General features: G+C 45.7%; 199 protein-coding genes, 2 tRNA genes and 1 other RNA gene (1 of these 202 cut by a window edge). 90 read left to right on the top strand and 112 right to left on the bottom strand.

The window, feature by feature from the left end; genetic code table 11:
* Together phaC and QQL66_RS01150 are read right to left on the bottom strand one after the other, a co-directional pair.
* Positions 1-602 carry the 5' portion of a class I poly(R)-hydroxyalkanoic acid synthase gene (gene phaC / locus QQL66_RS01155; protein ID WP_284377771.1) on the bottom strand. The gene continues 1,189 nt to the left of window position 1, outside the view, so the window shows 602 of its 1,791 coding nt (coding positions 1-602); the start codon lies at positions 600-602; its stop codon lies off the left edge, out of view.
* Between the two features lie 246 nt (positions 603-848).
* Entirely contained in the window at positions 849-1,244 is a 396-nt protein-coding gene (locus QQL66_RS01150) for a phasin family protein (RefSeq protein WP_284377769.1), read from the bottom strand.
* A gap of 197 nt (positions 1,245-1,441) precedes the next feature.
* Here QQL66_RS01150 and QQL66_RS01145 point away from each other — a divergent pair, with 197 nt between their 5' ends.
* From QQL66_RS01145 to QQL66_RS01120, 6 genes are all read left to right on the top strand, one after another.
* Positions 1,442-3,607 (top strand): acetyl-CoA hydrolase/transferase C-terminal domain-containing protein, encoded by a 2,166-nt coding sequence (locus QQL66_RS01145; RefSeq protein ID WP_284377767.1) that lies wholly within the window; start codon positions 1,442-1,444, stop codon positions 3,605-3,607.
* 151 nt (positions 3,608-3,758) lie between these two features.
* On the top strand, positions 3,759-5,282 hold the full coding sequence (locus tag QQL66_RS01140; RefSeq protein ID WP_284377766.1) for a sensor domain-containing diguanylate cyclase: 1,524 nt from the start codon (positions 3,759-3,761) through the stop codon (positions 5,280-5,282).
* 177 nt (positions 5,283-5,459) lie between these two features.
* Positions 5,460-6,920, top strand: coding sequence for a DUF3336 domain-containing protein (locus QQL66_RS01135; protein ID WP_284377763.1), 1,461 nt, complete (start codon positions 5,460-5,462; stop codon positions 6,918-6,920).
* 206 nt (positions 6,921-7,126) lie between these two features.
* Positions 7,127-9,232, top strand: a complete 2,106-nt coding sequence (locus QQL66_RS01130; protein WP_284377761.1) for a putative bifunctional diguanylate cyclase/phosphodiesterase — start codon at positions 7,127-7,129, stop codon at positions 9,230-9,232.
* A 237-nt stretch (positions 9,233-9,469) separates the two neighbouring features.
* Positions 9,470-10,063 carry a LemA family protein gene (locus QQL66_RS01125; RefSeq protein WP_284377760.1) on the top strand — a complete coding sequence of 198 codons (594 nt, stop codon included), beginning with the start codon at positions 9,470-9,472 and terminating at the stop codon, positions 10,061-10,063.
* A gap of 86 nt (positions 10,064-10,149) precedes the next feature.
* Complete coding sequence (locus QQL66_RS01120; RefSeq protein ID WP_284377758.1) at positions 10,150-12,201, top strand: M48 family metallopeptidase; 2,052 nt, start codon at positions 10,150-10,152, stop codon at positions 12,199-12,201.
* Between the two features lie 28 nt (positions 12,202-12,229).
* On the opposite strand, the gene QQL66_RS01115 is transcribed toward QQL66_RS01120, so the two are convergent.
* The 11 genes from QQL66_RS01115 to QQL66_RS01065 all read right to left on the bottom strand — a co-directional run bounded on the left by QQL66_RS01115 (position 12,230) and on the right by QQL66_RS01065 (position 22,457).
* Positions 12,230-12,622, bottom strand: coding sequence for a hypothetical protein (locus QQL66_RS01115; RefSeq protein WP_284377757.1), 393 nt, complete (start codon positions 12,620-12,622; stop codon positions 12,230-12,232).
* A 259-nt stretch (positions 12,623-12,881) separates the two neighbouring features.
* Complete coding sequence (trhA, locus tag QQL66_RS01110; protein ID WP_284377754.1) at positions 12,882-13,556, bottom strand: PAQR family membrane homeostasis protein TrhA; 675 nt, start codon at positions 13,554-13,556, stop codon at positions 12,882-12,884.
* 400 nt (positions 13,557-13,956) lie between these two features.
* Entirely contained in the window at positions 13,957-14,451 is a 495-nt protein-coding gene (locus QQL66_RS01105) for a molybdenum cofactor biosynthesis protein MoaE (protein ID WP_284377752.1), read from the bottom strand.
* Positions 14,452-14,454: 3 nt separating this feature from the next.
* Positions 14,455-14,709, bottom strand: coding sequence for a molybdopterin converting factor subunit 1 (gene moaD / locus QQL66_RS01100; protein WP_284377750.1), 255 nt, complete (start codon positions 14,707-14,709; stop codon positions 14,455-14,457).
* A 55-nt stretch (positions 14,710-14,764) separates the two neighbouring features.
* Positions 14,765-16,015: a molybdopterin molybdotransferase MoeA gene (gene moeA, locus QQL66_RS01095; RefSeq protein WP_284377747.1), complete on the bottom strand. Its 1,251-nt coding sequence runs from the start codon at positions 16,013-16,015 to the stop codon at positions 14,765-14,767.
* A gap of 329 nt (positions 16,016-16,344) precedes the next feature.
* The gene (gene ccoG / locus QQL66_RS01090) at positions 16,345-17,769 is read right to left on the bottom strand and encodes a cytochrome c oxidase accessory protein CcoG (protein WP_284377743.1); all 1,425 of its coding nucleotides are present in this window, start codon (positions 17,767-17,769) and stop codon (positions 16,345-16,347) included.
* Between the two features lie 182 nt (positions 17,770-17,951).
* Complete coding sequence (locus QQL66_RS01085) at positions 17,952-19,517, bottom strand: sigma-54 interaction domain-containing protein (RefSeq protein WP_284377741.1); 1,566 nt, start codon at positions 19,515-19,517, stop codon at positions 17,952-17,954.
* 58 nt (positions 19,518-19,575) lie between these two features.
* Positions 19,576-20,070 (bottom strand): hypothetical protein, encoded by a 495-nt coding sequence (locus QQL66_RS01080; RefSeq protein WP_284377740.1) that lies wholly within the window; start codon positions 20,068-20,070, stop codon positions 19,576-19,578.
* Positions 20,071-20,108: 38 nt separating this feature from the next.
* Positions 20,109-21,302 (bottom strand): polysaccharide deacetylase family protein, encoded by a 1,194-nt coding sequence (locus QQL66_RS01075; protein ID WP_284377738.1) that lies wholly within the window; start codon positions 21,300-21,302, stop codon positions 20,109-20,111.
* Positions 21,303-21,511: 209 nt separating this feature from the next.
* Positions 21,512-21,588 (bottom strand) — tRNA-Met (locus tag QQL66_RS01070).
* Positions 21,589-21,638: 50 nt separating this feature from the next.
* Entirely contained in the window at positions 21,639-22,457 is an 819-nt protein-coding gene (locus tag QQL66_RS01065) for a helix-turn-helix domain-containing protein (RefSeq protein ID WP_284377736.1), read from the bottom strand.
* A gap of 337 nt (positions 22,458-22,794) precedes the next feature.
* Here QQL66_RS01065 and ppa point away from each other — a divergent pair, with 337 nt between their 5' ends.
* Entirely contained in the window at positions 22,795-23,331 is a 537-nt protein-coding gene (ppa, locus tag QQL66_RS01060; protein ID WP_284377734.1) for an inorganic diphosphatase, read from the top strand.
* Between the two features lie 90 nt (positions 23,332-23,421).
* Here the strand turns inward: ppa and QQL66_RS01055 are convergent, their stop codons facing one another.
* Positions 23,422-24,180, bottom strand: a complete 759-nt coding sequence (locus QQL66_RS01055; protein ID WP_284377729.1) for a hypothetical protein — start codon at positions 24,178-24,180, stop codon at positions 23,422-23,424.
* A gap of 205 nt (positions 24,181-24,385) precedes the next feature.
* Positions 24,386-26,980: an efflux RND transporter permease subunit gene (locus tag QQL66_RS01050; protein ID WP_284377726.1), complete on the bottom strand. Its 2,595-nt coding sequence runs from the start codon at positions 26,978-26,980 to the stop codon at positions 24,386-24,388.
* 194 nt (positions 26,981-27,174) lie between these two features.
* Between QQL66_RS01050 and QQL66_RS01045 the strand changes: the two genes are divergently transcribed.
* Positions 27,175-27,795: a bacteriohemerythrin gene (locus QQL66_RS01045; protein ID WP_284377719.1), complete on the top strand. Its 621-nt coding sequence runs from the start codon at positions 27,175-27,177 to the stop codon at positions 27,793-27,795.
* A gap of 26 nt (positions 27,796-27,821) precedes the next feature.
* Here the strand turns inward: QQL66_RS01045 and QQL66_RS01040 are convergent, their stop codons facing one another.
* The 3 genes from QQL66_RS01040 to QQL66_RS01030 form a co-directional block, all read right to left on the bottom strand.
* Positions 27,822-28,811, bottom strand: coding sequence for a DUF2333 family protein (locus QQL66_RS01040; protein WP_284377717.1), 990 nt, complete (start codon positions 28,809-28,811; stop codon positions 27,822-27,824).
* 188 nt (positions 28,812-28,999) lie between these two features.
* Complete coding sequence (locus QQL66_RS01035; protein ID WP_284377715.1) at positions 29,000-30,964, bottom strand: bifunctional diguanylate cyclase/phosphodiesterase; 1,965 nt, start codon at positions 30,962-30,964, stop codon at positions 29,000-29,002.
* A 110-nt stretch (positions 30,965-31,074) separates the two neighbouring features.
* Entirely contained in the window at positions 31,075-31,701 is a 627-nt protein-coding gene (locus QQL66_RS01030) for a transglutaminase-like cysteine peptidase (RefSeq protein ID WP_284377713.1), read from the bottom strand.
* Positions 31,702-32,206: 505 nt separating this feature from the next.
* On the opposite strand from QQL66_RS01030, the gene QQL66_RS01025 reads away from it, so the two are divergent.
* From QQL66_RS01025 to QQL66_RS00975, 11 genes are all read left to right on the top strand, one after another.
* Positions 32,207-33,856 (top strand): GGDEF domain-containing response regulator, encoded by a 1,650-nt coding sequence (locus tag QQL66_RS01025; protein WP_284377711.1) that lies wholly within the window; start codon positions 32,207-32,209, stop codon positions 33,854-33,856.
* 271 nt (positions 33,857-34,127) lie between these two features.
* The gene (gene aroQ, locus QQL66_RS01020; RefSeq protein WP_284377708.1) at positions 34,128-34,574 is read left to right on the top strand and encodes a type II 3-dehydroquinate dehydratase; all 447 of its coding nucleotides are present in this window, start codon (positions 34,128-34,130) and stop codon (positions 34,572-34,574) included.
* Positions 34,575-34,592: 18 nt separating this feature from the next.
* Complete coding sequence (gene accB, locus QQL66_RS01015) at positions 34,593-35,042, top strand: acetyl-CoA carboxylase biotin carboxyl carrier protein (protein ID WP_284377705.1); 450 nt, start codon at positions 34,593-34,595, stop codon at positions 35,040-35,042.
* A gap of 140 nt (positions 35,043-35,182) precedes the next feature.
* On the top strand, positions 35,183-36,529 hold the full coding sequence (gene accC / locus QQL66_RS01010) for an acetyl-CoA carboxylase biotin carboxylase subunit (RefSeq protein WP_284377704.1): 1,347 nt from the start codon (positions 35,183-35,185) through the stop codon (positions 36,527-36,529).
* A 63-nt stretch (positions 36,530-36,592) separates the two neighbouring features.
* Positions 36,593-37,477, top strand: a complete 885-nt coding sequence (gene prmA, locus QQL66_RS01005) for a 50S ribosomal protein L11 methyltransferase (protein WP_284377702.1) — start codon at positions 36,593-36,595, stop codon at positions 37,475-37,477.
* Positions 37,478-37,559: 82 nt separating this feature from the next.
* The gene (locus QQL66_RS01000) at positions 37,560-38,837 is read left to right on the top strand and encodes a DUF3426 domain-containing protein (protein WP_284377699.1); all 1,278 of its coding nucleotides are present in this window, start codon (positions 37,560-37,562) and stop codon (positions 38,835-38,837) included.
* Between the two features lie 200 nt (positions 38,838-39,037).
* The gene (dusB, locus tag QQL66_RS00995; protein ID WP_284377696.1) at positions 39,038-40,027 is read left to right on the top strand and encodes a tRNA dihydrouridine synthase DusB; all 990 of its coding nucleotides are present in this window, start codon (positions 39,038-39,040) and stop codon (positions 40,025-40,027) included.
* Positions 40,024-40,362: a DNA-binding transcriptional regulator Fis gene (gene fis / locus QQL66_RS00990; protein ID WP_431356876.1), complete on the top strand. Its 339-nt coding sequence runs from the start codon at positions 40,024-40,026 to the stop codon at positions 40,360-40,362. The genes dusB and fis overlap by 4 nt, the downstream gene beginning before the upstream one ends.
* A gap of 138 nt (positions 40,363-40,500) precedes the next feature.
* On the top strand, positions 40,501-42,084 hold the full coding sequence (purH, locus tag QQL66_RS00985; RefSeq protein ID WP_284377694.1) for a bifunctional phosphoribosylaminoimidazolecarboxamide formyltransferase/IMP cyclohydrolase: 1,584 nt from the start codon (positions 40,501-40,503) through the stop codon (positions 42,082-42,084).
* 204 nt (positions 42,085-42,288) lie between these two features.
* Positions 42,289-43,578 carry a phosphoribosylamine--glycine ligase gene (gene purD, locus QQL66_RS00980; RefSeq protein ID WP_284377691.1) on the top strand — a complete coding sequence of 430 codons (1,290 nt, stop codon included), beginning with the start codon at positions 42,289-42,291 and terminating at the stop codon, positions 43,576-43,578.
* 127 nt (positions 43,579-43,705) lie between these two features.
* Positions 43,706-44,623 (top strand): substrate-binding periplasmic protein, encoded by a 918-nt coding sequence (locus QQL66_RS00975; RefSeq protein ID WP_284377690.1) that lies wholly within the window; start codon positions 43,706-43,708, stop codon positions 44,621-44,623.
* 307 nt (positions 44,624-44,930) lie between these two features.
* Here the strand turns inward: QQL66_RS00975 and QQL66_RS00970 are convergent, their stop codons facing one another.
* Positions 44,931-45,734 (bottom strand): FRG domain-containing protein, encoded by an 804-nt coding sequence (locus QQL66_RS00970; protein WP_284377687.1) that lies wholly within the window; start codon positions 45,732-45,734, stop codon positions 44,931-44,933.
* A 206-nt stretch (positions 45,735-45,940) separates the two neighbouring features.
* Between QQL66_RS00970 and QQL66_RS00965 the strand changes: the two genes are divergently transcribed.
* Entirely contained in the window at positions 45,941-46,927 is a 987-nt protein-coding gene (locus QQL66_RS00965; protein WP_284377685.1) for a hypothetical protein, read from the top strand.
* 510 nt (positions 46,928-47,437) lie between these two features.
* Here the strand turns inward: QQL66_RS00965 and gspD are convergent.
* From gspD to QQL66_RS00935, 6 genes are all read right to left on the bottom strand, one after another.
* The gene (gene gspD / locus QQL66_RS00960; protein ID WP_284377683.1) at positions 47,438-49,396 is read right to left on the bottom strand and encodes a type II secretion system secretin GspD; all 1,959 of its coding nucleotides are present in this window, start codon (positions 49,394-49,396) and stop codon (positions 47,438-47,440) included.
* 43 nt (positions 49,397-49,439) lie between these two features.
* On the bottom strand, positions 49,440-50,315 hold the full coding sequence (locus QQL66_RS00955) for a type II secretion system protein N (RefSeq protein WP_284377680.1): 876 nt from the start codon (positions 50,313-50,315) through the stop codon (positions 49,440-49,442).
* Between the two features lie 22 nt (positions 50,316-50,337).
* Positions 50,338-51,099 (bottom strand): type II secretion system protein N, encoded by a 762-nt coding sequence (gene gspN / locus QQL66_RS00950; protein ID WP_284377677.1) that lies wholly within the window; start codon positions 51,097-51,099, stop codon positions 50,338-50,340.
* A gap of 281 nt (positions 51,100-51,380) precedes the next feature.
* Positions 51,381-53,021: a chaperonin GroEL gene (gene groL, locus QQL66_RS00945; protein ID WP_284377674.1), complete on the bottom strand. Its 1,641-nt coding sequence runs from the start codon at positions 53,019-53,021 to the stop codon at positions 51,381-51,383.
* A gap of 98 nt (positions 53,022-53,119) precedes the next feature.
* Positions 53,120-53,410 carry a co-chaperone GroES gene (locus QQL66_RS00940; protein ID WP_284377672.1) on the bottom strand — a complete coding sequence of 97 codons (291 nt, stop codon included), beginning with the start codon at positions 53,408-53,410 and terminating at the stop codon, positions 53,120-53,122.
* A 123-nt stretch (positions 53,411-53,533) separates the two neighbouring features.
* A complete protein-coding gene (locus tag QQL66_RS00935) occupies positions 53,534-54,046 on the bottom strand; it encodes an FxsA family protein (protein WP_284377670.1) in 513 nt (170 codons plus the stop codon).
* A gap of 49 nt (positions 54,047-54,095) precedes the next feature.
* Here QQL66_RS00935 and QQL66_RS00930 point away from each other — a divergent pair, with 49 nt between their 5' ends.
* On the top strand, positions 54,096-54,416 hold the full coding sequence (locus QQL66_RS00930; protein ID WP_284377668.1) for an MGMT family protein: 321 nt from the start codon (positions 54,096-54,098) through the stop codon (positions 54,414-54,416).
* On the opposite strand, the gene QQL66_RS00925 is transcribed toward QQL66_RS00930, so the two are convergent.
* The gene (locus tag QQL66_RS00925; protein WP_284377666.1) at positions 54,382-55,836 is read right to left on the bottom strand and encodes an AmpG family muropeptide MFS transporter; all 1,455 of its coding nucleotides are present in this window, start codon (positions 55,834-55,836) and stop codon (positions 54,382-54,384) included. The genes QQL66_RS00930 and QQL66_RS00925 overlap by 35 nt on opposite strands.
* Positions 55,837-56,078: 242 nt before the next feature.
* Here QQL66_RS00925 and QQL66_RS00920 point away from each other — a divergent pair, with 242 nt between their 5' ends.
* The 5 genes from QQL66_RS00920 to QQL66_RS00900 all read left to right on the top strand — a co-directional run bounded on the left by QQL66_RS00920 (position 56,079) and on the right by QQL66_RS00900 (position 61,846).
* The gene (locus QQL66_RS00920; protein ID WP_284377664.1) at positions 56,079-57,083 is read left to right on the top strand and encodes a GGDEF domain-containing response regulator; all 1,005 of its coding nucleotides are present in this window, start codon (positions 56,079-56,081) and stop codon (positions 57,081-57,083) included.
* A 74-nt stretch (positions 57,084-57,157) separates the two neighbouring features.
* Entirely contained in the window at positions 57,158-58,276 is a 1,119-nt protein-coding gene (locus tag QQL66_RS00915; RefSeq protein WP_284377661.1) for a hypothetical protein, read from the top strand.
* Positions 58,277-58,291: 15 nt separating this feature from the next.
* On the top strand, positions 58,292-59,194 hold the full coding sequence (locus QQL66_RS00910) for a ketopantoate reductase family protein (RefSeq protein ID WP_284377659.1): 903 nt from the start codon (positions 58,292-58,294) through the stop codon (positions 59,192-59,194).
* A 47-nt stretch (positions 59,195-59,241) separates the two neighbouring features.
* Positions 59,242-61,257 (top strand): HAMP domain-containing sensor histidine kinase, encoded by a 2,016-nt coding sequence (locus QQL66_RS00905; RefSeq protein WP_284377657.1) that lies wholly within the window; start codon positions 59,242-59,244, stop codon positions 61,255-61,257.
* Positions 61,258-61,291: 34 nt separating this feature from the next.
* On the top strand, positions 61,292-61,846 hold the full coding sequence (locus tag QQL66_RS00900) for a cob(I)yrinic acid a,c-diamide adenosyltransferase (RefSeq protein WP_284377655.1): 555 nt from the start codon (positions 61,292-61,294) through the stop codon (positions 61,844-61,846).
* Positions 61,847-61,914: 68 nt separating this feature from the next.
* On the opposite strand, the gene pnp is transcribed toward QQL66_RS00900, so the two are convergent.
* The 13 genes from pnp to ftsH form a co-directional block, all read right to left on the bottom strand.
* Positions 61,915-64,014, bottom strand: coding sequence for a polyribonucleotide nucleotidyltransferase (gene pnp / locus QQL66_RS00895; RefSeq protein WP_284377653.1), 2,100 nt, complete (start codon positions 64,012-64,014; stop codon positions 61,915-61,917).
* A 74-nt stretch (positions 64,015-64,088) separates the two neighbouring features.
* Complete coding sequence (gene rpsO / locus QQL66_RS00890; protein WP_284377652.1) at positions 64,089-64,358, bottom strand: 30S ribosomal protein S15; 270 nt, start codon at positions 64,356-64,358, stop codon at positions 64,089-64,091.
* Positions 64,359-64,466: 108 nt separating this feature from the next.
* Positions 64,467-65,447 carry a tRNA pseudouridine(55) synthase TruB gene (truB, locus tag QQL66_RS00885; protein ID WP_284377650.1) on the bottom strand — a complete coding sequence of 327 codons (981 nt, stop codon included), beginning with the start codon at positions 65,445-65,447 and terminating at the stop codon, positions 64,467-64,469.
* A 28-nt stretch (positions 65,448-65,475) separates the two neighbouring features.
* A complete protein-coding gene (gene rbfA, locus QQL66_RS00880) occupies positions 65,476-65,880 on the bottom strand; it encodes a 30S ribosome-binding factor RbfA (protein ID WP_284377647.1) in 405 nt (134 codons plus the stop codon).
* Positions 65,881-65,992: 112 nt separating this feature from the next.
* Positions 65,993-68,515, bottom strand: coding sequence for a translation initiation factor IF-2 (gene infB, locus QQL66_RS00875; protein ID WP_284377645.1), 2,523 nt, complete (start codon positions 68,513-68,515; stop codon positions 65,993-65,995).
* A gap of 26 nt (positions 68,516-68,541) precedes the next feature.
* The gene (nusA, locus tag QQL66_RS00870) at positions 68,542-70,023 is read right to left on the bottom strand and encodes a transcription termination factor NusA (protein ID WP_284377643.1); all 1,482 of its coding nucleotides are present in this window, start codon (positions 70,021-70,023) and stop codon (positions 68,542-68,544) included.
* A gap of 27 nt (positions 70,024-70,050) precedes the next feature.
* A complete protein-coding gene (gene rimP, locus QQL66_RS00865; RefSeq protein WP_284377641.1) occupies positions 70,051-70,509 on the bottom strand; it encodes a ribosome maturation factor RimP in 459 nt (152 codons plus the stop codon).
* A 189-nt stretch (positions 70,510-70,698) separates the two neighbouring features.
* A tRNA-Leu gene (locus QQL66_RS00860) sits at positions 70,699-70,785 on the bottom strand.
* A gap of 31 nt (positions 70,786-70,816) precedes the next feature.
* Positions 70,817-71,182 (bottom strand): preprotein translocase subunit SecG, encoded by a 366-nt coding sequence (gene secG / locus QQL66_RS00855; protein WP_284377639.1) that lies wholly within the window; start codon positions 71,180-71,182, stop codon positions 70,817-70,819.
* 4 nt (positions 71,183-71,186) lie between these two features.
* Complete coding sequence (gene tpiA, locus QQL66_RS00850; protein WP_284377637.1) at positions 71,187-71,936, bottom strand: triose-phosphate isomerase; 750 nt, start codon at positions 71,934-71,936, stop codon at positions 71,187-71,189.
* A gap of 94 nt (positions 71,937-72,030) precedes the next feature.
* Positions 72,031-73,371, bottom strand: coding sequence for a phosphoglucosamine mutase (gene glmM / locus QQL66_RS00845; RefSeq protein WP_284377635.1), 1,341 nt, complete (start codon positions 73,369-73,371; stop codon positions 72,031-72,033).
* Between the two features lie 64 nt (positions 73,372-73,435).
* On the bottom strand, positions 73,436-74,257 hold the full coding sequence (gene folP, locus QQL66_RS00840; protein ID WP_284377633.1) for a dihydropteroate synthase: 822 nt from the start codon (positions 74,255-74,257) through the stop codon (positions 73,436-73,438).
* A gap of 101 nt (positions 74,258-74,358) precedes the next feature.
* Positions 74,359-76,308: an ATP-dependent zinc metalloprotease FtsH gene (gene ftsH, locus QQL66_RS00835; RefSeq protein WP_284377631.1), complete on the bottom strand. Its 1,950-nt coding sequence runs from the start codon at positions 76,306-76,308 to the stop codon at positions 74,359-74,361.
* A 518-nt stretch (positions 76,309-76,826) separates the two neighbouring features.
* On the opposite strand from ftsH, the gene QQL66_RS00830 reads away from it, so the two are divergent.
* Positions 76,827-77,147 (top strand): YhbY family RNA-binding protein, encoded by a 321-nt coding sequence (locus tag QQL66_RS00830; RefSeq protein ID WP_284377628.1) that lies wholly within the window; start codon positions 76,827-76,829, stop codon positions 77,145-77,147.
* Positions 77,148-77,200: 53 nt separating this feature from the next.
* Here QQL66_RS00830 and QQL66_RS00825 read toward each other — a convergent pair whose 3' ends face one another.
* From QQL66_RS00825 to grpE, 8 genes are all read right to left on the bottom strand, one after another.
* Entirely contained in the window at positions 77,201-77,611 is a 411-nt protein-coding gene (locus QQL66_RS00825) for a hypothetical protein (RefSeq protein WP_284377626.1), read from the bottom strand.
* The gene (gene greA, locus QQL66_RS00820) at positions 77,611-78,087 is read right to left on the bottom strand and encodes a transcription elongation factor GreA (RefSeq protein WP_284377624.1); all 477 of its coding nucleotides are present in this window, start codon (positions 78,085-78,087) and stop codon (positions 77,611-77,613) included. The genes QQL66_RS00825 and greA overlap by 1 nt, the downstream gene beginning before the upstream one ends.
* 22 nt (positions 78,088-78,109) lie before the next feature.
* Positions 78,110-81,331: a carbamoyl-phosphate synthase large subunit gene (gene carB, locus QQL66_RS00815; protein WP_284377621.1), complete on the bottom strand. Its 3,222-nt coding sequence runs from the start codon at positions 81,329-81,331 to the stop codon at positions 78,110-78,112.
* Between the two features lie 150 nt (positions 81,332-81,481).
* The gene (carA, locus tag QQL66_RS00810; RefSeq protein WP_284377620.1) at positions 81,482-82,615 is read right to left on the bottom strand and encodes a glutamine-hydrolyzing carbamoyl-phosphate synthase small subunit; all 1,134 of its coding nucleotides are present in this window, start codon (positions 82,613-82,615) and stop codon (positions 81,482-81,484) included.
* A 300-nt stretch (positions 82,616-82,915) separates the two neighbouring features.
* The gene (gene dapB, locus QQL66_RS00805) at positions 82,916-83,725 is read right to left on the bottom strand and encodes a 4-hydroxy-tetrahydrodipicolinate reductase (RefSeq protein ID WP_284377618.1); all 810 of its coding nucleotides are present in this window, start codon (positions 83,723-83,725) and stop codon (positions 82,916-82,918) included.
* Positions 83,726-83,872: 147 nt separating this feature from the next.
* Entirely contained in the window at positions 83,873-85,012 is a 1,140-nt protein-coding gene (gene dnaJ / locus QQL66_RS00800; protein WP_284377615.1) for a molecular chaperone DnaJ, read from the bottom strand.
* Between the two features lie 185 nt (positions 85,013-85,197).
* A complete protein-coding gene (gene dnaK, locus QQL66_RS00795; RefSeq protein ID WP_284377613.1) occupies positions 85,198-87,120 on the bottom strand; it encodes a molecular chaperone DnaK in 1,923 nt (640 codons plus the stop codon).
* Positions 87,121-87,249: 129 nt separating this feature from the next.
* Positions 87,250-87,861, bottom strand: a complete 612-nt coding sequence (gene grpE, locus QQL66_RS00790) for a nucleotide exchange factor GrpE (protein WP_284377611.1) — start codon at positions 87,859-87,861, stop codon at positions 87,250-87,252.
* A gap of 236 nt (positions 87,862-88,097) precedes the next feature.
* On the opposite strand from grpE, the gene recN reads away from it, so the two are divergent.
* Entirely contained in the window at positions 88,098-89,768 is a 1,671-nt protein-coding gene (gene recN, locus QQL66_RS00785; protein WP_284377608.1) for a DNA repair protein RecN, read from the top strand.
* A 94-nt stretch (positions 89,769-89,862) separates the two neighbouring features.
* Here recN and fur read toward each other — a convergent pair whose 3' ends face one another.
* Entirely contained in the window at positions 89,863-90,267 is a 405-nt protein-coding gene (fur, locus tag QQL66_RS00780; protein WP_284377606.1) for a ferric iron uptake transcriptional regulator, read from the bottom strand.
* A 56-nt stretch (positions 90,268-90,323) separates the two neighbouring features.
* On the opposite strand from fur, the gene QQL66_RS00775 reads away from it, so the two are divergent.
* Positions 90,324-90,674 (top strand): outer membrane protein assembly factor BamE, encoded by a 351-nt coding sequence (locus QQL66_RS00775; protein WP_284377604.1) that lies wholly within the window; start codon positions 90,324-90,326, stop codon positions 90,672-90,674.
* Positions 90,675-90,751: 77 nt separating this feature from the next.
* On the opposite strand, the gene QQL66_RS00770 is transcribed toward QQL66_RS00775, so the two are convergent.
* From QQL66_RS00770 to QQL66_RS00760, 3 genes are read right to left on the bottom strand one after another with little or no spacing between them, the layout of a single operon-like run.
* Complete coding sequence (locus QQL66_RS00770) at positions 90,752-91,063, bottom strand: RnfH family protein (RefSeq protein WP_284377602.1); 312 nt, start codon at positions 91,061-91,063, stop codon at positions 90,752-90,754.
* Positions 91,053-91,487 (bottom strand): type II toxin-antitoxin system RatA family toxin, encoded by a 435-nt coding sequence (locus tag QQL66_RS00765; RefSeq protein WP_284377600.1) that lies wholly within the window; start codon positions 91,485-91,487, stop codon positions 91,053-91,055. The genes QQL66_RS00770 and QQL66_RS00765 overlap by 11 nt, the downstream gene beginning before the upstream one ends.
* 17 nt (positions 91,488-91,504) lie before the next feature.
* Positions 91,505-93,025 (bottom strand): sodium-dependent transporter, encoded by a 1,521-nt coding sequence (locus QQL66_RS00760; protein ID WP_284377598.1) that lies wholly within the window; start codon positions 93,023-93,025, stop codon positions 91,505-91,507.
* Between the two features lie 170 nt (positions 93,026-93,195).
* Here QQL66_RS00760 and smpB point away from each other — a divergent pair, with 170 nt between their 5' ends.
* The 8 genes from smpB (at position 93,196) to QQL66_RS00725 (ending at position 99,026) form a co-directional block, all read left to right on the top strand.
* Positions 93,196-93,672: an SsrA-binding protein SmpB gene (gene smpB, locus QQL66_RS00755; RefSeq protein WP_284377596.1), complete on the top strand. Its 477-nt coding sequence runs from the start codon at positions 93,196-93,198 to the stop codon at positions 93,670-93,672.
* A 107-nt stretch (positions 93,673-93,779) separates the two neighbouring features.
* Positions 93,780-94,140: a transfer-messenger RNA gene (ssrA, locus tag QQL66_RS00750) on the top strand.
* 104 nt (positions 94,141-94,244) lie between these two features.
* Positions 94,245-96,041, top strand: coding sequence for a replication endonuclease (locus tag QQL66_RS00745; protein WP_284377594.1), 1,797 nt, complete (start codon positions 94,245-94,247; stop codon positions 96,039-96,041).
* 56 nt (positions 96,042-96,097) lie between these two features.
* A complete protein-coding gene (locus QQL66_RS00740; protein WP_284377590.1) occupies positions 96,098-96,373 on the top strand; it encodes a hypothetical protein in 276 nt (91 codons plus the stop codon).
* Positions 96,374-96,681: 308 nt separating this feature from the next.
* Positions 96,682-97,260, top strand: a complete 579-nt coding sequence (locus QQL66_RS00735; RefSeq protein WP_284377589.1) for a hypothetical protein — start codon at positions 96,682-96,684, stop codon at positions 97,258-97,260.
* Entirely contained in the window at positions 97,260-97,439 is a 180-nt protein-coding gene (locus tag QQL66_RS21275) for a helix-turn-helix transcriptional regulator (RefSeq protein ID WP_489146131.1), read from the top strand. The genes QQL66_RS00735 and QQL66_RS21275 overlap by 1 nt, the downstream gene beginning before the upstream one ends.
* Positions 97,415-98,512: a site-specific integrase gene (locus QQL66_RS00730; protein WP_284377587.1), complete on the top strand. Its 1,098-nt coding sequence runs from the start codon at positions 97,415-97,417 to the stop codon at positions 98,510-98,512. Before QQL66_RS21275 ends, QQL66_RS00730 begins: the two co-directional genes overlap by 25 nt.
* Entirely contained in the window at positions 98,505-99,026 is a 522-nt protein-coding gene (locus QQL66_RS00725; protein ID WP_284377585.1) for a hypothetical protein, read from the top strand. The genes QQL66_RS00730 and QQL66_RS00725 overlap by 8 nt, the downstream gene beginning before the upstream one ends.
* A gap of 271 nt (positions 99,027-99,297) precedes the next feature.
* On the opposite strand, the gene QQL66_RS21205 is transcribed toward QQL66_RS00725, so the two are convergent.
* Positions 99,298-99,441 carry a helix-turn-helix transcriptional regulator gene (locus QQL66_RS21205; RefSeq protein WP_348524829.1) on the bottom strand — a complete coding sequence of 48 codons (144 nt, stop codon included), beginning with the start codon at positions 99,439-99,441 and terminating at the stop codon, positions 99,298-99,300.
* A gap of 387 nt (positions 99,442-99,828) precedes the next feature.
* Here QQL66_RS21205 and QQL66_RS00720 point away from each other — a divergent pair, with 387 nt between their 5' ends.
* Genes QQL66_RS00720 through QQL66_RS00710 form a run of 3 tightly spaced genes read left to right on the top strand, consistent with a single transcriptional unit; the run spans position 99,829 to position 103,516 of the window.
* Positions 99,829-101,274: a RimK family ATP-grasp domain-containing protein gene (locus tag QQL66_RS00720; RefSeq protein ID WP_284377583.1), complete on the top strand. Its 1,446-nt coding sequence runs from the start codon at positions 99,829-99,831 to the stop codon at positions 101,272-101,274.
* Positions 101,271-102,365, top strand: coding sequence for a DUF2817 domain-containing protein (locus QQL66_RS00715; protein WP_284377579.1), 1,095 nt, complete (start codon positions 101,271-101,273; stop codon positions 102,363-102,365). The genes QQL66_RS00720 and QQL66_RS00715 overlap by 4 nt, the downstream gene beginning before the upstream one ends.
* Positions 102,362-103,516: a GNAT family N-acetyltransferase/peptidase C39 family protein gene (locus tag QQL66_RS00710; protein ID WP_284377577.1), complete on the top strand. Its 1,155-nt coding sequence runs from the start codon at positions 102,362-102,364 to the stop codon at positions 103,514-103,516. Before QQL66_RS00715 ends, QQL66_RS00710 begins: the two co-directional genes overlap by 4 nt.
* A 251-nt stretch (positions 103,517-103,767) precedes the next feature.
* On the opposite strand, the gene QQL66_RS00705 is transcribed toward QQL66_RS00710, so the two are convergent.
* The 6 genes from QQL66_RS00705 to QQL66_RS00680 all read right to left on the bottom strand — a co-directional run bounded on the left by QQL66_RS00705 (position 103,768) and on the right by QQL66_RS00680 (position 109,665).
* Positions 103,768-104,433, bottom strand: coding sequence for a 2OG-Fe(II) oxygenase (locus tag QQL66_RS00705; RefSeq protein WP_284377575.1), 666 nt, complete (start codon positions 104,431-104,433; stop codon positions 103,768-103,770).
* A gap of 363 nt (positions 104,434-104,796) precedes the next feature.
* Positions 104,797-105,939: a flavohemoglobin expression-modulating QEGLA motif protein gene (locus tag QQL66_RS00700; protein WP_284377573.1), complete on the bottom strand. Its 1,143-nt coding sequence runs from the start codon at positions 105,937-105,939 to the stop codon at positions 104,797-104,799.
* A gap of 99 nt (positions 105,940-106,038) precedes the next feature.
* The gene (locus QQL66_RS00695; RefSeq protein ID WP_284377570.1) at positions 106,039-106,719 is read right to left on the bottom strand and encodes a CDP-alcohol phosphatidyltransferase family protein; all 681 of its coding nucleotides are present in this window, start codon (positions 106,717-106,719) and stop codon (positions 106,039-106,041) included.
* A gap of 112 nt (positions 106,720-106,831) precedes the next feature.
* Positions 106,832-107,671 (bottom strand): class I SAM-dependent methyltransferase, encoded by an 840-nt coding sequence (locus QQL66_RS00690; protein WP_284377566.1) that lies wholly within the window; start codon positions 107,669-107,671, stop codon positions 106,832-106,834.
* Positions 107,672-107,732: 61 nt separating this feature from the next.
* Positions 107,733-108,509, bottom strand: coding sequence for a phosphocholine cytidylyltransferase family protein (locus QQL66_RS00685; protein WP_284377564.1), 777 nt, complete (start codon positions 108,507-108,509; stop codon positions 107,733-107,735).
* 397 nt (positions 108,510-108,906) lie between these two features.
* The gene (locus QQL66_RS00680) at positions 108,907-109,665 is read right to left on the bottom strand and encodes a substrate-binding periplasmic protein (RefSeq protein ID WP_284377562.1); all 759 of its coding nucleotides are present in this window, start codon (positions 109,663-109,665) and stop codon (positions 108,907-108,909) included.
* A gap of 244 nt (positions 109,666-109,909) precedes the next feature.
* Between QQL66_RS00680 and QQL66_RS00675 the strand changes: the two genes are divergently transcribed.
* From QQL66_RS00675 to QQL66_RS00640, 8 genes are all read left to right on the top strand, one after another.
* Positions 109,910-110,677: a substrate-binding periplasmic protein gene (locus tag QQL66_RS00675; RefSeq protein ID WP_284377560.1), complete on the top strand. Its 768-nt coding sequence runs from the start codon at positions 109,910-109,912 to the stop codon at positions 110,675-110,677.
* Between the two features lie 252 nt (positions 110,678-110,929).
* Entirely contained in the window at positions 110,930-112,138 is a 1,209-nt protein-coding gene (locus QQL66_RS00670) for a two-component system response regulator (RefSeq protein WP_284377557.1), read from the top strand.
* Positions 112,139-112,361: 223 nt separating this feature from the next.
* On the top strand, positions 112,362-113,009 hold the full coding sequence (locus QQL66_RS00665) for a methylamine utilization protein (RefSeq protein WP_284377555.1): 648 nt from the start codon (positions 112,362-112,364) through the stop codon (positions 113,007-113,009).
* Positions 113,002-115,350, top strand: a complete 2,349-nt coding sequence (locus QQL66_RS00660; RefSeq protein WP_284377552.1) for an EAL domain-containing protein — start codon at positions 113,002-113,004, stop codon at positions 115,348-115,350. Before QQL66_RS00665 ends, QQL66_RS00660 begins: the two co-directional genes overlap by 8 nt.
* A gap of 72 nt (positions 115,351-115,422) precedes the next feature.
* The gene (locus tag QQL66_RS00655; RefSeq protein ID WP_284377550.1) at positions 115,423-116,751 is read left to right on the top strand and encodes a hypothetical protein; all 1,329 of its coding nucleotides are present in this window, start codon (positions 115,423-115,425) and stop codon (positions 116,749-116,751) included.
* Between the two features lie 58 nt (positions 116,752-116,809).
* Positions 116,810-117,181 (top strand): DUF2750 domain-containing protein, encoded by a 372-nt coding sequence (locus QQL66_RS00650; RefSeq protein WP_284377548.1) that lies wholly within the window; start codon positions 116,810-116,812, stop codon positions 117,179-117,181.
* Between the two features lie 225 nt (positions 117,182-117,406).
* Entirely contained in the window at positions 117,407-117,631 is a 225-nt protein-coding gene (locus tag QQL66_RS00645) for a DUF1272 domain-containing protein (protein ID WP_284377545.1), read from the top strand.
* 425 nt (positions 117,632-118,056) lie between these two features.
* Entirely contained in the window at positions 118,057-120,366 is a 2,310-nt protein-coding gene (locus QQL66_RS00640; RefSeq protein WP_284377543.1) for an alkaline phosphatase D family protein, read from the top strand.
* A gap of 113 nt (positions 120,367-120,479) precedes the next feature.
* On the opposite strand, the gene QQL66_RS00635 is transcribed toward QQL66_RS00640, so the two are convergent.
* From QQL66_RS00635 to QQL66_RS00625, 3 genes are all read right to left on the bottom strand, one after another.
* Entirely contained in the window at positions 120,480-121,238 is a 759-nt protein-coding gene (locus QQL66_RS00635) for a dienelactone hydrolase family protein (protein WP_284377541.1), read from the bottom strand.
* Between the two features lie 107 nt (positions 121,239-121,345).
* Complete coding sequence (locus tag QQL66_RS00630) at positions 121,346-121,894, bottom strand: DUF411 domain-containing protein (protein ID WP_284377536.1); 549 nt, start codon at positions 121,892-121,894, stop codon at positions 121,346-121,348.
* A gap of 167 nt (positions 121,895-122,061) precedes the next feature.
* Positions 122,062-123,222: an EAL domain-containing protein gene (locus QQL66_RS00625; protein ID WP_284377534.1), complete on the bottom strand. Its 1,161-nt coding sequence runs from the start codon at positions 123,220-123,222 to the stop codon at positions 122,062-122,064.
* Between the two features lie 274 nt (positions 123,223-123,496).
* On the opposite strand from QQL66_RS00625, the gene ahr reads away from it, so the two are divergent.
* The 7 genes from ahr to QQL66_RS00590 all read left to right on the top strand — a co-directional run bounded on the left by ahr (position 123,497) and on the right by QQL66_RS00590 (position 130,663).
* The gene (ahr, locus tag QQL66_RS00620; RefSeq protein ID WP_284377532.1) at positions 123,497-124,504 is read left to right on the top strand and encodes an NADPH-dependent aldehyde reductase Ahr; all 1,008 of its coding nucleotides are present in this window, start codon (positions 123,497-123,499) and stop codon (positions 124,502-124,504) included.
* A gap of 320 nt (positions 124,505-124,824) precedes the next feature.
* Entirely contained in the window at positions 124,825-125,295 is a 471-nt protein-coding gene (locus QQL66_RS00615; RefSeq protein ID WP_284377530.1) for an HvfA family oxazolone/thioamide-modified RiPP metallophore, read from the top strand.
* Between the two features lie 57 nt (positions 125,296-125,352).
* Positions 125,353-126,312 (top strand): HvfB family MNIO-type RiPP peptide maturase, encoded by a 960-nt coding sequence (locus QQL66_RS00610; RefSeq protein ID WP_284377528.1) that lies wholly within the window; start codon positions 125,353-125,355, stop codon positions 126,310-126,312.
* The gene (locus QQL66_RS00605; protein ID WP_284377526.1) at positions 126,305-127,099 is read left to right on the top strand and encodes an HvfC family RiPP maturation protein; all 795 of its coding nucleotides are present in this window, start codon (positions 126,305-126,307) and stop codon (positions 127,097-127,099) included. Before QQL66_RS00610 ends, QQL66_RS00605 begins: the two co-directional genes overlap by 8 nt.
* A 108-nt stretch (positions 127,100-127,207) precedes the next feature.
* Entirely contained in the window at positions 127,208-127,849 is a 642-nt protein-coding gene (locus QQL66_RS00600; protein WP_284377524.1) for an HvfX family Cu-binding RiPP maturation protein, read from the top strand.
* A 104-nt stretch (positions 127,850-127,953) separates the two neighbouring features.
* The gene (locus QQL66_RS00595) at positions 127,954-129,225 is read left to right on the top strand and encodes a GAF domain-containing sensor histidine kinase (RefSeq protein WP_284377521.1); all 1,272 of its coding nucleotides are present in this window, start codon (positions 127,954-127,956) and stop codon (positions 129,223-129,225) included.
* A gap of 40 nt (positions 129,226-129,265) precedes the next feature.
* Positions 129,266-130,663 (top strand): sigma-54-dependent transcriptional regulator, encoded by a 1,398-nt coding sequence (locus QQL66_RS00590; RefSeq protein WP_284377519.1) that lies wholly within the window; start codon positions 129,266-129,268, stop codon positions 130,661-130,663.
* 15 nt (positions 130,664-130,678) lie between these two features.
* On the opposite strand, the gene QQL66_RS00585 is transcribed toward QQL66_RS00590, so the two are convergent.
* Complete coding sequence (locus tag QQL66_RS00585; protein WP_284377517.1) at positions 130,679-131,611, bottom strand: haloalkane dehalogenase; 933 nt, start codon at positions 131,609-131,611, stop codon at positions 130,679-130,681.
* A gap of 511 nt (positions 131,612-132,122) precedes the next feature.
* On the opposite strand from QQL66_RS00585, the gene QQL66_RS00580 reads away from it, so the two are divergent.
* The 3 genes from QQL66_RS00580 (at position 132,123) to QQL66_RS00570 (ending at position 138,323) form a co-directional block, all read left to right on the top strand.
* Positions 132,123-134,234 (top strand): DUF8754 domain-containing protein, encoded by a 2,112-nt coding sequence (locus QQL66_RS00580; RefSeq protein WP_284377516.1) that lies wholly within the window; start codon positions 132,123-132,125, stop codon positions 134,232-134,234.
* 608 nt (positions 134,235-134,842) lie between these two features.
* Positions 134,843-135,886 (top strand): polyamine ABC transporter substrate-binding protein, encoded by a 1,044-nt coding sequence (locus tag QQL66_RS00575; protein WP_284377513.1) that lies wholly within the window; start codon positions 134,843-134,845, stop codon positions 135,884-135,886.
* Entirely contained in the window at positions 135,873-138,323 is a 2,451-nt protein-coding gene (locus QQL66_RS00570; protein ID WP_284377511.1) for a putative bifunctional diguanylate cyclase/phosphodiesterase, read from the top strand. Before QQL66_RS00575 ends, QQL66_RS00570 begins: the two co-directional genes overlap by 14 nt.
* 164 nt (positions 138,324-138,487) lie before the next feature.
* Here the strand turns inward: QQL66_RS00570 and acs are convergent, their stop codons facing one another.
* The 3 genes from acs to QQL66_RS00555 all read right to left on the bottom strand — a co-directional run bounded on the left by acs (position 138,488) and on the right by QQL66_RS00555 (position 141,732).
* Positions 138,488-140,476 (bottom strand): acetate--CoA ligase, encoded by a 1,989-nt coding sequence (gene acs / locus QQL66_RS00565; RefSeq protein ID WP_284377509.1) that lies wholly within the window; start codon positions 140,474-140,476, stop codon positions 138,488-138,490.
* Positions 140,477-140,634: 158 nt separating this feature from the next.
* Entirely contained in the window at positions 140,635-141,093 is a 459-nt protein-coding gene (locus tag QQL66_RS00560; RefSeq protein ID WP_284377508.1) for a WapI family immunity protein, read from the bottom strand.
* Between the two features lie 48 nt (positions 141,094-141,141).
* Entirely contained in the window at positions 141,142-141,732 is a 591-nt protein-coding gene (locus QQL66_RS00555; protein ID WP_284377506.1) for a hypothetical protein, read from the bottom strand.
* A 271-nt stretch (positions 141,733-142,003) separates the two neighbouring features.
* Here QQL66_RS00555 and QQL66_RS00550 point away from each other — a divergent pair, with 271 nt between their 5' ends.
* Positions 142,004-142,501: a DUF2938 domain-containing protein gene (locus tag QQL66_RS00550; protein WP_284377503.1), complete on the top strand. Its 498-nt coding sequence runs from the start codon at positions 142,004-142,006 to the stop codon at positions 142,499-142,501.
* A gap of 98 nt (positions 142,502-142,599) precedes the next feature.
* Here the strand turns inward: QQL66_RS00550 and QQL66_RS00545 are convergent, their stop codons facing one another.
* The 13 genes from QQL66_RS00545 to QQL66_RS00485 form a co-directional block, all read right to left on the bottom strand.
* Entirely contained in the window at positions 142,600-143,025 is a 426-nt protein-coding gene (locus QQL66_RS00545; protein ID WP_284377501.1) for an MAPEG family protein, read from the bottom strand.
* A gap of 367 nt (positions 143,026-143,392) precedes the next feature.
* Positions 143,393-144,133, bottom strand: a complete 741-nt coding sequence (locus QQL66_RS00540; protein ID WP_284377499.1) for a substrate-binding periplasmic protein — start codon at positions 144,131-144,133, stop codon at positions 143,393-143,395.
* 78 nt (positions 144,134-144,211) lie between these two features.
* Positions 144,212-145,081, bottom strand: a complete 870-nt coding sequence (locus QQL66_RS00535; protein WP_284377496.1) for a hypothetical protein — start codon at positions 145,079-145,081, stop codon at positions 144,212-144,214.
* Positions 145,078-148,263, bottom strand: coding sequence for an efflux RND transporter permease subunit (locus tag QQL66_RS00530; protein WP_284377494.1), 3,186 nt, complete (start codon positions 148,261-148,263; stop codon positions 145,078-145,080). The genes QQL66_RS00535 and QQL66_RS00530 overlap by 4 nt, the downstream gene beginning before the upstream one ends.
* A 2-nt stretch (positions 148,264-148,265) precedes the next feature.
* Positions 148,266-149,519, bottom strand: a complete 1,254-nt coding sequence (locus tag QQL66_RS00525; protein ID WP_284377492.1) for an efflux RND transporter periplasmic adaptor subunit — start codon at positions 149,517-149,519, stop codon at positions 148,266-148,268.
* A gap of 97 nt (positions 149,520-149,616) precedes the next feature.
* The gene (locus QQL66_RS00520; protein ID WP_284377490.1) at positions 149,617-150,915 is read right to left on the bottom strand and encodes an ATP-binding protein; all 1,299 of its coding nucleotides are present in this window, start codon (positions 150,913-150,915) and stop codon (positions 149,617-149,619) included.
* The gene (locus QQL66_RS00515; protein WP_284377488.1) at positions 150,902-151,570 is read right to left on the bottom strand and encodes a response regulator transcription factor; all 669 of its coding nucleotides are present in this window, start codon (positions 151,568-151,570) and stop codon (positions 150,902-150,904) included. Before QQL66_RS00515 ends, QQL66_RS00520 begins: the two co-directional genes overlap by 14 nt.
* A 347-nt stretch (positions 151,571-151,917) precedes the next feature.
* Positions 151,918-152,214 carry a type II toxin-antitoxin system RelE/ParE family toxin gene (locus QQL66_RS00510; protein WP_284377486.1) on the bottom strand — a complete coding sequence of 99 codons (297 nt, stop codon included), beginning with the start codon at positions 152,212-152,214 and terminating at the stop codon, positions 151,918-151,920.
* Between the two features lie 49 nt (positions 152,215-152,263).
* A complete protein-coding gene (locus QQL66_RS00505; protein ID WP_284377484.1) occupies positions 152,264-152,482 on the bottom strand; it encodes an addiction module protein in 219 nt (72 codons plus the stop codon).
* 79 nt (positions 152,483-152,561) lie between these two features.
* Positions 152,562-153,161, bottom strand: coding sequence for an exonuclease domain-containing protein (locus QQL66_RS00500; protein ID WP_284377481.1), 600 nt, complete (start codon positions 153,159-153,161; stop codon positions 152,562-152,564).
* A gap of 54 nt (positions 153,162-153,215) precedes the next feature.
* Positions 153,216-155,231: a putative nucleotidyltransferase substrate binding domain-containing protein gene (locus QQL66_RS00495; RefSeq protein ID WP_284377480.1), complete on the bottom strand. Its 2,016-nt coding sequence runs from the start codon at positions 155,229-155,231 to the stop codon at positions 153,216-153,218.
* 403 nt (positions 155,232-155,634) lie between these two features.
* Positions 155,635-157,326 carry a cation acetate symporter gene (locus QQL66_RS00490; protein ID WP_284377478.1) on the bottom strand — a complete coding sequence of 564 codons (1,692 nt, stop codon included), beginning with the start codon at positions 157,324-157,326 and terminating at the stop codon, positions 155,635-155,637.
* Positions 157,323-157,736 (bottom strand): DUF485 domain-containing protein, encoded by a 414-nt coding sequence (locus tag QQL66_RS00485; protein WP_284377476.1) that lies wholly within the window; start codon positions 157,734-157,736, stop codon positions 157,323-157,325. Before QQL66_RS00485 ends, QQL66_RS00490 begins: the two co-directional genes overlap by 4 nt.
* A gap of 134 nt (positions 157,737-157,870) precedes the next feature.
* Between QQL66_RS00485 and QQL66_RS00480 the strand changes: the two genes are divergently transcribed.
* Complete coding sequence (locus tag QQL66_RS00480; protein WP_284377474.1) at positions 157,871-158,842, top strand: FRG domain-containing protein; 972 nt, start codon at positions 157,871-157,873, stop codon at positions 158,840-158,842.
* A 78-nt stretch (positions 158,843-158,920) separates the two neighbouring features.
* Positions 158,921-159,730: an FRG domain-containing protein gene (locus QQL66_RS00475; protein WP_284377472.1), complete on the top strand. Its 810-nt coding sequence runs from the start codon at positions 158,921-158,923 to the stop codon at positions 159,728-159,730.
* A 78-nt stretch (positions 159,731-159,808) separates the two neighbouring features.
* On the opposite strand, the gene QQL66_RS00470 is transcribed toward QQL66_RS00475, so the two are convergent.
* The 3 genes from QQL66_RS00470 to QQL66_RS00460 are packed head-to-tail and all read right to left on the bottom strand — an operon-like array spanning position 159,809 to position 161,254.
* The gene (locus tag QQL66_RS00470) at positions 159,809-160,318 is read right to left on the bottom strand and encodes a 3'-5' exonuclease family protein (RefSeq protein ID WP_284377469.1); all 510 of its coding nucleotides are present in this window, start codon (positions 160,316-160,318) and stop codon (positions 159,809-159,811) included.
* Positions 160,315-160,692 carry a hypothetical protein gene (locus tag QQL66_RS00465; RefSeq protein WP_284377468.1) on the bottom strand — a complete coding sequence of 126 codons (378 nt, stop codon included), beginning with the start codon at positions 160,690-160,692 and terminating at the stop codon, positions 160,315-160,317. The genes QQL66_RS00470 and QQL66_RS00465 overlap by 4 nt, the downstream gene beginning before the upstream one ends.
* Positions 160,679-161,254 carry a hypothetical protein gene (locus tag QQL66_RS00460; protein WP_284377466.1) on the bottom strand — a complete coding sequence of 192 codons (576 nt, stop codon included), beginning with the start codon at positions 161,252-161,254 and terminating at the stop codon, positions 160,679-160,681. Before QQL66_RS00460 ends, QQL66_RS00465 begins: the two co-directional genes overlap by 14 nt.
* 377 nt (positions 161,255-161,631) lie before the next feature.
* On the opposite strand from QQL66_RS00460, the gene QQL66_RS00455 reads away from it, so the two are divergent.
* Positions 161,632-161,850, top strand: coding sequence for a hypothetical protein (locus QQL66_RS00455; protein WP_284377463.1), 219 nt, complete (start codon positions 161,632-161,634; stop codon positions 161,848-161,850).
* A 55-nt stretch (positions 161,851-161,905) separates the two neighbouring features.
* Positions 161,906-162,100, top strand: coding sequence for a hypothetical protein (locus QQL66_RS00450; protein ID WP_284377461.1), 195 nt, complete (start codon positions 161,906-161,908; stop codon positions 162,098-162,100).
* 132 nt (positions 162,101-162,232) lie between these two features.
* Here the strand turns inward: QQL66_RS00450 and QQL66_RS00445 are convergent, their stop codons facing one another.
* Entirely contained in the window at positions 162,233-164,212 is a 1,980-nt protein-coding gene (locus QQL66_RS00445; protein ID WP_284377460.1) for a CocE/NonD family hydrolase, read from the bottom strand.
* Between the two features lie 274 nt (positions 164,213-164,486).
* Between QQL66_RS00445 and QQL66_RS00440 the strand changes: the two genes are divergently transcribed.
* Positions 164,487-165,527, top strand: a complete 1,041-nt coding sequence (locus QQL66_RS00440) for an AraC family transcriptional regulator (protein WP_284377459.1) — start codon at positions 164,487-164,489, stop codon at positions 165,525-165,527.
* A 9-nt stretch (positions 165,528-165,536) separates the two neighbouring features.
* Here the strand turns inward: QQL66_RS00440 and QQL66_RS00435 are convergent, their stop codons facing one another.
* Together QQL66_RS00435 and QQL66_RS00430 are read right to left on the bottom strand one after the other, a co-directional pair.
* Positions 165,537-166,283, bottom strand: coding sequence for a pseudouridine synthase (locus tag QQL66_RS00435; protein ID WP_284377456.1), 747 nt, complete (start codon positions 166,281-166,283; stop codon positions 165,537-165,539).
* A 437-nt stretch (positions 166,284-166,720) separates the two neighbouring features.
* Positions 166,721-166,960 carry an addiction module protein gene (locus tag QQL66_RS00430; protein ID WP_284377454.1) on the bottom strand — a complete coding sequence of 80 codons (240 nt, stop codon included), beginning with the start codon at positions 166,958-166,960 and terminating at the stop codon, positions 166,721-166,723.
* A 630-nt stretch (positions 166,961-167,590) separates the two neighbouring features.
* On the opposite strand from QQL66_RS00430, the gene QQL66_RS00425 reads away from it, so the two are divergent.
* On the top strand, positions 167,591-167,908 hold the full coding sequence (locus QQL66_RS00425; protein ID WP_284377452.1) for a TRL domain-containing protein: 318 nt from the start codon (positions 167,591-167,593) through the stop codon (positions 167,906-167,908).
* Between the two features lie 307 nt (positions 167,909-168,215).
* Positions 168,216-168,956, top strand: coding sequence for a type 1 glutamine amidotransferase domain-containing protein (locus tag QQL66_RS00420; RefSeq protein ID WP_284377450.1), 741 nt, complete (start codon positions 168,216-168,218; stop codon positions 168,954-168,956).
* A 71-nt stretch (positions 168,957-169,027) separates the two neighbouring features.
* Here QQL66_RS00420 and QQL66_RS00415 read toward each other — a convergent pair whose 3' ends face one another.
* On the bottom strand, positions 169,028-169,819 hold the full coding sequence (locus QQL66_RS00415; RefSeq protein WP_284377448.1) for a hypothetical protein: 792 nt from the start codon (positions 169,817-169,819) through the stop codon (positions 169,028-169,030).
* 286 nt (positions 169,820-170,105) lie between these two features.
* Between QQL66_RS00415 and QQL66_RS00410 the strand changes: the two genes are divergently transcribed.
* On the top strand, positions 170,106-170,513 hold the full coding sequence (locus QQL66_RS00410) for a hypothetical protein (RefSeq protein ID WP_284377446.1): 408 nt from the start codon (positions 170,106-170,108) through the stop codon (positions 170,511-170,513).
* Positions 170,514-170,616: 103 nt separating this feature from the next.
* Here the strand turns inward: QQL66_RS00410 and QQL66_RS00405 are convergent, their stop codons facing one another.
* From QQL66_RS00405 to dctP, 3 genes are all read right to left on the bottom strand, one after another.
* The gene (locus QQL66_RS00405) at positions 170,617-171,480 is read right to left on the bottom strand and encodes an alpha/beta hydrolase family protein (protein ID WP_284377444.1); all 864 of its coding nucleotides are present in this window, start codon (positions 171,478-171,480) and stop codon (positions 170,617-170,619) included.
* Positions 171,481-171,570: 90 nt separating this feature from the next.
* Positions 171,571-172,464: a LysR substrate-binding domain-containing protein gene (locus QQL66_RS00400; protein WP_284377441.1), complete on the bottom strand. Its 894-nt coding sequence runs from the start codon at positions 172,462-172,464 to the stop codon at positions 171,571-171,573.
* A 134-nt stretch (positions 172,465-172,598) separates the two neighbouring features.
* Positions 172,599-173,666 carry a TRAP transporter substrate-binding protein DctP gene (gene dctP, locus QQL66_RS00395; protein WP_284377439.1) on the bottom strand — a complete coding sequence of 356 codons (1,068 nt, stop codon included), beginning with the start codon at positions 173,664-173,666 and terminating at the stop codon, positions 172,599-172,601.
* Between the two features lie 236 nt (positions 173,667-173,902).
* Here dctP and QQL66_RS00390 point away from each other — a divergent pair, with 236 nt between their 5' ends.
* Positions 173,903-174,643 carry a substrate-binding periplasmic protein gene (locus QQL66_RS00390; protein WP_284377437.1) on the top strand — a complete coding sequence of 247 codons (741 nt, stop codon included), beginning with the start codon at positions 173,903-173,905 and terminating at the stop codon, positions 174,641-174,643.
* A 107-nt stretch (positions 174,644-174,750) separates the two neighbouring features.
* The gene (locus QQL66_RS00385; protein WP_284377435.1) at positions 174,751-175,419 is read left to right on the top strand and encodes a penicillin-insensitive murein endopeptidase; all 669 of its coding nucleotides are present in this window, start codon (positions 174,751-174,753) and stop codon (positions 175,417-175,419) included.
* Between the two features lie 5 nt (positions 175,420-175,424).
* Here QQL66_RS00385 and QQL66_RS00380 read toward each other — a convergent pair whose 3' ends face one another.
* Positions 175,425-175,778, bottom strand: a complete 354-nt coding sequence (locus tag QQL66_RS00380; RefSeq protein ID WP_284377433.1) for a winged helix-turn-helix transcriptional regulator — start codon at positions 175,776-175,778, stop codon at positions 175,425-175,427.
* A 113-nt stretch (positions 175,779-175,891) separates the two neighbouring features.
* Between QQL66_RS00380 and QQL66_RS00375 the strand changes: the two genes are divergently transcribed.
* From QQL66_RS00375 to QQL66_RS00365, 3 genes are all read left to right on the top strand, one after another.
* A complete protein-coding gene (locus tag QQL66_RS00375; RefSeq protein WP_284377431.1) occupies positions 175,892-176,488 on the top strand; it encodes an NAD(P)H-dependent oxidoreductase in 597 nt (198 codons plus the stop codon).
* 114 nt (positions 176,489-176,602) lie between these two features.
* The gene (locus QQL66_RS00370; RefSeq protein WP_284377429.1) at positions 176,603-176,992 is read left to right on the top strand and encodes a DUF3574 domain-containing protein; all 390 of its coding nucleotides are present in this window, start codon (positions 176,603-176,605) and stop codon (positions 176,990-176,992) included.
* A gap of 35 nt (positions 176,993-177,027) precedes the next feature.
* Positions 177,028-177,351, top strand: a complete 324-nt coding sequence (locus QQL66_RS00365) for a low molecular weight protein tyrosine phosphatase family protein (RefSeq protein ID WP_284377426.1) — start codon at positions 177,028-177,030, stop codon at positions 177,349-177,351.
* Between the two features lie 26 nt (positions 177,352-177,377).
* Here the strand turns inward: QQL66_RS00365 and QQL66_RS00360 are convergent, their stop codons facing one another.
* The 7 genes from QQL66_RS00360 to QQL66_RS00330 all read right to left on the bottom strand — a co-directional run bounded on the left by QQL66_RS00360 (position 177,378) and on the right by QQL66_RS00330 (position 184,159).
* Positions 177,378-177,836, bottom strand: coding sequence for a hypothetical protein (locus QQL66_RS00360; protein WP_284377424.1), 459 nt, complete (start codon positions 177,834-177,836; stop codon positions 177,378-177,380).
* Positions 177,837-178,094: 258 nt separating this feature from the next.
* Positions 178,095-179,837 carry an ABC transporter substrate-binding protein gene (locus QQL66_RS00355; RefSeq protein WP_284377422.1) on the bottom strand — a complete coding sequence of 581 codons (1,743 nt, stop codon included), beginning with the start codon at positions 179,835-179,837 and terminating at the stop codon, positions 178,095-178,097.
* A gap of 116 nt (positions 179,838-179,953) precedes the next feature.
* Positions 179,954-180,226: a DUF2160 domain-containing protein gene (locus QQL66_RS00350; RefSeq protein WP_284378042.1), complete on the bottom strand. Its 273-nt coding sequence runs from the start codon at positions 180,224-180,226 to the stop codon at positions 179,954-179,956.
* A gap of 59 nt (positions 180,227-180,285) precedes the next feature.
* Positions 180,286-181,092 (bottom strand): carbohydrate ABC transporter permease, encoded by an 807-nt coding sequence (locus QQL66_RS00345; RefSeq protein WP_284377420.1) that lies wholly within the window; start codon positions 181,090-181,092, stop codon positions 180,286-180,288.
* The gene (locus tag QQL66_RS00340; RefSeq protein ID WP_284377418.1) at positions 181,076-181,969 is read right to left on the bottom strand and encodes a carbohydrate ABC transporter permease; all 894 of its coding nucleotides are present in this window, start codon (positions 181,967-181,969) and stop codon (positions 181,076-181,078) included. The genes QQL66_RS00345 and QQL66_RS00340 overlap by 17 nt, the downstream gene beginning before the upstream one ends.
* Positions 181,966-183,066, bottom strand: a complete 1,101-nt coding sequence (locus tag QQL66_RS00335; RefSeq protein WP_284377416.1) for an ABC transporter ATP-binding protein — start codon at positions 183,064-183,066, stop codon at positions 181,966-181,968. The genes QQL66_RS00340 and QQL66_RS00335 overlap by 4 nt, the downstream gene beginning before the upstream one ends.
* On the bottom strand, positions 183,059-184,159 hold the full coding sequence (locus QQL66_RS00330; protein ID WP_284377413.1) for an ABC transporter ATP-binding protein: 1,101 nt from the start codon (positions 184,157-184,159) through the stop codon (positions 183,059-183,061). Before QQL66_RS00330 ends, QQL66_RS00335 begins: the two co-directional genes overlap by 8 nt.
* 352 nt (positions 184,160-184,511) lie before the next feature.
* Here QQL66_RS00330 and QQL66_RS00325 point away from each other — a divergent pair, with 352 nt between their 5' ends.
* Positions 184,512-186,470: a sigma-54-dependent Fis family transcriptional regulator gene (locus QQL66_RS00325; protein WP_284377410.1), complete on the top strand. Its 1,959-nt coding sequence runs from the start codon at positions 184,512-184,514 to the stop codon at positions 186,468-186,470.
* Positions 186,471-186,531: 61 nt separating this feature from the next.
* Here the strand turns inward: QQL66_RS00325 and QQL66_RS00320 are convergent, their stop codons facing one another.
* The 3 genes from QQL66_RS00320 to QQL66_RS00310 all read right to left on the bottom strand — a co-directional run bounded on the left by QQL66_RS00320 (position 186,532) and on the right by QQL66_RS00310 (position 189,134).
* Complete coding sequence (locus tag QQL66_RS00320; protein WP_284377407.1) at positions 186,532-187,347, bottom strand: alpha/beta fold hydrolase; 816 nt, start codon at positions 187,345-187,347, stop codon at positions 186,532-186,534.
* A 120-nt stretch (positions 187,348-187,467) separates the two neighbouring features.
* Positions 187,468-188,721 carry a Y-family DNA polymerase gene (locus QQL66_RS00315; protein WP_284377404.1) on the bottom strand — a complete coding sequence of 418 codons (1,254 nt, stop codon included), beginning with the start codon at positions 188,719-188,721 and terminating at the stop codon, positions 187,468-187,470.
* On the bottom strand, positions 188,709-189,134 hold the full coding sequence (locus QQL66_RS00310; protein ID WP_284377400.1) for a LexA family protein: 426 nt from the start codon (positions 189,132-189,134) through the stop codon (positions 188,709-188,711). Before QQL66_RS00310 ends, QQL66_RS00315 begins: the two co-directional genes overlap by 13 nt.
* 148 nt (positions 189,135-189,282) lie before the next feature.
* Between QQL66_RS00310 and QQL66_RS00305 the strand changes: the two genes are divergently transcribed.
* Positions 189,283-189,807, top strand: coding sequence for a dihydrofolate reductase family protein (locus QQL66_RS00305; protein ID WP_284377398.1), 525 nt, complete (start codon positions 189,283-189,285; stop codon positions 189,805-189,807).
* A gap of 22 nt (positions 189,808-189,829) precedes the next feature.
* Here the strand turns inward: QQL66_RS00305 and QQL66_RS00300 are convergent, their stop codons facing one another.
* Both QQL66_RS00300 and QQL66_RS00295 read right to left on the bottom strand, forming a co-directional pair.
* Positions 189,830-191,284 carry a sigma-54-dependent transcriptional regulator gene (locus QQL66_RS00300; protein ID WP_284377396.1) on the bottom strand — a complete coding sequence of 485 codons (1,455 nt, stop codon included), beginning with the start codon at positions 191,282-191,284 and terminating at the stop codon, positions 189,830-189,832.
* A gap of 13 nt (positions 191,285-191,297) precedes the next feature.
* Positions 191,298-193,184: a sensor histidine kinase gene (locus QQL66_RS00295; protein ID WP_284377394.1), complete on the bottom strand. Its 1,887-nt coding sequence runs from the start codon at positions 193,182-193,184 to the stop codon at positions 191,298-191,300.
* Positions 193,185-193,520: 336 nt separating this feature from the next.
* Here QQL66_RS00295 and QQL66_RS00290 point away from each other — a divergent pair, with 336 nt between their 5' ends.
* Complete coding sequence (locus QQL66_RS00290; protein WP_284377393.1) at positions 193,521-194,999, top strand: cytochrome ubiquinol oxidase subunit I; 1,479 nt, start codon at positions 193,521-193,523, stop codon at positions 194,997-194,999.
* Entirely contained in the window at positions 194,999-195,994 is a 996-nt protein-coding gene (gene cydB / locus QQL66_RS00285; RefSeq protein WP_284377391.1) for a cytochrome d ubiquinol oxidase subunit II, read from the top strand. Before QQL66_RS00290 ends, cydB begins: the two co-directional genes overlap by 1 nt.
* A gap of 181 nt (positions 195,995-196,175) precedes the next feature.
* Here cydB and QQL66_RS00280 read toward each other — a convergent pair whose 3' ends face one another.
* On the bottom strand, positions 196,176-197,165 hold the full coding sequence (locus QQL66_RS00280; RefSeq protein ID WP_284377389.1) for a response regulator transcription factor: 990 nt from the start codon (positions 197,163-197,165) through the stop codon (positions 196,176-196,178).
* A gap of 229 nt (positions 197,166-197,394) precedes the next feature.
* Between QQL66_RS00280 and QQL66_RS00275 the strand changes: the two genes are divergently transcribed.
* The 3 genes from QQL66_RS00275 to QQL66_RS00265 all read left to right on the top strand — a co-directional run bounded on the left by QQL66_RS00275 (position 197,395) and on the right by QQL66_RS00265 (position 201,119).
* Complete coding sequence (locus QQL66_RS00275; RefSeq protein ID WP_284377387.1) at positions 197,395-199,482, top strand: TonB-dependent receptor domain-containing protein; 2,088 nt, start codon at positions 197,395-197,397, stop codon at positions 199,480-199,482.
* A 130-nt stretch (positions 199,483-199,612) separates the two neighbouring features.
* Positions 199,613-200,785 carry a TroA family protein gene (locus QQL66_RS00270; RefSeq protein WP_284377385.1) on the top strand — a complete coding sequence of 391 codons (1,173 nt, stop codon included), beginning with the start codon at positions 199,613-199,615 and terminating at the stop codon, positions 200,783-200,785.
* Between the two features lie 46 nt (positions 200,786-200,831).
* Entirely contained in the window at positions 200,832-201,119 is a 288-nt protein-coding gene (locus QQL66_RS00265; protein WP_284377384.1) for a DUF2218 domain-containing protein, read from the top strand.
* 66 nt (positions 201,120-201,185) lie between these two features.
* Here QQL66_RS00265 and QQL66_RS00260 read toward each other — a convergent pair whose 3' ends face one another.
* A complete protein-coding gene (locus tag QQL66_RS00260; protein WP_284377382.1) occupies positions 201,186-204,128 on the bottom strand; it encodes a hybrid sensor histidine kinase/response regulator in 2,943 nt (980 codons plus the stop codon).
* A 304-nt stretch (positions 204,129-204,432) separates the two neighbouring features.
* On the opposite strand from QQL66_RS00260, the gene QQL66_RS00255 reads away from it, so the two are divergent.
* Both QQL66_RS00255 and QQL66_RS00250 read left to right on the top strand, forming a co-directional pair.
* Entirely contained in the window at positions 204,433-207,984 is a 3,552-nt protein-coding gene (locus QQL66_RS00255) for a hybrid sensor histidine kinase/response regulator (RefSeq protein ID WP_284377380.1), read from the top strand.
* 194 nt (positions 207,985-208,178) lie between these two features.
* Positions 208,179-209,141, top strand: coding sequence for an ABC transporter substrate-binding protein (locus tag QQL66_RS00250; RefSeq protein ID WP_284377378.1), 963 nt, complete (start codon positions 208,179-208,181; stop codon positions 209,139-209,141).
* A 47-nt stretch (positions 209,142-209,188) separates the two neighbouring features.
* Here QQL66_RS00250 and QQL66_RS00245 read toward each other — a convergent pair whose 3' ends face one another.
* Positions 209,189-209,872: a response regulator transcription factor gene (locus QQL66_RS00245; RefSeq protein ID WP_284378038.1), complete on the bottom strand. Its 684-nt coding sequence runs from the start codon at positions 209,870-209,872 to the stop codon at positions 209,189-209,191.
* A gap of 279 nt (positions 209,873-210,151) precedes the next feature.
* On the opposite strand from QQL66_RS00245, the gene QQL66_RS00240 reads away from it, so the two are divergent.
* Positions 210,152-211,207: an SDR family oxidoreductase gene (locus tag QQL66_RS00240; RefSeq protein ID WP_284377376.1), complete on the top strand. Its 1,056-nt coding sequence runs from the start codon at positions 210,152-210,154 to the stop codon at positions 211,205-211,207.
* 142 nt (positions 211,208-211,349) lie between these two features.
* Here QQL66_RS00240 and QQL66_RS00235 read toward each other — a convergent pair whose 3' ends face one another.
* Both QQL66_RS00235 and QQL66_RS00230 read right to left on the bottom strand, forming a co-directional pair.
* The gene (locus QQL66_RS00235; RefSeq protein WP_284377374.1) at positions 211,350-212,033 is read right to left on the bottom strand and encodes a helix-turn-helix transcriptional regulator; all 684 of its coding nucleotides are present in this window, start codon (positions 212,031-212,033) and stop codon (positions 211,350-211,352) included.
* 38 nt (positions 212,034-212,071) lie between these two features.
* Positions 212,072-212,392 (bottom strand): hypothetical protein, encoded by a 321-nt coding sequence (locus tag QQL66_RS00230; protein WP_284377373.1) that lies wholly within the window; start codon positions 212,390-212,392, stop codon positions 212,072-212,074.
* Between the two features lie 458 nt (positions 212,393-212,850).
* Between QQL66_RS00230 and QQL66_RS00225 the strand changes: the two genes are divergently transcribed.
* Positions 212,851-213,474: a hypothetical protein gene (locus tag QQL66_RS00225; RefSeq protein WP_284377370.1), complete on the top strand. Its 624-nt coding sequence runs from the start codon at positions 212,851-212,853 to the stop codon at positions 213,472-213,474.
* Positions 213,475-213,582: 108 nt separating this feature from the next.
* On the opposite strand, the gene QQL66_RS00220 is transcribed toward QQL66_RS00225, so the two are convergent.
* Both QQL66_RS00220 and amrS read right to left on the bottom strand, forming a co-directional pair.
* On the bottom strand, positions 213,583-214,611 hold the full coding sequence (locus QQL66_RS00220; protein ID WP_284377368.1) for a DUF2860 family protein: 1,029 nt from the start codon (positions 214,609-214,611) through the stop codon (positions 213,583-213,585).
* A 199-nt stretch (positions 214,612-214,810) separates the two neighbouring features.
* Positions 214,811-215,929, bottom strand: coding sequence for an AmmeMemoRadiSam system radical SAM enzyme (gene amrS, locus QQL66_RS00215; RefSeq protein WP_284377366.1), 1,119 nt, complete (start codon positions 215,927-215,929; stop codon positions 214,811-214,813).
* A gap of 183 nt (positions 215,930-216,112) precedes the next feature.
* On the opposite strand from amrS, the gene amrB reads away from it, so the two are divergent.
* From amrB to QQL66_RS00200, 3 genes are read left to right on the top strand one after another with little or no spacing between them, the layout of a single operon-like run.
* A complete protein-coding gene (amrB, locus tag QQL66_RS00210; RefSeq protein WP_284377364.1) occupies positions 216,113-216,901 on the top strand; it encodes an AmmeMemoRadiSam system protein B in 789 nt (262 codons plus the stop codon).
* A complete protein-coding gene (amrA, locus tag QQL66_RS00205; protein ID WP_284377362.1) occupies positions 216,879-217,493 on the top strand; it encodes an AmmeMemoRadiSam system protein A in 615 nt (204 codons plus the stop codon). The genes amrB and amrA overlap by 23 nt, the downstream gene beginning before the upstream one ends.
* Positions 217,494-217,543: 50 nt before the next feature.
* Complete coding sequence (locus QQL66_RS00200) at positions 217,544-218,392, top strand: DUF547 domain-containing protein (RefSeq protein WP_284377360.1); 849 nt, start codon at positions 217,544-217,546, stop codon at positions 218,390-218,392.
* Positions 218,393-218,418: 26 nt separating this feature from the next.
* Here QQL66_RS00200 and QQL66_RS00195 read toward each other — a convergent pair whose 3' ends face one another.
* Entirely contained in the window at positions 218,419-219,675 is a 1,257-nt protein-coding gene (locus QQL66_RS00195) for a diguanylate cyclase domain-containing protein (RefSeq protein WP_284377358.1), read from the bottom strand.
* Positions 219,676-219,866: 191 nt separating this feature from the next.
* Here QQL66_RS00195 and QQL66_RS00190 point away from each other — a divergent pair, with 191 nt between their 5' ends.
* Positions 219,867-220,625 carry a TIGR01458 family HAD-type hydrolase gene (locus QQL66_RS00190; RefSeq protein ID WP_284377355.1) on the top strand — a complete coding sequence of 253 codons (759 nt, stop codon included), beginning with the start codon at positions 219,867-219,869 and terminating at the stop codon, positions 220,623-220,625.
* 165 nt (positions 220,626-220,790) lie between these two features.
* On the opposite strand, the gene QQL66_RS00185 is transcribed toward QQL66_RS00190, so the two are convergent.
* Positions 220,791-225,113, bottom strand: coding sequence for a PAS domain S-box protein (locus QQL66_RS00185; protein WP_284377353.1), 4,323 nt, complete (start codon positions 225,111-225,113; stop codon positions 220,791-220,793).
* A gap of 283 nt (positions 225,114-225,396) precedes the next feature.
* On the opposite strand from QQL66_RS00185, the gene QQL66_RS00180 reads away from it, so the two are divergent.
* The 3 genes from QQL66_RS00180 to arsJ all read left to right on the top strand — a co-directional run bounded on the left by QQL66_RS00180 (position 225,397) and on the right by arsJ (position 228,021).
* Entirely contained in the window at positions 225,397-225,699 is a 303-nt protein-coding gene (locus QQL66_RS00180; RefSeq protein WP_431356875.1) for a metalloregulator ArsR/SmtB family transcription factor, read from the top strand.
* Between the two features lie 70 nt (positions 225,700-225,769).
* Entirely contained in the window at positions 225,770-226,780 is a 1,011-nt protein-coding gene (locus QQL66_RS00175) for an ArsJ-associated glyceraldehyde-3-phosphate dehydrogenase (RefSeq protein WP_284377349.1), read from the top strand.
* Positions 226,780-228,021 (top strand): organoarsenical effux MFS transporter ArsJ, encoded by a 1,242-nt coding sequence (arsJ, locus tag QQL66_RS00170; RefSeq protein ID WP_284377347.1) that lies wholly within the window; start codon positions 226,780-226,782, stop codon positions 228,019-228,021. Before QQL66_RS00175 ends, arsJ begins: the two co-directional genes overlap by 1 nt.
* Here arsJ and QQL66_RS00165 read toward each other — a convergent pair.
* Together QQL66_RS00165 and radA are read right to left on the bottom strand one after the other, a co-directional pair.
* Positions 228,018-228,875 carry a type 2 periplasmic-binding domain-containing protein gene (locus tag QQL66_RS00165; RefSeq protein ID WP_284377345.1) on the bottom strand — a complete coding sequence of 286 codons (858 nt, stop codon included), beginning with the start codon at positions 228,873-228,875 and terminating at the stop codon, positions 228,018-228,020. The genes arsJ and QQL66_RS00165 overlap by 4 nt on opposite strands.
* Before the next feature lie 67 nt (positions 228,876-228,942).
* On the bottom strand, positions 228,943-230,316 hold the full coding sequence (gene radA / locus QQL66_RS00160) for a DNA repair protein RadA (protein WP_284377343.1): 1,374 nt from the start codon (positions 230,314-230,316) through the stop codon (positions 228,943-228,945).
* Positions 230,317-230,686 lie beyond the last annotated feature (370 nt).

Genomic DNA, 230,686 nt, shown 5'->3' with positions numbered 1-230,686 from the left:
AAGGCATCGGCACTTTTCTCAAGATCCTGTACAAAACGCTCAAGACCACTGAGTAGATTTTTACCGCGAGATTTCACGGTTAACTGCACCAGCTCTGGATTGGTTAGCAAATAATTCGAGGGTGACATTGCATTTACAAGCTGACGTACAAAAAACTCAGCACGCGTTCTCGCATGGTCATCTAACCCAGGAATGTTGTGAATGCTGTCCAGCCAGGCTTGTCCGGTGACCAGATACATCTGCTTGACGAAGTTAAACCAGGTATTAGCCGACCAGTCAGGATGAGCAAAGCGCATGTCGCCTTTTTCTGGTTCAACCACAGAATCAACCTCTCGTCCCATCAACTGAAAAAGAGATTGTTTCATCACTCGAAAGTAGTTTTTCCCTACACCAACCGACTGTTTAGTCATGGCCCAAGGGTGTTTGATGCACTCCTGTACATAGCGTGCATAAGCATCTGCTGCGTCGGTAGCTACCGCCTGCATACTGCTATGGTCTGCATTCATTTTCGATGCAAAAGAGGTAAAAGCCCGTTGACTGTCTTCAAAGGCCTTTAGCGACATTTTCCAATAAGGATTTTCAAAAGGGTTCATGGTATCCATCTGACACACCAGTCGGTCTCGCCGAACGTAGATTGAATCACTCAGAGATTTAACATTCAGAAATTCAATAATTCTGAAATTCAATCAAGTCACTTAATTCAGAAAATACACAACACAATGCTGTCTTAGAGTCAGGTTTTTCGACCCGCCACAAAACAAGCTGTCATATATACTATGACAACCAAATATGTATTTTACTGAGTGGAAGCATCGTGCAGGCCGGAACAGGGCCTACACGACGAGCAATTAAGCGGAAGCTTTTGCCGATGGCTTAGGAGCCGCTTTGGCTGGAGCTTTCTTCTCTGCTTGCTCTTCTTCCGCAGGGTTCATGATGGCTTCGAGATCTTGACGAAATTTAATGCCAGCATCAGCCATTGCTTTCAGGTCAGACATGACTTGTTCGTTAAGTGCTTCGAAGGTACCAATTTGCTTTTGAAAGAAGTTTTGAAGTGACTCCATATCACGAATCTCTGAAGCCGCCTTCACTTGTTCCATTGTCATCTCAGAGTAGCGCTGAGTTGCTGACATTTGTGCATGGAACAGATCCTGGATCGATGCGCTCATCAATTCATTAAATTTCATGATAGGTGCAAAGTTCTCTTTGGTTTTTTCAGAAAAGTCTTTAAAAAAGTCAGTTGTCATGTTGTATTCCTCCATGTCTAAATATTCTTATTCTGTTAGGTCAACCAATACTTCCTACACTAGTTTTATGACCATTTAGCTACAACAAAAACAGTATATTAATTAACCAAAATTAAATTGATTAAGATCAACAGATAGTAACTGCTTTATGCATACAGTAGTGAAAACAATTAACAAAGATTAAACAGGGGATGACAATGACTAATGCAACTTACAGTGATGTAGCCGCATGTGTTGATGACGTAATCAAACAACTAGATAAGAACATAGTACTAGGCATTCCTCTCGGAATCGGAAAGCCAACACAATTCATTAACGAGCTGTATCGTAGAGCCAAGGAAGATGCGAGCATTTCTTTACGCATTATTACGGCACTGTCATTGGAGCGACCAAAACCTGCCCCTGGCTTAGAGTCTAAATTCCTGGAACCTGTCTTCAATCGTCTGTTCGACGGGTATGTCGCCCCTGAATATGTTCAAGATCTGAAGAAGCAACAGATTCCTGACAACATTCAACTGTGCGAATTTTTCTTTAAATCAGGCAGCATGATGGGCAACGACTATGCCCAGCAGCATTACATTTCAAGTAACTATACCCACGTTGCCAGGGACATGATTGATCAAGGCGCAAACCTGCTTGCTCAGCAAGTTTGTCGTGGCGAATACGAAGGCCAATCTTATCTTTCGTTGAGCAGTAATACCGACGTTACGGTCGATCTACTGCCTCTGATAGAAGAAGAGCGCAAGAAAGGAAAAACCATCAAAATCGTTGCGCAAATTAATCAGAAAATGCCGTTCATGCTTAACGATGCACTAGTGTCCGAAGACGATTTCGACATGGTGATTGATAACCCAGAGTACTACACCACTCTGTTTGCGCCACCTAATATGCCGGTAACCCCGGTTGATTTTGCCATTGGTATGCACGCGAGTGCCTTGGTCAAAGACGGTGGCACACTCCAAATCGGTATCGGTTCACTAGGTGATGCCATTGTGTATGCTTGCCAACTGAAAGACGAACACAACGCCACCTACAACGAAGCGTTAGATGCACTTGGCCGGGAAAAGTATCAACAGCTCATCGACAAGATTGGTGACACCACACCCTTTAAAGAAGGGCTGTATGGTTCCAGCGAAATGTTCGTAAATGGATTCCTGCACCTAATCAAAAAAGGCATTGTTAAGCGCAAGGTTTACGAAGATCTGCATATCCAACGTCTGATCAATGAAGGAAAAATCCAAGAAACGCTCACACCGAACTGCCTGGATGAATTAATTAAAGCCGGTTTCTTCGGAGACTTATTCCACGAAGAACAGGTACTAAAAGCCAAACACTTTGGCATCTTCAATGAGCGAGTCAGCTGGAAACACGGTCAGATCTATCTGGACAACCGTACCCTAGGCAATGACCCGCATGAACATGAAATCGTTGAGAAGCTAAAACACAGTGGCATCGGCCAGAAGTTAAAACACGGCATCATCATGCACGGTGGTTTCTTCCTTGGCCCACAAGATTTCTACGATGCCTTGCATAAGATGTCCATTGAAGAACTTGAAGCCATTTGCATGACCAGCGTAGGCCATGTAAATCAACTGCTCATTAATGAAGATTTAGTGATTGCACAACGTAAAGAAGCCCGCTTCATCAACACCGGATTAATGGCCACACTGAACGGTGCCGTTGTTTCAGACGGTCTGGACAACGGTAAGATTGTCAGTGGCGTGGGCGGTCAATACAACTTTGTGTCTATGGCCCATGCGCTGCCATGTGCTCGATCCATTCTTCTAATTCGCAGTACCCGTGAAAGCAAAGGAGAAGTGTCTTCTAATGTTGTTTGGAACTATGGTCACACCACAATTCCTCGTCATTTGAGAGACATCGTAATCACTGAATATGGTGTGGCTGACTTACGAGGAAAAACCGATTGTGACGTCATGAAGGCCATGCTGAATGTAACCGATTCACGCTTCCAGCAGGAATTACTCGAGCAAGCTAAGCAGAACGGAAAAATTGAGCAGAGCTATGAAATTCCTGAAGCCTTCCGCAACAACTTGCCAGAGGCTGTCAGCAATACCATTGAGCGATTCCGTCAACAAGACCTGTTCCCTGCATTCCCGTTGGGTACAGATTTCACTGATCAGGAGCTGCAAATTGGCGCCTGTTTGAAACAGTTAAAAGCCTTACAAACACACAAGGTGGATCTGTTGAAAACCTTGTTCAGAGCATTCACTCATCATCACCAGGAAGAGTCTGTTCAACCATTCCTTGAGCGCATGTCGATGACCGATGCAAAAACTCAAAAAGAGAAGATTGAACAGAAGCTGCTTATCCATCAATTGCATGAGTTGGGGGTTATAGCCTAACCCCGGCTATAACCTTATTTTTTCAAACCTTTAATTTTAAAAACCCAATAGTCTAATAGGTACTTGCATCTATCCAGGGAGAAGCGAATAATACTTAACCAATTGTTAGTGATAATTTGCTCATTAAAATAATCAAAAAAGACTCCTCTGGATGGAATGCAAGCTATCAAAAGAGCAGGAAGGCTCTATTTCTAAGCCCAACCTATGGCACATGGCTGTCTACGCTGTGTATGTTGCCACGGGATTTTTAGGCATTGCTTTTGTGAGCTTTCCACCAGGTCACATCAGTGTGGTGTGGCTGCCGTCTGGCATCGCCTTTCTTGCTATATTACTTCTCGGCCCCCTAGCAACCCTGCCTGTTTTTTTAGGGTCGCTGACGATTAAGCTCCCCTACCTTTATGACGATGATCGAGCACTGCTGTCACTATCAGTACTCACCTTGGTTGCAGCAATAGAAACGCTTCAGGGGTGGATTGCCCACAAGTTCTGGAACAGCCACTTTCAAGAACGCGGCATTTCTTCTGGCGCCGATGTTCTGACATTTTTCCTACGGGTTGCATTTGCTTCCTGCGCCTTTACCGTCTGGCTGATTGTTTTGCTGTTTATTGCAACCGGTTACCTACAGAATGATTTAAATGTTCTTCAGAACTGGGCTGAAAATACCGTCGTTATTACCATGGCACACACCTTGGGTATCTTTTTGGTGGTAGCTCTGTATCAGAGCTACTGGCTGGTAAAACAAGACCCGTGGACACTCAAAGAAATCAAAATTGGTCTGGCAACACTTGCTTGCCTGCTGACGGTGTGTGCGATTTCGTTTTCCTACACCGAACTCAGCTTGTATTTATTGCTTCCGATCTTCCTCATTTTAATCATTCACACGGGGTATGCGGGTTCAAGCATCGGACTCACCCTGGTCAGTTTCTGGACCATCATTGCCACAGCAAACGGAAACGGCCCGTTTGTGGCAGACGACAACTACATCAGCATGATTCATATCATGATCTTTGTTTTGTGTATGGGGCTCACCATGCAGTTCTCAGCACTGACACTGGATAACCTGAATGCCAACAAGCGCCACATGGCCAAGACCATTCAGAGACGCACCGAGGAATTAGAAAAGAAAAACCGCCAACTGCTCGAACTGGCGTCCACCGACCACCTAACGGGCCTTTGTAATCGCCGAAGTTTTGAGAAAATTGCCAATAAAGAGCTGGAGCGAGCACAACGTTATCAAACCCCGCTTTCCATTCTTGCGTTGGATTTAGACTTCTTTAAGACAATTAACGATAGCTACGGTCATCCATTTGGCGATGAAGTTTTAAAAGCGTTTACCGATGTCTGCCTCGACTGCCTTCGGAAAACAGATTTAATGGCCAGATTGGGCGGAGAAGAGTTTGTGGTCCTGCTGCCAGAAACCACAGAGTATCTGGCCACAAATGTCGGTGAAAAACTTCGACTGGCCATTTCAGAAATTCGCCTGACCACCAATGAAGGTATTGACGTATCTATTACCTGCTCCATTGGCGTGACCACCGCTACGATGCAAGATGACAACATTGCCAGCTTGTTACACCGGGCCGATGAAGCCCTCTACGATGCTAAGAAATTTGGCAGAAATAAAGTTTGCACTTACAAGCGTTTGCAGGAAGCAGGGTTCGATTTGCCCCAATAAAATGCAAAACCCTAAGAAAATTACCATCTTAGGACACTTTTCCCATTAAAGTGTCACCTTCTATACTTCACTTTGGTTGAACACCTGAAACTTAAAAACAAACCGCTCAAGACCCGTTGCACTGCACATTGAGCTGTGTAATGATTCGTCGTCGCTTGATCTTGATAGGAGTATTCAGTGAGGAATAAAAAAGCGCTAATCCGAAAGCTAAAACAGGAAATGGCTAATGCGGAAACTTATGATGAATGGCAGAACGCCGCGCTTTCACTGGATCACCTGGAAGGAAACGATGAATGGAAACGCATCGACAAGTCTTCCCTCTATGATTACACCCTGATATCCCGTCGTTTAGAACAGCTGAGATTGTGCCATCGCACCAACGATATGGCTCAGCTTACTCGTGCCCTTCGTGAAGGTTTGCACCACGACTTGGGTAACATGGGTAACCACAAGCTGTATGAAAAAAGTCACATCGGCACTAAAAAGCTGATTGAAGATTATGTGAGCCAGGTGTGTTATTCACTGGACTTCCTCTGTGATAACGACATCGACGCGCTGCCTCTGGACAAAAAACTGGGCTTCTTTGAAGATACCTCGTTGAGCTTTGGTCGCCCTTCATTGTTATTAAGTGGTGGGGCAACCCTTGGCTTGTTTCACCTTGGTGTTGTGAAAGCCTTGTGGGAACACAATTTATTACCACAGGTGATTGCCGGCTCCTCAGTAGGCTCCATCATTGCTGGTATCATCGGTACTCGTACCGACGACGAACTCTCCGAATTACTGGATAGAGACGATCACGATCTTCAAGCATGGAAATACCTCGGACTAAAAGGCTTATTGCTCGGACGTGGTATTTACGACGCGAAAAACCTGGAACAATGCATCCGTAAAAACGTGGGCGATTACACTTTCCAGGAAGCTTACGAACACAGCGGACGCAGTATCAACATTTCTGTATCACCGGCGGCATCCAAGAACCAAAAGACCCGTTTATTGTGTGGTTACACCTCTCCATATGTAACCATTTGGAGCGCGTCACTGGCGTCTTGTTCAATTCCGGGAATCTTCCCACCCGCAACCCTGATTCAAAAGAATGCCAACAATGCACTCAGCCCGTATCTGCCACTGCACAGATGGGTAGATGGCTCGGTGAAAAGTGACTTACCGATCGAACGTTTAACGCACTTGTACGACGTGAACTATCACGTGGTGAGTCAGACGAACCCACACATTGTGCCCTTCATTCCTGAAGGTGGACATCCACCTGATCCGTCATGGAGCAACCTGCCTTGGCGTATGATCAAATCCGAACTGGAATACCACGGTAAGGGCGTGTTCGACTTCCTGCGTAAAAAAGCGCCGACAGAATTACTGAGACAAACAGCCGGTCATGCGTATACCGTCATGGCGCAACGTTACTACGGTGACGTAACCATCGCGCCATCCTATAAGTTGTCCGATTACATGATGATCACTAAAAACCCAACGCAAGAAATGCTAAGGCAATTCATGATCGACGGGCAACGAGCAACCTGGCCTCAAATCAGTATGATCAAAGCTCACTCACAAATCAGTCAGACACTGGAGCAATGCATCAAACGTACGAAGCGTCGATTGAAGCTTAAAATCTTTAGCTAAACAGTCATTAGCTGAATCAACATGCCGGACGAGAGAGTTCACCTTATGTCCGGCATTCCTCATTAGCGGCCTTTTTGTATCTAACACCTTAGGTCCAGCATCCAATCGTTTTAGCTCCCCTTCTCCCGTTTCACTTGTTAACAATTTCTGACAAGAGGCTTCCGTTTTTTACACTTCTAATTGATAGAGGTGTCTATACTGGGGAAATGGATGCCATAATAATTACAGAAGATCATTCACTTTCTCATCAGATTAAACTCTGGTGCGAGCCTAACTGTGTCTCGCTTGAGCAGTTTTCCACGTCTTCTTTTTCATCCAATGAAATTACCTGCGAGTGTTTAGCCAAACGCGAACCTGACCTCATTATCGTTGATCTCAGGGACAGCTTCCTTCAAACCAGTGGTGATGAATTAGCTAATATCCGAACATTGGTGGCAAGTGAAAGTCCGCATTTATACATGCTCTACATCATTGACGAAGTGGACCCGGAGTATTGGCTAAATGCTCATGAATACGACTATCGTGTCGTTATGCCAGCCCCCATCGGTAAGCTGGAAGCGAAGCTCAACAGCATCCTTACCAACTATCGGGTCATGCACGAACTGAAGTCACAAGTGCTGCTAATGGAAACCCTGTTTGATCGCTCTCGTGACGGCATTGCTATTTCAGATAAAAACGGCAATTTATTAATTACCAACCATCAACTCAACTCCTTATTCGGCTATAAGAATCACGGCCTCGACGGCAAGAACGTTTCCGAATTACTTCCCAAACCCTATAACGAGCACTTTCGCCAATACTTATCGAAATTCAGCTCCACCATCGAGGAATACAAACAAGGACACAAGTTTGTTGAAGAAGGAGAGGGTTTGGATATCCACGGAAAAATTATCCCAGTGGAACTCTCCATTACCGAATTGCCTGGTCTCAATGAAATGCGTTACCTTGCCGTAATTCGGGATATTCGACAAAAATCTGCAGATAAACGAGCCTTATCCAAAGCCTCGCAATACGATGCTTTGACCCAATTACCAGGCAGAGAACTTCTGATCAATCGACTGACGAAGCGCATCAATCAATGGGACATCAACAAGATCAGCCAATCGCCTTATCTGCTGCTCATCGACATTAACCGCTTTAAGACATTCAATGAATCGTTAGGTCATAAAGTGGGAGATCAACTTCTCATTAATCTGATACGACGTATTCGCTTTAACTTATCCGAACAAGACACCCTGTACCGGGTAGCCAGTGATGAGTTTGCAATCGTTTTGAAACCCGGCATAACCGAAAATGATATAGATTGCCTGACCGGGCAAATCCTGGATGATCTGGCAAAACCTTTCTTTATGGGCACGTTAGAACTCTATATGACGGTATGTTTCGGCGTTGCAAAAGCAAACCAAGATACCGACAGCGCAGAAAGTTTGTTGCAGTGTGCCAATCAGGCCCTACTTCAGGCAAAACAAAGTAATACTCCAATCAGCTATTACCGAGCCAAAGAAAACACCTCAAGCACCTATCGCCTGGAGTTGGAATCATCCTTATTCAAGGCTCTAGACAATGAGGACTTTGAGCTCTACTACCAGCCGCAAGTGTGTGTAAGAAACGGCCACATTTCTGGAGCAGAAGCCTTGCTACGCTGGAGCGACGCCAAGCATGGCGCCATTTCTCCGATGGAGTTTATCCCTATTCTGGAAGATACCGGCCTGATTGACAGAGTGGGTAGCTGGGTAATTGAGAAAGCCTGTGCCTTTTGGAAATTCTGGCAAGATGAGGGTTTGATTCAACCGGAGCAGAAACTGTCCGTTAACGTCTCGCCTTATCAATTCAGAAACACCGGTCTGCTGGTCTCAGTGAAATCAGCCCTTGAGGAAAGCGGCTTATCTCCAAATGACCTTATTCTTGAGATCACTGAAAGTACCTTACTGGCTGACGATGAAAATAACCTCGCCATCTTAAACAGCCTCAAAAGCCTTGGCGTTACCATTGCGTTGGATGATTTTGGTACCGGCTTTTCTTCATTAAGTTACCTCACTCGTTTCCCCATCGACTATTTAAAGGTGGATCGTTCCTTCCTGATGAACATCATGGACTCCACTAATGACGCTCATTTGGTGACGGCCATTATCAATATGGCTCAAAGCCTGGAAATGAAAGTTATTGCTGAAGGCGTAGACAGCATTGAGAAACTGAACTTCCTCAAACTAAAAGGCTGTGATAATTACCAAGGTTTCTATTTCTCCCGCCCCGTCTCCGGTAATGAGTTCATACGACTGATTAATCACATCAGTCACATGGAAGCCTGTTAGCCCTGCTTGATATCTTTGATCCTCTCTCCCCTTGATACCCTCTGCCCTGACAGCCTCAGCCCTCGATAACTTTGATACCCGCGATTCAACCGTCTGACCCCTATTATGTAATGACGCCGATCGTTTGCCGTAAAACACACACGTTGTCACGAAACCGACCGATTGTTAGGCTCCCTGGTTCACATTATTCACCCCACCAACTGCTATAATTCGGAAAACGACTTTTTGGGAGCATTTATGAGTACAGATACCATTATTGGCTTGGTCATTGTGGTGGGTGTGTTTCTGTTGGTTGTCTCGATGTACAACCAACTGGTCACTTTAAGAAATCGGTTCAAAAACAGCTTTGCTCAGATTGATGTTCAATTGCAGCGCCGCTATGAATTAATCCCCAACTTGGTGGAGTCCTCCAAAGCCTATATGAGTCACGAGCGGGAAACGCTGGCACAGGTGATGGAAGCAAGAAATCAGGCATCTTCTGCCAGTAAGCAAGCGGCTGCACACCCTGAAGACGCCTCGGCGTTGAAAGCCTTATCAAAAGCCGAAAGTCGCCTAACCTCTATGTTGGGGGGGTTTTATGCGGTGGCCGAAAATTATCCCGATCTAAAAGCAAATGAAACCATCTCTCAGTTGATGGAAGAACTCACGTCCACAGAAAACCGTGTGGCGTTTTCTCGCCAAGCCTTTAATGATGCGGTGATGAACTACAACACCTACCGGGAACAATTTCCTAGCAACCTGATTGCCGGCTTCTTCGGCTTTAAGTTTGCTGAGCTTCTGGAGATTGACGATCCTAAAAAACGTGAAGCCGTAAAAGTGAGCTTCAATTAATCTTCGGTTAGAACCTAACCCCCGCTCACTAACGTTTTCACGGCTGAATTTCGACGGTCCCACGGGCCGTCGAACGAGACTCTCTCATGGACTTTTTTGAACACCAGGCCAAAGCCAATCGATCAAGTAAATATCTCATTGTCGGTTACACACTGGCTTTGATTGTCCTCACTATTGGCTTCAATCTTGGTGGGCTTCTTGTTTGGGCCATTGCCACAGAACCCGCTGAACTGGCAAAAGCCTCAGAAAGTCACAGCTATTCAACCATACTTCATCACTGGCTGGACACCCGCTACAGCTGGCAAGTAACCGTTTCGGTAGTGTTGTTTGTGGGCATGGTGTCTCTGGCAAATTGGCTGACACTTCGACAAGGTGGCAGTAAAGTAGCGGAAATGATGGGCGGACGCCGCATCCCGGCAAACACCATGAATCGAGATGAGCGACGCCTGCTAAACGTGGTAGAAGAAATGGCATTGGCTTCCGGCTTACCAGTACCTGAAGTCTTCATTATGGATCGGGAACATGCCATCAACGCCTTTGCCGCTGGCTACTCACCGAACGAAGCGGCCATTTGTGTGACCCGGGGTTTAACCATCAGCCTCAACCGGGATGAGTTACAAGGGGTGATCGGCCATGAGTTCTCTCATATCCTCAATGGTGACATGAGACTCAATGTGAAAATGATGTCGATTCTGTCTGGCTTGGTAGCGATGGGGCAGCTTGGGCGTTGGTTGGTCGATCTGGGGTTACGCGGCGGTCATGATGCCCGAGGCGGCATTGTGTTTCTCGCCCTTCCCGGTGTGCTTATCTGGATCTTGGGCAGTTTAGGGGTGCTATGCAGCCGAATTATCAAAGCAGCATTGTCACGTCAGCGCGAATTCATGGCTGATGCCTCTGCCGTGCAGTTCACTCGCCAAACCCAAGGCATTGCCTCTGCGTTATATAAGATCCACACGCACCATCACCAGTCTATACTGACCACGCGGCATGCAGAAAACCTCAGTCACATGTGTATTGCCAAAACCTTATCGCTTCGATTTTCCACCTGGTTAGACACCCACCCGCCAATTGAAGAACGTATAACGCGTCTGGATGCACAGTTTCTCACCAAAGCCAAAATCCAACGCGCTCAGGAACGACAACAAACACTTCAGACGTCTGACGCACCTGCTGAGTCTTCAGGTTCTACTTCCTCCTCAGTTACTTTATCAACAGCCACCTCGCCGGCCTTGAGTGAAGTAACTTCCGGTCTGGCTGCAGACACTCGTGCAAGTGCAGACTTGTATGGTATAGAACTTCAACAGGAAGAAATGATTGAGTTCACCTCACCCTTCCAGCAAGCCAATGTAGATCAGGCGATTGCCTCTATTGGTTTGAGTGACCAGCAAAGTATCACGGCAGCCCGAAGCTGCTTATCCAGTATTCCGAATGAATTAATCACGGGCCTTCATCAACCCGACTATGCCTCGTTATTGCTGTTGTTGATCTTAGCTCAAAACAACAGTCGCCCAGAGTCGGCCACCGCTTTACTGATAGAACAGGAAAGTTATCCACAATCATTGATCGACCATTACTTGCCAATGGTTCATGAAATGAAGGAACGCCCGGTCTACCCTTTATTGCAACTAGGGTTGGCTTCGTTGAAGTCTTTATCCGCTGAGGATAAGAAAGCGCTGTTGGTAACCGCTAAAAAAGTGATCATGTCGGATAAACAGATTCTGCCGCAAGAACTGTTCTTTTACCTGGTTCTGTTTCGACACCTTAATCCTAAGGCCAGCCGAAATCCCAGGGTGGAGTTTTCATCGTTTTCGCATCTTAAACCAGAGCTATCCACCCTGTTTGGATTTTTAAGTCAGTTCACAGAAGAAGCCCACCAGCTGGCAGCCTATCAACATGCAGTGCAGCAGTTTCAAATCAAAGAGACATCATTACCGAATATCAAAACAATTAGCCATCAAGCGCTCGCCAATGCCATCTTTCGAGTTGAACATCTGGCGCCGTTGCTAAAACGAAGTGTGTTGATGGCCGTAACCGATTTAATGCAGCACGACGATACCATGACTCACCAAGAGCTGGACTGGCTGCGAATGTTAGGCGATTGTTGGGATTGCCCAATACCGATGGCACTAGGCAAATAAGATCATAGGTTGAAAAGCACTTGGTTAACTACGCCGTAAACTGCTCGACCGAACGATGATTCATGATTTGCTCTAATACTTCGATCACCTGCTCGGCACTGTCGAAGTCGATCCCAAAGCGATATTGCACACCATTAATCATGGCACAGTGAATATTTGATAACGGCTGATCGACACACATCACCTCAACCTTCATGCCCATTCTGACCATTGATTGAAGTAGATCTGACAATTGTGGGTGATCGTGAACCAACCCTTTCATGCCGGAGGCCAGAACAAGACTGCATCGCTTGACCAGATTCGGCCAAACTAAACCTTCTTGTTCGATTTCTGAAAAGTGGATGACCTCAATGTCTTGTTCACACAGTGTCTTATGCACTAGTGAATCTGGAATAAAATCTAAAAAAAGAACTGTTTTCATGAATTCCGCTACCCTGCTGATAGAGATACTATCGGCAGGATAAAGAATCTGTTTAGTGTTGAAATAGAAATTCATTGAAGTTTGGAATGTCTCACAACAAATTAGGACATATTCCAGAAAATCACAAAGAAATAATTACACAGAAATCACCGTATTGCAGAGCAATACATCAGCTCGCACTACAGATAGGTGACTAATAGATTTGATAGATTGACTTGCTAGATTGGCTTGCCAGATTGAAAGCAAAAAGCCGGCTCGATTAAGCCGGTACAATCACATAGTGGTAGATAGCCAAGAAATGACAGACACTGCCACCTATCACAAACAAGTGCCAGATCGCGTGACTGAAAGGCACTTTCGGCATCATGTAAAAAATCACACCGACGCTATAGACAATCCCACCCGCCATCAATAAAGAGAAGCCAGCGGGATCAATTGCCTCAATAAAATCTTTACCACAAAAGACGGCAATCCAGCCCATCATCAGATAGGTAGCCACTCGAAGAAGTTTGAATCGATGCCGGAAACACACCTTGAGAATAATGCCTACCGCAGCAATACCCCAGACCAGTCCGAACACCGTCCAACCAATGGTATCGCGCATATTCACCAGTAAAAATGGGGTATAGGAGCCGGCAATAAGGAGGTAAATCGCACAGTGATCCAGACTTTTGAGACGATCACGTTTGATAGGACAAAAAACTGAGTGATAGACCGTCGACGCCAAATACAATGTAAACAGGCTCAGTCCATAAACAAAGGCGCTGACAATGGCCCAGGTGTCTTGACCGGAAAAAGCAGCCAGGAGTAAGAAAACCAGCCCCACCAAGCTTGCAACAGCACCAGCTCCATGAGTAATTGCGCTCGCAATTTCTTCTTTTACTGAAATAAAGATGTCGTCTGCCTGAATATGATCCGGATACTGACCTGTCATGGTACGTTTACCTATGGAAGTAAGAAATCATCAGAGCCTGATAAAACGCTCGAAAGATAAGCTCAAATGGTACGTGAAAGCCCGGTTAATGGAAACCAAACAACCTGACTTCAACGCTATTCGGTAAACGTGGCGTTAAACGACGCTCGCTCCAAGAACGACTAATACAGCAGCAATACTTACCAAGAAAGGCACAGTTGATGTATTCACTGGTTTCATAATATCTTCCTCAAGTACTCACGTAGTGGATCTTTAATTCATGTTTTATGCCATCAGCCAAAACTACGTTAAAGATCCTAATTGATTATGGGAGTCATAATAGTTGAGTACTTTGATGCACTACTTGATCTGGCTCAGTGGATAAGATGTTTAAAGGCAATTGCCCAGAATTGGCTCTTTACTAGGAATCAGAGCCGTTATCCCACTTGGTCAACGCATTATCATCGGACTCTTTTGCATCCACCCAGTGACCTTCTCCATCCGCCGACTCTTTTTTCCAAAATGGTGCAGTGGTCTTTAAATGATCCATAATGAACCACGCAGCATTGAATGCATCTTCTCGGTGTCCCGACAACACCATGACTAACACAATCTGGTCGGCCGGTTGTAATTCACCTATACGATGAATGATTAATGCTTTGTTGATACGCCAACGTTCAGCTGCAATGTCGGCGGTCTCTCTAAGTGCCTTTTCGGTCATGCCCGGGTAATGCTCTAGGGTCATTGACTGCTGATTCGCTTGTGCAAACTCTCTCACACGCCCGACAAACATCACCTGAGCACCGTTTTCAACGTCCCCGTCAGTCCATTGGTTAGAAAGCGCACCCAAATCAAAATCTGCTTCTTGCACTGAGATTTCTATCTTGCAAGCATGACTCTTAGCTGAACCCGACACGAGCTACCCTCCCGTTACCGGTGGGAAGAAGGCAATTTCAGTGGCGTCTTTGACGGATGCATCGTAGCCGGCGTGTTCCTGATCAACGGCCACTAACACGCGCTTTCCAGATAACGCCGAAGCCCAAGGCTCACCACGCGCCATTAACCATTCTTTGAGTTGCCCTGTTGTCTCAACACCTTCAGGTAAGGTTACCTGCTCTTCCGACTGCCCAATGGCTTCCCTTAATCGGGCGAAATACACAACTTTCACACTCACAACGACTACCTAAACCTCAACCTGAGTAACTTTCAATTCAGACACCAATGATTGATTACAACCACTCTCTGAACGGAAGAATTTTGACTTTAGCACCTGCTTCAAGAGATCCCTGCTCACGATCCAGCACCATAAAGCAGTTAGATTCTGCGATCGATGACAAAACACCAGAGCTCTGACTATTGAATGGCGTTACCTTAAGTCTACCATCTTCGCCCATCACATAGTGAGCCCGCTGGAAGTCCATCCGACCAGGACGCTTGCGTACATCCTGAGTCACTCGCCCAGGCAAGAAAGCCAAAGGCTCCGCAGCCTGCCCTGAGAACTGTTGAATGGCCGGTCTTGCCAACAACATAAAGGTAACGATGGCCGACACCGGATTACCCGGTAGACCTAATAAGTAACCGGCTTTTTGAGTGTCGTCTTTACTCAAACGCCCACAAGCAAACGGCTTGCCTGGTTTAATGGCCACCTTCCAGAAATCAATATTCCCTAAGGCATCTAATACCGGCTTAACGTAATCCGCGTCCCCGACAGAGACACCACCCGTGGTAATCACAAAGTCTGCTTTTTCTGACGCTTCTTTAAAAACACGTTCAAACAAGGCCTGATCGTCTTTCAAGGTGCCATAATCAATAATCTCACAACCCAGCTTTTCCAACATTGGCAACAGGAAATAACGATTGCTGTTATAAATCGATCCCGCTGGTAACGGCTGACCAGGCTCAATCAATTCATCACCGGTCGAAATAACAGCAACAACCGGACGTCGGTAAACGCTCACCGTATTGATGCCCACCGATGCAATTAACCCAAGATGAGAAGCATCGATTCGAGTCCCCTTCGCTACGATGACACGACCTTCTTTGATGTCATTGCCTACCGGACGAATGTTTTCAGCCACTTTATGCGCTGAGACACCCTGCTCACTGGCTAATGAAATACTGTCACCGTCTCTGATAATCTCTTCCTGCATGATCACGGTATCCGCACCATCTGGTACTTCAGCCCCCGTCATGATACGCACCGCCTCACCCGGACCAACCGTCAAGGCCGATGCATCGCCTGCCAATCGGGTCGCGACCACCTGCCATTGTCCTTGTTCATTCGCTTCATTGAGACGTAACGCATAGCCGTCCATTGCAGAGTTATCTTTAGGCGGTACATTGTTAGGAGAGCAGATATCTTCGGCCAACACACGGCTAACCGCATCAAGTAAGCTAACGCTTTCTGTCGCGTTTGATGCTGTTGCAACGCTTCCCACATCATTCAATAACTGTGCTAATGCTTCGTCATACGGCCGCATAGATTGTCTCCTTGGTGCTTAAAAGTACGACTAGAAGTACTAACGACTAAAAGTACGACTAGAAGCACTAAACGGTGCTTAATTGAATTATCAGGGACTATACACCAAAGCCAGCCTCAATAAAGCGTAAATCCCATGTGCCTTGATCTAAGACAGATTCGAGAATTCGCCGAGGTATGGTAAGAAGGTAAAAAGAGCGCGGGTATCCCAACCAGTTTCCCATAGGGAAAAGAAACTGTGCGGATACCTGCGCTTAAATGACTCCGCAAAAAAGAGCCAGGAGACGAAGGTGAAAGGAAGCTTTAAATACTGTCTATGAGTCACACTATTTAACGAAGAGGGGCAATGAATCGACTCTCCGCCGTTTCTCTCTGAAGAGGATTCCCCTCTTCCCAGACCACAAATTCGATCGGCGTTGCCCGCTCCGACAACTGATCCAGTTTTACGGTCACTGACATAGGCAACTGACTGATTTCTCCGGGCGCTAATTCGAGAGTGGTAGTGCCTTCCAGCGAATCCACCGCCACACCTTCTACCGCCAGTTGATAGATCTTGGTTTCTTGGGTTTTGTTCATCACCCGAACGTTATAACTATTGATGATGTCACCACGGTAATTTTCTCGGAACAAGTTCGCGCCACGTCCGCGATCTACCTCTAAATCCACCGTCGATAAGGTCATCACTCCATAAACGAGAGCACCGAGCAGTACCGTCATTACTGCACTGTACCCCAGTAATCGGCCGTGAAATTTGGCCGGTTGTTTATGTTTGAGCGCAGTTTCGCTGGTATATCGAATCAGCCCACGCGCAAAGCCCAGCTTATCCATCACATTGTTACAGGCATCAATACACTTGCCGCAACTGATGCACTCGTACTGCAACCCCTGGCGAATATCGATACCGGTCGGGCAAACCTGAACACACAGAGTGCAATCCACACAATCTCCCGGTTTCTCCTCGGCACTTTGGACGTGTTTACGTTTGGCTGATCTTGGCTCACCACGCTCCACATCGTAGGACACCACCAAGGTATCTTTATCGAACATCACAGACTGGAATCGTGCATACGGGCACATATAAATACATACTTGCTCACGCAACCAGCCGGCATTCAGGTAAGTAAGTACTGACAAAATAAGCACCCAGCTCACCGCGCCCCAAGAGGCTTCAAAGGTGAATAGGTCCGATGCTAGCTCGCGAATCGGAGTAAAGTACCCGACAAAGGTTAATGCAGTGATAAAGGCAACCGCAGCCCACGATGCATGTTTGACTAACTTTAAGAAGACCTTGTGACTGGACAGACTTGCCTTATCTAACTTGCGTCGAGCATTTCGGTCGCCTTCAATCTTGTTTTCCAACCAGATGAACACCCAGGACCAAGTACTTTGTGGGCAGGCATAACCACACCACACTCGCCCAGCAAACGCCGTCACCGCAAACAAGCCAAAGGCACTGATCATTAAGGTAAAAGACAGTAAGAAAAGATCCTGAGGCCAGAGGGTCAGGCCGAAGATCAAAAATTGGCGATTAGTTAAATCCCACAGTACGGCCTGATGGCCATCCCACTGCAGCCAGGCACAGCCAAAGAAGGCGAGGAACCCCAGCCCCGCTACCAGCTTTCGCAGTTTACTGTGGAAACCATCCGTGGCTTTCACCTGAATTTTCTCCCGAGCGATGACATTATCGTCAGGATTGAAGTGGTGAACGTCCTTGTGATCCGGCTCAATTTGCACAAGTTCGATTTTGTTGGTCATCTTCGTCTCTCTCATCATTTTCTACTTCGAGCCACTGGCTCACACTAGAAAACGCAACAGACGTACCAACACAAAGATTTATATTTAATTCTTATTTTTCAATAAGTTAAGAAAACAAAATAAAAGAAATAACGATATATCGCGGCGAAATATAACGAAATCACGATATATAACCACACTAATTATCGGACTATTCGAAGCTTTTTCATTCTGGATCTTAACGTGCTCGGCGGCAAATCCAACAGATCGGCCGCGCCCTGTTTTCCAGAGATCACCCAATTCGTTCGCTCAAGTACTTCTAAAATGTGCTGACGTTCAGCTTCAGCCATCGTTAACACAGGTAAAGTTGAAGAGGCGCTGCTCGAATATTGTTTGTTTAAGGCTGAATCAAATGGGCCATCTATATATGTGTGACGCTGATGAGAATCTTCTGTCGGCTCATAATCTCTCTGTTCAAAACCGGTCGGCTCGAACTCTCTCCCCTCAAAACCGGTCGGCTCGAACCCCGTCGGCTCGAACCCCGTCACTTCCAACCAGGGTGAATGAGTGACAATCGCTGCACGTTCAAGCAGGTTATTCAACTCACGAATATTGCCTGGCCAACGATAACTGGAGAAGCGCTGCAACGTCTGATCCGAAACACCAAACAATTGCTTTCCTAATTGTTTCTCTAGCTTATTCAAACGATGGCGGATCAGCGCAGGTAAATCCTCTTTACGATCCCGAAGGGGCGGAATCACCATAGGAAAGACATTCAAACGATAATAAAGATCTGTTCGGAAACTGCCTTCATCGACCATTTTCCGCAAATCCCGGTTAGTGGCCGCAATTACACGTACATCCACAGGAACTGGCGTGGTGCCACCGACCCGCTCAAATTCACCTTCTTGCAACACACGAAGTAACTTAACCTGAACATCCAACGGCAGTTCGCCCACTTCATCAAGAAACAAGGTGCCGCCGTTGGCCAGCTCAAAACGACCAATGTGGCGTTTAATAGCGCCAGTGAAGGCCCCTTTCTCATGACCAAACAACTCACTTTCCACCAGATTGGTAGGAATAGCACCGCAGTTAACCTTCACCATCGTTCGATTTTTGCGGTGACTAGCTTGATAAATTGCATGAGCAATCATCTCTTTCCCTGTGCCACTCTCCCCTTGAATGAGAACCGTGGCATCAGTTTTGGCAACTTGTTCGATTTGAGTCTGAATCATTCGAAATGCAGGGCTGTCGCCGATCAGTTCTTGTAACTCCAGCTCATCTTCAATTTCATCTTTGAGATAGCGGTTTTCCGCTTCAAGCTTTTCAGTGAGGGTCTTGACCTGATCGAAAGCGATTTGCAACTTCTGTTCGGCCAGCTTTCGTTCGGAAATATCCTGAAACACCACCACAGCCCCGACCAATTCACCATCCTGAAAAATCGGGGTACTGGAATACTCCACCGGAAAACTGGAACCGTCTTTGCGCCAAAACAACTCGTAACCGATTTTATGCTCGACACCGGTTTGGGCGGTTTTGAAAATGGGGCACTCAATTTGAGGATAAGGGCTGCCATCCGGCTTGGTGTGATGATGGTAAGAATGAATGGGCTTGCCAATGGTTTCCTCAGCACTCCAACCCGTTAATCGTTCAGCGGCCGGATTAATAAAGGTCGCTACCCCTTGGCGATCCAATCCGTAAACCCCTTCATTCATCGAACGAAGAATTAATTCATAGCGCTGAACGTATTCATTAATTGGTGTTGTCACCCGCCCACATCCTTAGTGTCCATAATTATTCGTTTGGGAATTATGGACGTAACCGGGCTTATTGAGAAGGGCAGTTGTCTACTGGGACAGATTTTAGGATTCGCTGATATACACGAACGGTGGCAGGAATATCCAAAGGAATGGGCTCATGAGTTCGAATATCCCACCGCGCATTCAAACCCAGCACTGTGGTGTATTGTGCATCCTGTTGACGCTGAATCGTAACTCGCTGCTCACTTTGCTCATCACGAACCATCTGATAATCAACACAAGGTTCTGACTCTTTACGCTCTCTTAAACGCTGATCAACAAAGGTTCCGATGGTAAACCAATCCGTGGAGTCCGTAGCAAAGTAAGTGATCACCAACCGACCTTTGGAATCGGTTTTCTCCTGATAACCAAGTTTGCCATCGTAAGGCTGATAAACAGTGCCAGCACAGCCATGAAGTCCAACAGCAGAAACCAAAATAAAAAGAAGCGCCGAAAATAGTGTTAACGGAAGTCGCACAAATGAAGAATATGACCCGCTTGTTTGTTGACCGACCTTGCTCATAAACTCCCCCTGTCTTCCATTGATAGGTAAAGTGTAGATTATTCTGGATACCACTGGTTATTGGCAGCTAAACGAATCACGGGTTGGCTGACCCAATAAAAACGTCCAGACCATTGAGAAGGTAACGTACAATTAAAGCGAGATCTACCCACTGGAGCGTCTTTCACCGTTTCCACCAGGAAGCCATGAATCTTATCCGCCTGACCAACCAACGCCAGCGGCACCCGCCCCTGACCAGAGGCATAACAGGTAATTCGTTTGGATTGCTGAACCGTCAGAGGTACTTCAAAATACGCGGCAGGCTGAGCTTCGTCGTGCAGATAAAGCCAATCCTCTTTATCCATATGAGGTAGATCATCCAGCACATCGCCGGCTTCAATCTCACCAGAAGATACGCCTAACTTCACTAAGCCAACAGGCAGTGCTAACGCATTCACTTTGGTAATGAAATCATCAAGGTCACTGTAGTAACCACCAAAAGGAAATCTCGGAATCGCCTGAAGGTTAACACCCTCACCGACCGCGCCTGAATGCTGGGCAAAACCTACGTATCCCATTTCCTCAAGCAATGTCATAACCTCAGGGTTGTACTCTCCAAAAGGATACGCCAACGCTTTATGTGACTGGCCTAGCTTTTCCTCTAACAAGGCTTCGGTTTGTTCGATTTCTCCCCGAATACGAGCCAACCATTGCGCTTTGGTTTCACCCTCGTGTTTCCGAATCAGATGCAAATGACTGTGGGTGTGATTGGCAAACTCTACACCATCCACCGCCATCTCTTTCATCTGGGACCAGCTCATAGAGTGCTTGAATTTTTGATCAACGGCTTGCGTATTCACAAAGACAGAGAATGGAAAACCTCGCTCTTTCAGCAAAGGCCATGCAGTCTCATAAATGGAGGCATACGCATCATCGAAAGTAATGACCGCCGTTTTATCTTCAGTCAGTGCTCCCGTCTTAATACGCTGCAAGAATGCACTTAATGAGATCACCTGGAAGTTTTCTTGCACCAGATAATCGAGATGCGCTTCAAAGGCTTCCGGCTTTATAGAGGTGAGAAAGGGGGTCTGTTCACTGACATGGTGATATTGCAACACCGAAATGGCGCGTTCATTCTGTTCAAACGCCTTAACAATGGAATAGGTCATGGCCCAAAACACAGCAACCAACAAACACTGAGACAGCCGCAACGCGACCTTATTAACCAAACGACGATTAATGCTCTGTTTCATCGTTTTTCTTATTTACTCCAAGTACATCTAACAAAAAGGAACATTTACCTTAGGACACTAACTCACTGCAAAAGTTGTCCCACAACTGCAGATACTTTTCTTATTCCTACCAAGAGCGAACCGACGACCTTCAGGTCTTACTCTTGTTAAACCCTGCCCCAACTTTCAGGCATAAAAAAACCGAGATATAAAATCTCGGTTTTTGAATCTGGTTGCGGGGGCCGGATTTGAACCGACGACCTTCGGGTTATGAGCCCGACGAGCTACCAGGCTGCTCCACCCCGCGTCATTGTGGGGCGCATTATATGGGGGTCCCCCAATACTGTCAAACCTTTTTTACTTTGAATCCTGTTTTTTTCGTTCAGAGCGTTTTTCTCCCGTCGAATCTCCATCCTCAGGATCAATAATGGTGTCTTCCACATTCTCTTGCTGAGCTACAAAATGCAGCGCCATTTCAAAAGAGGAACGTGTAAATTTCAACACCTCAGCAAACCCTTCATCACTCAGTTTACGAGCTGCATCGTGACCTCGCATGATATTAATAAACTGACGCTCACGTTCATATTGAGTGGTAACTCGAGCTGGCCCCCAGGTTTCAAGTAACTTCCAGACTTCCGGGTTATAAGCACGAACATACTTCAGAACAAACGGCACCGGATCATGACGAGCCAATAATGCAGACAGCCTCAGAATCAATTCAAAAGATAAAGTCGCCGTGCCATTTTCAACGGCTTCCACCAACCCTTTATCAGACAAATCCAAAGCCTCGGCCAACTCATCACGGGTTAAGCCTGCCACTTCTCGCATATCGCGAAGCGATTCTCCGGCATCCGCAATTAATCTGAGATTCTCCGGTGACTGAACGAAATTGGACGCTTTATTCAGCGTTGTAACACCGGTTTTCCAGGCCATTTTCAATGCATCTTCCGCAACTCGCCGAACGAATGAAGAGCGACTTCCCACATCTCCCGAATCACGTTGTGCATTGTTCTTTTGGGATTTACCTTGCCTGAATGGATTATCAGCAGAATAGGTTTTCGTATTTTGTGTGTAATCCTGATTATCTTTTTTATTGCCTGTTACATCATCAGAACCCGACGCAGCCTGCTTTTTCTTTGCCGGTGACTCCTGACCTTTCTTTGTCGAATCGGTCATCTTCGAAATCCTTTCTGGTTTCTGGTACTTCTGAATAATATGCCATGACTATGAAAACAGAAAGACAGAACGACCTGCTTTCTATGAAAAACAATGCGTGAATCAACGACTTGTCACGCAATTAAGGCATTCTGTCACCTAATCCCATTCGCTGTTTAAAAGGTAATTCAAGGGTTTTCTCATTACTCATAAGCAACCGAGTTTGAGGAGCCTATCTGAAAAAACCAAATAACTGGGCGGGAACCTACGGATTGAACTAGGATTCCACGAATTCAGGCTCTATAATCAGCGCTTTATTTTTTCAACCTCACAATTCACCCATATTTAGGAACAGAATATGAGCTACAACAACATTCCTGCGGGCAAAGACGCTCCGAATGACGTATTCGTTGCAATTGAAATCCCAGCGAACCACGCGCCAATCAAATACGAAATCGAAAAAGACTACGATGCGTTGATGGTTGACCGTTTCATGGCAACACCAATGTTCTACCCAGCAAACTACGGTTACATCCCTCAAACTCTAGCGGATGATGGCGATGCATTGGACGTTCTTGTTGTAACTCCATACCCGGTAGCTCCTGGTTCTGTAATCCGTTGTCGTCCTGTGGGTGTTTTGAACATGACTGACGAAGCTGGCGAAGACGCTAAGCTAGTTGCTGTTCCACACACCAAACTAACTAAGATGTACGACGACGTTCAAGACATCGAAGATCTTCCAAAATTGCTTCGTGACCAAATCGCACACTTCTTCGAAAACTACAAAGATCTTGAAGAAGGCAAGTGGGTTAAAGTTGAAGGCTGGGAAGGCGTAGAAGCAGCGAAGAAAGCAATCGTTGAATCTATCGAAGCCTACAACAAAGCTGAAGGTTAATATTGAGCTATTAGCTTGGTATTAAACGAAAAAACCGCCGAAAGGCGGTTTTTTTATGTTTCAGTAAACAGGGTATCTCATTAGAAATCCCTACTCCTCAAACGCTTCTTCGCCCCCTGCCTGGCTCATCCCTGCTCTTAAATCACGAACTTTCTGCGCCATGTTATTCTTCACGAAGTTTTTATATTCCAAATTATGGAAGCTTACGATGGTGACCGCTTGCTTTTCCATCGCAGCGTAAAGTTTGAGGTTATCTCGGGCATTTGTGGACTTTGATTTTTCAGCCGATTTCTTTACGTGATCCAGCAGGCTTTCACTCAGAGAGATGGTTTGCTTAGCCATACTGCTCATATCTTTGATCAAGGTATCGTCAAGATAAGCTGCATCAAATTCGATTTGATGATCCAGCTGTTGGGCCAGGTTATAGGCTTTTCGTGCCTCAGAATAAAAAGTTTTGAGACACTCTTCCTGTTTGCTTGCATGCATCCCTGCCAGCTCTTGCGCTCCTAGCTTGCTAATTTTGCTTGCAGCATCAGCACTGGTTTTTCCCCACACAACAAAGGCTTTGTAGATTTCTTCCATCGCACGTATGGATTTACTGTCGATCACCACTGGCGTGAATTCCAGCATTGCAGATTCATCCACATTAAAGTCTTTCATCATCTGACGATTCATTTTAACCAGCTGTTGCTTGGCCTTATGAATTTCTTTCTGAACGTTTTTTAGCGCAATATCCGATACGGTTTTGGCTTGTTTCTTTAAAAACCACCAACCCAACGCAAACATAATCAGCAACATCACAGTGAAGCCAACGATATTAAATACAATAACTGTTTCAACGGAACTCAATCTGATGTCCTCTCTCACCTACAAGAGTGTATTAGTGGCTATATTCAACCTTCGCTTTATTTATCGGATACACCGAAAAATAATTTAGACTCAATACCTTAGTTCGGATATTTCAACTCAACTAATAATAGTCAAAATAGCGCTATCCAGAACAAAAATCACACATAATTTATTCTGGAGAGCTTTACAGACTAAAGCGGTGCCATTAGGAATTGCTTTCCGTCGCCATCCGAGCCTTTTGTGCATCCCCATTACCTACCGGCTTACACAGCAAGATCAGCGACGGCAGCAAGGTTAAGGCTGCAAAAATAGCCGCCACCATCGCCAGACCAGTTAAGATCCCAAAATAGATGGTTGGAACGAAGTTCGACAACGCCAGGATGGAGAAGCCCACAACAATAATAACTGAGGTATAGTACATCGCCTTACCAATACTGCCGTGACAGCGAACAATGGTGGCTTTGTAGTCGTAATCTTTGGGGAATTCTTCCATAAAGCGATGGATGTAGTGAATGGTGTCATCCACCGCAATCCCCACTGTAATAGCAGCGATGGTAATGGTCATCATATCCAAAGGTAAGCCAGCCAGCCCCATCGCCCCCAACACCATGCCAGCCGCCAGCATGTTCGGAATAATCGCGACCACTGCAAGATAGAAAGAACGGAACAGCACCCAGAACATCAACATGATCGCCAAAAACACCACACCTAAAGTTTCAATCTGTGAGGTGAACAAGCTTTGTAGCATGTTGTTGTAAAGCACCATCATGTTGGTGAGCCGATATTGCTCGACCTCTAAACCAAATTTTTGCTGAAGATCCGTCTGAATTTTTTCAAGCAATTCTGCCCGACGCAATTCAGGATCTGAGTCGATAATACGCATGGTAATGCGGGCCGTGTTCGCATCATCAGACAAGTAAGGTTTGATCAGGATGTCAGACACATCTTCCGGCACCATAGTACGTACCAAGGCTAACTCAAAATCGCTTAATGGCTTATCGTCATTCAGCATGGTCGCCAAGTCCATTACTGTACTCAGTGATAACACCTTGCCGATTTCAGGGTAAGATTCCAGATATTGATGAATCTCTTTCAATCGCGCCAACTGTTTGGTGGTTAGCCAGTAGCTTGGCGCATTGGCTTCATCGGCCTCCCCAAAACCATCGCCCATGTCACCGAACGCATCTCCCAACCCGTCCAAATCACCCAGCTCTTCGCCCATCTCATCTTCTAAGAAATCATCGCCTTCAAGTTCTACCGCTTCGAAAGGCGTTTCCAGAGACTTCACAAACTCATCAAATTGCTGATCCGGCTTGATTACAATGTCCAGCGGCGTTGTTCCGCCAAGCTCCTGATCGATCACCGACATCCCTTGGTAAATTTCGGTTTTATCATCAAAGTAACCGATAAAGCTGTTTTCTACTTCCAGCTTGGTAATTCCAAAAATTGATCCTGCCGCCAGCCCAAGTGAAATAAACGCTATCGACACATAACGACGTTTCGCCAAACCAGCAAAGAAAAGCGTAAAGGCTTCGGTAAAGTCGTGTTCTTCTACCGGCTCATCCACCGGAATCAATAACATCAATACAGGGAAAATAATAAAGGTCAGAAGGAAAGCCAAACCAACCCCGGTAGCCATCATCCAGCCAAAATCGATCACAGGTTTAATGCCTGAAAACACCAACGACATAAAGGCAACAATGGTGGTAAGGGAGGTATACAGACACGGCTTAATCATGTGCAAAGTGGTCGATTCCACCAACTCAAACTGGTTTGCCTTTGGCATCTCCAGATGCAGTTCACGATAGCGCACCACCAAGTGCACACACATCGACATAGTAATGATCAGAACCAGCGACACGAAGTTGGATGAGATAACCGTCGCTCGCCAATCCAACAACGCCAGCAAACCGACCAGCCAGATGGAGGTCAACAAGCAGCTCAATAGAGGAACCAAGACCCAGCGCACTTTCCTGAAGATAACCGTTAACATTGCAATCAGGAACAGAACTACACCGATACCAAAGGTCACCAGATCATCTTCAATAAAGCTGATCATGTCGGAAGTAATCATGGTCACACCGCCTAAGAAAATATCGGCATGTTCACGATGCTGATCAAGAATCGCCCGAACGTCAGCAATCGTTTGGCTCTCACGTTTTAGTCGGGCAGCATTGTATTCGGAAAACTGAGCCTCAGCATGTGCCATGTCCGCTTGCTTACTGAACCCTTCTTCTTTCGAGGCATTTCTGAGTTCGTTACGAGCATTCAGCAGGCGGTAGTATTCGGTATCGCGTTTTAGATTAACTTGAAGAGCCGTGGTCTTGGCATCTTCACTCATCAACAGCTGATTATAAAGCGGGCTGTTCTGAAACTCTTTCAACGCCAATTCTTTATTTACCCCAGGCGTTGCCAGCGTTCTCATTCCCTGAGACAACTCAGTTAAACTGATTCTGGGGCTGTCCAACAGAGGCACATTCAGAATGCTCACCACCGAAGAAACATCATTCAACGCCTCCAGCTTGGTTGAAATCAGACTGATTTCATTCAGGCTTTTATCACTAACAATGGAATCATTCTTGGGTGCATAAGTAATAAACAGAAAGTCATCCGCCCCGAATTCCTTCACCACGTCACGAAAATATTTGAGGTCTTTATCGTTCTCCAGAGTCAAAGAATCTGCTGATGCATCAATTTTAAAGGACTGGCCCGAGATAACGGCCAATACCGACAATCCCAAAATAATCAGCAGCCACAGCCTAGGATTAGATAAAACGAGTGAACGATAAAAAGAGAACATCAAACAACGTCCTTGTGGTTTTAATTAGAGTATTCATAGTGCATTAAAAAGAAGGGAGCACTATAAACCAAGTTGAATTCACTGCCTATGCTATATTGATCAAAATCAATACAATGCACAGGTAAACTTCTTAGGGTGATCGCGTTGTATTAGACTGACGACAGACGTCTTATTCCATCGCTAAAGGGTTGTCTATGAGTTTATTCCGCTGGAAACCAGAGTATGCCGTAGGCATCAAAGTCATTGACGATCAACATCAAATCCTGATCAGTCTAATCAACAAACTGCATGATGCGATTGAATCCCAATTTGAAAGCGCTTCTTTAGAGTCCATTCTTGAAGAATTGTTCGATTATACGCGTTATCACTTTACCACCGAAGAAACCCTGATGGCTCAGTATGGTTATACTGAAGAGAAGCTGACAAAACACAAGAAACAACACCAACTGTTTATTGCTGAACTGAACTCCAGCCAAGCCGACATCGACAAGCTCACCATCGAAGATGCGGCACTCATTCAAGAGTTTCTGGTCAACTGGTTGAAGAACCACATCCTCAAAGTGGATACCAAACTGGCCGAGTTTCTGCTGAACCACGATTGTATTCACGATCAACAGGTCGAACCGTATCAAGTCTCGGATGAGGACAACGCCTCAGCCAATCAACATCAACAAATTAAGGAAGATGCCAAGAAGGCAGCCAGTGAGTTATCCAATCAGATTCACCAGCTAGATCCATTTAAAATGACGGAAGCAGAAGTGGATCAACTGAAGGATCTGGCAGATCAATTAACCCACTTGTTGGAGCAACTCTAAGATCAGAGGGTAATAGGCTTAACCTATTACCCTTGCTCTAGCAGACTTCTTAAATCGATGATGGCTGCGTGAGCACGCGCCACATAAGATGCCATCACCAATGAATGATTGGCTAACAAGCCAAACCCTTCACCATTCAGAATAACAGGGCTAAAGACAGACTCCTGTGTAGACTCTAATTCACGAATAATTTGCTTCAAACTGATACGGGCATTTTTCTTTTCAAGTACCGGGCGGAAATCATTTTCAATCGCCGTCAGAATCTGAATCAACGCCCAACAGGAACCGCGTGTCTGATAGAACACATCGTCAATTTCCAGCCAAGGCGTTTTTACAATTTCATGGTCCACACCCGGTGTCGCTTGCTCCGCTACATTATCGCCCGCCAAATCCGTATTAATCTGAACCTTGCCTACCGCTGCACTCAAACGCTGAGATAAGCTACCCAAACGGGTTTCCACATCCGATAACCAGCGGCTTAGGTTATCCGCACGGGTATAAAACTGAGCACGCGACTCTTTTGGATCGGCCAAACGACCCAGATAAGACTCTAAATAATCTTGGGCGTCCTGATATTGAGATTCCGACGAAGGAAAGAAGCGGCTCTTGTGATCAAAATTCAACAAAGGTTCCGCTTTGGCAAGATCTTTGTCCTCTGTCGATTGAGATTGAGATCGACTGAAATCACGACGGAAAGCACGTGCCAAATCGCGAACCTGCACCAACACACCAAATTCCCAATTTGGCATATTGTCCATGGCAACCCCTGGCGGAAAGATATCATTGGAGATATAGCCACCCGATTTATTTAATAGGGTATCGATAACCGATATTAAGGTGTGAGTAGTGACATAGCCCGTCACTAGATTCTGCGAGTTCTGCTCAGCATGATTGGTAGCTGCCGTTACCACCCTGATAGAATCTGGTTCTGAACTCCAATACCAACCGATCAATGTAAGCAACAAAACAAATGCGCCAACACCACCTGAAATACCATACAACGTTTTCTTATCCATTTATCTTGCCTCTTTTCCATCTACCAGCGACATCAAACTACTGATTAAGAATGAGAGCTCGCTCTCCGATTCATTTGAAACTCTATTCAAACCAGAGATCTCAAAACTCGCAGTTCATTTGATTTATTCAATCATTAAATCAACGCAGTGTCTCAGTCGATATAATGAGTTTAGCGTTTAGCAGCGCTCTAATGAGGTTCCGCTAACGGCTTACCAAATAAATATCCAATGGCACCATCCAAGCCTAACGCTTTTAGCACCTCATACTCTTCGTCCTTTTCTACACCCTCGGCATATACTTTAATATCCAAGTTATGTGCAATTTGGATTAAGGAACGAATATAAAACTGATTATCTTTTGAAAGGTGTACATCACGAATATAACTGCGATCCACTTTCAAATGATCGACCTGAACACGATTCAGATAACTAAAGGTTCCCGAACTTGCGCCAAAGTGATCAATCGCTAACTTCATGCCGTAGGCACTTAAAGATTGCGACAGAGCAATGATACTTTCCGCATCCTGATGCAATGCATACTCAGACACTTCAAGAATCACACGTTTCGATACGGCTGGATTTTCCTGGGCCACTTTCAGCAACCAATCTGCAAACTTTTTGGATAAAAGTGACTTAGGAGACACATTGATCGTCAAGCGTAAATCGTGTGTCTGACTGACCATCAAAGACATCGCCTTCGTGATGATCAACTGATCAAACTGCTCCGTCCACTGATAGCGCTCAACCATTGGCCAGAACAACGAAGCCGTTACCAAACTGTCTTTGTAATCGGTTCTCGCCAGTACTTCGTAATCCGACGTACTGGCGACACCAAAATGCTTAACCGGCTGATACAGCAATTTAACGGCTCGACGTTCCAATACCTTTTCCAGATAACCACGCCACGCTTGATCCCCCATCACGCCATCGGATTCAATCGCTTCGCTGGTCGACAGCATAATGACCGTATTACGGCCCCGTCCTTGCGCTCGACGCAACGCCTGGTCCGCAAGACTGATCAAATCTCCCGTACTTGGAATCTTGGAAGTTTCTGAATAATAGGCCAGACCAAGGTGCAACTTATCCGACATGTCACTCTTACCATGAACCGCCGGCAACATAGACAAATCTTTAAACAGTTTTTTCAACGCCTGCAATGCATGCTCTCTGGAAACATCCGGAATAAAGATCCCAAACTCAGCCCCTTTTAAACGAGCGGTTATGATCTTGCTGTGATCTCGACGCATGACTTTAATCTGATTGGAGAGTTGAACTAACAACTCATCCCCCTTGGTGGTGCCATGCTCCTGATTAAACTTATCAAATGCCCGAATTCCCACAAGGATCATCGCGCCACTTTTGCTGCCCTGTCGCGGATCAAGATACGATTTAAAGTGAGCCACAAAATCACGTCGATTCGATAAGCCTGTCAGCGAGTCCCGAAACGACATTTCTCGCAACTGTTCTGTCATTTCCGCCTGATCGGAAAACAACTTGCTCAACTTCTCTGCCATGCCGTTCATAACCATAACGACACGTCTTAACTCTCGTGCTTTAGGTAGTGGGATGGTTTGGAAATCGCGATTAGAGATGGCGTTTGCCTGATGCTCCATATCCGATAATGGCTTCAATAAGGTTTTCATAAAGAAGATGATCATGATCAGCGCTGCACCCATCAACAGCACAACCCACACCACCATTTTGCTGGTAATCGACCAAAGCTTACCGTAACTTTTTTCAGAATTCGGCTCGACAAAGATACGACCGTATTGCTGCCAGCCATCCGTAACTTCACTTTCAGCCGTTACACTTTTGAATTCAATTAAACTCTTAAACCAGGAAGGTACGTCTGACATGATCGCTTCGGATTTTTTCTCAATCAGCAGTCGACCGTTCACCGAAAACACCCGAATGCTCTGATAATCGCCACCATCAAACATGGCGTTGAGCAAGGTCTCCAGACTGGCTTGATCATTTTCCCGAAGTGCCGTATTCATCGAAATGGCAAGAGAACGGGCGGCATCCTCCGCATTAATATTCAACTGACGGTTCAGGTGCTCCTTGACCGACCATACACCTGACGAGATATTTCCAGCCAACGCTAAAAATAAGATTGCCATCGTCATTACTACGAGCCGTTGAAACAGGGTCACGACTTAATCTCCTTTTAAGCCCCTCTTATTCAGGGCCGTATCTTCTCAGTCTAACCTATTCGGCGCAAGCGAACCGAAAGGTCATGATATTTCTAGTAATTTTTTAAACACTATTTACTGGATGCTCTGGCAAATTCAGGGAGCAGACCTAACGGATCATACTCTGACATCCGCTCTACAAACTCGCTCCACATGGTCACCCGGGATGCACCACCCAGCCTAATATTTCCTGACATTTTATTTAGCCAAAAACCACTGGCATTGAAGCTGTAAACAGGCACCAAATCGCGTCGTTTGGATGCCCTTTTAATCTCGGGAATCAAGTTATCCAATACCAATGGTTCAGAGGAAGGCGTTGGATAATAAGCCAGAACCATATGCGCCTGTTTTAACTTCACAGCTTTTACGTAGGTAATCCGTAATTTTTCCGGGTCCATCCCGGCTTTGATCAAGGTAAAATACTTGGCCAATGAAAAGTCTTCGCAATCTCCGGCTTTTCGGGACAACGACTCATACGGCGTAGCCCAGTAATCTTCCTGTTCCCAAAGAAGCTGGTCACTGATAAAACGGATTTCGGTATTGAAATACTGATTAACTCGATCGAGTTTTTCCTGGTCTTCAAGCAAGGAGACCTCATCAATCAAGCGGGAGAAACTTTCTTTGATCTCTGGCTTCAGGCTTATGTCGGCAGACAAGACCAAAACAGGCAAAAGCAATATCAGAAGAAACGCTTTCATTGTGCGTTTCCCAAACTGAACCTTACTCTGAATCACAACCCATTCCTATCCATGCACCATCACTTCCTATTGGCATTGATACATCCTGTTACCATTCTTTCATTCTGAAACGTTACTTTCATTGCCAATATAAAGTCTAAGCCTATACAGTAGGAGGTGTTACTGTCTATAGTACTACCTATAAATAGTACCAACTGATAAATAGTACGTACTAAACCGCTATCTAATACAGCATTCGACGCTATAACACGATCAAGGCAGTTAGTTACTAGCCATAACTAATTAGCCAAAATTATTGATCCAAACCATTAACCAAATTATTGGTGATGGAAAGTTACACGATTTTATAGCTGAAAACGATGAGAAGATGGCCGTCAGTAAAGAAGTAGCTGGAAACAAATAAGAATTTCCATGCATCACTAATATATCTTTACTACAGTTAATAATTATAAGTAAGATCATCCTAATAGGGATAGGTTCTAAAAATACGAAGTGGTTAGCCTACATGACAGATTCGAATACTCCGATAGAAAACACCCCCCCAACTCAAGCTTCGGATCAAAACACCCCCATCAGTAAAGCCACCACACAATCCCGTCGACTCATCAGTACCTGGCAAGCTTTTAACAAAGCCGGTTGGACCCAAGAAAATCTAAAGCAATTACAGCTCATCAACCAAAGACTTATTGGCTATTCAGAACGATATCAAGACGAAGATCACCTCACAGTTGCTCAAGCTATCGAACAAGTTATCGCGCAGTGCCAGGACTCTTTAGAAAAATCGAAATTAGACTTACTGACACAACGGGTTCGGGATCTGGCTAAAATCACGTTACGAAAATCAGATAAGAGCCAACAAGAAGAGACACCTCCTCAACTTAAGTTACGTAAACCAATTTATCTTGCTATCACAGATACCACTTATGCTGCGAAACTCGCCAAGCAGTTGAGCTACTTCGGTTTACAATGCAAACAGCTGAGTACAAAAGACGAACTTGAACAACACTTACGCATTACTCCGCCAAGTATTTTGCTAATAGAAACCAACTTCTGCGGCACTCAAGATTCCGGTGTTGAGCTGATCCAACAACTTAAAGACGAAAGCCGCCTGGATTTTCCGGTCAGTTTCCTTTCATTAGGCAACTGCACCCTGGAAACCCGATTAAAAGCCATTCGAACTGGCAGCAAGTCGTTTTATGTAGAATCTGTTGACCCAGGACGATTTATTGAAAGCATCGACGTTGAAAACAGTGATGTCTTAGATAACGATTACCGAGTTTTGGTACTGGACGACTCACGATCCCAGGCGCACTTTATCGATACTACGCTTAAAAAAGCGAAAATGACCGCAAAAGTGATCACAGATCCTCTACTGATCCTCGATACGTTAGAAGAGTTTCAACCCGATCTGGTGGTTCTGGACATGTACATGCCTGGCTGCACCGGATCAGAATTAGCCCACATTATTCGTCAGCACGAAAAGTGGGTCAGTATGCCCATCGTTTTCCTATCGGCAGAAGACGACATCAACAAACAGCTACAAGCTATGAGCTTAGGCGGTGGTGATGATTTCCTTACCAAGCCGATCAACCCTGATCACTTAATCCGAACGATTCGAAATCGTGGCAGTCGTGCAAAATCATTGCTTGCACTGATGGTGCGTGACAGTCTTACCGGCCTGTACAATCACACCCACAGTCTACATAAGCTCGATAATGCCATTCAGCACAATCTGAGAGATAAGACGCCGCTGTCTTTCGCGATGCTCGATATCGATCACTTTAAGAAGGTGAACGATACCTACGGCCACCCTATCGGGGATAAGGTAATTAAGAGTCTTGCACTCTTCCTGAAACAACGACTTCGTAAAACTGACGTAATTGGTCGTTACGGTGGTGAAGAGTTTGCTGTCGTCTTGCCGAATACTTCGGCCACTGATGCAGTGATGATCTTGAATGAAATCCTTTCTAAGTTCCGCAATATTGCCCAATCTGCCGGCGAAAAAGATTTCAACGTAACCTTCAGCTGCGGTATTGCGGCACTAGCACCTGAAATTAAAGACGCCTCAGCTTTGTCCGAACTTGCTGATAAAGCCCTCTATGAAGCAAAGCGCGCAGGCCGGAACTGCGTCCGCCTCTACTCAGGCACTGAGTAGCTATCCCCTCTTACATTTATTCCGCCCTACAATTTGTCCGTTTAAGAAGTAACCTTAGAGCAATTAATTAAGGTTATTTCTTAAATTGGAATGCAATTTCTAATTTCTTAACCTATCCTCAAGGTCAAATATTGCAAACTTTGTTTCGATCTTGCAGGCAATTTCTTAAAACGTTCGCTTTTTTCAAAAGTTCAGACAGAAATCGTGGACACCTGCATCAATTTTGTGCAAACTTTGCGGCCAAATTAATCATTCTCATTTTGGTGAACCTATGGCGGATATTCTGGTATTGCACGGCCCCAACCTTAATATGCTCGGCATAAGAGAGCCTGGCATCTACGGTTCAAAATCGCTGGACGACATAAACAGCGATCTGGTGCAACAAGCAGAATCGCTAGGAGTTACGTTGGACACCTTTCAAAGCAACACTGAAGGTGAACTGGTAACTAGAATTCAGCAAGCGTATCAAGAATCCGTACAGTTCATCATTATTAATCCAGCAGCCTATACGCACACCAGCGTTGCTATGCGAGATGCTTTACTGTCAGTAAAAATTCCTTTTATTGAAGTACATCTGTCTAATGTGCATCAAAGAGAAAGTTTTCGTCATCATTCTTACTTCTCTGATAAAGCCGTTGCCGTCATCTGCGGACTTGGCGCTAACGGGTATACCTATGCATTAGATGCTGCTTACCAACAAATTTCTCAAGCCAAATAGTTGCCTTGGAGCCCCATCATGGACATAAGAAAAGTTAAAAAGCTGATTGAGCTGATTGAAGAATCAGGCATTGAAGAACTTGAGATCAAAGAAGGCGAAGAGTCTATTCGTATTAGTCGTCGCATGAGTGCACCAGTCGCGCCGGCAGTGATGCCTTCAGCAGCAGTGGCTCAGCCGACCGCCGAAGAAACTAAATCATCTGAAGCAAAAGAGAAAAAAGACGACAAGCCAGTTGGTCATGTTGTGACATCGCCAATGGTCGGCACCTTCTATAGAGCACCATCGCCTTCGTCTCCGGCCTTCGTAGAAGTAGGTCAACATGTTAAAGCGGGTGATGTAATCTGCATCATTGAAGCAATGAAGATGATGAACCAAATTGAAGCTGATCGCTCAGGCATTGTTGAAGCCATACTTATCGATAATGCACAGCCGGTGGAATTCGGACAAGCGCTGATCACTATTGTGTAGCGTACCCGAGGCACAGGGCAAAATGAGTAACTGACATTGGTCAGTTACCTCACCAGAGTGCTACATACACCATCAAAACCCGAATATAATGGCCCACTCCGGGAATTAACTGTCGTCATTCGTAATCTACGAGTAAAAGAATGCTTGATAAAGTCGTTATCGCTAACCGTGGAGAGATTGCTCTTCGCATCCTCAGAGCATGTAAAGAGCTGAACATTAAAACTGTGGCAGTCCACTCTCAAACTGACCGGGATTTACTGCACGTTCGACTGGCGGATGAATCAGTCTGCATTGGCTCCAATCAACCTCTCGACAGTTACCTGAACATTCCGGCAATTATCAGTGCCGCCGAAGTGACTGATGCTATGGGTATTCACCCAGGTTACGGGTTTCTTGCTGAAAACGCAGATTTCGCAGAACAAGTCGAACGCAGTGGTTTCACCTTTATTGGCCCAACGGCAGACGTTATTCGCCTAATGGGCGATAAAGTCTCTGCCATTCGCGCCATGAAAAAAGCCGGCATTCCAACGGTTCCCGGCTCCGATGGACCACTTCCAAAGAACAAAGACGCTATCAGCAAAATCGCCCAACGCATTGGCTATCCGGTCATCATTAAAGCCGCTGCCGGTGGTGGTGGTCGCGGTATGCGTGTTGTACACAGCGAAGCCAGCTTAATTCACTCAGTATCCGTCACAAAAGCCGAAGCATTAGCGGCCTTTGGTGATGATACGGTTTATATGGAGAAGTTCCTGGAAAATCCTCGCCATATCGAGGTTCAGGTACTCTCGGATGGACAAGGTAATGCCATCCATCTTTATGACAGGGATTGCTCTATCCAGCGAAAACACCAAAAAGTCATTGAAGAAGCTCCGGCAATTAATATCGATGAAGAGGCCCGCCAAGCGGTTTTCGATGCCTGTATCAAAGCCTGTCTTGAGATCAACTATCGTGGCGCCGGTACGTTTGAATTCCTGTATGAGGAAGGTAAGTACTACTTCATCGAGATGAACACCCGTATTCAGGTTGAACACCCGGTGTCTGAAGTCATTACCGGTATTGATCTTGTTCGCCAACAATTGTTGATTGCAGGTGGAGAACCTCTTTCCATCAAACAAAGCGATGTAAAAGTTCAGGGGCACGCCATTGAAAGCCGAATCAATGCGGAAGACCCGAACAGCTTTGTACCGTCGCCTGGTACCGTGAAATTCTACCATCCGCCAGGTGGCCCTGGCATTCGCGTGGACTCTCACCTTTATGCTGGATATACAGTTCCACCGTTTTATGATTCTTTGATCGCCAAGGTAATTGCATCAGGTGAGTCGAGAGAGCAAGCCATTTGCCGCATGCAAAACGCAATGGAAGAAATGCTGATCGACGGCATCCGCAGCAACATCCCATTGCACCGTCGTTTGATGGGTGATCAAGGTTTCTGTTCTAGCAGCTACAGTATTCACTACCTTGAAAGCATTCTTAAGAAACATCATTAAGACACACCATTTAATTATTAAGGAGACAGCCACATTCGCTGTCTCCCCTCTGGATCAGATACTATGAGTTGGCTACAAATCAAAATTACCACCCAAGCAGAAAGTGCAGAGCAACTGGAAGACTATCTGCTGGAACTGGGCGCCAGCTCAATCACTCTCGAAGATCCGGAAGATCAACCCATCTACGAACCGCAACCGGGTCAAACACCACTGTGGAAATCAACTCGTGTGGTTGGTTTATTTACTGAAGATTTCGATATTGATGCAGTTGCCAAAGCGGTTAACGACTTTGCCGATACCAACAGCATCCCACATCAAATTCAAACTGAAACGGTAGAAGATCAAGATTGGGAACGCGCCTGGATGGATGACTTCAAGCCTATCCAGTGCGGTCAACGTTTATGGGTTTGCCCAAGCTGGCTGGAACCACCAAAGCCTGACGACATTAACTTGATTCTAGATCCCGGACTTGCTTTCGGAACAGGCACCCACCCGACTACGTTCTTATGTCTGGAGTATCTGGACAGCTTAGATCTGACCGACTTACATGTACTGGATTATGGCTGTGGTTCAGGCATTCTGGCAATCGCTGCGTTACTGCTCGGAGCAAAAGACGCTATTGGTGTGGATATTGATCCACAAGCGTTAATCGCCACTGAAATGAACCTGGAGCGAAACGGTTTACCAAAAGAGAAAGTGACTCTTTACTTACCGGATCAATTTGAAGGTTGCCAGTCGGACATTACTGTTGCCAACATCCTGGCAGGCCCCTTAGTTGAGCTGGCACCGGCCATTGCAGGTAACACAAAACCAGGCGGACATCTCGCACTGTCAGGTATTTTGCAAGAACAAGCTCAAGAAGTATTTGATACCTACAGTGAGTACTTTGATCTGAATCCAATCAAACAAAAAGAAGACTGGATTCTCATCACAGGACAAAAGAAGTAAGCTAGTATTCACAAGGCTTTGAAGGTGCTATAGCATCTTCAACAACGTCAGCTTAAGGGATTTAACACACAGGACTCGCATTATGGTCGCGGAACTGATCACCCAATGCCCAAAATGCCAAACATCGTTCAAAGTCAAAGATGAGCAATTAAAAGTTGCCAACGGACTTGTACGTTGTGGTAGCTGCCTGCACGTTTTTAATGCCGTTGAGTTCAGCGCCATTAACAGTAATGCGCCTGTGCCACCCAAGCTCAATCAAGAAGAGGAGTTATCCATTGATGACCTCTTCGAACAAGATACCCTAAGCCAAATTGATCAAAACATTGACCTGACGGATGACAGCGTCAATGAGTTCATTTCCTCCTCTTCTGATGACGATGACTTCGATCTCGATGACGAGAACCTTCTGGATATTTCCGACGATGCCTTTGCAGAAGACGACGATCTTGATGCAGATGCCCTGTTTGGCGGCGCTCCAGTCTCCTCTAAGCTGGCTCCTCAAACCGTAGACACACCCAATGACGATTGGGCGGAGAAGCTGCTCGAAGAACTCGACTCTGCACCAGCCGAAGAAAAAGCCAATCAATCTTTCGATGTTCAAGCGAAAGGGGCTTCGTCTGACTCACAGGAAAAAGTCGTACAACAAACCAAAGCAGCCACGACAACATCATCACAAGCAGCTCCAACACAAACATCTCTAACACAAGAAAGCTCTGCACCGCCTCAACCTAATCTATCGCCCACTCACTCTGATAGACCAGAACTGCAGACAAGACCAGAGCTACAAACCAGACCTGAGATACAGCCACAGCCAGATCACCAAGCACCCTATATAGAAAGTGAACCGGTTTATCTGAGTACAGAACCAACCAAGAGTAAAGCCCAACTCTATTCCAACATAGGCTGGGGTGTAGCTTGCTTGTTGGCTTGTCTATTAATTGTCTTTCAGATTGCCTGGCTAAACTTTAATACCTGGTCAAAACAGCCTGACTTACGTTCCAGCTACACCCTTGCCTGTGCAATTCTTGACTGCAAACTGCCGGATATTAAAGCGCTGAACAAAGTTCGAGCAAGTAATCTTATTGTTCGAAGTGACAGCAGCAATCCGAATCACTTATTGATTGATGCCATCATCACCAATCAAGCATCGTTTTCTCAACCCTTCCCGAAACTTGCCCTGATCTTTACGGATAACAATGGCAAGGTGGTTGCCAGTGGATTAATTCATCCAAACCAATACCTTGGCGGGGAACTCTCAGGGGCGACCATTATGGAGAAAAACGTGCCAATTCATGTTGCCTTCAAAATCCAAGACCCGGGTTCAAATGCCCGCAGTTACAGATTAGAGTTCTTTCCGTAAAGAAGCGTAAAAAGTCAAGAACAAAACGATCAATTTCTAAACAATTTTTTTGATCTACAGCCTTTTCCCGCCCGGTTGAAATCGGTATCATAGCGCCCCTGTCTTTGAGGCAGCGAACAATTTTCAACCAATCGAAAAGATTTCCTCAAATACTTTTCGATCTATCTAATCAATAACTGTCTGTCATTAACGGAGCTTCTGTGATCCAGCTTGGCCCTTATACACTGGAAAATCGTCTGATTCTCGCGCCTATGGCGGGTGTCACCGATAGACCTTTCAGGGTACTTTGCAAGAAGTTGGGCGCAGCCATGGCCGTTTCAGAAATGGTCACCTCCGATAAACGTCTATGGAAAACCGCAAAGTCGTCATTACGAATGAACTACGATGGTGAGCCCGGTATTCGCAGTGTACAAATTGCAGGCGGTGATCCAGAGATGATGGCCGAAGCAGCAGCACTGAGTGCAGAACGTGGTGCTCAAATTATCGACATCAACATGGGGTGCCCGGCTAAAAAAGTCTGTAACAAGGCTGCTGGGTCTGCGCTATTGAAAGACGAAGCACTGGTTGAAGATATTCTAAAAGCCGTCGTTGCCGCTGTAGATATTCCGGTTACGTTGAAAACACGCATTGGCTGGTCTAAAAATCATTTGAATGGTATCCGCGTTGCAGAAGTGGCGGAAAAAGTTGGTATTACCGCCCTGGCCATTCACGGCCGAACACGAGAGTGTAAATACCACGGCGAAGTGAATTACCAAGCAATCAAAGACATAAAATCTGCCGTATCTATCCCGGTGTTTGCCAACGGCGACATCGATAGTCCTGAAAAGGCCGAGCAAGTTCTGGATTTTACCAAAGCCGATGGCCTGTTAATTGGCCGTGCGGCACAAGGCAAGCCTTGGATCTTTCAAGAGATCAATCACTATCTGGAGACAGGCGAAAAGCTGGCCGCTCCATCACTTCAAACAGTAGAAGCACTGTTGGCCGAACATCTCGTGGCCCTCTATGAATTTTATGGCGAGTTTATGGGTACTCGAATTGCCCGTAAACACGTGGGTTGGTACCTACAAACCCAACCTGAAAGTATCAACTTTCGTAAAACTTTTAACCGTTTGGACACCCCTTCTGAACAACAAGAAGCGATCCAACTTTATTTTCAACAACTTACACGCACAGGAAGTATAGCTGCATGAGTAATTTTGAGACTGCCGAAGCCTCTATGATTCAGTCAGATCAATTGGCATCATCTAATCCAGGCGCCACTCAATTTAAAGAACACCTAACAGCGCCCGTTGAACAGCATCAAACGTTACGCGACAGTGTGGAAAAAGCACTAAACAACTACTTCAACCACCTTGATGGACAAGAAGTAACTGATGTTTACGATATGGTTCTATCAGAAGTAGAAGCGCCATTACTTGAAGCTGTAATGCACTTCACTCGTGACAACCAAACCAAAGCAGCGGTTATGCTGGGTTTGAACCGAGGCACGCTTCGTAAAAAACTTAAGCAGTACGGCCTTCTTTAATCAGTATTCAAAGACCTAGCCTTTCATCAGTTAATTCACTGATGGAAACTTTGAGTACATCGATAAATGATAAATAGCCTAGACTCGTTTATAACGTGTAGGGCGAACAAAAAACTATCAACAGGTATAGCCAACACCATGTCGACAACAGATCAAAAATCCGTTAAACGCGCGCTAATCAGTGTTTCAGATAAAGCAGGTATTGTTGAGTTTGCACAGTCTTTGACTGATCTAGGGATTGAACTGCTTTCCACTGGCGGGACCTATCGTTTACTACAAGAAAATAACATCGCAGTGACGGAAGTTTCTGATCACACAGGTTTTCCAGAAATGATGGACGGCCGTGTAAAAACCCTTCATCCAAAAATCCACGGTGGCATCCTAGGACGTCGTGGACAAGACGATGAAATCATGTCTGAGCATAACATTGCTCCGATCGACATGGTGGTTGTTAACCTATACCCATTCCAAGAAGCCATTGCTCGTCCAGACTGTGACTTGCCAATGGCAATCGAGAATATTGATATCGGTGGCCCAACCATGGTTCGCGCAGCAGCGAAGAACCATAACGATGTGGCTATCGTTGTGAATGCATCAGACTACGGCGAGCTGTTGGCAGAATTAAAAACCAACGAATGTCAGCTAAGCCTTGAAACCCGTTTTGATCTTGCGGTTAAAGCATTTGAGCACACAGCTCAATACGATGGTGCTATCGCAAACTATCTGGGCAATCGCAACATCGCTGGTAACACCACCAGCGATTTCCCAAGAACATTTAATACGCAGTTCATCAAAGCGCAAGAGATGCGTTATGGCGAAAACCCACACCAAAAAGCAGCGTTCTATGTGGAAGAAAATCCACAGGAAGCCAGTGTTGCTACAGCTAAGCAACATCAGGGTAAAGAACTGTCTTACAACAATGTGGCGGATACTGACGCGGCACTTGAAACCGTTAAACTGTTTGAAGAGCCTGCCTGTGTGATCGTTAAGCACGCTAACCCTTGCGGTGTGGCTACAGGTGCAAACATTACCGAAGCCTATGACCGTGCATTCAAAACTGATCCAACCTCAGCGTTTGGCGGCATCATTGCTTTCAACCGTCCTTTAGACACTGAAACAGCAAAAGCGATCATCGATCGTCAGTTCGTTGAAGTGATCATTGCGCCAAGCATTGAAGCGGGCGTGTTGGACATCACTGCAGCAAAAGCCAACGTTCGAGTGCTTGAGTGTGGCCAATGGGCTGCGGATCGTGCACCTGCGTTGGATTACAAGCGTGTTAACGGCGGCCTTCTGGTTCAGGATCTGGATCTTGGCACAGTTGGAGCAAGTGACCTTAAAGTAGTTACTAACAAAGTGCCTTCTGAAGAAGAAATGCGTGATCTTTTATTCGCATGGAAAGTTGCCAAGCAAGTGAAGTCCAATGCCATTGTTTACGCTAAAAATGCCATGACCATTGGCGTGGGCGCAGGACAAATGAGCCGTGTTTATAGCGCTAAAATTGCAGGTATTAAAGCAGCCGACGAGAACCTGGAAGTTCGTGGTTCAGTGATGGCTTCTGATGCATTTTTCCCATTCCGTGATGGTATCGATGCAGCCGCCGCTGCCGGCATCAGCGCTGTGATTCAGCCAGGTGGTTCCATGCGTGATCAGGAAGTGATCGATGCAGCCAATGAGCACGGTATGGCAATGGTGTTCACAGGAATGCGCCACTTTAAACACTAATAGGTTTAAACACTAATAGGTATAAACACTAATGAGTACAGGATGGGATCGATGGACATCAATATGACCTCAAGCCGTCATATTCATGGGACTAAATTGAGTCTTCAGGATCCCAAATCCTAATCGGTGTTTGGTAATAAATTTTACGGGTCACGCATGTTGGCCCGTTACTGTTTTTAAATATCAGGAAGAAGAGAGAAGATCATGAAAGTATTAGTGATTGGTTCGGGTGGTCGTGAACACGCACTGGCATGGACCGCTGCAAAAGCAGAAAACGTGGAGCAAGTATTTGTAGCTCCTGGCAACGCAGGGACAGCACTTGAACCGAACTTGACCAATGTAAACATTGATGTGTTGGATCAAGACAAGCTGGTTGCCTTCGCTCAAAAAGAAGCCATTGATCTTACTATCGTAGGCCCTGAAGCCCCTCTTGTAGAAGGTGTGGTGGATCGTTTTGAAAAAGAAGGTCTGAACATCTTTGGCCCAACTCAAGGTGCAGCACAGTTGGAAGGTTCAAAAGCCTTCACAAAAGACTTTCTTGCACGTCATAACATCCCGACGGCTGAATATCAGAACTTCACCGAGATTGAGCCTGCAGTAGCCTATGTTAAAGAAAAAGGCACACCAATCGTTATTAAAGCGGACGGTTTAGCGGCTGGTAAAGGCGTGATCATTGCTCAAACTGAAGAAGAAGCAGTGAATGCCATTGAAGATATGTTGGAAGGCAACAAGTTTGGTGACGCTGGTTCACGAGTGGTTGTGGAAGAGTTTTTAACTGGTGAAGAAGCAAGCTTCATTGTGATGGTAGACGGTACCGACGTATTGCCATTGGCCTCTTCTCAGGATCACAAAGCTCGTGATAATGGCGACCAAGGCCCGAACACGGGTGGTATGGGTGCGTACTCTCCTGCACCTGTTGTGACTCAAGACATTCATGATCGCATCATGAAAGAAGTAATCATGCCGACGGTTGAAGGTATGCAAGCCGAAGGCAATCGTTATCGCGGTTTCCTTTATGCCGGTATCATGGTGGCTGCCGATGGCACACCAAAAGTACTTGAGTACAACTGCCGATTCGGTGATCCAGAAACTCAACCTATTATGCTTCGTTTGAAATCAAATCTGGCTGACCTTTGCTTAGCAGCCATCCAGGGTAAACTGCCTGAAACAACGGTTGAGTGGGATGAGCGTGCTTCTGTTGGTGTCGTGATGGCTGCTGGCGGCTATCCTGACTCATACAAGAAAGGCGACATCATTACCGGTCTGCCACAAATGGAAGTTGAAGGCATCAAAGTGTTCCATGCCGGTACAGCTGAACATGAAGGCAACGTAGTTACAAACGGCGGTCGTGTACTGTGTGCAACCGCATTGGGTAACAGTGTTTCTGAAGCTCAACAGAAAGCTTACTTGTTGGTTAAACAAATCAACTGGGATGGCGTTTACTACCGTACCGACATTGGCTACCGTGCCATTGAACGTGAACAAAACAGCTAATTATTTAGCTGCCAGGTTCCACGATTAAAAAACAGGTCTTCGGACCTGTTTTTTTGTGTCAGACATTCACTCTTTTAAAGAGAGTCTCCTCTACACTATAAGAAGAGCTCTTATAGATGAATTTAGAATGCAACGACCTCTCTTCAACCGTATGTCAAATACACCCTGGTTAATGTACCTTGGGCAACTTTTTGTCTGTTTCTTATTCAGCACAACGCTTCATGCCAAAGACACCATTATCTACCCCAAGCAACAAGACATCACCAGCCATCAAAACAGCTACTTCTACCAACTCATGGATCTGGTACTGAGCAAAACAGTGAATGAATTTGGTGAATATGAACTGAAACCGAGTATCCAAGACATCCCGCAAAAACGGGCAGTATTGATGCTTTCGGAAAATAAACGCATTGATTTAATGTGGACAATGACATCCAAAGAGCGGGAACAAATGCTCCAAGCCGTCTACTTCCCCTTACTCAAAGGATTATTAGGGCACAGAATTTTTATCATTCGTACCTCTGATCAAGAGAAATTTAAAAACATCCATTCCTTCGACCAACTAAAGACGCTTCTTTCAGGGCAAGGTCTAGGTTGGCCTGATGTAAATATCCTCAGACATAATGGCATTAAAGTCATTGAAAGCCCTGACTATCAAAACCTGTTCGACATGCTCAGAGCCGAACGATTTGATTACTTCCCAAGAGGCATCACTGAAGCCTGGGGAGAACATAAAAACCTGAATGACGACTCACTCATGGTCGAACAACACCTACTGTTCAGATACAAAGCTCCGCTCTATTTCTTTGTGAATAAAGAAAATCACCGATTGCATGATCGCCTGCTGCGAGGGCTAACACTGGCTCTGGAGGACGGTTCGTTCGATGAACTTTTTTATCGGGAAAGCAATATCAGACAAAGTATCCAGCAAACGGACATCAAAGGCAGACTTGTCTTTGACCTGGAAAACCCTGATGTTCTTGAAACCAAAATTTTCGAAAACTCTGCTCTTTGGCTTTCTAACGTTGACACTTCATTTGAATGACGACTGGAATCCGATATCCGATTAACGGGGCCTCGACTGCAAATACGCCGTCTATACTTAAATGAACCCTAGTGAAGGGTGAGGAGTTTTACCAATAGGAATAAGGAGGGATACATCATGGAACCCGAAATCTGTGTACCGCACAATGAAAAAGAACAAAAGAATGTTCGCGCCCTAGCGAGCTATTTTGATGAACTTTATTACTGGTGATACCAAATCACTTTCCATCGAGTTTCAGGCGCCGACATTAATTATAATGTCGGCGTTTTTAGTTTTAATTAATCATCCTTGTAATGACACGACCTTATTACGACTTAAGCTCACCATCCCTTGGACTATAGTGCCGCCTTAACCAATCACTCAAACCATCCAAGCCAGGAAACAACACTCGCTCCGTGATATTTGCCTGATCTAGTTTATCTCGAATTTCCCATTTCAATGTTTTAGGAATGATAATCTTGCGCCAAATCTCTGGGTATTGTTTAAACCATTCAGAAAAAACAGCACTCGGGTTCGACATCAGTGAAAAGAATGCATACTGATTGATGATGCGATCGTCCATCGATGGCGGCTCCAAAAACAACGCTAGGTCCTGATCGGAAATCTGGTCTAACTCACTCAATGAAGTCACCACCCCATTCAGCATTTCCACCGTAAACACATTAGCCCCTTCATTCTGAAGTCGATCCCTTAACCGGGAGGGTAACAACTTATGCAAGGAGACATAGTTAACGGCCCAAATCGCACCATCGACATCGTATTTTTCAATGTTTGCTGTCGCAAAATGCATGGCAATAAAGGGTGAGTATGTCCAATCCAGAAGCCGTGTCGGTAAGCCATAGTGCTGCGCCATAGACAACCAGTGCCAAAGGCTATCGCCTTCAAGCAAATCACTTCGGTGCGCGTATTTCCTAAAGTTTCTCAATAAATGACGCTCTAGTTCCGCATAATCCCCACCCAGTCGAAGCAACGCACTTTCCAGATCATAACTCTTATCAGACAACCCCCGAAAAGCATAGCGGGAGCGGAACCGACCTATCTCTGCCATCCAGGAATCATGAAATAACGCTTCCTGAAGTTCGTTCCAGCTTTCTACGACAATCTCATTCATAGACTCCCCTTTTTGCTCAGGCTTCACTTTTAACCTTAACCCATGCTTTATAGCTTTGCCCAACTTCTCAGTCGATATGGAACGCCCGAGCCAAAAGTCAAAGCCGTCATACTACGGTCTGTCTCACGCACTCAACAGTGAGTTGTAATCCAGTCTAAATCGCTTCTGCTACAGTAAAATTATGATGGCAGAAGAGAATCTATGAGATGAATGAGCAACCCTCTTACCTGGAACCTCAAAAAAACCGTTCTTCGAATGTGCTCGTCCTGACACTAGGCATCTTTTGGTCATTGGTGATTGCGTTTAGTTTTCTATACATTTCTGCACAAGTTCCCTCCTCCAGCCCAATCTTAAAAGACCAGGTGCTGTCTCCCTGGATTATCTCCACATCTCGTAAGATCGAACAGATAAGGCAACTGACCCTTCATCTGGCGCGAGATTACAAGACAGTTGAGTTTTTGGCTGATACCAGCGAAGCCGGCGATGAAATCTCCAATTACTGGCAATCCTTTAAACAAGAGCATAACTACATTTCTCAAATTGGCGTGGTAGAAGAAGAGACAAGCGATCACTTTTACGTCGGTCACTATGTTGATCAATCTCCCAGTATTAGCACCGGTTCTGACGAGCTACTTAACTACTGGATGCAAGTTGGCTTACTCAAAAACAACGACATTTTATTTTTCGACTTTTTTGGACAGGAAGAAGGCGGGCTCTTTCGCTTTACCACGCCTGTTCATTATGAAGATATGCGACTTGGCCACCTCTACATAGACATTGATGTAAACCAATTACTCCTTGAGACGGCGCAGGAGCTGCCAAACTCAGGCTCTTACGGTAATGTTGTCATGCTCGACAAAGAAGGTAACTATGTTGCTGAATCCACCCAGGCAAATTGGTCAGCCAAACACGCCTTTGAACGAAGCATTGGGTATTACTATCCGGAGTTTTGGCGGGGGATGAATGCAGGATTATCAGGGCAGTTCTCAACCTCATCACAAGAAGCCTATTTTTCGAAATTGGATATTCCTTGGTATGGGAATCAAATAAAGTATTTCTATCTCGTTCAAATCTCCAACAAAGATACACCATTGGCTTCTCCACTTAATCTATGGAAACCGGCAATATTCATTTGGATTGTTGGTCTACTTTGTCTTTGGTTGATGCAGAGACGCATCCGACAACTGGCATGAAAGAAATCTAGCCTGCTACATAGCTTATAAACCGCGATTTCTCATAGGTAACATCACATCTGTTACCTAGCACCCCATCATTGTTCCGAAAAATCCAACATAAGTAACATATTTCGGAACACTTAGATAACACCTTACTTTTACTTAACACTCTAATTTATTGTTTTTAATAACAGTTTCAAAACTGGCACATAGAGTGTATTTATTAAGGACAAATAACAACAATAAAATGAAAGATTCCGGCCACCAATAAAAATAATAACGGCCACCCAACTAACCTCACTAATAAAAATAAAAACAGAGGTTAAGCAACGCACTTGCTCAAACAGTTAGTCAGCCTCACGAGGGCTGACTAACTGAAAGTCCTTTCCAGTTCCAGTTCCAGTTCCAGTTCCAGTTCCAGTTCCAGTTCCAGTTCCAGTTCCAGTTCCAGTTCCAGTTCCAGTTTTCTAATAGCCAAAAAAAACGGCCAACCTAAGTCGACCGTTTATTCATTTCAATATCAAAGTATTATTCAGCAGCAGGCTTTTCCTGATTTGGTTTAACAATAATCTCTCGTTGCCCTTCAAAGAATTCATCATAGGTTGGAGCAATAATTTCTACACCCTCTGCTTCTTCATTATTAAGGCCTTTTTTGGCTTGATAGTTGTTATATTTCAGTTCCCACAGCCCTTGATATTTCTTCTCTGTAACCAGTGCCACATCTTCTCGATTACGTTGAATAGTCGGTCTTAAAAAAACCAATAAATTACGTTTAGCTTTTGAAATACTTGTACTTTTAAATAACTCGCCTAACCAAGGTATATCACCCAACAACGGAACCTTCTGAACATCTTCCGTTACTTCATCTGAAATCAAACCACCTAATACAATGGTCTGGCGGTTATCGACCAGGATTGACGTTTTCAGGGTACGTTTATCCGTCACAATATCAGACGCACCTGAAACAGATGACTTACTCACAGATTCTACTTCCTGCTCAACATCCAGCATCACAACATCGCCATCGGTAATCTTAGGTACGACCTTCAAAGTCACCCCCACATCCTGACGCTCAATGGTTTGAAATGGGTTTGCTGTACCATCACCAGACGTCGTTGTTGAACCAGTGATAAAAGGAACATTCTGGCCAACGACAATCTCCGCTTCCTGATTATCCAATGTCATAATACTTGGCGTTGAAAGTAAATTACTGTTAGTAACCGATTCCAAAGCCTGGATTAACACGCCCCAGGAAAAGTCACCACCTTCAGCACCGATCCCACCAATAAATCCATTACCTGGAGTAACATCCGTACTTTCACTCGCAATCGCACCTAACACCTGGGCAGTACTCAAACCGACATTACCAAAATTGGTTCCTAAAGCAGGGACATCACCAAAGCCACCCAAGGCCCACTGAATACCTAAGTTATCACCAACATTGCCCTGTACTTCAACAATGACAGACTCAATCAACACCTGAGCACGGCGAATATCCAACTGGCGAATAACGTCTTCAATTTCTGCCATATCAGATGGAGAAGCTTTAACCACCAAGGCATTCATATCTTTATCAGCAAGAATGTTGGCCTTTTGCTGGCCTTTATTTTCTTTGCCTGTTGCCCCTTCGGTCACCAGTCCTTTCAAGGTTTCGGCAACCTTTTCAGCATCCGCATGTTTCAAGTAAATAACTTTCGCCGAACCATCCTGTTTCACAGGTTGATCCAAGCGACTTACTAAAGCGACGATGCGCTGACGAGCCGACTTTTCACCTTTCACAATTAAGCGGTTACTGCGCTCATCAGCAACTACAGAAATAGTAGAATTCTTTGCTTTACTGACATCAGGAATAAGTTTTTCAAGAATGCCTTTTAAATCACCAACCCAGGCATGCTCCAACTGCACTACTTCCAGCTCTTCACTCTCTGAACTGTCCAGGTTTTTAATGATCGCCATCATGCGCTCAATGTTGGTCACGTGATCACTAATGATCAAAGAGTTAGCGGATGCTACACCCGCCAAATGGCCATATTTCGCCACCATAGGACGAAGAATAGGCACAAGTTCGATCGCGCTGGTATTGGTTACTTTAATAACACGGGTAACAACTTCTTCACCTTTTTTACGACGCTTGCCATCAAAGGCAGCCCCTTCCTGCTTCACTTCATTCTGTTGAATCACTTTTACAACTTGACCACTTTCAACCGCTGTGTAGCCATGAACCTGCAATACAGAAAGGAATAACTGATAAACTTCGTCCGTTGGAAGAGCCGTGTTCGAAACAACAGTAACCTTACCTTTAACTCTTGGATCAACCACAAAGGTCTTACCGGTAATATCTGCGATCTGGCTAACCAGAACTCGAATATCCGCTTCTTTAAGGTTTACTTTCCAGGTGTCTTGCTCTGCCCAAACGTGAGATGAAATAGCAAAAGATGCAGCGAACATTACTGCAGCTATCCATCGACAAATCGGATTAAACTTCATCACTCTCATACCTTAACTCATTCCATCACTGGCAGACCGGCCTTTATTTCAAAGGCACTGTAATTTCAAACTGACGAGAGCCTCGTTCAACTAAAACGCTCGCCTGACCTTGTTCAAATACTTCGTCCAGATAGTCACCATCTGAACCTACATCACCCACATCAATTCCGTTCACCGAACGAATGATGTCACCCTTCTGAACTCCATAGCGCTCCATCATCGGATTTTGCCCGGAAAACCGATACCCAAGGGCCTGATCTTTACTAACGGGCTCAAAGCCAACAGCGCCAAGAGCAGATAAAGGGTTTTTGTTCCACTGTTTTTTAGCTACTGAAGAAAATTGCTCAACCGAATTAATTTCCGATTTGAGCTTTGCTTTAATATCTGGTTTTGGCGCTTGCGCCGTCGCTTCTAACAATTTCTCAGCATCATCAAAATATAGAGCTTCCAGGCGTCCATTCCGATTTAAAATCACACGGTCTGAGTGAACCTGCTCCAGAACCACGCCACTCTGAATAGTGTCACCAACATGATAGAAATCCGCATCAGGTTTACCCTGTTCAGAAATAATAGCGGTTGATGCAGCCTCTGTTTGGCCAACAAACACACCCAATAACTTCAACCTCAAACGCGTTTTTGGCGCATCCACGACTTCCGTTTGAGCAGCCACGGTCTCTTTAGGCGCCTCACCAAACAATAAATCGCTCACAATACTAACTGCAGAAGCTTCAGAACGGTCTCCACTACCGTCAGCAATAGCCGTAGATGCCGAAACCTGAGGTAAAGGTTCAGGTGACACAGTCATCCACACGGCTTGCGCAGCTATATTTGCTAACCAAAAACAAAAGACCAAAGTCAGAACAACCTTGGCTTTCTTGATCAGCAGTAAAATATTTTCAGGAGTTACGCTTACTAACATCTATCGAGCCACCACTCACGCCCTACCACAGTTTCTCTCGGACTTGGAAAATCACATCATCAGGCTGCTGATTTCCGACCCAAGTTTGCCCGACCATATCAACACTACGTTTACGAACTTTAATTCCAGCCCAGCCTTGATTCATCACGAAAACAGATGCTAACGCAGCACCATCTTTACCAGACAAGACATTCAGTACAGCGCCTTTATCATCATGAGATAAGCGACCAGCCACATCCGGTAAGCTGATACTTTCAATACCTTTAGGTCCAGGATAACTTGCTTTGGCATCTTGCCATAACAACCGGCCTTCTGCGTTGTTGATCAGCTTGGCACTATGATCAATATCTATCGATAGATCATATAATTTGACGACGCCCTGACCTGACACTCGTTGTGCTTTCAAGTAAGGATTTAACAATGGAACCTGTAATGAACCTGAGAGATTGTTCAGGCTAAGCGTTGAATCAGATACTTTAACCTTTGCGCTAATCTCTGTTTCTCTACCGACTTTGAGGTTTAATGCAATTTCAGGATGTAAGGTCAATAAAGACAATCCATTCACCGACCATTCAATATCCCCACGTAAGTTCTGGTAAGACGCAATACCCCGCCCTTTCCATACCGAGCCTGAAACAGAATCAATTTTTACAGGAGAGCGAGCAAGCGTATCCCCAGCGAGCATTAAAGCAAACTGAGCAGGCATATAAACAATAAGGAAAAAAATAAACAGCAAGACTGTCAAAAAGACATACCAACGAGCTGCTTTAACTGCTGACCACAAAAGAGAATCCTCTACTCATCCTTGAAGCTATTATTATTCTGAGCTGATCTATTATAGAGAGGCTCATACTCAGCACAACCACCCTTGTGGGTAAAAATGCAGATTTTCTACTTTGTTGCATATTCTCAAGGATGTTTATGACTGGTATGTAACGTAAACTCAGAAAAATCCAGATAAAAGTGTTACAAAAAACGCGTACTAACCAAGCCAATCTAAAACTATTAGATTATAGACAAAAAAAAGCCTCGCATTTGCGAGGCTTTTTCAGGCTGAGGCTAGAATTACATCATTCCGCCCATACCACCCATGCCACCCATATCAGGCATTGCAGGCGCACCACCTTCTTGAGGAGCATCTGCAACCATAGCTTCAGTTGTGATCATAAGACCAGCAACAGAAGAAGCAGCTTGTAGTGCAGAGCGAGTTACTTTAACAGGATCAAGAATACCAAATTCGATCATATCGCCGTATTCACCCTTAGCAGCGTTGTAACCAAAGTTACCTTCGCCTTCTTTTACTTTCTCAAGTACTACAGAACCTTCTTCGCCGCAGTTTGCAACGATTTGACGCAATGGAGCTTCAAGCGCACGACGTGCCAAAGCAACACCAACGTTCTGGTCTTCGTTTGCACCTTCAACCTCACCCGCTTTAGTTAGTGCACGAACAAGCGCAACACCACCGCCAGCAACAACACCTTCTTCAACCGCTGCGCGAGTTGCATGAAGAGCATCATCTACACGTGCTTTTTTCTCTTTCATTTCTACTTCAGAAGCAGCACCTACTTTAATTACTGCCACACCGCCCGCTAGTTTAGCAACACGCTCTTGTAGCTTTTCTTTGTCGTAATCAGAAGTAGATTGTTCGATTTCAGCACGGATCTGTGCAACACGAGCGTTAATGTCTTCTTTATCACCCGCACCATCAACAATCACAGTGTTTTCTTTAGTCAAAGTAACACGCTTAGCTGAACCTAGGTGCTCAAGAGTTGTAGTTTCCAGAGACATACCAACTTCTTCAGAGATCACAGTACCTGCAGTCAGGATTGCGATGTCCTGAAGCATTGCTTTACGACGATCACCGAAACCAGGTGCTTTAACAGCAGCAACTTTAACAATGCCACGCATGTTGTTAACAACCAAAGTTGCCAATGCTTCGCCTTCAACGTCTTCTGCAACAATTAGAAGCGGACGAGATGCTTTCGCTACACCTTCCAGTACTGGAAGAAGATCGCGGATGTTAGAGATTTTCTTGTCAACCAGCAAAATGAATGGGTTTTCAAGCTCTGCACTCATAGACTCTTGGTTGTTGATGAAGTAAGGAGATAGGTAGCCACGATCAAACTGCATACCTTCAACTACGTCTAGCTCGTCTTCAAAACCAGAACCTTCTTCAACAGTGATCACACCGTCTTGGCCTACTTTTTCCATTGCATCTGCGATTACAGTACCTACTGCATCATCAGAGTTAGCAGAAATAGTCGCTACTTGTTTAATTGCATTGTAGTCAGAGCATGGCGCTGCCATTTCTTTCAACTGCTCAACAACTGCAGCAGATAGCTTGTCGATACCACGCTTAAGATCCATAGGGTTCATGCCTGCAGCAACAGACTTAAGACCTTCGTTAACCAAAGCTTGAGCAAGAACAGTAGCGGTAGTTGTACCGTCACCAGCCTGGTCATTTGCTTGAGACGCTACTTCTTTAACCATTTGAGCGCCCATGTTCTCGAACTTGTCTTGAAGTTCGATTTCTTTAGCTACTGATACACCGTCTTTAGTTACGGTTGGAGCACCGAAAGATTTATCCAATACAACGTTACGACCTTTTGGACCCAAAGTTGTTTTTACTGCGTCAGCAAGGATGTTTACACCTGCCAACATTTTTTGACGAGCGTCGTTACCAAACAATACGTCTTTAGCTGCCATTTTTATTACCTAATATAAAAATTCTGATTCCATTGCCTGTGGATACATTCACACGTCACAGACAGTCCACAAACTTGAAGAGGTTTAAGCTTAGTTGCTTATGCTTCAAGTACGCCAAAAATTTCAGCTTCGCTAAGAACCAATAGTTCTTCGCCATCAACAGTTACAGTGTTCTGAACATAACCGCCAAATAGCACAGTGTCGCCAACTTTTACTTCTACTGGACGAACATCACCGTTATCCAAAACACGACCGTTGCCTACAGCCAACACTTCACCTTGGTTAGGTTTTTCTGTCGCAGAACCTGGCAATACAATACCGCCAGCAGACTTAGTCTCTTCTTCCTTACGACGAACAACAACACGATCACCTAGTGGACGAATTTTCATTGTTAAGTGTCTCCCACTTAATATGTTTAACGTTATTGGTTAACTGCACTTTTCAGTGCAAAATTTTGATAATCCCTATCTAGGGACGGCAAAACAGAATTCAAGGGTAATCCTGGAATTTTTTTATTTTTTTCTTTCAAACTCACCTTCAATAACATCATGCCCTTGTCGACTGGCATTGGTTGATTGAGTATGTTGAGATCTGTGCGGCTGTTGAAAACCACCTTGATTCATAAAATCGCCCTGAGTATGGACCGATGAAGTATAGACACTGCGTGTGGCCACAACTTTCATTCGTTCCATTCCGAACGCTATGTACACATGGCGGGTTCCCGGCAATAAACAACTAAAGCCAATGACATCGGTAACTAGGCCTGGGGTTAGCAGCAACGCACCGCCAATAGCCAAAACAATGCCTTCAACCATTTCCGTCGCTGGCATTTCGCCCTGAGCAAGACGTTGGTTTGCCCGACTAAATGTCTTTAATCCTTGCTGTCTCAGTAAATTCACACCAATAAAGGCCGTACCTAAAATAAGCCCCACGGTTGGCCAAACGCCTAGCCAACTCCCTACTTTGAGTAATATGATGAGTTCAATTACGGGCAAGGTACAAAACAGTAGAAACAACCAGCGCATCTTTCACAGACTCCCATTGAGAATTTATTCCACTACGAGAAATTAATACGTGGCCATTTCCAAGCAAGAATTTCACGATGCAGTGCTATATATATTGGGACAAATTCCGAAAGGAAAAGTCACCACTTATGGAAAAATTGCAAAAATGGCAGGTTTTCCAAGTCATGCGCGCTATGTGGGCAAACTGTTATCACAATTACCTCAGGACTCTAAACTCCCGTGGTATCGGGTAATTAATGGTCAAGGTAGGATTTCGTTCTCTGAAGACAGTGAACGCTACATTACTCAGAAATCCTTGTTAGAACAGGAAGGCATTTCCTTTTTGAATGGAAAAGTTAATTTGAAGATTCATCAGTGGTGTCCCGAGTAGCTACTTTATCCAAATCAGGGCGTTTCTTAAGCAACCAAAAAATACATAAGAATGCAGGAACGCCAATAGTTGCTGCATAAATGAAGAACCATTCATATCCGTGCAGATCCACCACGACACCTGAATACCCTCCAATAAACTTCCCAGGTAACGTCATTAAAGAGCTGAACAGTGCATACTGCGTTGCAGTAAAAGACCTGCTGGTTAAGCTCGAAAGAAATGCAATAAATGCCACGTTTGCAAGACCGCCACTGAAGTTATCCGCACCGATCACAACGGCCAACAAGCTTAACGAAGGTTCTGCGAACCAAGCCATTAAAGCAAACAGTAAGTTAGTAATCGCTACCAATCCTGCTCCCAGTAACAATGGTCTCAGCAATCCATACTTAACCACAATCAAACCGCCAAAAGCGGAACCAATCATTGTCAGAAAAAATCCGAATACTTTGGAAATACTGGCCACTTCCGATTTGGTATAGCCCATATCAATATAAAAAGGATTAGCCATGACTCCCATCGTTATGTCACTGATCCGATATATACCAACAATCAGAAGTAACAAAATCGCCCATTTTCCCTGGCGGCGAACAAAATCAGTAAAGGGGCACACAACGGCATACACAAACCAACGTGCCAGAGTTCGGGAAAACAGAGGAAGTCGTTTTACTTTTTCATTGATCCACTGTACTTCTGATAGGGTTTCATCAATCTGATCACCATCTTTCCTGGCCACCTGAGGGGCAATACAAACAGCCAGAATACCCACAACAACCAGAGAAGCCATAACAAGATACGCAGTAGACCAGTTGAAAAAATCCGCTATATAGAAGGCTCCGGCACCAGCTACCAATAAGGCCAAACGATAACCAAAGATATACGCTGCAGACATCACTCCTTGTTGAGTCGCTTCCGCCACTTCAATTCGATAAGCATCGATCGCAATATCTTGAGTCGCAGATGAAAACGCCACCAAAAGACCAAACAACGCCAACAAGGTCACAACGTGATCCGCACGATCCGGGTTTGATAAATCTACACCTGTTAATGCCATTCCCAATAAACCACAGGCAATACCTATTTGGGCCAACAACATCCAACTTCGTCGTTGACCAAATAAACGACCTAATCCTGGAAGTGCCACCCGATCAACAACTGGCGCCCAAAAGACTTTGATGGAATAAGTAATGCCTATCCAGCTAAAGAAACCAATGGTGGATCGGCTTATCCCGCCATCACGCAACCATGCAGAAAGCGTCGAAAAAACCAACAAAAACGGAAGACCTGCAGAAAAACCCAACAATAAAAGCACCAGAACCCGGCGTTCCAAATATGCTTTGCACGCATCCAACCAACTTAGGCTGCGAGTCTCCTTGCGACTTGAATCACACTCAGTTTGTGCATCAATAGCATCCTTACCCAACTCTCTACCCCAACCTTTTCCTGTTTATTGATTGAATTGTTAACTTTGTCTTACTTTTGACTGCTCAACATGAAGTGTTTTTTCTTATTTGGTACATTATTTTCAACAGAGCGTTTCAATAACAAAACAAAGCTCAATATATAACAAAAATAATAAATCTGACTTCTTCCCAATGATTACCGTCAGAACCGATCCCTCGGATCACTTACAAGCGAGAATATAGGCCCAACGGGGACAGCCAAATGACAGACACATCATTACCAATCGTTGTTGTAGACGATGCCAAGTTTTCTGGAGCAATCGTCGAGCGAACGCTGAAAAAGGCAGGATACACTAACATACGTGTTGCCAGCCACCCAACTCAGGCTCTGGAAATCCTTAAAAACGAACCCGCCCGTTTATTGATTGCGGACTGGATGATGCCGGACATGGATGGCCTGACACTGGCCCAACATATCCGAATCATGGATCAGGAAAAACAGCACTTTACCTATATCCTTTTACTTACAGGTAAAGAAAGTCCTGAAGCCTTATCTCACGCGTTCAGTCATGGTGTAGATGACTTTATATACAAATCTGACATGCACCAACAGTTAATTCCCCGTGTATCTGCTGCCGCTCGCACCACTAACATGCTGAATTTGTTGATGCGAAATAACACAACGCTCAAGAAGAATGTTCAGGTACTTGAGCGTTGCAACCATACCGACCTTCTAACAGGGTTAGGTAATAAGCGTCTGGCGTTAAGAACTCTGACCAATGCCATCAAACAAGTGGAAAGCCGACAAGGTGCTGTCTGCTGCATTACCTTCAACATCGATAATATTGAAGAAATCGAGCAACACCACAAAGGCCCAATCGCCCAGGAAATGATAAAAGGTGCAGCACAACGTTTACAAAACCTGGTCAGACCGATGGACGTTGTAACTCGTCTCAGCAAAAATCAGTTTGCCGTGATCACACTTCAATCCAACATTGAAGACTGCAGCACACAAGCCTTCAAGCGGATTTATGATGGCATTGCCAATAAGCCATACCCAACACCTGCTGGTTATCTCACCTTAAGCATCAGTGCCTCACTGATCAGTGCGGAACGTGTTGGCAATATGCCAAGCGCTCAACAGTTACTCAACTCAAGCTTAAGTAACCTTGAGTTTGCAAGAGATAAGAACGGTATTTACGGCACACAATGGCACTCGCAAGGTCAAACCTTTCAAAGTGAACGGCAGTCAATCGCCGCATCTTAATCTAACCTTGGAAAAAGAAGTCTGGTAGGAAATTTTTCTGGACTTCTTTACCCCTATGACTATGCTTGGAAGTTATGGTCAAGCATGCAATTTTGGATATAAATCAAGGGATTTACCTGGTTAAACTTAACGCAGTCTCTAGAAAGCAGTTAATTAACCAAAACCTGGATGCCTTTGAACTTTGGTCTCTGCTTATCGATCTCAGCTATCGTTTGAAAGTAGGGGTCATCGGCTATTGCCTTACAGAAAAATCATTAATTCTTTTATATCAGGCACCGGCGTCACCTGAGCCTTTTATCCAAAGCCTGATTACCCAGTATTCCTCTTGGCACAACAGGACACACCAAAAGCGTGGTTCTTTGTTTCAGGCAGATTATCAACTTGTCCTGATCGAGCCGGGAAAACATTTATTAGAGGCATTTCACCTCGTTCATGCTTTTCCTGTGATTGATGACCTCACATCAAAATCAGAAAATTATGCGCTGTCCAGCTATAAAGAGTATGCCCAGAACCTTTCACATACCTGGCTCTCAACCGATATTGTGACCCCGCTTATTGGGCGTCATGACACCATGTTCAGCCGCCGTTTCAAAGATTTCATCGACCAAGCAGTAACCTATGATATAGAGAGGCTCCTTACAGGCAATCAATCAAATAGTCTGGCCTATTGCTCAGATCAATATCTGAAAGAACTCTACGAACAACCGACTGCACTACCAAACGGTATTAGCATTGAAGAGGTTATTGAGTTTGTTTGTGCACTCTATCAATTCAAGCCCATTCAATTACAAACGTTAAGACGTCATCGCCTCATGCCAGAACTGAAGGGCATGATTGCCTTCCTCTGCCAAGAATACGAAATTGCTGACAGCGATGAAGTTATGAGCGTATTAAACCTGGATGACTTTGATTATGAGCGCAACCTCAAGCTAATCGAATTCCTTTCGGATACAGAAATGTATGCCAGAAAACAATCCTTCGAACAGCTGTTGTTCAAGCTGAATCACAATCCGACGCAACAACAAACTATGGATGATGAATTACTCTCAGATCATCCAGATAACGTACACATTTTAAATGCCAGCCCCATTCATGCTGAAAGTTCAGATCATCTAAACGAGTCTTTAGAATCAGACAATGAAGCATCAACTGACACAACTAAACCAACCGACTCTTCAAGCCAAGTCATCTAATTACTTTTAAATTCAATGCAGACTTCTCTACAAGACCATCAGTGGCACATTGCAGGTCCAGGTGCCATCGGATTACTCATCCATTCATTTCTCTACAAAGCAAACCCGGATCTACCTCCAATTTTGGTGAATCGTTCATTGCAGGGCACGTTTACTACCTACAACCTCACTAACTGCGATCAGAAAATAGAAACACTGCCGGTTCAATGGTTTGAAAAACAACACCACATCTCTCATTTGATCGTTACAACCAAAAGCCATCAAGTTATCGACTGCATCAAAGCCCTATCCTCCTACCTGCAACCAGACGCAACCATCCTACTCCTCCATAATGGACTGGGCGTACAACAACAAGCCATCGATACCTGGCCGGACTTTCATTTCTATTTAGGAACCACTACTGAAGGTGCCTGGAAACAAGCTGACAATATTGTCGTTCATGCAGGAACAGGCGACACCCGTTTAGGTAACTTCACCAACAAACAACCTCAATGGTGGCTTCAGAGTGAGTTAAGGGATATTGGCTTTATGTGGCAAGACAACATTCTTGCCCAGCTCCACCTCAAAGTTGCAATTAATGCCGCGATTAACCCTCTGACGATCTTATTTGAATGCCAAAACGGCCAATTGCTCGCATCTCCTGACCGCCTTTCACTAATGAGAGCGCTCTGTGAAGAGACTTATCTCGTACTCACAGCAGAAGGCTATCCCATTACGGATTTAGTCAGTAAGGTAACTCAAATAGCCGAGAGAACCTCTGCAAACTATTCTTCAAGTTATCAGGATTGGGCCAACCAGAGAAAAACCGAACTATTCTCAATGAACGGCTATATTCAAACATTAGGGAAAAAACATAACATTAAAACGCCAACCCACGATAAAGTAATGGCCGAAGTGGCTAAAAAGGCGATACTCTGAATAACCGAACTGTCTTCCGTCTAAGAACAACAGAATTTGCATGAACTATGTATAGCCAACTCAAAAGCTATTTATCACACAGCAAAGTCAGTCAAAAGCTATTACTTATGCTGCTTACAACCAGCTTGGTCACAGCAGTCATTGTTCTATTTACGACATACAGCATTTGGCGGTTTGTGGTTCATACTCAAATCGAAACAGACTTCGAGAGCACTTTGAAGCTCTTTATAGAACAGCAACCAAACATTAATGAAGCAAGCCAACAACTCACATCATTAAAAAAGCTAAACCCCAAATCCATCGAGCTCCATCAAGCAACGCTGTTCAACGAACAAGGCAAATTAGTCAGCTATACAGGGGCTAAACCACAAGCTCAACAATTGCATCAACTCTATGCCTTTTTCTTAAATCAGACCTCATACAAGCCACACATCATCGAAATCACCTTTGGTGATGGCAGTCACTATACGCTGCTCACAGCATACAAATATCAAATCAACGCCCTGTTTAACGGAAAATTCTTTTTAATGGTTGTTGCCCTGCTACTAACAGCCATTTTGCTAATTCGTATTATCCAGATGCAGAGTAAGCGCTGGCTAATTGAACCCATTTTGCACTTAAAAGCCGTCACACATCAGGTATCAGCTCATCAAAATTACAGTGTCCGGGCAAACAAAGTTTATTTTGACGAAATTGGAAATTTGGTAGATGCCTTCAATACCATGTTGAGTCAGATACAAGCTCGTGATCAGTTACTTACCGATGCGAGGGATAAAGCCAATCGAGCACAAAAGACCGCCGAAACATCCTCCATCGAAATCACCAAGACCAATTTACGGCTCGAAGAAGAAGCCCGCGTTCGTTCTGCGATGGAACGAAAACTCCTAGAGTTCCAAGACTTTCTTAATGGCATTATTAATTCTATGCCATCTATGTTGATCGCCCTCACCCCGAGATACCGGGTCACGCTTTGGAATAAAAAAGCAGAACAACTCAGTTCCATACCGGCTGGTCAAGCCATCAACCATCGCATTGATGATGTCTTTCCCAACATGCTGTTCTATCTGGATTTAGTGCACCAAGCCAGCACTACTGCAACTACACAGAATGTCAGTCAAGCAGAGTTCAAAATAGCCGGTGAAACTCGTTATTTTTCCATCATGATTTACCCGCTGAATGAAAGCGGTTTGGAAGATGTGGTCATCAAACTGGACGACATTACCGATGAGAAGCATCTACAAGAGTTGGTGGTTCAATCAGAAAAAATGATGTCTTTGGGCGGACTCGCGGCTGGTATGGCGCATGAAATTAATAACCCGCTCGGAGGCATCTTACAGAACATCCAGAACCTGACTCGCCGACTTTCGCCTGGTTTGCCAAAGAACCAACAAGTGGCTGACAGCTTAGGCCTTTCAATGTATGACATTGAACAATATCTTAAGTCACGGGATATCCCAGACCTTATAGATAACATTACACGTGCAGGACACCGAGCGGTGGACATTGTGACCAACATGCTGCAATTTAGTCGCAATGCCGATCCCAAACTTGAAATCTGTGACATTACAGAATTAACCAAGCAAGCACTCGAAATTGCTAAAACCGAAACAACCTTCAATGAGCTTCAACAGAAACATGGATTAACAATCCGAGAGCACTACAGAGAAGCTATCCCGGGTGTTCCCTGCATTCAGAGTGAGATTGAACAGGTCATCATTAATCTGCTCAAAAACGCAGCTCAAGTGCTTAACGAACACGGGGCTCCAACCGGTACCCCTGAAATTCATTTATCCGTTAAGCAACAAGATAATTATGCCGTCATTGAAGTCCGCGATAACGGGATAGGCATGGACGACCGCACCAGAAGAAAAGTATTTGACCCATTCTTCACAACCAAAGAAATTGGAAAAGGGACAGGTTTAGGGTTATCTGTTTCATACTTTATTATCTCTAGCCACCACCATGGCTTACTGGATGTATCCTCTGAACCAGGAAAAGGCGCATGTTTCACCATCAAACTGCCTTTTAGAAGCCTGAGAATTCAAGATCAACCAGCTGTGTAACTTCACCCCTTACATAATCAGGTATATCAACCTCATGTCAGACAGACTATCAAAGATCATCACCAAGGGTGGTGACAAAGGAAAAACCTCAATTGCAGGTGGTACCCGGCTCCTAAAATCTTCCACAAGAATTCATGCCATTGGAGACATTGATGAACTCAACTCATCCATTGGTGTTCTCATTGCTGAAATTCAGTGTCATTCCAACACATCATTATTCGAAACAGATCTGTTGTCGGTACAGCATGACTTATTCAATTTAGGCGGTGAAATTGCGATGCCTGACTATGAAATCCTACAAGAAGAAGCACTGACCTTTATTGAGGATAAAGCAAATGAACTGAATGAGACGCTGCCACCACTAAAAGAGTTTATTCTGCCGTCTGGCAGTAGAGCGGTAGCCTTAGCCCATATGAGCCGTAGTATCTGCCGACGAGCAGAACGGCAGATAGTTCAACTAAGCCAAGAAGATGAGACCTTACGTCCGCTCTTGCTAAAGTTTATTAATCGTCTCTCCGACTACCTGTTTATTCTCGCCAGAAGCATCGGCCAACTTGATGGTCAGAAAGAAGTCCTTTGGCAACGCTAGCGTTCATTCGACATGAACTGCAGACATAAAAAAACCGCTCAATGAGCGGTTTTTTTTATTGAAGCCAATTATGCTTCTGTATTTTCTTCTAGATCTTTCATCGTCAACTTAACGCGACCACGCTGATCTACATCCAATACTTTAACTTTTACTTGCTGACCTTCAGAAAGAACATCAGTCACTTTCTCAATACGCTCATTCTTAATCTGAGAAATATGAACCAAACCTTCTTTACCAGGAAGGAACGCAACAAAGGCACCAAAGTCTACAATCTTAGTCACTTGACCTTGATAGATAGCACCAATCTCAGCTTCAGCAGTAATTGCATTAATGCGCTCAATCGCAGCATCCGCACCCGCACGATCATCAGCAAAGACTTTGATATTACCGTCGTCATCAATATCAATTGAAGCACCAGTTTCTTCAGTGATAGAACGGATGGTTGCACCACCTTTACCAATCACTTCACGAATCTTATCAGGATGGATTTTCATAGTATCCATAACTGGCGCGTTGTCAGACAACTGTGCACGCGGCTCAGAAATCACTTTGTTCATTTCACCCAAGATATGGATACGAGCATCGTGTGCCTGCTCCAAAGCGATCTTCATGATCTCTTCAGTAATACCCTGAATCTTAATGTCCATTTGAAGTGCAGTGATACCTTCATCAGTACCCGCTACTTTAAAGTCCATATCACCTAGGTGATCTTCGTCACCCAAGATATCAGTAAGAACCGCAAACTTGTCATCTTCTTTAACAAGACCCATTGCAATACCAGCAACAGGCGCTTTAAGAGGTACACCGGCATCCATTAGAGCCAAGCTCGCACCACACACACTCGCCATAGAAGACGAACCGTTTGATTCTGTAATTTCAGAAACAACACGTAGGGTGTATGGGAACTCATCTTCGGTTGGAACCATCGCCTGAACACCACGACGAGCCAAACGACCATGACCAATTTCACGACGACCAGGGCTGCCCATACGACCACACTCACCTACAGAGAATGGAGGGAAGTTGTAGTGGAACAAGAATGGATCACGCTTATCACCTTCAAGCGCATCAAAAATTTGTGCATCACGTGCAGTACCCAAGGTCGTTGTTACAATCGCCTGAGTTTCACCACGTGTAAACAATGCTGAACCGTGAGTCTTACCAAGAACACCCACTTCAACATTGATAGGACGTACTGTTTTGTTATCGCGACCATCAATACGTGGGTCACCGTTTACAACGCGAGTACGAACAATATTCTTTTCAAGAGAACCAAATACTGCAGATACTTCATCTGCACTTGGTTGACCTTCTTCATCACCAGAGATAGCTTCTACCGCTTCTGCACGAAGGGTTGATAGTCGGCCATAACGCTCCATTTTATCAGTGATTGTATACGCTTCACCGATCTGGGCACCGAACTTCTCGCTAACCAAAGTTTTCAATTCTGTATTTTCTGGAGCAGCTGCCCACTCCCAAGAAGCAGTGTTTACTTCTTTTGCAAATTCACTAACCGCTTCGATCACTACTTGTTGTTCTTTATGAGCAAACAACACAGCGCCAAGCATTTCTTCTTCAGTTAGCTCATCCGCTTCTGACTCAACCATCAATACAGCTGACTCAGTACCAGCAACCACCATGTCCAACAAAGAAGTTTCTAGTTCTTCAATGCTTGGGTTTAGTGAATAGCCATTTTCATCAGTAAAGCCAACACGAGCTGCACCGATAGGACCAGCAAAAGGAACACCAGAGATAGCCAATGCTGCAGATGTACCGATCATTGCAGCGATATCAGCATAGTGTTTCTTGTCAGCAGACATCACAGTACAAATAACTTGTACTTCGTTGTTGAAACCTTTCGGGAAAAGAGGACGAATCGGACGGTCAATCAAACGTGAAGTTAGAGTTTCAAACTCTGAAGGGCGACCTTCACGCTTAAGATAACCACCTGGGATTCGTCCTACAGAATAGAACTTCTCTTGATAATGAACCGATAAAGGAAAGAAATCCTGACCAGGCTTAGCTTCCTTACTCGCTACCACAGTTACCAGAACAGTGGTTTCGCCCATTGTAACCATTACAGCACCAGTAGCTTGACGTGCAATACGCCCCGTTTCTAGAGTGACTGTGTCTTTCCCGTATTGGAATGTTTTAGTAACCGGATTCACGGCTTAATTTCCTTTATCTAATTAATATCGGTTCTTGAAGAAGTTCTATCTATCGTACTGTCTAAACGAGAAGACTAGCGACGTAGACCTAGACGCTTGATCAACGCAACATAACGATCGTGATCTTTCTTGTTTAGGTAGTCCAACAACTTACGACGTTGGTTAACCATACGAATCAAACCACGACGAGAGTGGTGATCTTTATGGTTAGCTTTGAAGTGAGACTGAAGACCTTCGATGTTCGCAGTTAGCAATGCTACTTGAACTTCTGGAGAACCAGTGTCGCCTTCAGATTGTTGAAATTCTTTTACGATTTCTGCTTTTTTTACTGCACTTAGTGCCATAGTAACTTACTCCAAAATGAAAATATGCTTTAAAGGTTTTGAGTATTTCTGAAACTAGAAACATTCCGGAAAATTACGCCCGTGCATATTTACAGGCTAATTCACCGCTTAGGCTGAAAACTCAGGGTATTCAGCCATGTTCACCAACCTTTTAGGCTGAAGAACATTGCCCGGCAGAAGATCCGCAACACCAAAAAATTGGGTGCTTTTTTCACCAGACTGGACATTATACAGTCTTATCAGCGCTTGAGTAGGGTTTTTATTCAGATAGTCAGGATCGCTATCGGATTCCTTTATTTGCTGATCTGAAACCTTAACCTTTCTTCCAAGCAACAGATCATCCACCTGTTCCTGATTAAGCTCAGCGACAGGCATGGCAGACAATCCACAGTCCGATACCCTCAACACATTTTCTCGTGTTTCAACCTGCTCTAAGGCTTCCAGCGTCACACACTGAGAAATATCGAATGGACCAGCTTTCGTCCTTCTTAGCTCCTTTACGTGTGCGCCACAACCCAACGCCTCACCAATATCACGAACCAATGAACGAATATATGTGCCTTTAGTACACTCGACGTTGAGAATTAATTCGTCGCCTTCAATAGCCATTAACTCCAAAGAAAGGATAGTGACCTTTCTCGGTTCAATGTCGATAAGCTTACCTTCTCGCGCTAACTTATAAAGCGGCTGACCATCACGCTTTAACGCAGAGTACATAGGAGGGACTTGATCAATTTGACCCCGAAATTCAGTCAGTACACCTTCAACAAGAGATTCGGTTAGTGCAGGAACGGGTCTCTCTGAAACCACCTCACCTTCTGCATCTTCTGTTGTCGTCGTTTGCCCTAACTTTGCACGGGTAATATAGGCCTTATCCGCATCCAGCAAAAACTGACTAAACTTGGTCGCCTCCCCCAAACATACGGGTAATAGACCAGTTGCCAGAGGATCTAACGCCCCTGTGTGTCCAGCTTTTTTAGCTTGATACGACCATCGTACTTTTTGTAGAGCCTGATTAGATGAGAGACCATGAGGTTTATCGAGTAATACAACCCCATTTATGGATAAACCTTTACGCTTTCTAGCCATATTCTTTGTACTACACAACCCAATCTAATCAATTATCTTCTTCATTGGCATTGCGAGACTTGTCTTCTCTCACCGCTTGCTCAATCAGCGATGAAATTCTCATACCATTATCCAGCGTATCATCAATAAAGAAACGAAGTTCAGGCGTCGTTCGAGCTCGTAGCGCCTTCCCTATTTTGGTTCGAAGAAAGCCTGCTGCTTTATTTAGAACCTTGATCGCCACATCATTGGCTTCTGCTTTATTTTCATCAGATTGAGCTCCAAACGGCATCACCGTAATGAAAACATCAGCATATCCAAGATCGCGACTCACGCGTACATCCTGCACAGTTACCATGCCTAATCTTGGGTCTTTGATTTCAAACTGAATCAAGTGAGCCAATTCTTTTTGTAAAAAATCACTAACCCTATCGGTACGGGCAAATTCTTTCATTTAACTATAACCTTCAAATAGAAAAGCTCGGAGAAAGGTTTCCACCTTTACACCGAGCAATCCTTTTAATGAGATTTAACAACAAACACTGTTAAACCCTTAATTGATCAAGTTACAAAGAGCGTTGAACTTCTACGTCTTTGTAAACCTCAATCTTGTCACCAGCTTTGACATCATTGTAGTTCTTAACACCAATACCACATTCAAAGCCATTTCGAACTTCGTTCACATCATCTTTGAAACGACGTAGAGATTCCAGTTCGCCTTCATAGATAACCACGTTATCACGAAGAACACGGATACGTTCGTTACGGAAAATGGTACCTTCAATAACCATACAACCGGCAACCGCACCGAATTTAGGAGAGCGGAATACATCACGCACTTCAGCAACACCAACAATCTCTTCTCTAAATTCTGGAGCAAGAAGACCAGTAAGAGCCTGTTTCACGTCATCAACAATGTCATAGATCACTGAGTAGTAACGTAGATCCACTTCTTCACGATCGATGATTTCTTTCGCTGTTGCATCAGCACGAACATTGAAACCAAAGACAATTGCGTTAGAAGCAAGCGCCAAGTTAGCATCTGTTTCAGAGATACCACCCACACCACTACTGATGATACGTACTGCTACTTCGTCCGTAGAAAGATCTTGCAGAGCTCCAGTCAAAGCTTCCAAAGAACCACGAACATCGGTCTTAAGAACGATATTAAGCTCGCTCACTTCGCCTTTGCCCATATTCTCAAATAGGTTTTCAAGCTTAGACGCTTGCTGACGCGCAAGTTTGATCTCACGGTACTTACCTTGACGGAAGTTAGCTACTTCACGAGCTTTCTTCTCATTCGGTACAACCATGAACTCATCACCTGCGTTTGGTGTACCACCAAGACCCAAGATCTCAACCGGAATTGATGGGCCGGCAACTTCGATTGGCTGACCATTTTCATCAATCAACGCACGAGCACGTCCAAATTCTTGACCAGCAAGAACGATGTCGCCTTTCTTCAACTCACCCGCTTGAACAAGAATAGTTGCCACTGAACCACGACCTTTATCAAGCTTAGATTCGATGACCACACCTCTTGCAGGACCTGTCGCCGGAGCTTTAAGCTCAAGCATTTCAGATTGAAGCAAGACAGCATCCAACAGTTCATCAATACCTTGGCCCGAGTGCGCTGACACGTTCACGAACTGAACATCACCACCCCAATCCTCTGGAATCACATCTTTCTGAGCCAACTCATTCTTCACGCGATCTGGATCTGCTTCTTCTTTATCACACTTGTTCACTGCAACAACGATAGGTACGCCAGCAGCACGAGCATGCTGAATCGCCTCTTCTGTCTGAGGCATTACACCATCATCAGCAGCGACCACAAGAATTACAATATCGGTTGCCTTAGCACCACGTGCACGCATCGCGGTAAAGGCGGCGTGTCCAGGAGTATCAAGGAAGCTCACCATGCCGTGATCAGTTTCTACGTGATATGCACCAATGTGCTGGGTAATACCACCTGACTCACCTTTAGCAACGCGAGTACGACGGATATAGTCAAGCAAAGATGTCTTACCGTGGTCTACGTGACCCATTACAGTCACAACAGGCGCACGAGGGGTTTCATCAATGTCGTATTTCACGTCTTCAGCAATTTCAAACTCAACTTCGTTTTCACGTAGAAGCTTGAACTTATGGCCCATTTCTTCAACGATTAACTGAGCCGTTTCCTGATCAAGTACTTGGTTAATGGTTACCATGGAGCCCATAGTAAACATCACCTTAATTACTTCAGCAGCCTTTACAGACATTTTCTGAGCAAGATCACCAACGGTAATACTTTCAGGAATCATTACTTCACGAACGATTGGCGCACTTGGCATCTCAAACGCGTGTTTATTTTGCTCTTTACGCTTCTTCTTAGGACGACGCATGGTACGTTCTTCGCCGTACTCATCATCCAAACTTACTTTGCGACCAGCACCACCTTTGTTCTTATGCTCTTTGCGCTTATGACCTTCATCGGCTTTAGCTGGCGCGGCACGCTTCTTGGTAGGCTCAGCTTTTTTCTTCGCTGGTGCTTCTTTACGAGCACGTTCTTTCGCAGCTGCGACATCTTCAGCTGAGACAGGAGCATCAGCAACATCGCTCTGCGTTTCTTCAACAGCTTCAACTACAGGAGCTTCTTCAACCACTTCAGCCACAGGCTGTTCAACAGGAGCAGCTTCCACCGCCTCTTGTTTCACATCCTCTACAACCGGAGCATCTACTACTGCAACTTCTTCAACCGGAGCAGCTTCAAGATTTGACTCTGCCTCTTCAGCAGCTGTTTCAGATGCGCGTTTAACATAGGTACGCTTCTTACGCACTTCTACATTAACGGTCTTACTCTTACCTGCACCTGCTGGTGCTTTAATCGTCGTTTTAGTTTTACGCTGAAGGGTAATTTTCTTTGGTGATTCACCACTATCACCGCGACTGCGCTTCAAGAAGTCGAGTAGTGTCTTTTTCTCTACTTCACTTACGTGATCGGTTTCACTCTGTTGAGCCAGACCGGCATCTTTCATTTGAGAAAGCAATTTATCCGTAGGTACACCCACGACTTCGGCTAACTGTTTTACTGTCAACTCTGCCATAACTCGGTATCTCTCCTTCGTTAGCCTTATTCTTCACCTTCGAACCAGTGTGCACGTGCAGCCATAATATATTTCGCTGCAACATCTTCATCACTGATTGCTTCAATTTCCATCAAATCATCAACAGACTGCTCTGCCAAATCATCCAATGTCTTAACGCCAGCCTGATTCAATGCCAGGGCGGTGTCATGATCCATACCATCGATTTCAAGGATCGCTTCGTCTAATTGTTCTTCAGACGCCAATGCCTTGTTCAACAACGCATCTTTCGCACGAGCTCGTAATTCTTCTACGGTCTCTTCATCAAGCCCTTCAATCTCTAGCATTTCTTCAAGTGGTACATACGCCACTTCTTCAAGCGAACTGAACCCTTCTTCTACAAGGAACTCAGCAAAATCTTCATCAACATCCAAATTATTTACAAAATTAGAAATTAACGAAGAGCGCTCAGCTTCTTGTTTCTCGCCGGCTTCATTCTCGGTCATTACATTCAATGTCCAGCCAGTTAAATCACTCGCCAAACGAACATTCTGACCACCTTTACCAATAGCCATTGCAAGGTTGTCTTCAGTTACAGCAACATCCATGGTGTGACTGTCTTCATCAATCACAATGGAAGCCACTTCAGCAGGAGCCATTGCATTGATAACAAGTTGCGCCGGATTATCATCCCACAACACAATATCAATACGCTCGCCACCTAATTCATTAGAAACAGCCTGAACACGAGAACCACGCATACCAACACAAGCACCAACAGGATCAATACGCTTATCGTTTGTTTTAACAGCAATCTTGGCACGAAGACCAGGGTCTCGAGCCGCACCTTTGATCTCAATCACTTCTTCTGAGATTTCAGGTACTTCAATTCTGAATAGTTCGATCAACACTTCCGGTGCAGAACGACTCAAAATCAATCGAGGACCACGAGAATCTTCACGAATTGTCAGCAATAACGCACGCACACGCTCACCGATACGGAAAGATTCACGACCAATCAACTGATCTCTTGGCAATTCAGCTTCTGCATTGTTACCCAGATCGATAAACAACTTATCGCGACCGACCTTCTTAACAACACCGGTTACCAAGTCGCCAACACGCTCTCTGTATTGAGTAACAATTTTCAGGCGCTCTGCTTCTCTTACTTTTTGAACAATAATTTGTTTTGCAGCTTGAGCCCCAATACGACCAAACTCAACGTTTTCCACTTGTTCTTCGTAAATATCGCCTGGCTTTAGATTTGGATCTTTTTCGGCGGCTTCTTCGGTCGTAAATTCAGTACCCAGCTTTGCTAATTCATCATCCGGTACAACTAACCAGCGACGAAAAGTATCAAACTCACCCGTTTTACGATCGATATTTACTTGAATATCACTATCTTCGTCTTCGTAACGCTTTTTAGTTGCCGTTGCCAACGCCAGCTCAATAGCTTCAAAGATAATTTCGCGGTCAACTCCTTTTTCATTGGAAACCGCTTCAGCTACCAGCAGAATCTCTTTTCCCATTTCACTCTACCCTTTAACTAATGACTGTCACTTAAATTGTGGCTCGACGTTGGCTTTATCAATCGAGTCTATAGGCAAGCAATATTCATGATTATCGACCTGTACCACAACATCACTGCCTTCCACACCATTTAGTCGCCCCATAAATTTGCGACGACCCTCAAACGGGAAGCGTAGCTTCACAGAAACTACCTGTCCTATGTATTTCTCAAATTGCTCCAGAGTAAACAACGGCCGATCCATTCCTGGCGAGGAAACCTCGAGGCTGTATTCCGAGCTGATCGGATCTTCAACGTCTAAGACAGCACTCAACTGACGACTGACTTTTGCACAATCATCAACTTGTATGCCGTTTTCATGATCAATAAACACTCGCAACACTGAGTGTTTACCTTGAGAAACATACTCTAAACCCCAGAAGTCATACCCTAAAGATTCGACCACTGGCGCTAACATTTCTTGTAATTGGTTAGATTTGGTACTCAAGTGCACCTAACTCCAAACGCGATTAAAAATTAGAATTTCAAAAACTCTATAAACAAAAAAAGGGCTATATAGCCCATTCCTTGAAAGTCTTTCTTCCAGCTAGAAAAAAGCCCCTAACAATGGGGCTTTTAACAGCGACCTCTCAAGGTCGAGGCAATTATAGTCAACTGCCACACCCTGGTCAATCATTGGTGCCGAAGGCCGGACTCGAACCGGCACGACCATACAGTCACCACCCCCTCAAGATGGCGTGTCTACCAATTTCACCACTTCGGCTTTATTCAGATAACCAAATCAATCTAAAAGATTATTCAGCTACTTGCGGAACTTCGTCTTCACTTACTGCTTCGTCTAAAGCAGGTAGTTCTGCATCTTCAACAGCAGGAGCAACCTCTTCAACCGAAATCTTAGGCAACCCAACTTGATCAACAGCAGAAGCCTGCTGTTTAGCGATCATAGCAAGACCCAAGCTCGTTGCAAAAAACAGTGCCGCCAACATTGAAGTCGACTTTGTCAAGAAGTTACCAGAACCCTGACTTCCAAAAACAGTCTGAGATGCACCGCCACCACCAAAGGCAGCACCCGCATCAGCACCTTTACCCTGCTGAAGCAAAACGAGCGCTATAATAGCGACTGCGAATAAAACATGCAAACTCAATAATATAACTTCCATTCTCTTATCCTGCTGCCTTACAAATGGCTACAAAGTCTTCAACATTTAGAGAAGCACCGCCGATCAGGCCACCATCAATATCATCTTGAGCAAACAACTCTTGAGCATTATCAGGCTTAACACTTCCACCGTACAAAATTCTTACCTGTTCCGCTACAGACTGAGAAACTGTAGCCAGCACTCCCCGAATAAAGGAATGCATTTGCTGAGCCTGCTCTGGCGTTGCCGTCAACCCTGTACCGATAGCCCACACAGGTTCATAAGCTACCACAATGGTCTGAACAGCATCTGAAGACAAGCCTTCTACCGCTGCAAGCAATTGTGTTTTAACAACTAACTCAGCCAGCCCCTGCTCTCTCTCTTCAAGAGTTTCACCTACACACAAAATAGGAACTAACCCCTGCTCAAGCACAGACTTCATTTTTTCTGAAACGTCAGAATCTGTTTCAGAAAACAAACTTCTTCGCTCTGAGTGACCTAGAATCACATACTCGCAGCCCAATTCTTTAAGCATGCCCGGCGAAACTTCACCCGTGTAAGCACCGCTTAACTGAGCACTACAATTTTGAGCACCCAAGGCTACTTTTTTTCCGGAAACTGCACTTGCAACAGGATTCAAATGAACATAAACCGGACAGACAACCACTTCCGAGTTTAGATTTGAAACCTGAGAAGCAACACCACTTGCCAACTGACTTACCGTTTCAAGTGAACCATTTAGCTTCCAGTTTCCAGCTACTATCGACTTACGCATGCCCATCTCCATAACCCTGAGCGGCGGACATACTATATCCTTTAGATAACAAGATCAAGCAACTCACCCATCCACCAACACAGAAACTAAAATTTTACTTTGTAACTGACTTAACTACTTCAACCAAGTGAGCCACTTCTCGCTCAATCTCAGACTGATCCACACCTTCAACCATCACCCTAACAAGTGGCTCTGTTCCTGAAGGTCTTAACAAGACGCGACCGCGTCCTTCCATACGAACCTCAGACGCCTCAACTTCTTTAGCGATTTCAGGAGACCCCATAATCCCCTTCTTATCAGAGACCTTAACATTAACCAATTTCTGAGGACACTTTGTCATTCCTTGGCGCAATTCAGCCAAAGAAGACCCTGTTTCAAACATCACTTCCAACACTTTAAGTGCGCTAATCAACCCGTCACCCGTGCTCGTCATATCCCCCAGCACTATGTGACCTGAGTTTTCACCACCCATGTACCACTCATTTTCTTTCAGTGCTTCCATCACATACCGATCACCCACGTCAGCCCGGACGAAAGGAATATCCATATCAGCCAACGCACGCTCTAACCCAAGATTAGACATCTTAGTGCCAACAACACCACCGTCCATCGTACCTTTCAGCTTCTGATGTCGAGCAAGGATATACAGGATCTCATCACCATCAACCAGCTCGCCATGATCATCCACAAGAATTAATCGATCACCATCACCATCAAAAGCGATGCCGATATCCGCTTTTTCAGCCAAAACGACACGACGAAGCACTTCAGGGCTGGTTGAACCACACCCTTCATTAATATTAAAACCGTCTGGATTTACATGAATTTCACTTAAATTTGCACGTAATTCCGCCATGACTGCAGGTGCGACTTGATAAGTGGCTCCATTTGCACAATCAAGCACCATCTTAATAGATGACAAATCAAGCTCATCAGAAACCCGACTCTTACAAAATTCGACGTAGCGACCACGAGCATCTTCAATACGGAAAGCTTTACCAAGCTCTGACGAATCAACCACTTCCATAGGAGCATCGATCATGGCTTCAATCTGGTGCTCTAGATCATCCGGCAACTTGGTGCCTTGTGCAGAAAAGAACTTAATCCCATTATCATAAAACGGGTTATGAGAAGCACTGATTACAATACCTGCCTGAGCCTTAAAGGTTCTTGTAAGGTACGCGATAGCCGGAGTTGGAATTGGTCCAAGCAGCCCAATATTTACACCAGCAGCTGACAAACCAGCTTCCAATGCAGATTCAAACATATACCCCGAAACACGAGTGTCCTTACCGATCAAAATAGTACTTACACCCTGGCGGCGAAATACCTTACCAGCCGCCCACCCTAGTTTCATCACAAAGTCTGGTGTAATAGGTGATTGACCAACCTTGCCACGAATTCCATCTGTACCAAAATACTTACGATTTCCCACTGCTCACTACCTATACTTATTGTTCTTTAGCTTAAAACAACAGAACATATCAATAACAATTAAACTAAACATCCATTACAGCTTGAACTACTTTTAGCGCATCAACCGTTTCAGCCACATCATGAACTCGAATTATATTTGCTCCGTTCATCGCTGAAAGCACTGCAGCAGACACACTGGCCGCCATACGCTCACCAACTTCTTTTCCGGTTATTTGTCCCAACATAGATTTTCGGGACAACCCCACCAAAAGTGGCAATTTGAGAGACTCAAATTGCTTCAATTGCTTAAGCAACATCAGGTTATGCGTTAATGTTTTGCCAAAACCGAATCCTGGATCCAGGATCAAATTATCTTTATTGATCCCTGAAGCCACACATGCCGCAATACGCTCTTCAAAAAACACTTTAATTTCAGACAACGCATCATGATACGTCGGGTTTTCCTGCATAGTTTGCGGGCTACCCTGCATGTGCATTAAACATATTGGCAAACCGGATTCAGCCGCCACAGACAACGCGCCCTCTTTCTGTAGAGCTCGGACGTCATTAATCAGTCCCATGCCTAAAGAAGCGGCTTCCGCCAATAACTCAGGAGAGCTACTATCCACAGAAATAACTGCCGATATATTTCCCGACAGCTTCTCAACTACCGGTAAAACCCGATCCATCTCTTCCTGCAAAGTCACCACAGCCGCACCTGGGCGAGTGGACTCTCCCCCGATATCGATAAAGGTTGCACCAGAAGACACCATTTCTTCAGCGCGAAACAAGGCAGAATCTAAAGAATTAAACTGACCACCATCAGAAAAGGAGTCGGGAGTAACATTAAGAACACCCATAACATGAGGACGAGAAAAATCGATCTCGATCGATCCAAACTTCATAAACTTTTACTTAAAAAATACTACAACCACAAATAAACAAGGGCACAGATGAACATTTATATTCATACTGCACCCCATATACTTACCAACCAATCAAGTAATTAATTCTGGTTAGCAGGACCACCAATATTGGTTGAGTCTTTAAACTCTGGCTTAGAACCATCAACCTTATCAGTCTCATCTTCCGACTGTTTAGCTGAAGAAGACCCAGAACCATTTGAACGATCATCCCATCCTTCAGGTTCACGAGGCTCTTTGCCTTCCATGATGTCATCAATCTGCTTGGAATCAATGGTTTCATACTTCATCAAAGCGTCAGCCATCATATCCAATTTATCACGATGCTCAACTAGGATAGTTTTGGCACGTTCATAACACTCATCAGCAATTCTACGCACTTCTGCATCAATGGCTTTCGCCGTTTCACCAGACATTGCCTTATGAGGTGTGCTCGCTGAACGACCTAGGAACACTTCACCATCATCTTCGTCGTACATTAAAGGTCCCATCTTTTCAGACAGTCCCCATTTAGTCACCATACTACGTGCAATACTGGTTGCGCGTTGAATATCATTAGAAGCGCCCGTAGTCACACCTTCAAAGCCCAACGTTAGCTCTTCAGCAATACGCCCACCAAACAGGCTACAAATGGAACTTTCAATTGCACGTTTGCTCTGACTGTATCTATCTTCTTCCGGCAAGAACATGGTTACACCCAACGCTCGACCACGAGGAATAATACTCACCTTATAGACAGGATCATGCTCAGGCACCAAACGACCAACGATTGCATGCCCTGCTTCATGATAAGCCGTATTTAGCTTTTCCTTCTCAGACATCACCATAGATTTGCGCTCTGCACCCATCATGATTTTGTCTTTCGCCAACTCAAACTCTTCCATCGTAACCAAACGTTTATTTGCACGCGCAGCAAACAAAGCAGCTTCATTACATAGGTTTGCCAGATCCGCACCAGAAAAACCTGGTGTACCACGAGCAATAACTGATGTATTCACATCATCAGCGACAGGAACTTTACGAACATGAACATTTAGAATTTGCTCTCGTCCACGGATGTCAGGTAAACCTACAACAACCTGACGGTCAAAACGCCCCGGACGCAACAAGGCAGGATCAAGCACATCCGGACGGTTAGTAGCAGCAATCACAATAATGCCATCGTTCGCTTCAAAGCCATCCATCTCAACCAACAATTGGTTTAATGTTTGTTCGCGTTCATCATGACCACCACCTAAACCAGCACCACGATGACGACCTACCGCATCAATCTCGTCAATAAAGATGATACAAGGTGCTTGTTTTTTAGCCTGATCAAACATGTCACGTACACGTGATGCACCCACACCAACGAACATTTCTACGAAATCAGAACCTGAAATGGTAAAGAAAGGTACTTTCGCTTCCCCAGCTACCGCTTTTGCAAGAAGTGTTTTACCTGTACCTGGTGGGCCTACCATCAATACACCACGAGGAATTTTCCCACCCAGACGCTGAAACTTGCCTGGATCTTTTAGGAAATCAACCAATTCCTGAACATCTTCACGTGCTTCATCAACACCGGCAACATCCGAAAAAGTTGTTTTGATCTGATCTTCACTCAACAGACGAGCTTTACTCTTACCAAAGGACATTGGTCCCTTGCCACCGCCACCACCACCTTGCATTTGGCGCATAAAGAACATGAACACAACAATAATTACCAAGATAGGGAAACTAGCAACCAACAATTGAGTCCAGATGCTCTGCTGCTCTGGTTTCTTGCCCTCGACATCAACACCGTTATTGATAAGATCATTTACAAGATCAAGATCAAGCAGTCCTGGCGGCATCACTGTTTCGAAGCGAGATCCGTTCTGCAATTTACCAATAATTACAGTACCATCCACAGTCACTTTATCGACCTGACCACTCTTCACCTGCTCAACAAACTCCGAGTAACTATACTCTTCCGATGGAGCGGTTTGATCAAACTTATTCAGCACCATTACAACAACCGTTGCGATAATGGCCCACAAAATCAAATTCTTCATTACGTCGTTCAAGGAACAACCCTCTTTTCATTTCTTTGATGAGTGCCAGCTGATTGCCCAGCCTTCACCTGTAACTTATTCGTTCATGTTACAGTATGACTCCGACAACAAACAATCTCAAACAGTTCTACTCTCAAGGACAATTTTATTAAGCAACCAGACATCCCGATCTACAATTCGGTTTCACCAACAAGGCAGATACCCTCATTATAGAACGCCACTCGAAGATCCATTCAGCTCTTCAATTTTTGCTACTCAGAATCTCAAAACCACGATCAACAAAAACAAGACCGACTAGGCTTTCAAATTATTTCGATTGAATTCAGATGTATATATGAGGCTACTTTTTCAAATCTCAAGCCATTTTCTTTGAACAAAATCCGAAGAGAGCCAAATAACAGAGAATCAACGAGACAAAAGATACCAATCTTTAGATGAATACCAACTACAATGTGTTAGCAACTGTACGGTAATAGGTTACAATTCGCGCCAGAAAATATAGCGGAGAACAAAATCAGATGGCAAAAAGCCCTGCAAACAAACTCACCAATGCCAAGAAAAAAGAATACCGTAGCATTGGACACAATTTAAATCCTGTCATAATCGTTTCTGAGAACGGTGTATCTCAAGGCGTAATTGACGAAACAGATCGCGCACTGAATGACCATGAACTTATTAAAGTGAAGTTCAACGTAAATGATCGAGATGCAAGAGCAGAGCTTATTAATGAAATTTGTGAGGCGACGGGTGCCGAACTGATTCAGACGATCGGTAAGATTGCATTAATCTTACGTTTTGCAAAAGAGCGCAACGAACGACTTTCCAATCTATTAAGATAATGCTTATCTTACAGATGTAAAAAAGGTCACTTCACGTGACCTTTTTTATGCACTCAATCTTTTCGATTTGCCAACAAAATAATACCCAGCAAAGATACCATTCCGAATAACAGATCCTGTTCCGGCACAATCGATTCAGCACCATATTGTCGAAAGCTATACACCCCGGACAAAACGAGCATAATCGAAATCAAAATAGATTGTGTTTCAATTAACGACTGCTTATTCAGATGCAGCTCAAATAATCGCCCAATCAAGACGACTGCCCCACAAAATATCCCCACATTGATAGCAAGATATTTTAAACCCAGTGCCAGTGGTTGCCATTGCGACGGATCCGGCATGGATTTGGCGATAAATGGAATCGCCAAATAACCAACCGCCCACAACGACCCCAGCCAAAAGGTCAAGATTAAGCGCGTTCCCGCGCCAATTTGAGGCTTAACCTGAGTTCCTGCAGTCATTATAGGTAGTGTACCTGAGAAATTTCGTACTCAACTTCACCACCAGGCGCAGCAACCACGACAATATCATCCTCTTCCTTGCCAACCAAAGAGCGAGCAATAGGGGATGTCACAGAGATTTTACCTGCTTTAATGTCAGCTTCGTCTTCACCAACGATTTGATAACGGACTTCTTGATCAGTATCCAGGTTAATCAGATCAACCGTTGCGCCGAAAATTACCTTACCGTTATTTGACATTGAAGACACATCAATCACTTGAGCGTTTGATAGCTTACCTTCAATTTCCTGAATACGACCTTCAATGAAGCCCTGCTGCTCACGAGCTGCATGGTATTCAGCGTTTTCTTTAAGATCTCCATGCTCACGAGCTTCTGCAATTGCAGCAATCACTCGAGGACGGTCTTCTGTTTTAAGACGAGCTAGCTCGTCACGCAGGCGTTGTTCGCCTGCGACTGTCATAGGGACTTTACTCATCCACTTTATCCTTTACGCATTCTTATGCATTAATGCCTTGATGCAATTCTTGTAAGCGACGAACTGTTTTCTCTTCACCACTTTCTAACGCATGAAGCGCAGCAAATGCACCCGCTAATGTCGTGGTGCAATACACTTTATGCTGAAGCGCACTACGACGGATCATTGCTGAATCCTCAATCGACTTACGACCTTCAGTGGTGTTTACAATTAAGATGATCTCGTCGTTCTTGATCATATCAACAATGTGAGGACGACCTTCCTTCACCTTGTTCACACGTTCAATCTCAAGACCGGCCTCTTGAATCACATCACAAGTACCACCAGTAGCACATAATTCGAAGCCCTGTGCAAGCAAGCCTTTCGCTAGCTCAACCACACCACCTTTATCCGCATCACGAACACTAATGAACGCTTTACCAGATGTTGGCAGCAATTCACCACCCGCTTTAACCGCTTTAGCAAAAGCCTCACCAAAGGTATCACCAACACCCATTACTTCACCCGTCGACTTCATTTCAGGGCCAAGAATTGGATCAACACCTTGGAATTTATTGAATGGGAAGATCGCTTCTTTAACACTGTAGTAGGGTGGAACAATCTCAGAAGTGAAATTCTGGTCTGCCAAACTAACGCCCGCCATACAACGTGCAGCAACCTGAGCCAACGAACGACCAATACACTTAGATACGAATGGTACAGTACGTGATGCACGAGGGTTTACCTCAATCACATAGATCTCACCATCTTGGTATGCCAACTGAACGTTCATTAGACCAACAACACCTAGCTCAATCGCCATGCGCTTAACCATTTCGCGCATTTCATCCTGAACATCTGCCGGTAGAGAATAAGGAGGCAAAGAACACGCCGAGTCACCAGAGTGAACACCTGCCTGCTCAATGTGCTGCATGATCGCACCGATAACCACTTCTTTACCGTCGGAAACTGCATCAATATCCACTTCAATTGCACAATTCAAGAAGTGATCCAACAATACCGGCGACTCATTAGAAACACTTACCGCTTCACGCATGTAACGGCTTAGCTCAGTTTCACTGTATACAATTTCCATTGCACGACCACCCAATACATAGGATGGACGAACAACCAATGGATAACCAATTTCATCAGCCGCTTTAACCGCTTCTTCAGAAGAACGAACCGTAGTATTAGGTGGCTGTTTGATATCCAAACGCTGAACCATTTGCTGGAAACGCTCACGGTCTTCAGCACGGTCAATCGCTTCAGGGCTTGTACCAATAATCGGCACACCAGCCGCTTCCAACTCACGCGCCAATTTCAAAGGCGTTTGACCACCGAATTGAACGATTACACCTTTAGGCTTCTCAAGATCAACAATCTCAAGTACATCTTCAAGGGTTACTGGTTCGAAGAATAAACGATCAGAAGTGTCGTAGTCCGTTGATACTGTTTCAGGATTACAGTTCACCATAATGGTTTCGTAACCATCATCACGCATCGCTAACGCAGCATGAACACAGCAGTAGTCGAATTCAATACCTTGACCAATACGGTTTGGACCACCGCCCAATACCATGATCTTATCTTTATCAGACGGATTCGCTTCGCACTCTTCCTCATAGGTTGAGTACATATAGGCAGTATCAGAAGCAAATTCAGCCGCACAGGTGTCAACGCGCTTATACACAGGACGAATACCTAGCTCCTGACGATGCTTACGAAGTGATTTTTCAGACACCGCCAGCAATTGTGCCAAACGCGTATCAGAGAAACCTTTGCGTTTTAGCTTAAACATCTTCTCTGCAGTCAGGTCTGACAAACCTAGAGATTTCAATTCGTTCTCTAGGTTAATAAGCTCTTCGATCTGAACCAGATACCATGGATCAATTCCAGATAGCTTATAAACTTCATCCACTGACATGCCAGAACGGAAAGCATCACCCACATACCAAGCACGCTCAGCACCTGGTGATTTAAGCTCATGAATCAGAGTATCTTTTGCGTCTTCCTGGGTGAAATCCAAAATTTCATCGAAACCACACGAACCTACTTCAAGACCACGCAATGCTTTTTGCATTGACTCTTGGAAAGAACGGCCAATCGCCATTACTTCACCCACCGACTTCATCTGAGTCGTCAAACGGTCATTCGCTTGAGGGAATTTTTCAAAAGTAAAGCGAGGAATTTTGGTAACTACATAATCGATTGAAGGCTCGAAAGACGCAGGCGTTGCACCACCGGTAATATCGTTCTGAAGTTCATCCAAGGTGTAACCTACAGCCAATTTGGCTGCAATCTTAGCAATCGGGAAACCTGTCGCTTTAGAAGCAAGTGCAGATGAACGAGATACACGAGGGTTCATCTCAATAACAACCATCTCGCCCGTCTTAGGACACAAGCCAAACTGCACGTTAGAACCACCGGTTTCAACACCAATCTCACGCAATACCGCAAGTGAAGCATCACGCATGATTTGTAGTTCTTTATCAGTCAACGTCTGTGCAGGTGCAACTGTGATCGAATCGCCGGTATGAACACCCATCGCATCAAAGTTTTCGATAGAACATACGATGATACAGTTGTCGTTCTTATCACGAACCACTTCCATCTCGTATTCTTTCCAACCGATCAATGACTTATCAATCAAAAGCTCAGAGGTTGGAGAAAGATCTAAACCGCGCTCACAGATTTCCTGGAACTCTTCACGGTTATACGCGATACCACCACCGGTACCACCCATGGTGAATGAAGGTCGAATAATTGCAGGGAAGCCAATTTTTTCAAGCACTTGATAGGCTTCTTCCATGCTATGAGCAATGGCGGCCTCTGGCGTTTTCAGGCCAATCTTCTTCATCGCCTGATCAAAACGGTCACGATCTTCTGCTTTATCAATGGTATCGGCGTTCGCACCGATCATTTCAACGCCAAACTTCTCTAAAACACCTTCACGCTCAAGATCCAGTGCACAGTTCAGAGCCGTCTGACCACCCATTGTTGGCAAGAGTGCATCAGGACGTTCTTTTTCAATGATTTTTTCTACTGTTGTCCAGTGAATCGGCTCGATGTAGGTTGCATCAGCCATCGCTGGATCAGTCATGATGGTAGCAGGGTTAGAGTTAACAAGAATTACTCGGTAACCTTCTTCGCGAAGCGCTTTACAGGCTTGTGCACCTGAATAGTCAAACTCACACGCCTGACCAATAATGATTGGACCTGCACCTAAAATAAGAATGGATTTTATGTCTGTACGTTTTGGCATTGCTCGAAACCGTAAAAAGTAAAATTCGTTCCTGCTTAACTTCTATGTTTTCGAATCTCTATTAATAAGATTCAGAGTTAAGCCTTTAATCCATAAGAGGATCTCGCATGCGTGCCTGCACCGGATAAACAGGCACTCGTTTTAGTCCGGTTATTTAGCTGCTTTGATCAAATCAACGAAGTGATCAAACAACGGAGCAATATCATGCGGCCCCGGGCTCGCTTCAGGGTGACCCTGGAAGCTGAAAGCAGGTTTGTCGGTGCGACGAACACCTTGCAAAGAACCATCAAACAATGATTTATGCGTCGCTTCCATATTGGCAGGAAGTGAAGCCTCATCCACAGCAAAACCGTGGTTTTGACTGGTAATCATTACTTGTTTGGTTTTCAGGTCTTGTACCGGGTGGTTTCCACCGTGGTGACCAAATTTCATTTTAACAGTTTGCGCGCCACTCGCCAGGGATAGCAATTGGTGCCCTAAACAGATACCAAAAACTGGGATGTCGGTTTCAAGAATTTCTTTAATCGCCGCAATTGCGTAATCACATGGTTCCGGGTCACCAGGACCATTTGATAAGAAGATACCATCAGGGTTCATAGCTAACACGTCACTTGCCGGAGTCTTAGCCGGAACAACGGTTAGGCGACATCCGCGTGCAGCCAACATACGCAAGATATTACGCTTCACGCCAAAGTCGTAAGCCACCACATGGTAAGGCAATTCAGCATCAGACATGGCTTTGTAGCCATCAACCAGGTCCCACTCACCATCTGTCCATGAATAAGACTCAGAAACAGTCACTTCTTTCGCCAAATCCATCCCCTTCAAACCAGGGAAGGCTTTTGCCGCTTCAAGCGCTGCTTCTTCAGAAGCATCATCACCAGCCATGATGCAGCCTGCTAATGCACCTTTTTCACGAAGCAAACGAGTCAAACGACGTGTATCAATTTCCGCGATTCCAACAATACCGCGATCACGCAAATATTGATCCAACGTTTTTTCAGAACGCCAGTTACTTGCAATCAGTGGTAAATCACGAATAACCAGACCGGCAGAGTGAATTTCTGTTGCTTCTTCATCTTCTGAATTTACGCCAACATTACCGATATGCGGGTACGTTAGAGTAACGATTTGACGCGCATAAGATGGGTCAGTCAGAATTTCCTGATAGCCAGTCATTGAAGTATTAAAAACAACCTCTCCAGTAGACTGACCGTCAGCCCCAATAGAGATTCCTTTAAAAATACTGCCGTCTTCAAGAGCCAGTATCGCTGGTGTACTCAATGCAACCTCCCCGCACAATTTGCTGCTTCACATCGACCCATACCAAAGGATATGAGTGGAATGACTAAGTTTTTGATGGTACGAATAAAATGTAACCGTAAATCGCAAAAAAGCGAGATAGAGCGTGTCGATTAAATCGCGTTTGCTCTATCTCGCTTTTTATACATATTCTTTTCCGGCCTTCTATCAAGAATGACAGTGAGTTAATTTCACCCGCCCAAAATTTGGCGCATTTTACGCAATTACTCCAACTATGTCATTAAGATTTTTCAGCTTTTTAAAAGATTACTTTTAACTCAATCAGATAGCGTTTAAATCCAACACATCTTGCATGTCATACATGCCCGCAGATTTACCACCCAACCATTTAGCCGCACGAACCGCACCTTTAGCAAACGTCATTCGACTGCTTGCTTTGTGAGTAATCTCTACTCGTTCACCATCCGTCGCAAACATAACCGTATGATCTCCCACAATATCCCCGGCACGAATCGTTTCAAAACCGATGGTATCTTTTTTACGCGGACCTTCCTGACCTTCACGGCCATACACGGCACACTCTTTCAGATCGCGCCCCAATGTATCCGCAATCACTTCACCCATACGCACGGCTGTACCAGAAGGCGCATCCACTTTATGGCGATGATGCGCTTCGATAATTTCAATGTCGGTATCATCCCCAATAACACGAGCAGTCATTTCCAACAATTTCAAACACAAGTTAACACCTACACTCATGTTCGGGGCAAATACCACAGGAATATCATTTGCCGCCGCATTTAATTGAGCCTTCTGCTCATCATTAAAACCAGTCGTCCCAATAACAATCGACTTACCAGCTGCTCGGCACTGCTCAATATTATCCAATGTCATTTCAATGCTAGTGAAATCAATCAGTACATCAAAATCATTAACTACAGCAGCAAGATTATCCTGAGCAGTCACACCTAACTTTCCAACACCAGCAATCTCACCAGCATCAGCACCGATCAAAGAACTTTCTGGATGAACTACTGCAGCAGCCAATTCAACACCTTCCGCCTGAACAACCGCTTCAATCAGAGTTTTACCCATACGGCCATTCGCGCCAACAATACCTACCTTAACCACAGCAATCTCCACTTATAGTTCAATCCAAACATGTGCAATGCGCAGCATTCTAAAACAAAACCAACACATTCTCGACAACACATATACGCTTCAGAAACAAAAACGCCAACCCGAAGGTCAGCGTTTAATGTTTCTTGGGACGCAAATTTAGAACTTCATATCTTCGAAGAAATTCTTCACACCCTCAAACCAAGAGCTCTTTTGTGGCGACTGATCCTTACCATCATCGCCATCCAAGGTCTGCTGAAACTCTTCTAACAGCTCCTTCTGACGCTTGGTTAAATTCACTGGCGTTTCAACCACCACACGACACATCAAGTCACCTGGCCCACCACCACGAACAGAACTCACACCTTTTCCACGCAAGCGGAACAGTTTGCCGGTTTGAGTTTCTGCCGGAATCTTCAGTTTTACTCGACCATCCAGAGTTGGAACTTCAAGCTCACCACCCAAGGCTGCATCAGTAAAGCTAATCGGAACATCACAGTATAAATGACGACCATCACGTTGGAAGATTGGGTGTTCACGCACTTCTACCTGAACATACAAATCACCCGCTGGCCCACCATGAGTTCCCGCTTCACCTTCACCCGCAAGACGAATACGATCTCCCGTATCCACGCCCGCCGGGATTTTAACCGATAAGGTTTTGGTTTCCTGCGTTACACCCTGACCATGACAGTCACCGCATGGATCTTTAATGATCTGACCAGAACCATGACATGAAGGACAGGTTTGCTGAATCGAGAAGAAACCTTGCGACATACGAACTTGACCAGCACCCTTACAGGTACCACAAGTTTCCGGCGTCGAGCCTTTCTTAGCCCCAGAACCGTCACAGGTTTTACAATTTACCTGAGTGCGAATCTTAATTTCTTTTGTGACACCACGAACCGCTTCTTCCAGGTCAAGATCCAGCGGATAACGCAAATCAGCACCACGGCGAGCACGTGTACGACCACCGCCACCTCCAGCACCACCAAAGATGTCACCAAATACATCCCCAAAGATATCACTGAAGTTGGCACCGCCACCACCAAATCCACCGCCACCTTGGCTTGGATCCACACCGGCATGCCCAAAACGATCATACGCCTGACGCTTCTCGGCGTTAGACAATACCTCATATGCCTCGTTAACTTCTTTAAACTTGGATTCTGCTTCCGCATCATCCGGGTTTTTATCCGGATGGTACTTCATCGCCATACGGCGAAAGGCTTTCTTCAGGTCACGCTCTGACACATCCTTAGAAACACCCAAAACCTCGTAATAATCTCGCTTCGACATAACCCTAACTTACCTATGTAACGAGTTTCGATAACCTATAAACAAACGCAGAACACACCTTTTCAGGCCCATATTTCTGCAGGTCACTCTCTTAAACAAACCAACCTACGAAAAAGCCCGCCGAACTCCCCCATTTGATAAAATATATCAAACTCAGAGCTTGGCAGGCTTTTATCGATCAAGAATTACTTCTTGTCGTCTTTTACTTCTTCGAACTCAGCATCTACAACATCATCGCCTGCCGCTGCATCATCTGCTTCTGGCTGACCTTCCGCAGCTTGTGCTTGCTCAGCATACATCTTCTGAGTCAAACCCTGAGACACTTGAGATAGCGCTTCGATCTTAGCGTCCAAATCTTCTTTAGTAGATTCAGTATTTTTAACTGCTTCTTCTAATTCAGAGATGGCTTTTTCGATAGCTTCTTTCTCATCAGCTGTCGCCTTATCACCCGCTTCATCGATCATTTTACGAGAAGCGTGAACAAGACCGTCTGCGGTGTTACGTGTTTGAACCAATTCTTCAAACTTGCGGTCTTCTTCTGCGTGAGACTCAGCGTCCTGAACCATTGCATCGATCTCATCATCAGAAAGACCAGAAGAGGCTTTAATCACGATGGACTGTTCTTTACCAGTCGCCTTGTCTTTCGCCGATACATTCAAGATACCGTTCGCATCAATATCGAATGTCACCTCAATCTGAGGAATACCACGAGCCGACGGTGGAATGTCTGCCAAGTCGAAACGACCTAGAGACTTGTTCAAAGACGCTTGCTTACGCTCACCCTGAAGAACATGAATCGTTACCGCTGACTGATTATCTTCCGCAGTCGAGAACACCTGAGACTTACGCGTTGGGATCGTAGTATTTTTCTCAATCAATGGCGTTGATACACCACCCATGGTTTCGATACCAAGCGTTAGAGGCGTTACATCCAAAAGAAGTACGTCTTTAACGTGACCAGAAAGAACACCACCCTGAATTGATGCACCTACTGCAACCGCTTCGTCTGGGTTCACATCTTTACGAGGCTCTTTACCGAAGAATTCAGTTACCGCCTGTTGAACCATTGGCATACGAGTCTGACCACCAACCAGGATCACATCATCGATCTCTGATGTTTTAAGACCAGCATCTTGCAATGCGATACGAACTGGCTCGATTGTTTCTTTAACCAGATCTTCAACCAAAGACTCAAGTTTCGCACGAGTTACTTTTACATTAAGGTGCTTAGGACCTGTTGCATCTGCAGTGATGTATGGCAAGTTAACATCTGTCTGCTGACTGCTAGACAACTCAACTTTTGCCTTCTCAGCCGCTTCTTTAAGACGCTGAACAGCTAGTGGATCATTATGAAGATCAATACCAGTGTCTTTCTTAAACTCTGCAGCCAAATACTCAATCAAGCGCTCATCAAAGTCTTCACCACCCAGTGCAGTGTTACCGTTGGTCGCCAACACTTCAAACTGGTGCTCGCCATCAACCTCAGCAATCTCAATAATGGAGATATCGAACGTACCACCACCCAAGTCATAAACCGCGATTACAGAGTCACCGCGCTTCTTGTCCATACCATAGGCTAGAGCTGCAGCAGTTGGCTCGTTGATGATACGTTTTACTTCAAGACCAGCAATACGACCAGCATCTTTCGTAGCCTGACGCTGAGAGTCATTGAAATATGCAGGAACAGTGATTACCGCTTCAGTGACTGGCTCACCCAAGAAGTCTTCTGCAGTTTTCTTCATTTTCTTAAGAACTTCTGCAGAAATTTGAGGTGGTGCTTTCTTCTCACCTTTAACGTTTACCCAAGCATCACCGTTGTCCGCTTTCTCAACTTTAAACGCGAAATGCTTAAGCGTATCCTGAAGAGCCTTCTCATCAAACTTACGACCGATAAGACGCTTAACACCATACAATGTGTTATCAGGGTTTGTAACAGCCTGACGCTTAGCCGACTGACCTACCAAAATTTCACCATCCTCAGTGTATGCAATGATTGATGGTGTAGTACGACCGCCTTCAGCGTTTTCTAGAACTTTTGGTGCTTCACCATCTAGAACAGCCACACATGAGTTGGTAGTACCCAAGTCAATACCGATAACTTTACCCATAGCTTTTAACTCCGTAATTCTTACTGTGACCGTCTATCGGTCATAATTCTTTGCTTGCTAACTTAATAAGGACGCTTTTCTGCGTTTCAACCCTTAAAAAGTAAAAATTTCACCATTTTTGAAGAGAAATTAAGCTTCCGTATCCACCTGTGGTTTACCACCTTTGGCTACCACAACCATCGCCGGACGAAGAAGACGATCACTCAAGGTATATCCCTTCTGCATAACAGCAATGACTGTATTAGCAGCCACATCCGGCTGCTCAATCATAGACATCGCCTGATGCAATTCCGGATTAAAAGACTCACCCATAGGATCAACAGCTTCGATCTTAAACTTAGCCATCATTTGAGCCAGACCATCGCGAGTCATCGCAACACCTTCAAACAGAGGTTTGATCACTTCTTGATCTTTCTCTGATTCAGATGCCTGAAGTGCACGATCCAGGTTATCAGCAACGTCCAACAACTCTTTTGCCATCTTTTCGATGCCAAACTTATGAGCCTTTTCCACATCCTGTTCTGCTCGGCGACGTACATTCTGCATTTCCGCCTGAACACGCAAAGATGCATCCCGTACTTCAGCCAACTCAGCTTTTGCTTGTTCCAATTCAGCTTGTAGCGCAGCTACATCGACCTGTTCTGCATCTGCTACTAGCTGCTCTTCAGTTGAATCAATAGATTCAACGGACTCATTCACTGTTTCATTCAACTGTTCTTCTGGCTGATCCACTTGAGACATCAGTTATCACTCCAACAAAGATTTATTCGTTCTATCAAAATTTGAATTACTCGCTTAATAAGGATGAATTGAAAAAGTTCAAGCTTTCATCAAAGAAAAAGCCATTTTTTCTTCTAAAACACCTTACTCACCCCAACACTTGCTTAAAAAACAGAACAAATACTGTACAAAAACACTTGATATACAGTATTTTTACTGTATAAATAACCAGAAATGATAATTATGAGGCCAAAGCCATGCTTCAATCCCTGTCTGTACACAACTTCGCTATCGCAGATCACATTGAACTACAACTTGAAAACGGGCTCACCGTAATTACCGGTGAAACAGGCGCAGGTAAATCAATCATGCTTGATGCACTCTGTATGGCCTCTGGTGATCGAGCGGATTCAGGAGTTGTAAAATACGGCGCAGAAAAAGCAGAAATATCAGCCTGTTTTGATATCCATCATCTCCCTGAAGTCCAACAATGGCTCATTCAAGAAGATCTTGATGATGAAGACCAATGTGTCATTCGTCGCGTCATCACGAAAGAAGGACGTTCCCGAGGCTACATTAATGGCCGCCCCAGTCCTATCAGCAAGCTAAGAACCCTTGGCGAACAACTGGTAGAAATACACAGCCAACACGCCCATCAAACATTAATGCAAGCACACGCACATATTCATATGCTTGATAACTTCGGTGCTCATAAGTCGCATTTACTTGAAACGCAACAAGCATTTAAACAGTGGCAAGCGACGAAAAAACAACTGGATCAGCTAGCCAGTCAACAAGACGAACTCAATGACAAGAAGCAACTCTTAACCTATCAGCTCGAAGAACTCGATACTTTAAACCTTCAAGAAGGAGAATTAGAGCAGATAGAACAGGAACACCACCGTTTATCCCAAGCGGAAGAGCTCAAGCAACAAAGCTATCAAGTCTATGAATTAACCAACGGTGAAAGTGGCCCAGCCTCCACAAGCGCCAGAGATTTACTTCGACAGATTTCAAGCCTGACTGACCATATCGACGATCAACACCCAAGCCTTGTTTCAGCAAAAGAGCTGTACGCTCAGGCGTTAATCAATATTGAAGAAGCATCCAATGAAGTACTTAGCTACCATGAAACACTGGAAATAAATCCGGAACAGTTAAGCATTTTAAACCAACGACTTACCGACATTCATGATCTGGCACGAAAGCACAGAATCAATCCCGATGAAATTCCCTCTGTTCATCAGCAGGTTGCAGAAGAATTAAGCCAACTGCTAGAGAGCGATCTGTCACTGGAAACCCTTCAAGCCAGAGAGACAGAAACCAGATCACTCTACCTGTCACTGGCAACTGAGCTTCACGACTTGAGAGTTTCGGCCGCACAAGAATTTGATCAATGCATCACAACCCAACTAGCTCGCTTAGGGATGAACCACTGTAAGTTCAAAACAAGAATTGATGCATTGGAGGAAAACAAAGCCTCCTCAGCCGGCATGGATTATGTAGAGTTTGAAGTCAGTTCAAACCCGGGCCAGCCTTATCAATCCCTAGCAAAAGTTGCTTCGGGCGGTGAGCTTTCTCGAATAAGTCTTGCCATTCAAGTCGTCAACGCGTCAAGAAGCCAGATACCAACCCTTGTTTTTGACGAAGTTGATGTAGGAATTGGTGGTGCGACCGCCGAAATTGTTGGCGAATTACTTAAAACCATTGGTAGCAACGGACAGGTTATTTCTGTTACACACCAAGCTCAAGTTGCAGCTCAAGGCGACCAACACCTTAAAGCCAGCAAAACATTGACCAACGAAGCCACTTCAACGCAAATGCTGCCGTTGAACAGAGAAGGAAGAATCAAGGAAATTGCCAGAATGATGGGCGGACAACAAATGACAGACGCCACATTACAACTTGCTGAAGAAATGCTGGTGTAACTAAGCTACCAATTCTGACCAATACAAATAGCACATCCCATAAAAAAGCCGCATCTGATGAGATGCGGCTTTTTAGCATTCTAGCTACCAGATACTATTTCTTACGAACATAAAGTACCAAGCTGTGATCGATCAACTCAAAGCCATGCTTCTCAGCAATTTCATGCTGTAGCTTTTCAATATCTTCATTGAAAAACTCAACCACTTCACCACTCTCAAGGTTAACCATGTGATCGTGGTGCTCACCTTTGGCCAATTCAAACACAGCATGACCACCATCAAAGTTATGACGCACCACTAAACCTGCTGACTCAAATTGAGTTAACACGCGATAAACCGTTGCCAACCCAACATCTTCTCCTGCTTCAATCAAAGACTTATAAACATCTTCTGCGCTCATATGGCGGCTACCTGATCCTTCTAAAATCTGAAGGATTTTCACTCGTGGTAACGTTACTTTTAAGCCCGCTTTGCGTAATTCGTTATTTTCAGACGCCATAATCTTTGTAATCTCAGAAATCTATGGTTAATATCGGAAGCCCAAATGTTAAGGCAATGTATCAAGTTAAAATGAGAACGATTTTACTACTTATTTCTATTTTGTCGACGTTCAGTCTACTATCTGGCTGCTCTTCTCTCAATGTGTTCAAGCTAACAATTCAGCAAGGCAACATTATAGAAGATGAATCTTTAGCACTGTTAAAGCCTGGAATGACTGAAAAACAAGTCCAGTTCGTACTTGGCACTCCTGTCATCAAAGACCCATTCCACCCGAATCAGTGGGATTACTATCACAGTGAGAAACCAGGCTATGAAGAACGTACAGCCTACTCAGTTCGTGTTTTCTTCGAGGATGGTAAGATGACTCACTATCAAAAAACAGACATCACCAAACCCGCCTTCTAATTAAACAATTTCTGCTCACATATAAAAAAGGCGCTTAAGAATTCTTAAACGCCTTTTTATGTATAGAGTAAGAACTATCAGGATTCCAGTGCCTTCTTGGCCTTTGCCTTTGCAGCACGGTTAGCTCGGGCCGCCTTAGGATCGATCTTCAACGGACGATAAATCTCAACACGCTCGCCATCCTGCAATGCCTGTTCTTTTGGTTTTCGTACCGCCTTACCGTAAATACCCATAGGCACAGTTTCAGGATCGATTTCAGGAAACTGATGAACAATACCGGAATGTACAACCGCATCGTACAAAGAAGCACCTTCATCGACTGACACAGGCAAGATCACCTGAGACTCAGGCGTAGCATAGGCTACTTCCACTTGAATTTTATGCGCCATAAACCTCTCCTGCACGTTTTACAAATGCATCAACCATGGCATTCGCCACCTGTTGAAACACCTTTCCTACGGCGATGTTAGTAAGCGAACCCGACACTTCAAAATGAAGATCCAGGCTGACCTTGCATGCGGTCTCATTTAACGCTTTGAAACCCCATGCACCCGACAGACTAGAAAAAGGCCCATCCACTAACCGCATTTCGATACGATGTCCTTCTATCAACTGATTACAGGTTGTGAAACGCTGCTTCACTCCACCTTTGTTGATATTTAAAGAAGCAACCACTTCTTCTTCGGACTGAGAATGAATCTCCACCCCATCACACCAAGGAAGGAAAGACGGGTAATGGATAACATCATTCACCAAATCAAACATCTGGCGCGCGCTGTGTAAAACCAGCGCGCTTCGTTCAATTACTGCCACAATAAAGTTCTCAGTTCTTAGCTACTCAAACCACGAGATGGCTTTTGAAGAGACTTAACAATGATTCCAATGTAGGTAACAGCCAAAATTACACCACCAATGAAGCGAGGCGTCATAAAGACTGAGTTACCACATTCACCTGTTTCCGCATTCAGTAGCTCTGCATTAAATGAACACTCAGGCAATAGACCATTGATAAATACAATCGCGATCGCAACCGGAGTTACAAAACGAAGAACGATGTACCACAAGTTAAATAGACCTGCGTTCTTCATGTTCATTTCGTTGTATGCGTGGTGATACTTCATACCAAAACCAACAAACAGCGCAATCAATAGACCACCCAACGGCAACATTACATTAGCTGTCATGAAGTCAAATGTGTCGAAAATTGTTTTACCTGGCAACAAGTGGAATTCAGACCAGTCATTGAAAGACAGTACGCTTCCGATACCTAACGCCCAAATAATCACACCGATAAGTGTACACGCCTTAGCACGTGACACTTTAAAGCGTTCCACAGCCCATGCCGTTGCCGGCTCAATCAATGAAATTGCAGAACTCCATGCAGCAAACGCCACCAAGATGAAGAACAATGCACCAAAGAACTGACCACCAGGCATCTGACCAAAAGTAAACGGCAAGGTTACAAACATCAAACCAGGGCCAGCAGAAGGCTCAAGGCCGTTTGCAAATACGATAGGGAAAATTGCCAAACCGGCTAACAGAGCAACCAACGTATCCAGGCCAGCAACAGTAAATACCGTTGAAGCAATAGATGCATTACGAGGCATATACGAACCGTAAGCCATAATCGCGCCCATGCCCAAACTCAAAGTAAAGAATGAATGACCAAGAGCAACCAAAACTGCTTCCATTGACAACTTGCTGAAATCAGCTGCGAACATGAAATCTACGGCAGACATAATGTCACCTTTGCTCGCACCATAACCAATCAGAATCACTAGAAGAACAAACAATAAAGGCATCAATACAGTGATTGTTGACTCAATCCCTTTGTTCACACCACGAATCACAACACCCACGGTAAGGATCATAAAAATCGTATGCCATACCATCAACATACTTGGGTCAGCCAACAAACCATTAAACTGATCACCGGCAACGGTTTGATCCACTTCAGTAAACACGCCTGTTGCCATCTTTAAAACATAAGACAACGACCAACCAGCAACGACAGAATAGAAAGATAAAATCAGAAAGCCTGCAAGCGCGCCCATCCAACCAATCAACTTCCAACCTGGGCCTGCTTTCGCCTCAGACACCAAAGCCTTCATAGAGTTGATCGGACTTTGACGACCGCGACGCCCCATCGCGACCTCAGCCATCATTACAGGAATACCAACCAACGCAATACACATCAAATAAACTAAAACGAAGGCGCCACCACCATACTCACCTGTAATATAAGGAAACTTCCAAATATTACCTAAACCAACGGCCGAACCTGTTGCTGCGAGAATAAAGGTCCAGCGGTTTCGCCAGGAACCATGTATGGATTCATTATTATTAGCCATATATCTTTTCATCCAAGATTTAACTTTCTACTCAGCCAAACCAGTTTCGTCTCCCCCAAAACAGGCTTAGCCCCAAAATTGGGAGCTATTCTACCCACACTAAACAATAAACCCAAATATCAGTTTGTAGCCATAGGAAATAAATTGATTTAGCCCTATAATCCCGACTCATGGCAAAGAAGAAAAAATTACCCAGTGGTTCATCCACAATCGCACTTAATAAGAAAGCACGTCACGATTACACCATCGATGAAAAATTCGAGGCTGGTGTCGCACTTCTCGGTTGGGAAATTAAGAGCATACGGGCGGGCAAGGTCCAGCTTGTTGACTCTTTTGTGCAAATTCATAATGGCGAAGTTTGGCTATTAGGTGCTCATATCACTCCGCTAACACAAGCCTGTACTCACGTAGTTGCAGAGCCTCGTCGTGAGCGTAAATTGCTGCTGAATAAAAAAGAAATTGCTAAATTATTCCGACATACGGCAAACGAAGGTAATACCTGTGTGTGTCTCGCACTTTATTGGAAAGGCAATAAAGTCAAAGCAGAAATTGCGACAGTGACCGGTAAAAAGCTACACGACAAACGTGCGGCTGAAAAAGAGCGCGATTGGAACAAACAAAAAGAACGCATAATGAAGCAACATTAAGCGGTTATGAAAGATTTATCGCTATTTATTAAATAAAAGGTTGGATTACCAAAATTCGCCCATATAATAGCTCTATCTAAGTGATTATCAGCTTATACATCGAATTCGGGGGTGACTTGGCTTCGACGTTGGCGACGAAACTTTAGGTGCATGTCGAGAGGGGTATACGATCTCGTAAATCAACGTTTACCGTTTTTATAGTTGCAAACGAAGACAACTACGCTCTAGCGGCTTAAGCCCGCTAGCACTGCCTGTGTTTTAAGTGCCTATGCTTCACAGACCGGTGTCATCTTTCATAGGATACGCCGACAGCAATGCTTACGTGTCTAGGCCGACAATTTAAGTAAGCTCGCCCCATCCACCCTGTCCTTCGGGTCGGTACGGGTTAATCCAATAGAAGTGACTAAGCATGTAGTACCGAGAGCGGAGTGCTCGCGGACGCGGGTTCGACTCCCGCCACCTCCACCAAATTGCAGGATGGTCTAGACCACTCTAGACCAACTAATCCCGCTAAATACCTAGCCTCTAGAGACACCACCCAAACTAATGGGTCGGTCTCTGTTGGTCTAGATATGTCCCCATTGGGGCACAATTTCGGCACAAGCCCGTCACAACCTTTCTCCCCAGTCTTTAAAGCAATATCTCTTACTAAAGAGTTAGGCACTCATGAATGCCATCAATTTAGAGAGCGGATATTCACAAAATATGAATATTTATGCTCTACTCTTGCACACCACTACCTAAAGAAAGCCGAACAAAAAAGTGTTCGAGAAGCGAATCTTGCTTTAATTGATATAGATAAACGACTGTCAATTAAAGACCTAAATCTTTCCTGGGACGACCAACAGCTCACCCTTTTTGCACATAAGCAATCTCACATTTGTTGTTTAATAGATGCTGACTTGAACTCTAATAGAGAGCAGGTATACGAACGCTGTAAAGCAATAGCCAATAAATACCAAATAAGCGAACCAGAGATCACGACTCATCAAACCATCAATAGCTGCATAAATAGAATGAAGGACAAAGGGTGGTGGTTAAAGAAAATAAGAAATTCTAAAGTACGAGCAATTGAAGCTTTAGCCAGAGATCTAGCCTTAGTTCAAAAGTCTAAAACAGCATATTGCAGCCATTATGGCTATGAATTGCACCAACAACAGCAACGAAGAAACAGAGAACACTTAGAAAATCATCGCGCCATAAATCAATTCGGCCAACAATTCTCATTAGCAGATCTTTTTGACTCGTCCGTTTCAAATCCATCTATTAGACGTGCAGAGCTAATGACTAGAATCAAAGGCTTTGAAATGATTGCGGAACAATACGGTCACGCATCTGAATTCATTACCATAACTTGCCCTTCAAGAATGCATGCAATTAGTAGAGGGAAACGGAACCCTAACTATGATGACACAACGCCTAAACAGGCTAATAAATACTTAGGCCATATTTGGTCATTGATCAGATCGTCTCTTAGCAGGCAAGAAATCCAAGTATACGGTTTTAGAGTTTCTGAACCCCATCACGATGGCACACCTCATTGGCATATGCTTCTTTTCATGAAAAAAGAGCATGTCTCTAAAGTGATCAAAACAATGCGGAGCTATTCATTAAAGACTGATGGAAATGAACCAGGTGCAGCAAAACATAGGTTTCAAGTAATAGATATCGACCCTGAAAAGGGAAGCGCTACAGCATATGTCAGTAAATATATATCAAAAAATGTTGACGGTAAGCACATAGAAAAAGACCTTTACGATTTGAATGCCAAGAACTCAGCTGAACGTATTCAAGCATGGGCTAGTATATGGGGAATCAGGCAATTTCAGCAGATTGGAGGCCCTAGTGTTACTGTCTGGCGAGAGCTTAGACGCTTGAGAGATGAACAGACGGGTAAACTTGAAGAAGCCCGTCTTGCTGCTGATGCTGGAGATTGGGCAGCTTATGTCATGACTATGGGCGGACCTACCCTCCCAAAGAAAGACAGACCTATACAACCCTTTTATGAGCATCAAGACGAACCAGTGTCCTTTGATGTGAATACCGGAGAAATCCAATCTCTAAACACCTCCAAATACGGAGACACACCCAAAGGCCTAATAAGTGGACTTCTTCATAAAGGAGAAAAAATCAAAACAAGACTCTTTCAATGGACGATGGAAAAGATTTCTACAAAAACCAGCGCTGAAATGAGAACAGGTTTGATAAGTAATTATTCTGATCCTCAGATTTTCTCTGACAAACCTGTTTTCAATTCAGGGCAACCATTGATAGGAAAAGTAGGAGCGGCAATAGGTGGAATGCGCATACCTGCGCACCACCTAGCCGCCCTACCTTGGACTCGTGTCAATAACTGTACTCCGACTTAAAGACCACGTTCTCAGATGAAAAAAGACGACGATAAAAGACCCCAGAGGTAAGCAAAATGGCTGCAAATAATTTAAGACTAATAGTGAATGATATGTTTGAGAATCAATTTGATATAGAAGAAGCAAAGAGCCTGATGTACAGAACCTTGCTTAGAAAAGAAAAAGAGCCTGGCCAGTTAGATATCACCAAAATCGGAGTTATTTCGGGGTTTGTAGACCTCAATGGTGAGCTGGAAGTGATCGTAAAATTCATCGACAAGATTGAGCAATTTACTAAGTCTGAGCTTTACGCCAAAACCACCCTTTTGATTGAGGAAGAAGATAATGACTGAGGATTTCAAATCTAAGCTATGGGATGTCATTCAGGATTACACTGAACTGGCAGAACTAATTCCTGACGATAATGGAGGGAGACTTCTTAAACTTATTAATGAGAAACATCAGAAGCTTTTCTTTCAACTCACCGATCATAAACCATTATTGACATCAGATACTTGATATTTTAGATTTGGGGTCAGGTGCCAGATATGTGCCTTTACGCCCGCAAAAGCTGAGTGCAGCAATATCCACTTAATTATATCGTTCTGTCAGTAGATTGGCATTAGCGGGCGGTGTCTGTCTATTGTAAAGAGAATGGTATATGACTCCCAAAATTCCTTCTTCTTCCGATATTCAGATCTGGAAGAGAGATGCTAAAAAGTTATCAAAAAGAGATAACATTCCTCTCAAGAAAGCCTTAGAACAAATTGCAAAAACAAAACAATTTGACTCATGGAACGATGTTCTAAATTCCGAGCGAAATAACAACCCCTTTAATTCCGACAATGATCCAGAGCTAGATGCTTTTATTCGATCCCTACCAGACCAGTTGATTAATGAAGCTAACAAAGGAATGTTTCATACTCGAAAGTCTTATGTAAAGACTTTGGCCACTAATCCAAAAGATGCCTATAAAGAGATTGTCAAACATTTCACTCAGAAAGTTAAAGATTCAAAAAAACACATTGAGATTGAGATTTGGCTTCAAGTTCCTTCAAAACTCATTAGTAATTTAGACACGGATAATAAGGTAGAGAGTTTTTTCGGTTCCATTTATGACAAGTTTCCTAGAATCACTCATGTCGTCGTAGACTTTACTGATAGACCACGAAGGCTGTTAGATTTTGGAGATCCTTCCGATCCTCTCACAAAGTTCTTAAACAATGAGGATTGGCAATAATGAAATACATCACCATCCAAAAGTGTTCAGAGCTTACAGGCCTATCCGAAGAATCTATTAGAGCACTCAAAAAGAAAGGCTACTTTCGTCAAGATGTCCATTGGGTCAAAGCCCCTAATGGCCGAATATTCATTAACGTAAAGGAAGTGTACGAATGGATAGAAGGCAAAAAGGCATAAGGCCACGTGGTGGTAGTATCTTGATCGATTTCACCTACAAAGGTGTCCGATGCCGTGAAACTCTAAAGCTCAAACCCACAAAAGAAAATTTAGCATTTGCGTCGCGTAAGCGTGACGCAATCCTTTATGAAATTGCCTTGGATAAGTTTGATTATCTTGAGCACTTTCCGGAAAGTCCAAAAGCACGATTGTTTTCCGATAAGTTAGCAGCTCATCAAACAATTGAAGTAGCTTTAAAAGGCTGGTTGAAACGTGCTGAAAGACGTTGCGCCCCAAGCACATTACGGGATTACAACAGCGCTGTTTATTATCATCTGATTCCTCAATTCGGCAGAATCACCCTTGATAAACTTACCGCCGCACAAGTCAATGACTGGATTACCACCCTTGTTGATCTATCCCCTAAGCGTATCAACAACGTGCTTACTCCATTACGTCAAACAATGACAGAAGCTTACTGCGAAGAATTGATAGATAAGAACCCTATGGACAGGGTTAAAAACCTTCCCAAGCGTACTCGGGAACCACAACCTTTTTCACAAGATGAAATTTCAAAGATTCTTTCTGCCCTGGATAGCCAAGCAAAGAATCTGATTCAATTTGCATTTTGGTCGGGCCTTCGTACTTCTGAGCTGATTGGTTTGGAATGGAAAGACTTCGAAGAACAAAAGAAGTGCCTTCATGTGAGAAGAGCCATTGTAAGAAATCATGAAAAGACGACTAAGACCTCTTCCGGCCAAAGAACCCTTTGGCTGACCGATGAAGCATTTGAAGCACTCCAACAGCAAAAAGAATATACAAAAAGCTTCGGGAAAAGAATTTTTCATGACCCCAGAAGCAATGAGCCTAAACTCAACGACCAAATAATAAGAAAACGAATTTGGACACCTGCTTTAAAAACCGCAGGCATCCAGTATCGAGAGCCATACCAAACCCGCCATACCTTTGCATCTATGATGTTAACTCAGGGTAAAAGCCCTCTTTGGGTAGCTAATCAACTCGGCCACTCGAATCCTTCACAAACTTATCGAAACTACGCCCGATGGATTTCTCAGGAGCTTAATTGTGGATAAGAGAAGACGTGCCGGAATCATCATGCGCCGATATAAGTTGGAAGTACAAGAAATCTTTGATACGGCTCGTAGGCACAATGAAGATGATGTGACAGGATTTCTTATAGAAATGATCTACGAAATTGGCAAGCACTACCGTCAAACAGTTGAGTTCCGATCTACGTTAATGAACCCCATTGAAAGATCAACGTTTGAATCCTCCATTGATGAACTCATCTTTACTGAGCTGTTAAGGAGCATTAAGTTTGACTATATTCTCACTAATTACGATAGATGGACGTCGGCTGAACTAAACAATAAGAAGCCTATTTTTTTAGTCTGGGATTACTACATGAACGACAAGCAAAAATTACGAAATATCAGAATTCCTGTAAAAGTAGATACTGAGGTTGGTGAATTTTTGGAACAGGAAGCTAAACGGAGAGGCTTTGCTGTATCAAACCTATGCGCTCAAATTGTTGGCGAATGGAAAGCCAATTTAGAATATTCTCGACAAGATCAGGCGAGCGAATAGATATATGTATGTTGAACGTAGTGAAACACACATATATCTATCGCCGACTGCATTGAAAAAACAGCTTAAGATGCTAGTATTTGTCACAAGTACGGCACAAGGAAATCATAAGGCATTGTTATGATTAGCAATTCGAAAGGTTCGACTCCCGCCACCTCCACCAAACTTTTAAGCCCTAATGAGTCCTCATCGACCGTTAGGGCTTTTTAATTACCCGCAATTTTATTCTCAGAAGAAAATGCGGATTAATGCGAGCTCCCTCTATGAGCTCTCAAACAGCTTCAAACGTACTCTTTCTCAAGTAACTCTCATATTCCAGCACATCCTTTCGTCTGTACCTGACTTGGCCGCCCAGTTTCACGTAAATCGGGCCTATTCCCTCCGACCGCCATCGCTCCAGTGTCGCTTCACTCATCTGCCAACGGCTTTTCAAACTAATAATTACCGCCAATCAATGTAACCATTTGAATAGTGAGTAGTTTTCCACAAGAAGCACGGGTTTTATTTAAATGGTACACATTTTTGCACACAAAACGGTACACATAGAGAAAGCTTAAGAAAAGAGAACTCCGAGCCTATCGGACCGATTCCGAGGCGTTAAACGCTGAGTTCACCCTTCAGTTATCTGATGATGAACAGCATTCAAAATATTCTGACATTCCAGGGTCAATTTAAATATTGTCATTCTCATTATTTAGGCGTATATACGATATCAGAATAGCCGTTTCTCCGGGGCCCAGGCTATCTTCCACGTAGAGTGCTCACTCCGTAACTCGAACCCCCCCTTATCTCAGCAACATCGATGGAAAAAACCCTGTTCGTGGTGGATCACGAGGCTGCGCTGACGCTGGCCTCGAATAATACAGTTACCTTTGCCACCTATCTAAATGACTACCCAAAACGCAATCAAACGAAGCTGCGCGTTATAAATCTTTGTGATACTGACCGCTATCTGAGTCAGGGCTATTATTGCTCACTGCTGGCCGAAGCACGTCAGCATCAGGTATTGCCGAGTATTAAAACGATCAACGCCCTGAATAATGAGGCAGCAGAGGAATTTTGGGTCAATGAAACACTCGCCAGTGCAGATAGCCTTGAAGGCGATGAACTGGAAATACTGGTCTGCATGGGTGAGGTACAAAACAGCCTCTATCAAAAACTGGCTTCCAGTATTTTTCAGGAATACCCATCACCACTACTGACATTGCATGTGCTACCTGATCAGACCGGCGCACGCATCACCATCAAACGACCGATCTGGATGGAGCTATCCGATCTTCAGCATCAGTTCTGCCGAGACGTATTTGACCGTTACGACGTACAGCGCTGGCGCAAAAAAGGCGGTCGTAAGAATCATCGTTGGGAAATGGCGATTCTGGTCAATCCGGAGGAGCAAGTACCGCCTAGTAATCGCGGGGCTTTGTCACGATTTGTTAAAGCCGGTGACAAGCATGGCATTCAGGTTAACCTGGTAACAGCGGCAGATCTTCACGATATTGATCGTTACGACGCTCTGTTTTTGCGTGAAACCACAGCCATTGATCACATAACCTACCGCTTGGCCTGCGCGGCAGAAAAACGCGGACTCGTCGTAATGGATGACCCAGACTCCATTTTACGCTGCTGCAACAAGGTATTTTTGCATGACGCGTTCAACTACAAGCAGGTGCCCAGTCTTAAAACTGTTTTTATCAGCGATACAGAGCCTACTACACTGGATCAGCTTGAAACCAACTTCGGCTATCCACTGATTCTGAAAATGCCGGAGGGATCTTTCTCTCGTGGCGTATTTAAGATTAAGGATCGCCCTCAGCTACAACAAGTACTGACGAACCTGCTTGAAGAGAGTGCGCTGGTGCTCGCTCAAGAGTACATGTTTACTGACTATGACTGGCGGATCGGCATGCTCAACGGTCGGGCCTTATATGCCTGCCGATACTACATGGCTCGTAACCACTGGCAGATTTACAATCACAGCTCGAAGCGCAACTTCTCCGGCGGTTTTGATTCTCTGCCCACATTCGAAGTGCCCCGCAAAGTGCTGGAAGCGGCTCATCGTGCGGCAGCGGTAGTCGGCAACGGGCTGTACGGTATTGATATCAAAGAACTCAATGGTCAAGCCTACGTACTGGAGGTCAACGACAATCCGAGCATTGATCACGGCGTAGAAGACAAATACCTGGGTGATGAACTCTATATGCAGATCATGGCTGAATTCCTGCGACGGCTGGAGGCCAGAGGACGATGAGCAATCTGCTTGCACTGTCTTCGGCCAAGGTCGGAAGCTGGTTTCAATCTGACTACTTATCAGCCCGAACTTTATTTCTCGAAATGGCCAGCCACTCAGTGAATCAAATCTCATCGCGTAGCTGGGCATTGCCTGCACACGCTGAGCTGAGTATCGACACTCGCTGGATCGGCAACCACGATGCCGAAACCGTAGTAGTCATACTCAGTGCCACTCATGGCGTTGAAGGCTACTGTGGCAGCGCCGTTCAGAGTTTTCTGCTGCATTGGCTAGATCAGCAAGACATGTCATTGCCATCTGACACTGCCATGTTGCTGGTACACAGTCTAAACCCTTGGGGGATGGACTGGGCACGGCGCTGCAATGAGCAAGGGGTTGACCTTAACCGCAATTTTATAGATTTCACGGATCTGCCCAGCCCAGACAAGCGCTACAACTCAGTGCTTGAAGCCCTGACCTCAACCGATCAACGAAAGCAACGACTTGCAACATTGGCGATGGAAATGGGACAAACCGTCTTTGATCAACTGTTCAGTGGTGGCCAATATCACTGTGCATGGGCCCCCTTTTACGGCGGTCAATCAGCGAGTTTTAGTCACCAGGTCATTGACGAATTAATAGCGCACTGGAAACTGGAAGGCCGTAGGCTCGTGGTCATCGATGTACATTCCGGTTTAGGTCCCTGGGCTCATGGCGAGTTAATTTCTGATCATCCGGCCGGCTCTGCAGGTGCACGCTTTGCACAACAGTTATTCGGCCCGGCAGTTGCAGAAACCCAAACAGGTGAATCTTGCTCCGTTCCCAAGCTCGGGCTGCTGGATTATCGCTGGCACCAACTGATGCAACAACGGGGATGCTTCCTCACGCTGGAATTCGGCAGTTACGGTACTGACGCCTTGTTTGAGGTACTGATCAACGAACACCTGTTCTGGCGCGACCACCCCAATCCTGCCAAGGATGATCTGCACTATCAGCAGCATCGACTGGCGATGATCAAACATTTTTGTCCATCCGATCCCTTCTGGCAGCAAGCTGTACTGTTTAAGACCTGGCAAGTGGTAACGCGAGCCCTGATGGCAGGAGCGCTATGATGAGCTGTATCCGATTACGACCGGCAAAACTGGATGACCTGACGCAACTGGTCGAATTAGAGGAGGTTTGTTTTCCTTCCGACCGACTCAGTAAACGCAGCTTCCGCCGCTACATTCAGGCAGACCATAGCAACTTATGGGTTGCCGAAGATGACAATTCAGTTGGCCTACTCGCTTATGGCCTGATCTTGTGTCACCGGGGTACTCGGCTGGCGCGGCTCTACTCACTGGCGGTATCGCCCAATGCTCGAGGACAGGGACTTGGCCTTGAACTACTGGCAAAACTTGAAGCCGTCGCTCGCGAGCGAGGACGATTATATATGCGTCTTGAAGTAGCCGAGAACAATCTGCCTGCCATCAGGCTTTATCAACAGAATGGCTACCGGATTTTTGGCGAGTACGACGATTACTACCAAGATCACAGCGATGCGTTACGTATGCAAAAACAGATTCGCACGCTAACAAGCGATGGTTTAATTCGACCTACGCCTTGGTATTCACAAACGACCGACTTCACATGCGGCCCGGCTGCGTTGATGATGGCCATGGCCAGTCTGACAGCCAATATTGAATGCAGCCAGAGCCTGGAACTCGACCTTTGGCGAGAAGCAACAACCATTTTCATGACCTCTGGATTAGGCGGCTGCCATCCCTTTGGCCTGGCATTAGCCGCCCGTCGAAGGGGTTTTGAATCCTGCGTCTGGGTCAACAGTGATGAACCCCTGTTCGTTGATGGGGTGCGGTCAGAGCAAAAAAAACAGATTCTGATTCATGTTCACCAGCAGTTTGAACAGCAGTGCTCCGAACACGGTGTTGTGCTGACTCACAATGAAGTGAGCGCCGAGCAAGTGGAAACATGGCTGCAATCAGATTATGCCGTACTATTGTTGATCAGCACCTACCGATTGGATGGAAAGAAAGCGCCGCACTGGGTTGTTGTCACCGGCATGGACAGCCTTTGTTTTTACTTGCACGACCCGGATCTTGATGAGGACGATCAGCTTGCTATCGATCGTCAGCATATACCGATTGCCCGTGAGGATTTTTCCCGCATGAGCAGTTTTGGCAGTATTCGCTTACGCACGGCAGTAGCGCTTCGCTTAACAGCATTAGGGCGGCACTGGCTAGACCAGCAGAAGGGCCAGACATAGCGCTGAACTACGCACTTACCCGAAGCACTTTGCACCGGCCAGCACCACCCTCATAAGCCGATTTTTGGCTAAGTCACCTCCACCAAATACCATTTCGATAGATCATCGAAACAATAAAAAAGAGGCTTCGAGCCTCTTTCTTATTGTCTATGCTTTTCTCAATGCCTAAAGTTCAGCGAACTTGTGACGATCTAAAGCCCTGCCTAGTTACCAAGGTCTACTAAGCACTTCCCTGTACAAATCCTTAGGGATTAAACCGGCGGGTCAATTTTGTTACCAACGGAAGTATTCACACGATACCATCCCGCGATCGAGTATCGGTCTCGGCTCGCCGGCAATACTTCATGAGGAAATTCCTCACTCAAAAACACAACTACGGTGCCGTTTAGAGGAGTCACTTTAATGCCTTCTCGATCTTGTTCATCTTGATACAACACGAGTTCACCGCCGTCTTCCGCTGTCCAGCCGGAATTCAGGTAGGTCACAACCGATAAAACCCGGTTGGCTTCCCCTTTGAAGGCATCCAAATGACGTTTGTAATAGTCGCCGGTACCGTAGTGAGCAAAGTGGCTTTCAAAAGAGAACAAGCCCAAAAACAGTCGTCGATTGAGATAGTGTTGGAGCTTACCAGTCCATTCTAACCAGAGTTTGCCAGCCAAGGACTCGCCATTGATCCAGCAGATTTCATCGGTACGAACAAACTCGCTTTGTACATAGTCTTCACCACGGCCAATGCCCGCTCCAGAGAATTTCTCTTCCCCCATTTCATGAACACGAGCCAGCAAGGCTTCGTTCAAATAAGGCGGCAAGGCTACAGGGTTAATACTGAACCCTCGTTGTTCAATATCTTCAGCAATACGAGCAAATAACGTTTCATCAGTCGAGTTATCATCACCCAACAGGGCATGTTTAGGCATTCCCACAGTGTTCACCTTTACAAAGAGTCTTTCGACCAATAGAAGGATGTCAGGCAAGCGGTATCCAGCACCTCACCTGAGCACAATACATAACCAATCTTTTGAGCACAGCGTCGGGCAAATTCTTGATCGAGAATTCACGAGCAGCCGACAGGCTAAGTAAACGTCAATCCATGGTGGGGTGATGCTTAGGCACATCAAGGACTGACGGTTTGGGCTTCCCACAACGTTTGGGTTATGGGTAGCTTTTATACCCATTCGTAAGAAGAGGCAAGCCTTTTCTGTGGCCTCAACCTGTATTGTTTGAAGATGAGCAGAAATGAACGTATAACCTGCGGCAAAGATACAAAAGCACTGCCAAGCTTATTTAATGGCATGAGCAATAAACTTATGCACGTCATCCAACGGTTCAGGTGAAGCAATGGCCGGGCTAATGTATTGCGGAGCAACAAGGTACTCTTTCTCAATCAACTGACTAATGATCGGTAGTTGCTCCAAAGAGACTTTACCGGCCAGTAAATGAGTAAAATCCCTTTGATTCTCATAAGCATGCAGCATTTGGTGGAACCCCTGAAGATACAAATAATCTTTGGTGAAGCCACCGCCACGATAGACCCGCGCGGTAATGGTAAAGGCTAAATCGTCACCGACCAGGTATTTGTCTTTCAGTAATGCAAAGGTCTTCTTAAACTCTTTATCTTCAAGCATGGATTGCACGGCTACGACACGTAACGCCAAGACTTTGAGACGAGGCAATGTTAAACACCCCGACAAATACTCACACAAGATAGCCAGACCTTCTTGCGTGGTGGTATTCACCGGCGACCCAAGCGTCAAAATCTGCAAAGGCTGACTCCGTGCATTTAAGGTCGTTACCAAATGAACCCCTAGTTCATGATGCGCCAACGCTTTGATTTCCGTTTCCGACGCCATTGCACTGGTATTAATCTTCACCGTTAAGCCGGATACCAAGGCATTGGCGATGAGGGATTCATCCAGCTTGATTTGATATTCATAACCTTCATGGATGGCAAAGTCTTCTAATCGCTGTTGGATCTCAACCGCATCAAATAACACATCAGCTCTTGGATCGATATCATCCGGCAAGTGCAAAATAAAGCGCGCATTATCAATGTCTTTCTCAGTTGGCTCACCAAAATAACGTAGCGAGTCATACAAGAATTCTGGCGTTCCAATGGCTTTGTATTGGTCCAGTTTGTCGACGTAGGATTCAATGACTGAGCTGTACAATCTCATCAAGGCATCGTCTTTTAACTGTTCAATAGGTAAATTAAACAGATCTCGCTTCTTCTGAAACAAGTCCAGACTATGATCCGCGTAGTTGAACTGAGGATTGACGGAATAGCTTGAGGAAAAGAATTCTTCTTTCTGTTGTCGATAGTTTAAGGGCGCGACGGCATCCAGAATATTAATGCCCTGCACAGCAGAAAATAACGCTTGGTCCAATTGGTTAATCGCAGCATTCAAGCCAGACGTTTTACTCACGTGTTAATCCTCAACAAAGCTAACAAACCGGGGGATTATCCAGAGAGCGGCTGAACACATCCGCGCGACTCAAATGCTCACAGATGCGTCCGAAGCTTGTCAGGACTCCAACACTATCTTTCTCTCGTCAGTCATACCCCGATAGACGCCATAGAAATACGTCAAAAAGAAGGCTAACGCAATCATTAACGTAAGTGACGAAGCCAGCCAAGCCACCACAAGAGCAATATTTACTAACACTACTTTAGTTGCTGTGTTTGCTCTGGATCGAATCATCCCAGGAATGGCAAAGCTCGACACCATAGTCACTGCATGGCAGATAAACGCCAACGCCAGAAACCAATAGGGGTCAATGTCTAATAAAGGAGCCAAAAGCAGGATGAATAAGAGATGCCGCATCAATTCATTGGTGGGCGAGCCTTTTACCTTAGACGCTGGATCAAGTCGTGCCGTTGAACGCAAAATCGCTGCACCTGCTGCTAATGCTGCAACGACCAATACCACACCGCCAAAATGAACACCCACCGCCAACGCAATCATGCCATGCGCCACGGCATCACAGACGTTATCTAAGTGCGCACCAAACTGACTTCGGATGTTCAATTTAGCGGCCAGAATACCGTCCAGGTCGTCCATGATGTTGTTATAAATAATCAAAGGAATCAGATATTGAAAGCCATTCTCAGTAAACAATAAAAACAAGGGCAATACGCCCAGAACGGAAGTTATGTTCGCCAAATTGGGATAAATCAGGCGATAAAAAAAGTTAGAAGAATTCATATGTGTTCTACTTGCTGCGGCTCTTTATATTACTGTCGTTTTGTATATTTCTGTCGTTTTTTATATTTCTGTCGATCTATGTTGTTCGTCGCTTGATTGAGTTATTGGGCTATCACCTAGACGGTTCCAGTAAGAAAAAATGGTTTTCCAATACGGGAAAATCAACTTTCAAAGCCCTGGGTATCTTGGTCACCCAAGGATTGGTTAACCGTAAACTCAAATACGTCGCTCGCCCGATCAGAGGTAACATCTGAGCCCGTTCAGGGATTCGTTGCTTCCATTTCTTAATCAGCTCACACCCGGTTTGCATCAGGATATAAGGGTCGTTGGGTTGTATGGTTCGGACCACAAAGCCACTGTCTTCGAAAAGTTGCTGATAGTGTTCTAACGAACGATAAATGACCGAGTACTCACCTTGTTTAGTGACAGACTCTCCTCGCACCGTCGACTCTCGACACAACACCACGCCTGATGGCGAAGCCTGTGTCTTTAATTTCTGCAATAAAGAGGTCACATCCTGATCGTTTAAATACATCAGGAGACCACCTGAAAACGCCAAATCAAAAGGGCTTTCAGGCTGAAAGTCGAGCACATTCGCGTAATGAGCACGAACATTATCGAGTGAAGTACAACGGGCTTGTAGCTCTTCAAAAAGACTGGCGCTGCCTTCTACCGCTTCCACTTGAGAGAAACGTTCAGCAAAGGCTTCTGCCCAAAAACCAACACCACTCCCCAAGTCCAGAGCTACCGTTTTTGTTTGCGGGTTAGTCGATAAATCGTGTACATGATCACGTTCAGCCAACAGTCGATCGACTATTTTCAGCTCTTCTTTGAAACGGTATTCCCCGGCGGTATTGGGAAACCCAAAGCCATCCATCATATAGGGCCCCATGATGGATGGCTGGACATTATTGAAATACTCATTGACTGCCGCAGGATCAATCTCTGCCATACGCTACACCTTCCTTAGTTCTGAGTAATTAAACGAGTCGTAATTTCAAGGATCAATAATCTCAACGAGCTTCCGCATATGAGGTAACTGAAGTCATATCTGACTCTTCGTCATACAAATGATTTGCCGCTTCCAAATCTTCTAAGGTATCAATTTCATACCATCGGTTGTTTCTGAATTTAACCACTTCAAAATCCAGCGCGCCTTCATCCACCAGCGCAGCAAACACCGCTTCATAATACTCGTTGAGTTTTTCATCGCTGACGTATTCGTCCATACGGGCAGCCACTTTGGTCCAGGACTCATAGGAAAGACTACAAATATTTACCGTCTTGAAGAGTCTGTTTTCCGTAAGATTTTTGCCAAGATGAAAACGCTTTGCGTGGGATTGATCATCCACTTCCAGCATGGTGCCATTCATCCACGGCAATGGGCTGGAAACAGCAATACGGTCTGGCGTCAGCAAGTCAGCCAGCATAGAACTTTCAAACACCAAATCGCTTTCAAGCAAGATGAAGGCATCACGGATGTGCTTTTTAGCTAACCACAAGGAATAGATGTTATTGGTGGTTTGATAGTCTTCATTCACCACAAACTCAAGTTTCAGATCCGAAGCGTGCTCAAGTAAATAGCGCTGAACCTGATCACCTCGATAACCAATAACAACAACTAAGCGGGTAATACCATGAGTGCGTAAATGTTGAATTAAACGATGCAAGATCGTCTCACCAGCAACGGGCGTTAAACATTTAGGTGCACTTAAGGTCAATGGCTGAAGTCGAGTACCACAGCCTGCCGCTAACAACACGGCGGTGGAGATTGGCGTTGAATTAGGCATAGCTCTCCCCTTTTCGAGAAAATGCGACGCGATTGGGCAATGCACTACGCCAAATAGAATCTTTCAGTAACCCAATCCATCGGGACAATTGATTCATCAGAAACTGATTTCTGAACTCGTATTTGATTTGCTGTAAATGACGGCATCCTTTGCTTGTTACGTTCGATCAATAAACGTTGATCTGTACCACAGATCATTAAGCTCGGGATAAAAGAGTAATCAAATCACAGCGTCTGAATTCAAGGCAAACCAAGCTGGATTCTTAGTAGCAGGTAAACCAAGCTCTTAGTTCCGCCTGATCAGCTATTTTTGATCCTAACCAAAGGCGTTAAACTGAAGAGCCGCAAGACACTGAACGTGTCTTTGAGGTAATCGCTTAATGGCAACATTATCATTATTATTGAACCACATACTTGCTTACGATCTTATCGAATTTTCCATTCTTCTTGATCGTATCCAGCGCCTGTTGAAAGCGATTAACCACGTCATCCGACGTGTTCTTATTGAATCCGTAGTAGTATTCTAGACCACTATTTAATAATAGCGATTTTTCAATTTTGCTCGGATCGTAACCCGCCTTTTTCAGGCCATAAATGGTGGTAAATTCCAAGCCATAGATAAAATCAATGCGCTTTTTATAGAGTAAAAGATAGTTACGAGCCTGCTTGTCTACCGAGTGAAGGTTCTTCTTCAAATCAAAGCCCATGTCCACAAGCTGTTGTTCTCCGGCCTCACCACGAACCGTGCCTATCATGTAGTTTTTGGCGTCTTCAAAGCTACTGACCTTGATCTCAGTTCGATCCTTCAGCTTCCAAAGATAAATCTCACGCGGAGCAATCGGGCCAACCCACTTAAACAAGTCTTCCCGTTTTTCACTTCGAGCCATAGTAAACACAGCCGTGTTTACCTCTTCCTGAGCCAATTTATAGGATCGGTTCCACGGGAAAATTTTAATGCTTGGTTCAAGTTTCAGCTCTTCAAACATCGCACGCAAAATTTCCACGGAATATCCAGTGATTGAACCATCGGCTTGGGTATATTCGAAAGGCGGCCATTCAGAGGCAAAAAAGCGAACATCACCATCTGATGAAGCATTTTCCTCATTTGCATAAGCATGGCTGACTAAAAGGCTTACTAAAAAAACCAAAATACGCATCGTTCAATCATCTCTAAAAACTGATAAATAAGTACGAGAAAGCATAGGCAGAACACCTACTATGGTCAAAGAATTTGAACTTTCTCACACAAAAAATAAGGAAATTGGATACTTATCCATCAATTGCACCCTATATGAACGAGCATAGTGCACGAGAAGCCAGATTACAGCCTACGTTTGCAAGTTACTTAGTTCTAGCTATGGTTACTTTATGATCAGCTAAGCCTTTTGCATGAGGTAACCCATGTCGAAATTCCTTCACACGCTCATTATTGTACTCTTCGCAAGTGCGATGCCTTTCTTTACACACGCAGACTCCATTTCCATCCGTGCGGATGTCTGGTACCCAATGAACGGCGAACCGGGCGCTGAACAACCAGGGTACATGATTGAGTTAGCCACCGAGATCCTGTCGAAATCCGGCCACACAGTAGATTATCGAACCATGCCCTGGGAGCGCGCCTTAAACGAGGTAAGAAAAGGCACAGAAGATTGTGTGGTTGGCGCCTATAAAGAAGATGCACCGGACTTTCTTTTCCCGGATGAGCCCTGGGGAATGGATAACACCGCATTTTATGTGGCAACCGGTAATACCTGGCGTTACCAGGGGTTGGATTCATTAAACGCCATCAAGCTCGGAGTCATCGGCGGCTATGCCTACGGTGATGAATTTGATGAGTACGTGAAACAAAACCAACACAACAACATTCAGACCGTTAAAGGTGATAACGCTCTGGAAAAAAACATCAAGAAAGTCATTGCTGGTCGCTTAACCACCTTTATTGATTCGCCATTGGTGGTAGAAGCTAAATTAAAAGAAATGGGAATGGCAGGAAAAATTGAGATAGCTGGCAGTCTGGGTGACCCCAGCCCTATGTACATTGCGTGCACACCTGCGAAAGCCAACATGAAAGACATTGTTCAGCTTCTCAATCAGGGAACCCTCGATCTCAGAGCATCCGGCAAATTGGCAGAAATTATGGCTCGCTATGGTCTGAAAGACTGGAAGTAAAAAAAGAGGTATGTCCTTAAACTGCTGTTCGAATTCATAGGTAAATCAGGACACTTCAGTACCAAAAACACCTCAAACTAAAACAAAGGTATGAGATGGCGCATTTCATCTCATTCCGGTCCCTCCCCTTGTTCGCAACCTTGTTTGTAAGCAAGCAAGCTAACTTGACAGTACGGAGTGGAGTGCCATATTGAATAGATACCTACATTGATGGACTCGCGCTAGATTACGACATGAAATGGATAAACAAGCATGAAGCCAACCTATGACTTCTCCTGGATGCGCTGCATTGTCATTGACGACAGTCATTCCGTTTCTGACTATTTAGCAACTATGCTCCGTCAATCACTCAAACTCAAAGAAGTGTTTGTCGCAAACAATGCCAATGATGCACTCGACATCATTGAACACAATCCAGGCATACATGTTGTGTTGTGTGACTTGAACATGGAGAAAGTCGACGGCCTGGAAATGATCCGACTGCTCAAAGAAAAGCGATTTCGAGGTTACTTTGGCATCATCAGCTCCATGGCTGCCAAAGTCATTAATTCCGCAGAACAGCTTGCACGCATTCACGACATTAATTTATTGGGCAGTATCGCCAAACCCATTTCAGAAGACTCCGTAATCAAACTGTTAAGCAGTATTGGTGAAAAACCGAAAAAAGCTGAGAGCTCGAAAGAAGGTCCGTTAAAGATTTATGAACTGATTCGAGGCATTGAAAAAGAGCAATTTGAAATCTTTTATCAGCCCAAGATTAATTGCTCGGATCGAACCATCTACGGTGTTGAAGCGTTAAGCCGGTTAAACCACCCCAGGCTCGGGTTAGTGTTTCCAGATCAGTTCATTGATGCCATGGAAAGAACGTCCCTGATTAATGAGCTAACCCGCTATATCCTGGAAAAATCACTCGAACATTGGAAACACTGGCATCGTCATGGGTATCTGCTCAATCTGGCCATCAACATTTCGCCGAAAGAACTCAACAATCTTGATTTCCCCGAATACGTGCTCGGTTTACTAAAGAAGAAATCCATACCACCTGAATTCCTTACCCTCGAAATCACAGAGACTGCGTTAGATCTGGACCACGCCGATTCACTGGAAGTGCTGGATCGTTTATCGATGCATGGCATTCAGTTATCCATTGACGATTTCGGGACCGGACATTCCTCACTGGAACGACTAAGAATCTTCCCGTTTGATGAACTGAAAGTAGACAAAAGCTTCATGCTTCATGCCCGAGAAAATGACAGCGACCGAGCCATTGTGGAATCCAGCGTAATGCTGGCCAAACGTTTGGGATTGAAAGTGGTGTTTGAAGGCATAGAAAACTCGGATCTCTACAACATGTCCGATCATCTGGGGGGCGACATTATTCAAGGTTACTACATGTCGCGACCGATTCCTGAACAGGATCTGCTGAAATGGATCGAAAACTGGATCAAGAAGAACAGCTAAATACCAGTCATCCAACCAGGCAGATACAGTCAACATTCAACGCCTAGGATAATTCAACCAACATCAACTCAATCAGAAAAGTAGTTCAATCGTTAAAGCCATTAGCAATCAATAAGTACAAGCATTACCCCAAAAACCACAAGACATACAGGCTTCGCTTTCCCAGATAAGAAAGAGAACCTAAGCTTTAACAACGATATCTCGCTAATTCATGGAGTCATTCTTGAACATACGCTCTGCCATCAACGCCACACTCCTACTGTGCCTTAGTTGGATGCCTGCTGCAGCCAATGCTCTGGATATTAAAGTGGTTGACCAGTCTGGAGACCCCGTCAAAGATGCCTTTGTTGCCCTACCTGACGGAAAAATTACGAACATTCCCTCTGAACCAGCCATTATGGATCAGGTTGATGTCACCTTCGTACCGCATGTTCTGGCTATTGAGCAAGGGCGACAGGTTATCTTCCCTAACAGCGACAATATTCGGCATCACGTCTACTCCTTTTCGGAGCCCAAACGCTTCGAAATTAAACTCTACAAGGGTGATCCGAACACACCGATTTTGTTTGATCAACCAGGATTAGTCGCTCTGGGCTGCAACATTCACGACTCCATGCTGGGCTATATTTTTGTATCACCCTGGCCTACATTCCAGGTTACGGATGGCTCTGGCGAAGTGTCATTTACTCAAAATGCGAACAGCAACAGCATTGCAGTTTGGCACCCGTGGTTGAAAGATACACAGGAGCCTATGATGATAAGACTATCAGAAGACGAATGGGCATCAGGTGCAGTGATAACTCTGACGCTGACACCGCCTAAACCTATCAAACGATTCAAGAAAAAGTACAAGAAACGTTACAATGATTGATATCAGTCTACGCAATAAAATTCTTATCCTTTTCCTCTCTTTGATTGTGATCTCTTCCATCACAACCATCGCGGCCGTTCTGCTGGCCACCAATAACAGCGTAGAACAACAAGCACAGGATAAACTGAAAGTCGGTCTGAGAGTCTTTGAGCAAATCATGGACATTAGGGCAAACCAACTCTTTGAGTCGGCGGAAGTATTAACAGCTGATTTCGGATTTAAAGCAGCCGTTTTGGACAAAGATGAACAGACCTTAATTTCCGTGTTAGAGAATCATGGCGCTCGCATTGATGCAGACTTAATGATGCTGGCGTCTCTGGACGGTAAGTTACTGGCCAGTACCGAAGCAACCACTCAGGAAACCAAGTCCTTTCCCTTCACTGATTTATTGAGTGAAGCCCGAAAAGAAGGCGGCTTAATGAAAACCGTGATGTTGAATGGCAAAGCCTATCAAATGTTGATGTTGCAGGTGAACGCGCCCGTCCCGGTTGCCTGGGCCGTCATTGGTTTTCTTATTGACCGTAATCTAGCCAACCAGTTGAAAGAACTGACTAACCTCGAAGTCAGTTTCACGGCCATCTATCGCGACAGTCAAACCTTGAACATCAGTACATTACCCTTGGATAAAAACCACAGCTCAATGACCAAAGAAGCGTGGCAACGAATTCTGTGGGATGATAACGAATACCTGGCTTTACTTTCACCGTTAGTAGATGGCGGCTATTACCAGGTGAATACCATCCTGAGCACGTCACTTGATGAAGCCTTCGCTCGCTTTTCCCCCCTCAAAATCCAGATTCTCAGTATCTCCGGTATTGCGTTACTGATCTCCGTTATTATGGGGTTTTTTATTGCCCGAAACGTGACTCGTCCGGTCAACACGTTGGTGACGGCAGCACAAAGAATCAGTAGTGGTGACTATTCAGAACAGATTGCAACAGGACAGTATAAATACAATGAAATTGGCAAACTGGCCTCAAGCTTTGATCGAATGCAACACGAGATTGCCGATCGGGAAGAAAAAATCTTATACCAAGCCTACCACGATGCTCTTACCGGATTAGCCAACCGAAGTTCTGCTCAACATCATGTGGAAGAACACCTGAAACACCATCAACAAGTGGAACAGTCATTCGCATTGGTCTGTATCAACCTTCAGAAATTCAAACAGGTCAACGATACCTTTGGCTATCAAATCGGGGATCAGCTGTTACAAGCGTTTGCTCAAAAGCTGGAGGAAATTTCACCTCCGGAATGCACTCCCGCCAGACTCGGTGGAGACGAGTTTTTACTGGTTCTGAACGATATCAACGAAGATACACTTTCGGATGAACTCGAAACCGTTTTAGATGCACTCAACACCAACTATTGTATTGCCAGCCTGGAAATACCGGTGTCTGTAAGGCTCGGTGCGTCGATCTATCCTGAACACGGATTTAGAACAGATCAGTTGTTACGCCGTGCAGACATTGCACTTAATGCGGCTAAAGCTAAAGAACTCAGTGCCAGCATTTATGAACAAGGCAGTGAAGAAAAACACCTGCACCAAATTCGTCTGGTCGATGACCTCAAAATTGCTATCTCGGAAGATCAGCTAACGATGTTCTACCAACCTAAGGTAGATCTCCATCAAAAGCGAGTAACTCAAGTGGAGTCGTTGATTCGCTGGTTCCATCCGGAACTGGGGTTCATTGCTCCCGATGAATTCATTGGTTTGGCAGAGCAATCCGGCTTAATGCCATCACTCAGCCGCTGGGTTATTCGCAACGTATTAAACGATTGTATGGATTGGAAATCTCAAGGCTTTGAGCTGGTGATGGCGGTAAATATTTCTGCGTATGATTTGGCCCACGACGATCTACCTGATTATGTCTTTGGCCTCCTCAAGGAATTAAAACTCAAGCCCGATGATTTGATTCTGGAAGTGACCGAAAGTGCAGTCATGCAAGACCCTAAACAAGCCCTTATGATCCTTACCCGTTTCAGAGAACAAGGCATTAAATTGGCTATTGATGATTATGGCACGGGCTATTCCTCGTTAAGCCAACTGAAATCACTGCCGGTGGACGAATTAAAAATCGACATGTCCTTTGTATTAAAACTGGATCAAAACAAAGACGACCAGGCGATTGTTCAATCCACTATCGAAATGGGACACTGTCTGGGCTTGAATATCGTTGCCGAAGGCGTAGAAAGCCGAGAGTCCTGGGCGCTGCTGGAAGGGTATGGCTGTGATAAACTGCAAGGCTATTACATCAGCAAGCCTCAGAACTCGGCGAACTTCATTCAATGGTTTAAAGACTACGATGTGGTTAATGAATACTCTCAAGAGCTGTCTTAATGAGCGGATTCATAAAGAGAAGGTGAATTTATCGACTCAAGGACGCCATTGAAGAGAAGGAACGCACCAAACATGCATCGTCTGTTACCCAAGTTGGATACAACGCCTAACAAGTTGGATACAACCCCTGGAAGGTACGCTCTTTTTCTTATTACAAGTCTGTCTATATTTATCCCGTTGCTATTCTTCCGATCGCTCGCCCTGGCTTCACCGTCATCCCCTCATCGTTTTGACGCAGAGATTAATGTCCTTGGACAATACAATGCCGGTAAAACAGGGCAAACCGATCAGAGCTGGCTACAAGGTGGATTGGGGCGCTACACCCTCAATTCAGATGACAAGTTGTCGGCGCTGGGTGAGTTTCATCTCGGCTACCACTACACGCTCAATGACGATTTTAAATTTTCAACGCATCTCCAAGCGAGAGACACAACGAGAAGTGATTCGGCCCGAGCTTTTGGCGTAGTTGAACTCAAGGGCCGTTACCAAACCGATATCAATTTCCAGCACAGTCTGAGATTTACCTTTGGCCAGTTCTTCCTTCCGATTTCGATGGAGAACACCGAACGCTTTTGGGAATCTCCCTACACCCTGTCTTTTTCCTCACTGAACAGCTGGATCGGAGAAGAGTTTCGCCCTATTGGTTTTGATGCCAGCCATCGCTATCACTTCAATGACGGAACGGAGTGGGAAACCGCCGTTACCCTGTTTGGAGGCAACGATTCAATGGGTGCCATTCTGGCCTATCGTGGCTGGAGTTACGGTCGACATCGCACCGTATTCGGTGATGTGCTGGCTATACCAGAACTTGCCAGTCTGGAAGACGGCGGTACCTTTGAAGGTCAGAGAGACGATGGCAGCAAACCTTTTGGTCGAGAGCTCGATGACCGGCCCGGTTATGCGCTTCGAACGTCTGTAACCGGAGACGATTACATAGTAAGCCTTGCCTGGGTCGATAATCAGGGCGATACCGAACTTCATCATGGCGAATACGCCTGGCGAACAAAATTTACTGTACTGGGCGGCTCCTGGTTGGCAACTGATGAATTAGAACTGATCTCAGAAGCTTCTTACGGTAATACCACCATGGGCGCTGCACCGGGCGTCGATGCTGATTTCTACTCGGCCTACCTGATGGCCTCTTATCTTAAAGAAGAATTCCGATACTCTGTTCGTTATGACCTTTTCGGCATGGATGATCTCGATGACATGGACGATGACAACAACGACCTTGGTCGCAGTCTTACCTTGGCAGTCATGTGGCAACCGGAGGAAGCCTCCATTAATCTCGGCGCTGAAGTCTTGTATCTGAACAGCAAGCGAACCAAGGTCACCACCTCGGGTCAGTTTGATGAGGCAGACAGCCTAAGTGTAAGCTTTTTGTTGAAATACCACTTTTAAGTCTGAAGAAATAGATTCGAATCGCTATAATGCTGGCGATTATCACGAGGAACTTCCTATGTCAGCCATTCAAGACCAAGACGCTGCACTTGCCAATGCAGAAACCTTTCTAAAAGACGCCTTCGAAAACAAACAAGTGTGGGCGTTAAAACACGATGAGGGTGGCTGGGCATCCTGCGAATCCAAAGACTACGAAGACACCGCCATCTTTTTATTCTGGTCGAGCGAAGATAGTGCTGCTCAATACGGCCAAGACGACTGGAAAGATTTCAAACCAACCCTGATTGAGCTGGAGCTATTCATTGAAACCTGGCTTAAAGGTTTGGATCAGGAAGACCACATGATCGGCATGAACTGGGAACCTGGTCTGTTTGGTTTAGAAGTTGAACCGTTGGAAATTGCCAACAAACTCCGCTCAGGTGATATTTAAGTAGTTCATTCTTACTACCGCACCAAATAGAGTGTCGTTTCATCTTCTGGCTTAAGACGATTGAATGACACTCTGTTTGTCAGTCTTCTAAATACCCTTTTTGTCGCTCTTTTTGCCACCCTTTTATCACTCCTTTTGTCAAAAATGACACTTCATTACTTTCTTGGTATCCCATACTATTCATTGACCTTCTTGATTTCAGAAACGCCAAGGAAGCCATTAACCATGTTGAAAATGAAAAAAGCCTGCGAGAAGTGCAGCACTCCATTAGGGTTCACCGATCAAGCCTTCATCTGCTCCTACGAGTGTACGTTTTGCCCGGACTGCACAACCGACATGAATCACGTGTGCCCAAACTGTGAAGGGGAGTTAGTACGACGCCCTACCCGAGAAAAAGGGGTAGCCCAGGTTGCAGCAAATCAGATCAAACACAAGCTTTTCGGGAAATAATCAGGGGCACTATCACTTTCTACTCTCATCCTCTACTCTCACTCTGGCTTTCCCCCTTACTTCTCTACCAGTCATGCCCAAGAAAGAACCTCTCATCAAATAAGACAAAAGTGTGATTCAAAGGCCACCCTTTTGTCTCGATTCGTCATACCCGTTTATTGAATGAAGATGCAAAATTGACTCTTTTGACAGACATTCAGAGTCGGTTTTCCGTCAAAAAGCACAGCAGAAGCAGGATGAATATGAATATTCATTCATCTAATAGAAGCTTTTGTCGCTTTATGACAGCCAAAACGGCCAAACAGACCTTAATTTTTTGTCTTGTCATACTAAAGTAATAACTTTTTATTAAATAAGCATTCAGCAAACAGTAGCAAGATCACAATTAAAAAATCATAACCAAGCTAATGTAAGGTGTTTAGACGATGGGATTGAAATCAAATATTTCACGTCGCCGTTTTATTCAAACGGCGGTAGCAGCAACCGGTGCGGCAGCGCTTCCTCTTTCTGGTTTGACTGGCTGTTCAAACAGCGACTCCAGCTCTTCTTCCTCTACCCCAAGCTATTTCCCGCAATCGGTCATGTCGGGTGACCCTCGTCCAAACAGCGTTATTTTGTGGACACGAGTAAATGATGCATCGGTAAGTGGAGACATCACGCTGGCGCTGGAAGTGGCCTCTGCGTCTGATTTCAACGAAGCCAGCCTGGTACTGGCTCAAGAGTTCACTGCCGAAGCTGATCATGATCATTGCTTGAAAGTACGAGTGATTAATCTGGATGCAGCGACCCAATATTACTACCGCTTCACCTATGTGAAGAATGGCAAAGCCAACCGTACTAATACCGGCCGAACGAAAACTGCACCAACGGCTGGTTCGGATACTGACCTGAAATTTGCGTATGTAAGCTGTCAGGACTACAACGGCCGTTACTACAACACCTATCTGCCACTGCTTGAACAAGATTTAGACTTTATTGTGCACATGGGTGACTACATCTATGAAACCACAGGTGCCAGTTTCCAATCGAGTGAAGGCCGCAGCATTCAGTTTACCGACCTGGACGGAGCAATTAATTTAGGGGACGACGGTTATGCCGCACAGAGCCTAAGCAACTACCGTCAGTTGTATAAAGAATACCGCAGTGATTCCGTACTTCAGAAATTGCACGAGCTTTTCCCGCTGATTGCAATCTGGGATGACCATGAATACTCAGACGACAGCTGGAGAAATAACGGTACTTATTTCGATGCAGGTAAATCCGAAGAAAGTACGTTCAGAAAACAAAATTCCGAGCAAGCCTGGTTCGAATTCATGCCAATCGACCACGAAGCCGCAATTGATGAAACTGCTTTAAACGCTGGTGGAACGTTGGATATCTCTAGTGACCAACTGTATCCGAATACGCGTATTTATCGTGACTTCCAATTCGGTGCTAACTTGAGCTTGTTCCTTACAGATTATCGTTCTAACCGCCCGGATCACATCATTCCTGAAGATGCTTTCCCAGGTGCATTGGCGATGACTCAAGCACAGATCATTGCCACATTGGATGCCTCCACAGGAGGTAATGGCGCAGCCGCTCATGCGGCACTGTTTGGTTCCAACACCTTTGCTTACATCAATATTGATGACGCGGCCTACAGCACTACTCGTGCTTATTTACGCTTAATCATGGGTTCTCAGTATCGTGATACTTACGAAGCTCGTGGCATCAGTGCTGAAGATGCAGGTAAAAACTACGCGCAATTAGCAAATGAAGCCGTTACCGGTAACCTGTCAGCTTTCTACATCAACGCAGCGCTTACAGCAGCGCGAGACTCCGGTGCATTGGCTGTACCTGATTCCGCCTTCATCAGCGATGCTGATATGACCGCCGCCGAAAAAGGCGTTGCTTTTGTTCACTTCGGAAAACAAGGTCTGTACAGCGACCTAGGCTCTCGTTACTTCGTCAACAAAGACTTGTTCGATCTGTACGCAGGCTTCCGCGCTGCGTTGGACGGTGGAGCAAGCCAAAACGCCTACGGTGATGCACAAACCACATGGTTAGGTACGCAACTGGCCACCAATGGCGGTACATGGAATGTAATGGGCAGTTCAGTTTCTTTCTCCCCATTACTACTGGACTTGAGAGACAATAGCGATAATAAGAACAGAAACTTTTTAGATTTCTCAGCGATTCCGTCGTTATTCCAAAATCGATTCTACTTAAACGTCGATCACTGGGATGGTTTCCCGAACGCTAAGCAAAACCTAATCAACAATGTCTTTGCTGGCAACAATGTAATCAGTATTGCGGGTGACATTCACTCTACCTACGTGACTGATCACGGCAATGGTTCGTTTGACATCACCACCTCTTCAGTTACCTCTGGTACTTTCGGCTCATACATGGATGAAGCAGTCTCTGGCTTGATTGAAGGTTTGGGCGGTAATGTCGAGGACATTGCACCACTAATGTCAAATTTGGACTTCTTGGTTCCAAACTCTGCTAATGCAGATGATGTGTCTTCAACACTTGCCTTTGCTCGTCTAAGAGAGCACGGTGTGGCGATTGTTGATGTCACTGCGGATAACTTCCAGGTGACAATGCTGAATGTCCCAACCTCTGAGAATGGCAACGAGTACATTTCTGAGTCTTGGTACAACCGTTCAGCGGACTTCATTGCGAACTTACGTACTCACGTAATCAGCATTGACGAAGCAACTCGCACGTTGACGCCTCCAGCAAGCTAATTCCTGAACTAGCTACTTGATAAATTAGCGATTAGCTAAGGCGTTAAACAAAAAAGCCCGACTGAATGTTCTCAGTCGGGCTTTTTTTGTTCTGGAATGATCCGTAGATAAATCTATTCTTTTAACTCACTCTCCAGAAACCCGGTAAACCGCGCCCAGGATTTTTTATCCGCATCCTCCCGATATCGCGATGAACCAAACACCGTAAACGCATGTGGTGCGCCACTGTAAGTTATCATTTCATGATGAACACCGGCCGATTCCAGCTCATTAGTTAATGCCGCAAACTGATCCATAGTAATGGCCGTATCCGCCGAGCCATGCATGACCAGAATTTTACCTTGCGTGTGTTGATAGTCCTGCCCTTCAGGTGTTGCTAACCCGCCATGAAAGGTGGCAAAGCCTTTTAACTTGTCCCCGGAACGCGCCCACTCCAATACCGCCGCACCACCAAAGCAATAGCCCATCGCCACCGCATTGTCGGTATTCCCACCCAAGGATTGTGCTTGTTTCAAGGCAGCTCTTAACAGGCTACGCATCTTGGATCGGTCTTTGTAGAGTTCACCTGTGTGTTGACGCTTATCTTTGACTTCTGTAGGTCGGATGCCCTTACCAAACAAATCCGCTGCAAACACGCTATAGCCCATATCTGCGAGCATGTTTGCGCGCTTTACTTCGTAATCGGTTAAGCCATCCCAGTCATGTACTAACATCACCAAAGGAGCGTCTTTACCCGCACTGACAAAATACCCGTCATAAACAGTACCTTGAACCTCATAATCCACCGAACGCCCTTGAGCAAATACAGTGGAACAGAGACTTAAACCTGCCAATAACAGCAGACAATGAAAACGACCTAGAATAAGCGACATATAACCTCCCTGATCCCATAAGAGAATTAAGTTATCAATCGCTTAACTATAGAACAGCTTGTGAAACGCCAAGTGTAATAATCACTGAAGAAAACACTCTGAAAATATTAATGATTACCTTGAACCGTAGCGTACACTTCCGCACTGCCATCCAAGTTAATTTTCAAGACCTGATAAGTATCAATACGGTCGCCCATTTCCATCCCCGGACTTCCCACTGGCATACCTGGTACCGATAAGCCCAGTGCACCTTCCGGCTGTTCTTTCAGAAATTGTTGAACGTATTCCACCGGCACATGGCCCTCAAAGATATAACCATCTCGGGATACGGCGGTATGACAGGACCGATATTCCGGCTTCAAGCCCTTCTCGGCTTTCAACTGGGTCAAGTTATCCACATTATGACTTTTCACTTGCAAGCCACCTGCTTGTAAATGATCAACCCAGGCGCCACAGCAACCGCATGTCGGGCTTTTATACACATTCAAATCCAGGTTAGCTTGTGGTGCAGCTAGTTCGCTTACTGTTGAAGCATCAGCAGACGACACCTTGGAATTGTCTTCTTGATTAGAGCAGCCAACAACCGTTCCAAGAACCAAAGTGCTGAGAATGATTGCAGCAAAGTTTGATGGTTTATTAACGCGTTTAGGTTTCATGATCCTGATAGGTTCCCTCAAAAAATAGGCTGTACCAAAGGCCGTAAGTCAAAGCGTGTTCTGAAAATTAATTTCTCATCTACCAGAACACAACACGTCGAATATTCAAAGTATAAAGCTAGGACATCCTATCGCCTTGATTTACTTCAATAGTGAGGGATTGCGGCTCAATTAATGTCGTATAAGTAGTCCACCAGCAACACCCGACCTTCATCCAGCTTTATGCCAATGGTTTGAAATAACTCCCGAGACGCCCGGTCACGATACGGTCTCGAAGTTACTTCGGTTCGGGACAACATATCGGAAATTGCCAACACCTGATAAAAGTACGGACGACCAGACCAGTTGTACCCAATAAATGACGGTTCCTGATACCATTGCCCATCGAAATATTCATAGTTTGGTGATAACTGCTCACCACTGATCGAACAAATGTAAAAACGAATAAAGCCTTCGGGCATGTGCGGTAATGAGTCAATGGACGGCACATTTTTGGTGCCTAGCCAAAGATCGGTCAATAAATGCACATTACTCATAATGTCTTTGAAATAATTCGCACGTTCTTTCTCTTCTTCCAGCTTCAAAGCTAAAAACGATTGGCGTAACCGTTCGGTTTTTTCCATCGCTTCTTCAGGAGCAATAAATGACGCTTTTGCAGGATAGAACATAAAGCCTTGAATCAAAGTCGCTCCGCACTCTACTGCGAAATTAAATTCCTGCTCCGTTTCCACACCTTCGCACAGCACGTCACAACCAATGCGCTCCGCCATAAAGCCAATGGCTTGAATCGCATCGTTAGCAATACCACCTTCAATGGCCGACTTGAAAAAACGCATGTCTAACTTAATCAAATCGGGTTCAAGAGCAATCATACGGTTTAATTCAGAATAACCCGCACCAAAATCATCCACTGCTATGCGCATTCCTAGTGCACGATATTCTTCTACCAAGCGTTGTATCGACTCTAACTCACCTTCATTTTCTGTGATTTCAATAATAATTCGACGAGGATCAATCCCCGACGACAGCACCATATCAATGGTAGGCACTGCGTCCTGATGCTTTAGCATTTGAATCCATTCTGGCGAGATATTTAATGTCAGAAAAGTTCCTTCCGGTATGTTCTTGATTTGCTCAATGGCCTGTTTTCTCACGCTTCGATCGATGTCCAGCAGCGTTTCCTTGGGCACAGACGGATCGCTGAATAAGGGGCCAGCGGAGCATACCCGACCTTGTGAATCCAAGGTCCGAGCCAAGGCTTCATAACCAACGATACGCCCACTTGGGATGTCGATGATTGGCTGAAAATATGGGAAGAAAAAAGACATCAGAACCCCTTAACCTGATTTAACTATCGGATCGAAGGGAAGCTGCTATGCAATTTTCTGACCTGATCAGGAGATCCCTAAAATGTCTGATCCAGCCATGTGAAGATTGTCGTATAAGGGATAGACTCATGAAAAAGAGGTAGAGCTGGCCATCCGATAAACTGCTTATCAATGGCCTGTTTCACTATTACTTGTTTTAAAGCGACCTTCAGCTCAAAGAACATAAACACCAAACAAGCAATTAATGAATGGCCTGTTAATTAAGGACGTATCTATGATTAAAGCGATGGCAGCGTTAGAAGCTAAAGCCCCTCTCACCCCGTATGAATTTGATCCAGGTGAACTGAAATCCGACGAAGTGGAAATTGATGTGCACTACTGCGGGATTTGTCACAGTGACATCAGCATGATTGATAATGAGTGGGGTGAATCTGTTTACCCACTGATCGCAGGCCATGAAGTAGCCGGGGTAATTTCCAAGATTGGTTCTGACGTCACCCGTTTTAAAGTTGGTCAAAAGGTCGGCCTGGGTTGGCACTCAAGCTTCTGTAATCACTGTGGTCATTGCGATCACGGGGATCATAATTTATGTGCCGAAGCCGAAGGCACTATTGTCGGTCATCACGGCGGCTTTGCTGATAAAGTCCGCGCTGCGGCGAACAGCGTGGTGGCGATTCCGGATGGCATTGATCTGTCAGTGGCTGGCCCTCTATTCTGCGGTGGCATCACGGTCTTCAATCCGTTAGTGCAGTTTGATGTTAAGCCCACCGATAAAGTGGCAGTGATCGGCATCGGTGGCTTAGGTCACTTGGCCTTGAAATTTCTTAATGCCTGGGGTTGTGAAGTTACTGCCTTTACCAGCTCAGACGCCAAACGCGACGAAGCACTCAGCTTAGGCGCACACCACACCTTAAATTCCCGTGACCGCAAGGAAATCAAAGCTGCGGCAGGAACATTCGATCTGATCATCTCGACCGTGAATGTGAAACTGGACTGGAACCTCTATCTGCAAACCTTAAAAGCGCGCGGCCGCCTTCACTTTGTTGGCGCCACCCTAGAGCCTCTGGACATCAGTGTCTTCTCATTGATGATGCAGCAATGTTCGGTGTCGTCATCACCGGTGGGCAGCCCGGCAACCATCGCCGAAATGTTAGACTTCTCCGAACGTCACAAGATTGCGCCACAGGTCGAGATGTTTAAGTTTTCAGAGATCAACAACGCATTGGATCACTTGAGAAACGGTGATGTGCGCTATCGTATTGTTTTGGATATGAAGCAGTAAGACAGTATTTTCGTACTTTTCTTTATTCTTTTCAGCAGAGGAATCCATGCTTTCTCTGCTGATTTATTGATACCCTTCTCTATCGGTTTTCCAAAACGTTACAAGTCTTTTCCCTTCCCTTAAAACGTAACGATTCATTACATCCTGCCTCTTCTAAAATTGAATGATTCATTACAAATAAATCCCTAATATTAAAATAAATCCTTACATTTCAACAAGTTAAAAACTGGCACAGCGTTCGCAATGTATCTATTGAATTTAAATCGTAATGAATTAAATCATTCACTTAATCAACGGATTATTACTAAGAGAGATACATTATGAACAACGCAAAAACGAAAACGCTTCTATCTGCAACAATCGGTACTTTGATGGCCTCGGCATTGTCTGTATCTGTGGCACAGGCCGACGTTAACCCATTCGGTGCAACCGAGCTAACGAGCGGCTACATGGTAGTAGCTGAAGGTTCATGCGGTGAAGGTAAATGCGGTGGCAATGCAAAAAATCACAAGAGCGCAGAAGGTTCTTGCGGTGAAAACAAGAGCAACGAAGGTAAGTGTGGTGCAGACAAACGCGCTAGCAAAAACGTTGAAGGTTCTTGTGGTGCTAATAAAAGCGCTGAAGGCAAATGCGGTGCAGACAAACGTGCAAGCAAAAGCAAGGAAGGTTCATGCGGTGCTAATAAGAGCGCTGAAGGCAAATGTGGTGCAGACAAACGCGCCAGTAAAAGCACAGAAGGTTCATGTGGTGCTAATAAGAGCGCTGAAGGCAAATGCGGTGGTCAAGGGTAATTCCTTGACTCACTCATTCTCCTTTTAACTGACTCCAAAGAGACACAGGATTTCCCCATGAACGCAATCAACCAAACACCCCAAACCATTACAGGTGCCGGCCTCGGACTAAGACGATCTCTGCTGTCGTCACTGACGGGTAACGACATCGTCGAAGCCGCAGCCAATGCCATCGACTTTTTTGAAGTGGCGCCTGAGAACTGGATTGGCATTGGTGGTCGCTTGGGTCGCCAACTGAGAGAAATCAGTGAGCGCACGCCAGTGATTGCACATGGGTTATCTCTCTCTGTTGGAGGCAGTGCCCCGCTTAATACACAACTGGTCAAAGACATCAAACAGTTTCTAGACCAGCATCAAATGCCCATTTACAGCGAGCATTTGAGTTACTGTGCCGACGACGGACAACTCTATGACTTATTACCACTGCCCTTCACCGATGAAGCGGTGATGCACGTTGCTGCTCGTATTCGTCAGGTTCAGGACATTCTCGAACGCCGTATCGCCATCGAAAACATTTCCTATTACTTAGTGCCCGAACAAACCATGAGTGAAGTCGAGTTTATCAACGCCGTGGTGAAAGAAGCCGACTGCGACTTACTGCTGGACGTCAACAACGTCTATGTGAACAGCCAGAACCACAATTACCAGCCGGAAGACTACATCAACCAGCTGGAAGCAGAGCATGTCTCTTACATTCATGTGGCCGGTCATTATCGCGAAGATGACGGCCTCATTATTGATACCCACGGTGCCGATGTAATTGACCCGGTGTGGTCATTACTGGATCAAGCGTATCAACGGTTTGGGCAACTCCCGACCCTGCTTGAACGTGATTTCAATCTGCCATCACTGACAGATCTTAAGCAAGAGCTGGACGTTATTAAGCGAATTCAAGCACGCACTCAGACAACAAATACTCAGACAACAAATAGCCAGACAACAAATAATCAGACAACAAATACTCGGATAACAGGCATTCAGACTCAACACAAAGCCGTGGGAGGTCATCATGCATAAGGTTCAAAACGACGCTCAAACGCAAACCTCATTGGCTCAACACCAGGAAGCCATGACCACCTATTTAAGAGACCCGGAGCAGATAGCGCCTCCCCAACAATTAGATGCGCGTCGCGTCGGCGTCTATCGAGATCTGGTGTTTAACAATGTGGAATCACAACTGTCTACCTCGTTTCCAGTGATTCACAGTGTCCTGACCGAAGAACACTGGTACGCCTTGGTACGCGAATTCTTGCGAGATTACCGAGCACAAACGCCGTATTTTTCTCAGCTATCTGCCGAATTTGTCGATTTCCTTAGTCATCGAACAGCTAACCCTGAAGAGGACGACCAGGTGTTTCACACCCCTGAGTTTCTGCTGGAACTGGCGCATTATGAACGCGTGGAACTGGATCTGTTTATGCTGGATCGTGAACCCTCTTCTCTATTCCAACAAGACACAGAAGAAAATCTACTGACTCGTGTGATAACGCTTTGCAACGTTGCTCTGCCGCTGGTGTATCAATATCCGGTACATCAAATCAGCCCGGATTTTCAGCCCAGTGAACCACCCGCCCAGCCAACCTGTTTGCTGTTATTTCAAGACGACCAAGAAGAAGTTCGTTTCTTCGAGTTGCAACTCTTGGCTTATCACTTGGTGATCAAGCTGGCCGAAAACCAACACAGTACGGGTTATGACTTGCTCACCGAACTTGCCGAAAGTCTGCAACTTCCAACGACGGAACAGTTTTATGAGCAAGGTGCCGGGTTACTGAAACAGTTGCACGCACTTAACGTACTCAACTGAACCAATCTTGAGCCAATCATTAGCTAACCATTAACTAACCATTAACAAAAGACGCCTTTGTAAACGCAGAACGCATTACTGGCTTAAGTGCAATTTAGGATTAGAACCATGCTGACACTCATTCATAAAGCGCAACGATTACTCGATCACACCAAGCATCTCGATTTCATCGCACCGTTACTGTTACGCCTCTACTTGGTGCCCATTTTCTGGATGGCAGGCACTCAAAAACTCAGCCATTTTGACAACACCGTTCAATGGTTCGGCAATGAGGACTGGGGCTTAGGTCTGCCACTGCCGTGGTTGATGGCCGTATTAGCCATCGCCGCTGAATTGGGCGGTGCTATTTTGCTGGCACTGGGCTTATTCACTCGCTGGATTTCGATCCCAATGATGTTCACCATGCTCGTGGCTGCGGTAAGCGTCCATTGGAAAAACGGTTGGTTAGCCATTGCCAGTGGCGATGGTCTATTTGCGACGGATCGAACCATGGCCGCCATCGACCGTCTGGATCGCGTTAAAGACATTCTGCAACAGCACGGCAATTATCAATGGCTGACCGAGAAAGGCTCGGTGGTGATTCTGAATAACGGCATCGAGTTCGCTGCTACCTACTTCATCATGCTGTTGGTATTGCTCTTTATCGGTGGCGGAAAGTATTTAAGTCTCGACTATTGGTTGGCACGTCGTTTCCCGAAACCGGCCACAATATCGATATCCTCCTCGATACACGTACAGAACAACGTATAAGTAACTTGCTGAGTGCAAGATTAAGAATGAGACCTACAAACTCGCCTCGCCTTCGCTTTAGCCAGTATAATCTCTCGGGAGAACTCATCCACGAGGATTACATCATGGCTGATGCAGATGCGTCTCCTGAAACCCCAACGCGTTCAAACCCGTCGCTTAACACCCTGCAGGAGAAAGCCATTGCGTCTCTGGCGACCCTCAGTTATCGAACAGGAGAACTGCAGGATTATCTCAATCAAATCTGCAAAGCGGTATTGGACGTATTGGGCGATGGCGCGGCGGCGGTGACCTTGTATCGTAATGGCAAGAAAAACGTCATTGCCCGTGAACCGCACAGTCCGAAGGTCGGTGTACCGCTCGACATTCATGGTCATCTTTCCACCTTCGTGGTCAACAGTGGTGAAATTCTCAGAGTCGAAGATGCGCTGGCGACGCCTCAATACGGCAAGCCTCCTGCTGGTTACTGTTCCTATCTTGGCATTCCATTAAAGCTGCCCAATGGTGAGGTGGTCGGAACCCTCTGCTACTTTGATGAAAACACCCGCAACTACAGTGAAGACGATGCCCAAGTGGCCAGCTTGTTTGCTGAGCGCATTGCCATCGCATTAGATAATTACGAGTTATATCTTCAACTCAAAGAACATTCAGAGAATCTAGAAGATCTGGTCGAACAACGCTCCAGAGAACTATTGGCCGCCCGCGATGAACTCGCCCAGAAAGAGAAGCTTGCTGCCATTGGTGAATTTGCCACCAGCTTAACCCATGAAATTCGAAACCCGCTGGCGACCATTCGTCTGGCCTTAGAGTACTTTGACCGCCAAGGGGATGACCGCGCCAGCAAACGGGCGCAATTGGCCAGTAATGAAGTCTCCCGTCTGGAACGGATGCTGAATGAAGTTTTGGTCTATGCGCGACCTGCCAACCTTGTCACTCAATCCGTCGAGCTACACACCTTTGTCGACCACTTCTTGTCCACACACCACTGTCTGGTGGAGCCAAAGCAGCAAGCATTTAATCTTCAGACAACAGACGAAGTTTACGTTCAGGCAGACCCGGATAAATTAACCCAGATCCTGTTAAACCTTGCGTCCAATGCCTGCGATGCCGCACATGAAAAACAAACCATCGAGTGGTTGGTTGATCAGCAAGGCGACTATGCGGTGTTACAAGTCACCAACCAAGGGGCGCTAATTCCCCCGGAAAAACTGGCGACCATTACCGATGCCTTTGTCAGCGGTAAACCCAATGGTACAGGACTGGGCTTGGCTATTGTGAAGTCGCTGGTGGATGCCCATCACGGGCACTTGTCGATCACCTCTACAGAGCAAACCGGCACCTGCATCCAAATTAAGTTTCCTACGCCACCAACGATATAACTAACCTAATAAGAATCGATATTTCCATAGGCATTGTGATATGAACTCCCGCATCCTCATTGTTGAAGACGAAAGCGCCCTCGCTCAAATGTTGTCCATGCATTTTGAGGACGAAGGTCATGAAGTCTTTCATGCCAGTTGTTTACGGGAAGCTCGGGAATTAGTGCCGCTGCACCAACCCGACCTTATTCTGATGGATCAAGGTCTGCCAGACGGCAAAGGCTACGATTTACTGAAAGAACTTCAAGAACACAACACTCCCGCCACTATGGTGATGATGACAGCGGAACACGATCTCGAACTCGCCATCGCCGCCATTAAAGCCGGTGCCTTTGACTTTGTTCATAAGCCGATCAAAACCGATGAGTTGAACCACACTGTTAATCGCGCCTTGGAACATCAGAAACTGGCGCGACAGGTTGAAGTGCTTTCCTCGGTCAGCAATGAAGCGTTAACCGAACCACGCTTACTTGGTAAAAGCCAAGCCATGCTCGATGTCAGTAAAGAAATCGCTCTGGTGGCAGGCAGTAATGCTCGCGTGCTGATCACCGGCGAGAGCGGCACCGGCAAAGAATTGGTGGCGCGAGCGATTCACCATCACAGCCAATGCCCTGGCCCATTTATGGCAATCAACTGCGCCGCTCTGGTGGATAACCTACTCGAAAGCGAACTGTTCGGCCATGAACGGGGAGCCTTCACCGGCGCCACCGATCGCAAGCCAGGCAAATTTGAACTGGCTGAAAATGGCACCCTGTTTCTGGATGAGATCGGAGAAATGGCGCTACCGCTTCAAGCCAAGTTACTTCGCGTGCTTCAGGAAGGCACCTTTGAACGACTCGGTGGCAGTCAGCAGTTAAGAAGCAATGCGCGCGTGATAGCCGCCACCAATCGCAATCTGCCCAATGAGATTGATGCCGGAAATTTTCGCGAAGATTTGTATTACCGTTTGAACGCCATGCAGATTCAACTTCCACCCCTGAGAGAACGCGCTGAAGACATTCCTACCTTGGTCGAAGGTTTGCTGGAGCGAATTTGTCGTTCCGAAGGTAAACCGAATCTTACAACCACGCCGGAAGCCATGGCCTTGCTCAAACACTATCACTGGCCGGGTAACATTCGTGAATTACAAAATGTACTGACACAAGCGGTGATTCGAGCAAGAAGCAATTTCATCGGTGAACAAGAGCTGTGTATCAGCAAAGACGCTCACTATGGTGTTCAATCAATTAACGGTTTTACACACTCAGACAACGCTTCCACACACTCAAGTAATAACGCGAATGAAGCGCTGTCGACCTTGGCAGATTTGGAAGCCAAACACATTCAATACGTGTTGGATTATACCGGTGGGCACAAGGGGAAAAGTGCAAAAATCCTCGACATTTCCCGACCCGCACTGGATCGGAAAATCGAGAAATACGGGCTAACAGTCAAGTAACTCGTCCTCTTGGCCTCAATCTGTTTCCGCCATTGATGACAGCAAGTCGTTAATGGCGATGGCAAATTCCTGAGGGGAGTCTTCCTGTAAAAAATGCCCACCCACCAGAGTTTGATGCTTCATGCCTTTACTGCCGGGAATGCGTTCCTGCATGTATTTATCGCCACCCCGCGTGATTGGATCGCCATTACTGAAGGTGGTTAAGAAGGGTTTCTCCCAGGCATCCAGCACTTTCCAGGCGGCACGATTAGCCTCTGTTGCCGGATTATCCGGTGTCACAGGCACTAACGTTGGAAAAGCCCGTGTGCCAGCTTTGTAGTCTTCGGAAGGAAACGGTGCATCGTAGGCGTCGGCTTCCGCCTTGGATAACTTCTTAAAGGTACCTGACGCGACAATTTTGCTGATAGGAAACCAAGGGCTATAGGAGGCAAAGGTTTTCCATAGATGGAAGGCCATTGGGACCTTCTGATCCCCCGTGGGCAACATGCCATTGCCAACGATAATGGCTTTGAAGCGATCTGCGTTTTCGGCCGCAAGACGTAAGCCAATCAATGATCCCCAGTCCTGACAGACCAGCGTGATGTTGGTCAGTTCCAGAGCATCAATAAAGGTCTGCATCCAATCCATGTGACTTTGGTAGGAATAGCTGCCGATACCGACGGGTTTATCCGATTTGCCAAAGCCAATGAGATCCGGGGCAATCACTCGATGACCTGCCGCTGCACAAATGGGAATCATATGTCGATAGAGATACGACCAGCTCGGTTCCCCGTGCAACATAAGAATCGGGTCAGCATCCCCAGGACCTTCATCCACATAATGCATTCGAAGCGATTCCGACTCTTTGGTGGTTTGATTGATACCTTCGGCAACGTCCACATAGTGCTCGGAAAAAGGGTAACCAATCAAACGTTCGAAGCGCTCTTCCGGGGTTCGTAAAAATTCCATTTCAACATTACATCCTATTCAGACGTCATCGCTCTAAAAAATCATGTTCTAAAGAATCACACTCTAAAGACTTTCGTTCTAAAGACTTTCGGTCTAAAGAATAGCTCTAAAGTGACTGATTAAGCGTAGTTAACCGATGGTCAGGTTGCCTAGAGCGACAGCTCTTTATAAGCCTCGGTGATCCAGCCAAACATAGACCACTCGCTATTCAAGGTTATTTGTGTCGTTACTTGATCTTGTGGTTCGTCCATGTCATTTCCCCTCGAACAATCCAGTCTTTTAAGATTAGACAGTTATTCCAATTATCGGCAACTTCCTTGTCGCCCTAAATCAAATATCAATTTATTGATCTAGGCTAACGTCTTAACAAATGATTTGTGTATAGATAAAGTGAGTAATAACAATAAACGTCACCGACCTGTCGCAAACCAACAGTCAATTTTGACAAATGAAGTCTGCATAGAAAGTGACCACCTCAACAACCTCTCAGTCGAGTGATCCCGGAGGGACTATGAAAACGGTAGTAAGCATCAGTTTAGGAAGTGATGCACTTGACTACGACTTCACCACAGATTTTCTTGGACAGAAGTTCCGCGTCGTACGCATCGGTACAAATAAAGATCTTAAGAAAGCAGAATCACTGATCAAAGAATGGCAAACCAAGGCCGATGTTCTTGGCTTAGGACGTGTTAGAGAACATTACAACGTCGGCACCAAGCGCTTTGTTCAGAAAAATACCAAGCACCTGGAAGACCTGGTTAAGAAGATTCCGGTCACCACCGGTTCGCAACTGCGTAATATCCTGCACGAATGGGCCATTCGCCATACCCAGATATCCCAAGGCAATTTCTTCAATAATTCGCGCGTGATGTTTTTCAATGGAGTCTCCAACTACCGTGCGGCGTCGGTAATGAGCGAGTTCACAGACAACCTGTTCTTTGCAGACCCGGTCATGCAATTGGGCGTACCTAAGTTGTTAACCTCCTTAAGTGCTCTAGAGCTTTATGCCACAGGCACTCACCCGTTAAATAAATGGACTCCGCCGCATGTACTGACCCCAAGTGTTGCGCCAATTAAAGAGTGGAATAAGTACATCCTCCGCAAAGCGGCTCAAAAAGCCGATGTGATTGCTGCGGGTTATGAAGAAGTCGAGCATTTTACTCTGGAAGAAATGGGCGGGAAAACCTTACTCTCCTCCACCATCACTGATGAGCGCTTAGAAAAGCTGCGCGAAAAAGGCGTGAACATGGTGGTCGATATTTGTCCTAAAATTTTCGACATTACCGTCGGAATCAACGTCATTGAAGCGATGATTCTTGCGGCGTTGGATAAGAAGCAAGGCGAGCTGAACCAGGACGACTTCCTTGAGATTATGGAAACGCTGCAAGTAGAGCCTCAGATTCTGTTCCCATCCGGTTTCAAGCGTATCAATCGCTTTGCTTTTGTTATTCATCCGCTGTCTCAACAGTATTTTAAAAACGCCAAGCCGTTGGATGTCATCGCCAAATACTCTCCACCAGTGGTCATGGATACGGTGGAAAAAGTCATGGCTTATGCGCCACCGTTTGTCTATTCCCATGTGAAAGGGATTAAATCCCCAACGGGTGTAGAAGCCGAAGGTTGGTTGATTACCGTCGGCGGAACACCCAAAGAGATCATGGCTCACAGCCCGGAATTTACCTATCGTCGCTTGCTGGCCGCTGCCAAGTTAGCCAAGCGCATGGGCGCTCAGATCATGGGCTTGGGTGCCTTCACCAAAGTAGTGGGCGATGCTGGTATCACTGTGGCTAAACGCGCGCCACTGCCGATTACTACGGGCAACAGTTACAGCGCATCCGGAGCGCTTTGGGCCGCTGCCGATGCCACTCGCAGACTCGGACTGGTAGAGATAAATAAAACCGGTAAGGTCCACGGCAAAGCCATGGTGGTGGGTGCCACCGGCGCCATCGGTTCCGTGTGTGCTCGCTTGTTGGCCAAAGCTGTGGATGAAATCTATATGGTGGCCCCAGAGACGGCAAAACTATTGGCGATGAAGGAAACCATTCTCCAGGAAACCCCCGAGGCCAAGGTGCATTTATCCACCCACGCTGACAAAGATCTCGGCGAGATGGACATGATTGTTACCGCTACCTCAGGAGCAGGTAAGAAAATTCTCGACTTCATGAAGGTCAAACCCGGTTGTGTGATTACCGACGTGGCACGCCCATTGGATATTCCGGCCAGCGACGTCGCCAAACGACCGGATGTACTGGTGATTGAATCCGGGGAAATTGAATTACCAGGCGATGTTCAGATGAAAAACATCAGTCTGCCTAATAACGTTGCCTATGCCTGTCTGGCAGAAACCATTGTATTGGCTTTGGAAGGACGCTTTGAGAACTTCACACTCGGTCGAAACATTGAGTGGGAAAAGGTCAAAGAGATTTACCAAATGGGTCTCAAGCACGGTATGAAACTCGCGGCTATCTCTGGTGTTAGTGGGGTGTATACGGACGATGACATCAAACGTATTCGTGAGTTTGCATTGAAAAAACGAGCAGAGATGAAAATAGATAAACCTAAGGTCATCCCTCTCAAGAAAAAGAAAGCGTCCGATACGACCAAAAAAACGGCGACAAAATAATAGCAGTGAATTAACAACGTCGCCTAGGTTCTTGTAACCACCAGGATTCGATGTGCAGCCTACATTAGAGTGAAGCACGCTTTAGATGCGGAACCCAGATTAATAGCCGCACATCGAATCTTTTGCCTGAGAGTGTTACTTTTAAGCGCTCAGACAAACGTATTACTCCCTTCAAAAGTGTTACCTTTCTACCACCCAGGTAACACAACTCTCCGTCCAAACTATGGAACATAGGTAACAACTCAGTGTTCCAGCCAAGCAACAAAAATCATAACCAACTGTTTATAAACAACTTTTATAAACTGGCACGCAGTTAGCAATCTATTAATCAAGAACAACAAAAATACAAACAGTTCGGTTTCACCAATAAAAATAAAAATAGAAACTCAGGACTGAAGCTCAAAAATAAAAATAAAAAGCGAGCAAAGAAAACCTATTATGAGCCCGATAAGGGCTCTCCACCTTCTCTTTTCCCCCTTCTGTTTTTCTACTGTACACACCGTAAACCTTGAAAATTAAGACAAAATTCCTTTAAAACCAGACGTTTTCCGAAAAGCACCTATAGTTGTTGTAAAGCTCTACCTTAGAATGCTGTTTGAGAGGTCTGCATGAAACGCCTGTTACTGCTTTTTGTGTTTCTAATAATGGGACGAATTAGCTCTGCTGAAACACTGACCCTATATACTTGGGAAGAATACATTTCCGATGACATAGTCAACGCTTGGGAAAAGAGCTCCGGGCATACCCTTAAACAAATCTACTTTGATAACGAAGAAGATCGCGATGCTCTCGTGGCCAGCAATACCGCCCAAAACATCGATCTCACGATCATCGACCATATTGCCGGACTGCAACTGGGCTCCGAAGGCATGCTCCAGCGCGTCCCTACTCCAGAAGAGCTTCCAGGGCTGAGCCACCTGGATGAACAATGGCGTTCCGGTTGCGGTGAACACGCCATTCCTTATTTCTGGGGGACTCTCGGTGTTGTTTACCGGACAGATAAAATACCAACCCCTCCGACCTCCTGGAAACAACTCCTGATGCCTGACAAAACGCTGTCCGGGCACGTTGGGTTATTTGAGGACTACACCGATTTACTGGCACCTGCCTTGCTGCTCAAGGGACAATCAATCAATACCGAAGACACCACACAATTAAAGGAAGCCTTCGAGCTCATCAAACAGAACCTTCCTAAGGTGCTTACCTTCGAGTATCCGGTTACGTTTGTTGATCGAAACCCTAAATCAGACGAGCTCTATATGGCACTGGCCTATAGCGGTGATCAATTTACCCTGAATGATCGAGCTGGCTCGGAAATATGGAACTACACAACATTACAAGAAGGCACTATTACTTGGCTGGATTGCCTTGCTATTGTATCCAGCAGTAAGAAGAGAGCCCTGGCTATCGATTTCCTGAAGCATCTATATACGCTGGAAAATACGGCAAAAAACTCTGAGGACATTTATGTAGCAACGCCAAGCTCACAAGCAAAAGCATTACAGTCCCAAGAGTTCCAAGATGATTTAACCGTCTACCCACCCCAGGCTCTACTCAAGAAAAGTCAACAATATTCAACTCTGAGCGCCAGTAATTTGTACTTAAGAAACAGAATCACCAGCTCCTTGGTAAAGCTACATGACTCTCAGTAAGCGCGCGTTATTTGTAATTTTTCCGGTCGTTTTTCTGAGTTTTTATCTGGCGGCTGTGATTTCCTATTTTTCCATTGCCGAAACCACCCGCAAGCTGGAACAAAACCGCTTGAATCTGGCGGTTACCGAGCTGTCATCCCTTTACGACCAATACACAACCTATGCCGAGAGCTATTTACTGGCCTTGACAGAAAGCACCATTTTTCGGGATTACATCAGCGGCAGAAGTCACAATCGCTACTCACACATCACATTAAGCAGTTCCATAGAAAAGGCCATTCGCAGTTTTGAACAACACAAAACGGATGAGCTGAGCTTTGCAATTCATACAAACGATGCCAATCTCACCCGGGAATTCTTTTTTGAATTAAGTGACAATCCATTTGCAGAGCTGGACGAACAACTAATCAACGAGCTTAAACAACTTCAACAAAGCTCAGGCTATAGCTATATTCACCACATACAATCTGACAGTCACGAACACCTGATTGCCATTACAAAAGTACTCGACAGACAGACCTTCTTACCGCCTCATCCTTCACAGCTTGCCAACAGTGTATTGGTCACATTTGCTTTAGAACCCTCCAAGTTCATCGAGCTAAAACGCGACATTGAAGAAAGCTATGGTGCCACGGTAGATGTACACTCAGACCTCGATTCAGCTCCTGTAGAAACGCAAAAATCTTCAGCGCAAACACCTCATTCAGAGAATCAACACGCCCATAATCAGATTACTGATATCAGTCTTGATTTATTTGCTGAAGCCACTCTAAACAATAATGACACGCTCCATATTCACGTCACACACGACTACCTTGAGAACCACCTGGCCCCCACTCGTCAGGGTCTCACAACATTAGGCATTCTCTTTTTTGTGGTGTCATCATTGATCTTGTATTTCTTGTTACAACGATACATTACTCGTCCCATCATCCGGTTAGAACATGAACTAAGCCAGGTAATGGCAAATCAAAAAGACAACATCGACGTGACCGCTGATGCCAGTAATGAAATTGGTCGACTGGAACGTACCTTTAATACGCTGTATGGCAACCTGGTTCAGGCATATCAAAAAACCAAAGAACTGTCAGAGCAAGACTCTCTGACCAAGCTGCACAACATTGCCTACATCACAGAACGAACCAACCAATTACTTCATCATGCCCAAGAACATGAGCTACAAGTGACCTTTATTTATATCGACCTCGATAACTTCAAATTCGTCAACGATCGGTTTGGTCACGGCACCGGAGACGCATTACTTAAATCGGTGGCTCATAAGTTGACGCTAATTTGTCATCAAGACGATATGCCACACCACCAATCGATTGAGGATTGCCTGATCGGCCGAATCGCCGGAGACGAATTTGCCATCATTCTGGAACACCCTGAAATGTCTCCGGAAGACTCCCCCGCAGAGCACATTGCGAATCAGGTATTACAGCTCTTTAAGGATGGTTACCATTTTGAACGAGGCCACTTTCCTGTCAGCGCCAGTATCGGCATATCCAAATACCCTCAGGATGGTCATACCTTATCTCAGTTAATCAATAACGCTGACAACGCCATGTACCATGCTAAACACGGTGGTAAGAATCAAATTTCCCTGTATTCAGAAGAGATCGCAAACAAAACCCGACGCTTGAAAGACATCGAGCAGGAATTAAAAACCCTCAACCCGGATGACGAGTTTTATTTAGTCTACATGCCGTTGGTGAATACCCGTTCTCGTCAAATTGACGGCTTTGAAGTTCTTATCCGGTGGATCTCGCCGAAGCTTGGCTTTGTTGGCCCGGATGAATTTATTCCAATTTCCGAAAGCTTCGGTCTGTTCAACAAGATTGATTCTTGGGTGGCGGAAACCGCATTTAAATCCTATGCCGACTTAAAAGCCCGCTTAGGACGGGACTTTAAACTCTCCATTAACTTATCTTCCGCACAACTCAACTCCAACAAACTGGGTGTGGATCTGATTGTCTTGGCTAACCAATATCAGGTACCGCCAAAACAAATTCAGCTTGAAATGACGGAAACACTCAATGTGGAGTACACACAAGAAACCGATGTGCTGCTTAAGGTATTAATTGCTCAAGGCTTCAATATTGCCATTGATGATTTCGGAACCGGCTACACCGCACTCCTTCAGTTGATTGAGTACCCAGCGAAGATGATCAAACTGGATAAAACCTTTATTGATAAGTCGATGGAAGAAGGTAAACGAAGCCTGCTAGCTCCCCTCATCAATATTTGCCACTCTCAAAACCTTCAGGTCACTGCCGAAGGCGTTGAGAACGAAGAAATTGCAGCCTATCTCACCAGCATTGGTTGTGACTACTTGCAAGGCTATTACTTTGGAAAGCCGGAAAGACTCGAAGACTTATCTTTTGATCATGAGTGGTACAACAGACCCAGCCTATCAAAACAGTCCAACTCCTAACGTCTTTGCTTTATCGTTCAAATCCAAGGCGCATACATCCAAGGCGCATACATCCAAAGAACAAGATCCAAAGAACAAAATTCAAAGCACTCAAATTGAAAGCACAAAAAACCGGAGTCAAAGCTCCGGTTTTTAGTTTCAGCCTGTGGCATTAAATCTTAGGATTACGCCGCTGATATTCCCTTGTGCTCTTCGATCAAATCATCCACCACCGACGGGTCAGCCAGAGTGGAGGTATCACCCAAGCCATCGTATTCAGCCGCAGCAATCTTGCGAAGAATCCGACGCATGATTTTACCAGAACGAGTTTTCGGTAAGCCCGGCGCCCACTGAATCACATCCGGTGAAGCAATCGGGCCAATGGTTTTCCGCACCCATTTTTTCAGTTCCATGCGAAGCTCTTCTGACGCTTCTGCGCCTTGATTCAAGGTCACATATACATAGATACCCTGACCTTTGACATCATGCGGGAAACCAACCACAGCGGCTTCAGCCACATCTTTATGCGCGACCATCGCACTCTCAATTTCAGCCGTGCCCATGCGGTGACCGGAGACATTCAGCACATCGTCCACACGGCCGGTAATCCAGTAATAACCGTCTTCATCGCGTCGTGCGCCGTCGCCTGTGCAATACATGCCTTTGAAGGTTTTGAAGTAGGTTTGAATGAATCTGTGATGATCACCGTACACGGTTCGGCTTTGTGCCGGCCAACTGTCGATGATCACCAAGTTACCATCGGCAGCACCTTCGATCAGGTTCCCCGAGTTATCCACCAGCGCCGTGTTCACGCCAAAGAACGGACGGGTCGCAGAGCCCGGTTTTAAATCCGTTGCCCCCGGTAACGGCGTGATCATAATGCCGCCGGTTTCCGTCTGCCACCAGGTATCAACAATCGGGCAGCGTTCTTCCCCAATGGTTTGGTAATACCAGTTCCAGGCCTCCGGGTTAATCGGTTCACCCACAGTTCCCAGAAGGCGCAGCGAACTGCGATTCGTACCCGCCACCGGCGCATCACCTTCCGCCATCAAGGCGCGAATTGCGGTCGGTGCGGTATACAAAATATTCACATGGTGTTTATCCACAATCTGCGAAACACGAGTGGAATCCGGGTAATTTGGCACCCCTTCACACATCAAAGAAACCGCACCGTTGGCTAATGGGCCATACACCAAATAACTGTGGCCGGTAATCCAACCAATATCCGCCGTACACCAATAGACTTCATTATCTTTGTAGTCGAACACATACTCATGCGTCATCGAGGCATACACCATGTAGCCCCCCGTAGAGTGCACTACGCCTTTCGGTTTACCCGTCGAGCCCGAGGTATAAAGAATGAACAGAGGATCTTCCGCATTCATTTCTTCCGCCGGACAATGCTCCGACGCCGTTTTCATCAGATCATCCCAACGCACGTCACGATGGGTATGCCACGCCACCGCTGTATTTCCCGTGCGTTCATACACAATCACTCGCTCCACTGAACGAATGTCCGGGTGAGTCAGTGCCTCATCCACATTCGCCTTTAATGGAACGGTTTTACCACCACGAACACCTTCGTCCGCTGTAATAATGATCTTAGAGTCACAATCAATAATACGGCCTGCCAAGGCTTCCGGTGAGAAACCACCAAATACCACTGCGTGAATTGCACCGATACGGGCACAGGCCAACATAGCGACGACAGACTCAACCACCATCGGCATGTAAATGGTCACCACATCGCCTTTGCGAACGCCCTGGCTCTTCAAGGCATTGGCAAACTTACAGACTTCGCGATGCAGTTCTTTATAAGTGACGGTGCGATCCTGATCCGGCTCATCGCCTTCCCAGATAATCGCCGTTTGATCCCCTCGGGTTTCCAAGTGACGATCCAGACAGTTCGACGACGCATTCAAGGTGCCATCTTCGAACCAACGAATGTCCACATTATGGTCATCGAAGGAAGTGTTCTTCACCTTCGAATAAGGCGTCATCCAATCAATGCGCTGACCGTGCTCGCGCCAAAAACCATCCGGATTAATGATCGACTGCTGATACATTTCCTTGTATTTGGCCTCATCAATCCAGGCACTTTTCGCAAACTCGGGCTTAACCGGGACCACTTGCTCTTCAGATTTAAAGGCTTGTTCTGAACTTACACCACTCATCACTCTTCTCCCAAAATCCGCCCAGTCGATTCGATGGCTGAGCAAATAACAGACAATTTAACGTATGAGTTAAGTGTTGCGCGGGAAGGGAAAGTTAACCATTAGACCTTAGTCTAGGGGGGAACGGCCACCAGAAACTAATGGCCTTTGAAAAGCAACTAGCATCCACGGATTGGATACTGATCCAATGTCTTTTTAATACCACTACAGATACTTTTGAGTTGCTCTTCTCCAAGATCGAATACGATAGACCATTCATTTGCCTCAGATCCAAATTGTCTCATTGGAAAGCTAGGCGATAACTCATGGCTAAGATTTATAGAGATTCTAACAACGTCCTCTTTGAATGCTAAAAATTCGAAACTAATGCATGGCTCCACAAAATCAAGATGAGCATACTCAGGTAAGCGCCCTTCAACCAAAGATGAAAACCAATGTAAAAGCTGAGCAAGTTCAGTCGTTTCAATGGCTGGGTCAACCAACTCTATACTGTCACTCTCTTGTTGAATCCGAAGTCTTAGCAAACACCAATCGTCATCTTCAATTTCCGGAAATTCATAGCCGGCAACCTCGATATATAAGTTAATTTTTTCTTCAATATTCGTAAGATTAATCACTAAATCTATTCTTCTAGCTGTCTACGACTTAATCAGTCAAAAGAGGAATTACCAAAGCAACTTGAAAGCCACTAAATCTTCAGGCTCACGCTCTTTAGAGCCTTTGTAAGAACCATACAGTTTATTGTACAGAGCACTAGCTATTTTACGTCTAGGTTCAACTTTCCAGGAACCAGAATAATTATTGAGAGTTAACGTTATATATCTATATTTTCGGCTTGAGCCTTCAACCGTAACAACTTGCTTAACTGTAAAGTGAACCAAGTTTTGTCCCTCTCTGACTCCGCCTAAAACATGATATTTAAAATCAACATGGTCATATCTAGCCATATTTTGCTTTGTCGTATTTATTAGTATGTCTTCGTTGGATAAAGCGATAATCGGATTATCAAGGGATGATCTAGTTCTCACCATATTTGCCTTTGATTTAATTGTCTGCTTTTCAAATACATCAACTAATGAACGGTAGTCCTTTATTTCTAACGACTGAAAATACTTGATAGCAACCTTCTGAGCTTCATAAATAACTTTATCTATAGTGTTCTCAGAAGATTTAAGAGTGACAGTATCATCGACATTTGTACTAGCGTAAGCCAAACATGAAATAACAAATAAAATTAAAAATATTAACTGTCTCATTTCCGTCCTCAATATAGCTAATGAATACACGATTCCAAGTCGTTTCTTACACTAAAAGTGCTCAAACTCCCAACTGAAGCCTTTGATTTTATTACACTATCACTCCTTTGATCCCAACACCACGATGAAAGAACAACACACCAATTGGGCAGAGAAACATACTAATCCCAAACGATCTCAAAAAGCCTCTTGACTTAAAGTCAACTTGAAGTTGTATCGTATTAACCAACACCAGAAACACGTTAATACGATCAATTTAAGGAGACGCTATATGCCAGAGCTTTCTGAACCCTCAACCACTCTTTACCAGATTCTAGCCATAGGTATCGGTGCAACATTGGTGATGGATGTTTGGGCGATATTGCTCAAGCAACTACTCAATATCCCTTCGCTGGATTATGCCTTGGTTGGCCGTTGGCTTGGGCACATGACCAAAGGCACCTTTGTCCATCAAAGCATTTTTAATGCATCAGCCACTCGTTTTGAAAAGGCCATCGGTTGGTTTAGCCATTACCTGATCGGAGTTCTCTTTGCTGGTGGTTTAGTCGCAATCGTCGGTGAAGATTGGTTAGCAGCCCCTACACTCTTACCCGCACTGCTGTTTGGTGTAGCGACCGTTATCTTTCCGTTTTTTGTAATGCAACCGTGTTTTGGCTTTGGCGTCGCTGCATCCAAAACACCCAAACCAATGAACGCTCGCAGTAAAAGTTTACTGACTCATGCCGTGTTTGGCTTGGGGCTGTATCTGACGGCTCTCGTTATCCTATAGAAAGGAATCACCGGGTAAGCTCTGCAATGATTAGCGATAGAAAACTTCTCAATCATTCCCGGCCTGAGCCAAGGCCGGGGCTCTTCTATATAACTACATCAAATCACATTTAGAAAAACCGTTACCCACAACCCGGTCACGCTAATCAAACCCGCGCCAAAGGCTAAGAAACGATAGGTCACATTGTTGATCGTCAAATGAATCGCCGAATGAATTAATCGCGTAATCACAAACGCCCAGGCAAAGGCCACAGCGGTGTCAGTTGCAGAATTGGTAACGTAGGCGATTAAGACACCCGCGTAGAACAAAGGTGGTACTTCGAAATGATTGTGCACATGACGTGAAAGCAAGTGCAAACGTTCAGGTTCTGTCCCTTGGTTGTAGGTTCGGTAGAAACTGATTTTCACCTTGCCCAGTTTGATTGCACCTAAACGACTCATGCCCAATGAAAGCAAACACAGCATGGTCAGTAAAAACATCGCGAAAGCGGGATAGAAAATGCTGGTGGATGTCGTAAGTATCATAAAAGCTCCCTGTTAAATCTGTCCTGTGAAGTTCATTATTTTTTCGGTTAGTAAACCACAGGAAACAACGGTAAGACATGCAGAAAATGATTTTATGAATACTTTTTATTCAATTTTTACAATAAGTTAGTGCAATGTTTGAACAAGTCATAACATTGGCTATTTTTAACACTAAAGTCTGAACTCCAGTTAAAACGGGCGTTTGAATCACTTCCACATAGGTTATTCAACAGGTTATCCACAGAAATTGTTAACATCTTATTCAGAAGCTCAATTTTTCCTCAAAAGAGGTTAAATCGCTCGATGAAAAGCGGCACTAAGTTTGGTTCTCAGGCCGCTTTATTGAGGTTAATAGTGAAGGATTTGATCAACGATATTGAGCATAGATGGTCTCAACCGTGCCATTGGCTTTCAGCTCGGTAATCGCTTCATTTATCGCTGGAATCACAGCGGCTTTAGAAGGATGCACCCGAAACATAATATCGGCCGAACCAATCACACTGCCAATCTGAATTGATTTCAAACTTGCATCGGTTTTGATTCGATACTGAGCGGCTTCCTTACGAATAAAGGCGGTATCAATTCGATTATTGACCAGTTTCAACATGAGCTTATCTTCGTTCAAACTGTCCTGCCGATGAATACTGCCAGATCCAAAGGCATCCATGTAACCGGGATAAAAGAAGCCTTTGATAGTCCCGACTTTCATGCCACTAAGGTCTTGTGGGCCAGACACCGATTTAAGCTTACCTTCATTGAAAATCACCACATCTTCGGCTTTGGCAAAGGCGATGGTGAACTCACCAGGTACAGCAGAACCTGAACGCCAAACCGGATTGATACCCGGCTCAACGTGCACTTGCCCTTGCTCAAACAACGCCATAGCCCGTTTTGTTGGCAAGTAATCAAACTGAAACTGAATACCGGATTGCTTACCGATGGCATTCAAGAGATCCACATAAATACCGGTATTACTGTCGCCTTTCTCAAAAAACAGCGGTGGCGAACCACCATCGTATAAAACCACTTTTAGCGTTTCAGCGAAGCTAAACGTAGACATCCCCAATAAACACAAAAGAGTTAACAGTTTTCTTATGCCTGCCTTCATCACCAGATCTCCCGATTAAACTGCATTCGATTAAAGTTTAGACAGTTCGGGAGAGATGACGAATTTAACCTTAGGCAATCAAAAATGCCTCAATTTCAACACAATGCTCTCCTCACCACTCTCATCATGTAAGGTCACCAACCGGGATGATTCTTCACTGACGTCGTATTGATAGACCGACCGGCCACCGCCGTCATAGTCCACATTAATCTGTTGCAGCGGTTTGGCAGAGGCCAATTGTGCGGTTACTTGATAGAACGGCACTTCATGATCGCTCTCTGGATCAAACAGTCGGAAGGAGCGTTTTTGGTCGTCCGGCAGCAGTTTCGGCAGTCGTAAATTAAACGCCGTTAGGGTCATATCGAAGTCGTTAGGATCAAGAAACGTCGAGTAGGTTTCGGTGGTTTTCAGAGTGGTTACTTGAGCCTGCATCCTCTCACTGATCAAGCCATCAACAGCAGTCGAGATGGTGTCTGAGATCGATAACTGCTTCCACGACGCTTTCACTTGTTCTGATTGATCCTGGTTTAACTCGAACCACTGCATGTGATATTTCAACAGGCCGCGATGTGCCGGAGTGATGTCCACCAGCATCAAATAATCGTTATAGAGGGTTAAATAGCTTGCCTTAATTAGTGCAGAAACGTCTCGATTATCGTTTTGCCCATAGCTCTCGTGTTTATAACTGTGGATCTCGGTATCCCCCCAAATGGAAGGAATCAACAGCTCCGACGTTTCCGTGATCTGCTGGCCCGCAGGTAATGCGTTAATCACTGTTTTCATCTGCCCAATGTCTTCGCCGTCCATCGTCACGGAATAAACCCAATCATTCGAGAATGCGGGGTTCGCGCAAGACAAAGTACCTCCCAAAACCCCTGCCAAAGTAGCGACTATTAAAAACAGATATCGAATGCCTTGTATTAACTTTTTAGCCCAATTAAATCTCATAAAGTATCTCCTTCTAGTGAATTAAGTTGTGGGATTTTTTCTGTCTTTGAACCCGTGCCTAACCGTTTCATGTCATGGCCAATGGCAATCAAAATAGGAATCAACAATAAGGTGATGGCGGTGGCAAAGATCTCACCGAACGCCAACGAAATCGCGGCGGGAATCAGATATTGCGCCTGTTCGGAAGTTTCCAGCATCAGAGGCGTTAACCCCGCCACCGTGGTGGTTGTGGTTAGAAAGATGGCTTTAAAGCGTCCGATTCCGGCATCCATCAGGGCGTCTTGGAAGGTAAGACCTTCCGTTCGGCCTTGGTTATAACGTGATAGCATCACCAGCGAATCGTTCACCACCACGCCCGCCAACGCCAACATCCCAAAGAAGGACAACAGGCTTAATGGCACATCCATAATCAGATGCCCGATGGCGGCGCCGACAAAACCGAAGGGAATCACCGACATAATCACGAACGGCTGAACGTAGGACTTCAACGGCACCGCCAAGAGCACATAAATCAGCACACAGGTGAACAACAGCGCCTTAATCAGGTTGCCTTTGATGGTGAAGATTTCTTCCAGTTCACCCGCCTGTTTGATCTCCACCTCCGGGTATTGATCGGCCAGTTTTGGCACCAGACCATCGAAGATCTCTGCTCCCAGTTCCGAGGGGGAAAGATGCGATTTATCCAAAGAGGCCGAGATAGTGTTCACCCGTTTGCCATCTCGACGTGCCACATAGTCAGTCACGTAGGAGGATTCAATCTGAGCCACCGTGGAAATCGGAAACCATCGACCCTGATCGTTCATCACCCGAAGATCAAACAAGTCCGCCAGGGAATCCCGAGCACTCTTGCCATCTTCCACCATCACCTTCACTTCGTCGGAACCACGCTGAACACGTTGCGCTTCAATGCCACCAAAACGCCCACCAATCTGCACCGCTAAGGATTCATCGGTGAAACCCAAATAGCGCGCCTCCGGTTTTAGGCGAAAACGTAATTCCGGCTGACCGGGCTTTAAGTCCTGACGGACATTACTCGCACCGTCGGTGGCGCGGATATGCTCGATCAATAACTCACTGACTTCCCGCAGCACTTGGTCATTCTTGCTGAACACTTGTAACGCAAAGCCACCTCCGGTTTCTTCGGACGCATTGAAACTGAGCTCTGTGGCGCCTTCCAATTGACCTACGGTTTGTCGCCATTGGGAGACAATCTCTTGCGCGGGTAATTCAGGCCGATCTTGCGGTTTGGTTAACTCGGCATAAAGCTCTACCGAAGAAGCCCCCGCCACCACAGTCAGCACGTGCTTAATGGGTAACTGGTCTAAGTCATAATGTTGCTGCCATTGATGATTAAGCTGATTTACAGCCTGCTCGATGGTATTGGCATTCGACACCGTTAAACGATGAGGAGAACGCGGATCCATTTCCATCTGAACAGTAACGAGTTGACCAGGAATATCCGGGAAGAAGACAGTTCGAATGCTGCCGTTGGCGATCAGGCCCAGCCCCAATACCGCCATGGAGAAAAAGACAATTAAGACGGCATAACGCTGTTCCAACGTCCAAAGTAATAAGGGCTGATAACAACGCAACTTCACCCAATCCAAACTGGCTTGAGCCCCCCCCTGAATCTTTCTTCCGAAGCTAAAAATGCGGCCCAACATTGAAGAATGAGGTTTGGGCTCGATGGAAATCGCCGCTAAATGAGCAGGCAAAATGAACTTGCTCTCAAACAAAGAGAACAGCAGCGTCAGGATCACCACACCTGCAAAGCTCGCCAGAATCTTGCCCATGGCATTGTCGATCAACAACATCGGGAAAAAGGCTGCAACGGTAGTCAGCACGCCATAGATGGTTGCGGTGGCGACTTTTTTCACACCCGCCTCCGTCCCTGTTATCGGGTCAGTATTTATAGGGTCTCGATCATTGGATTTGTGATTATCGGTTCGAGTCTCAAAGACACTTTCCCCCACCACCACAGCATCATCCACCAGAATCCCCAGTGCGATGATCAAGCCAAAAGTAGTGATGTCATTGAGTGAAAAACCCACCCAATCTGAACCCATCACTGCGAGGGCACCGGCGATAGAGATGGGAATCCCCATCGCCACCCAAAAGGCCAGCTTGATATTGAGGAACAACGCCAGCAACACAAACACCAGCAACAAGCCTTGAATGGCATTGTCTTTCAACAGTGTCAGTCGTTCAGAGATGTAACCGCTGCTGTCGGCCCATGAATCAATGAACACACCTTCGGGCAACAGCTTTCGTTGTGCTGCCAGAGAGGCTTTCACCGCCTCGGCAATGTCCAGAAGATTCTCTTTTCGACCAATCAGAATTTCCATACCGATCCCAGGCACGCCATCAAACCGCACCACCGACTGATCGTCTTCGTAGTCATCCACCACCTCGGCGATGTCTTTCAAGGTGAGTTCCTGACCATTGCTTAACGACTTGATATGCACTTGCTCGAAATCCAAACGACGTAAGCGTTCATGGTCTGCACGCAAGGAGATATTGCCGTCGCGGGTTTTCAAAATCCCGGCTTGAAAGGACAACGAAGACTGACGGATTTGCCGCACCACATCGTCGGCACTCAGCTGATAGGCCAGTAACTTTTCAGGCTTCAATTCCACCCGGATCTCAGGTGGTCGTTTGCCCCAGGTGTTGATCTTAGAGACTTCGGGCAAGGCCAATAAGGTTTCTCGCACATCGGTTGCCACCGTCTGTAACGTTGTCGTATCAACATCGCCGTAGAGTTGAACGATCATCGCAGCCAGGTCAAAGTCATTACGCGTTACCACCGGCTTTTCGGCGGCGGAAGGCAAACCATCAATGGCATCCAATCGAGTGCGAAGATCTTCCGACAAGCGCTGTAGAGAATAGCCTTCCTGCTTCATCACCTGTACTTCGGACACCCCTTCACTGGAAAATGCCGTTACCCGTTTGATCCCGGCAACCCCTTCGAAGGCTTTTTCAATTTTCCGAGTGACCTGTTGGTCCACCTGATTCACATGCGCGCTCGGGAAATCTGTTCTGACGATTAAGGTATCCGCCGGCAACTTGGGAAAACCTTCCACTCGGATAGAAGAAACCGTCAGCCAACCGGCAATCACGATCAATAACATCATCAGATTGGCGGCGACCGGGTTGCGAATAAACCAACTGGTTAATGCGTGCATGATTAATTCCCCACCTGAGCGACCGGCAAGTCATCCGCCACGGGCTGAACCGCCAAGCCGGAAAGATAGAAGGCCAACGGCGTGGTAGCGACACGTACGATACCGTTATGCATACTGTTATCCAGCCCATCCAAGCCCGTCGGAGGAGAAACAATGACGTGATCACCGTCGAACAACACATCCGTCGGCGTATAAGAACGCAAAGTATTGTCAGGCGTGATGATCCAGACCAGCCCTTCCCGCGTCACTGCACCTTGAGGAAGTCGCAAACTGTCAGGTTTGGCTTTGCCCGGTAACTTGGCTCGAACAAACTTCCCAGGAATCAGCCCCAGTTCTTTCACTTTCTCCTGCATTTGCTCTTTAGAAAGCTCTTGAGAGAGCTCATGTGAAAAACCTCGCTCACTCGCTTGTATCGTTTGCGCCGTCACTTCCAAATAGAGCGGGTATTGTCGAGTTTCCTGATCCACTCGGTGCCCGCCTCGCACCGCCTTGCCATACCCTAATAACTGGTCGTGAGTACTGAACAAGGGCACCGGCTTTTCTTGCCAGTCCTCCGCAAGATTCATCCATTGCTCTTCATTCAGGGAGACTTTCAATAACAGGTGTTGATGATCCATCACTCGCACAATCGGATCTCCTTCAAACACCAACTGCCCCAAGCCCACATAGCGCTCAGTAATCACGCCAGAAAAAGGCGCTTTCACTTGGGTGTAAGAGAGATTACGTTGCGCCGACGACAAGAGTCGTTCAGCCACTTTTACATTATGTTTAGAGAGTGATAATTGAGGCAGGAACAACACCAAGTCACTGGGCTTCTTTTGAAAGCCGGAGCGCGCCCAATCCTTCCTAGCCAGCTCGGTTTTCTCTTTGGCCTGCCACAACGCCAATTCGGCCTGAGACAGATTTAATTCTGCATTGCTTAGCTCCGCCTGATAACGGGTGTCATCAATGTCCACCAAAACAGCACCTTGAGAGATCAAAGTTCCCGCTTCAAATACCGGCGCAATAGTTTTTACCTCACCGGTCACTTGCGCCTTGATGGTGACATCCCAACGAGGTTCCAACTCACCGTACAATGCAATTTGGCTGGCGTGATGATCGGGCTTCACCTCGATATAGCTCACCAAGGGTGGCAGAGGTTTAGATTGAGACGTATCTGAAGACGTCGCCACCGGCTCATCAATGACGATCAACGCCAAAAACAAAAAACCAATAGCCAGCAGTAAATAAAAACCGCGAAGAAGAAACTGTCGCATAACCGTGTTCGCCTGAGTTAATCATTCAAGCGAACACTGTAACTAAGAGGGGATTAAGAAAGGCTTAAGGTATGAGAGGCGCTGCCAAAAGAAGTGCCTACCAGAACACTAAAACTTCAACACCATCGACCTGCTGTTGAAAATGAAACTTCCAATCAAGCTTCTGGCAAATACGCTCAACCAATTGCAGCCCTAACCCGAAGCTTTGGAACTCCGAAGAACGATGATCCGCGTCCACATCAATGGGGTTTTCGATACTGAAACCGTCCTGGTTAAGGTGAATTCGAATCGCCCCTTCCATGGTAAATTGGCAGGCATTTCTGAGCAGATTAGCGAAGACAATGACCAATAGATCTTCTTCAATATTGATGGTGGCGTCTTCAATAAACGGCTCGATGGTCACCGCACGATTGGCAATTAAATACTGATGATCCGAAATCTGTTTTTCACAGAACGCCTGCAAGTTCACCGGGCTTTTTTCGATGGGTTTCTCCGATTCACGCGCCAGCCACAACAAAGTCGAAGATAGGCGGCTCATATCGGAGCTGGCTTTTAACGCGCGCTGAACGGTGGCTTGTTCAGCACCACTCAATTTGAAATCCAAGGTATCGAGGCACGCTTGAATGGTCGCTAACGGGGTGCGTAATTCATGGCTGGCATGTTTAAGAAACTGCTGCTCTCTGAGGTTGTATTCGGTAATCCGATCTACCCCGGATTTAAGTTGTTTCGCCAAGTCGTTCAACTCGGCAATCGGAAAAGTCTGCTGATTTAATTGATCATCGTGTTTTAAGCGCTCAGCCCAGGCACTCAATAACACCATCGGCTCATTCGCTCGTTTCAACAACCAGAACACAAACAAAAACAACCCGATAAAAATCAGCAGTAATAACCAGGCGGAGTTAATCACCAACGTCCAGATCACGCCATAAAACACGCCTTCGGTCTGTGTTGCATCGTTCTGCCACAGCAAGTAAATAGTGTGACCTTGCTCATCGTAACGATAGAAGGATAAGTAATCCCCATCTCCCTCGGGCGTCTCTACTTGCCCTTCATAAATTTCGAACGGTTCGACCTTTTTCGGGAAAACACGTCTGACCTCTTCCGGCATGTCGTCCAAACTTAAATACACATCATAGATGTCACTGCTCGGGGCCGTTGTCTTATCACGCCCAGGCTCTGCCTGCGTTTCAAAATAATTCCGAAAGATGTTTTTTGCATCCAAGACGAACATCTCGTTGGCGGCAAATTCCAACGAACGCCAGTTGATATAAAAGATCGAAACAATGACCGCGATGGAGAACGCAATGGCCGCCCAAATCACCTGCCAACGCAATTGCTGCGATAAGGTTTTAGGAGCTGACTTGTTTGGTGGTGATATTGGATTATGATTCTGCACTGATGCTCAACCCTAAACCGGTGACGGTTTTAATTAACGGAAATTCAAAGGGCTTATCCACCGCTTTTCTCAACGCATGTAAATGCACATTCAAACGACCTTTATCCGGTTCTTCGTCCGGCCACACCCACTGTTCGATGTCAGAACGAGAGACAACCTTCGGGCTGTGTCGCAACAGGATTTCCAGGATTTTCCACTCGGTAGGCGTTAGCGTAATGTCTACACCATCACGCTGCAGTCGGCGGGATTCAATATCCACCGTCAACGGCCCTAATGTATGCAACGCCTGTTGATTTAAAGAACGTCGATACAGGGCATTGAGTCTCGCCCATAACAAAGGCATCGGACACGGCTTCACCACATAATCATCAACACCAGTACGAAACCCCGATAACTGATCTTCCGTCGTCCCCATCGCCGTTAACATTAAGATCGGCGTGCTATTACCTTGTCGGCGCAGCTCCTGGCAGACATCCATGCCATCCAGCTTGGGCAGCATCAAATCCAGAATAATCACATCGAAGGACTCTTGCGTCGCCAGCTCAACACCCGCTAGCCCGTTATAGGCAAAATCACACTCGGCATCTTGCAGTTCCAGAAACTCTGCAATCGACGTTGCCAACGCTACATCATCTTCGACAATCAGTATTTTCATAAAAAATAACCGCTTACGGTCTATATCCTAAAAAATGGCTTACATCATGGGGACTTAGAAGACTATAACAAAGGATCTTAAGATTGCCTTAAGACAATGTGGAATATCTCGTTTGATCGCCATCAGTACAAGTCACTGTGCGTATTGATAACCATTGAAGTGATCACATTTTGCTCTGGTCATAACTTACTCTGGTCATAAAAAGCACGAAGTCATACAGCCCTTTTAAAACGGGCGTTTGAATGACTTCCGCATAGCTTATTCAACAGGTTATACACAGATAATGTGAACAAAATATTTCAGTGGTAAAAACCAGTAAAGAAACGACAAAAAGTGATGGGGTTTTATTACAATAATCGTTTGTGCCAATAGGAAGGCTTTCGTCGATTATGCATCACTGCTACAACATAAATTACATCGGTACGAATGCGGTATAGCACTGAAAAGGGAAACTGTTGCAGGACACAACGACGAATAGGTAGCTTCATCACAGAATAAAGTTCTGGAGTTTCAGCAATATGTTTGAATGAAGCCTCCAGCTCTTTCAGGAAGTCTTCACCTAAGCCTTCGGCTTGACGCTCATACCATTGGTAGGAGCTTTTGATGTCATCCCTAACATCACGATGAAAGATGATAGATAGCAAACCAATCCCTTTCTGCTATGCCTTATGATTTACAAAAGACGTTCTAACGTTAATCTCTGATTTCTTTTTTGATGTCGTCCCAGCTAACTGCATCTTGTTCACCGGATTCCAATGCTTTCAGGCGTTGATTGGCAACATCCAGCCAAGCTTGCTCAACATTGTCATCCTGGCCTTCTTCGAGCGAATTTAATAAGGAATGAGCTAACTCCGCCCGCTCTTTTTTGGACAGTTTTTTCGCATCCTGAAGTGCTTGTTGTAAAGTCATCATTCATCACTCACGATCTAAATCTGGGACAATTTAAGGTCATATACGTTAATTATGGCGCGTTCGATGCTCAATGAGAAATTTATCGTAATTTCAAATACACCATCGCAGTAGTAATGGCATCACCCAAGGCACTGTGACGGGCAAAGACAGGGACATCCAAGGTTTCGCAGATGTGATCAAAACTGAGGTCGATATGTCCACCGGGAGCAGAACTCATTCGGCGTCTCGTTTCCCGTTTCAGGAACTGATCAGACACTTCGATGAAGTCATTTTTTAACTTAGCGCCCAAGTGTTTTTCCAACACTTTGCGGTCAAAGTCGATGTTGTAACCAACGATAGGCGCATGGCCTATAAACAGCCGTAATGAGGTTAATGCCTGTTCTAAGGGGATTCCCTGTTGGGAATCTTGTGGAAGAATTCGATGAATGGGGATGGCTGTGTGTTCATCGTGATCGGTTGTTTCAGAATCCTCCCGCTTCACCAACACATCAAACTTTTCTTCCCCTTGAATCACACCGTTACGAATTCGCACCGCACCGATGCTGAGTAGTTGCGCGTCTTTGACATTCATAGAGGTGGTTTCGGTATCGAGACACACCAAGGTATCCGGCAAGGGCTTCGGCGTGAATAGTGAAAAGGTTGGCGCCATTTTTGAAAACGCTTGTCGAAGCCACGTCATGTTTTACCCTCCGCCCTTCTTTTCCTGGTGCAAATGTTCTTAGTGCATATGTTCTTAGCGCATTTCCAAATGGAAATGATGTATCAAGCGTTGCTTAAACTTCTTCACCGTATGCAAACTCTGGCGCAGTAAATCCCGCTCGGTCCGATTCAATTCGCTCGGTTTAAGTTGGTTAATAGAATCTCTATCCTGATCCTTCAGATGATTAAGCTGTTGCTGCAAACGAAAGCGAATCAACAAACAAAAGCCGTGCTTTAACTTTCGCGCCAAGGACGCTTCAAGCAATCGACGCTGTTCCAATACATCGATGCGTTCCATCGTCGATAAGGCTTTCACACCATGCTTGAGTGCAAATGCACGAACGCCATGCACGATGGGGAATAGCCCACCCTGTTTGATGTCGATCTGATCATGATCGGATTTTAAACTTCCCCAAAAGGTTAACGGCGTTTCAAACTTCAGCGCCGTCGCGGCATATTCCGCCAGAACCGAATCCGAAAAGGCCACACCGCCCGACAAATCACTCTTAAATTCATCGAATAAGTTGCTATCTCCTTCGATATAGTGAGCATCTTGCAGAATAGCCAACTCCATTAGACGATCGTTATTTGGCACTAAGGTCAGCGCTCGAATGCGATGCAACCAAACCTGTTGATGAGCCACCCAATGCGGATTATTGACCATCACCCGACCTTTACATTTGGGGTAGCCCAACTCTTCCAGGGTATAAGAAAAGGCATCGAGCTTGTCGGATAAGCCTTCGTAGTGAAATCCATCCCGAATGATCAAGGCATTGTCCTGATCCGTTTTGAGGATTTGCTCACCCCGCCCTTCACTGCCCATCACCATTAACGCGGTGTTTTGTTGAACCTCTTTCGGCATGATGATCTGAAACGCCTTGCCAATGATCATTTCATTCAAGGTACTGACGAGACTCATCAAGAATTGAACCCGAATGCCATTACTGAACAAGGTCGCGACCATCGCATCAAGTTTTGAAGACGCCTCTTTCAACTGGCTGAGGGTGTTAGCTCTGGCGATTCGCAAACTCAACACATGGCTGTGGGTGGAGAATAAACTCAGCAATTGCGTCTGGTAGAGCACACCAACAATGGCGTCATCATCCGTTACCAGCACACGCTCCACACCATGCTTAGTCATCAGCAACATGGCATTAAACAAATACTCCCCCAAGGCGACGGATACCAACGGCTTTTGCTTAATCAGCGCACTTTGGCTGAGAGATAACGTCATGATGTTGGGAAGCGGATCAGCCAGCTTTGAAAGGCGATCAATCTCCCGCAGCATGTCGGTTTTGGTGATGATCACTTGAAAGTCATTGTCATCCTCAATCGGTTTCTGCGTCTGTCCAATATGAGAACCTATACCTTCAAAACCCTTACCTTCCACCAATACACAGCCGCTGGGCTCATCCAACAAATGCTCTAAGACAAAGCCCAAGTGGGCGTTGAGGTTCACCCGCAGGATGGGTTCACACACCGACTCATCAATGCGCGTTAAGATAAATTCCGCCAGATTCTGATGATGCTCGGGCTTGCTGAGATCCAACTTCTGATCAATATCGCCATGCAAATACGCCAGCATTTGCGGCACTTGTTCGACGTATTCCAACCACAAACCGTTAGGGATTTCATAGGCCAGAGAATCCTCCACCGCCACAAACTCATGTTTGGCCGCCACCAGATGCCCCGCCCGATCAACAGACGATACATCCAACAAATCATCCTGATGATAGTGAGTAAACACTTTCACCTCATTACCATCACTCTGTGCCTGTCGTTCTTCGACCACACCCTTCATCAAGATAAATAACCCGGTCGGGCGCTCCCCCTGCTCGATGATTGTCGTGCCCTTGGGGAAGTAATGAATGTTCATCCGCCCGGCCAATTGAACACGCTGACGCTCACTCAACACATCAAACGGCGGCAAGGTCAAAGACGTTGGAATGTCTTGCGAGTAGTTAGGTGAAAAGGACGCAGGAGAAGAAGCCGGAGATGATCCAGAAGAAGACGACGCATCCGGAATGACTGAAGAGTTTGATGAAGACATACCGCCTCCGCATCACATTTAAAAAGAAAAAAGCTGGCTTCAAAATGAAGCCAGCGAAGCACACCCAGGGAAAGGTGTTTTGCATTCAGTGCGGCATTTGCCGGGAAACTCATACCGCACAATCAATTCCCACAAGGGAATAAAAAAGGAGCTCAAAGGTTAGGTGATCTGGCCATCTGCCACTGGGCGGTAGCAAGTGAGAATACATGGTGTGTTTTTTCTCAGCCTGACCACCCCGACCTTTAAACTGCCATTCCTTTGGTGCTATTCAACACCATCAAAATACTAAAACGTTACGAGCGAAGATTAGGCTAGGCAAAGTTCAGTGAGAAAGCGGAGTTTATTTTTTATAAATGAGCATTTCGAACTGAACTTTAACAACGCCTAATCGAGCGCAGTAGTTTTAGTGGGCGCTCGCGCCCGCAGCACCTAAACCAGTCTGCGAACGAATATACTGCCCACGGAACAAGCCTTTCTCATGGGTCGCCGCAACCGAGCTATCGGTTACAGAGAAGAACCAGATACCCGCAAAGGCTGCAACCATAGAGAATAGCGCAGGATATTTGTACGGGAAGATCGCCGTTTCAAAGCCAAGGATCTGCACCCACACGATTGGCCCGAGAATCACCAACGTCACTGCGGTTAACAAACCGATCCAGCCACCGATCATCGCACCGCGTGTGGTTAAGCCTTTCCAGTACATAGAGAGGAACAACACAGGGAAGTTCGCACTTGCCGCAATAGCGAAGGCCAAGCCCACCATGAAGGCAATATTTTGTTGCTCGAACAGAATCCCCAACATGATTGCCACAACACCCAAGGCCACAGTGGTCATCTTAGACACACGAATCTCTTGCTCTTCAGTACACTGACCTTTACGGAACACACTCGCGTACAAGTCATGGCTCACCGCAGACGCCCCCGCCAAGGTTAAACCAGACACCACTGCAAGAATCGTTGCGAACGCCACCGCTGAAATGAAACCAAGGAAGACATCACCACCCACCGCTTTCGACAAGTGAATCGCTGCCATGTTGTTACCACCGATCAAGGCACCCGCTGCATCACGGAACTCAGGATTGGTCGACACCAACACAATCGCACCGAACCCAATGATGAAAGTCAGAATGTAGAAGTAACCGATGAACCCTGTTGCATAGAACACTGACTTACGAGCTTCTTTCGCATCACTTACCGTGAAGAAACGCATCAGGATATGAGGCAGACCCGCAGTACCAAACATCAACGCCAAGCCCAAAGAAATCGCAGAGATCGGATCAGACACCAAACCACCCGGCGCCATAATAGACTCCCCTTTCGGATGCACTTCCGCTGCTTTCTGGAACAACATCGAGAAATCAAAACCGGTCGCTTTCATCACCATGATCGCCATGAAGGTCGCACCCGCTAACAACAGCACGGCTTTAATGATCTGCACCCAAGTGGTCGCCAACATGCCACCAAAGGTCACGTACATCACCATCAAGATGCCCACCAGAATTACCGCGTACTCATACGGCAAACCGAACAGCAACTCGATCAACTTACCTGAGCCCACCATTTGAGCGATCAGATACAAAGACACCACGCACAGCGAACCCACCGCCGACAACACGCGCACTTCTTTTTGACCCAAACGGTAAGACGCCACATCCGCAAAGGTGTATTTACCCAGGTTACGCAAGCGCTCGGCAATCATAAACAAGATGATTGGCCAACCCACCAGGAAGCCGATGGAATAGATCAAGCCATCGTACCCAGACAGATACACCAAGCCGGAAATACCCAGGAAGGACGCCGCACTCATGTAATCCCCTGCGATCGCCAAACCATTCTGGAAGCCAGTGATACCACCGCCCGCCGCGTAGTAATCCGACGCCGAACGGGTACGACGAGACGCCCAATAAGTAATAAACAAAGTACCGATCACGAAGATCATGAACATGGTAATGGCAGGCACGTTCAGCGGTTGCTGCTCGCCTGACACCTCAATGGCATCCGCCAACGCCGAGTTAGAAAACAACACCAGCAAGCTGGCCACAAAGACACTACTCATTTTCAGCAGTCGACGAGAAATATGGGTCAAGAAACTCATTTGCTTGCCTCCTTCACGATGACGGCATTCAGATCATCAAACTCACTGTTCGCGCGGTGCACATAAATGCCCGTTAACACAAACGCCGACACGATGATCGCCACCCCCGCTGGAATCCCCACGGTGGTGATGGTGTCCGCTGACAAAGGAATTGCCAACAACTCGGGCTTGAACGCAATCACCATGATGAAGGTGTAATAAATCGCCAGCATCACCAATGACAATGTCCAGGCAAACTTCTGACGACGCTTGACCAGCTGCTGAAAGCGCGGATCATTTTCGATTTTTTTATAGATCTCGTCGTGCATGATTCTTCTCCCACTGAGGTTGTGTGGATCAGAAGGCAATCCATTGATTAACGAACGCTCGATCAACAAACAATCGTCAAGCAATGGACTGCTTTCTGCCATTACTAACGAATGTAGGGGAACTGGTAAAAAAGGGTATTAGACTTAGGTCGAATGCGGGGATTTGAAGTGAGAACAAGGATTTTTAGAGTAGGAAATTCAATGAGTTAGAGTGTGGGGATGGATGGTATTAGACGTTGGTAGGGTGGGTTGATTTTAGAAAATCTTACTTGCTTAGAGAACTGTACGAAAGAGTATACGAATCCATTGATTCTCGTGGAGCTTTGTGGATAAATGGTTTGTTAAAAAATGTCCATGCTGCAGCAAAGTTGGTCGTTGGACTAGCTTTAAGGCATCGAATGAATCAAGAAGTAATTATGGAAAAAACTTTAGACGATTTTTGGAACTCTTACTTATCCTTTGCATTCAATAATGAAAGTAGCCCAGAATACCTATTTCGTGGAATAAGCAATAAAAATCATAACCTTGTTCCCTCTATTGGTCGTGGAGCTGAAGAAAACACTGGTGGAGATATCGAAACAGTTGAAAGTGACTTAATTAGCGAATTTAAGCGGCTTTCAGTTCCAATTTTAAGAGCAGATGAAACACCTAAAAGCGAATTCGAATGGCTTTTCCTTGCACAGCACTATGGATTACCAACTAGGCTGCTTGATTGGTCAAGTAACCCTCTTGTTGCATTATACTTTGCTACAGAAAAAGATGACGACATTGATGGAGGAGTCTACGTAATAAAGCAGGTGGTTACAGATCAATATGAAATATTCGATTACAAAACTGCTGATTACACGGCCTCACATAAAAAACAGCCTTCAAGCTTGTTTGCAATACAGCCTAATCAGGGTAAGTTTATATTTGTTCGCCCAAAGTATTCTGATCAACGCTATTTAAATCAACGCTCTGTATTTTCCTGCCCTTCAAACCCCTTTAATAGTATCAATCCCAAAGACCTAGAACTTCTAACATTTAAAGCCAGCTGGAAACCAGAGATTAGACGCAGGCTTAAAATAATGGGGATATCCACTTCTTTTATATACCCAGGCTTAGCCGGTATTGCCTCTGAGGTAAAGTCATTTGTACATGACCCAATTACTTCAGGTCGTTTAAAGGTATTAACATGTCGCGCGGCACTAGAATTACCAAAGTTCTAGCGTACACAACCATCTAGAATCATTATTCAATGCACTAATTTGTTACCAGTAAACATGACATCACTGCAAGGAAGCACTATGAAAACAAAGACAATAGAACGCTGGAGTGATTTTGATCGCCTAGTAGGGCGGAAACATTTTCGTAAATGGATTTTTAGAGGGCAATCTTGTTCGGATTGGCCTCTTAAAAGTTCGCTGCACCGAGCATTTGAGGAGGCTCAATGTATACATAAACTAAAAAACGGAAATGAAAAGAACCTCAATCGAATAGAGCATGAAAGAGTAATGATAGACCGTTTCAAGTGTAATGCTCATTTGTATCTTGATCACTTGCCTCAATCAGAAGACCTTTTAAGCTGGTTGTCTTTGATGCAACACTATGGAGCACCAACGAGACTACTAGATTTTTCATTTTCCCCCTACGTTGCCTTATTTTTTGCTTTAGAGTCTGGTGAACAAGATGCCGTTGTGTACTCCATTAATCATAATGCTATTCGTAATGACGATGATGAGTATTTTGGTAAAAATCGACTCGAAATATATTCTAGAATATTAGAACCGACTGGCACCGAAGATGACCCATGTCTTTTCGCATTTGAGCCTACTTTTTCTAATCAACGCTTACTTTCCCAACAAGGTCTGTTTGTTGCCACGAATACTTTGGATATAAGTCATGAACAGATATTAAACGAGTACGACATTCAAGATACAGATGTAGTTAAAATAGTTATCCCAGCCAAGCATAGGTTCGAAGGGCTTAGAAAATTAAATAAGATGAACATCAACTCATCCAATATATATCCTGGATTGGATGGCTTTTGTAAAAGTATGCGCCGACAGCCTGTCTTTGGACTCGAGTGGCAAAAAAGAGTCGGGAATGAGTTATAAAAACTATTACTCATACTAAGACTAATGAGTTCATCCTTTGACAGCGCTCGCCATTCTCCGGCGGGCAAATCCGCCAGTTCAATGTTCATTATTCGAGGTAAGGAACTGAGTAGCGTGAAGATACGCTTCATTTATCATCTGAACATCATCCGCAGCCCTGTGCTGTTGGAAACGTCCAGATTTTGCTAAAAACGCTTTATGAGAATCAAAAATATGTTTTCTCTCGGCACCGATGAGTTCGTAGATTGATTCAATATGAAAGAACCGTTCGATTTTTGCTGCAAAGTATAGAGTTGATATCCAATCATCATCCCAGTATTGAGCATCGCTATACAATACGGTGTCTGACTCTGACAAAAAGTCATTAAGCTGTTGAGCAACGTCTAAGGCTGGTAAACCTTCGTCTTCCAGGAGAGCCCGCGAGATTCCGTGTAAACTCTCAGCAGTTTCGCACCAGTATTGCCAGTTGGGTTCTGGTTTTATGAGCCAGGATTTACATTCGCCGCCCGCTAAAACGGCGACTTCAATCGGGTATGAGTCAAAGTGTAAGCCGCTTGCTTCAATATCAATGATGGCAATTTCTTTCATAGGAAAAACATAAACTCGCTGGGCGCAAAGATATTACGCTTCCTAAATATATCATTCCCAGATTCCCCTTCCCATAAAGATTGCTCCTCCGGCTTAATAACCGAGAACGAGTTACTTAAAGCGGGGATTTTCAAGCACCATGCAGGAATCACCTCATTACTGTTTTTAGGTGGTGCATTCCATATTTCTGCCATGCGCTCGATCAAGCAGGCTTTTAGTGCACACCTTAATTCAAGCTCGTCATGAGGAGGTTCTGCATTTTCTAAAGCCCACCCCCTGCGCCATATAAACTGAACGAGATCTAAAAATTCAATTTCATTGTAGTTGAGAATATGGTCCACCATTTGGTCTAGCGTAGCATCAAGATTTTCCATAAACTTTTTCCCATATTTGGTTAAAGCGATTTTCAAATACTTTGTCAGGTACATGCGGTACAAAAGGTCGGTATTCAGATACTTTCTTAAAAACAGCTTGCTTGTCTTTTGGACTTATCTCTTTCAAAAAATGCATAGCGTCGTTTGTATCCCTCATTCCACGAAATGCTGTGAGTTTATGTGAAAGCATCTCATGCCAATCAGCCGCTTTTAATATGAGGTGAGAATGTCGAAATACCACTGTGTTGGATTTCGATTGCAGACCTATAAAGCTCACACTGTCATTAAACCATTTGTCTCGTGGCCCATGTTCAAGGCCAAACTCCTCACCAACTTTATCGACCAATTCTTTGAGAATATTTGCAGCTGTTGGGTTGTTCGGGAATAGCACATCGACATCATGCGTCATTTGACGAGACCCATGATAGAGTAAACTTACGATTCCTCCGCAGCAAACAAGATCTAAACGCTGATCCTTTTCTTTGAGAAGATCACCTAGTTTTGTCAGAGCCTTTACCATTACTGGTTTAGTAATTTGTTTTCCTGTATCTCCGTAATACATTAGCTGTCCTTAATTGGTTTCAATGGTGCTATCTAATCAAGCAGTGTATAAAAAGAAAGAATTTGCCTCTTCATGTGCGAATTCGTGTTGTGATTCGAGCTTGTGAATTTCTTTTCCTAACCTGTTGGCACAACATGCTATTCACATAAACCGGGTTTATTTTACATTCCATCAATACTCTTCAGGATTTTTTCAGACGTTTCTGTTGAATTACATCAAATCCGAAAGTTCAGAGTCGGAAACTATACGAAGAATTGGTGAGACAGATTTCTCTGTAGGCGAGTGCTATTAATAACCAAAGCCACGGCTTCACGTATCGAAAAGGCAAAGAGAGCAATACACCATCTTACTTATGGCAAAACCTTTAGGAAAATCACATGACAACCACAAAACCAGAACCAGGTTCTCCTGAATTTGAAGCCTGTCTTAATCAACAAGCTCAAAAGTGGTCTAAAGAGTTATTCGATAAAGAAAAGCCTGATGACATCGCGGAGCTTGAAAAAGGAATCATTGCTGGCCCTAAGAATTTCAAAGATGTCATGCCAGAAAAAACGATTCCTGAAGACATCGCTATCGATAGGAAAGATAAAAGCTAGCTCATCAAGAGAAATGAAATCAGAACACTTTGATTTACAAAGTTAAGGAAAACGTATGAACACAGAACAAGCCATTGAAACCGCATACACAAACCACATAGGCGCACTATACAAAGCGTTATCTCAAGCGATATTGCTGGCAAAGGGCGATGAAGCGGAAGTCACGGTCGCCGAAACAAGATTCAGAAAAGGGTTAGCCCATGCGGCAGACATTCGAGCAAGAGCCAGGCGATTGGCTAACTTGGATTAAACAAACTTATTGCAGTTAATCGAGCTCTGAGTAGTCGCTTTCCTTTCGAATAAACAAGGCCAGATTAAGTTGATCTGGCCTTGTTTATTAAGATAATCACTTTGCTATGAAGTAACGCCTTTAAACACAACGTTAAAGAGCACTACCAATAATGTCGATCAGTGAGTTATCTGGTCTTGGTGAGTTGGGTACAACGGTCATACTGTCCAAAGGAACCGTAGGTATGATGATGTTTGAAGGATGGTTTTTATCGTTGAAGACAGTCATAGTACCTGGCAACGCTTGCAGCAAGCCGTCAATGCCACCCGAAATGCCTTGAGGTAAATTACTTGGCCCCACAGCAACGCGAAGCTTATGTCCTTTTTTCAAAACTACACTGCTCGGGAAAATCTCAAGCTGAACATTCATAATATCACCCGGAATAACCGCCTTTTCTGACGCTTTAGTGTACGGATGCCAAGCCTGAATACGTTCACCATCCAACTCACGAGAGCGTAACTGATCCACTGCACGCATTTTTAGATTGATAAGACCATTACTGATTGGCGTCGCATTGCCTTCAGGATCTAAATCATCAACGCGTACAGATAAGGAACCGGCGAAGTTACTCTGGGATAACCAGATATTTGCTTGTATAGGACCGTTAATGGCGTAATCACTATCGAAAGCTGATGTCTCATACAGGAGATTAAAGAAGCCTGCATTATTATTGTTCTCGAAACACGGAATCGGAATAAAACCTAGAATGCCCAGTGACCACTGTGATGCACTTGGGGTACACGCATTTGGTAATCCCGTATCGACCAATGTGCGTGGCCAGCTTAACCAAGGTTGCTTATTCTCCTTAAGTTTACCATCACGATGCAAGTAAAGTTTCTGTGCACTCGCTTCAGGAGCTGGCCAGTCAGTGGTCACCGCCATACGATCCATACCTTTAAAATACTGAGTCGTTTGAGGCATATCTTCTGCGCCATTATCCATTCCCTTTAAGTACTTATCGAACCATTGCAGCTCTATTTGATTAAAGGCTGGCATACCTTCAAGCTCAATAAGCCCTGTGGTCATGAATGCCCCTTCAATATGAGTACCAGGTAAAATGACCATTTTAGTTTCAACACGACCTTTCAAACGCTCGTACATGGCAGGCACTCCACGTTGGAAAAGATCATCCACAGCGCCAACCAAAAAGGTAGGTGCTTTGATCTCATTAATACGCTTGATGGGTGACCGTGTTTCCCAAAACTCTCCATCGTAGACAACTTCATCCGACCCTTTAATGGCTTTAAGCGTCATAGGTAACTGAAATTCAGTTAATGCATCAGTAACATGATCAGCCACCAGCGGTAACGCATCTTCAGGGTTGGTAAAGATGTCTAGATTCAAGGTGTTCATCATTGTGGTTAAGGTAAACCACCAAGTCAGAAAGAACGTATTTGGATTACCACCGGTGACTGCGGTATCCCGGTAAGCATCACCGATCGGTTCTAATGCAAACACCGCTTTGATTGCTGGATGCCCCGTTTCCGCTGCAAACAGTGCGTTAATTGACAGATCAGACACACCGCGCACACCAATATTGCCGTCGTTCCATGATTGTGCTGTGACCCAATCTATGATGGGTTCATAGTCTTGCTGAGAACTACCCCATGCATCCCATGTTCCTTCCGAATTACCAGTTCCGCGCCCATCAAACGTAACGGATGCATAACCACGTTTCACCATATAAGGATCGGCCGCCCCCATAAAGGTGCCGAGTTTCGGAGGGAGCACATTACCAAGCTCCGTATTGTAATCACTGATGATCAGAATCGTTGGAAACGCTTCTTCAATTGCGTTTCCGCTCTCGTCAGCAGGTAAAGTAACATACGCCGCAAGGGTCGTACCGTCAGGCATAGTAACGTATTCACGAGTCATAACTGTATTAGGGTATAACTCTTCACGGTCATAATCTTGCCATTCTGTAGATGGAGTAACACTGGTCACGCTGGGTTGAGACACGTAATCTCGTGTACCCGAAGTCGTCCACTTTGAATCAGCCGAGTGTGACTTCAGCGGCATGACTGCCATTGAAGCCGACACGAGTAAGGCCGAGAACATGCTTACTTTTTTCATCTAAATCTCCATGTTTATTAGATTTATTTTGGGAGTTCTATCAACACTGAACTGTTCTGACAGAGCGAGGTTAAAGTGATCTGCCCCTAGCAGACATAAAGAACATAAGTGAAATAAACACGCTTCAACATGCGCCATAGGGACAACGGCATTAGTGAATAGGACACCAAAATAAAATTTTGCACTAGTTAACATTAGTGGCTTGGAGAGGCATGCATTTATTGGCAAATAATGCATAATTTATAAGTATCCGACGTACTCACGAATAAAAATAATGAATAAAAGTAGTCGCTTCCCTGGCTGGGGCAGTAGCCAGGTTGCCATCTTGTTGGAATTCGCTAAGTCCAATGGTATATCCTCAACCAAAGTGCTTGAGAATTCAGGCGTGTCGATTGAAAGCTTAGACTCTATTGATCCGACGCTAGATCAAGAGCTAATCATCATTACCAACTTGATATCAGCTATCCCGTTGCATCCATTCAAAATAGGCCTGCATGTTGGCCTAACTAGCAACGTGAACTCCTATGGTTTAATGGGACAGGTATTAGTTGCGTGTAAGACACCTAAGGCCATCATGAATGTGGTTAGCTCCTATTTTCAAGGCGACTACCATTTTCTTAAAATTCGGCCAAAAATCCATAGATCACACATTGAAACAACCTTTGAAGTACCTGCCCACTTACCTGAGAAAGCGGCTCGCTTTCTACTAGGAAGAGATATGGGAGCAGCAATCACTTTCCAGGAAAATGTCTTACTGGGAGGATCTCCCGACACTCTTGAAGTGGGGTTTATTGGTGAAGAGCTGCCAGGAATGAGAGAAGTCGCTGAAAGACATACATGTCCGGTTCTCTTTGATCAAGAAACGAACTACTTAAAAACTCAAATAAGCGTGATGAAGTGCATCATGCCTTTAGGAAATCACTTACTTGAAAAAGTGTTAGCCAAACGTATTGAAAAACACGTGTCAGCACTTCAACGTGATAAAGGCTTTGAAGATAAAGTTGTGAGTTTTCTTGAACAATCAGGATATGGAGAGTTCACTAAAAAGCAACTTGCCAATACCATGCATATTTCCCCACGAACGCTTTCACGCTACCTAAACAAAGAAGGGACCAACTGGAGAAAACTCTCAACCAAGCTAAGAATGGATAAAGCCAAATACTATCTTTCGAATACAACAAAAAGCATTGAGCAAATTGCCTTTGACGTTGGATTTTCCAGTGCCAGTGCTTTTTCTAATGCATTCTCAAGGGAGATTGGTCAAAGCCCTCTAGAATACCGATTAACTGAATCATGGGATAGCTCAATGGCGTAACCCCATCAGTTATGACACAAACTTATTGCAGTTAATCGAGTTCTGGGTGGTTGCTTTCAGTTCGGCGAGTTCTTCCTCTGAAAGCGCTCGCCACTCTCCGGCGGGCAAGTCCGCCAGTTCAATGTTCATGATTCGCAAACGTTGAAGGCGTTGTACTTTATACCCTAACGCAGAACTCATTCGCCGAATCTGGCGATTCAATCCTTGATGAAGAATAATCCGAAACTGTTGAGGGGCTACTAGGCTAACTTCGCAGGGTTTGGTGATGGTATCCAAAATCTCAACACCGGAAGCCATCTGCTTAAGGAAGTCTTCGGTAATGGGTTTGTCCACATCCACCAGATATTCTTTGTCATGAGCATTCTCTGCCCGAAGAATTTTATTCACGATGTCGCCATCACTGGTCATCAAGAGTAAGCCTTCCGAGGCTTTATCCAGACGGCCAATGGGAAAGATGCGTTGTTCATGAGTGATGGCTTCGACGATGTTGTTCTTCACTGTCGGAGCCGCAGTGCAGGTGACGCCGACTGGCTTGTGATAGGCCAGATACACGTGTTGACGATCTGTGTAGTCTTTGTGATCCAAGACTTGATCTTGAACAATGACCACATCCCCTGCTTCTACCAAAGTTCCCAATCGACAATCTTCACCGTTGTGCGTGACCTGTTTTGCTTTAATCAGTCGATCGGCTTCTTTACGCGGGCAATATCCGGTTGCACTGATGAACTTGTTGATACGAACAGGATACTGCGACACAAAACGTCCTTTGGGCTATTAGTTACTAACAATAAATCACTGACCACTGAGTGGATAATGGCTGGTTAGCGTGATTACACTTTGGTTGTGCGGGTGGGCATTATACTTCAAGAATTCTCTGGACGGGCAACGTTACCAGCAAAGAAGGGTTATTGTCTTTGGTAATATCTAACCGAAACAGGTGAACACACGCAGAGAAAGTTTTACTTTCAACTATTTACGTTTTTAACCGATCTTTCCAATAACCAGGCTTTCTGGCTTGATGCGCTACAGCGATGATGATCTTTTTTGAAGGGCGTTCTAGTACTACGATATCGAACGGAAATTTTCTCAGAATTAAACGCTTAACGTCTATTAGTGCGGGGTTGTTAGAAAGCGGGACCAGCAGCGTTAATAGCCTCCTTTGCTGCTTCTTCGAGGATCTCAATAGGCAAAATTTATTTTCCCTTAATTTTTGCTTCCATTTGTCTACGGAACGTATCTCTATCCAAAAACGATGCCGAATCAGAGTCTATTTGTTCAATCCGTCGTTCAATCTCAACATCCCACTCGCCAGATACATCTTTATCAGCCGGAATATCTAGACTTTTAAGTAGATCATGAGCTAATTGAGCACGATCAGACTCACTCAGAGTCAGAGCTTGTGAATGCAATTCATCTAGGGCTTCTGTAGCCATAAGACCTCCAAAAGAAAAAGTTACTAGTCATTTTAGTTGCTCAGAATTTTCCTAACAAGCAAGCTAACCATCACTTTAACGCAAGAAATCTAGAACGTACCTTTTCAAAAAACATAATTGCGAATGCAATTAGCCAGAAACACACGCCCGGTATACCAATAAGGTAAAGCGCATCATCAGTTAAGTCTGAAGCGAAAAAAGGAAAACCTAAAATCATAACCGGAGCCACCAAGCTAGGGTTCCCCACATGAGCGTGCGTAGGTAAAAGATCTGAAAGTAGAAGACATCCAGCTATCCAAACAACACACCAAAGGAATAATCGCATCAATATTTTCATCACTCTTCCTAGCGTTTCAGCTTTAACCAGTTATTTTTATATTCTTCCCAACCAATCAGCTCATTAGATTTCATTGAAAGAGACTTTGCATACATTGTGAAGGCATAACGTTCAATGGATTACGATTTTAGTTGTGCTTGAAATAACGCTCACTACCCACCTTCCCTATTAAATACCCAAACCAAGTCGTACCATCCAAGACGATACGTTTCGATATTTGATACTCCTTTCATAAAACTGGCTAAGTTCTGAAGGCTCAATACACTCCAATTATTCAAAAAAAGGAGTGTTATATGAAAAGGTTGGTTTTGATATTTTGTGTTGTTTTTTTCTCGGGTTGCGCAAGTGTAACGAAAGACTTGGCTAGAACGTTAAGATACGCCGACGGTTCTCAAGTGGGAGTGAAAAACATTGAATTTAAACAACTTCAAACACGTAAAAAAGGAGAGGCTTGCACTTGGAATCTCTTTTTCTTCCTACCAGTTATAGGTGATGGTTCAATTATTACGGCAGCCGACCAAGGAAACATTAATAACGTAGAATTGGTTGGTGAAACTGGCCTGTGGTACTTCCCTTTTAACAAGGACTGCACCATCGTCTATGGACATTAACGAGCGTTAAACACCACATCAAACAGCTATAGCTAAACCGGGCAAAACCACCTAACCAGATTGGCAATTCGTTTTTGTTATATCTCATTAGGTGATTTTCCCTCCACAAGCCCCCTTCTATTCCATCAAGAACATCCACTCTGACCCGCCTCTGAAATTCCTTTATTCATTTGTCATAATTAGTGAGTTTTTCTCAATAATATTATTCCTTTAAAGCAGATTATCACCAAATAAGAAACAAGATAGAGTTTCTAACCAGATCGAAATCAACTTCAACACCATCATTTGCTTAACAAAGGAGCGAACTATGAAGAACATCATGACCAGTGCATTGCTGTTTGTAGCCTTGCTGATCACAAACATAGCTCATGCTGAAAAAATACTCATCGTGCTAACCAGTCATACCGAACTGGGGAACACAGGCAAGAAAACAGGGTTCTGGTTGCCTGAACTGACCCACCCTTATTACGAGTTTACTGAAGCCGGTTACACAGTGGATGTCGCCAGTATCGAAGGCGGAATGGCACCCGTCGACAGCAAAGCCTTTAAGGAAGAAGACGAATACCACGAGGTGTTTTTAAACGATGCGAAGCTGATGGCGAAAGTTATTCGTAGCATCCCCTTGGCGGAGGTTAACCCAAATGACTACCGCGCCATCATGTTCGCCGGCGGTTCAGGGCCGATGTGGGATTTCCCGAACAATCCAGACATCAGCCGTATTTCCGCAGCCATCTACGATAACCAAGGCATCGTGTCTGCGGTATGTCATGGTAACGCAGCGCTGGTCAACCTGACGTTATCTAATGGGGAATTGTTAGTGAAAGGCAAACGCGTCTCTGCATTCACGAATGAAGAAGAAGCGTTGCTGGGCACAACTGAGATCGTTCCTTTTATGTTACAAGATAAGCTGGTTGAGCGCGGGGCGATTCACGTACCCGGCAAAGCTTGGGAAGAAAACGTAGTGGTAGATGGCCGCTTAGTAACCGGTCAAAACCCGGCGTCGGCCAAAGAAGCGGCACAGCGCATTATTGGGATGTTGAAGAATTGAGATATTGAAGAGTAGCTAGAGAGTCTTTTACTTGAACAAAGGGAACGAATTTAACGTTCCCTTTTCTCCAATCAGTCAAAATCAATGCTACCAAAATGGACTTCTGCGTGTTCCTGTTGTTCATTCAACCAATCAGCGCGCTCTTTCTCATCCTGAATGACGTTTGCCAAAACGCGAATGGGCTCAAACCACAGCTGATATCCCATGTATTGATCGAACACTGATTTAACACCTGTCGCCAAAAACAAGGAGCGATGCTCTGAATGTTCTTCAAAATATTCAAGCAACTGATCCTGATATTGCCCGACTTGATCCATCCCCCATTGACCACAGGCACCACCGACTCGATGAGCCAACAGAGTGACAATATTTCTACAGATACCGTGTTTTTCGATCAGCGCGGCGATGTGATCATTTTGGTAGACCTCATGATCCAAATCATTCTGCAGTAATAACTCGATATATAACGGGATGTATTTGAGATCGTGCAAACACAGAAGATAGGCGGCGTTCTCTGCCAGCGGATTCTCGTCATCCTGCCAAATATTGGCTTCGTTTGCCCGACACCACATATTTGCGTTGCTGATAAAATTAACCGCTTTAGCTTCCAGCGTTGAGTTACCAACAAACTTCGAGAAGACAGTTTCCTCGTCTACTAATCCTTCTGGAGTAATGACATCAATGGAATACGTCAAAGTACCGTATTCGACCTTCACATTGTGCTTAGAGAGATTTTCATCAATCTGATGGGTCAGATCGAGGTACACATCAGCCAAGGCATTTAGACTTTCGAACGAGTTAAAATCATCAACTTCTATATTGAAGATGATTTCAGAATGGGATGTTTTGATGGTTGTCTTCAATGTGGATTCTCAGCAAAAAAATATAAAACTCTGTAAGTATCATAGAGATACAATTACTAGTCATTTGAAGCGAACATTAAATCACAAAACGTACTATTTTGTCTTTTTGGACAGGAATTTATTGATTGAACAGAGGAAAAACGCAGAAAACACCACAAGTATGATTGATGCACTCAAGCTTAGATTTCATAGCAATAGCAATTCAAAACTGACACTATTGTTCATTTTATTCATCCCTCACATAGTCTTTATCCCAAACTTCAAAGTTAGATCATCAAGGAATGAAATGTTTAATCGAAAGTTAATTATCGGGGTATTTGTATTAATTCCTTGTCTACTAATGGTTTTCTTACCTATTTATTCCGTTGTGAGTGGCTACCTCAATCCTAGTTTAGAGCACCTAGAAAGAGCTAAGACTCTCCTTCCAAACTCTACATTACTGCAAATTGGCTTTAGTTCTGGTAGCTACTCTTGTGTTAATGACGTATGCGATTACAGTCATACCTTTGATCAACGCCAATATATAAGTGTTTCTGGTATTGATAGAGTTGTCACAATTAAAAAATCATATGAAGGCAAGTGGATAGAATCTTCAATAGATACCACACCAAAATTCTGGCTTTCACTCATAGCTTGGTATGCAGTGGTCTTCGTGGGGTTATTCTTTTCAGGAAGAGAGCTGAGACGTAAATAGCAAAGGAAATAAAAGCATCCACAGATAACTCACAAATCAATGGGCCAGCGCTATTCTGGCCCACGAACTTAATGGCAATGAACCAACCCTGTTGCCATTTCTATTAAGAGAACTGCCCAAACCACTCAATCGCATTGGGCCAAAGTTTGTCCTTATGCTGTCGTTTGAAGAATCCGAAGTGCCCGATTTCCTTGATACCGAAATCCTTCGGATCAATCACTTCCAGTTCATGGTCTGCCTGTCTGTAAAAATGTTTAAGCGCCTTAACCGCCTTTAACGGAGCAAAATCCAGATCGTCTTTGATCACCAAGAAACGCATTTTTTTATCAAACTGATGAAAGAACTTCCGGAGGGGCTGACCTTGCTCATCACTTATGAAGTTAGGGTTCTTGCACCAGCGAGCCCATTCTAAGGCAATGTTTCCTGGCAGTGGGGTTCCTCCCAACATAAAGCCCGGCACATACCCCACAGTTTTACTAAACATTGGAATAAGGCCGTACCACATCAGCAGGATTTTTGGTGTCTGTGGTAACCCCCAGTGTTTCCAATATCCGTTTTGCGCTGCAACACAATATACGCTGGTCAGTTTTGAGTTGTTGGCGGCCAACCCCACGAGCTGACCGCCGACACTGTGACCAATGCAATGCCAACTCAGGTCTGGATAACGATTCACTGCGTAATCAATGACTGCCGAAAAGTCTTGTTCGCCCCAGGCTCGCATACTCAGCTTTTCGCTGTCTTGCTTAGCAACTGTTGAGGCACCGATGCCTCGGTAATCGTAAGTAATCACAAGATAACCATGTTCAGCCAAATGCTCGGCGAAGGCTTGATAATACCCTTGGCTCACCGCCGTGGCCGAGTTGATGATAATGCCCGCCAGAGCCTCTTCCGTTGAAGAATCAGCAGGGAAATAGAGGTTGCCTTTGATGGTCAAGCCATCATGCGTTTGTATGTTGATGCTTTCCATGATCTCTCCTTAGCGAGGATGTTCTAAGTCGAGAATAAGAAAGAAGGTACTTACCTGACAAACGAGTTTTTCATTCACTTCAGATAAGTTTTATTTATCTGAATTAGAACTAATAACGCGTTTTATCCATGTTTGAAACGATTGAATCCTGGGGTCATTTGCTTCTGACTTTAGGTAAACCAAGTACAACTTACCAAATTCGGTGACTTGATCAGGAAAAGGAAGCATTAATTTTTTCGTACGAAGTAATTCTTTTAAAGCTGGAATATAGCCCATTGCCAAGCCCAACCCCTGAACCACAGAATCCAGAACCGCCTGATAATTATCCAGGCTTAGCTCTTCATTAGGTAACCCTTTAAAGCCCCACTCTTGTTGCCATAATTGCCAGGAATTCGGGTCGACTGAAAGACGAATAATACGATGCTGATCAAGCACTTTGGTTTGATCGTTTCGATGACGTTCCCAATAGTCATAAGTACATACAGGGCTGATTAAGACAGGAGATAAAGCTTCGTAGTGCAACTCAGGTTCATCACCTTTGGTGTGACGAATCGCTACGTCGATGTGCTCTTCTTTGAAGTTTGCACGACGTACTTGAGATTGAATGTCTATGGGTAGCTCTGGGTGTTCATCTTTAAACGACTGAATATTGGGTATCAACATAGAATTAGTAATGAAAGGAATACAGCTAATCCTAAACACTGAAGGTTGATGTTTTGTCATTAACCGATCGGTGGCTCGATGAAGCTGTAGCATGGCATTTTGTACGTCCTGGAAATACTGATTGCCTTCAGCCGTTAGCTCCAGTGCCCTATTTAAACGTTTGAACAACGCCACCCCCAAATGCGCTTCTAACACTTTGATTTGATGACTCATCGCTGGCGGCGAGATACACAATTCTTCGGCGGCTTTTTTGAAGCTTAGGTGACGAGCCGCCGCTTCAAACGCATTGAGTACATTGAGAGAAGGAAGACGCTTTGCCATGAAATGCCTGTTGATGCTCTTGTAAGGGGTTGAATACGTTTAGAGTATCAACAAACAATATAACTTAACCACCTACGCTTTATACATCTTCCCATCATGGATTATCTCTTTAATGGCATTATTGAGTGTGTTGATTAATCATAAGCCCCAAAGGTTTTGTAGTACTCGTCGTAATTCGATTTATAACGCATTTTGCTTTCATAAATCGTATTGAACGCGTCACTCTCATCACGGTAACGTTTGTACACTTTATCCGACGTTAACTTCCATACTTCAAGATCCTCCTTGCTCCAGGTCGCCACGTCATGCCCGTCTTCAATAAAATTTCGATAGGCAGAAATATCTATATTCTTACTCTTCAAGGTGGTGGTTAAGGTGTAATCCTTCATGGCGGATTCCAGTATCGCTTGTAGATCCGGGGGAAGCGCATTATAGGCTTCTTTGTTGATCAGAAAATCAGCCAACACGGACGGTTGCCAGACGGCTGGGGCGATCAAGTAAGGGTAGGATTTGGCAAACCCCATGCTTAGGGTGGCGCCGGGGACTGTCCATTCGACACCGTCCAACAATCCACTGTTTGCCAGAGGAATAATTTCTTCTGGTGTAACAGGCGTTGCAAATGCCCCTGACGCTTCAATCAGAGTATCCGCAGGAATGCCTGGACCAATACGGATCTTTTTATCTTTAAGGTCTTTGAGTCCTTCAATTTTAGTTCGGGAAAGAATGCCTAATTCCATGCCAGCCCACCAGGCCGGCCGCCAAATTATACCTTGAGACATCGATAGTTCGTTCGCTAACTTTGTTCCTTCACCTTCATAAAAGTACAGCATCGACGCATCAATATTCATGAAATCGTAAGGACCAGATTGAATAGCCGCCCAACCTATATTTTGATTAAGCCACCAGTTTGGCCAACCCAATGCCATTTCCGTAATGCCTTCTTTTACGCCTGAGAAAAGTTCAGCCCCTTTAGTGATCATGGCTTCCGAATACGGGGTAATAATTAAACGACCCTGGCTCATGACTTTCACTTTTTCCGTGAATTCAACCAACGTCTGATAATCAGGGTTTTGTTCCGGCGCTTGAGATTGAATCTTCCATGTAAACGTCTTAGGTGTTCGGGATTCTTTTTGATAGTCACCAATGAAATACCCAAAGAGCACGGCACCAAGTAATAGCACGGTTTGCACAGATCGTGTCATGACCTCTTCCTACATAAAGAAAACGGTTTAAAACTCACGTTTTAAGAACTAATTTTTTGGTAACAGTATTGAGTGTAGCTATAACCTTGGTAATTCGCAGAGTCGAAATAAAAATGAGATAGATAACAAAGCCTTTCTTTCCCCTCTCAACCGTGAGTCGGGAAAAATCATCCACCCCGTTGGTTGAGGAAGAATTGGTTTACACTCAATGTATGCGGTTCGATGAGTGCCAGGTGATGAAGTACCTGATTACGATACTAATGCTGAGCCTATTCAGTCTCAGCACTCAAGGATCAGAAGAAAAAAGGATCACAGTAGCCACTCTAGAGTTTTCCCCTTACGTCAGTGCCAAACTCCCTAATAATGGGTGGGCTTGGGAAATCGTCGAAGAGGCATTTTCGCGCCAGGGGTATCAAGCGAAGTTAAGAATTATGCCCTGGGCTCGGGCAGTAGAAATGACCAAAGACGGCCAGGTTGATGCGTTGTATCTGGCTAATAAAAACCCTGAACGCGAAACCTGGGCTGTGTTTAGTGAACCCGTCGGTGAAGAGCTATCTGTTGCCTTCAAACATGTTGAAAAAGATATAAGAATCCATTCGTTATCGGATCTGACCTTTTACAGTGTGATTGGCTTACGCGGCTCCCATGTGGTGGATAAGATTCGCAAAGCCGGTGTTGAAATCTCCGGGGTCGCCAACATACAACAGGGTATACAAATGCTGTTCTACCAACGAGCGGATCTCTTTGTAGCCGACCATTACGTGACCAACTACATGCTGGATCATGAATTTCCCCAGTCGTATAAATCTACGATTGAGTTTTTAGATACGCCGCTGGATGTAAATCAACTGCATCTGGCTATTTCCAGGAAAATCCCCAATCACCTGAATCTGGTCAAACTGTTTAATGCCGGGCTTGAAGAAATCACTGCCGATGGCACCTATCAACGAATTCTCGAAAAACATGGCTTTGAGTAACATCGGCAATCTAACCATTACTCATAACATCAAATAATCATCAAATAATCATCAATGTCTTGTGATATTCTTCTTTGGTTATCATTCACTATGTTACGTCTACAGATATGAAAAACCTGCTTCCATTTCTACTCTTGTTCCCCTTGCTAGCCTCTGCCAACACCAGTACCTGCTATGGAACAACTTCTTCAGGTCGCCTGGAAAACGGCATTCAATTACCTGCTGAGGGTAATAACTTCGTCGGATACAGTTCCATTGCCAAGTTAGTCGGAAGAACCTATGTGCATTCTAGCGTCAGAGACATCATCGTTGCGTCGTACAAAGATCTAGAGACGGAGCAACCCAATAAAGTATTCAAATATGCAGAAACCGGATTTGAAGAAGGCGGTCCCTTCAAGCCTCATAAAACCCATCAAAACGGCTTATCAGTAGACTTTATGACACCTGTAATTAACAAAGATGGTGAGTCTGTTCATCTTCCAACGAATCCTTTAAATAAGTTTGGCTATAGCATCGAGTTTGATGCCAATGACCAATTCGAAGGAATGCGTATCGATTACGAAGCCATTGCTGCACATATCGTCGCACTCCACAAACAAGCAAGAAAACGTGGGTATGACTTATGGCGTGTGATATTTGACCCAAAGCTTCAACCCAACCTGTTTAAAACCCAATACTCAAATTACTTAACAACGCACATTCAGTTTTCGAAAAAACCTTCCTGGGTACGACATGATGAACACTATCATGTGGATTTTAAAATACCTTGTAAGTGAATGGCTTACGCCCCCTCACGCTCTTTGCTTTCAAGTCCTTCCAAATGCCGAATGCCCCACTCTCTCAACGCATGAATCACCGGCACCAAGGTTTCGCCATAAGCAGACATGGAATATTCCACTTTGGGCGGAATTTCAGGGTACACAGTTCGGATAATTAGGTTGTCCGCTTCCAGCTCGCGCAGCTGTTTGGTCAACATCCTTTGGGTGACGTCCGGCATTAATCGGCGCAGTTCATTAAAGCGATGTGTTTTAGCCAATAAGTGATAAAGAATCACCCCTTTCCACTTCCCACCGATCGTATTGAGCGTTGCTTCCACAGGGCAACCTAAGTTGCAGTCATAGTCAGAATGTTTCATGAATAACCCTGAGACAGTATACAAAAGGGTACTATATACCAAAATTGTGCGTACTTATATTTATGGAACATATCAACTATCTTGGCCGTACATTCCATAAACCAAGGTGAATTATGAAAACTGTTGTTATCTTTGCGCACTCCGATGTCAAAAACGCTTCTATTGCGAACCGTCTGATTATTGATCGATTAAACACCGTTGATGGTGTGGAAATCAGAGACCTCTATCAACTGTATCCAGATTTCAAGATCGATATCGAAGCCGAGCAGCATGCAATGAGTGATGCCGATGTCATCCTGTTTCAATATCCTTTCCATTGGTACAGTATCCCTGGCCTTCTCAAAGAATGGATGGATCGAGTGTTCTTGCGCGGATTCGCATACGGCCCCGGAAGAAAACTGGAAGGTAAAGACTTCCTGATCTCGACGACCATAGGTGGGCCGAAAGACAGCTATCAGGAAGGCGGACACAACTTATTCACTGTCCAAGACTTCTTAAAACCTATGGTTCAAACTGCTAACTTTACCGGTATGAAATATAACGAGCCCGTCGTCTCTCACGGCATGGTGTTTATTCCGAATGGAGACAACTCACGAGAAGACATCGAACAAAGAGCCATTGATCATGCCGATCGGTTGATCCAACGGTTAGATGATTTCGCTAAAAAATATGAATCACAGAACATTCCAGAAGCAACCGAATTGGCGTAGATTAACTAACCATGAACAGGTCGGAGTAGATAGATTTTAAATTCAAAGAATAACCAGAACTCTGACCTAACCAAACCTTGTGACTCTATATCACTCCACGGATGGAATTAGATTATGAAAAGCCCTCTCCGCAACCTACTACTAGCTCTACTGATTCTGGGCGCCAGCACCACCAGCTACGCAGATGACATCGTCCGATTAAGGATGTTTTTTGGCCTTTCCCTGCCCTCTGGTGGCGCCGTGTCACTGGCCGATTGGCAGTCGTTTCAGGACAACGAAATCGTTAACACCTTTGACGGCTTTAACGTCGTGGATTCAGTGGGTTATTACAAAGGAAAACCGGAGCGATCAAAAATCGTCACCGTCATTGTTGAATCCAAAGATGTTCCCAAAGCAAAAGAATTGGCTGCTCTGTACTCTAAGAAATTTCATCAAGAATCCGTGATGATCGTTAAAGTACCCGTCTTGGAATGGAGTTTTATCGGGCCGGATTATGAAGGTTAGGTATTCTATTACTGTGATAAACAAAGGATTGATTTATGACGAAAATCTTATTTCTCTGCAGTAAAAACAAACTCCGTAGCCCGACAGCCGAAGCTATTTTCTGCAATGTAGAAGGTTGGGAGGTAACGTCTGCGGGCATAAGTAATGACGCAGAAGTCCCGGTAAGCCTGGAAGATATCGAATGGGCGGATTACATCTTTGTGATGGAAAACGCCCACAAAAAGAAGTTAGCCAACAAGTTCGGTCGTGCTCTCAATAAGCAAGTGGTGATTTCCTTGGGGATTCCTGATGACTATGACTACATGGATGAAGAGCTGATCAGGATTCTCAAGAGTAAAGTACCGGACTTGGTGCGTTAGTTAATCACTGTCCCTGATACATTATCCTATCTCAACTGAATCTGAACGGATTGATCCACCTGTAAGCCATGTACGGCAGTACTGCCAAAAGTATCCGGTGAACCAGTGATACGAATGTTATTAAATTCAATGGTGTCGATGGTAATATGGCTTGCCTGCAGTAATTCATTTAAGCCCACCACAACTTCACTTTCTTCTGTCGTTTCACCTTGAATAAGCACCTCTCGACCATCCAGTTCCAAGCCTTCTAGTTCAATGTCGGCTTCGAGCGGAACGGCTTCTTTAATGGTATTCACAGCAGACAATAAAACACTGGACGCTAATACTTGCTCGATTTGCTCTTCTTCCAGTGCTTTACCATTTTGAGCGGTGGTGAGACTCATTTCTTCTTCTGACAGAGGCTCCAAGGCATAGAGAGGAGCAGAACAAAGAGCCCAGCCGGCCAATACAGACCCTGTAATCCATGACGTTATTTGATGGTTCATAGTATTCTCCTGAATTTCCACCGAACACAATATGAGCATTAACTCACATAATATTTTATCAGGTTTCAGTACAACCTCTTTATGGTTAGACGCCATTCACCAAGATATTTTGACAACCTCGACAAGCTAATCATGTCTGCATAAAAAAACCCTCCAACCTGGATCTCAGAAAGGAGGGTTTTCGAATCAATGAGCACTAAGTAAACAAGTACTAAATGAGTACCAAATAAGTACTATGGGCTCTGATTTATCGGAGGATTAATCCAGGCTGGATACTTGCCAGCTCTTTAGCAATTGCTCATAAGGAACGGTTTCACCTTGTGGCTTCTCGTTTGCCAACTTCGCTTTCGGCGCACCTTCTTTCGACAACCAGTACTCAGCATCACGCTTAGGATTTAGTTTAGGACCACAATCGCCCTGCACTTTTGAGCGCTCCAAACGCTTCAACACTTTATCCTGTGCATTTGCCAAGCCATCCAATGCTTCCTGCGGGGTAGATTCACCACTCGCTGCTTCCGCAATGTACTGCCACCATAGCTGAGCCAGTTTTGGATAATCCGGTACGTTAGTGCCAGTTGGAGTCCACTGCTTACGCGCAGGGCTACGATAGAACTCAACCAGTCCACCTAATTTTGGTGCTGCATCTGTCATCGCCTGAGAGTTAATGTCTGACTCACGAATCGGCGTCAAACCAACCAAAGTTTTCTTAAGTGATACCGATTTCGACACTGTGAACTGAGCATACAACCAAGCCGCCAAACGGTTTTTCTCAGGCGTAGAGTTTAGGAACGTCCAAGAACCGGCGTCCTGATACCCCAACTTCATGCCTTCTTCCCAGTATGGCCCTTTTGGTGATGGCGCCATACGCCATTTTGGTGTTCCGTCTTCATTTACAACCGGCAGGCCTTCTTTGGTCATGCTGGAAGTAAAGGCGGTGTACCAGAAGATTTGTTGCGCGATACCACCTTGCGCTGGAACCGGACCGGCTTCTGAGAAAGTCATGCCTTGAGCTTCTGGCGGCGCATATTGACGTAGCCAGTCAACGTATTTAGTGGTTGCATAAACAGCGGCCGGGCCGTTAGTGGCACCACCACGCTCTACGCTGGAACCAACCGGCTGACAGCCTTCTACACGAATGCCCCACTCATCCACAGGGAAACCGTTTGGCAAGTTCTTATCACCCGCACCCGCCATAGAGAACCAGGCATCGGTGAAACGCCAACCCAGCGATGGGTCTTTCTTGCCGTAGTCCATATGACCATAGACAGGTTGACCATCAATTTCTTTTACGTGTTTAGAGAAGAATTCTGCAATGTCTTCATACGCAGACCAGTTCTTAGGTACGCCTAGCTCATAGCCGTAAATGTTTTTGAACTGGGCTTTTAAATCCGCACGCGCAAACCAGTCAGCACGGAACCAATAGAGGTTTGCGAACTGTTGATCTGGTAGCTGGTAAATTTTACCGTCTGGGCCGGTGGTGAAATCGATGCCGATGAAATCGTCCAGATCCAGAGTCGGCAAGGTTAAATCTTTCGCTTCGTTCTTGATCATGTCTGAAATAGGAACCACTTTTCCATAACGGAAGTGCGTACCGATCAGGTCTGAGTCATTGATGTATGCGTCATAAATGCTACGACCAGATTGCATCTGGGTTTGCAGTTTTTCGACCACATCCCCTTCCTGAATCAGGTCATGATTCACTTTAATGCCGGTGATTTCTTCGAACGCTTTCGCTAATACTTTCGACTCGTATTCATGCGTGGCGATGGTTTCAGAAACAACGTTGATGGTCATGCCACGAAACGGCTTAGACGCTTCCGTGAACCATGCCAGTTCTTTCATTTGCTCTTCCTTGCTGATGCTGGACTGAGTGAATTCTTCACCTAGCCACTTTTTAGACGCATCAGAGTATTGGTCGGCATACGCAGAGCCACCCATTGCAGAAAACGTAATGGCTGCACTGAGTGCGATTCCCTTTGATGTTTTTGTATTTATTTTCATGTCTAGCCTCTTATAGCTATCTCTAGTTTCGCGTCGACCAGCTTTGATGAAACTGGTGCGTAAAGCGTCCGTACTACTTTGGTTCAGACGAAAAAATGTCTTCATGAGCGCATCCTCTACCCCCATCGAAGCACTATTCCTACCCATACCACCGAGATGGCGAGCGCAATCCATAAGCTGATTTCACTTACCCCCAAAAACACCAAGTGGATAAATGCGCTACTAAGGAGCCCGATAAATAACCGATCCCCTCGCGAGGTCTCGATGGGTAGAAAACCTTTGCGTTCCGTACTCGGAACCTTAATTTCGTAAATGGTCATACAAACCAACATCAGGGCAATCACACTGAAGAAGATTGCCGTGGTCTGTGTCCATGCCATCCAACTGATCATAAAATTCTCTCCTGTCTCAGCCGACCTTTCCTTCATCAGGATACCGACTGAATGCCTTAAACTCGTCCGAGTGCGAACCCTTTCGCCACATGATTCCGTACAAACCAAATCACCAATAATCCTGGAATAATGGTCAGCACCCCGGCGGCAGCCAACACGCCCCAATCAATGCCCGTAGCACCGATAGTTCGGGTCATAATCGCTGCAATCGGTTTGGCTTCAACGGACGTCAATGTACGAGCCAATAACAACTCCACCCAAGAGAACATAAAGGCAAAGAAGGCCGTTACCCCGATTCCGGAACGAATCATTGGCAGGAAGATACGGACAAAGAATCTCGGAAAGCTGTAGCCATCGATGTAGGCCGTTTCGTCGATCTCACGCGGGACACCGGACATAAAACCTTCCAGAATCCACACCGCCAAAGGCACGTTAAACAAGCAGTGCGCCAGCGCCACCGCTATATGGGTATCGAACAAGCCCACCGACGAATACAGCTGGAAGAAAGGCAACAAGAACACCGCCGGTGGTGCCATTCGGTTGGTCAGCAACCAGAAGAACATTTGTTTGTCGCCCAGAAACTTATAACGACTGAACGCATAGGCCGCCGGAAGCGCCACCAACAAGGTAATGATCACGTTCATCGACACGTAAATCATCGAGTTGAAGTAACCGGTATACCAGGTTGGGTCAGTAAAGATGACCACATAGTTTTCCAGGGTGAAATTCGTCGGCCATAACGACAATCCCCCCAGGATTTCTTCATTACTCTTGAACGACATGTTCAACAGCCAATAGATAGGCACCAATACAAATAGGATATAAAGCGTGATACCCAGTGCTTTCTTACGCGTCATTTCCATGTTGGCCTCCTTTGTCGTCCTTATCCATGTGACTGATTGTGGTGAAGAACAACCAGGAAACGAGTAACACGATCAAGAAATAGATCAATGAGAATGCTGCCGCAGGCCCCAAATCAAATTGGCCAATCGCCATTTTGGTCAAGGTCTGACTGAGGAAGGTGGTCGAGTTACCTGGGCCACCACCGGTTAAGACGAAAGGCTCAGTGTAGATCATGAAGCTGTCCATAAAGCGCAACAGCACGGCAATCACCAACACGTTCTTCAACTTAGGCAACTGAATATGACGGAAGACCGCCCATTTAGAGGCACGATCAATGCGCGCAGCCTGATAGAAGGCTTCCGGTATCGCACGCAGGCCGGAATAACACAGCAATGCCACCAGCGGCGTCCAGTGCCAAACATCCATCAGCAACACGGTTGCCCAGGCGTCCGCAGGGTCAGAGGCATAGTTGTAATCCAACCCCAGACTGGTCATTGCAGAACCAAACAAACCGATATCAGCCCGACCAAAGATCTGCCAAATAGTACCCACCACGTTCCAGGGGATTAACAAAGGAATGGCTACCAGAATCAAGCACACTGAGGCCATTTTGCCTTTAGTGGGCATCATCAGCGCGATACAAATGCCTAACGGAATTTCAATCGCCAACACCGCAAATGAATAGATAAACTGGCGCAGCAGCGATTCATGCAAACGGGGATTCGTTAGGATTTCCCGATACCACTCGGCACCTACAAAGTAAGCTGTGTTCTGATCAAAGATGTCCTGTACGGAGTAGTTCACTACCGTCATTAACGGAATAATGGCCGAGAACGCCACCAGCAAGAAAACAGGAATCACCAAGAACCATGCGCGGTTGTTTTCTACTTTTCTCATGACTCTGCCTCCTCAACCATATACTCATCGATGTAGAGCTTTAACCATTGTGCCGGGAAGGTAACGTACGCCGTCTTGGTTGGAGAGACCGTGTTTTCCTCCAAAATGGCTTTGATTTCCCAATCGCCGAGTTTCAATGCCAACACCTTATAGGTGCCAAGATCTTCTTCGAACAAGACCTCACACTGATAGCAACCTTCACTTGGCTCATGCGACACTTGTACAAACTCAGGACGAATCCCGATCTTCACGTTATTAGAGGAGGACGCTTGAAGGATGTCGTTCAAACCAGACGGAAGCGCCATATCCACACCACCGAAGAAAACACCTTCAGGGCTTCGGCGTACTTCCGTAATGTTCATGCCCGGACTACCAATGAAATAGCCCACAAAGGTATGATTAGGACGCTCGAACAACTCACGCGGGGTTCCGAACTGGACAATCTGTCCGTCGTACATCACCGCAATTTGATCGGCAAAGGTGGATGCTTCCAACTGATCGTGTGTCACATACACCATAGTGATGTTGAATTGCTCATGGATCTGTTTGAGCTTACGACGCAGCTTCCATTTCAAGTGCGGGTCAATCACCGTCAGCGGTTCATCAAACAGAATCGCCGACACGTTATCGCGCACCAGGCCTCGGCCCATCGACACTTTTTGTTTTTCATCTGCCGTCAGGTTTTTCGCCTTCTTCTTCAGAACATCTTGCAGCTCCAGAATCTCAGCAATTTCATTCACCTTGGCGATGACTTTTGGCTCAGGCACCTTCTGATTGCGTAACGGAAAGGCTAAATTATCGAACACCGTCATGGAGTCATAGACCACCGGGAACTGGAACACCTGCGCGATGTTTCTGTCTTCCGGCGGAATATCATTCACCACTACGTTGTCGAAACGAATCTCACCACCAGAAGGTGAGAGTAAGCCGGAAATAATATTCAGCAAGGTGCTCTTGCCGCAGCCGGACGGGCCGAGCAATGCATAGGCTTTTCCATGCTCCCACACGTGGTTCATCTCACGGATGGCATAATCTTCTGGTCGGTTGGGGTTTTTACTGTAACTGTGAGCCAGCGACTTTAAATGAATCTCAGCCATGGTTCAGACCTCCTACCACAGGAGAAGGGGCTTTAATCAAGTTCCCTTGCATATCAAACACAAACAAACGGTGTGCAGGCAGGTACACATTCACATCGGTATCCGTGTGAAATTCGTAGACGCCAGACAACTGCATAACTAACGGAAAGTGCTTATTACGCACATGAAGGAAGGACTCGGAGCCACTGATCTCAGACAGCTCAACGGTCACCGCTAACTCAAGATCGTCATCATTTTGCGGAACCAGCCCGATATGATTTGGACGAATGCCGAACTTGTAATTATCCGGCGGAAGATCCTGCAGCTCCTGAACTAACGGGAAATGAACCGCATCGCTGATGAACACCTGACTTTCAGTAATTTTACCGTCCACCAGATTAATCGGAGGCTCGCTGAACAATTCCGCCGCATCCACGTTGGATGGATTACGATAGACATCAGAGGCAGGCCCGGTTTGAATCACATGCCCTTCGTGCAACAAGGTCGTTGTTCCGCCCAGGGCCAACGCTTCGTTCGGTTCCGTGGTGGCGTATACCGCAATGGTGTTTCTGGCTTTAAACAGGCTACGCAATTCCTGTCGTAACTCTTCACGTAACTTGTAATCAAGATTGACCAAAGGCTCATCAAACAACACCAGGCTGGCGTCCTTCACCAAGGCTCTGGCCATTGCGGTTCGCTGTTGCTGACCACCGGATAATTCCATTGGATGCTTTTCGAGATACGCTTCAATGTGCAGCAACTCAGCCACTTCTTTTACACGACGGGTAATTTCAGCCGACTTCACTTTTGCTAAACGCAATGGCGATGCAATGTTTTCCCACACGGTCAGATTCGGGTAGTTGATGAATTGCTGATAGACCATCGAGATATTGCGTTTCTGGACCGGCACACCGGTGACATCCACGCTGTTCATCAACACCCTGCCCGTCGTCGGACGATCCAGACCCGCCATCAGGCGCATTAACGAGGTCTTCCCCGCCAGTGTTCTGCCCAGCAGTACATTAAAGGAACCGGGTTCCAAAGTGAGATTGGTCGGGTGAATATGGGTTTCCCCATCCACAACACTGCTCACATTTTCTAAAGTCAGCGACATTCAACTGTCCTTTCTTATTCTTGTCTTTATGAACTCTTAGGTCTTCTAACGCGTACTTTTACACCATGACTCAACACACATGCGCGTCTTCACAAATAAGAGAAACTCTACAGTGGCTCAGACAAGAGCAATTCGGATGCCAGCGAATTAAAATCATTCACAAAAACAAAATAACCAATTGATTTATATCATTTTATTTTTAACAACAAACATCATTGAACGCTCATATGAACAGTTTCAGTGGTAATTACTGAACACCTCAACTGTTGACATTGAACAGTTTTGAACAGTTAATATGAACAGTCTTAGACGTAGGTTTTAGCGTTTCAGTGATTTTCGAGAGTGGGCAAGGATGCAAGGATTTTCACAGTCACAGGAGCAAGACGAGTTAATTAAAAGCTCTTGGAATCGATGTAGAAAGTATGGGCTGGATCATCACACCACGCCCTTTCTGCAAAAACTCAATCAAGGTGAACTCAGCTCCGTTGTTGAAGAACATCAAACGCTGGTCAGTACCACCAACGATGAAGTGCTGCCCTATTACGAGAACATTCTCTCAAACACCCAATGTCTGATTGTACTCACTGATAATCGCGGTCAATTGTTGGACAGCTGGGGCGATCAACGCTTTCTCAATCGTAATATGAAAGAGTTTTTCACTCAGGGCGTGAGCTGGGCAGAACGCTACAATGGCACCAACGCCATTGGCACCGTATTAGCCACCGGCAGTGCGGTACAGGTCGCCAAAGATGAACACTTCCTGAAAGCCAATCGTTTTATGATCGGCTCTGCGGCTCCGATTCTGAATTCCAATAAAGAAATTATTGGTGTGCTGGATGTCTCTAGTGACGCCTATTTGCCCCACGCGCATACCTTTGGCTTGGTCAAGTTAATGTCTCAATCGGTGGAAAACCGGTTAATTATGAGCGCCTTTCATCGAGATCACTTTGTCCTGACCTTCAACGCCAACCTGGATAACATCGACAGCGCCTGGTCGGGGTTAATTGTCTTTGATGAACACGGCACAGTGATCTCTGCCAATCGACGCGCCGAGCTAATTCTCGGCCACGACATAGCATTAACCAAAATCACCAACCTCTTTAATTGCTCGCTGACGAACCTCAAGAACCACCCGGAAAATCTACCTATCCCATTAATGACACTCAACAAATACGAAATGCTGGGCATCATTAAACGTCCTGCGGTTTCCGGTATTCATGTCAAAGATTTTCGTCAGCTACCAACCTCCGCTAACCAACAATCCACTCTGATCAACGCCCCGGTACAACCCCGTCTGGCTCTGGCAACCCCAATCAAAGAACCATCGTCCAACGACGATATTTCTCTCGATCGCATCGGCTACGGAGACGAAAAAGTTGCTCGTTGTATTCGTCAGGCTGAGCGAGTTATCGAAAAAGAAATTCCGATTCTCATTCACGGTGAAACCGGGGTTGGCAAAGAAGTGTTCGTTAAGGCACTGCATGAGAAAAGCTCACGACAACATCACCCATTGGTGGCCGTTAATTGCGCGGCGATTCCCAGTGAACTGGTTGAATCAGAACTGTTTGGTTATGAGAAAGGCGCATTCACCGGCGCCAACGCCAAAGGCGGTATAGGCTTCATTCGTAAAGCCAACAAGGGAACACTCTTTTTGGATGAAATTGGTGAAATGCCGCTCAAGGCTCAGGCCCGATTACTTCGGGTGTTGCAGGAAAGAAAAGTAACGCCTCTAGGATCGACCGAGTCTTACCCGGTGGACATTAAAGTCATCTCGGCCACCAACCGTTCTTTGAAAAACGACGTTGAAACCGGGCTGTTTCGACAAGACCTCTATTATCGGGTAAGTGGATTAAACCTCGAACTTCCGCCCCTGAGAGCGCGCACAGATAAAATCGATTTATTCAAAGAACTTCACCGCATTCACCGGGCACCTGACCAGGCTCAAGCACTGTCCGATGAGATTCTTGAACTCTTCCAAAAACACCCTTGGCCAGGCAACATTCGCCAATTAGCCAGCGTGATACAAATCGCCCTGGCAATGGCCGACGACGAAGTCATTCGCCCCGACCACTTGCCTGATGACTTTTTCGAAGACATCAAACGACAAGAGCGTCCCTCAGTTCAAAAAGCACACTCATCCGTTGAGGAAGACTCCCCACGCATTCAACCCGAGTCGGCGTTAAACACCACCGAGTTGGATACACTGGAAGTCTATCAAGCCAACAAAGGCAACATATCGCGTACCGCCAAGACACTGGGCATCAGCCGAAATACCCTCTACAAACGCCTTAAAGATCTGGGCATCAAGTAAGACTCAAGGTCTGCGAAGGCTAAGAGCTAAGAATTAAGAGCTAAGAATTAAGAGCTTAGGACTATTCAATAAAGTCTTTGATCTTATAGGCCGTAGTGAAAGGGCGCGTTTCCGGTAAAAAATGCCCCGCCAAATACACAACCTCTAACTCTGCATCAGGAATGGCATCCACAATCGCTTCGGTATGATCAAAACGAATGATCTCATTCTTACCAACCAGAACCAGTGTCTGAGCAGCAATGCTTCCTAACGGCTCCAAACAAAATTCGGGATCAACCGGCAGATAACATTCGGTATTCCAAAGGGTATAAAGTTTGTCTCTGAACACCGGCCAATGTTCAGGTTGCGGGTTCACCAGCTTGTATTTAATACCAAAGGTCGTATCGGCAAAGGCTTTGAACAAAAGCTCACTGCCCAAGACCGTTGAGAACGCCGGCACATAAGTATCACCACCAAACGCAGCGCCGATCAGCACCAGCTTATTCACTCGTTCAGGATGATACGCAGCGATCTGAGCCGCAATAACCGCACCGTCACTCCACCCTGCAAAATGTGCATTGGAAACATTCAGCTGATCCAATAAGGCCAACGTATCCGCAGCCATTAATTCATAGGTAATAGGCCCATCACCGTCCGTAGAGCGTCCGTGACCCCGACTGTCGATCTCAATTACCTGATAGGACTGAGACAAAATATGGGTTTCAATCGTCCACATGTCCGAGTCCACGTAACCACCGTGCAACAATACTAAGGGTGTACCTTCACCATGCACTTCATAGTACATATTGATGCCGTTCACCTCGGCGTAATCCGCCCTGGCAAAACAGGTAATCAGCATTAAAGAAACGAGCGCTAAACCATGACATAGCGTTTTCATGAGGATGTCCTTATCTTAGGTGTTTTATTATTTGAGCAAAAACTATACACCATCTGCCAAATTCCGTTGTGACGTAAGTAGATCTTATTAGTAATTGGCGTCTGTTCTTTTGTATTAAGATCAAACCTTCACTATTGGCAGATCCGGCCAGCGTGTTGTGTATGCAGGAGATTTGAGATTTCGTTGCATTTTCCAATAAGGATCAATGCCTTGGCTGGCAATAAACACCCGACCACAGGTTTGATTAATGTGATCTACCAACTTCATAAGCTCTTGTGATCGCTCGTCTTGTCGCGCGGTAAACGCATCCAACTGTTCAGGACTTTCAGCATAGAGTTCAATGAGCCCAACACCCGCTCGCGCGAAGGGAACGCCTGACTTGTAAATGCATTCTCGAACCGCTTTTCGAGCCAGTGAACAAATCACCCGACTGTCATTTGTAGGCATTGAAAGAGGTACGATCACCGAGCGAGTGTAGTAATTGGCATCAAACCGGGAGGAAGACGCAAATACCATCATGGTTTTTACGCGTTGCTGTTCTTTACGAAGTTTCTCACAAGCTCGGCTGGCATATTGACTGACCGATTGCTCCAACGCCAAACAATTAAACACCTTAACCCCAAAAGATCGTGTGGAGATAATCTGCTTCTTCGGTTCCGGGGTTTCATCCAGACCATAACAAGGTATGCCCTGAAGTTCTGTAATGGTTCTCGATACATTAACGCTGTAGTGTTTCTTCATTCGCTCTGGATCCTGTTGAATCAGATCCAAAACAGAATAAATACGCTGATCCGCCAAGCGCCCTGATAAACGAGAGCCGATGCCCCACACGTGATGAACCGGAATTTTGGCAAAGACTTTGTGCCACTGCTCCAACCGATCGATCACACAGACGTAATGGCATTTGTTGGATTTCTTAGCGATATGATTAGCCAGCTTAGCCAGGGTTTTGGTCGCCCCCATGCCAACGCCAACCGGTAAACGTACATGCCTGTAGATGGTATCTCGCATTGCACGGCCCAACTCAGGTAATGTTTTAAGCGCATGACCTGACATATCCAAAAAGGACTCATCAATGGAATACACTTCAATGTTGGGTGAAAAGGCTTTCAGGGTATCCATGACGCGAGTCGATAAGTCACCATACAACTCGTAATTACTGGAAAAAACATGGACCCCCGCCTGTCGCAACTGATCTGAGATTTTAAAGTATGGCTGTAAGTCAGGGATACCAAGCTGCTTTGCTTCTTTTGATCGAGCAACAATACAGCCATCGTTATTACTCAGCACCACCACCGGCTGACCTCTCAAATCAGGCCGAAATACTTGCTCGCAGCTGGCAAAGAAACTATTACAATCTACTAACGCATACATGCGCGATGCAGCCGAATGGATGAAGTCACAACCCCTTCTATCAACAGGTCTTGTTCATCACAAATAGGAATCGAAGGGAATTTCGGATTCGCTGCGACCAAACAGCGCGCCGCCAGATCCAGATATTTACACGTCAGTTCACCATTGCAGGCGGCAATTACGATATCCCCGTCACGAGCTTCGAGAGAACGATCCACAACCAAAATATCTTGATCAAAAATACCACTTCGAATCATTGAATCCCCATGCGCCCGAACCAGGTAAGTTGCCGAAGGGTGCTTTATTAGCAGCTCATCGATACTCAAACTACGTTCAGCATAATCATCCGCCGGACTTGGGAAACCTGCCGCCACCCAAGACGTAAAGAAGCTCAACTTCGATACTTCCTCCCGACTAACCCGTACTACATTCATGATTCACCTCGGTAGCTGTTCACAGACAAATTACACTGTATTAATATACAGCATAATTTAAACTACATGAAATTAAAGATACATAAATGACGTGCTCAACGAACGTAATGCCCTACTCTTCTAACACTCATATCAAAGGTAAATCACGATGAACTGCGTATACATAGCTCAAAGCCTGGACGGCTTCATAGCAGGTCCACAAGGGGAACTGGATTGGCTGGAAAAAATTAATAACCCTGATGACAACGATTTGGGATTCAGTGCCTTTATGAACTCGATAGATGCCTTAGTGATGGGCAGAAACACCTATGAGAAAGTACGATCCTTTGGCGAATGGCCTTACGATAAACCTGTATTCGTGATCAGCAACCAATTAACAAAGGTTCCCACAGAGTTATCAGGCAAGATCACTTTTATGTCTGGCTCACCTGACACACTGGTCAAGCACTTACATCAGCAAGGGTTTCAGAATTTGTACATCGACGGAGGAAAGCTGATCCAAAGTTTCTTAGCTGCTGGCTTAATCGATGAACTTACGATTACCACGGTGCCTGTGCTGTTAGGGCAAGGCATCCCGCTGTTTGATCAGCTGCCACAAGCCATTGAACTGAAGCTAAAACGCTCAGAGGTATTGCTCAATCAACTGGTAAAAACAACGTATGCCGTTACCTAATATTCATATATTAAGCTGAAACTCAAAGCCCCAGCCCATACCGATTTATCTTATTAATCAAGCCTTGGCGGGTAATGCCTAACTGCTGGGCACTTCGGGTTTTGTTGTTGTCATTGGCAGCCATGGCCGCCTGAATCAATTGTATTTCCAACGCACTAACTTGTTCTTCCAGCGGTTTGCTGAGGTCGGCGTTTTGTGCAAACGCATCGCCATTAGACGAACTAAAAGAAGAGCCTGGATTTAGCGCCTCTTCTTGCATCAGATCGCTGCGAATTAAGGCAAGTTCCTGTAAGGTGATTTGTTGGCCGAGTGAAATGGCGGCGGCACTTTCCAGGGTATTTTTAAGTTCCCGAACATTGCCCGGCCAGTCGGTATGATTGAACCAGTGCAAGACTTCCGGAGAGAGGGTTAACTGCGTGTTGTGCTGCTCGTTATAACGATCAAGAAAAGCACGCAGTAATGGTGGAATATCTTCCCGACGTTCATCCAGTCGCTGGGTAGTAATCGTCAACCCTTTGATTCGGTAGTAGAGGTCATCACGAAACTCCCCTTGTTGCACCGCCAAAGGTAAATCTCGATTGGTCGCCGAGACTAAACGCACATCGATGGTCACCAGATCACGACTGCCTACCGGGTAGAAACTGCCTTCTTGTAAGACGCGCAGCAATTTGACCTGCATGGCTAATGGCATTTCACCGATTTCATCGAGGAACAAGGTGCCTTTGTCCGCCATTGCCAGCAAACCTTTGCGGTCTTTATCGGCGCCAGTAAAAGCTCCTTTCTTATAGCCAAAGAGTTCGCTTTCCAACAACTCGGCCGGAATCGCCCCGCAATGCACAGAGATAAACGCTTGGTCAGAACGACCACTGAGCCCATGAATGGCGTTGGCAATGATCTCTTTGCCCGTTCCACTCGGCCCCTGAATAAATACCGGCACTTGCGTCGGCGCAATCCGGGTAATCAGTTCACGAATGGCATGAGTACCCTGGCTCACGCCCACCAGTCCCAGTTCGTCATTCGGCCCTTGATTACTCTTTAGCTCGGCTTCCAGATCCTGGACCTGCTTCATCAGGCGATGCTTTTCCACCGTCCGCTGAACAATGATTTTGAGAAAGTCCGGGTCTACCGGTTTGGCAATGAAGTCTTCAGCGCCTAGCTCAATGGCCTTCAACGCCAACGTTCGTTCATCATGACCGGTTAATACCACCACTGGGGTGTTGTGATAGCGTTTCAGGTAAGCAAGCCCGTCTTCCGGTTTGAAGGTCGGCGGCAACGCCAGGTCGTGAATCACCAGATCAAAGCCGTCGCCGGAAGCCTCCGCCTTGAGAAATTCCAGCTCGGCTTGTTGTCCATCGCCACAGCTCACGACTTGATAACCGGCCTGCTCTAACCATAAGGCGCACAGTTCACAGAAGGCGCGTTCATCATCGACCAACAATAGCTTGGCGGATGTTTGTTTTATGAAGTTATTTGTCATAAAGCCTTCCTTGTTATTCCGGCAACCGAACCATAAAGGTGACGGGCCAACCACAATCCTCCCGGTATTCGATGCTGCCTTGGTGAGCATCGACTATCCGTCGCACAATGGATAAGCCCAAACCGCTGCCGCCGCTGCGCTTGCTAATGAAGGGTTCAAACAGGTGTGCTTGCATCTCGTCCGGTATTTGCGGGCCATTGTTGTGAATAGAGATCACCAGTTCGGAAGTCATGCCTTGCAACACGTCTCTTTGTACCGTGAGCTGAATTTTTCCATCGGCTTGCTGAGCAATAAAGGCCGCTGAGTTTTCCAGGATATTGATCAGCACCTGCTGTAATCTCGGGCCATCGAACGCGCCCATCAAAGTCTCCGGCCCTTGCACATCGATGTGCACGTTAAACAAAGCATCAATCTGTTCGACCACCTGATTCACCAAGCTCATCACATCCATCTCGGTCTTGTTCAGATCAATGTTGCTGGCGTAACTGAGAGTATCGCGAATCAATAACTCCGCACGGGCCACTTGGTTTTGAATGTGCGATTTAATCATCGGCTCGGTTTGAGCAGAGGCCATGTTGATGATGTTCAACGGGTTTCGTAACTCATGAGCAATGGCGGCGGTCAGCCCGCCTAACTCAACCAAATGCCGCTGCTCAATGCGCGCTCGCTCCGCCTTGGCTTTGACTTCAGCCAGTTGCAGAGAACGCTCCAGTGACGCACAGGTACTCGGCAACATCGCAGCCAGAATCTCTGCCATATGATGCGTTGCTGGCGGAATGTCTTCCCAGCCATTTAAGTAACAGTGCCACTGACTGCGTTTAATACAGGTAAATTGCGTTGTCTGCCGGGTTTCAACGTAAGGCTCCCCTTGAGCATCAACAATACTCATACCTGCTTTGTAGCGGCTGCGTTGGTACCACATGGTTTCCACGACGGAGGCCAGTTCCTCCCAGGAGGTTACCCGATTCAACTGACTCACCCAAAGATTCAATGTCGCTTCTTCGACCTTCCCGCCCGGGTAAATCAAACGCTCCGCAAACCGCTTCGCCGGTTCATAGGATAACCAGGCGATCAGTAACAACAGCGTTGAATACACCAAAAGCTGCAGGTTAGGTACATGAGATAACTCTTCCAGCCCGAGTGGTTCAACCAGCCATAACAGCCCGCCCATCACCAGCATTGAGACCATCAACACCACTAGCCACTGTAAGGCATGACTGACTAACCGATTGGCTTCCACCAAGCGGTAGCGAACTACGGAATACGCCACCAGCACCGCATAACTGGGCAGAGCCAGCATGGGGTATGGAAAGAAATGACTAGGAATCGACGGCAAGATGAAGCTGGTCGCGAGCAAAAATCCCCAGGCGCCCACTACAAAAATAGCCACGATGGAACGGCGCTGATTCCCCTGGCTTTCTCGGAATCCGTAAAGCAGCAATATGTGAGCAAAGATCCCGACCGCCACCGTATAGGCGAGATTCATCCAACCCGCCAAGGCCAGATGGAAGAAACTAGGGAACACCAACCAAGGAGCCAAAAAGCCCCCATCAGCCAGAACACTGGCAACGGTGACCAGCAGGGCCGCAACATAAAAATAGGGAATGCGCTGGTCCAAACCAAAGGTCGAAACCTTGGAATCCTTCAACCATACGATCACAAAGTGCAGAAAACTGGTGGGTAGCAACGGGTTCGCCAACAACAAAGGCACGGCCAACTGAGGTTGCTGCTGTAGTGCGAAGATATGTCCCAGGCACCAGGCCGCCATCGATAAGCAAAATCCAGCCAGTGCAGGTAGGCTTGGATCTTCCCGGCGTCGACTCCATAGCCAGATCGCCACACCGAACGCACTCAATACTGTGGTCCACAAACTGGTATTAAATAGAACAGAGATGTCCATCGCTTGCCTCCCACATAGAAAAGAAATCGTAAACTTACTTTACACACTTCACACTAAAAACCGTCTACAAAGTTTACATATAGTCCTTTTCATTGGCCAGTTATTAAGCAACCCAAAAACAAAAAACAACTAAAAAACCGAACAAATCCTTTTAAAACAACGCCTTAATAAATCCATCATTTTTATTGGCACCCGCTTTGCTCTTAGGGGGTATTGGAAGGCGTGCTGCCACACCCCATTGGAACGGTCACGATTAGATCATTAAACCGGGCCTACGGATGCAGACACACACCTTTCAACAGGAGGGACATTCTTACAACTACAAAGGGTGAAACCATGTTCGAGCTGCTATCCTCGTTACCCGACTCAAGCTTGCTATCTCGCATTCAGTTTGCGTTTACCGTGAGCTATCACATCATGTTTCCGACCATCACCATTGGCTTATCGCTGTACATTGCCATCATGGAAGGACTCTGGCTGAAAACAAAAAATCCGGTGTATTTACAACAGGTAAAATTCTGGATGAAACCCTTTGCCGTGACCTTCGGGATGGGCGTTGTTTCCGGAGTGGTACTGTCGTACGAGTTCGGCACCAACTTCAGCGAATTTTCGACCATAGTCGGCCCGGTACTGGCGCCCTTATTGGCGTATGAAGTACTCACCGCCTTCTTCCTTGAAGCCGGTTTCCTCGGCATTATGCTGTTCGGCTGGAATCGAGTCTCACCCAAGGTACATTTCATCGCCACCTGCACTGTAGCTATCGGCACGGTATTTTCCTCCTTCTGGATTCTTGCGGCGAATTCATGGATGCACACTCCCGCAGGCTATGAAATTGTCGATGGCGTATTCCACCCAACCAGCTGGTTGGAAGTGATCTTCAATCCATCTTTCCCTTACCGTTTATCCCACATGTTATTGGCGACCTGTTTGTCGGCTTCATTACTGATTGCAGGCATTCACGCCTATTACTTATTGAGAAAACAACACACCGAATTCGCCAAAGTGGGCTTCTCTTTCACCATGAAAGCCATTCTGATTTTGGCACCATTACAAATTGTCGTCGGTGACTTCCACGGTTTGAATGTGGCCGAACATCAGCCTGTGAAGCTGGCTGCAATGGAAGGCATTTGGGAAACAGAAAAAGGCGCGGATCTGCGCTTATTCGCCATCCCCGATCAACAACAGGAAACCAATCATTACGAAGTGACCATTCCTAAAGCCGCCAGCCTGATCATCAAACACGATCTGGATGGTGAAATTGCCGGGTTGGATCAAGTCGCCAAGGAAGATCGCCCGCCAGTACCCGTGGTGTTCTTCTCCTTCCGTATCATGCTCGGGCTAGGAGGATTAATGCTATTACTCGGTCTGGCCGGTTGGATTGCTCGACGCAGAGGGCGCATGTTTGAATCCAAGCCTCTGCTGACTTTCTCTGTATTAATGATTCCCGCCGGTGTTATCGCAACACTGGCCGGTTGGTATGTGGTGGAAGTGGGGCGTCAGCCGTGGTTAGTGCAAGGCTTGGTTCGCACTACCGATGTGGTTTCTCCGTTACCTGCACAAAGCGTCGCCTTCTCTCTGGCCTTGTTTGTCACCGTCTACAGCATTCTCTTCATCACCTATGTGTACTTCATGCGGAAGCTGGTTCGTAAAGGCCCTGCAACCATAGAGTCACTGCTTAATGACCAAAGCACTCACGGTCAGGATGAGGATCTGCCGGCCACATTGAACCCTGCTCAGGTGGACGTAGGTTACACCCAGGAAATGTCCGACTACATCGATGCTCACAACACAGACACACGCAAAGGAGATCACTAATGGATATCGCACTGGTTTACCTGTTATTGATCGGTTTTGGCATTCTGGTTTATGTACTGCTGGATGGCTTTTCTCTCGGCGTAGGGATTCTTTCGCCCCTGTTGAATACACCGGAAGATAAAGGTTTGGCGATGAAGAGTCTCGCCCACCTGTGGGACAGCAACCAAACATGGTTAGTGTTTGGTGGTGTGGTGTTGTTTGTGGCCTTCCCAAGCGTCTACAGCTATGTCTTATCGAACCTCTACATTCCGATCATCTTGATGCTGATTGCGTTGATCTTCCGAGGCGTCGCCTTTGAATTTCGATTCAAGGCCGATTCCAGTCAAAAATGGTGGGACATCAGTTTTGCGGTCGGTTCAACCCTAGCCACCTTCTGCCAAGGCTTAATTCTTGGTGCGCTGGTCGGTGACATGTCAAGCCCCAAATCTCTAGATGAACCCTTGCAATGGTTAACGCCTTTCTCGATCCATACCGGCGTGGCACTCGTGGTTGGGTACGCTCTGCTCGGTTCATGCTGGTTGATTCGCAAAACCGAAGACGGCTTGCAACAACGCGTTAGAATGCTCGCCAAGGTGTTGTTAGTTGGCATGCTGTTCTTCCTGGCGATGGTCAGCGTCGAAATGTTATTGGAGCAACCCGCAATTGCTTCTCGCTGGTTGGATTGGCCGGGGAATATCTGGCTGGCACCGATGCCGCTATTAACCGCGTTCTTTGCCTATAAGCTTTGGAATTTATTAAATTCGGAAGAAGAACACAGCTTGAAGCCATTGGCCTATGTGATGGGCTTATTTGCCACCGCCTTTGCGGGCTTGGTTGCGGGTATTTTTCCCTACATCATTCCAGGTCGCTTAACGATTTGGGACGCCATTGCGCCGGACAAATCGGTGTACTTCACCTTAGTTGGCATTTTGATTTTCATCCCGATCATCATCGCCTATAACGTCTACAACTATAAGACGTTCAGCGGTAAGACCAGTTTGAAGGATGGTTACTAATGAACAGCACGCCAAAGCATTCACTTCGCAATGCCGTGGCGCTTTACCTGGCGGGTGTCTTTACGCTCGCTGTGGTGGCCTACGGATGCAAAGCCCTGCTGGGCTTTCTGTAACTTAGAATCCATAACCTGAAACCTATTACCTGAACCTATAATCTGAAATGAAATCAAGGAGTAAGGCGCTAGTGCCTTACTCCTTGATGCACCTTTAAAAACTCCGAAGGCGTCATGCCATAGTGCTTTTTAAAAGCATTCACAAAGTTGGAGCTGTGGTTGTAACCAGCAATATAAGCTGCTTCACCAATGCTCCGCCCTTCAATCGCCAAGGCACACTTGGCTTTTTCCAAACGACGTTGCCGAACATAAGCAGATAAGGTTTGTTGAAAACAGGACTGAAAGCGACGCTGTAAGGTGCGTTCACTCATATTCAGCGCTGTGGCAATGTCATGCAAACAGTCGTGTCGCTCTAACAGCTGATCAATGGCGTGTTTCAATTCCAACGACGGATTACCCGCAGCCACCTTGGACTGCTGATCAGAGTGTTCATCCAAGGCATTGAGATCCTGATGTAGCTGATCAATACAGCCGGATAACAACTGCATGGTCAGGAACTCGGCCTCTAACTGCCCCGAAAAGCCCTTGCTCTGATTGACGGTAAATAACTGTGAGGCTTTCGCGACGACCTCCTCATCCGGCAACCAATGCAACACACGTTTATCCGTAAACAGATGATTCAGTAACTCACTGTCATTGGATGTTTTACAGCGGTTTTCCAGCCACTGCCGTTCCACAAAGACGTTTACTTTTTTGATGTGCATGCCAGCACACATAGAACGGGTCAGAATATCCGATGAGTTATTGATGATCGCTGAGCAGCAAATACGCCCCTGATCCGGGCCGATAATGTGTTTTTCATTGGCGAAAGAGAAATTAATCTGACCAGAGAACATAAAGTTAAAGCTTAGCCCTTCCGGCAATTCCATGGTGCTTTCGGTGTTTTGATGCTCCACCGCATCCATCACATGCATCGATAACCCGCTTTGGAACGCCAGATACTGAAAGTGCCCCGCCATTACCGGCTGACTCACATCTGCACCACGAAAATTCTGGCTTAAGCCCAATCGTGACTGCAAGTTTTTCAGGTCTTGTAGAAAGATAGTGTTGGTATTCATACGTCTATTTGTCCTGCCTCTGACCACTCTGACGGTAACGCATAACACTTTGTCAGCTTTGAATAACGATCTTCTCTGTTCATGCGACGCCTTGGTGATATCATAAATGAGAATCATTAGCATTAGAAACATTTTTACATCAACAGGGTCATAAGTCGGGAGTTCATTGATGTCACTCAACGCTCGCCACCCTGCCTTGATCTCATACCACCAACATAGGATTTAGGTAATGAAGAACACTAAGCTAGCGAGTAAGGTCAGTTATCTGGCTTTGGCTGTTGCCGCTGCCAATATTACCTGCGCATACGCCGACACAGAAACGACAACAAACAACGCTGACACCAAAACCACTAACATCATTCAAGTAATCGGTTCCAAAGAAGACGGCTTCAATGTCAGCATGACGGACGAGATGATTGAGAAGCGTCAGGTCACCGATCTGGAAGACATGTTCCGTCACGAACCCTCCATCACTGTCGGTGGTGGCCTGCCTGTTGCGCAGAAAATCTATGTGCGCGGTATTGAAGACACGCTGCTCAATGTCACCATCGACGGAGCCACACAAGCGGGTTACCTCTATCACCACCAAGGTCGCGTCAACGTAGAACCCGAATTAGTGAAAAACGTGGTGATTAAATCCGGTGCCGGTAACGCCACCGACGGCGCAGGCGCCTTAGGCGGTGCCATCCACTTTAACCTTAAAGACGCCAAAGACATGCTCCGAGACGGTGAGCGTTTCGGCGCCTTAGCAAAGACCTCTTACTTCAGTAATAACGAAGGCTGGAAAAATCACCTTAGCGCCTATGGTATGTTGAACGATGATTTTGGCTTGTTAGCCAGCATCACCCGTTATGATACCGGCGACAACTACTCCGACGGCCACGGCGACGAAGTGGATAACACCGAGTTCGAACAACAATCCGTACGTTTCAAGTTGAGCGGCACCCTACTCGAAGACCACTACCTGGCTCTGAGCTACGAAGAATATGACGACGACGGTACGCGTTATGCCCGTCCGAACATGGTGGATATCGGCCTACACCCTGCGTACCCGAGTACTCTCGTGCCTCAGGAAACACATCGCGAATCGGCCATCTTTAACTATGGCTACAATCCTGACTCACCGTGGATTGATCTGAAATCCACTGTGTATTACAACGACAGCTACCTCACGAAGAAAGGCGATGTTTATGCGGCCAACTGGCCACCGGCTGGGCCACCGCCAACCTGGACCTTTGCTGATTACTACGATGGAAAAGCCCACGGTGCAGGCATCGAAAGTTTAGGCTTTGATCTTCGCAACACCAGTCGAATGGGCAAGCATGAAGTCACCTACGGTGCCGAATATCGGGAAGACGAAGCCTATCTGGTAAAAGGCTATTTGGATGACTTCAACAATGAAGAGACGGAAATCACCGCCCTCTATGTTCAGGCCGACATCGAACTGACTCCGTCTTTGCGCTTGAGCACAGGGGTACGTTACGACGACTACGACTACACCGACAATCAAGGTGAAAACTTCTCGGATGACGCCATCAGCCCGAACGCCACCTTGAGCTTTGACATCACCAATGAACTGGAAGTCTTTGCCAGTTATGCACAAGCCTTCAAAGGCGTGAGCAGCCCGGAAGCCTGGTTCCTTGAGTTTCCTTACTTGAATCAAGCACTGCAAAGCTATCGTGGTGCAGACATCGACGGCGACGTACCGCTCCAGGAATTGCAAGCGGAAGAATCGGACAACATCGAGTTTGGTTTCAAATACGAAGGAATGAACTTCGCAGCCAGCGGTGAAATCTTCAAACAAACCATTGAAAACGCACAAATCATCAGCGGCTCTCAAGGTATTCGCTACAGCTTCGTCGATGACGTAGAAGTGAAAGGATATGCCTTACGCATGGCTTACTTCTGGGATGCTGTCACGCTTAATGCCGGCGTATCTCACAGTAAACCAGAACTGGGCGATGAACCCTTGGCCAGTGGCGACATGGGGCTTGGCACCTCTTACGGCCGAACCTGGACGACCGGCGTTGAATACCAAATGCGACATGACCTAACACTGGGCTGGAACGCTCGCCTGGTTGAACGCTTAAAGGACGTGCCGGAGGGCCAGGACGAAAAAGCCGGTTATGGCATTCATGATGTCTATGTTCAATGGCTACCAATGGAAGATCTGACCCTTGGCTTGGCAGTGAACAATATGTTCGACAAGTACTACTACGATCAGGGCTCATTCTTCTCGATGAGCGAAGGCGCCGATCCAATTGGTTTGCCGGAACCGGGCCGAGATATTCGTCTGTCTGCGGCGTATCAGTTCTAGGGAATCACAGAACAAACCATTCTAATTACGATCAAGTGCCACAAGGATGATAAACGCTCAGGGAATGAGCACCTCCGCTCCTTTTCAACGCACTGATGATCATAACGACCAACCACAGGATAAAAGAACTATGCCGCGTCGTTCATTAAAACTCTGGCTCGCTTGTGTGACTCTGCTCGTGGCAGGGTTTGCCCACGCCAGCATTGAAATCACCGACATCGCCAATCGCAAGATCACGCTGGAACAACCGGCGCAGCGTATTATTCTCGGCGAAGGTCGCTTCCTGGCGGCACTGGGCGTGCTTGGAGTGAAACAACCACTGACCCGAGTGGCCGGGATGATGAATGACTTCAAGCAGTTTGATCCGGCCGGTTATCAGGCGTATCAACAGGCTTTTCCTGAGATTGATCAGATCCCGACCTTCGGTCAAACCAGTGAAACCAGCGTTAGCATTGAAAAGATTTTGGAATTGAATCCGGAAGTGGCCATCTTCGGGCTCGACGGTCATGGACCAGGCGCAAAGTCGAAGAAAGTTATCGACGTATTAACGGCAGTTGGCATTAAGATCGTGTTCATTGATTTCCGCAAGAATCCCATTGAACACACGGCACGCAGCATAGAAATTCTCGGACAAGTATTGGGTTACGAGCAAAACGCCAACAGCTTCAGTCGCTTCTACCAAACCAAACTGGCTCATATCCAAGATACACTTTCAGGCATTCCCGAAAGTGCTTATCCCAAGGTGTTGTTAGATGTTTGGGCCAGCACCAAAGAACCCTGCTGCTTTACCATTGCAGAAGGCTTATTTGCAGCGATGGCAAGATTCGCTGGCGGCATCAGCATTGCCGAAGGCCAATTGCCCGGCCCGGTCGGAAAGATCAGTGCGGAATACGCCTTAATCTCAAATTTCGATGTCTACATAGGCACGTCATCGGGCGCACAATTTAATGCAAACCCCAGCCCCCCTTCTAGCAAACCGTCTAGCACACCCACTCGTACTTCTGAACGTTACTCAAGCCTGATCATGGGCGCTCAAGTACCGAACGGCATTGCTCAAGCCTCACTGAAACAAGTGTTAGCACATAGGAACTTTGACCGACTGGTGCCCATTCAAAACGGTCGCAGCTACGCGCTTTGGCACCATTTCTACAACTCACCGCTGAACTTGTACGCCATCGAATCCATGGCGAAATGGTTTCACCCAGAGTTGTTCAAAGATCTTGATCCTCAACAGACGCTCAACACCCTACTGACAGGGTTTAGCCCGGTGGATCTCAGTGGAACCTACAGTACTGAACTTTAAAACCATAAATTTCACGTGATTAGATAAAAGATAGGAATCATTAACCATGCTTAAAAGCACCAGCTCTGTCACAGCTGAAAAGGCTGAAAAATATCAGGACATGCTCGGCAAACACTTTGCACGGAAAGTCTCGGTGGAAACACACACACAGCAATCAGTGGTGCACTTTCCCATGGGAATCTGTCGAATCAATAGCGAAGGCAGTGCGTTAAATTTTCAGTGTGAAGCCCAAACAGCCGAGGCGTTGGCAGCGGTGCAAAGCATCATTGATCGTCATATCCCGTTGCTTAAAGCCATTCGTGACACCCAGTTGGTTTGGCAAGATCAGGGTTAAGAGTATGAGTAAATAACATCACGAATCAGACAGCAGACTGCCACTCACATTGTTCAAGCAATTCGTTCAAGACGTTCTGGAAGGCAACCACTGAAGCAGCTTCTCCAGCAAAATTAAAGGGTCCACGGGCTTTGTCAGATAATCATCCATCCCGGCATGGATACAAAGCTCTCGATCCCCTTCCATGGCATTGGCGGTCATCGCCACAATCGGGATAGAACGGTAACGCTCTCCGGCTTCACCTTTTCTGATCCGGCCAGTGGCTTCGTAGCCATCCATAACCGGCATCTGACAATCCATAAGAATGAGATCAAACGGGCACTCTGTGGAAGAAGACTGCAACACACTGAGTGCATCATCGCCGTTTACTGCAAAATCATTCTGTAAGCCAATTTTTTCTAACATCCCGGAGGCGACTAACCGATTAATATCGTTGTCTTCCACCAACAGGATACGGGTACTTTCAGGCCAGGGAGTTGCGTGAGAATCCGTAGGATTATTGTTCCTGCCTTTAAGCTCGACAACTTGCCCACCCCCGCGCGTTAACTCTGGAGACGCACCAGGATCGGCAGCACGCTTATTCAGTACATCAGCCAATACGCGCTTGATTTCCTCTGACACGATCGGCTTTTCGAGCCTTTCCATCCAATTCACTTGGGGAATATCAATTTTGTCCTGCTCATTTCCCATCGGTTGCATCAACACCCAGGCTTGTTTCCTTAACACCCGGCCATACATTAAAGCAGATGCAGGATCTACCGACAGAGCTAACGCGTAGTCCAGAAAAACCACATCGAAGGGGGCTTCCAACTCATCACTAAGAATACTGATAAGCACATGCCAGGAGGGCGCAAACACGACATCGATCTGCCATGCATTCAGTTGTCGTTCAAGAACCTCTCGGGACATCGGATAGGGATCTGCAACTAACACACGTTTCGCGGTAAACGCATCTTTCATATCGTTCAAACCAAACGCGTTTACCGGAGTAACCGGCGCCTTCTCCAACCGAACATGAAAGTGGAAAGTACTGCCCCGATCCAGTTCACTGCTAACGTCTATGTCTCCCTGCATTAAACGACACAGCTCTCTACTGATCGACAGCCCCAACCCGGTGCCACCGTACTTGCGAGTAGTAGAGGCATCCACCTGAGTAAAGTGCTCAAAAATACTGTGGACTTTATCTGCACGGATACCAATCCCGGTGTCTTCCACATAGCAGTCCAGTTGCCACTGTGGCCCCACATCAGTGAGTGTGGCCCGGATTAAGATATGCCCTGATGATGTGAACTTGACGGCATTCCCCATCAAATTAGATACAACCTGTCGAATCCGGCCAAAATCGCCACAGACCTGAATATTCGGGACTTCAGAGGTATCCAAAATCAATTGAATACCTTGGTTATAGGTTTTGATACCGAAGCTTTTAGCAATGTCACCCAGTACGCTCACAATATTGAAGTTCAAATGCTCCAGTTCAATATGACCCGCTTCAATCTTGGACAAATCCAAAATGTCATCAATCAGCCCCAACAAGAACTCACCACTGGTGGTGGCAACGTCCGCATACCCTGCCTGCTTCTCGTCCAAGTCGGTATTTTTGAGAAGGTACAACATCCCCAACACGCCATTCATCGGTGTACGAATCTCGTGACTCATGGTCGCAAGGAATTGGCTCTTCATCTTGGCACCGCTTTCGGCCAACTCTTTCGCTTCTTCCAGATCGTGGCGCACCTTGATGCGCTCGTTGATGTCCTGATAGGAGCCGTAGAGACGAACACATTTGCCGTCTTCAAAAATACCACTGCCAGTGATCACCACCCAAACGTCTTCCCCTTTGGCTGTGACGATCTGAAGCTCTTCCGACCAGGCTTTGCCATCTTTTATGCAGTCCGAAAGACATTGCTGAATTAAGGCACGCTTGTCTTCTTCCTTAATAAACCACCACACAGAAGAGGCTGTTGGTATGAAGTCCTGGTCCACATCATGAATGATGCGCGTCATCGTGCTCCAATGAAGTTGTTGTTCCTCAATGCGCCATTCCCAGGCGCCAATGCGCCCTTGCTGACTCATTTGCTCCAGCATTTCCTGTTTCAACAAGGTTTCTTTGGTGCGCTCTTCCACCTTACGTTCCAGCTCATCGTTAAGCTTTTCCAGAGAATATTTGGACTTAACAATACGCTGCGTCATGTGATTAAACACATCACGAAAACGTTCCAACTCATAAGCGCCGAAGGTTTGAAGTTCTATCTCTGCGCCGCCGGGATTATCAAGCGTGGTGGATTCCATCTTGGAAATGAAACTGTCCAAAGCTCGAACCAGAAAGCGTTTGAACGCCCAGATAAACAATAACCACAGAATGATGGTTTTTATGATGGCGTTGATAATGATGGTCAGGAAGTTGTATTTAACCTGATTAAAGACAATCCTGTTGCTGGAAAACAGCGTTACAGAGCCAATATTTTCATCATAGAAGACCACAGGAAAGGTGTAAGAAAACAGTCCACGCTGCTCCATCTGGTCATAACTTAATGCTTTCAGCGAGCTTACGCCGTGCTGATTCGTTGGCACTTGTTGCGCCTTTTCGTCGGTAGATCCCAAACGATCAGAAGCAGCTGAATCATCTGACGGTGCTTGGTTCTCGAAACCCCGTGTCAGTACTAACTTTCCCTTCCCATCAAACACATACAAACCTTCAATATCATGAAGCTTATAGACGCCATCCATCATGGCATTGAGTTGTTTGAAATCGAAGTTCCATAAGGCATTGGCAATGCCTTCGTAGAAGATACTTTGGTAGGCCATCAGATTCTCACGAATAGAGTCTTTCTCGAAAAGATATTCGTTTGTCATCTGAACAGAGGTGATAACACAGGTGATCAGCAGATAAATGGAGAAAACAATTCTGAGTAAACGAATCGCCAAAGAGTGCTTAATGGCAGTCTTACCTAATGAGGTGTCGCCCAAGTCAGAACATTTTTCATTCAGCTGAGTAGAGGATCGGTACATACGACTGAAATATCCCTGCTTTATCGCTCACCAAGTCTGAGATTGATTTAAATAGTCCCATTAGACTCTACACATCAGAGCTCCACCTACGACAAGACTTCGAAGTATTTCTTACCTACTACACTGTAGCCTACTTTGCAGAATTGTTAAGGTGACCTGAACACTAACTGTCACTCACTGACTCGACCTTAGTCCAATTGGCTTTGAGGTCAGAACCCCCTATGCTTAAAACCATCTGAAAATCATACTGTTAATAACCATTGACGGTGTTAGCTGTAACACACTGGGGCCTGATGAATTTTTTATGTCTACTTGGTTAATTGCTTTCGTTTCGTTCGGCTACGTTTGTTTGTTGTTTTTTATTGCCTGGCGCGGCGATCGTACTGCCAATATTGGTTCCGAGTCGGATATCCCCCACAGTTCGCCTTGGGTGTACAGTTTGACCCTAGGGGTCTATTGCACCACCTGGACATTCTTCGGAGCGGTCGGCCAAGCGGCGCAAAACCTGTGGTCCTTCCTGCCCATTTACCTCGGCCCCATTCTGGTCTTTCTGCTGATGTGGCGTTTCTATGCCCGCCTGATTCTGGTGTCGCGCCGAGAAAACATCACCTCCATTGCCGACTTTATTTCTGCTCGTTACGGCAAGCACGAAGGTCTGGCGATGCTGGTCACTGTAATTGCAGCCATTTCAGTGCTTCCCTACATCGCGTTGCAATTGAAAGCTCTGGTCATGGGTTACATAGCGCTTACCGGCAACGACCCAACAGATCTCGCTCACATCAATGATCGACAAGACATCGCCTTGACCGTAGCCGTGACGATGGCGATTTTCGCTATCTTCTTTGGTACACGTCATATGTCGGCCAATGAGCATCATCGGGGGCTAATGCACGCCATTGCCTTCGAATCGGTGGTCAAACTGGTGGCCTTTCTGATACTCGGCGGCTTCGTTACTTATGGATTATTTGATGGCGTCGGTGATTTGTTGGCAAAGATAGAACAGCAGGCCACCAACAATCCTCAGATTGAGCACTGGCTTTCCAGTTCACCATTCAACAGCAGTATGCTGGTTCAGGTGTTATTAGCCGCCGGCGCCTTTATCTGTCTGCCCCGACAATTTCATGTGGCGATGGTGGAAAACACCCACCCCAGAGACTTTTTGGTGGCTCGATGGATCTTCCCTGCCTACTTAATCCTGGTGGGTTTATTTGTGATTCCGTTGGTCGTGGCCGGTAAATTGCTGTTTGGTGATTCGGTATCGGCCGATACCTACGTTCTGATGTTGCCTATTGAAGCCAATAAACCAGGGTTATCACTATTGGTCTTCCTTGGAGGATTCTCAGCGGCCACCAGCATGGTCATCGTCTCAACAGTAGCCTTGAGCATTATGGTCAGCAACCACATCGTACTGCCGTTTTTACTGAGGAAAGATCAGGTTAAGAACACCAACTACCTGCATTTCAGGGGCATTCTGCTCAACGCTCGCCGTACCACCATTTTGATGCTGCTGTTCTTTGCTTATCTCTTTTATCGGTTTATCGAAAACACCGAAGCCCTTGCTACCATCGGTCAAATTGCCTTCGCCGCTGTGGTACAACTGGCCCCGGCGATGATAGGAGCACTGTTGTGGCAGGATGCCAATCGCTCCGGTGTGATTATTGGCCTGGTACTGGGCGTCTGCGTCTGGTTCTACACACTGATTTTGCCTATCTGGATAGAACACTTACCCTGGCTTGCGTCCCTCACCACCAGTCTACCGGTTTGGCTACGTCCACAATCGTTATTGACCATTGAGTGGTTCGATCCTGTTACCCGGGGCGCCGCGTTAAGTCTGTTGTTCAATTTAACCGGCTTCATTATTGGCTCACGTTACTTTAAAACCCACATCAACGAGCGCATTCAAGCCGCACGTTTTCAGGGCACGCAACTGGAATCCGTGGATCAACAAGAGAGTTTGCTAAACACTCGAATCACTCAGGATGAACTAAACACCATAGCCAGCCGATTTGTTGAACAGAGCAAACTGAACGCGATCTTTACGAAACAGCCCACCAATGAGCGGGCCAGTCAGCAGGAAATCGAACAAGTTGAACATTTAATGAGTGCAGTAATCGGTGCAGCCTCGGCCCGAGCGGTATTGAACGCCGCCATTTCAGGGCAGCATGTGCCCTGGGATGACGTGGAAGCCATTGCCTCCGAAACGTCTGAAACCCTACAGGTAAGCCGCGAACTGCTGCAACACGCCATTCAAAACATGGGGCAAGGCATCAGTGTCATCGACAAAGAACTGAAACTGCTGGCCTGGAATCATCGTTATCTTGAGCTGTTCAATTATCCACAGGAACTGATTCAGGTGGGCATGCCCATTGAACAACTCATCCGTTACAACGCCCAACGCGGCTTATGTGGTTCTGGAGATGTGGAAGGACTGGTTCAAAAGCGCATTCGTCACTTACAAAATCCAACCGAGCACGTATCAGAACGCGAACGTGAAGACGGCACCGTCATTCAGTTACGGGGCAATCCACTTCCCGACGGTGGTTTTGTGATGAGCTTTAACGACATCACCACCTTCCGACAGGCCGAGCAAGCGCTGTTAAATGCGAATGAGGCGTTAGAAGAGCGGGTGCAAGAGCGCACCGACGAACTACGCCAGCTCAATCGTCAGTTGATTCAAATGACTCAAAAAGCCGAACAAACCAGCGCCAGTAAAAGCCGCTTCATTGCCGCCGTCAGTCACGATTTAATGCAACCGATGAACGCTGCGCGCCTGTTTACCTCTGCGCTGATGGATGACTTAATTCAGCACGCCAGCTCACCGGAACACCAGCGTCAGCTCTCCTCCTCGATCGATCAATCACTGAGGTCTGCCGAAGACATGCTTACCGACCTGCTGGACATCTCCCGTCTGGAATCCGGCAATCTCAAGGTATCCGAAGACACCTTTGCTCTGGATGAGTTACTCGGCCCGATGATTCAGGAATTCCGCCCGATGGCCGAACAAGCCAATTGTCGGTTGAGCTACGTGAAAAGCTCGCTAAGGGTGACCACAGATCGCCGCTTGCTACGCCGTATTGTGCAAAACTTCATGACCAACGCCATTCGTTACAGTCAGGGATGTAAGGTGCTTCTTGGCTGTCGAACCGTGGGAGATAAGGTGTCTATCCAGGTTTGGGACACCGGCCCCGGGATCCCGGAAGCAGATCTTGGCAACATATTTAATGCCTTCACCCAACTGAACGAACATCAACGTTCTCATGATCGCGGGCTTGGTCTGGGCCTTGCCATTGCCAAAGGTTTCTCGGATCTGTTGGATGGGAAGATTACGGTGGCGAGCGAGCTGGGTAAAGGCAGCCGCTTTACTCTTGAATTGCCGACGCAAGGCCGTCAGAAGCTAGCGTCTACCTCGAACGTCGCTTCCACTCTGGGCTCATCCAGCCAGACGGCTCCGCTTTCTGGAATTGACGTCCCAGCCGAAGCTGGACAAGTGCCCTCTCAAAACAGCGTTCTGTGCATCGACAATGAACCAGAGGTGTTAAAAGGTATGACAGCGCTGCTCAGTCGCTGGGGCTATCAAGTATTAGAAGCCACCAACACCGAAGACGCCGTGACGCTTGCTAAACAGCAGGAATTGCAGATGGTACTCATTGACTACCATCTCGATCAGGGACAACTGGGTACAGATGCGCTCATCGCGTTACGAAACCGGGCCAGCTATGACGGCCCTGCCATTTTTATTTCGGCAGACGGACGAACGAACGTTAAAGAAAAAGTCAGTGCACTGGGATGCAAACTGTTGAGCAAACCGATTAAACCGGCCAAATTACGGGCCTTAATGCAAAGTCTAAGTACATAAAAAGCTTCTGGGAAGAATATTTCCTCAAAAACAACAAGGACATTAATCTCCATCAAAAGCGATTAGGCTAAGATAATTTATACTAATTTGACTAGGGAACCGCTGAATAAGTCCACTCTAGAGCAAAACGGGGCTTATTCAGCGGTTCCCTAAGTATTTAAACATCACCACAATGAACTATCAGGAATTTTACTATGCGCGTTTTTTGGTTGTTTTTTTCCTTGTTTCTCTTATCTGGATGCAGTCCAAGTGAGCCAGAGAAAACAACACCGATAGTCCTGGGCACTAATCTTTGGCCTGGCTATGAAATGATGTACCTCGCCGAACACAAAGGGTATTTTTCCCAAGATCAGGTAGACATAGTGCAACATGCCTCTGCGTCTGAGGTGATGACGTCTCTCATGAACAACAAGATTAATGCGGCAGCCTTGACCCTTGATGAAGTACTTCAGGTTTGGGATAAAAACTTCCCCATCGAAGTCATTCTGATCACCGATGTTTCAGACGGGGGCGACATGTTGCTCACCAAACCAGACATAAAAAGCATTTATGACCTCAAAGGTAAAACCTTAGGCTTGGAAGACAGCGCCTTGGGTGCTTACATGTATGCACGTTTTCTTCAGGTGTCCGGTTTGAAAGAAGGTGATCTCCACAAAAAAACGCTGACCATTGATAAACACGCGGACGCCTTTGCCGCTGGCGAGGTGGATGCCATCATTACCTTTGATCCCCAAGCCGCCAAGATTAAAGCGATGGGCGCTAACCTGCTGTTTAGCTCGAAAGATATCCCCAACGAAATCATTGATGTGGTGGCTATTTCCAGAGGGGAAAATAAACCGTCAAAAGAGAACATTGAGCAGTTCATTGCAGGGTATTACCGCGCCTTGACCGACTTTCAAGCACAATCTCTGGACGATATTCAATACATCAGCCAACGATTGGGCATCTCAGACTCAGAAACTGAAGCCGCCTACCAACAACTCAAACTTCCGAACCGGGAAGAAAGCCTCTCCATGATGGGTATCGGCGGGGTCATGATCAATTCATTGAATTATATGAGTTTTATCTTGGAGAAGTCGGAACTGATTAAAAAAGGGTGCGACTGTCGTGACCTGATCAACATTAATCACATCGCCCATCCCGTTTCTGAAAAGTAATTCTTAAGCCTCCCAGAGAACGCCCGAACAGCAACTCTGAGAACAAATTACTGATCTGAATTAGTGTCATCTGTGGCAACATGGGCCGGGTGCTCAATGTCCAACTCGTGCAAGGCGATCACCGCCTGTGTGCGGTTACGAACCCCCAGCTTTTGAAAAATGGCCGTCGCATGGGCTTTGATGGTGGCTTCAGAAACCTCCAGCTCGTAAGCAATCTGTTTATTCAGCAACCCTTCATTCATCATCACCAACACCTTGAATTGAGAGGGAGTCAACGACGCCAGCTTCTCCGCCATTTCCTGCTCGTATTGAGAACGTTCATTGATGTTGGTGACAGGTTCAGGTGACCAAAGATCGCCTCCCAAGACGGTTTCAATCGCATGCTTAATGGTTTTCGGCTCGGCCGATTTCGGAATGAATCCCGCCGCCCCAAACTGCATCGCACGACCGATCACCACAGGGTCTTCCTGAGCGGAAATAACCACAACAGGGATGTCCGGATAATGATTGCGTAAGAACACCAGGGCCGAGAATCCTTGCGCCCCAGGCATATGCAGATCCAACAAGATCAGGTCTGCATCCTGATTCTCTTCCAGTTTCGCTTGTAAACCAGACACCGAATCCGTTTCATCAATCACTACGCCGTCCAACTGAACAGACATAATTTGATTAATAGCGGCACGAAATAATGGATGATCATCCGCAACTAAGATTCGGTAATTCATAGGCAATCCAAACACTCGGAACAAGATAAATTCAGAAGATGTATTTATATTTCAGAACAAGGTAGTAGCAGACTAAACATAAAGCATTCTCTTAACCCTGTCGAACGCAAACATCCAATTAACGACTACTATCAAAGACTGATTTGTAATAATTTCGACAGTACATGATCTGCACACTCATCACCTAAGGATCTTTATAGAGAACAAGAAGCTGTACATAAAAACCAGCCTCAGAAGCCGGATCTAAAACAACACATAACAACTAAGATTTCAGGAAGCGCACTTATGGGAACAACAGCAACCAACACCACACCACAAACCGTTTGCGTCACCGGCGCATCCGGGTTTATCGCCGCCCACGCCGTTGAGCAACTGTTGCAAAAAGGCTACCACGTCATCGGAACCGTCCGTGGCGACGACAGTAAATACCCGTACCTTACTGGTCTCGAAGGCGCTGAAGAGCGGCTTCGGTTAGTACAAGCCGACCTACTGAGCGAAGGTGCATTCGATGATATTTTGTCTGACTGTGATTACGTCCTCCATACCGCAAGCCCTTACATTATTGATGTAAAAGATCCACAACGGGATCTTGTGGACCCGGCAGTACAAGGCACAGTTCATGTGCTGGAAGCCTGTAAAAAGTCTCCTCGCGTCAAACGAGTGATACTGACCTCCTCTATCGCCGCAATCACCGACGAACCGGACAATCATCACGTATTCACCGAAGCCGACTGGAATACCAAATCCTCTCTGGATCGCAACCCATACTACTTTTCAAAAACCAAAGCTGAACAAGCCGCCTGGAAGTTTATGGAAGACAGCGATTTAACCTTTGATATGGTGGTGATTAATCCCTTCATTGTGATCGGCCCGTCTTATGGCCCAAGCCTGAACACCTCCAACCAGATCATCCGCGACATTATGAAAGGGTTGTTCCCGACCATCATGACCGTCAACTGGGGATTTGTAGATGTACGAGACGTGGCAAAAGCACACATTCTTGCAATGGAAACGCCTGAAGCCTCTGGTCGCTACCTCTGTGCAAATCAGTCGATGACGATGACCGAACTGGTTCAGTTCCTCAAAGACAGCGGCTATCGCAATTATCGGTTGCCGTTAGTCAACATGGCGAACCCGTTAGGGACGAAAGTGATGAAATTGTTGTCATACACTCAGCCTAAAGGTGTGGGCACTTACATGCGAACCAACATGGGCAAGGCCATGCAATTCGACAACAGCAAGATCAAAAACGAATTGAAGATTGAGTTCATTCCCGCGAAGGAAAGCATACTTGCAGCGGTCGAAGACATGCTGAAATGGAAACACCTGAAAGCGCGTTAACAGATTTCGACCATCGAACTAAAACCGGCGGCTTGAAGGCCGTCAGTTCTATTTGGAACTATGAATCTTCCCCCTTCTGCACCGATACCCAAAGCGTTACAGGGCTTTCCCTTACTTGATCAATTTATTTGTGATCAAGCTTCTAGTCGGCATCCACTGTACTGAGAAAATGCTTCAAACTGAGCGTTTCCGAGGTCTCAAAGAACTCACCTAACGGCTGTAATGAGGCAATGCGATCGAAGCGAAAATGACGATAGTCTTGCCGTAGCTCGCACCAAGCCACCAGCGTCCACCGATCCCCCCAACTCACTAACCCCAATGGCCAGATCACCCGTTCGGTTTGCTGCCCCTGCTCGTCCCGATAGGCGATCGACAGCTTTTGCATCTGCTCACAGGCGCGACGAATTTCAAGGTGACGAGCACGCTTGGGGTCATCTCGGCTCATGACAGGAATACAATAGGGTTGGTTCTCAGCGTATCCTTTCAGACGATCAGGCAACACTGAGAGGATTTTATCCTCAGCCAAAGAGGCCGCCGCCCCCAATTCCGGGTCGGTAAAGGCTTTCACCATCCGAATCCCCACCAACAGGGCTTGCAATTCATCGTTACGAAACATCAGTGGCGGCACTTCAAAGCCAGGCGTCAACCGGTAACCAATACCAGCTTCCCCCTCCACCGGAATCCCCGAAACAATAAGCGCCTGAATATCACGATAAACAGTGCGAACCGATACCTCCAGCTTTTCAGCCAATACCTCAGCCGTAACGGCGGTACGCCGCGACTTGAGTAAGGTCGTTAAATGAAATAGCCGCTCTGCCTTATTCATACCCTGCCTATTGTTTCGGGTCCTTTCTTACTGGTCGATTACCCTGCCGGATACGCCACTTCAACCTGAGCATGATTCATGTTGACCGTATCCGGGTCAATAGCCCGCATAAAATCAGAGTCTTTAAAGGTCTCCATGAACCCATCGCCCGCTTTGTTGGCCGCCTCCTTCGATGCCCAATGAATGATATCAATCCAGGTGCCATCTTCTTTTTCTGACAAACAACGGAACATAAAACCGTCCTGTGCTTTGAGCCACTGATCCAGCTCGCCATTGGCTTCCATGAATGCCTGCTTCTCAGTATCTTCCGTCAATTTGAAAAGACATACTTCCAGGGCTTCTTTTTGAGACTGTGACATCTTCCTACTCCTTAGTTTTCTTAGTATTTGTTTGTGTGAGTCAACACGTATCAAGGCCAACCGGACATCCATCCGAAATGTGTTTTACGCCATGACCACAGAAACGACTATAAAAGAGCCCAGTGTCAGGATGTGTCAGTAGAGATTTGAGAAATTGAGCGATTTGAGAAATTGAAAGCACGGGTGGAAAAGTGAACACCAAGATCGAGAAAGCACAAAAGCGTTTCACATCCCCAAAGATACGATTACACTTTATGGCAACCAAATGATCGCCATTGAACGATCACAATTAACCGATCACAATTGAACGATCACAAAGAAATACGTGAAACTAAATCATTCCGGATTCGTCAGAACTGTTCATTCAGACCAGTACAACTAGTCAGGTCATTTACTAGCCCGACCAATTCAACCATCCGGAACTGCTTATTCCAGATTATCGCTTTAGGGAGATATCAATGCGATTCAAACTGCTTGTTTCAGCTTGTCTGTTAGGCATCAGCTCATTTAGCTTTGCTGGCAACCTTAACTTTTTGGCCGATACCGTTGTCTCAGAGTTTACAGATTCCGAAGCTGAATCATTTAAAAGCTTTGTCGGTCAGCAATTAAATACCCTAAGCGATAAAGAAAAAGCGTTATGGAAGTCTGACGAAAGTAATCTGCAAGGTATCGTTCGTCCTAATGTGACGTTCCAACAAGACGGAACCCAGTGCCGTCAAACCCGCTTTTCACTTAAAGGCAAACACGACAAAAAGATGTTCTTTAATTTTGATGTCTGCAAATCCGACGGTGTATGGAAGATCAAACAATCGCCTTTGGCTCGTTTTAAACAGCAGGACTGGGACGAGCTTAACCGTCAGCTCACCGAAGCCCTAAACGATGGGGCGGATGGTTTCCCGGTAAGCTGGAGCATTCGTCATGCAGGCGTCACCGGTTCAATCGTACCGCTGGATCAACACACCAACAAAGACCGAAGCTGCCGGGATGCAGCCATCAGTGTGGCCGACAGCAAGGGCCATACCTCCAGCGGTCGCTATGAGTTCTGCAAACAAGGTCAGGAATGGGTTCGTACCATAGACTAAACCCTGTGTAAGCATGAATGATTCATCAGGAACACAAAAAAGGCCGAATCTCATAACAAGATTCGGCCTTTTTGTTTTTAAGGGGAGCAGCCCCTATAAACCGGTTAGTTAGAAACGGTAGAGAACACCCAATGAGCCGGTCACTACATCGGCATCATAGAAATTAATATCCGAATCAGACTCGGCATAGCCCACCGTCGCTAAACCAGAGAATCCTTCCCAACCAAACAGATTGTGGTATGTGCCGACAATGCTGCCACCAAACGAGTCCCCTTCTTCAGTAATCCCGTAAATAGGGTTTTCTTCATCGTGTTCAAAGTGGGAATAAAACACCGTGGTAATTAAGGAGTATTGAGGTGTGTTATAGAAATAGGCAAGCGATCCACCGTATTGGCTTTTTGCCATCGCCTCGCCATCGAGATCATAATCCCGATAGTTGATCTCTGGAACGAGAAACTGACCTTGCGCGATCGAGTGTCGATAACTGATCGTGATGGCATTCAAATCCCCTTCACGACTCAAGTCATCTTGTTGAGCAGCGGTGATGGCGCCTTGCGCCACCAAGGCATCGCCGGAGTCTTCATCGTCCAGCTCAATGCTTCGGTGGGTCAGTTCCACACCAAATCCTGACCCCATAATACCTTGCCAGCCAATTCGTGCACCGGACGAAGCACGATCGGTTTCATCACGGGAAGACCCCGTCTGATAAGGGTCAGCATAAACCTCGGTAGGGATGGCCGAGAACAAATAGGCGCCGTAGACAATGCTCTTATCTGCCAGTTCCTGGCGTACGCCCGCCTGGAAGGTTAAATCGTATCGAACCAAGTCTTCCAGCGCCGACCCTAGAAATAACTGAGTGCGGGATTTCGAAAAGGTATAGTTCAATTCACCGGTAAAAAAGGGAGAGACGTCACTTTCCGATCCTGGCTTATCATCAAGACTATCAATGTTTGAATCGGCCAAATCGCCATTCGGCCCGGCGATCATGTTGCTGGAGTATTCCGTAGCAGACAAACCCACAACGAGCGAACCAGAGAAACCTGACTCTTGAGGGATAGGTTTAATGGGTTCGGCAATAAGTGGCGTAGAGGAAAGAGATAAAGCAATCGCTGCTGCAAGAGATATCGGGCGGGCCATAAGCGTTCCTTGACTTATATTAGGAGGGTTGCAAACACTGGATTGGAATTAATACTAGCCCAGAAGTTCCTCGAATACAGTAGCTTACAAAGGTTTTAATGAAGATTTAATGTTGCTCTAACACAAACGAGAACAAACGAGTACTGACAAATACAGACGAATACAGACAAACACAGTCGGCCGCCTCTAGGCGTGTTGACTATGCATGTTGAGATAGCTGCACAGGAAGACGCTTGGCGCCCCAATTCCCCGCTTCACCCTGAAACATCCCCGGAATTTGATGCCCACAATTAAGGCAATGTCCGGTCGCATCCAACTGCCATTGGCCTAACTCATACCAGTCTCGCTCAATAACCCTTAAATCACACACAGGACAATAGGTACTGCTGCCCGCTGTGTCATGCACATTGCCGGTATAGACGTAGTTCAGTCCGGCATTCAAGGCAATCCCGCGAGCGCGGGTTAATGTACTTGCCGGGGTATGCGGTTTATTACGCATTTTCCAATCCGGGTGAAAAGCACTGAAATGCAGCGGCACATCGGGTCCCAGTTCATCGAACAACCACTGCGTCATTTGTTCTAATTCCTGATCACTGTCGTTTTCATCGGGAATCAACAAGGTAGTAACTTCCAACCAACAAGACGTCTCATGTTTCAGATACTTCAAGGTGTCCAGTACCGCATCCAAATCAGCACCGCATAAATGTTTATAGAAGCGTTGTGAAAACGCTTTGAGGTCGACATTCACTGCGTTCATATGTCGAAAGAACTCTTGTCGGGGCGTATCGCAAATATAACCGGCAGTCACCGCCACCGAATTAATGCCATGCTGTTCACAGGCCAACGCCGTATCCACCGCATATTCCAGAAAAATCACCGGGTCATTGTAGGTATAAGCAACACTCTTACAGCCCAGATTAGCCGCAGCTTGAGCCAAGGTTTCCGGCATAGCGGTATCAGCCAGGGTATCCATCTGGCGGGACTTACTCATGTCCCAGTTCTGACAAAATTTACAGGCCAGATTGCAGCCAGCCGTGCCAAAAGACAGTACCGACGTGCCGGGATAGAAATGGTTCAGCGGTTTCTTCTCAATGGGATCAACACAGAAGCCGCTGGAACGGCCGTAAGAATAGAGCACCACTTCGTTGTTTTCACGCCCTCGAACGTAGCACAATCCACGTTGTCCTTCATGCAGTTTGCAGGCTCTTGGGCATACGTCACACTGAATTCGATCGCCATCGATCGCATGCCAGTACTTGGTAGGAAAAGTGGCTGGAGGTGACTGTATTTTTGATTTCTGTGTCATTGATTGCGACATGTGATGGCCTCCTAGAATCAGACCATAAGACCTGGTGTTCTACCTATCCAACACCCACAAGAAGAGAGCCTGCTATACTAATAGGTGTTCTGAGCCAAAAATTTACTCTGGATTAACGTTCGCACAAATCCGTCTGCGCCTTCTTTAAATTTAGTCCAGATATTGCAGAAATGGGGCTGAAACATGTACATACGACAACCTGCAGTCGCTGGAAGCTTTTATCCTGATGATAGTCAGCAGCTTTCAGCCATGATCGCTCAATTCATGGATTCAGCCATCGAATCAGAACCCATAAGTCGTTGCCCAAAAATGCTGATCAGTCCCCACGCCGGTTACATTTATTCAGGGGCTGTGGCAGCATCGGCCTACCACCAGCTTGAAGACTATACCGACACAATTAAGCGTGTGGTTATTCTTGGGCCATCTCATCGTGTACCGTTACAAGGGGTCGCCATTCCCGACGCCAGTTACTTCAAAACCCCCTTCGGTAACATTGAAATTGATCAGTCAGCGCTGTTGACCATTAAACATCTGGACGGGGTAAAAGTGAGCCCTCACGCACACGCCTACGAACACAGCCTGGAAGTACAACTGCCTTTCCTTCAACGCATTCTTGTGGACTTCAAAATCGTCCCCTTGGTCGTTGGGCAGACAGAGCCCCATATTGTAAGCGGCGTCATTAATGCTCTTTGGGGAGGTCAGGAAACACTCTTTGTCATCAGCACCGATCTGAGCCACTACCACGCCTATGAACATGCCCGTGAACTCGACCAACAAACCAGCTCAGCCATCGAGCACCTGCACACAGACATTAATTGCGATCAGGCCTGTGGATGCTATGCGTTAAATGGAGCCTTGATGGCAGCCAAACACCATCATCTAACACTCTCCACTTTGGATCTCAGAAACTCTGGGGACACTGCAGGTACAAAAAACCAGGTAGTGGGGTATGGCGCCTATGCCCTATTCTGATCTGACTCCACAACAAAAGATCAAGTTACTGACGTTAGCGCGCACAACCATTCAACATGGGACTCAATGTGCAGATCCCGATCTTGCCGACTTTACCCGACATCAAGCCAGAGAGCTTGGGATTGCCGATGATGAACTACTCCATCAGCCGGGCTGTTGTTTCGTAACCTTGCATTTGAATGGAAAACTAAGAGGCTGCATCGGAGCACTCACGGCCTTCCAACCACTGATCAACGACGTGGTTGAGCATGCGTATGCGGCCGCATTTAAAGATTACCGGTTTCCACCTGTCACGCAGGAAGAAGTTCAAACGCTCCAGATCGACATCTCCTTGATTAGCCCGGAAACGGAGATTCCCTGTACCAGTGAGGAAGAATTGCTCTCGGCACTGGAACCCCATAAAGACGGCTTAACCATTCGGGATGGCTTCCGACAAGCCACCTTTCTTCCGAGCGTCTGGGAGCAACTGCCCGACCAGCATGACTTCTTAGATCAACTTCGACTGAAAGCAGGAATGCCTCAAAAACATTGGTCGTCCGACTTCAAAGCCTATCGTTACCACACATTATCGTTTGGGGAAGGAACCTTTTGAGTGAATTGTGTTTCTAATTGTTTCACTCTGATGCACTTGTTTTGAATCCTATGCCGGCTAAAACTCTATTCTCATCTCTGAATAATTACGTTCTGATATTTATCCTGTCACTGATCAGTGCCTTGGTGCGGGCAGACGACATTTGGTCATATTGGGATCAAAGTAATGACAATAACACCGCCACCATTGATCACACGCTCTGGCAAGACAATCTGAAGACGTATCTGAGTTCGAATCATCCCAGTGGCATCCACCTTTACGACTATCAAGCGGTAACGACGTCAGATAAACAAAGCTTGGCCAGCTATTTAAACCAGATGAGCAAGCTTGATCCCAGAGACTATGCAAAACAGGAACAGAAAGCCTATTGGATTAATCTCTACAACGCCCTTACCGTTCAGCTGATTCTGGATCACTATCCAACCACCAGCATCCGAAAACTGGGCGATAGCTTCTTCTCCTTTGGTCCGTGGGATGACCCTGCGATAACCGTCGCGGGTCAGACGCTAACCCTCAATGATATTGAACATCGCATCCTTCGTCCGATCTGGAAAGACCCGAGAATTCATTATGCCGTCAATTGCGCCAGTCTATCCTGCCCTAATTTAGCGGCATCGGCCTACACCTCAGACAATATTGAGGCACTACTGGAGGAAGGCGCCAAAGCCTACATTAACCACTCAAGAGGCGTTAGCTGGGAAGACGAAGAGCTTGTGTTATCCAAAATCTATCACTGGTATCAAGCAGACTTTGGCAAGGAAGAAAAAGACGTGATTCAACATCTGATTCGATACGCTTCACCCGAGTTGGCTACCCGACTCAAGCAGTATGATGAAGACCACAACGGCATTGATTACCGTTACGACTGGTCACTCAATGAACTCCAGGCATCCAAATAAGCGACACCAATTAGGTGCCATGACGACTAAGCCGTACCGAACTCGGTGATGCAAAACGGTAGGCGTTGCTTTTTAGCCTGATACATATTGGCATCGGCAGCTTTGATCACTTCCATCGCATAACTGGCTGATGCCCCTGAGCCACAGAAACTTCCGCCCACATCGATCTCCGGGTAATAACACTGTCCATCCACTTCGACCGAAATAAACGAGTTGAGAATTTTGTTCGCAACCACCGTCATCGCATGAGCATGGGGTATGTTAGGAACAATGATGATGAACTCATCGCCACCCCAGCGAATCATAATGTCTTCTTTTCGAAGGGCATCCTTAATATGGTTCGCGCCCTGTCTCAACACTTCATCACCTACATGATGGCCGTGATCGTCATTAATGCCTTTGAAATCCCGGTAATCGATAAAGAACAATCCGAATGGATTGCCCGAACCGCATACTTCATGCAATAACGAACGCCCCACATCCTTGCGATAAAAGCCGGTGAGATCGTCGTAATAGGCTTTTTGCTCCAGATTCAACAACTGCCGTTTCTTCGAAGAAATGTCATCGCCGATGAATAATAAACTGTCCAATTGCCCGTATTTGTAGACGGGAATAATGTAGAGGTCTTCGTCGTAGCGATAACCTTCTTTGGTCGAGCTTTCAAACTCGGCCCTGAAATCATTGTGATTAAGGATTTCTTTTAACAAGCTATCCGGGTCATAGCCATCAAGATGCTTCAGCTCAAAAATGCTGCACCCCAAGACATCCTCTTCCGAAAAGTGTGTTTTTTGTAGAAATTTGGGATTCACCTTACTGATCTGACCTATCGCATCGGTAATGGCAATGGCGTAAGGGTTGTAAGTAAAGAGACTGGAATCGTCGCTGAGATCTTCTAATTTTTTCTGCTGGTAAGTAACATCTTCCCCGATCAACATCGCAACCGTTTGGTCATGATCCAGATGAATTTGCTGAGCACGAAAGCGTAGCGTCATCTCCCGACCGTATTTCCCCACCAACTTCATGTCGTAGTTTTCCCGCTGTTCCTCATCCGCAAAGAGTTTGTGGTAGACGAGGAATTCTTTGGGCTTATCTTTCGGAATCAGCTTGGCAAAATAATCCGGAAATTGTTCAAAGGTCTCGTAATCCAGTAGGTGTAACAAACGAGGAGAGATATCTACAACGCGATTATTCCAAATAAGTAGATAGTATGTTGCCTGTTTGAAAAAGCGCGTAATTTGATCAAGTAATCTTAATGACGTCTCGGGTATCGACTCGTCTTTCATCCTGAACCCCTTCTAAAATCAGGCGTCGGAAAGAACTAACTCTTGTACAAAATTCAACCACATGAGCAACTAAGTGATTAATATATAGCCCATACCTAAGACTTTTTCTAATCTCTTTGTATTACTCTGGTGGCAACTATACTGAGTAGATAGTGCCTGAGCCCCCACCTTGCGATGAAGGAATGTAAGAGATGATAAAAGCAATCTTTTTTGATCTCAGTGGTGTCCTGTTTGAAGGCAATCACCCGATTGAACATGCCGCCAAAACCATTAATCGTCTTGAACACGGTGGGTTAATTCTTCGCTTCATCACCAACACGTCACGAAAAACAAGACAACAAATCCTCAGTGAACTACACGCGATGGATTTCCAGATCCAGGAAGATCAGTTATTCACAGCTCCGGAAGCGGCAAAAAGCTGGTGTATCCAGCGCAACTTATCTCCTTATTGCCTGGTTCACTCAAACATCAAATCAGAATTCGAAGAGATTGAAACGCCCCCCTTTAACGCCGTTGTTATTGGTGACGCAGAACATGACATGAGTTACGAAAACTTGGATAAGGCGTTCGAAGTGTTATCCACAGGCGCACCGCTGATTGCGATTGGCAACAATCGCTACTTTAAGGATGAAGATCGTCTACATCTAGACACAGGCCCTTTTGTTAAAGCGTTGGAGTTTGCCTCGGAACAACAAGCAATTGTTACGGGTAAGCCTTCCACTGCCTTTTTCGAACAAGTCATTGCCTCGACCGGCTGTAAACGTCATGAAATATTAATGATTGGTGATGATGTCATCAGTGATATTGAAGGGGCAAGAAAAGCCGGTTTAAAAGCCTGTTTGGTGAAAACAGGAAAATACCAACCCGGCGATGAGCTAAAGATTTCACCACCGGCCGACGTCGCATCGGATGTTACGGCAGCCATCAATCATATGTTACCTGCCATATAACCTCAGCAAAGCTTAAAGAGCAGCTGAGACCGTCCGAACACATTTGTTTCAGCCCCTTTAAAGTGAGAAGCGTTTTAGCCCAACGGCTATAGGCTGTTTTCAAATCACTGATGAGCGCTTATTCAAGTCACCTATAACGATTTATTCAAGCCTCTCAAAAAGTCTTTATTCAAGCCACTTATGAAGCATTTGTTTCAGTAACTTGGCTTCAATGGGCTTTGAAAGATAGTCATTCATTCCAGCGTCAATGCACTTCTCTCTATCCCCTTTCATCGCATTGGCCGTCATCGCAACGATGGTGACATCTTTGAATCGCTCACCCGCTGCACCATTACGAATTTCCTGAGTGGTTTGATAGCCATCCATTTCCGGCATCTGGCAATCCATCAAGAGCAGAGTATATGGCGCATCTTCAGGTGCTTGATGCAATGCCGCAATGGCTTCAACGCCATTTCCTGCGATGTCACAACTTAACGACATGCCTTCCAGAATCCCTTGAGCCACCGCCTGATTGATGTAGTTATCTTCCACCAACAGCAATCGAGTCTTATCCGGCCATAAATCAACCGAGACTTCTTCTTGTTCTGGCAGTACAGAAAGATCCAATGTTTCAGCCGTTTTTTCTAAGGAAGGCAGAATAATCCGATCACTCCTTTCTTTATCTTTTAATTCCTTGATGTAATGACGCGTAACTAATGGATCGGCCTCATGCAGGGCCTCCCCATTATCAAGTACGACGGACAAGGCATTAAACAAATCGGAGGTGGTTGTCGGTTTCGGGAAATATGCCTGATACCCTAAATCAGCAAAAAACTTGGCATCGCCTCGATTACTGATGGCGGTCATCATGATCAATTGAAGTGAATCGTATTGAGGGTTACTTCTGATTCGACGTCCAAGCTCAGCCCCATCAAGAATTGGCATGTGGAAATCGACAAATGCCACATCAAAATTCAACTTTTCGTCATCATTAAAGCGAGCATCTATACATTGCATCGCTTCAAAGCCATCACTGAGAACCGTTACATTGGCGCCCCATAACTCTAACTGTTTCTGAAGAATTTCGCGGTTAGTGGCGTTGTCATCAACGACCAAGATTTCCCGACCTTTGATCGATACGGCCGGCACCACCTGTTGAGTCTCTGCACTGGTGGCCAGTTCAACGTTAAAGGTAAAACAACTGCCCTGATCTGGTGTACTTTCTACAGAAATAGAGCCGTTCATTAATTCACAGAGCTGCTTGCTGATGGCCAGACCTAACCCTGTTCCGCCATATTTGCGAGTGGTAGATGCATCTACTTGAGTGAAGGAATCGAACAGAGATTTAATTCGGTCTTCTGGGATGCCGATACCTGTATCGGTAATGCTAACATCCAGGCTCAATTTCGAATCGCCCATATCAGTCAAGGCCGCTCGTATCAGCACCTCGCCTTTGGTGGTGAACTTGACGGCATTCCCTACCAGGTTGGTGAGAATCTGTCTCAACCGGCCCGGATCACCTTTCACGCGCGTATAATGAATTTCAGTGATATCCAGGATCAGCTCAATCCCTTTCTCTTGCGCTTTCTGGGCAATGGATTCCGCAAAGTCGCCCAACATAGCCCTGAGATCAAATTCCAGAATTTCAAGATCAAGCTTACCTGCCTCAACTTTTGAGAAATCCAGAATGTCGTTAATCAACACCAATAAAGACTCGCCACTGGATTTGGCCAAACGCACATGATGCAGTTGCTCGCTGGACAGAGGGCTTTTCGCTAATAACGAGAGCATCCCCAACACACCATTCATAGGTGTACGAATCTCATGACTCATCGACGCCAGGAAATTACTTTTGGCAATGGCCGCTTGCTCAGCAAGATCCTTAGCTTCTGCTAACTCACGTTGCACTTTAACCCGTTTATCTATGTCCTGAAACGAGCCAAACAGTCTCAGGCATTTGCCCTCTTTAATTTCAGCACGGCCCGTTGCCTGAACCCAAATTTCACGCCCCTGAGCCGTGACCAGCTGACACTCTTCATTCCAGGGATCACCCGTTTCAATGGCTTTGCTAATTGCGCTCTGAATCCGCTCCCGGCTGTCGCCTTCTTTATAAAAGTTGATCGCATCCTCTATTTTAGGCTCAAAATCTTCCTGCACCTCATGGATGTATTTGGTCATGTTCGACCAATAGATCTGCCCTGACTCCAAATCGTACTCCCAAGCGCCGATACGGCCCTGTAAGCTCATTTGCTCCAGAAGCTGTTGCTGTTGGGCTAACCGTGCTTCTGCCTGCTTCTGGTGTGTAATATCCAGACCAAAAACCACAAACCCTTGCAGCTCTCCGTATTCGTCAGTAAGCGGAGTAGACCGAAGATCCAACCAATACTCTGCTCCAGAAGTATGATTGTTTCTAAGCTCAAGTCGGAAGGCCTGACCTCGTTCAAAGCTCTGTGTCATTTCATACAAGACGGCGGAATCGGCACCGTCCTGAGATAACAAGCTTTCCAGGCTCTGATATTTAACCGAATTGAAGAAATGCCCGGTGAAGGCTTCAAACGAAGGGTTAACCCATTGAATCTTGCCTTGGGTGTCCGTCACAATCACAGCGTTATCAGTTTGGTTGGCAATACGGGAGAAGCGGATCAGTTCATTCTCAGCCTTCTTCCGCTCAGTGATATCAAGGTGTGTGCCAACCATTCGCACAGGGTTCCCCTGATCATCCCACTCCACAACACGCCCGGTATCAAGAACCCAAACCCAATGCCCCGCTTTGTGTTTCATTCGGGCTTCACACACGTAATATTCGGTTTCTCCCGCCCAGTGTGCATTGAGAAGCCGCTCTGAGTCAGCAAGATCTTCGGGGTACGCCAATCCGGTCCAGGTATCGATAGTAATTGGCTCAAGCTCTTCCAGCTCATAGCCAATAATCTCAGCCCAGCGACGGTTAAACTGAACTTCTCCTGTTTGAATTTGCCAGTCCCAGATCCCTACTGCGGTACTGTTGACCACCAGTTCGAGGCGTTCCTTGGCTTCTGTAATTTGTCGCTCTGCACGTTTTTTCTCTGAAACGTCGCGGATTAAGCCGGTAAAGAAACGCCCCTTAGAAGAGGTAACTTCAGAGACAGACATTTCAATTGGGAAGACTTCGCCAGATTTACGAACCGCTGTGAGTTCTTGCCCGGATGAGAGAAAATCATCCCGCTGATCATGAAGGTATTTTGCAATTCCGTTGCTTTGCTCGTCAGAGTCAGTAGTTGGTAACAAGAGGCTGATGTTTTGTTGTTGAACCTCATCAAAGCGATATCCAAAAATGATTTCTGCGGCCTGATTGAAGGATTGGATATTTCCTTGCTCATCAATGGTAATAATGCCTTCTGCCGCTTTATTCAGGACACTGGACAAAAACTGGGACGATTCTTCGGCTTCAGCCGTGCGTTCATCCACCAGGGATTCCATATTCTCTTTGTACTTGTCCAGCGCATCGCCCATCTCATTAAACGTACTGGCCAAAGACCTAATCTCATCCTCCCCCTTGTCCGAAATACGATAATGAAAGTTACCCTGACTAAAGGACTTCGCCCCTTTATGAACATTTCGTATTCTGCTTAAAATGAGTCTGTCAGACGCCCAAAATACTCCAACCACAAGAATCAGCATCAGAGGAATAACCGTCGTCATCACAATAATTGTCTGATTGCGTAATGGCGCAGTTAATTTATTGGCATCGAAATAAAACTCCAGTACAAACTTCTCTCCACCCAGATAGAGGTTTCGTTCCTGAGTGAAGTAACTCGAATGCTCTTGCTCTTCTCCAGCAAACTGCTGGCTGTGTTCATTGACCAAATGTCCGCCCACCAACGGGTAGTCATAGGTTTGTAGTCGCTTAATCACTTGATCGATCTCAAACGAGATGGACTCTTCAAAACGATAAGCAAGCACAACCCAGCCTAAGGTTTGCCCTTTGTACAAAATAGGCGCCGAAAACCACTGAGATTTTCGGCGGTCGTAGACACTTAAAATATTAAAATACGGGTCTTCTCCGGGGGTTCCCATAGAAGGCAACTGAGGGTGGAAGTTAGGCGCCATCACTTCCTTACTCATGTCTTTGCCTATTAAGCCTCGAGGCGTTAACTGGTTGGTAAAAAAGTCTTGCGAGTTAGCCGCTACAATCTGCTTGTTTGAATCCAAAATCGTCAGATAAAAGAGTTCTGGATAAGCTGCGGCAACGGTATTTAGTTTTTCAGTAAGCTCATTGTAGTTTGTACGTTGCAAAGCTTCTGAAAACGCTGTCCCTGCGGCAATGATCTTGGCACTGTGCTGGACACCCAATAATTGGCTTTCAACTAAGTTATACGTATTTTGCAGAGTAACCTGAACAAACTTATTGGTTTCAGAAAGCAGCAGTTCCTTGGTTTGAAAGTTAATAAAATACGATGCCAAAAAGACACAAGGGAAGACACAGGCGGTGGTGATCAATGCTAACTTATGCCCAAGGTTTAGTTTATTCAAACCCGCTCAATTCCTATGCTCATTTAATTATTGTTGGATCTAATACCCTTAACCTTGAGTAGGTCAGCGTTTATTTCCTTATACAGGAGATAAATTTAGCCCAGATAGCGTTAAATTTCCTGATCTAAATAAGGTTTGCTGCTTATTAAAATACTTTTTACCATACATATGTTATTTCATATATATGATTTTCCATATATCATATCAGCTTGATTATTTGCACCCAGCCCAGGTTTCCATGAACCCAGTAAACTTTTACAAATGTTTAGCGGACGACACCCGCTTGAGATGCCTTCTTCTGATTCAACATGAATATGAGCTTTGTGTCTGCGAACTTACCGCTGCCATTGATGAGAGTCAGCCTAAAATTTCTCGCCACCTTGCTCAGCTTCGTAAGTATGAGATCCTCACAGACCGAAGGCAGGGACAATGGATTTTCTATCAGATAAACCCTGAACTGGCTAACTGGGCTAAAGAGATTATTCTTACTACATTGAACGCAAATCCCGCATGGATTGAGCCTAATATAGCGAATCTTAATGCTATGGGGGAACGTCCTATTCGAATGCAAACCTGTTGTAGTTGATCTCGCTTTTTTAGTGAATTCCCTAAGTGATATCCGATCACACCGTCATCATTTTTATTAGGAGCTGATCATGGCAATTAAAGTAGGTATTAACGGCTTTGGAAGAATGGGACGCCTTGCCTTTCGCGCCGCCTGGGACTGGCCTGAACTTGAATTTGTTCAAATCAATGATCCCGCCGGTAACGCAGAAACCTTGGCACATTTAACGAATTTCGATTCTGTCCACGGTCGTTGGACATATCAAGCCGAAGCAGTGAATAATTCACTCGTTATTGATGGCCAATCCGTCGTCTGTACTCAAAACACCCGCATTGAAGATACTGATTGGTCGGATTGCGATATCGTCATTGAAGCCAGTGGCAGAATGAAAAGCAAAGCCCTACTCCAAAGCTATCTGGATCAAGGTGTTAAGCGTGTGGTTGTTACCGCGCCTGTCAAAGAAGACGGCGTACTCAATATCGTACTTGGCGTTAATGATGACCTCTATGATCCGGATTTGTACCCCATCATCACGGCGGCATCCTGCACCACCAATTGTCTGGCTCCAGTGGTAAAAGTAATTCATGAAAACCTGGGCATTAAGCACGGTTCGATGACCACCATTCATGACATCACTAACACACAATCCATTCTGGACACACCGCATCAGGATCTCCGCCGAGCCCGTGCTTGTGGAATGAGCCTAATTCCTACCACAACAGGTTCGGCAACCGCGATTACACATATCTTCCCCGAGCTGAAAGGCAAGTTGAATGGCCACGCTGTACGTGTTCCTCTGGCTAATGCCTCATTAACAGACTGTGTCTTTGAGGTTGAAAAGGCGACATCAATTGAAGAAGTAAATCGGTTACTCAAAGAAGCATCCGAAACGACGCTCCAAGGAATCTTAGGTTTTGAAGAACGCCCACTGGTATCCATCGACTATAAAACAGATCCTAGATCCAGCATTATCGATGCACTGTCAACTATGGTCGTTAACGAGACCCAGGTAAAAATCTATACTTGGTACGACAACGAGTGGGGGTATGCAAATCGTACTGTTGAGTTAGTTAAAAAAGTGGGGCTGATGGATCAAGCCTGATGTTAGAACGCTTTTCTCAACTCTCGTCAGAAATAAAACAGTATTTCATCATCACAGGAAACTACTGGGCTTTCACCCTGACCGATGGTGCACTGCGCATGCTTGTAGTGCTGCACTTTCACACTCTGGGTTATAGCCCTCTGGACATCGCCCTGCTGTTCTTGTTCTATGAAATTTTTGGGGTCATTACCAACTTAACAGGCGGATGGTTAGGCGCACACTTAGGGCTGAATAAGACCATGAACATAGGTCTTGCGCTTCAGGTTGTTGCGCTTTCGATGCTACTGGTACCTGACGACTGGCTGACCGTTGCTTGGGTGATGGCTGCTCAAGCGTTATCCGGTATTGCCAAAGACCTGAACAAGATGAGCGCCAAGAGCGCCATCAAGCTGTTGGTGCCTTCAGACAGTCAATCCGTCTCTAGCTCAGAGCAAACCCTTTACAAATGGGTTGCAGTGCTCACAGGCTCGAAGAATGCATTAAAAGGCGCAGGGTTTTTCCTGGGTGGTTTTTTATTGATGACACTCGGGTTTACGGTCGCCATCTTTACGATGGCCATTGCATTAGCTCTGGTCTGGCTACTCAGTATGTTCTTACTCAAGAAGGACTTGGGTAAAGCGAAGAATAAACCCAAATTCAGAGACATTTTTTCCAAGAGCCGTGCGATTAACTACCTTTCCGCCGCCCGATTGTTTTTATTCGGTGCAAGAGATGTCTGGTTTGTCGTCGCACTACCTGTCTTTCTAGCCTCTCAATTTAGCTGGGACCATTGGTCTGTCGGAGCCTTTCTCGCGATTTGGGTCATCGGCTATGGTGCGGTACAAACGCAAGCCCCGAAGATTACTAACCGCAACGGAAACCAACCGCCTAATGGTCATCATGCCTTTGTTTGGGCGATCTTGCTGTTATTCACACCGGTACTTATTGCTCTGGCATTAACGTTTGAGTTAAATCCAACCTTAGCGTTATTGGGTGGACTCATGATCTTTGGTGCTTTGTTTGCAATAAACTCATCCTTGCATAGCTACTTGATCGTCAGCTACGCAAGAAATGACGGTGTATCTCTGGACGTGGGCTTTTACTATATGGCAAATGCAATGGGACGGCTGATAGGAACACTTTTGTCCGGTTGGTTATTCCAGGCATACGGACTGATTACCTGTCTCTGGGTATCCGCCTTGTTTGTCGGATTTGCGGCCTTGCTATCGATAGCCTTGCCGAATACGAGAGAAGCGATTTAAAGATGAATCCAGTAGTGATTATCTTCAGGCAAAGGAACCGTGAGCAGCGGATTCACCAGTTCATAAATCCGGCTCTCTGCAAAACGTTCTAGAGGAAAGGCATCACGGGTGACTGGATGCGATTTTATGAATTGCATTAACTCACCCGATTCCACCATCTTACGCAAACCTGCATCAATCTTTTGAGCCAGAGCTTCATTATCTTTGTGGGTGAAAAACAACATTGGAAATCTGTATTTGAGCACTATTTTGTCATAGACAATCAAGTCATCCGCCCCACCCGACTGCTCGAAAGAAGAAACCTCACCATAAACTTCATTCAGTCCTCTCGGGAAGTAATGACAACGCCCCACACTCAACATGTCATACATCATTGCAAACTTTGGCGCTCTCACAACACGATAACCGTTATGTTCCAAAATATCCGAATCAGGCCACTGACTTCCCTGACATGCCCGAAGCTTTTTTAATTCCACTTCATCCAATGCATCAAACTTCGCTTTGTCTTGTCGACGAATGACGGGCAAGCGGTGACCCAGCATCCCCATGGTCAGAGGCACAGTAATCACTCTGAAATTATCCGCCCGAACCGGGTTAATCCCAGCCCAAAAAACATCCAGCCGGTGCTGTTTGAGCAGTAAAAATCCGCGATCCTGAGTCAGGTCCTCTACCTTCAAAACCTCGATTTGATAAGCACCGCTTTTCTTTAACGATTGCTCCAAGAGTGAGACAAAAAAACTATGGCTGATATCATGTTCGGACTGAGCAGGACGCACAAACAAAGTTTGGGCGACACTTGCCCAAGAACAACATACAAGAAAGAAGAAAAGCGTTAAACGTTGACAACAAGGCATGGGAAATCCAACTCACCGAAACATTATTTCGTGATTTAAGCTTAGTTTTAAACAGACAAAAATGTCACTAAGAAAGATAATCCAATGCTTCTGAAATCCGGGTTACCGGAATCACTTCCAGACCGGGAATTGTTTCTTTAGGCGCATTGGCTTTAGGAACAATGGCTTTCTTGAAGCCATGCTTTGCTGCCTCTCGAATGCGTTCTTGACCACTTGGTACAGGGCGAATTTCACCAGACAAACCGACTTCTCCAAACACCATCATATCCATAGGCAATGACCGATTACGGAAGCTGGATAGAATAGCCATGACCAAAGCCAGATCCGAGCTAGTCTCTGTAACTTTCACGCCACCAACCACATTCACATAGACATCCTGGTCACCAGTATGAAGACCACCATGACGATTCATTACTGCGAGAAGCATCGATAAACGATTCTGATCCAATCCTACGGCCACACGACGAGGGTTGCCAAAGTGACTTTCATCAACCAGCGCTTGTACTTCGACCAGCATCGGGCGTGTACCTTCCCAGATGACCATAACCGCTGAGCCTGCTGCAGCTTCCTCGCCTCTGGAAAGGAAAATTGAACTCGGGTTTTTAACTTCGCGCAATCCCTTATCCAACATGGCAAAAACACCCAATTCATTGATCGCACCGAATCGGTTCTTAATCCCCCGTAAGGTTCGATAACGCCCGTCCGCTTCGCCTTCCAACATAATGGAAGTATCAATCATATGCTCAAGCACTTTAGGGCCAGCCAGAGAACCGTCTTTCGTCACATGTCCGACCAAAAACAAGATCGTCTGACTCTGCTTTGCAAACTGTGTCAGGAACGCCGCAGATTCTCGTACCTGCGAAACACTACCAGGCGCTGACTCTAATCCTGCTAAATGCATCACCTGAATTGAGTCAATGATCATGAGTTTCGGTTGTTCTTGACGAGCAATGTTAACAATCGCCTCGACGTCCGTTTCAGCTAACATATTGACGTTATCTGTAGGTAGACCCAAACGTTGAGCTCGCATTGCCACTTGCTGAAGGGATTCTTCACCTGTTACATAAAGGCAAGGTTGAGATGCAGCCATTCGACATACGGTCTGTAATAACAACGTCGATTTACCAGCCCCTGGATGACCACCAATTAGAATTACTGAACCAGGAACTAAACCACCGCCTAATACTCGATCAAATTCCTGCATACCGGTTGTAATTCTTGGCATCTCTGCCAAATCAACCGAATTAAGTGCGACCACTTTCTGAGTCGTCTGACCAGCATAGCCTGAACTACGAACACTCGCTGCTGAAGTCCGTTTGCCAGTATCAACCACAAACTCTTTTAGAGTATTCCACTGGCCGCAACCAGAACATTGCCCTTGCCACTTAGAGTGATCAGAACCACATTCTGTACAGACGTATGCTGTCTTTCGCTTAGCCATTGAAAACCCTTAAAACGTTGAATAAAAGAAAGCCATTATACAAACAGAGGTTCAATAGGCTATGAGAGATTTTGTGTATATTCAGGAACAGGAACAGGAACAGGAACAGGAACAGGAACAGGAACAGGAACAGGAACAGCTTATCCATGTTCTGAGGGTCACGTCTTGTTAGGAATACCCTGTTTACCTTTGGCCCAATGAGTTTGCCTTATAGGCTTTGAAACTTATTAGTGATTAGGGATTAGGGATTAGGGATTAGGGATTAGGGATTAGAGATTAGAGGCTGGGCTTTTCAGCATCCAATCAGCAAGGAACTGTTTCTTAGCGCATTTTTCCCGCGCAATAAAAAAGCCCTGATGCGTTAGCATCA

The organism is Litoribrevibacter albus (genome assembly GCF_030159995.1).
Classification (GTDB): domain Bacteria; phylum Pseudomonadota; class Gammaproteobacteria; order Pseudomonadales; family Litoribrevibacteraceae; genus Litoribrevibacter; species Litoribrevibacter albus.
The sequence above is the reverse complement of the archived record's forward strand: the minus strand, read 5'-3'. Positions and strand labels throughout refer to the sequence as shown.

What these genes read in the sequence shown, in the direction of transcription:
- QQL66_RS01115 (WP_284377757.1), bottom strand. Translation starts at nt 12,622, where the DNA reads ATGAAAACAGTTCTTTTTTTAGATTTTATTCCAGATTCACTAGTGCAT.
- dnaK (WP_284377613.1), bottom strand. Translation starts at nt 87,120, where the DNA reads ATGGGTAAAGTTATCGGTATTGACTTGGGTACTACCAACTCATGTGTG.
- QQL66_RS00410 (WP_284377446.1), top strand. Translation starts at nt 170,106, where the DNA reads ATGTTTAATCGAAAGTTAATTATCGGGGTATTTGTATTAATTCCTTGT.
- QQL66_RS00260 (WP_284377382.1), bottom strand. Translation starts at nt 204,128, where the DNA reads ATGTACCGATCCTCTACTCAGCTGAATGAAAAATGTTCTGACTTGGGC.
- QQL66_RS00740 (WP_284377590.1), top strand. Translation starts at nt 96,098, where the DNA reads ATGGCTGCAAATAATTTAAGACTAATAGTGAATGATATGTTTGAGAAT.
- QQL66_RS00920 (WP_284377664.1), top strand. Translation starts at nt 56,079, where the DNA reads ATGACAGACACATCATTACCAATCGTTGTTGTAGACGATGCCAAGTTT.
- QQL66_RS00615 (WP_284377530.1), top strand. Translation starts at nt 124,825, where the DNA reads ATGAACAACGCAAAAACGAAAACGCTTCTATCTGCAACAATCGGTACT.
- QQL66_RS00495 (WP_284377480.1), bottom strand. Translation starts at nt 155,231, where the DNA reads ATGTCTTCATCAAACTCTTCAGTCATTCCGGATGCGTCGTCTTCTTCT.
- QQL66_RS00265 (WP_284377384.1), top strand. Translation starts at nt 200,832, where the DNA reads ATGCTTAAAAGCACCAGCTCTGTCACAGCTGAAAAGGCTGAAAAATAT.
- QQL66_RS00500 (WP_284377481.1), bottom strand. Translation starts at nt 153,161, where the DNA reads ATGACGTGGCTTCGACAAGCGTTTTCAAAAATGGCGCCAACCTTTTCA.
- QQL66_RS00515 (WP_284377488.1), bottom strand. Translation starts at nt 151,570, where the DNA reads ATGAAAATACTGATTGTCGAAGATGATGTAGCGTTGGCAACGTCGATT.
- amrA (WP_284377362.1), top strand. Translation starts at nt 216,879, where the DNA reads ATGGCGCCTATGCCCTATTCTGATCTGACTCCACAACAAAAGATCAAG.
- QQL66_RS01000 (WP_284377699.1), top strand. Translation starts at nt 37,560, where the DNA reads ATGGTCGCGGAACTGATCACCCAATGCCCAAAATGCCAAACATCGTTC.
- cydB (WP_284377391.1), top strand. Translation starts at nt 194,999, where the DNA reads ATGGATATCGCACTGGTTTACCTGTTATTGATCGGTTTTGGCATTCTG.
- accC (WP_284377704.1), top strand. Translation starts at nt 35,183, where the DNA reads ATGCTTGATAAAGTCGTTATCGCTAACCGTGGAGAGATTGCTCTTCGC.
- QQL66_RS00675 (WP_284377560.1), top strand. Translation starts at nt 109,910, where the DNA reads ATGTCGAAATTCCTTCACACGCTCATTATTGTACTCTTCGCAAGTGCG.
- QQL66_RS00330 (WP_284377413.1), bottom strand. Translation starts at nt 184,159, where the DNA reads ATGTCGCTGACTTTAGAAAATGTGAGCAGTGTTGTGGATGGGGAAACC.
- QQL66_RS00975 (WP_284377690.1), top strand. Translation starts at nt 43,706, where the DNA reads ATGCAACGACCTCTCTTCAACCGTATGTCAAATACACCCTGGTTAATG.
- QQL66_RS00535 (WP_284377496.1), bottom strand. Translation starts at nt 145,081, where the DNA reads ATGAGATTTAATTGGGCTAAAAAGTTAATACAAGGCATTCGATATCTG.
- QQL66_RS01125 (WP_284377760.1), top strand. Translation starts at nt 9,470, where the DNA reads ATGAGTACAGATACCATTATTGGCTTGGTCATTGTGGTGGGTGTGTTT.
- QQL66_RS00220 (WP_284377368.1), bottom strand. Translation starts at nt 214,611, where the DNA reads ATGGCCCGCCCGATATCTCTTGCAGCAGCGATTGCTTTATCTCTTTCC.
- QQL66_RS00710 (WP_284377577.1), top strand. Translation starts at nt 102,362, where the DNA reads ATGATGAGCTGTATCCGATTACGACCGGCAAAACTGGATGACCTGACG.
- QQL66_RS00490 (WP_284377478.1), bottom strand. Translation starts at nt 157,326, where the DNA reads ATGAGTTTCTTGACCCATATTTCTCGTCGACTGCTGAAAATGAGTAGT.
- QQL66_RS00455 (WP_284377463.1), top strand. Translation starts at nt 161,632, where the DNA reads ATGACAACCACAAAACCAGAACCAGGTTCTCCTGAATTTGAAGCCTGT.
- QQL66_RS00430 (WP_284377454.1), bottom strand. Translation starts at nt 166,960, where the DNA reads ATGGCTACAGAAGCCCTAGATGAATTGCATTCACAAGCTCTGACTCTG.
- QQL66_RS00605 (WP_284377526.1), top strand. Translation starts at nt 126,305, where the DNA reads ATGCATAAGGTTCAAAACGACGCTCAAACGCAAACCTCATTGGCTCAA.
- acs (WP_284377509.1), bottom strand. Translation starts at nt 140,476, where the DNA reads ATGAGTGGTGTAAGTTCAGAACAAGCCTTTAAATCTGAAGAGCAAGTG.
- prmA (WP_284377702.1), top strand. Translation starts at nt 36,593, where the DNA reads ATGAGTTGGCTACAAATCAAAATTACCACCCAAGCAGAAAGTGCAGAG.
- QQL66_RS00240 (WP_284377376.1), top strand. Translation starts at nt 210,152, where the DNA reads ATGGGAACAACAGCAACCAACACCACACCACAAACCGTTTGCGTCACC.
- QQL66_RS00390 (WP_284377437.1), top strand. Translation starts at nt 173,903, where the DNA reads ATGAAGTACCTGATTACGATACTAATGCTGAGCCTATTCAGTCTCAGC.
- QQL66_RS00255 (WP_284377380.1), top strand. Translation starts at nt 204,433, where the DNA reads ATGTCTACTTGGTTAATTGCTTTCGTTTCGTTCGGCTACGTTTGTTTG.
- QQL66_RS00655 (WP_284377550.1), top strand. Translation starts at nt 115,423, where the DNA reads ATGCATCGTCTGTTACCCAAGTTGGATACAACGCCTAACAAGTTGGAT.
- QQL66_RS00825 (WP_284377626.1), bottom strand. Translation starts at nt 77,611, where the DNA reads ATGACTGCAGGAACTCAGGTTAAGCCTCAAATTGGCGCGGGAACGCGC.
- QQL66_RS00730 (WP_284377587.1), top strand. Translation starts at nt 97,415, where the DNA reads ATGGATAGAAGGCAAAAAGGCATAAGGCCACGTGGTGGTAGTATCTTG.
- QQL66_RS00295 (WP_284377394.1), bottom strand. Translation starts at nt 193,184, where the DNA reads ATGGACATCTCTGTTCTATTTAATACCAGTTTGTGGACCACAGTATTG.
- QQL66_RS00745 (WP_284377594.1), top strand. Translation starts at nt 94,245, where the DNA reads ATGTCCCCATTGGGGCACAATTTCGGCACAAGCCCGTCACAACCTTTC.
- QQL66_RS00570 (WP_284377511.1), top strand. Translation starts at nt 135,873, where the DNA reads ATGACTCTCAGTAAGCGCGCGTTATTTGTAATTTTTCCGGTCGTTTTT.
- QQL66_RS00380 (WP_284377433.1), bottom strand. Translation starts at nt 175,778, where the DNA reads ATGAAACATTCTGACTATGACTGCAACTTAGGTTGCCCTGTGGAAGCA.
- radA (WP_284377343.1), bottom strand. Translation starts at nt 230,316, where the DNA reads ATGGCTAAGCGAAAGACAGCATACGTCTGTACAGAATGTGGTTCTGAT.
- QQL66_RS00905 (WP_284377657.1), top strand. Translation starts at nt 59,242, where the DNA reads ATGTATAGCCAACTCAAAAGCTATTTATCACACAGCAAAGTCAGTCAA.
- QQL66_RS00775 (WP_284377604.1), top strand. Translation starts at nt 90,324, where the DNA reads ATGTATCAAGTTAAAATGAGAACGATTTTACTACTTATTTCTATTTTG.
- QQL66_RS00365 (WP_284377426.1), top strand. Translation starts at nt 177,028, where the DNA reads ATGACGAAAATCTTATTTCTCTGCAGTAAAAACAAACTCCGTAGCCCG.
- nusA (WP_284377643.1), bottom strand. Translation starts at nt 70,023, where the DNA reads ATGGGAAAAGAGATTCTGCTGGTAGCTGAAGCGGTTTCCAATGAAAAA.
- QQL66_RS00650 (WP_284377548.1), top strand. Translation starts at nt 116,810, where the DNA reads ATGTCAGCCATTCAAGACCAAGACGCTGCACTTGCCAATGCAGAAACC.
- QQL66_RS01045 (WP_284377719.1), top strand. Translation starts at nt 27,175, where the DNA reads ATGAGTTTATTCCGCTGGAAACCAGAGTATGCCGTAGGCATCAAAGTC.
- QQL66_RS00385 (WP_284377435.1), top strand. Translation starts at nt 174,751, where the DNA reads ATGAAAAACCTGCTTCCATTTCTACTCTTGTTCCCCTTGCTAGCCTCT.
- QQL66_RS00320 (WP_284377407.1), bottom strand. Translation starts at nt 187,347, where the DNA reads ATGAAAACGCTATGTCATGGTTTAGCGCTCGTTTCTTTAATGCTGATT.
- QQL66_RS00635 (WP_284377541.1), bottom strand. Translation starts at nt 121,238, where the DNA reads ATGTCGCTTATTCTAGGTCGTTTTCATTGTCTGCTGTTATTGGCAGGT.
- QQL66_RS00305 (WP_284377398.1), top strand. Translation starts at nt 189,283, where the DNA reads ATGAACTGCGTATACATAGCTCAAAGCCTGGACGGCTTCATAGCAGGT.
- ppa (WP_284377734.1), top strand. Translation starts at nt 22,795, where the DNA reads ATGAGCTACAACAACATTCCTGCGGGCAAAGACGCTCCGAATGACGTA.
- QQL66_RS00195 (WP_284377358.1), bottom strand. Translation starts at nt 219,675, where the DNA reads ATGAAAGACGAGTCGATACCCGAGACGTCATTAAGATTACTTGATCAA.
- QQL66_RS01140 (WP_284377766.1), top strand. Translation starts at nt 3,759, where the DNA reads ATGGAATGCAAGCTATCAAAAGAGCAGGAAGGCTCTATTTCTAAGCCC.
- QQL66_RS00610 (WP_284377528.1), top strand. Translation starts at nt 125,353, where the DNA reads ATGAACGCAATCAACCAAACACCCCAAACCATTACAGGTGCCGGCCTC.
- QQL66_RS00270 (WP_284377385.1), top strand. Translation starts at nt 199,613, where the DNA reads ATGCCGCGTCGTTCATTAAAACTCTGGCTCGCTTGTGTGACTCTGCTC.
- QQL66_RS00370 (WP_284377429.1), top strand. Translation starts at nt 176,603, where the DNA reads ATGAAAAGCCCTCTCCGCAACCTACTACTAGCTCTACTGATTCTGGGC.
- QQL66_RS00505 (WP_284377484.1), bottom strand. Translation starts at nt 152,482, where the DNA reads ATGATGACTTTACAACAAGCACTTCAGGATGCGAAAAAACTGTCCAAA.
- QQL66_RS00460 (WP_284377466.1), bottom strand. Translation starts at nt 161,254, where the DNA reads ATGTATTACGGAGATACAGGAAAACAAATTACTAAACCAGTAATGGTA.
- smpB (WP_284377596.1), top strand. Translation starts at nt 93,196, where the DNA reads ATGGCAAAGAAGAAAAAATTACCCAGTGGTTCATCCACAATCGCACTT.
- QQL66_RS00200 (WP_284377360.1), top strand. Translation starts at nt 217,544, where the DNA reads ATGCCGGCTAAAACTCTATTCTCATCTCTGAATAATTACGTTCTGATA.
- QQL66_RS00630 (WP_284377536.1), bottom strand. Translation starts at nt 121,894, where the DNA reads ATGAAACCTAAACGCGTTAATAAACCATCAAACTTTGCTGCAATCATT.
- QQL66_RS00680 (WP_284377562.1), bottom strand. Translation starts at nt 109,665, where the DNA reads ATGCGTATTTTGGTTTTTTTAGTAAGCCTTTTAGTCAGCCATGCTTAT.
- greA (WP_284377624.1), bottom strand. Translation starts at nt 78,087, where the DNA reads ATGAGTAAAGTCCCTATGACAGTCGCAGGCGAACAACGCCTGCGTGAC.
- truB (WP_284377650.1), bottom strand. Translation starts at nt 65,447, where the DNA reads ATGGCTAGAAAGCGTAAAGGTTTATCCATAAATGGGGTTGTATTACTC.
- QQL66_RS00580 (WP_284377516.1), top strand. Translation starts at nt 132,123, where the DNA reads ATGAAAACGGTAGTAAGCATCAGTTTAGGAAGTGATGCACTTGACTAC.
- QQL66_RS00545 (WP_284377501.1), bottom strand. Translation starts at nt 143,025, where the DNA reads ATGATACTTACGACATCCACCAGCATTTTCTATCCCGCTTTCGCGATG.
- QQL66_RS00625 (WP_284377534.1), bottom strand. Translation starts at nt 123,222, where the DNA reads ATGTCTTTTTTCTTCCCATATTTTCAGCCAATCATCGACATCCCAAGT.
- QQL66_RS00585 (WP_284377517.1), bottom strand. Translation starts at nt 131,611, where the DNA reads ATGGAATTTTTACGAACCCCGGAAGAGCGCTTCGAACGTTTGATTGGT.
- recN (WP_284377608.1), top strand. Translation starts at nt 88,098, where the DNA reads ATGCTTCAATCCCTGTCTGTACACAACTTCGCTATCGCAGATCACATT.
- QQL66_RS00465 (WP_284377468.1), bottom strand. Translation starts at nt 160,692, where the DNA reads ATGGAAAATCTTGATGCTACGCTAGACCAAATGGTGGACCATATTCTC.
- QQL66_RS00290 (WP_284377393.1), top strand. Translation starts at nt 193,521, where the DNA reads ATGTTCGAGCTGCTATCCTCGTTACCCGACTCAAGCTTGCTATCTCGC.
- QQL66_RS00540 (WP_284377499.1), bottom strand. Translation starts at nt 144,133, where the DNA reads ATGAAGGCAGGCATAAGAAAACTGTTAACTCTTTTGTGTTTATTGGGG.
- QQL66_RS00250 (WP_284377378.1), top strand. Translation starts at nt 208,179, where the DNA reads ATGCGCGTTTTTTGGTTGTTTTTTTCCTTGTTTCTCTTATCTGGATGC.
- QQL66_RS00360 (WP_284377424.1), bottom strand. Translation starts at nt 177,836, where the DNA reads ATGAACCATCAAATAACGTCATGGATTACAGGGTCTGTATTGGCCGGC.
- QQL66_RS00425 (WP_284377452.1), top strand. Translation starts at nt 167,591, where the DNA reads ATGAAAAGGTTGGTTTTGATATTTTGTGTTGTTTTTTTCTCGGGTTGC.
- QQL66_RS00900 (WP_284377655.1), top strand. Translation starts at nt 61,292, where the DNA reads ATGTCAGACAGACTATCAAAGATCATCACCAAGGGTGGTGACAAAGGA.
- QQL66_RS00470 (WP_284377469.1), bottom strand. Translation starts at nt 160,318, where the DNA reads ATGAAAGAAATTGCCATCATTGATATTGAAGCAAGCGGCTTACACTTT.
- QQL66_RS00310 (WP_284377400.1), bottom strand. Translation starts at nt 189,134, where the DNA reads ATGAATGTAGTACGGGTTAGTCGGGAGGAAGTATCGAAGTTGAGCTTC.
- QQL66_RS00645 (WP_284377545.1), top strand. Translation starts at nt 117,407, where the DNA reads ATGTTGAAAATGAAAAAAGCCTGCGAGAAGTGCAGCACTCCATTAGGG.
- QQL66_RS00345 (WP_284377420.1), bottom strand. Translation starts at nt 181,092, where the DNA reads ATGGAAATGACGCGTAAGAAAGCACTGGGTATCACGCTTTATATCCTA.
- QQL66_RS00440 (WP_284377459.1), top strand. Translation starts at nt 164,487, where the DNA reads ATGAATAAAAGTAGTCGCTTCCCTGGCTGGGGCAGTAGCCAGGTTGCC.
- QQL66_RS00595 (WP_284377521.1), top strand. Translation starts at nt 127,954, where the DNA reads ATGGCTGATGCAGATGCGTCTCCTGAAACCCCAACGCGTTCAAACCCG.
- QQL66_RS00965 (WP_284377685.1), top strand. Translation starts at nt 45,941, where the DNA reads ATGAATGAGCAACCCTCTTACCTGGAACCTCAAAAAAACCGTTCTTCG.
- grpE (WP_284377611.1), bottom strand. Translation starts at nt 87,861, where the DNA reads ATGTCTCAAGTGGATCAGCCAGAAGAACAGTTGAATGAAACAGTGAAT.
- QQL66_RS01075 (WP_284377738.1), bottom strand. Translation starts at nt 21,302, where the DNA reads ATGAAACAGAGCATTAATCGTCGTTTGGTTAATAAGGTCGCGTTGCGG.
- amrB (WP_284377364.1), top strand. Translation starts at nt 216,113, where the DNA reads ATGTACATACGACAACCTGCAGTCGCTGGAAGCTTTTATCCTGATGAT.
- QQL66_RS01130 (WP_284377761.1), top strand. Translation starts at nt 7,127, where the DNA reads ATGGATGCCATAATAATTACAGAAGATCATTCACTTTCTCATCAGATT.
- QQL66_RS00190 (WP_284377355.1), top strand. Translation starts at nt 219,867, where the DNA reads ATGATAAAAGCAATCTTTTTTGATCTCAGTGGTGTCCTGTTTGAAGGC.
- QQL66_RS21205 (WP_348524829.1), bottom strand. Translation starts at nt 99,441, where the DNA reads ATGAGTGAAGCGACACTGGAGCGATGGCGGTCGGAGGGAATAGGCCCG.
- QQL66_RS00690 (WP_284377566.1), bottom strand. Translation starts at nt 107,671, where the DNA reads ATGGCAGAGATTGATCCTGCGGCAGTCAATGAGTATTTCAATAATGTC.
- amrS (WP_284377366.1), bottom strand. Translation starts at nt 215,929, where the DNA reads ATGTCGCAATCAATGACACAGAAATCAAAAATACAGTCACCTCCAGCC.
- QQL66_RS00915 (WP_284377661.1), top strand. Translation starts at nt 57,158, where the DNA reads ATGGTCAAGCATGCAATTTTGGATATAAATCAAGGGATTTACCTGGTT.
- aroQ (WP_284377708.1), top strand. Translation starts at nt 34,128, where the DNA reads ATGGCGGATATTCTGGTATTGCACGGCCCCAACCTTAATATGCTCGGC.
- QQL66_RS00830 (WP_284377628.1), top strand. Translation starts at nt 76,827, where the DNA reads ATGGCAAAAAGCCCTGCAAACAAACTCACCAATGCCAAGAAAAAAGAA.
- QQL66_RS01065 (WP_284377736.1), bottom strand. Translation starts at nt 22,457, where the DNA reads ATGACCGATTCGACAAAGAAAGGTCAGGAGTCACCGGCAAAGAAAAAG.
- QQL66_RS00165 (WP_284377345.1), bottom strand. Translation starts at nt 228,875, where the DNA reads ATGCCTTGTTGTCAACGTTTAACGCTTTTCTTCTTTCTTGTATGTTGT.
- tpiA (WP_284377637.1), bottom strand. Translation starts at nt 71,936, where the DNA reads ATGCGTAAGTCGATAGTAGCTGGAAACTGGAAGCTAAATGGTTCACTT.
- QQL66_RS00340 (WP_284377418.1), bottom strand. Translation starts at nt 181,969, where the DNA reads ATGAGAAAAGTAGAAAACAACCGCGCATGGTTCTTGGTGATTCCTGTT.
- QQL66_RS00325 (WP_284377410.1), top strand. Translation starts at nt 184,512, where the DNA reads ATGCAAGGATTTTCACAGTCACAGGAGCAAGACGAGTTAATTAAAAGC.
- QQL66_RS01050 (WP_284377726.1), bottom strand. Translation starts at nt 26,980, where the DNA reads ATGTTCTCTTTTTATCGTTCACTCGTTTTATCTAATCCTAGGCTGTGG.
- accB (WP_284377705.1), top strand. Translation starts at nt 34,593, where the DNA reads ATGGACATAAGAAAAGTTAAAAAGCTGATTGAGCTGATTGAAGAATCA.
- ftsH (WP_284377631.1), bottom strand. Translation starts at nt 76,308, where the DNA reads ATGAAGAATTTGATTTTGTGGGCCATTATCGCAACGGTTGTTGTAATG.
- QQL66_RS01120 (WP_284377758.1), top strand. Translation starts at nt 10,150, where the DNA reads ATGGACTTTTTTGAACACCAGGCCAAAGCCAATCGATCAAGTAAATAT.
- gspD (WP_284377683.1), bottom strand. Translation starts at nt 49,396, where the DNA reads ATGAAGTTTAATCCGATTTGTCGATGGATAGCTGCAGTAATGTTCGCT.
- moeA (WP_284377747.1), bottom strand. Translation starts at nt 16,015, where the DNA reads ATGCGGCCGTATGACGAAGCATTAGCACAGTTATTGAATGATGTGGGA.
- QQL66_RS00935 (WP_284377670.1), bottom strand. Translation starts at nt 54,046, where the DNA reads ATGCGCTGGTTGTTTCTACTGTTTTGTACCTTGCCCGTAATTGAACTC.
- arsJ (WP_284377347.1), top strand. Translation starts at nt 226,780, where the DNA reads ATGTTAGAACGCTTTTCTCAACTCTCGTCAGAAATAAAACAGTATTTC.
- QQL66_RS00530 (WP_284377494.1), bottom strand. Translation starts at nt 148,263, where the DNA reads ATGCACGCATTAACCAGTTGGTTTATTCGCAACCCGGTCGCCGCCAAT.
- QQL66_RS01145 (WP_284377767.1), top strand. Translation starts at nt 1,442, where the DNA reads ATGACTAATGCAACTTACAGTGATGTAGCCGCATGTGTTGATGACGTA.
- folP (WP_284377633.1), bottom strand. Translation starts at nt 74,257, where the DNA reads ATGAAGTTTGGATCGATCGAGATCGATTTTTCTCGTCCTCATGTTATG.
- QQL66_RS00640 (WP_284377543.1), top strand. Translation starts at nt 118,057, where the DNA reads ATGGGATTGAAATCAAATATTTCACGTCGCCGTTTTATTCAAACGGCG.
- QQL66_RS00670 (WP_284377557.1), top strand. Translation starts at nt 110,930, where the DNA reads ATGAAGCCAACCTATGACTTCTCCTGGATGCGCTGCATTGTCATTGAC.
- QQL66_RS00955 (WP_284377680.1), bottom strand. Translation starts at nt 50,315, where the DNA reads ATGTTAGTAAGCGTAACTCCTGAAAATATTTTACTGCTGATCAAGAAA.
- QQL66_RS00550 (WP_284377503.1), top strand. Translation starts at nt 142,004, where the DNA reads ATGCCAGAGCTTTCTGAACCCTCAACCACTCTTTACCAGATTCTAGCC.
- QQL66_RS00575 (WP_284377513.1), top strand. Translation starts at nt 134,843, where the DNA reads ATGAAACGCCTGTTACTGCTTTTTGTGTTTCTAATAATGGGACGAATT.
- QQL66_RS00235 (WP_284377374.1), bottom strand. Translation starts at nt 212,033, where the DNA reads ATGAATAAGGCAGAGCGGCTATTTCATTTAACGACCTTACTCAAGTCG.
- QQL66_RS00525 (WP_284377492.1), bottom strand. Translation starts at nt 149,519, where the DNA reads ATGCGACAGTTTCTTCTTCGCGGTTTTTATTTACTGCTGGCTATTGGT.
- QQL66_RS00970 (WP_284377687.1), bottom strand. Translation starts at nt 45,734, where the DNA reads ATGAATGAGATTGTCGTAGAAAGCTGGAACGAACTTCAGGAAGCGTTA.
- QQL66_RS00590 (WP_284377519.1), top strand. Translation starts at nt 129,266, where the DNA reads ATGAACTCCCGCATCCTCATTGTTGAAGACGAAAGCGCCCTCGCTCAA.
- QQL66_RS00485 (WP_284377476.1), bottom strand. Translation starts at nt 157,736, where the DNA reads ATGGCAGAAAGCAGTCCATTGCTTGACGATTGTTTGTTGATCGAGCGT.
- QQL66_RS00600 (WP_284377524.1), top strand. Translation starts at nt 127,208, where the DNA reads ATGCTGACACTCATTCATAAAGCGCAACGATTACTCGATCACACCAAG.
- rbfA (WP_284377647.1), bottom strand. Translation starts at nt 65,880, where the DNA reads ATGAAAGAATTTGCCCGTACCGATAGGGTTAGTGATTTTTTACAAAAA.
- groL (WP_284377674.1), bottom strand. Translation starts at nt 53,021, where the DNA reads ATGGCAGCTAAAGACGTATTGTTTGGTAACGACGCTCGTCAAAAAATG.
- QQL66_RS00685 (WP_284377564.1), bottom strand. Translation starts at nt 108,509, where the DNA reads ATGCCTAATTCAACGCCAATCTCCACCGCCGTGTTGTTAGCGGCAGGC.
- QQL66_RS01150 (WP_284377769.1), bottom strand. Translation starts at nt 1,244, where the DNA reads ATGACAACTGACTTTTTTAAAGACTTTTCTGAAAAAACCAAAGAGAAC.
- QQL66_RS00770 (WP_284377602.1), bottom strand. Translation starts at nt 91,063, where the DNA reads ATGGCGCATAAAATTCAAGTGGAAGTAGCCTATGCTACGCCTGAGTCT.
- QQL66_RS01040 (WP_284377717.1), bottom strand. Translation starts at nt 28,811, where the DNA reads ATGGATAAGAAAACGTTGTATGGTATTTCAGGTGGTGTTGGCGCATTT.
- ccoG (WP_284377743.1), bottom strand. Translation starts at nt 17,769, where the DNA reads ATGACCAACAAAATCGAACTTGTGCAAATTGAGCCGGATCACAAGGAC.
- QQL66_RS00275 (WP_284377387.1), top strand. Translation starts at nt 197,395, where the DNA reads ATGAAGAACACTAAGCTAGCGAGTAAGGTCAGTTATCTGGCTTTGGCT.
- fis (WP_431356876.1), top strand. Translation starts at nt 40,024, where the DNA reads ATGAGTAATTTTGAGACTGCCGAAGCCTCTATGATTCAGTCAGATCAA.
- QQL66_RS00300 (WP_284377396.1), bottom strand. Translation starts at nt 191,284, where the DNA reads ATGACAAATAACTTCATAAAACAAACATCCGCCAAGCTATTGTTGGTC.
- QQL66_RS00660 (WP_284377552.1), top strand. Translation starts at nt 113,002, where the DNA reads ATGATTGATATCAGTCTACGCAATAAAATTCTTATCCTTTTCCTCTCT.
- purD (WP_284377691.1), top strand. Translation starts at nt 42,289, where the DNA reads ATGAAAGTATTAGTGATTGGTTCGGGTGGTCGTGAACACGCACTGGCA.
- QQL66_RS00445 (WP_284377460.1), bottom strand. Translation starts at nt 164,212, where the DNA reads ATGAAAAAAGTAAGCATGTTCTCGGCCTTACTCGTGTCGGCTTCAATG.
- QQL66_RS00175 (WP_284377349.1), top strand. Translation starts at nt 225,770, where the DNA reads ATGGCAATTAAAGTAGGTATTAACGGCTTTGGAAGAATGGGACGCCTT.
- purH (WP_284377694.1), top strand. Translation starts at nt 40,501, where the DNA reads ATGTCGACAACAGATCAAAAATCCGTTAAACGCGCGCTAATCAGTGTT.
- infB (WP_284377645.1), bottom strand. Translation starts at nt 68,515, where the DNA reads ATGGCAGAGTTGACAGTAAAACAGTTAGCCGAAGTCGTGGGTGTACCT.
- QQL66_RS00695 (WP_284377570.1), bottom strand. Translation starts at nt 106,719, where the DNA reads ATGAATTCTTCTAACTTTTTTTATCGCCTGATTTATCCCAATTTGGCG.
- carB (WP_284377621.1), bottom strand. Translation starts at nt 81,331, where the DNA reads ATGCCAAAACGTACAGACATAAAATCCATTCTTATTTTAGGTGCAGGT.
- QQL66_RS00450 (WP_284377461.1), top strand. Translation starts at nt 161,906, where the DNA reads ATGAACACAGAACAAGCCATTGAAACCGCATACACAAACCACATAGGC.
- QQL66_RS00355 (WP_284377422.1), bottom strand. Translation starts at nt 179,837, where the DNA reads ATGAAAATAAATACAAAAACATCAAAGGGAATCGCACTCAGTGCAGCC.
- dctP (WP_284377439.1), bottom strand. Translation starts at nt 173,666, where the DNA reads ATGACACGATCTGTGCAAACCGTGCTATTACTTGGTGCCGTGCTCTTT.
- QQL66_RS00280 (WP_284377389.1), bottom strand. Translation starts at nt 197,165, where the DNA reads ATGAATACCAACACTATCTTTCTACAAGACCTGAAAAACTTGCAGTCA.
- QQL66_RS00910 (WP_284377659.1), top strand. Translation starts at nt 58,292, where the DNA reads ATGCAGACTTCTCTACAAGACCATCAGTGGCACATTGCAGGTCCAGGT.
- QQL66_RS00315 (WP_284377404.1), bottom strand. Translation starts at nt 188,721, where the DNA reads ATGTATGCGTTAGTAGATTGTAATAGTTTCTTTGCCAGCTGCGAGCAA.
- QQL66_RS00400 (WP_284377441.1), bottom strand. Translation starts at nt 172,464, where the DNA reads ATGGCAAAGCGTCTTCCTTCTCTCAATGTACTCAATGCGTTTGAAGCG.
- QQL66_RS21275 (WP_489146131.1), top strand. Translation starts at nt 97,260, where the DNA reads ATGAAATACATCACCATCCAAAAGTGTTCAGAGCTTACAGGCCTATCC.
- QQL66_RS00405 (WP_284377444.1), bottom strand. Translation starts at nt 171,480, where the DNA reads ATGGAAAGCATCAACATACAAACGCATGATGGCTTGACCATCAAAGGC.
- QQL66_RS00335 (WP_284377416.1), bottom strand. Translation starts at nt 183,066, where the DNA reads ATGGCTGAGATTCATTTAAAGTCGCTGGCTCACAGTTACAGTAAAAAC.
- QQL66_RS00230 (WP_284377373.1), bottom strand. Translation starts at nt 212,392, where the DNA reads ATGTCACAGTCTCAAAAAGAAGCCCTGGAAGTATGTCTTTTCAAATTG.
- dnaJ (WP_284377615.1), bottom strand. Translation starts at nt 85,012, where the DNA reads ATGTCGAAGCGAGATTATTACGAGGTTTTGGGTGTTTCTAAGGATGTG.
- QQL66_RS00375 (WP_284377431.1), top strand. Translation starts at nt 175,892, where the DNA reads ATGAAAACTGTTGTTATCTTTGCGCACTCCGATGTCAAAAACGCTTCT.
- QQL66_RS00420 (WP_284377450.1), top strand. Translation starts at nt 168,216, where the DNA reads ATGAAGAACATCATGACCAGTGCATTGCTGTTTGTAGCCTTGCTGATC.
- ahr (WP_284377532.1), top strand. Translation starts at nt 123,497, where the DNA reads ATGATTAAAGCGATGGCAGCGTTAGAAGCTAAAGCCCCTCTCACCCCG.
- QQL66_RS00760 (WP_284377598.1), bottom strand. Translation starts at nt 93,025, where the DNA reads ATGGCTAATAATAATGAATCCATACATGGTTCCTGGCGAAACCGCTGG.
- QQL66_RS00705 (WP_284377575.1), bottom strand. Translation starts at nt 104,433, where the DNA reads ATGCCTAAACATGCCCTGTTGGGTGATGATAACTCGACTGATGAAACG.
- trhA (WP_284377754.1), bottom strand. Translation starts at nt 13,556, where the DNA reads ATGACAGGTCAGTATCCGGATCATATTCAGGCAGACGACATCTTTATT.
- fur (WP_284377606.1), bottom strand. Translation starts at nt 90,267, where the DNA reads ATGGCGTCTGAAAATAACGAATTACGCAAAGCGGGCTTAAAAGTAACG.
- rpsO (WP_284377652.1), bottom strand. Translation starts at nt 64,358, where the DNA reads ATGGCACTAAGTGCAGTAAAAAAAGCAGAAATCGTAAAAGAATTTCAA.
- secG (WP_284377639.1), bottom strand. Translation starts at nt 71,182, where the DNA reads ATGGAAGTTATATTATTGAGTTTGCATGTTTTATTCGCAGTCGCTATT.
- QQL66_RS00555 (WP_284377506.1), bottom strand. Translation starts at nt 141,732, where the DNA reads ATGAGACAGTTAATATTTTTAATTTTATTTGTTATTTCATGTTTGGCT.
- QQL66_RS00225 (WP_284377370.1), top strand. Translation starts at nt 212,851, where the DNA reads ATGCGATTCAAACTGCTTGTTTCAGCTTGTCTGTTAGGCATCAGCTCA.
- QQL66_RS01030 (WP_284377713.1), bottom strand. Translation starts at nt 31,701, where the DNA reads ATGAAAGCGTTTCTTCTGATATTGCTTTTGCCTGTTTTGGTCTTGTCT.
- QQL66_RS00715 (WP_284377579.1), top strand. Translation starts at nt 101,271, where the DNA reads ATGAGCAATCTGCTTGCACTGTCTTCGGCCAAGGTCGGAAGCTGGTTT.
- QQL66_RS01025 (WP_284377711.1), top strand. Translation starts at nt 32,207, where the DNA reads ATGACAGATTCGAATACTCCGATAGAAAACACCCCCCCAACTCAAGCT.
- QQL66_RS00475 (WP_284377472.1), top strand. Translation starts at nt 158,921, where the DNA reads ATGAAAACAAAGACAATAGAACGCTGGAGTGATTTTGATCGCCTAGTA.
- QQL66_RS00720 (WP_284377583.1), top strand. Translation starts at nt 99,829, where the DNA reads ATGGAAAAAACCCTGTTCGTGGTGGATCACGAGGCTGCGCTGACGCTG.
- QQL66_RS00940 (WP_284377672.1), bottom strand. Translation starts at nt 53,410, where the DNA reads ATGAAAATTCGTCCACTAGGTGATCGTGTTGTTGTTCGTCGTAAGGAA.
- QQL66_RS01080 (WP_284377740.1), bottom strand. Translation starts at nt 20,070, where the DNA reads ATGAGCAAGGTCGGTCAACAAACAAGCGGGTCATATTCTTCATTTGTG.
- QQL66_RS00735 (WP_284377589.1), top strand. Translation starts at nt 96,682, where the DNA reads ATGACTCCCAAAATTCCTTCTTCTTCCGATATTCAGATCTGGAAGAGA.